Below are 230,686 nucleotides of genomic sequence, written 5' to 3' on the forward strand. Positions count from 1 at the left end.
CTGGATTCGAGGTCCGTGATCGGGTTGCTGCTGGTGGCCGGCGCAGCTTTGGTGGCAGCATTCGTGTTCGCCCCTGCCGCCCTCCTGAGGCCAAGTGACGCGAAACTGCAGGACGACATCGGGCGCGCTCTCGTCGAGTATTGGCGAAGCGGATCCCCGGCGTTCCCCGCCCGGCTGACGACGCTGGTCGACTACTGGTTTCAATGGCATGCGATCAAGGTGGCAATCAGCGCGTTGTTGGTTATTGTCCTCGCCCTGCTCGCCACCGCGCTGTGGCAGAGATACCTGCGTGCCCGGCCCTGGTACGCGGCGGTCGCCACAGCCGCAACGGTGTTGACGGTTTTCGCCATATGGGTGCTGTCGGTGAACATCCAGGTGATGGCCCTACCTCTGATCCCGTTGCTGGGGCTGCTACCCGGTAGAACCGCCGACGGAAATCTCGCACAGGTTTTGAGTGAGATGCGCGAAGGGCTGACGGATTCGGCCAGCCCGCACGCCGGTTCCCCTACGCTGACGGCGCTGCTCGGCGAGGTCGAGCGATACTACTGGGTCACGGCGGCGATTTCCGCCACGCTGATGGTGGCAACCGGCCTGGCGAGCGCCCGTTTCTGGAAGCGGCGTATCGCCAGTGACCCGAGCGCCACCCGCGTCAGATTCATGCACAGTACACTCGGTGTCATCACGGCCCTGACCGCATGCCTGCTGCTACTCATGACAGCGGCCAGTGCATTCTCGGCGCTCGAACCCGCCACCTCGCTGCTCGGCGTCATCGGTGCGGCCTGACCCGCTCCTCCAGCTGCTGCGTCGAAGGGTCGTGACCGTGGAGACGAGCGTGTGGCGGGCGATGGCGGGCAACCCCGTCCGATTCGTCCTGTCGCGATGGCCATGGCGCAGCCTGGCCTATGTGGTCAGTAGCGTGGCGGTCATCTCGATCGCCTGGCTGGCCATCATGCCGCTGGTGCTGTTTCCGCCGCTGCTGCTGCTCGTCGGCATACCGATCGGGGCGCTGGAGCGCCACCGGCTCGGCTTCATGGAGCCGCTGGCGGTCCCCGACCCGCACGCACCCGCGCCCCCGAGCGGCTGGGCGTGGGTGCGGCTGCGGGTGACCGAGGCTGCCACCTGGCGCGAACTCGGCTATTGCGCATGCCTGCTGTCGGTGCTTGCGCTCCTCGACCTCGCCGCGGTGTTCGTTCTGTTCATCTGCCTCCTCCTGCTGGCGTTGCCGCTGTTGGTCGGGTTGGGCGCGAACGTCCATATCGCGGTGGGCACCTGGACGGTCGAGACCGTCGGGCAGGCGTGCGCCGTCGCCGGTCTGGCCGGGGTGCCCGCGACGGTGGTCACCCTGTACGGAATCGGCGTGCTCGGCGGTGCCCAGGCAGCCTTCGCCAAGTGGCTGCTCGCGCCCACCGGCACCGAGCTGAACCGTCAGGTCGAGGAGCTGGCCCGGTCACGCGGCCGGTTGGTCAACGCGTTCGAGGCCGAGCGCCGTCGGATCGAGCGAGACCTGCACGACGGCGCGCAGCAACATCTGGTGCTCCTGACGATGAAGCTGGGCCTGGCCGAGCGGCATATGGCCGACGCAGATGGACGCGCCGGTGAACTCGTCGGCGAGGCCCACGAGCAGGCTCGGCTGGCACTCACGACCCTCCGGGACCAGATCCGCGGCATCCATCCTCAGATCCTCACCGATCTCGGGCTGGCCGAGGCGGTACGCGAACTCGCCGAACGGTGTCCGATTCCGGCCGAGGTCGACCTCGACCTGCCCGGCCGGCTGCCGCCCGAGATCGAGTCCACCGCCTACTTCGTGGTCTCGGAGGCCCTGACCAACGCGGTACGACACGCTGCAGCCACTCGTATCCAGATCAGTGGCAGACTCGCTGAGCAACGGCTGGCGCTGACAATCGTCGATGACGGTAGGGGCGGCGCTGAACCGTCACTGGGCACGGGCATGCGGGGGCTGGCCGACCGAGTGGCCGTCGTGGCTGGCGCCCTGGAGATCAGCAGCCCACAAGGAGGGCCCACCACAGTGCGGATCGACCTGCCGTGTCGCTACGAATAGTGCTTGCCGAAGACGCCACGCTCATGCGGGCCGGACTCGTCAGCCTGCTCGAAGGACTGGGTCACACCCTGGCGGCGGCGGTCGGCGACGGTGACTCGATGTTGGCGGCCGCCCGGGAGCACCGACCCGACCTGGTCATCACCGATGTCCGCATGCCGCCCAGTTTCACCGACGAAGGGCTGCGTGCCGCGGTGACACTACGCGCCGGCGACCCGAGCGCGGCGGTCCTCGTGCTGTCGCAGTACGCGGCCACCGCGTACGCCGCTGAACTGCTCGGCCCGTCCGGACGGGCCGGAGTTGGCTACCTACTCAAGGATCGCATCGGCGAGGTCGCCGACTTCTCCGACGCGGTGTCGCGGGTCGCGGCTGGCGAGACCGTCATCGACCCCGACGTGGTACGGCAGTTGCTGAACCGCCCCCGCACGACCAACCCACTCGACCGGTTGACCGCACGGGAACGGGAGGTGCTCGGGCACATGGCCGAAGGACACAACAACCCGTCCATCGCCCGAACGCTCGGAATCAGCGACGCCGCGGTGGCCAAACACATCGGCAACATCTTCACCAAACTCGACCTCCCCGAGGCCGACGGCCACCGCCGGGTACTCGCCGTCCTGACCTACCTGCGAAGCTGACCGCACCCGAGTCGGCGACGGCAGCGACGGCGGCGGCAGCGACGGCGCAAACGGCGCGCGCGAGCGGCGAACTGTGCGTGCATCCGGAGCCACTACCCCTCACCTCGGTAGACACCGAACAGGCGTCGAGGTTGGAGGCCGCACCAGACAAAGATCAATCCCTCGTCGTTGTTCTTCGCTGGAACCAAGGCCACGACCGGAAAGTTCGAACTGACCATCCACCCCAACGGCTGCTACGAAGCCGGCGGACCCACCAAGGTCGTCGGCCCGATCACGATCCGCGCCGCCAACGGCACGAACGTCACCAACCCGGTCTTCGATTTCGACGCCTGCTTCGACACCACCTGAACAACCCGGCCCGCCCGGACGGGCAAGGCGCCCAGGCAGGCCACGGCCTCCGAGGCCGCCCGCGGCTAGCGAAGCCACGAGTCTCTCCGCGCAGAGGACCGAACGCAGGCCGGCCGTCGGCGTTGGACCGCCCTTCGGGTCGACGCCGTCATGGCGTGCGACCTCGGAGGCCTGCGGCCCGCTTCTGGGTCCCGGCCCAGGCCGGTCGTGCTCCGGCGAGCCCTGGGCTGCAAGGCGGGGGAGCGGCGATGGACCACAGTGACCGCGAGCTGGCCGAGATCCAGCGCCAGCACCGGGAGCAGACCTACGACGCGCTCCCCGGCATGTACGGAGACCAATTCGCCGAGCTCCGCACACGCGGACACGACATTGACCTGGCACCTGACTGGAGTGAAGGCTTCGTGTCGGCAGCCGAAATCAACGAAGACCAGGGATCAGTCGAAGCCGGCCCTCACCCCACCCAACCCACCCACCAACCCGCCCGAACCACGCGAATGGACACCGACCAGCTAGACCCCGACACCGCGCGGGACGCCTGGCGTGTCACCGCCCGATCGGCCCGGGACCGGATCGTCCACGGGACGTCCGGTTCACGGTCCCCGGCACCAGACCCCTACCGGGCGGGGTTGGGGCGGATGGCGTCCGCGACCGCGCTCAGCGTGCCCTCGACGACCCGGTAGTAGGCCCACCTGCCGCGCTGCTCACGGGTGATGAGCTGGGCGTCGGCGAGGATCTTCATGTGATGCGACACGGTCGGCTGCGACAACGCGACCGGCTCCGTGAGGTCACAGATACACGCCTCACCACCCTCGGCGGCGGCGATCATCGACAGCAGGCGCACCCGGGTCGGGTCGCCGAGGGCTTTGAAGACGCGGGCGAGGCGTTCGGCGGTGTCGACGTCGAGCACGCCGCCGGTGACCGGTGAACAGCAGACGGCCAGGTCCTCGCTGATCAACGGGAGTGTTCTGGTGGGCATACGCCCAGTCTGCACCCCTGATTGACATCCGTCGATACATCGAAGAGAGTCGATGCATCGACAGGTGTCAATGGGAGGAGTGGGTATGGACGGGTTGCCGGTGGCGGTGATCGGCGCCGGGCCGCAGGGTCTCGCAGCCGGGGCGCATCTGCTGGAGCGTGGCCTGGAGCCGGTGGTCTTCGAGGCCGGGGACGGGCCGGGCGCGGCGGTGGCCGCGTGGGGGCATGTGCGGCTGTTCTCCGCCTGGCCCGAGCTCATCGACCCAGCCGCCGCCCGACTGTTGGCCCCGGCGGGGTGGGTCGCGCCGGGGAGTGGCTATCCGACCGGTACGGAGTGGATCGGTTCGTATCTGGCTCCGCTGGCCGGGGCTCTGGGCGAGCGGGTCCGGTATGGGACGCGCGTGGTCGGGGTGTCCAGGCAGGGCCACGACCGTCTGGTTAGTGCGCACCGCGACGAAGCACCGTTCGTGATCCACGCCGTCGACCCCGACGGGGTCGAAACGCGCCGCTTGGTCCGCGCGGTGATCGACGCCTCGGGCACCTGGCGGCAACCGAACCCTGCCGGCGCCGACGGTCTGCCAGCACTCGGCGAGCAGGCGGCGGTCGCCGCCGGTGTGCTGTCCTACCTGCCCCCGACTCCTGCGCAGGCTGCGGCCCTCGCCGGAGGGCACGTGGTGGTGGTCGGTAGCGGCCATTCGGCGATGACAACGATCATCGACCTCGCCGCGGTCGCCCGCGAGGCGCCCGGCACGAGGGTCAGCTGGGTGCTGCGCCGTGGGACGGTCGGTGACACGTTCGGCGGCGCGGCCGACGCCCTGCCCGCCCGCGGCGCTCTCGGAATCCGCTCCCGCCAAGCCGTCGACGACGGGCTGGTCGAGTTGGTCACCGGGTTCCGCGTGAACCGGGTCGATCTGGAGGGCGGGCAGGTCGTACTGGTCGCCGAGGACGGCCGCGCCCTGCCGCCGGCCGACCTGGTGGTGGCGGTGACCGGGTTCCGGCCGGACCTGTCGTTCCTGTCGGAGATGCGCCTCGACCTGGACCCGATCCTGCAAGCCCCCGTCCGGCTGGCACCGGAGATCGATCCCAACGTGCACTCGTGCGGCACGGTGATGCCGCATGGCGCCCGCGAGCTCGCCCACCCGGAGGCGGGGCTGTTCCTGGTCGGGATGAAGTCCTACGGTCGGGCCCCGACGTTCCTGGCGATGACCGGCTACGAGCAGGTCCGCAGCGTCGTCGCCGCCCTCGCCGGCGACCACCAGGCCGCCGCCCGCGTCGAACTGACCCTCCCGAACACCGGCGTCTGCTCCGGTGGCGGCCTCGCCGACGAGACAGCCGAGGCCGCCGGCAGTGGGGGTTGCTGCGCGCCGCCGGTCGAGGTCCTCTCGATCGGCCGCGCTCCGGCGTCGGCGTAGGTGGTCTGGTGGTCGACATCTCCACCGGCGAGGGGCCTGCGGCGGTCGGTCCCCGGCGGGCGCTGATAGCGCTGTGCGTGACCACGATCGTCAGCTACGGCGTGCTGTACTACGCGTTCCCCGTCCTCGCTGGGGGGATCGCCGCCGACACCGGCTGGTCGCGCACGGCGGTGACCGCGGCGTTCTCGGCGGGGAACCTGCTGGGCGCGGTGGCTGGCGTGCCGGTCGGGCGGGTTCTGGGCGGGCGCGGCCCTCGGCCGGTGATGACCGCGGGCTCGATCCTGGCCGTCGCCGCCCTGGCAGGGGTCGCCGAGGCGCCGTCGTATGGCTGGTTCCTCGCCGCCTGGCTGACCGCCGGGGTCGCGATGGCCGGGGTGTTCTACCCACCCGCCTTCGCCGCGCTCACCGGCTGGTACGGACCCCACCGCGTCCGCGCCCTGACCACACTCACCCTCGCCGCGGGCTTCGCGAGCACGATCTTCGCGCCGCTGACCGCCGCGCTCGCGGGCCATCTGGACTGGCGGGAGGTCTACCTCGTCCTCGCCGCGATCCTCGCCGTGATCACGATCCCCGCCCATGCCTGGGCACTCAGTCCGCCCTGGCATCCCGAGCAGCACGCCAGCACCGGCCGCGACCGGGCCCGCCACGAGACGAGCCGGCGCAGCGATCGCGAAGTGCTGGCCAGCCGGGAGTTCCTGTTGCTCGTCGCGGCGCTGACGTTCAGCGCGTTCGCGCTCTACGCCGTCGTGGTCAACCTCGTCCCCCTGCTGACCGGTCGAGGCCTGTCCACGACCCTCGCCGCCTGGGCCATCGGCCTCGGCGGCGTCGGCCAGGTCGCCGGCCGCCTCTGCTACCGACCACTGGCCGCACGCCTGACCGTGCGAGGCCGCACCGCCACGGTCATCGGCGCCGGCGGACTCGCGACCCTCATCCTCGGCACCCTGCCCGGCCCGGGCTTCGCACTGGTCGCGATCGCGGCACTCGTCGGCGCGATCCGCGGGATGTTCACCCTCGTCGAAGCCACGATCGTCGCCGACCTGTGGGGAACCGCCCGCTTCGCCCGACTCAACGGCGTCTTCAACGCCCCCCTGACCGCCGCGACCGCACTCGCGCCCAGCATCGGCGCCGCCCTCGCCGCAGCGCTGGGCAGCTATCCACTGCTGTTCGTCGCCCTCGCCGCCGCCGGAGGCCTCGGCGCGGCACTCGCGATCGCCGCGACCTCCCGGCCCCACGCTGCTGTCTCTGCCGAGAACCGCCCGGACGGCGCCGCGACGGACGGCCACACCGCCGCGGCCTGACGACACAAGGCCAGCCTGCCAAGCGAAACGGTGAAGCCCGTCGGCGTGCCTCGCTGCCGGCTGCTCCCAAGCGTGGATCGGCCGCCGGTCGCCCACCCAGCATGGGCCGGGCGGTGGGCCGTCCAAGATGTGCGAGACGGTCCCTCGGAGACGCGATACGCGTGGCGTGCGCGCCGCGACGTCTCCGCGACAAGCACTGTTCGCCGGCGATGGCGATCAGGCCGAAGGCGCCGAACCCGGACCGGAGCCGTAGGCACTGACCGCGTACGCGGCCCACAGCCATCCGAACTGCCGCCCGAGCTGCCTGCGTGCCAGGTCGTTCCTCCATCTCGTGTATCCACAACCGTCCGTACTGCTCGGGATCTGCAATCCCCAGTGGCGAAGCGGGAGGTAACAGCCGATCTGGCGGCGCGCCACAACTCCCCGTTGTGCCACTACGGTGAGTGTGTGGATCTCGTCGCGGTGCGGACCTTCCTCCAGGTCACTTCGAAAGGACAGTTCCAGAGCGCGGCCGACGAGTTGGGCGTCACTCAGCAGGCTGTCTCGAAGCGCATCGGCGCCCTCGAGCGCGAGCTCGGCGTGGTTCTCTTCGCCCGCGGGCCTCGCGGCGCCACGCTGACGGTCGACGGCCAGGCGTTCCTGCCGCACGCCCGCGAGCTGCTCCAGGCCGAGGATCGCGCCATCGCATCGGTGGCGCCCGGTCGCCGTGCCCTCCGGGTCGACGTACGGAACCGGCGGACGGCGCCGGCTACCGTCCTTCATGCCTTCTATCAGCAACGCCGCGCGCTCGACCTGAACGTCGTCGCATTGGCCGACCTCAACCTCGAGGCGGCGCTCGCGGCGGTCGCGAGCGGCACCGTCGACGCCACCTTCCGCGGCCTGACCGACCCGAAGAGGCAACTCTCAGGCACGGGACTCTCCAGCGCCCTGGTCATCGAGGACCGCCACGAGCTACTGGTCGGTCCGGAGCACCCGCTTTCGGGTGCTCCGTCTGTGACCCCACGCCAGCTGGCCGATCACCCGATCTGGATGCCAGGGCTGCCCAGCGGGGACGAAGTCTCGGCCTACTACGACGAGCTCGCCGCCACTTTCGGTATCACCATCGATGTCCTGGGTCCTGCGTTCGGGGCCGAGGTGCTGGTGACCGAGATCGCCGAGTCGGCGACACTCGCGAACCTCGTCGGCGAAGGCTCCCGCTATCTCTGGCCCGCGCACTACGACCTTCGACGAATCCCGATCGTCGACCCGACACCGGTCTTCCCGCTTTGGGTCATCTGGCGTACCGACAACCGGCAGCCCGATCTGGCCGAGTTGCTCGCCTTCCTCAAAGCCGACTTCGCTGGCCGACAAGTCAGCGACAGCTGGCGTCCGTCCTGGGCGCGCCACGGCCATTAGCGTGCCGGACCGGCCGGTCACTGCCTGCTGAACGAGGCCACCTTCCAGGAATTCGGCCGCGACCTGTCTGGCACGAACCCCTGATCGTGGGCCTCCGGCTCCACCTGAGGCAGTTCTCGATCAGGCCGCTCTCCCTCGTCGCCCATGCGGGACGGGGACGTCACCCAGGCCGTGCTGCTCATCGCCTACACGTCCCGCGCGGTCCTCAGCCCGCCGATTTCCCCGAGCGAGCCGCGGACCCCGACCGTTGGCGGCGTTCAGTAGACGTCGCGCAGGTAGCGCCCCTCTGTCGCCAGCCGGCGCACATAGGCGTCCGCGTCGGCGCCCAGGCCACCGTCGCGCGCGACGATGTCGCGCAGCGCGCGGTCCACGTCGATGGCCATGCGGCGCGCGTCGCCGCAAACGTACACATGCGCGCCGTCGCGAAGCCACGACCACAGCTCGGCGCCGTTCTCCCGCAGCCGATGCTGGACGTAGACCTTGGCCGGCTGGTCCTGGGAGAAGGCCAGGTCGAGCCGAGCCAGGATCCCGTCGGCGCGCAGTGCCGCCAGCTCGTCGGCGTAGTAGAAGTCGGTGCCACGACGCCGGGCGCCGAAGAACAGCCAGGTCCGGCCGCCGCGTAGCCCACGGGCCCTGCGGTCGTTCAGGAAGGCGAGGAAAGGGGCGACGCCGGTGCCCGGCCCGATCATCACGACGGGTGTGTCCGGGTCGGTCGGTGGGCGGAAGTGGGCTGTCGGGCGGACGGCGGCCAGCACGGTGCTGCCCGGCGTCGTGTCGGTCAGGTACGTCGAGCAGACGCCTTGGCGAGGCTGGCCGTTCCGGCCACGGAAGCGGAGCGCGGACACGGTCAGGTGAATCCGTTCCGGGTGCGCACGGGGGCTGGAGGAGATGGTGTACGAGCGCGGCCGTAGCCGTGGTAGGACGTCGACCCAGTCCTGGGCCGTGGCCTGGACGGGGAACTCGTCCAGAACGTCCAGCGCCTGCCGGTCGCGGGTCCAGCGTGCCCATTCCTCGCGCGCGTCCGAGTGCGTCAGCTTCGCGAACGGGTGCGCGTCGCTGCGGCGTGCGACGAACCGGACGAGATCGGGGCTGATCGTCGTCACGTCGAGATGGTCACGGATCGCGTCGGCCAGTCGCATCCCGGCCGGATGGCCGCTGAGCGAGACTGGTGTCTCGCCGGCGAGCCCGGTCAGGCCCAGCCACTCGGCGACGTGGCGGGCGGCGTTGACCGGCCAGACCCGCAGGCTGTCACCGACCTCGTAGGACAGGGCGCCGGCGTCGAGGACGATCTCGCGGGTCTCCCGTGCGGAACCGGGCCCGCTGAGCGGCCGGTTCCCGACGACGGTGATCTGGGTGGGCACGATGGCCGCGGGACCTGGCGGCCCAGTCGCCGGAGGTGGGGGAACGGCGGTGGTCGCCGGAGCGGGGCGGGCCGCGGGGTGGGGCCGCCCGGTCACCGGGAGGACGGTGTCGAGCCAGCGCGCGGCGTCCGCCTCGTAGTCGGGCTCGCAGTCGACGCGAGGGGACAGCCGGGTGGCTCCCAGTTCGGCCAGGCGTTCGTCCAGGCGGCGGCCGTGGCCGCAGAAGTCGTGGTAGCTGGAGTCGCCTAGGGCCAGGACCGCGAACCGCACCCCGCGCAGGTCCGGCGCGCGCGGCTCGCGCAGCGCGGCCCAGAAGGCCGTTCCGTTGTCGGGCGGCCCGCCGTCGCCGAAGGTGCTCGTGACGGCGAGCACGTCCGTGTCCTCGTGCGCCAGCCGATCAAGGTCCTGCTCGTCCATGGAGCGCAGCGTCGCCTCCCGGCCGGCCTCGGCCAGCCTGCTCGCGGCGGTGGCCGCGACAGCCTGCGCGTTGCCGGTCTGCGACGCCCACAGAATCGTGACCGGGCGATCGCGCGTCGCGGGCGGCTCGTCGGACGCGTGCGGCCGCGCGGAGCCGACGGTCGCAGGGCCCGCAGGCGCGCCGGCGCGGGCGAAGACGCCGGCGAGCAGGCCGCGCAGCCAGTCTGCCCGGTCTGGTGCGATCGGGGCTGAGGCCGGCAGGACCGGCGCGTCGGCGGCACCGGTGGGCGGCGCCACCCGCAGGCCGGCCAGGAATCCGGCGACGTAGCGGCGTTCGTGCTCGTCGAGATCCGGGGGTGCCTGCGGTCCGACCGACAGCAGGTCGGCCAGCCTCGCGACGGCCTCCGAGACGCGCTCCCGGCCCGCCGCCGGCTCGTCCGGCTCGGTCGGCGCGTGCGCGCGATGGGCCGGGACCGCGTGCCGCGGGTCGGCGCCGTCCGCGCCCGACTGCTCGTCGGCAACCGTGCGCGTCGCGGCCGGCGGGGCCTCCCGTGGTGCGTGGACCTTGGTGAGCGAGACCGCGCAGTACTTGAACTCGGGCTGGAACGAGATCGGGTCGACCGCGTCGTTGGTGACGGCGTTGATGCTCAGGTACTCGCCGAACAGGTCGTTCCAGTGGAACGGTGCGAAGCAGACGCCGCGCTGGACGCGGTCGGTCACGGCGGCGGGCAGCACGGCGCGGCCCCGGCGGGAGGCGACCTCGACGCCGTCGCCGTCCGCGATGCCGAGCGGCGTGGCGTCCTCCGGATGAATCTCGACGAACGGCTTGGGGTTCAGCTTCGTCAGCCGGCCGATCTTGCCGGTCTTCGTCATCGTGTGCCACTGGTGGGCCAGCCGGCCCGTGTTCAGCAGGAAGGGATAGTCGTCGTCAGGGCTCTCCGCGGCGGGTACGTGCGGGCGCGGGTAGAAGACCGCGCGGCCGTCGGGCGTCGGGAACGACGGCCGCCCGGTCGCGTCGAGATAGCGGATCGGGTTGCGGGCCGGCCCGTCCGGCGCGGCGGCCGGCCACTGGACCGGACCGCGGCGCAGCCGCGGGTAGCTGATCCCCCGCAGGTCATAGCCCGTCCGCGGATTGGCGAACGCCTTGATCTCGTCGAAGATCTCCTCGGCGTCCGTGTAGGAGAACGCGTCGGCGTAGCCCATCTCGCGGGCGACGTCCGCGATGAGCCGCCAGTCCGGACGGGCCTGCCCGGGCGGGTCGAGCGCCGGCTGGGCCAGCGTCACGTCGCGCTCCGAGTTGACCATGACGCCGGTCGACTCCGCCAACATGGCGCCGGGGAGAATCACGTCGGCGTAGGCGGTGGTCTCGGTCTCGGCGAAGACGTCCTGGACGACGACGAACTCGGCGGCCTCCAGCCCCCGGATGGCGGTCCGCCGGTTGGCCAGCGACGCGACCGGGTTCGTGCAGATGATCCAGCACGCCCTGATCTCACGGGCCGCCATCCGGGCGAACAGGTCGACGGTTCCCTGGCCGGCGGTGGAGCGCACGCTGCCCGGCGGCAGGCCCCAGCGTTCCTCGGCGAACCGCCGGTCGGCCTCGACCAGCACCGACCTCTGGCCGGGCAGGCCCGCGGCGAGGTAGCCCATCTCCCGGCCGCCCATCGCGTTGGGCTGGCCGGTGAGCGAGAACGGCCCGGCTCCCGGTCGGCAGATCGCTCCAGTGGCCAGATGCAGGTTGCACAGCGCGTTGGTGTTCCAGGTGCCGTGCGTGGACTGGTTCAGCCCCATCGTCCACAGGCTCGTCCACGCTCCAGCCTGGCCGATCCACTCGGCGGCTCGCCGGATGTCCGGTTCGGCGACGCCCGTGACCGCCGCGACCCGGTCCGGCGGGTAGTCGGCGAGGAAGGCGGGCATCTCGGGCCAGCCCCGGGTGTGCTCGGCGATGAACTCCTCGTCGACGGCCCCGTCCGCCACCAGCAGGTGCAGGATGCCGTTGAGCAGGGCCAGGTCGGTGCCCGGCCTTATCTGCAGGAACAGGTCCGCCTTCGCGGCCGTGTTCGTGCGCCGGGGGTCGACCACGATCAGTCTCGCGCCGCCGTCGCGGATCCGGTCCAGCAGGCGCAGGAACAGGACGGGGTGACAGTCGGCCATGTTCGACCCGATGACCAGGAAGAGATCGGCGCGATCGAGGTCGGCGTAGGACCCGGGTGGCCCGTCCGCCCCGAGCGAGAGCTGGTAGCCGCTGCTCGCACTGGACATGCACAGTCGGGAGTTCGACTCGATCTGGTTCGTCCGCACGAAGCCCTTCGCGAGCTTGTTCACGAGGTACTGGGCCTCGAGGGTGAGCTGGCCCGACACGTAGAACGCGACCGCGTCGGGGCCGTGCTCGTCGACGATCGCGCGCAGCCGCCGAGCGGTGCGGGAGACCGCCTCGGCCACGTCACACTCGGCGGCCGGGCCAGCGCGGTCGGCCCGCGCGAGCGCGGTGGTGAGCCGGCCGCCGGCGGCGAGCAGATCCGCGCTCGTGGCGCCCTTTGTGCACAGGCGCCCGGCGTTCGCCGGGTGGGACCGGTCGCCGGCGGCCTTGGCCGCGTGGCGCAGGCCGGCCTCGTCCCGCCGGACGTCGAGGACGAGGCCGCAGCCGACGCCGCAGTACGAACACACGGTCTTCACCGACGTGGCCGCGGACTGTTCGGCCCGAACGGTCATACCGGGACCCTTCCGGGTGAGGGGAGTGGGTGGGAGTCAGCGGCAGCCCAGTGCCCACGCGTCGGGGATGACGAGACCGTGGCCAGCCGGAGCGCCCTCGACGCCGACGCGGGGCCGGGCGGGCGAGCCCAGAAGGTGGTCGAGGACCTCCACGCCGAACGCGAGCGCCGCGACCGGCACCCGCTCGTCCACGCCGTGGAACATCGCCGCGAAGTCGAAGCCGGGCGGGAGCGCCAGCGGGGAGAACCCGTAGCAACGGATCCCGGCCTGCGTGAACCACTTGGCGTCCGTTCCCGCCGACTGCAGGTAGGGGACGGCGACCGCGCCCGGGTCTACCGCGCGCAGGCTCGCGCGCATCGCGTCATAGAAGGCGCCCGCTGGCTCCGTCTCCACCGCCGGGCTGTGCTGGAGGACCTCGACGGTCACCCCGGGCCCGGCCAGCTCCGTCACCGTCGCGGCGAACTCGTCGGCACGGCCGGGCAGGTAACGGCCGTCGATCGTCGCGCTCGCCCGTTCGACGCGGGCCGGGCCAGGCTCGTCGCGCACGTCGCTGGTGAGGGTGGTCGGAGCCACGGTGTCACGCAGCTGCAGGGCCATCGGCGCGAAGGTGGGGAACAGGCCGTGCAGCTCGCGGAGGTCCGCGGCAGTCCCCGCGCCGAAGTACCGACCGGTCGCCGCGCCCACCGCGCCCAGGAATGCCTCGGCGCTCGCCGGCAGGCCTGCGGGGAAGGGATGCGCGGCGATGCGGGCGACGGCTTCGCACACCGCCACGGCCGGGTTCGGCCCGCTGCCCGCGCTCTCGGCGGTGAGCCGGAACCAGTGCACCCCCTTCTCCGCGACCTGGATGGGATACAGCCGCCGCCCGTCGGGCAGGGCACTGCTGAACCCGCCGATCTCCCCGATCGCGTCCGAGCAGTCGGCGAACAGCGCGCGGTGGTTCTCGACCAGGTACCGCGCGCCGTAGGTCCCGCCGGCCTCCTCGTCCGCGACGAACGCGAGGACCACGTCCCGGGCCGGCCGGCGGCCCGACCGGGCGTAGGCCCGGACCACTGCGAGCGTCATGGCCACCATGTCCTTCATGTCCACCGCGCCCCGGCCCCACAGGCAGCCGTCACGCAGCTCACCGCCGTACGGGTCGACGCTCCAGGCCGCGCGATCGGCCGGCACGGTGTCGAGGTGGGCGTGCACGAGCAGCGCGGGACTGTCACGGTCCCGGCCGGCCAGCCGGGCGACGACGCTGGTGCGCCCGGGCGCCGCCTCGGTCACGAACGGCTCCAGGCCCACCTCGGCCAGCAGCGCGGCGACGTACTCCGCCGCGGGGCGTTCCGGGTGCTCGCCGTCGTTGGACGTGTCGATGCGCAGCAGGCGGTGACAGATCTCGACGGCCTCCTGCGCGGCCGTCGGGGCGCCGCCCGGCGGTGACGGGTTCACCCACCCTCACCGCCCCTCGGCCGAGGCCATGACGTCCGCCTGGGCGCGCAGCACCTGGCCGATGCGGTGCCCGGCCTCGCCTTGGCGGTCGCCGACGAGGGCGAACCTGACGTGCCCAGCGCCCTCCGCGCCGAAGCCCGTACCCGGGGAGACCGCCACGGAGCAGGCCCGCAGCAGGCCGCGGGCGAACGCGGTGTCGTTCAGGCCCTCCCAGGGATCGGGCAGCCGGGCCCAGATGAACATCGTCGCGTCGGGCCGGTCGACTTCCCAGCCGCCGGTGGCGAGCTCCGCCCACAGCAGGTCGCGCCGGGCGGCGTAGCGGGCCGAGACCTCGCGGGGATAGGACGGCGTCTCGCTCAGCGCGACGGCCGCCGCGTGCTGGACCGGGCCGAGGCCGCCGTAGTTCTGGTAGGTCCGCAGCCGGGCGAGCGCGGCCAGCACCCGCGGGTTCCCGACCGCGAACGCGACGCGCCAACCTGCCATCGAGAACGACTTGGTCATCGTGTACAGCTCGACCGCGACGTCCTCGGCGCCCTCGACCTCCAGCACCGACGGCGGCCGGTACCCGTCGAACGCCGTGTCCGCGTAGGCGAAGTCGTGGACGAGGAAGAGCCGGTGGGCGCGGGCGAACCGCACCGTCTCACGCCACCAGGCCAGGTCCACGGTGGCCGTCGTGGGATTGTGGGGGAACGACAGGAGCAGTACCCGGGGGCGGATGACGGTGTTCTCCCACGCCCGGCGCAGCCGCTCGTGGAAGCCGGGCACGTCGACGGAGCCGTCCGGGCCGAGCAGGGACACCTTGATGACCGACGCTCCCGCCAGCAGCGGCGCGTAGTGGTGCGCCGGGTAGGACGGCGTGGGGACCATGGCGATGTCGCCCGGCTCGAGCAGGATCTGCGTCAGCTGACTCAGGCCGTCCTTGGCGCCGAGCGTGACGACAACCTGCTCCTCGGGGCTGAGGGAGACGCCGAACCGGTGCCGGTAGAACCCGGAGACCGCGTGCCGCAGCTCCGCCGTGCCCCTGGGCGAGGTGTAGCGATGCGCGTCGGGCCGGTGCAGCGCCGCGGCCAGCCGCGAGACGGCCAGCGGCGGCGCCGGGATGTCCGGATTGCCGAAGCCGAGGTCGATGACGTCGTGCCCCGCCGCGGTGGCCTCGTCGACCGCGCCCTGCAACTCGGTGAGCGGGTACGGCGGGAGCTGCGGTACCCGGCGCAGGACCGGCAGATCGGCCGCCCGCCGCGCCGGGTCGAGCTCTTCGGCGCGGGAGACGCCCGGCGAGGTGACCATGGGTGGCTCGCCTCTGGTCGTCCCCGGAAGCCGGCTCACCACCAGGTCCCGGAGAACGTCCGGGTGGTCCAGCTACGGGCGTCGAAGATCGCGTAGCCCGGCTGGACCGGCAGCGGTGTGACGCCGGGGATGTCCATGACCTCGAGCGCGGTGCGCTCGACCAGGACGCCCTCGCACAGGGGCGGCGTGCCGCCGTAGATCGGGATGGTGCGGTTCTCGATCCACCACTCGTCGAAGGCCCGGTCGGACACCAGGTCCGGCCGCACGGGCATGAAGCGGTGAATCAGCTGGCGCAGGTTCTTCTCATCCAGCTCGGCGCCCGCGGGAAGGCCGTAGACCTCTTCCACCGGCATGGAGTCCCGCGTGTACTTGAAGACGTAGGCCGCGTGCCCGATGGTGAGCACGGTCAGGATGAAACGGGCCCGCGTCGACCGGCGGAAAGCCTCGTGCAGGGCGTAGTGCGCGTCGACCGTGTAGACGTCGATCTGGTCGAGGATCACGTCGCAGCCCTGGACGAACTCGTCCGCGGTGGCCGCGGTGATTCCGTCCGGGAACACGTCGATATTGACGTCTCTGGTCAGCGCGAACGCCATCTCGCCGACGACCTCCGCCTTATTGCGGCCGAGGTGGTCGAGGTCGGCGCCGACCTGGCGCTGGATATTGCTGACGTCGAACGAGTCGGAGTCCGCGAGCTTCAGATTGCGGACGCCCATGCGGACGAGGCGCAGCGCGGAGGAGCCGCCGATTCCGCCGGTTCCTGCGATGCCGATGACGCTGTCTCGGAGCTTCTCCTGGCGGCCGCGCTGCTCGGTAGGAGTGTCGCCCAGCCAGCCGAGGTTACGGTCCACCCTCTCCCAGTAGAAGGCATCGTCGTAGTCGCCTCGGTGCCTGATCACCCTGTTTTCGGGCATGGGAGTTCCCTTTCTGTCGGGCGTTGTTTCCGGTGGGCTGGCAAGGCCGGGCGCGCCGCGGGCCGGGGCGCCTGGCCTTGAGGTGGGAACCGGGCCGCCGTGGGGCGGCCTGGTGCCGTTGCCGTGTTTTGGGAGTGGCCGCTGGATCAGGCCGTGCCGGCGATGTCCGGTACCGAGCCGGCCATGGCCAGCGCCTCCCGAAACGGCTTGCGCATCGCGATTCCGGGGTAGCGCAGCAGCGCCGGCACGCCGGGGAGCGTGGGGGTGGGCACGACCTGGTAGCCGAGCCGCGCGTACAGCCGGCGCGCCGGGTTTCCCGCGAGGACGTAGAGCAGGGCGTCGTGGTGGCCGCCCTGGCGGGCGGTGTCCTCCATGGTGCGGAAGAGGAGTTCCCCGTACCCGTTTCCGCGGGCTCGGGGATGCACCACGAGGCTGTGGACCTGGGCCGTCATGGGAGGCAGCGGGGCGCACACGAGGTTCTGCAGCCGACTGTACGCCCAGCAGAACTCGGCGGCGGCCCGGACACCGAGGAAGGAAAGCGCCTGGGCGCCGACCATGGCCATGCTGGGCCGACGGCGCGGAAATGTCGAGGTGGATACCGCGCCGTAGGCGATGATGCCGTCCGGTGAATCGAGGACGAGACCATCCCGAACCACCGACTCGTTTTCCCTGACCAGGCTTCTGATGAGCCTGAGACTCGCGTCGCGAGAGCCCGAGAAGATCCCGGGACATTCGTCCTCGTAGAGCTGAACCAGAAGATCGGCCACGGTCGTCAGATCATCGTCGTTGGCGGCACGTATGGAGGGCATCGGTCTCCTCGCAGCGAACGTTCATGACTCACTGAACCATGTAACGTCGATGTTCCCATGAGGTCAAGCGACCGATTCTGAATCCGAGGTTAACTTGCGGAGCAAGGTAGATCGCGTAGTGCGCCGCGATCCTTCGGCTACCCGTCCGACCTCGCGTGGGACGGCGGAGACGCGCCACCCGCCGCCGCGCGTACCAGTCCCGTGACATAGTTCACGTTTCGATTGGCGGAGTGACTGTGCTGCTATCCCCGCAGGTCAGCGGTAGGGGCGCGAATTGTCGCGGCGACGCCGGAGAAGATCGGCTAACTGATCGAATGCAGAGGAGATCGAATGTGAAGGGAGAATGCGTGGCTGGGCGGGCCGCACGCAATGCGGTCCGCACGCATGTCACTTTCCGTCAGGAACGGCGCCCGCCGGCACCCGCGGTCTCGCCGCCACCCGCACGCGCGGCGCCACCGTCACCGTTCGGGTCACCGTCGCCGTCCGCGTCCGCCGAGCGGGCCTCACCGCCGAGGACGCCCTCGGCGCGGACCGGCCGGCCGAGGAAGTCCGACAGCTCACGTTGACCGCGGGCGGTGACCCGCAGCGCCCGGGTGCCGGACTCGTGGCTCACCAGGCCGTGGCCGATCAGCGACTCCAGGACGGCGCCGCCGAGCACGCCGCCGAGGTGCGGGCGCCGCTCGGTCCAGTCGAGGCACGCGAACGCGAAGCGGCGGCGACCGGGCTGGAGGCGCTCGAGGTCGACATCGAGCCGCCCGAACATGGCGGTCGCCGCAGGGCCCAGCGCGACGTCCTCGCGGATGCCCGCCGGCGGTCGCAGCGCGTCACCGGCGACCAGGGTGTCCATCAGCGCGACGCCCAGGTGCCCGGCCAGGTGGCCATAACAGGAGCGAGCCCGGGCGAGCGGGGACAGCGACGCCGGGACGCGTCGTCGCTCCCGGCCGCCGGAGGGTGCGGCGAGGGCCCGCAGGCTGGCGAGCGCCTCCCCGATGTGCGGCCCGGCCACCTGGTAGATCGCGTGGCGGCCCTGCTTGCGCACGGTCACGAGCTGTGCGGCGCGCAGCCGCGCCAGGTGGTTCGCGACCCGGGGCGCCGGCATGCCCATGGCGTCGGCGATCTCCGACATCGACTGCGGTCCCTCGCCGACGAGAAGATCAAGGACCGCGCAGCGGGTGGGGTCGGAGATCTCCCGTGCGAAGGCGACGACGGTCTCCAGCGCGCCCTGGTCAGGCCGGGATCCAGCCATGGCACCTCCCTCCCGCTCGACACGGCTCAGTGTAGCCACGTTTCACGCTTGGCTGATGTGTGGTAGACACCTGCTGTCGCGCGAAGCACGCAATCAGCGCCGGACCGCCGCTCGGCAGGGGCCGGCCGCACCCGAGCAGATCCGACGCAGACTCTCCCAGCCACCCACTCTGCCTGGCCTCGCGAGCACCGCATCCCCATCGGGGGCGGTGCGTCGCGCCAGGGGTGGTGTCGCGCCGCGGTTCCCGATCCTGACGAGGAGGAAAGCTCATGGCGGTGGCGACGGCGGTCGACAGCCGCACGGAACGACAATCGCCCCTGGTCTTCCTGACCGTGGTCTACGTGCTCACGGTCCTGCTGATCGGGCCGAACATCCCCACCCCGCTGTACCCGATCTACCGGCACGACTTCCGCTTCAGCGCACTGACCATCACGCTGATCTACGCGACCTACGCGGGCTCGCTCATCCCCTCTCTGGTGCTGTTCGGCCCGCTGTCGGACGCGGTGGGCAGACGGCGGGTCCTGCTCACCAGCATGGCGTTCGCCGCGGCCGGGGCGGTGCTGCTCGCGTCGGCCCAGGGAACCGGCTGGCTGTTCGCGGGGCGCATCCTGCAGGGCGTCGGCATCGGCGCCGGTACGGGCGCCGCATCCGCGGCCCTGCGCGAGGCCGAGCCGCACGACAACCAGTCGCGCGCCGCCATCGCCTCCACCGCGGCGATGGTCGGCGGCAGCGCCATCGGCCCGCTGCTCGCCGGTGTGCTGGTCCAGTACGCGCCCGGCCCGCGGGTGCTGAGCTATGTGGTCTACCTCGTCCTGCTCGCCGTCGGCGTGCTGGGCGCGTGGCGCTGGAGCGAGACGGTGCCCGAGGGCTCGTGGACGCCGCGCCGGCCGCGGATCCCCGCCGAGATGCGAGGGCGGTTCGCCACCGCCGGCGCCACGGCCTTCCTGGTCTGGGCGGTGACCGCGCTGTTCCTCGCGCTGATCCCCTCGTTCATGGCGAGCGAGGTGCACACCTCCAACGCGGCCCTCGCCGGAATGGTCGTCACCCTCATGCTCGGCACGTCCGCCTTCGTCCAGCTGAGCGGTCGGGGCCTGGCGACGCTCCATGCGGAGATCGCTGGACTCCTGATCACCGTCCTGGGCCTGATCGCCCTCAACGTGGCGGGGTCCGTCGGGTCGATCGTTCCCTTGCTGATCGCGGCCGTCGCCGCCGGTGCCGGCCAGGGCCTGGCGTTCCTCGGCGCGGCCAAGGACGTCAACCTCCATGCTCCGCCGGCCCGGCTCGGCGAGGTGATGTCCAGCTTCTACGTCGTCGTCTACGCCGGCGTCGGGATTCCGATCATCGCGGTGGGCCTGCTCGCGAGGTCCATCGACCTCTTCACCGCCGTGCGCTACTTCTCGGTCGTCGTCGGCGTCGGGTGCCTGCTCGTCGCCCTGGCGCTGCGGGTACGCGCGCCCGGCCGTGCCAGCGGCGCCGCCGTCTCCTCCTGACGCGGCCCGGGACCGCCCATCGCCGCCCGGCCCGCCGGGGCCGGCGCGCGGGAAACCGCGCCGAACCGTGACCGCTCCGTTCGTCCCTCGGAAGGTGTGCCGTGAGCCAGACCGCCCCCACCGTCTCGTCTACGGACGTGCACTCGACCGGCGTCGTCCTCGCCGCCGTAGGCGATGTCTTCCTGGACCGTCCCGACCCCGGCCGCGCGTTCAGCGCGGTCGACCACCTCCTGCGGGACGCCGACATCGCCTTCGGCAACTCGGAGGGCGTGTACGCGCGCGACCCGGACCGCGCTCCCAGCGCCGGGGTGGCCATCATCGGGCCGCCGCAGAGCGCCGCCCCGCTCGCGCCCGCCGGGTTCGCGGTGCTGTCGCTGGCCAACAACCACATCGGCGACGCCGGGCCCCGTGCCCTGCTGGAGAACATCCGCCTGTTCACCGACCAGGGGATCGCCGTCGCCGGAGCCGGCGGCGACCAGGCCGCGGCGCACGCGCCCGCCCTCCTCGAGCGGCACGGCGTCACCGTCGCCTTCCTCGCGTACTCCTCGACCTTCCCGTCCGGCTACGAGGCGCGGGCGGCGGTGCCCGGGCTCGCGCCGCTGCGGTCGTACAACCTGTTCCGGCCCTACGAGCACGGCGAGTGGAGCCCTGGACTCGCGCCTCAGGTCGTGACCGTCCCGCACGAGCAGGACCACGAGATGCTGCGGTCCGACGTCGAGAAGGCCCGCACGGCGGCGGGCGTCGTCGTCGTCAGCATCCACGCCGGCGACTTCACCCGCCCGTTCGTCCTGACCGACCATGAGCGCCGCGCGGCCCGGCTCGCGATCGACGCGGGCGCCGACGTCGTGCTGGGTCATCACCACCATCTGCTGCGCGGCATCGAGTTCTACCGGGGCAAGCCGATCCTGTACGGGCTGGGGCACTTCGCCTTCGACCTGCCCGACCTCGACCGGAGGCTGCGGGCGGAAGGGTACTTGGGCGAGTCGAGCCCGGCGGACTCGCTGGCCGCCCGGCGCCGGGCCGGGGAGTACCGGCTGTGGCCCCAGCCGGGCTATCCCCTGCTCCCGTTCCATCCCGACGCCCGGATGACGATGATCGCGGTCCTGCGGCTGAGTCCGGGACAGCCGGTGGCCGTCGGCCTGGTCCCGTGCACGATCGCGCCCGACGGGCGGCCCGAGCCACACCTCGGCTCGGACGCCGACGGCGCCCGCGTGCTGGACTACCTGACTCGCTGCTGCGAGGCCGAGGACCTGGCCGTACGCGTCCGGCCGGACGCCTGGGGGCAGCTCGCCGGGCATCCGGTGACGCTCGTCGAGGCGGCCTGAACCCGTCGTCAGGCGTGGATCCGAGCCAGAGAGGCACCACCATGGCCTTGTGTAACCGCGTGACCCCCCAGGGCGATCTTGTCGCGGTGCCGGCCCGGGGCACGATGCTCGGTAACCGCGGCGTGCTGCACGACGACGACCGCCACGTCGTCCGCGCGTTCCAGCACCGCCGATGGCTGCTGTGCGAGCTCGAGTTCCAGGGCCGGCGCCGCCAGATCATGAAGCCACACCGGTACACGGAGCTGTTCTTCCTGGACGAGGCGGTGGGCCTGGCAGCCGGGCATCGGCCGTGCGCCCGGTGCCGCCCGGAGGCGTACGCGAGCTTCCGCCGGTGCTTCGCCACCGGGACCGGGCCGCCCCCCGGCGCCGACGAGCTGGATCGGGTGCTCCACGCCGAACGCCTCCTGCCGGCGCCGCCGACGCGGCCGGTCGCCGGTCTGCCCGACGGAGCCTTCGTCCTCGCCGACGGGGCCTCCTGGCTGGTCCTCGGCGACAGCCTGCTGCAGTGGGAGCCGGGCGGTTACGCCGAACGGCGGCGCCGGCCGGCCGGGCACGCGCCCGTGCTCACCCCGGCCTCGACGGTGGCCGCGCTGCGCGCCGGCTACCGGCCCCGCCTGCATGCCAGCGCGGCGGCGTGATGCCGACGGACGATCACACGGTCGCCACCGTCGAGCTCGCGGAACCGGTGGACATCGTCGGCAGCCTCGCGGCCTACGGGCGGCACGGGGACGACCTGATCGACAGGTGGGACGGGCGTGTCCTGATCCGGACCGTGCCGCACGGCGCGGGCCGGGCGGCGCTCGCCACCCGGCCCGCGGGCCCCGTCGAACGCCCGCGCCTGTACGTGACGGGGCCGCCCGGCCTGGACACCGCCACGCTGGCCGGTCTGGCCCGAGCCCAGTTCCTGCGCGACCAGCCCGCCCTCGACGATCTCACCGCGCGTGACCCCGTCATCGCGGCCATCCCCGCGCACCGCCGGCGGCTTGCCCAGCTGACCCAGACGGACGTGCTGCACGTGCTCGCCCGTTGCGTCACCGCCCAGCAGGTCACCGGCCGGTTCGCCGCGACGCTGCGGTCCCGCCTCGTCGGGCTCGTCGGGCGTCCCGTGACCGCCGGGCCCCACACCGCGTACGCGCTCGACGCCGACCTGCTCGCCGATACCGACCCCACGCGTCTCACGGAGCTCGGCCTGTCCGGTCGCAAGGCGATGGCACTTCTCGGCGTCGCCCGCGCCGTCACGGGCTCCCTGTCCCTGTCCTCGCTGCACGAGCTCGACGACGAGGGCGTCATCGCCACGCTGACCGCGCTGCCCGGCATCGGCCGGTGGAGCGCCGAATGGTTTCTCATCCGGGCGCTGGGCCGGCCGCTCGTCGCGGCGGGCGACCTGGCGGTCCGCAAGGCGGTCGGGCATCTCTACCGCCCGGGCCTGCCGCCGCCCGCCGAGGAGGAGGTCCGCCTGCTCACGGCCCACTGGGGACCGGCGGCCGCGCTCGCGCAGACGATCGCCCTCGACTACCACCACGAGGTGACGCACCCCCCGCGGCCGGCCCGCGCCGCGATCTCCGCCTGACCGCGACCCGTCCGTTCCCACCCGCGGCCCGGGCCTGGCCACCGGCCGTTCGCCTGCGGCCGGCCGCCTTCTCCTGCCGCCATCCGACGACCCGCGCACCGCGTCACGGCCGCGAGGACACCCATGAAAACAGTGCTGGAGGACCGTTCCGTCGCGACTCGCCCGGTGCGCGCGCACCGCGCCCGGCGCGGTTGGATCCTCGACTGGCGGCCCGAGGACACCGAATTCTGGGCCGACCGTGGATCCCGGATCGCCCACCGCAACCTGGCATTCTCAATCCTGGCCGAGCACGTCGGGCTCAGCGTGTGGAGCCTGTGGTCCGTTCTGGTCCTGTTTCTCGGCCCGGAATACCACGTCGACGCACCCGGCCGGTTTCTCCTGACGACCGCGCCCATCCTCACCGGCGCCGCGCTTCGGCTGCCCTACATGTTCGGCGTCGCGCGGTTCGGTGGCCGGGCCTGGACCACCTTCTGCGCCACGACCCTGCTCGTGCCGACCGTGCTCACGGCGATTCTCCTACGGCCGGGAGTCCCCTATGCCGTGTTGCTCGCGCTCGCCGCGCTGGCCGGCGCCGGTGGCGGAACGTTCGCCTCGTCCATGGCCAACATCAACGCCTTCTTCCCGAAGCGCCAGAAGGGCCGCGCCCTGGGCCTGAACGCCGGCGGCGGCAACGTCGGGGTGGCGGCCGTGCAGCTCGTCGGTCTGCTGATATTCACCACGACCGGGGCGCACCGCCCGCGGCTCATCCTCGCCGTCTACATTCCCCTGGTCGTCCTCGCGGCGCTGGGCGCGTATCTGGGCATGGACGGTCTCCCGATCGCGCGCACCACCCGGCAGGCGACGCGGGAGGTCATCCGCAATCTCCACACGTGGATCCTGTCCGCGTTGTACGTCGGCACGTTCGGCTCGTTCATCGGCTTCAGCTTCGCGTTTGGCCAGGTTCTGCAGCTGCGATTCGCCGCGCGGTTCCCCAGCCCCGCCGACGCCATGTACCTGACCTTCCTCGGCCCACTGCTCGGCTCGCTGGCCCGCCCGGTCGGTGGCGTCATCGCCGACCGGTTCGGCGGATCCAGGGTCACCGTCGCCGCCTTCGTGACGATGACGGCCGCGGCCGTCCTCGTGCTGGTGGCCTCGTGGCGCACCTCGCTCGCGTTGTTCATGGTCGGCTTCGTCGCCCTGTTCGTCGTCAGCGGGATCGGCAACGGGTCGACCTTCGCCCTGATCCCCGAGGTCGGCAGGGCGCAGGCGGCCAGGGCGGGCGACGCGGACCAGGACGGGCGCGCCCGGTACCTGACCAGTGGGATCATCAGTGCCGCCGGCGCGGCCGGCGCGGCGGGCGGCGCGCTGGTGACCATCGCCTTCCGCGAGAGCTTCCTGCTCGGGGGTGACGGCACCCTCGCCTACGTCGCCTTCATCGCGTACTACCTGATCTGCCTGGTGCTGCTCTGGTGCTGCTACGGCCATCCGCGTGCCGTGCACCCTGGCGGGCCACCGGCATCGCATCGGCGCCAGCGTGGGGCTGGTCCTCGTCAGCCGGGACCGCGGCCCGGATGCGGCCGAATATTACACAGAGTTTCCGGAACCGGGATCGATGCTCACAGTGAGTACACCAGCTCGCAGAGTCGTTACCAGAACGATCGGGGACCTTTATCGGTAAGAAACACGAGGTTCCCAACCTGACCTGAGAAGAAATTCTCAGGTTGGGAGGTCGGGTGAAGCTAGGGGCAACGCGTCGCCGCCGGATGGCCGGCGCGCTACTGGGCGCGATCGGCATGATCGGTGTGATCGCGGGTTGCGGGAGCTCGTCCGGATCGGCGACCTCGTCGAGCGCCGGTTCGGGCACGGTCAAGGTCAACATCTTCGAGGTCGCGCAAGCCGACGTCGTCACCACCCTGGAGACGGCGTTCAAGAAGGAGCTCACGGCCAAGCTGGCCGGACGGACGGTCAGCTACAGCGTCAGCAACGCGAACGGCGATCCGTCCCTGATCCAGAGCATCGCCCGCAACCTTTCCCGGTCCAATTCCTCGCTGATCGCGGTGATCGGCACTCCGGCCGTCATCGCCATGGCGCAGCAGGACAAGACGCATCCGATCATCGCGCTGGCGATGGGGGATCCGGTCGGCGGCAAGGTGGCCGACAGCCTGGACCACCCCGGCCGCAATGTCACGGGCACTATCGACTTCGTCGACCCGGCCAAGCTCCTCGGCGAGCTGGCCAAGGTCACCCCCGCGCCGAGGCGGATCGGGACGATCTACGATCCGTCGAACGAGAACAGCCAGGTCTGGGTCGCGCAGCTGCGGACGGCGATCAAGGCTCGGCCCGGTCTCTCCCTGGTCGAGGCGACCGTGGCGGGCGCCGGTGACGTGCAGAGCGCTGCGCGGTCCCTGGTCGGCCGGACCGACACGATCCTCGTCGGGCCCGACGCGGCCGTGGCGTCGGGCATCGCCGCGGTCGGCGCGGTCGCCCTGTCAAACAAGATCCCGCTGTACCTGACGTCGGGAGACGCGACCACGAGCGGGGTGCTGGCCACGCTGGGGCCGAGTTACGCCAACCTCGGCTCGCAGGGCGCCGACGTCGCCGTGAAGGTCCTCGACGGTGCCCAGCCGGCGGTCACTCCGTTCGGCCGGCCGGGCGCGCTCGAGTGGGACGTCAACCATTCGACGCTCGGCGCGCTCGGGGTCACCGTGCCGTCCGCGGCGATGGGCTAGCCGTGCGATTCCTCGTCACCGACACCCTGATCGCCGGTCTGCCGCTGCTGCCGGTCGTCATGGGCATCTACCTCGTGGTCCGCATCCGGCAGGACTTCGACCTCACCGTCGACGGAAGCTTCACGTTGGGCGGCGCGATCACCGCGGTGCTGCTCAACCACGGTGCGGGCGTGCCGCTGGCGATGCTCGTGGCCGTGGCCGGGGCCGCCCTCGCGGGGCTCGTCACGACCGGGCTGCACCTGGCGTTCCGCATCCCGGTCATCCTGGCCGGCCTGGTCATGAGCATCGGGATGACGACGCTGAACCTGCATGTGCTGGGACGGCCGTCGATCAGCCTGGACAGCGACCGGACCCTGTTCGGCGGCCTGATCGGCCTGGCTCCCGACGTCCAGGACTGGCTGACGATCGCGATCCTCGCCGCGTTCGCCGCCGTGTTCCTCGCCGCCGTCGGCTACCTGCTGCTCACCGAGGTAGGCCTGGCGCTGCGGGCCACCGGGGTCAATCCCCGGATGGCCAGGGCTCAGGGCGTCGACGACCGGCGTTCCCTGGCGCTGTGCCTGGCGCTGGCCAACGCCAGCGCCGGATTGTCGGGCGCGCTGACCGTGCAGTCCCAGGGCTTCTCCGACTCATCGACCGGCACGGGCACGCTGCTGGCGGGCGTGGGCGCGGTGATGCTGGGTGAGCTGATCGCCCGGCCGGGCGGGGCGTCCCGGGTCGGCCGGGTGATCGCCGCCGTGGTCGCCGGCACGTTGCTGTACCGGTTCATCCTGGTCGGCGCGCTGCGGGCCGGGTTGCAGGCGACCGACCTGTCCGGCATCACCGCGCTCACCCTGGTCGCGGCGGTCGCGCTCAACCGTTATCTGCCCGAGGTCGGCCGGGTACTCGGCCGGCTCGGCACGGCTGGCCGCGCCGGTACACAGGCGCCGGCGGTGGGCGGCCCGCACATCGCCGAGGTGGCGGGTGGCCGGCCGGCGCCCGACGACGGGCCGACGATCCCCCCTGCGCGCGAGCCCGCCACCGCCGGGCGGGCCTCGGCCTCAGCGACGATGAAGGAGGCTGGCTGATGCTGAGACTGGACGGTGTGCGCCTGGTCCACGGCGCGGGCACCCCGACGGAGGTCGTCGCGCTCGACCACGTCGACCTGGAGATCCCGGCTGGTCAGTTCGTCACCGTCGTCGGGAGCAACGGCGCCGGCAAGAGCAGCCTGGTCAACGTGGTGGCCGGGGTCTACCGGCCGACCCGGGGGCGGGTGCTGCTCGGCGGCCGGGACGTGACGCGGCTGGCGGTCCACGCCCGCGCCGGCGCGGTGGCCCGCGTCTTCGACGACCCGCTCGCGGGCACCGCCCCCGATCTCTCCCTGGCCGACAACCTCGCTCTCGCCGCCGCCCGCGGCCGCCGGCGGCGGCTGTCGCCCGCCGTCACCCCAGGCCGGCGCGCTGGCATGCGCGAGGACCTCGCCGTGCTCGGCCTGGGCCTGGAACGCCGCCTCGCCGACCCGGTGACGCTGCTGTCCGCCGGGCAGCGGCAGAGCGTGACGATGCTGATGGCCGGCCTGCGGAAACCCGAGCTCCTGCTGCTCGATGAGCACCTTGCGGCGCTGGACCCCAGGACCCGGGCGCGGGTCCTCGACCTCACCCTCCAGATGCACGAACGACTGGGCTGCGCCTCGATAATGATCACCCACAGCATGCGCCACGCGATCGAAGTCGGCGACCGGCTGCTGGTGATGTCCCGCGGCCGGGTCATCTACGACGTCGCCGGGCCCGCGAAGACGGCGCTGACGCCGTCCGACCTGGTCGACATCGTGTCCGGGCTCGGGGACGCACCGTCGGACCGGCAGCTGCTCGCGGGGTGACCGGGCCGACCGACAGACATCGAGCCTTACCGAAGCGGCGGCCGGGACACAGGCCGTCCGCTCGGCGACGTCCTGATCGCCCGGCACGGCCGCCGATCAGACAGGAGTGGAGTGGAGTGACACGTGACAGCCACTGACGCCTCGACCCAGGCCGAGATCCCGCCGGCGCGGCCCACCCGGCCGCCGGACGGGACGGCCCCGACCGGGACCGACCCGAGCCCGTTCGTCTCCTTCACCTCGGCCGACCGGTTCGCCACGGTCGGGGAGATCTACGAGGAGGCCCGTCGCGCGCTGCCCCCGCAGGTGTGGGACTTCCTCGACGGTGGTTCGGGCGGCGAGCAGACGCTGCGGGCGAACCTGTCGTCCTTCGAGCGGTGGTCGGTGCTGCCACGGCTGATGACCGGGGCCGGCGAGCCGGACCTGGCCTGCGCCTTCCTCGGCATCGAGCTGTCGATGCCGGTGCTCACCAGCCCGTTCGGCGCCGACCGGCTGCTGCACCGGGACGGCCAGCTCGCCGTCGCCCGGGCGAACGCCAAGGCCGGCGTGGCCTCGATCGTGCCGGAGGCCGGGTCGTACTCCTGGGAGGAGGTGGCGACGGCGGCGCCGGGCGCCGCGCGGATGGCCCAGCTGCACCCGATGGGCAACCCGGCGAACTTCGCCGCGATGCTGCGCCGCGCCGCCGCCGCGGGTTTCAGCGCGCTCTGCCTGACCCTGGACTGCCCGACGGCCGGTTGGCGTGAGCGCAACATGCGCAACCGGTTCGACGTGGCCGTCGACGTGGTCAGCGGCAACTACCCGCACGCCGGGCCGGCCGACCTGGCCGACACCCTTGGCCAGCTGTTCGTCCGCAGGGAGCCGATCTGGACCTGGGACGAGCTCGCCGGGCGGATGGCGGACTCGCCGCTGCCCTGGATGGCCAAGGGCATCCTCACCGGTTCCGATGCCGAGGCGGCGGTGCTGGCCGGAGCCGCCGCGGTGCTGGTCAGCAACCACGGCGGGCGTCAGCTCGACACGGTGCCCGCGGCCCTCGACCAGCTGCCGGAGGTCGTCGCGGCGGTCGGCGGTCGGGTGCCCATCGCGCTGGACTCGGGGATCCGCCGAGGGAGCGACGTCGTCAAGGCACTGGCGCTCGGCGCCGACGTCGTCGTCATCGGCCGCGCCGCGGCGATGGCGCTCGCGGCCGGCGGCGAGGAAGGCGTCGGCCGCCTGCACGAACTGCTACGCGAGGAGATCTCGACGACCATCAAGCTTCTCGGAGCGAGCGGCGTCGACGAGCTGACCGACACGATGATCAGACCGTCGGCGGTGTCGCGATGGTGATCGGCGCGAGGACCGGATCCGTCGACCGGCCACGCGCGACCAGGACGACCGTGCCACTGCCGCCCGGGCTCGCCGGCCTGGCCCCGATCAGCGCCGCGGTGCGGGTCGGTGACCTGGTCGTGCTCTCGGGCTGCATCGCCCTGGACCCGGCGACCGGCCGGCCGCGCGGCAGCACGACGGTGAGCCAGGCGCGCGACATCTTCGGCCAGATCGCCGAGGTCCTGGGCCGGGCGGGCGGGCGCCTCGCCGACGTGGTGCGCTGCGTGTGCTACCTGACCGAGGCCGCCGCCGCGCCGGAGCTCGACGTCGCGTTCCGCGAGGCCTTCCCGGTCGACCCGCCGGCCCGTACGACCGTGGTCTGCGTGCTGTTGCGGCCCGGCCTGCTGGTGGAGATCGAGGCGACGGCCGTGCTCGGCTGAGCGCAGGAGGCCGACGGAGCGAAGCAGCGGCACTGAGCGCCTGGGCGGCCGGGTAGCCGAGTGCTACTCGGCCGCCCCGGCGGGCCGGCCGAGGGCGCGCAGCACGCTGCCGGTCAGTTCGGCCGCGATGCGCGCGGACGGCCAGCCCAGGCTGTCGTGCAGATCGACGACCACCCGCTCGTCGAACACGGTGACCCAGAGGAGCACCCCGTATTCGGCGGGCCGGGGTGGAATGAAACCGGCCTCGGTCAGCGCGGTCAGCAGCGGCGCGAGCGCCCCGAACAGCCGGCCGATCACCGGGTCGTCCGCGCGCAGCCGCTGCAGGAAACCGCGGGAGGACCGTACGTGCACGACTGCCGGCCCCCAGCTCACGGCCTCCCGGACCCACAGCTCGCACACGGCGACGAAACGGCGCAGCACATCCGGCGCGGCAGGCACCGCCTCCATGTGGCTGACCAGGGTCTCCACGAGCTGCGTGTAATAGGCGTCAAGGGCCGCGTCCACGTCCGGGAAATGTCGATAGGCAGTGGCGGTCGACACACCGGCCTCGGCCGCGAGATCCACGAGGCTGAACCGCCCGCCCTGTTTCGCGAGCAATCGCTCGGCCGCATCCAGAAGATCCCGCCGGCTCGCCAGGTAATCCCGCCTGATCCGGCGGCTGCCCGGTTCCTGGCCGCGGATCGAACCACCCGCCGTAGGCGTGTGAACCACCCTTTCCATCGCCTAGTCCCGCCGAAACGAGGGAGAAATATGCACCAAGTGTAACATGCCGATATAGAACGTTAACATTCCTTCGCTTGACACTCGGCGACCGACGTCCGCATCATAAATGAAAAGACATTCTCAGTTCGTTGGTCCGATTCTCGTTCGGTCAACGCCGAACCGCGGCACGCAATAGGCGCCTGCGGTAAACGCTCCCTGGTCGTGCTCATATTCGCGACGGCCCACCGCTGGTAATCCCCATTCCCCCACCGGCTCCCAGCGAAGGAATTGCTATGTGCGCCTCCCTTTCGCCACAGCCCGCTCCCTCGGCGGCCCCCACCGCGCCGCCGCCCGCGATCATCGGCCCGGTGGCCGACCTCTTCTCCTCCTACGTGGCCGCCAGCGCGATCTCAGCCGCCGTCGAGCTCGGCCTGTTCGACACGCTCGCCGATGGCGGCACCTGTCGGGCAGACGACCTGCGCCATGGCGGCGAGCCGGTGTCGCCCTGGGTCGCGCGAGCCCTGTTCAACGCGCTGGCCTGGGCCGGGATCGTCGAGCTGCACACCTCGGACCCAGCCCTGCTGGTCCGGCCCGGTCCGCGCTTCGCCGACGCGTACGAGCTGCGCGGCTACTTCTACTGGCTGGTGCGCGGCAACGGCGAGGTGTTCACCTACGCGGCCGACCTGGCGCCCGACCGGGACGAGGTCACCTATCACCGCGACATGCGCGCGGTGGCCCTCAGCTCCCGGCTCATGGGCAACGGCGAGGTCGAGCCTCTGTTCGACCGCGTCCTGGCCGGCCTCGAGTTCAGCCGGGTCGCCGACCTGGGCTGCGGCTCGGGTGGGCGCCTGGTCAGGATCATGAAGCGGAATCCCGGGGTGACCGGGGTGGGCATCGACCTCGCCCCGGCCTCGGTCGAACTGGCCGGGCAGGTCATCGCGGCCGAGGGCCTGGCCGACCGGCTCAGCGTGCGCCAGGGCGACGTCCACCGGCTCACCCCCGCCGACGACCTGTCCGACGTCGACGTCGTCACCTGCGTGTTCATGGGCCACGACTTCTGGCCGCGCGAGTCGTGCGTGCGGGTGCTGACCAACCTGCGGATCGCCTTCCCGAACCTCCGGACGATGCTGCTCTGCGATGTCGTCCGGTCCGAGGACACACCCGGGCCGGACACGCCCATCTTCCGGCTCGGCTTCGAGGCCGCCCACGCGCTCATGCACACCTACCTGCCGACCGAGGCCGAGTGGGGCGAGGCGTTCGCCGAGGCCGGCTGGACGCCGCGCGCGGCCCACCACACCACCAGCCCGCCCGGCGGCGTCCTGTTCGAGCTGGTCCCGGTCGCGCCGGCACGCGCCGCCTCCGTGGACGTCGCGCGGGCAGCCACCGAGACCGTGTCGGCCGCGCGGTGACCACCATCAGCCGGCCGGCCAGGACGGTCCCGGACGCGGACGCCCTCGCCGAACTGGCCGCCGGGCTCGCGGGCGTGGTGTCGACCCGGCCGGCCGACCTCGACACCCACGGCCGCGACGAGAACCACCTGGACAGCATCCCGCCCCGAGCGGTGGTGTTCGCCGAGACCCGTGACGACGTCGTCACCACGATGCGATGGTCCGCCCGCCACGGCGTGGCGCTCATCCCGTTCGGTACCGGCACCAGCGCCGAAGGCCATGTGGTGCCACTCGGCGGCGAGGTGAGCCTGGACGTCTCCCGGATGAACCGGCTCGTCGCGCTGTGCCCGGAGGACTTCCGCGCGGTCGTGCAGCCGGGCCTGACCAGGAACGGGCTCAACACCCGGGCGAGGGAGTTCGGGTTGACGTTTCCCGTCGACCCGGGCGCGGACGCGAGCCTCGGCGGGATGGCGGCGACCAACGCCAGCGGCACGACCACGATCCGTTACGGCGGCATGCGGGCCAACACCCTGGCCCTGGAGGTCGTGCTGGCCAGCGGTGACGTGCTGCGGCTGGGCCGGCCAGTCCGCAAGTCGAGCAGCGGCTACGACCTGCGCGACCTGTTCATCGGCTCGGCGGGCACCTTGGGCGTCATCACCGAGCTCACCGTCGCGCTGCACCCCGTACCCGAGGAGATCGCGGTGCTGCGGGCGTTCTTCCCCGACGTCGCCGCCGCGGTCGCCGGCGCCTTCGCGGCGGTCGGGACGGGGCTGCCCATCGCCCGCCTCGAGCTGCTCGACGAGATCACCGCCGGCCTGCTGGCCCAGGACGTGCCCGGCCTGGTCCCGGACGCCCCAGCCCTGTTCGTCGAGCTGCACAGCTCCACCGCGGCCGGCCTGGCCACCGAGCTGGACATCGCCCGCCGAGCCCTGCTCGAGGCCGGCGCGAGCACGGTAGGCACGGCGACCGCGCAGGCGGAGCGGGAGGCCATCTGGGAAGCACGCCACCGCTTGTTCTGGTCGATCCGCCGGGCCTTCCCCGGCCGGCGATACCTGATCACTGACACGGCTGTGCCGCTGTCGGCGATCGTCGAGCACGCGCAGGTGATCAGCGAGCTGCGCGCCGATCTCGGGCTGGACGTGGTCACCACCGGCCACGTCGGTGACGGCAACATCCACACCGTCGTCGCGGTCGCCGAGGGCCAGGACGCCCCGGCCGCGCTGTTCTCGGACGAGTTGGTCCGCCACGCGCTGCGCGTCGGCGGCACCTGCACCGGCGAGCACGGCATCGGCGTGAGCAAGCGCCAGTACCTGGCCGCCGAGCACGGCGACGCGGCCCTGTGGATGGCCCGCATCAAGGGCCTGTTCGACCCGGCCAACGTGCTCAATCCAGGGAAGGTCGTCGGGCCCGACCTGCTGTCGGACGCGCTGACGGCCCGCTAGTCGCCCGAAGGCTTCACCCACCAGCCGGGGGCCGCTCCCGGCGGCACCGGCGGCGTCGACCCGTCCCGCGCGTGGAGACCTCCAGGAGTCGGCCGTGACCACCACATTCGATCCCGCCCCGGGCGCGTCCGTCGGCTACCTCGGACCGGCGGGTACCTTCACCCACCGCACCGTGCTGGCCGATCCGGTCCTGGCCGCGCTGCGGCACGTTCCCTGCGCCGACCCCGACGAGCTCATGGCCCGGCTCAGCGACGGCTCGGTCACCTACGGCGTGCTGGCCTGGGAGAACTCGGTCGCCGGCCTGGTCGGGCCGACGGCCGACCTGCTCGCCGGCCTGGGCACCGGAAAGGCCGTGGACCCGTCCGAACGAAGCCAGGCCCGCCTGCACCGCGACGTCGTCATCCCGGTCCGGTTCCAGCTCGTCGGCCTGCACGGTGCCAGCCCCGAGGCACTGCGCACGGTCTCCTCACATCCGCACGCGCTCGACCAGTGCCGTGCCTGGCTGGCTGAGCACGCCCCGCGGTCCAGCCTGGTCCCGGCCCCGTCCACGACGGCCGCGCTCGAGCTCGCCCTGGGCGACCCGACCGGCCGAACCGCCGCGGTCACGCCAAACGCCGGCCCCGCCGCCCCGCGGCTCAGCGTTCTGGCCGACGACATAGGGGAGACCGCCACGGCGGAGACCCGGTTCGTCGTCCTCGGCCGCGACGAGCCGGCCCGCACCGGACGCGAGCGGACGGTCATCGCCTGCTTCCAGCAGCGCGACCGGCCCGGATCGCTGATGACCGTCCTCGAACCGTTCGCCCGCGCCGGCATCGACCTGCTCCGGATCGAATCCCGGCCGACCCGCGACGGGCTGGGCCGCTTCTACTTCCTCATCGAGTGGCGCGGCCATCCCGACGATCCGCCGCCGCGGGCCGTGCTGCGCGAGCTGGCTGAGCGCGCCGTCCGGGTCCGCGTGCTCGGCACCTTCGACGAGCCCAGCCCCAGTCGCCCCACGCCCAGCCGGCCCAGGAAGGCCGGGTGACCAAGGTGGACGCGCCCCGGCCCGTTGGGACTGCTGCGCCGGCCGTGGCCGCCTCCCTGCTGGCCGCGCTGGTCCGCGGGCACTGCCAGGCCGGCCCGGCCGAGACCGGCAGTCACGAACGACGACGAAGGAGACCCGCCATGCGCTTGCAGACCGGCCGAACCTGCTCTCGGGACGTGCCGCGGTGACGGCCGGCGAGCTCGACGCGCGACCGCACCCGGCACCGATCCGGTCCCGGCCGACCGGCCTCGACCTGCTCGGCCCCGAGGCCCCGGACATCGCCACGATCGACTCGGTGACTGGGGGCCGCGAGATCATCGACGAGCTCGACGACCTGATCCGCGACGTGATCGTGCTGCGGCGTCGGGTGGCCTGGCGGATACAGAAGCTGCGGATGACCGCCGGCGGAGGGCGGATCGAGATGAGCCGCGAGTACGAGGTCACCCGCAGGTTCCTGGACGCGCTCGGCCCAGCCGGCAGCGAGGTCGCGGTGGCGTTGCTTCTGCTGTGCCGAGGGCCGGCCCCGTCGGTCGACGTCCGTCCGTCCACCGAACATGACATCGACGCCGGTCACGCCGCTCGCTGAGAGTGTCGGGCTGTGAGGAGGACCGACGGATGAGTGTGGCTGTCAGCGGACCAGGCGGCTGTGGAACACCTGGTCGCCCGACGCGGTCTCCGGCCCGAACGGTGCCGCGCCGGCCATGGTGGGTTAGCCGGTGAGCCTGCGGACGCCCAGCACGGCGGAGGCGACCGTCGCGGGCGGGAACGCCGGCGCCGACCAGCCCGTGGCTGGATGCTGGAGCCGCCGGGACTGGTCGGTGTTGCTCATCACCTGCGTCGGGCTGTTCGTCACCCAGCTGGATCTGACCGTCGTCAACGTGGCGGTCGGCGCGATCGGTCGCCGGCTGCACGCGTCCACCGGCGCGGTCACCTGGGTGGTCGACGGGTATTTCGTGACGTTCGCCGCGTTCATGATCGGTTTTGGCGACGTCGGCGACCTGTTCGGGCGCAGACGGGTCTTCCTGGCCGGACTGGCCGGCTTCGCGGCGGCGTCGACTGGTTGCGCGGCCGCGCCCGGAGTCGGCTGGCTGATCCTGTTCCGCACCCTGCAGGGCGTCGCCGGCGCTGCCATCCTCGTCTCTTCGCTCGCCATCCTCGCCGACGCCTTCGACGGGACAGACCGCACCCGCGCGATCGGCGTGTGGTCGGCCGTGGCCGGCATCGCCCTGGTCGTCGGCCCACTCGTCGGTGGTCTGGTCGTGGACGGACTGGGGTGGCGGTGGATCTTCTGGATCAACGTGCCGATCTCGTTGGTGAGCATCGCGGCCGGGCGCAGGGTGCTGCGCGAGTCGCGTCGCGGCGGCCACGACCGCCAACTCGACCGCGGCGGCCAGATCCTCGCCGTTCTCATGCTGGGCGCCCTGGCCTGGGGGCTGTCGGAGACAGCCGCGGAGCCTGGGTCGGTCATCGGGTGGCTGGCGCTCGGCGCCTCGGTCCTGCTCGCGGCGGGATTCGTCGCGGTGGAGCGCCGGTGCGCGACGCCGCTCGTGCCACTGTCGGTGTTCCGTTCGCGAACGTTCCGGGGCGCCAACCTCGCCTCGCTGCTGGTCAACTTCGCGACTCTCGGTCTGCTCTACCTGCTCAGCCTCGATTTCGAGCATGTGGACGGCCGGTCAGCCACCGCTACGGGCATCCGCATCGCTCCGCTGTTCGCGGCCTATGCCGCCGTCAGCATGCTCGCCGGGCGGATCGCCGACCGGTTCGGCCAGCGCGTCCCGGGGACGCTTGGCGGCTTGGCCGCCGGTACGGGTGTCGCGCTCGTCGCAGTCGAGCGGGCGTCGGGAGCCGCTGCCGGCGCCGGTCTGGTACTCGCGGGCGTGGGCATCGGGCTGGCGCTGCCGGCGGTGGTGTCGAGCGCGGTCACGGCCGTCCCGGGAGCGCGGGCCGGCCTCGGGTCCGGGCTGAACAACACCGCCCGCCAGATCGGCGGAACCCTCGGCATCGCGCTGCTCGGCGGAGTAGTCGCGGGCGCCGGAAGTGAGCGGGCGGGTATCGGCCGAGCGCTCATCGCGGTCGCGGCCGCATATACCGTCGCGGCCGCCCTCGCGGCTTCGACCCTGCGGCGCCCGACCCCCGCTCGGGGCGGCCCTGCGCACATCCCGAGCCCCGGTGGTAGCGACGGTCATCACGGAAGGCAGCAGCCATGATCGTACTAGTTCTCTGCCGCGACCGGCCCGGCACCCAGGAACTCCGCCGCACGATCCGGCCCGCGCACCTCGAGTACATGATGGCCGCCCGGTCGAGGCTGGTCTTCGGTGGCCCGCTGACCGCCGAGGACGGGCTCGCCATCGGTGCGGTGTTCGCGCTGCGAGTGGCCACGACGTCCGAAGCCTCGCGGTTCCTCGCGGGCGAGCCCTACCACCAGGCCGGAGTGTTCGAGTCGGTCGTCGTCCATCCCATGCGCCAGATGGTTCCCGAGGACCCACCCGGGCTGCTCGACGCCGAGCTGGACCGGGCTCGGGCGGCGGCGGCCGACGCCACCGTGTCGTCCTAGGCGCCGCCTGGAGCCGAAACCGGGCGCTATTCATCGCGGCGGCGACGGAGCGGACAACACCGTTCTGCTCGAGCCTCCTCGGTCATCCGCGAATAGCGCCTTCTCCGCGTTGACTGACACGCCAGCGTCGCCGACGCCGCTGGGTTGGCGGAGCCCGTTTCCCTGCCGCGGAAAAGCGGCTGTAGCGACCTGGAGAAAAGGCCATGACATCTGCTGTCGGCGTCGGCGAACCGTCCCTGGCGGCTCGGCTCGATCGCCTGCCGGTTGGCAGGATCCACCTCGTCGCGGTCATCTGCGTCGGGCTCGGGTTCTTCTTCGACACCTATGAGGTGTTCCTGGCCGGCACGTTGTCGGTCGTGCTGAAGCGGAGCTTCGGATTCGGCGGGGATTCGCTCAAGCTCCTGCTGGCCAGTGCCTTCGTGGGCCAGTTTGTCGGCGCGCTGGTACTCGGCCGGCTGGCCGACCGCATCGGCCGCCGCAGCGCGTTCTTGCTGAACCTGCTCATCTACTCGGTGTTCTCACTGGTCGGCGGGCTGGCGCCGAACGTCGAGGTCCTCGTCGGCGCGCGGTTCCTGGCCGGGATGGGGCTGGGGGCTGAGCTCACGCTCGGCGACTCCTACCTGTCCGATCTGCTGCCACCGCGGGCGCGCGGCCGGCTCATTGCCGTCGCGTACACGATCGGCTTCCTTGGCGTCCCGGCCGCCGGGTTTCTCGGCCGCGGGCTCGTGGCGCGCAGTCCGGTCGGCGTCGACGGATGGCGCTGGATGTTCTTCCTCGGCGCTCTCGGCGCCGTGCTGGTGTGGGCGCTGCGCCGGGTACTGCCCGAGTCGCCGCGCTGGCTGGAGTCGGTCGGGCGGCACGAGGAGGCCGACCGCATCGTCACCGCGTGGGAGACCGACGCCGTCCGGCGTGGGCACGCCCTTTCCGAACCGGCCCCCGTCCCGGGCCCGGCGGCGCCTCCCGAGACGGCACCGCGGCGCCCGCCGTTCCGCGTGCTGTTCACCGGGCCGTTCCTACGGCGCACCGTGATGGCCTGGATCATGAACGTGATGTCGGCGATCGGCTACTACGGATTCGGCACGATCGCGACCCTGGTGCTGGTCGCGAAGGGCTACACGGTGCTTACCTCGCTGAGCTTCCTCGCCCTCACCTATGTTGGCTATCCGCTCGGCTCGCTGCTGTCGCTGCCGGTGATCGAACGCTTCGAGCGTCGCGCCATCGTGGCGGTCTCGGCCAGTGGAATGGCCGTCACCGGGCTGCTGTTCGGGTTCGCCGGTTCCGGCACCACCGTGGTCCTGTGGGGAACCCTGTTTACCTTGATCAGCAACGTCTACTCCAACGGTTACCACGTCTTTACGGCCGAGCTGTACCCGACCGCGATGCGTGCCACGGCGGTCGGCGCGGCGTACGCGCTGAGCCGGCTCGTCACCGCCGCGCTGCCATTCGTCCTCATCCCCGTCCTCGACCACGCCGGGTCGGGAGCGGTGTTCACCGTGGTCGCCGCCGCCCTGGTCATCCTGGCCCTCGACGTCCTCGCGCTCGGGCCACGCACCACGGGACTGCCGGTGGACGAGGCCGCCGCTCTGCCCCAACAGCGGCCGGCGCCAGCACCCGCCGCGCGCGAACTGACACCGGCGCTGGAACTGGACCAGCCCGGTGGGCCGCGGCATGCCTGACGGCGCGACCCCGGCGGTCGCGGCCGCCGGGATCGCCGCGGGCGAGCGTGCCCCCCGTTCCGCGGCCGACGCCGCCGTGGCCATCTGCGCCGACCTGCTGCGGATCGACACCTCCAACTACGGCACCGACGATGGCCCGGGCGAGCGCACCGCGGCGGAATACTGCGCGACCGTTCTGGCCGACGCGGGCCTGCCTGTGGAGATCATCGAACCCCGCCCCCGACGCACCACGGTCATGGCGCGCTGGCCCGGACTGGACCGAACACGGCCGCCGCTCCTCATCCACGCCCACACCGACGTCGTCCCGGCGGAACCGGCCATCTGGAGCAGGCACCCGTTCGGAGCCGAGCTGGCGGACGGATGCCTGTGGGGTCGCGGTGCGGTCGACATGAAGTACTTCGTGGCCCAGGTGCTTGCGGTGATCCGGGCCTGGTCAGGCAGCGGGCAGCGGCCGGCCCGTGACATCGTGCTCGCCTTCGTCGCCGACGAGGAGAACGGCGGCCATCTGGGCGCGCGGTGGCTGGTCGAGCATCGTCGCGACCTACTGGACGACTGCACCGAGGCCATCGGAGAGGTCGGCGGGTACTCGGCGCGGCTGCCCACCGGGCAGCGGCTGTACTTCATCGAGACCGGGCAGAAGGGCGTCCTCTGGTTCGAGGTCACCGCGCGCGGTCCCGCCGGGCACGCATCGATGATCAATGACGGTAACAGCGTGGTGAACCTGGCCGAGGTTGTCGCTCGCATCGGCCGGCACGAGTTCCCGTACCGCCTCACCCCGACCACGCGCGCCCTGCTGCAGACCGTCGCCGACTGCGTCGGCGAACCGTTCGATCCGGTCGACCCAGAAGCGTTGCTGCGCCACCTCGGCCCGGCCGCCCGCATGATCGCTTCGTCGCTGCGCGACGTCGCCTCGCCGACCGAGTTGGCCGCGGGCGGAAAGACGAACGTCATACCGCCGCACGCCACGGCGCGGTTTGACTGCCGTTTCCTGCCCGGCTCCGAAGAAGCCTGCGCGGCGCGCATGCGCGAGCTGATCGGGCCGGGCGTCGAGCACCAGATCGTCTACCGCGCCATCGCGGTGGAGACCGAGTTCAGTGGGCCGGTCAGCGAGGCGATCAGGCAGGCAGTCATCGCCACCGATCCCGGCGCCATCACCGTTCCCTACCTCCTGCCCGCGGGCAGCGACGCCAAGCACTTCAGCCAGCTCGGCATCAACTGTTTCGGATTCGCTCCACTGCAATTGCCCGACGGTTTCGACTTCCCCGCGGCCTTCCACGGCGTGGACGAGCGTGTGCCGGTCGACGCGATCCGCGCCGGAGTCGCCATCCTGGAACGATTCCTGCAGTTGTGCTGACTCAGGCTCCCGGCAGGAATGGCGACGTTGTTGCGTCGAAGCGGTCCGAGGCGAAGGCTCGGGCTCGACCTCCGCCCAGCCGATCAGCAGTAGCGGGCCGCGAGTCCCGGATCGACGGATGATCTTGGGTCGACCCGTGCGATGACTTCGTTGGTTGTATCGACCTAGGTCAACTGCGGGCCCAGCTCGGTACAGCTTGCGATCGGTGGATGGGTCCGGCGTCGGCGAGGCGGTAGCCGCAGGGCGGGCATCCGCCGAGGTAGCGCTGTCGATCGGCTGGGGGGCGCAATCCTTTGGTCGAGCGCGAAGGTCATCTGCCTGAGCGACCCGGCCAGCCGCAGGCCGCAGATGGTGCGGGCACCTGGCTGGGTAGAGTCGTCCCCTGTCCGCGGGGGCCGGCCCCACGCCCACCGCGCCGTTCGCACTCGTCACCTTGCGCACTTCCGAATCGGGAGAGACTCTATGCCCGTGAACCAGCGTCCCACCTTGGGACCGATGGTCTCCGCCACCTGCCTGCAGCAGATGAGGATCTACACCGAGGACCTGGTCGGCCGAGGGCCTGTCCTGGGTGCCGGCAGGATGCGTGGGCAGGGCGTCATCGCCGACCTCGGCCTGCAGGGTTCCCGGCTGGACGACGACAAGCTGTTCCGCCTGTTCGTCGACACCTTCGGCATCGAAGGCACCCGCCTCTGCCTGGTCACAGGGGTGACGTCGGACGACTCCGGGGCCTATGTCGTGCAGCTCGTCGAAGGGGCGTGTACCCACCAGATGGAGGCGACGGAGCCGATGTGTGCCTACACACTGGGTGTCTTCGTCGGGGCGTTGCAGGCTGTGACCGGCGTCGTCATGCAGGGAACGGAGACCGCCTGTGAAGCAGCCGGCGACTCGACCTGCACCTTTGTGATCCGTCCGCACCGCGCGCTCATTTAGCAACGCTCATTGCTGACGCGGGCCCGGCCTACCTGGGCGTCGGGCGCAGGCGCCCAGGGGCCGGCTGTCAGCCCCGATGGTCTTCGGTTTCGAGGATGGTCGTGCGCAGGTCCGCGAGCTGAACGTCACGGCTAGCCAGCGCTGACTCGATCAACGCTGTCCGTCGGCGCTCGGCGTCCAGGTCGGCCTGCAGGACTCGGGCGGCTTCCTCGGCAGCGGCCAAGCGCTGTCGCAGGCCCGCGACCTCCTGGCGGTTCGAGGCCGCCGCCGACTCCAACGCGGCGATGGCAGCGCTCTCCATCCTGCCCATCTCGGCCTCCGCGCGGTCGGTCATCGCCTTGGTCGTGCCGCTCATCCGCAGCACCTCGGCCTGAGCCTCGGCGAGGGCGGCTCGGGTCTCGTCGAGTTGCCGCGTCACCAGGCCCAGCTTCGCTGACGTCTCGTCCAGTCGCCGCCGCGTGGTCGCCAGGTTCGTGGACATCGCCGTCTCGATGGGCTCGGGCGTTCGGACGACGGCCGATCGGGACCGCAGCACGCGGCTGGCGACGGTACCGGCGAGCGCCCCGAACACAAGCGTCGTCACCGAGGCCGCGACGTGACCGTCCTGGTGGTTGCGAGGCGTCATCGGTTTCCTCCCTGACGGAGTTTCACGGGCGTCACGGCGGCCCCGAACAGACGCCCGGAAGGCGTCTGACCACGGTGTCGACGCGCTGTGGCCGCCGGGGACACGTCGCTGTTGCGCGGCATCTGCTGAGGCTAGCGGGCAGGGCTGCCGGGCGGGCCAGGAGCCCCGGAGCCCCGGTGCACCCTCACCAGTAGTCGCGGGCGGTGCGCTGGACGGTGTCCGACCCGGCGCCGGGTGGCGACATCTCACTGGCGAGTCCCGGGTCGATGCTCAGGAGCAGAGCCTGGACGAGAAGCGCGACGTCGCCGCGACGCCGCGCGTCGATCTCGAAGACGGGCGCGATGATGCCGACTCGTGCCAGGACCTGGCGGTAGTCGTCCAGGCTGGCGGTGCGGCGGAGGTCCATTCCGGTGACGCCGACCGCCAGCGCCGTCTCGTCGATGACCGTTCGGAAGGCGCCGACGAACTCGTGCAGGTCCGCGAGCGGCGTCGGCCGGGCGTTGGTCATCAGGAGGACGACGCCGATCGCCCCCTCGGCGAGGATGTATCGCATGAAGTCGAACCGGTCCTGGCCCGGGGTGCCGTAGAGGTGGATCCGTTCGGTACCGGAGAGCCGCAGGACACCGTAGTCCATGGCGATCGTGGTGGTCGCCTTGATGTCCCTGGTCTCGTCTGTCGGCCGGGTCTCGGTGGTGACCGGGGGAATGTCGCTGATGGACGCGATCGCCGTGGTCTTACCCGCGCCCACCGGGCCAGAGAATACGATCTTGTAGTGGGTCACCGGTGTCCCTGAGAATGAGTCGGACGGCAGATGTCAGCCGGTGCGCAGTTTGTCGAACAGCTTGCGCAACAGAGGCCGTCTCGGAGTGGGAACGACGGCCGGCGGCGGTGACGGCGGCGCGGCCGCGAGGAGCGAGGCCGGCCGCGACGGGAGATCCGGGCGGACGAGGTCGACCGCGGCAGCCGCGCTGTAGAAGACGAAGACGTCCTCCGGTGGCAGGTGCAACAGGTCGATCGTCTGGCGCAGCGTGCTGGGCTGTCGAACCCAGAGGGCCGCGACGCTCATCGCGCCGGGTGTCACGATCAGCCGGGTGAAGTTGGGCCACTCCCGCAGGGCGAACGGGGTGTCGAGGGACGCGTCGAGTGGCAGCCTGCCTCTCGAGGCGCTCAACGCGAGCTTCCACAGCAGGACGTCGAGCGGCACCATGTCCGGGTGGTTGACGGCGTACTGGGGTGAGCGGGAGAAGACAAGAGTGGCCTGGGTGGGGAGGTCCTCGGTCCCGGCATACGGCCGTAGGCCGCCTTCGCCGCCGTAGACGACAGCGGCGTAGCTGGTCGGGTAGACGGCGATAACCGGCCAGGGTCCCTGGATGTGCACCGCCTGGCCGCGTTCCTCGGCGCGCCGCCACGCGGTGGCGACCAGCCCCTGCAGGAACCGCGCCGGGTCATAACGACGAACCGCGAGGGCAGCCTCACCGCGCGCCGGTGCCACGGCGCTGAGCCATCGATCCGGGGCGGGCGGGGATGTTCCAGCGTCGTCTGGCGGCGTCCAGAGCTCCGTCGGGTTCACTCCTTGGCCGTCCACCCGTCGTCTCCTGCTTCCTGGTAGGCCAGACCCGGCACGCGCGGTCCTGCCGGTCCACCGTCCGTCAGTGTCGCCCGGAACCGGGGCGACCGGGTCGACGCACGGCGTTCAGACGGCCTCGGCCAACGCTTCGGCGCCTCGGCGCACGTCGAGGAACGTCGTGCCCAGCTGAGCGTCCGGTCGGGTGACGACCACCAGCACGGTTTCCGGGCCCGCCCTGGTGAGCAGCACATGACCGCGCTGTCCCCTGATGAGGATCTGGTCGAGCGCTCCCCGGGTGAGTTCCATGCTCGCCTGACTCCCCAGAGCGAGCATGGCCGCGCTCATCGCGGCCACGCGGTCATGCTCGAACCCGGCCGGCAGCAGCGACGCCATGAGAAAGCCGTCCGTCGACACAAGTGCGGAAGCCTCAATGTCATCGGACGAGGCGTTGAGCTCGCTCAGGATGGAGGTCACCGACCGTTTCTGCACGCACGTCTCCCACGTCGTCGATGGTCCGTCCCGGGGTCACTCAGGATTTGACACACCGCGGCTCGGCTGACGGCTTCCCCCGACAGGCAGCCCGAGCCCGGCCAGCCATCGTACGGAGAATAGTGACGATACTTGACCGGCACGTCCCTGAGCCGCTGACCAGCCACGGTGGCCCTGTGGTGCCGCGGCGTCACGCTGTGGAGCAGCGTTCACGCCGGAGTCACCTGGGGCATGGTCCCTGCAAAAGTGCACTTCGTGGGGGGTAGCCTCGTCTGCCAGAGCCGGGCCTGTCTCCATCGCCGACGTGCGCCGCCCAGGGTGGCTCGGCGAACGCTTCCCTGACGGACGAGAGAGATGACGACGGTCACGATGCAGGACGAGGGGGGCAGTGAGTCGCGGCATCGCAGCACGTCGAAACGGTCGTGGCGCCCTCGAGCCCCGGCCTCGTACCCGTCGGAGCCCGCCCAGGCCGAGGCCGACGACGTGGAGCCGATCGTCGCCGAGAGGGCGGCCGGCGACGCACGCTTCGCGGACGCCGCGATGCCCCTGTGGGTGCTGCCGACCGTGCCGGTGCCGCCGGACGAGGTAGGTCCCCACCGGAATCCAGAGCTATCCAGGTCAATCGGAACCGTTGAGTACGGAGGCGCATCGGTGAGTATCCAGTCGGAGTTGTCGCGCGTGGTGTCGGAGCTGCGGCGGTCGATTCCGGAGTTGAACGGTGCCATGGTGGCGTCGGTGGACGGGCTGTCCGTCGCACACGACTTCCCCGAGCCGGAGGCCGAACGGATGGCCGCGATGGCAGCGACGGCCCTGGGCCTCGGCAAGCGCATCTCGGACCGGACCGGGCTCGGCGAGATGCAGGAGACGGTAGTCCGCGGCGACCGCGGCTACCTGGTGGTGTACGCGGCCGGCGAACAGGCGGTGCTGGTGCTGTCCGGCCCGTTCAACTCCAACCTCGGACTGATGCGGATCGAGGCGCGCGCGGCCTCGACTGAGATCAACAAGCTGCTTGGCTGAGCGCGACACCAGCCACTCCGCCGTTTCCTCCGCAGCCGCCACGGGCGGCGGCGTTGCCTGCGCTCGCGCGTCCTCGGACAAGCGGTGGCGACGGCCGCCGGGGCGGCCCCGGGTGGGACCTCCAACTCGTCGCGTCGCGTGGCCGCCCCTGCGGTCCCAGGTCGCCAGGTGCGGGACGACGACGTGCCGACGTTCACCGCCGGGGCGTGAGCCGCAAGGCCTCGGCTGACCCGGCCGCACCGACAGATCTTCCGTCTCTCCGGGCTCGGGGCTTTCGCGCACTGGCGGGACGGTCGCGGCGCGGCGTGAAGGGTACCCGGCGGGCACAGATGGGGCGATCGGGGCCAAACGGGGCCGTCTAGGTGATTGTTTGTCCCCGCCCGCGGAGGGAACAAGCGGAGTCGGTGCGGAGAACCGTGGTTCGTGATGCCACCGATCCAGGGCCGGGGCTCCAGCGGGTCGCGGCGTCGTGTGGTCGGCTGGCGTGAACCGATCGCGGACGGGGGTGGCAAGCGACGGAAGGATCTCGGATCCGGTCACCCGCGCGGAGGCGCGTGGGTCCTCATGAGGCGGAGGACGGCGTTTACTCGCCCCCGTCGCGGAGTGAACGTGTCGGACGGGTCCTGGATATCGAAAGCCTGTTCGTGGCCGGCGGCGATACGGGCCGGGTGATGGCCGCCAAGGACTGGTCCGCCACGACGCTCGGCCCGGCTCAGGGCTGGAGCCAGAGCCTGTGCACGTCAGTCGGCATCTGCTTGGAATCTCGTTTTCCGATGATAGTCATGTGGGGCGCCGACCTCGTATATATTTACAATGACGCATGTATACCGCATCTCGGTGACAAGCATCCTGATGCCATGGGAAAGACGCTCCACGACGTCTGGCCCGAGGTCTGGGATGAGCTGCGTCCGTTGGCCGCTCAGGTGATGTCCGGGGGTGGCGCGACGTGGTCGTCGAACAAACGTCTCCTGCTCCGTCGGCACGGCTACCTGGAGGAGGCATATTTCACCTTTTCCTTCAGTCCTGTCCGGGAGGCGTCCGACGGTGGACGCATAGCGGGCGTCCTGTCGACCTACCAGGAGACGACCCAACAGGTGATCCGCGGCAGGCGCCTGGCCTGCCAGCGAGAGCTCGCCACGACGCTGGCCAGGCTGCGGACGCAGCGGTCCGTGTGTATCCGCGTTCCATCCGTGCTGGGGAACTACCCGGACGACATTCCCTACTGCCTGCTGCTGCTCTGGGGACGATGCCCGTCGTTGTCCGCGCCGCGGTCGATCGCGTCGTCAGGGCTGAACGGCCGACGAACCGTCCGGGCCGCGCTCGTCGAACTCGAGAACAGCGGGGTCCTGCCCAGGATCATCAATACGACGTCGCTCGGAGGCGGTCGGGCCGTCTCGGAGCTCCCGCCGTGGGGCTCCGTCCGGCTGGCGGCCGGTTCTCCGCCGCCGCGAACCGCGGTAGCGGTGGCGTTGAGAAGCCGTGGGAGCGCCACGACCGTCGGCGTTCTCATCGTCGGGATCAGCGACCTGCTCGCGCTGGACCAGGACTACCGTGACTTCATCGAAACCATCGCCAATCAGGTTTCGCTCAGTCTGATGCTGGCACGTACGTATGAGGCGGAACGCACCCGCGCGGCTTCCGCGCAGCGGAGCTCCCTGCACGACGCCCTCACCGGGCTGCCGAACCGGACGTCATTCTTCAGGCAACTGAGCAGAGCGCTCCTCCGATCCGACCAGAAGAGCGGCCGGGTAGCCGTCTTGTTCATCGATCTCGACGGTTTCAAGGCGGTAAATGACGCCCTCGGCCACCGCGAGGGTGACCATCTGCTCCGCGAGGTGGCGGATCGGCTGCGGCGGACCCTGCGGCCCAGTGATGCTGTCGCGCGGTTCGCCGGCGACGAGTTCGCGGTGCTCTGCGAGGACATATCCACCATCGGCGCGGTCGAGGCGGTCGCCAGCCGCATTGTCGAGGCGCTTACGCTGGCCAGGTCCCGTGACAGGTTCGTGGTCACCGCCAGCGTCGGCATCGCCCTGTCCGGCCCGGAACTACTCGACCCCGAGGAACTGCTCAACGCGGCCGACCTCGCGATGTACGCCGCCAAACGGCAGGGACGCGGACGTTACCTGTTCTACGAGGAGAGCATGCGAAGCTGACTCAGTACCGGCGACGCATCGCGATGCCGCCCGCCGCCTGAAAGCTCGGCGCCTTATGGTCGCTGGTGGCGGCCCGTTGGCGGTGGGCGCTCGGTGTGGGGCGCGGCCCCGGCACGAGACGGCGTCCTTCTAGCGGTTCGTTCGCCCGAGATCGACTGGCAGCTGAATGCCGGTGATGTGGCGAGATTCGTCCGCGGCCAGCCAGGCCATGGCCTGAGCGATATCGTCGGGTGCGAGCGCCGGGTCCGGTAAGACGCCCTGGAAGAACGCGCCGAGCTTGTGGTCGCCGTCGAGCAGGGAGGGCAGTTCCGTTTTGAGACCCGTGTCGACGCCGTGCGGGTGAACAGTGTTTACCCTGATTCGGTGCGTGCCGAGTTCGTTGGCCAGGGATTTCGCTAGGCCCGTCACACCGTGCTTCGCCGCCGTGTAACCACCGATCAGCGGCAGTCCTCGCAGCCCGGCGACCGAGCTGGTGAACACGATCGATCCGCCCCAGCCCTGGGCGATCAGGATTGGTACGGCCGCCTTCACGGTGTGGAAGGCGCCGGTCAGGTTGACCGCGATCGTCTCGGACCAGTCCTCCAGCGAGATCTCCCACGTGGGGGCCACCGTCGTCATCCCAGCGTTCGCGATGACCACATCGAGCCGCCCGAGCTGTGCCACGCCATCATCCAGAGCTGCTTTCACACCTGCGAAATCGCGCACGTCGGCGACGCACGTGACCGCCCGCCGCCCGTGCTTCTCGACGAGTTGGCGGGTCGTCTCGAGATCTTCGCGGGTGGAGCCGGGATAGGAGGTTGTCGCCAGATCGGCGCAGACATCGAGTGCGATGATGTCCGCGCCCTCCCGCGCAAACCGGACAGCCGCTGCCCGCCCAATTCCTCGTGCTGCTCCGGTGATGAAGGCTACGCGGCCGTCGAAACGGTCTGCCTGCGCCATCTGCCTCTCCTCGGCTCGGAGTGTGAAGATCGGTCGCGAGCATCGCACCATGAGGTTGCCAGGGCCACGGCCGGTGCCGCTGATCGGGACTACGGCAGCTGCCGCGGGAGAGAGGTAATCAGGCTGGAACGGCTGGACGTCGTGGTGCCAGCTGAAGTCGAGATCAGGCTGTCCTGAGCTGTGGCGTCAGGCTGACGCGTTGCGCGCCAGAATCTGCTCGAAACCGCTGATGAGGCACGACAGCGCGAACTCGAAGTCGTCGTCGGTGGTACCGGTGAGCGAATGACCGGCGGCGACAAGGCCCTCCAGCAGCGGCATCACCGTCCAGTCGGCCATCCGGTGCCTGCGCTCGTCGAGAATCGCGGCGGCGTTCAGGCCGAGAATCCGCTTGTAGACGATCGCACCGCGGGTGTAGGTCGAGATCGTGTTGAAGATCTGGAGGGCAAGCTCAGGGCTGAAACCGGCGTCCGTGAGATGCTCGACGATCGCTTCGACCGGAAGGAAGACCTGGGTGGTGGTCTGACGGCTATAGGTGGAGACCCGGGCGAGCAGGAGGTCGGAGAGGACCTCGTCCTCCTGGTGGATCCGGCGGTAGGCCGTGAAGTAGTCGTGGAGCATCGTGGGCCACGGCACGCTGCGGGCGAACTGGGGCATACGCTCGGCCAGGTTCGCCGCGGCGACCTCCGTCATCGCGTGTAGCAGGTCCTCCTTCTTCCGAAAATACCAGTAGATGCTTGTCACACCGACGCCGAGCCGTTCGGACAGCGTGGACATGCTCAGCTGGTCGAGCGATACCTCCCTGGCGATCTCGTACGCGCCCCGCACAATTTCGTCTGCGCTGATGGAGCCTCTCGGACGGCGTCGACGCCGCGTCGCCGTCTCGCTCTCAGGCATGCTCACCGTCGCTCCTGCCGCGCTGGTTCATGACTCTCGCCCGCATCGAGCCGCTGATGGCCACAGGCCGATTTCCTCTGTATCACCCACCGGCACCATACCGGCCGCGTACCGGACGACCGGCCGACGGCTCGGTGATCGCCGGTGTGCGGCCCAGAAAATTCTCGTCGCGCTCCTGTCGCGGTGCCCGGCTGACGAAACGCCCGGCTCGGCCGGATGCCTTCGGCGTGCGCATCTTGTGCGTGTCGGACATACGGCAATCGGCGGTCGGCGCGGGGGCCACGGAAAGTCGGGTCGTCCTGTTGGGTAGGTGTGCTGCGAGACACGGCACGATACCTCCGCCCTGAGGCCCGACGGCTGACCAGTCCCGCTCAGTGGTCAGGCCTCGGCGGCGGCCGTGCGTCCGGCCGACTCGCGGCGGCGAGATTTCCGCTGAGCGGGAGCTGGCGGCGCGTGAACCGGCCCGGCCGGTACCTTCCGACACACCGTCTCCGACCAGGACGGACCTGGCAGAACCAGCCCGGCGACAGCGGCGGCCGCGGCAGGCTCGGCGCCGTCGTGACTGCCGGTGGGAGGTACCGGGGCGAACGTACCGGCTCGTCCCGCCTCGGGCGGGTGGGGCCAGGAGTTCTGGGGCACCTCGGTCGGCCGCGCCGGGGGCGACGATCCGCCGGGGCCTGGCGACACTGGGCGCCAGGTCGTCGCGCGCGTCGGATGCTCGGCACCGCGATGCCGGCGGAAGGTGGCCCAGCCCCGGTTCGGATGGTCAGGAGAACCGCCAAGGTCGGCTTCTTCCTTTACTGGAACGGATACCGGTACGAAATGCTCAGTGTGAAGCTCTACGCGGCCCCACCGAACGCCCAGCCCTCCGAACCTGACAGCACCAGTCACTCCCGGGAATCTTTCGGCCCGCTCTCGGCGCCTTTCACGGCAGTGGCGACGGTCGGTCGCGGTACGGAGGCGACCCGATGACCCGACCGTCCCTCGGTGCCGGGACGCGGAGCGATCTGGGCGCCCTGTTCCAGCCGCGGTCGGTCGCGATCGTCGGGGCGTCCTCGAAGGGCGACGGCTTCGGCAACGGGGTGGTCGGCAACCTGCTGGAGGGCGGCTACACCGGCCAGGTGTACCCGGTGCACCGCTCGGCGACGACGGTCGACGGGCTGCCGACGATCCGGTCGTTCGCCGAGCGGGCCGGCGAGATCGACTGCGCGGTTCTGGCGGTGCCCGCCGGCCAGGTCAACCAGTCGCTCAGGGAGGCCGCGGCGGCGGGCATCCGTGCCGCTCTGGTTCTTTCGTCCGGATTCGCCGAGGCCGGCGGCGAGGGCCTGCGGATGGCCCAGGAGATGCGCGACGTGGCCGCGGACCTTGACCTGCGAATCGTCGGGCCGAACTGTCTCGGTGCGGTCAGCTTCGTGGATCGGACGGTCCTGACCTTCCTGCGCGGGGTGGGCAGGATGAGTGCCGCGATGGCCGCCTCGCAGGGGCTCGCGGTTGTGTCGCAGAGTGGCGCGCTCGGGTCGAATCTGCTGCAGGCCTATCGGTATGGCGTGCCGTTCTCGTATTTCGTCGGCACCGGCAACTCGGCGATGCTCGACGTCGGTGACTTCGTCGGGCACCTTTGCCTCGACGAGCGCGTGACCGGGATCTGCCTGCTGTACGAGGGCCTGCGCGAGAACTCGCCGCTGCTTGGGGCCCTGGAGGCCGCGCAGGAGCGCGGAACGCCGGTGGTCGCCGTGAAGGCCGGGCGCTCGGCGGCGGGCCAGCGGGCGGCCAGCTCACACACCGCCTCCGCCGTCGGCGATGACCTCGCCTGCGTGGCGGCGCTGGAGGCGCGCGGGGTCATGGTCGTCGAAGGGCCCGAACAGCTCATCGCGGCCGCGTCCTTCCTCGCCCGCAACCGCCGCCCGTCACCGCGGGTGGGCGGCGTCAGCATCGTGTCGGGATCGGGCGGGATCGGCGTCCTGCTCGCGGACAGCGCCGAGCGCCATGGAGTGCCGCTCGCGACGTTCACCGACGAGACGGCCGAGCGCCTCAAGGCGGTGCTGCCGCCGTATTCCACGGTCGAGAACCCGGTCGACCTCACCGCGGGCTCGATCGGTGGGAACGGGGTCCGAGACGCGCTGAGGGCGCTGACCGAGGATCAGAACACCGCGGCGGCGGTCATCGCCCTGAACACGACGATCCACGACGAGTTCGGTTCGGAGCGGATGACCACCGTGGCGCAGGCGGCGGAGGCCAGCGAGGTGCCGCTCGCCGCCGTCCTGCTGGCCGAGGGACGGTCCGGACCTAGCCTCGACATCCTGGAGAGCTCGCCGCACCTGGGCCTGTTCCGCAGCACGGATCAGTGCATGCGCACGATCGCGCACTGGATGCGGCTCGCCCGGCCAGCCGGGCCCACGCCGGAGCCGGACCGCTCCGTCGACTGGGACCGGGTCGCGTTACTGCTGGCCGGCGCACCCCGAGGAGCGGACGGATTGTTGGACGAGCCGACCAGCCAGGCGGTCCTGGCGGCCGTCGGTGTCGAGGGCCCTCGTCAGATCGTCGTCGACACTCCTGAGGCGGTACGCACCCGCGGCTGGGCCCACTACCCGGCGGTGGCGAAGGTGGTGTCGGCCGATCTCCAGCACAAGGCACGCTACGGCGGGGTGGTCGTCGGCGTGCTGGACGAGGAGGCGTTGGTCGCGGCCTGCTCGACGATCGAGGCCAACGTGTCCGGCCAGTCGTTCCCGGTCCGGATCTCGGGCTATCTCGTCCAGGAGATGGCACTGGGCACGCAGGAGCTGCTTCTCGGCGCGTTGCGTGACCCCGTCTACGGCCCGATCGTCGTGATCGGCCAAGGCGGCGGGGGAGCAGGACGGCGGTCCTCGGCGCGTGCCACGGCGGCGCCGCTCACCCGGGCGCGCGCGGCGGAGCTGGTGGCTGGGGCGCCCGCGACCGCGGCCCTGCCCGACGGCGTCCAGTCGTCCGTCGCTCACCTCGCTGTGCGGCTCGGCGAGCTGATGACCCGGTTCCCGCGGGTCGCCGAGCTGGAGGTCAACCCGTTGCTGGTGACCCACGACAGGCGCGTCGTCGGCGTCGACGCGGTCGTGCGGGTCACGTCCTGACCAGGGGAGCCGCCGCTCTCCCGCTCCCGGCGGGGCAGCGGCGGCCCGCCGGGGAATGCCACGGGCCACGCGGGAAGGCCGGCGGGCATCGCGAAAGGCCTCGCGATGCCCGCCGGCCGCTGACTTCCGGGCCGGCACCCCCTACGGGGTCAGCACGCCGGTGATCGGCTGCCACCACCAGCTCAGGTGCGGCTCGATCATGGTGTCGGTCAACGTGATCCTGGGTGGCCTGCCGGCCGCGACCGCCTCGGCGCGCTCGGCGCGCTGGCCGACAATGGCGTCCTGGGCGGTGGGCACGTTCCCGGCGGCGATCCGGTAGATCACCAGGTGCTGCCACTGCGGCTTCTCCAGGTACTGCGCCACCGGATCCGCGGCTGCCTCCGGCGCGGCGATGAACCGTTCCGCGGACTTGAACCCGTCGAGCTTGAAAACGACGTCGTGGGCGTGCTGGCTGTACCACGCCTGAAACTCGTCGTCCGTACCAGGAACGTTGTTCGAGAAAACAGTGAACAGGCAGTCGTCCTCGGCGTCGGCGCTGTCCGTTGGATGATCGATCCTTTCCAGCGGTGTGTACCACGCGGACGACGCACCGACGATCCCCGGATTCGCCTGGTACAGGGTGTCCTGGGGGTCGTGGTCGCCCGACTGCTTGACTTTGCGCAGCTCACTGATCGAGGCCAGGGCGTCGGAGAGCCGGCCGGCCTGGAGCTCCCAGATGGCGATGTACCCGTAGCGGCGTTCCTTGAGCTGACGCTCGGTCAGCTCGTAGCGCTGGAGGGTGGCGTAGCCCTCCCTGCGATGAAAGACGTCGGGTGCGTGGACATTGTTGTACCAGTTGTGGTAGGCGTCCTCCTGGCCGGGCTTGGCGCTGGAAAGGACGACCATCCGGTCCGGGCGCATACGCGTTCCCTCCTGACCCGTCGACTCAGCGGCCCGAGCGTAGGCCCGCGGAATGGATCACACTACGGGCCGTCCCGGCCACTGGGAACTGTGCTTTTGTCGCTTTTCATGCGCGGGTAGCGTCCGGCGACGAACACCCGCACTGCGTGAGGAGTCGCCGAATGGCACTGGCGGATGACCTTCGAGTCATCGACACGGACACCCACGTGACCGAACCGCCGGATCTGTGGACGTCCCGTCTCTCCTCGAAGTGGGGAGATCTTCGCCCACGCGTCGCGTACAACGCCGACTGGGGAATGGACTGCTGGCTTGTCGGGAACCGCTGGCTGAACCCGGTCGGCTACTACAACTACGCGGGCTGGCACGAGCACCCCCCGGCGTTCCCGCCGGACCTCGCGCGGTCCGACGCCGCCGGCTTCGACCCGGCCGAACGGCTGCGGCGCATGGACGAGTTCGGCCTGTACGCCCAGGTTCTCTATCCCAACGTGATCGGGTTCGAGACCCAGTCCTTCCTGGAGATCGGCGACCCGGGGCTGGCGCTGGAGTGTGTGCGGGCGTACAACGACTTTCTCACCGACTTCGCCAGTGCCGACCCACGGCGGCTGCTCCCGATCTCGATGCTGCCGTACTGGGACGTCGAGGCGAGCATCGCGGAGATGGAGCGGTGTCGGGAGAACGGCCACCGCGGCGTGCTCTGGGCGGCCAAGCTGCACGCGCTGGGCTACCCGCGGATCAACTCCGGGCACTGGGACGACGTCTACGCCGCGGCGCAGGACCTGGAGATGTCGCTCAACCTGCACATCGGGATCGGCGCGTTCACCAACGATGACCTGAAGTTCCGGGAGCTCAACCGGGAGGACTTCAAGCTCACGGCCTACATCGCCGACACCGCGAGCAGCTTCACGAGCAACATCCAGACCATCTCGACGCTGCTGGCCAGCGACACCTTCGACCGGTTCCCGCGGCTGCAGGCCGTCTCGGTCGAGAGCGGCTGGGGGTACCTGCCCTTCCTGATGGAGGCGCTCGACTGGCAGTGGAAGAACTCGGCCGGCCCGACGCTGTACCCGCACCGCCGGCTCCCGTCCGAGAAGTTCTTCAGCAACATGTACGGCACCTTCTGGTTCGAGCGCCGGACCCTGGAGTACCTCGCGCTGCACCCCGAGTACGCCGACCGGGTCATGTTCGAGACGGACTTCCCGCACCCGACGAGCCTGGCCCCCGGGCCCGCCTCCACGGCGCGGACGCCTCGGGAAATGATCGAGGACGCCTTCCGTGACGTGCCCCGGGAGATCGCGGCGAAGGTCCTGCACGGCAACGCCGCCCGGCTCTACCACGTCGCGTAGCCGGCTCGATGCGTGCCCACGCGGGTGGAAGGCGCCGTGCTGGTGGAAGGGCCGTGCTGGTCGAAGGGGCCGTGCTGGTGGAAGGAACCTGCTGGTGGAAGGGACCGTGAGGCACCCATGACGAGCGGCGACGCCTCCGAGCTGGTTCGCGCGGCGCTCCCGGAGTGTCTGGAGCGCGGCGAGATCGGGCTACAGGTCGCGGTCTGGGCCGACGGGCGGCTCGTGGTCGACGAGGCGGCCGGCCTGCTCGCTCCCGACGGGGCCGCGCCGATGACGACCGGGACACCGCTGCCGGTCTTCTCGGTGACCAAGGCGATCACCGCGACGGCGCTGCACCTGCAGGCCGAGCGCGGCCTCGTCGACTACGAGGCCCCGGTCGCGCGGTACTGGCCGCGGTTCGCGGTCAACGGCAAGGACCGGATGACCGTTCGCGACGTGCTGTCGCACCGATCCGGGATCCCCCAGATGCCCGAGGGGGTGACACCCGAGCTGATGGCGGACTGGGACTGGATGGTGGACCGGATCGCCGGCTACACCCCCGCGTTCCCGCCGGGGACGAAGAACGGATACCAGTCGCTGGTGTTCGGCTGGACGGTCGGCGAGATCGTCCGGCGCACCGACCCGCGCGGGCGCGGCTTCGCCGGGTTCGTCCAGGACGAGATCTTCACGCCGCTGGCGATGACCGACTGCTGGATGGGCGCGCCGGCCGACGAGCTGCACCGGGTCCCGGCTCTGGTCGGCGTCGGGGCGACGGAGGTCCGCCAGCTGGGCGGCGAAGGGCCCGGCGAGCTGGCGAAGCGGGCGATGCCCGCCGCCGTGGCCCCGAGCGCCACTGTCCACAACCTGCCGGTGGTGCGCGGCGCGGTGCTGCCCGGCGCGGGCGCGATCGGCCCCGCGCACTCCCTGGTGCGCCTGTTCGCCCTGCTCGCCGGCGGCGGGGAGCTCGACGGTGTGCGGCTGCTGTCCGAGCGGCGCGTGCGGGCGTGCCTCGCGCCGCGGGAGAACCCCGACGAGCTTGACACCGTGTTCGGTGGCGGGAACCGGATCGCCCCGCCGATCGGCCGGGGCGGCTACTGGACCGCGCACGACCTGTTCGGCGGTGGGCCGGTGCTGTGCCACCCGGGCGCCGGAGCCTCGATCGGCTGGGCGAACGTGGACACCGGCCTCGCGCTGGTGGTCACGCACAACCGGATGTTCGGCTTCGACCCCCGCCTGCACGAGGTCCGTGACCACCCGTTCTTCCCGATCCTGGCAGCGCTGTCCACCGCGTATCCCGAATCCTTCGCATCGGCGTCCGGATCATGAGGACCGGCAGCATCGCCGTCGAGACCGACGGCCCGATCGCTCAGTTGGTCATCGACAAGCCGACCGCCGCGAACGCGCTGACGCCTGACGACGTGCTGGCGCTCGTCGCGGCCTACGAGGAACTCGACGCGGCCGGCGCGGCCAAGGTGATCGTGCTGTCGGGCCGGGGCCGAGGCTTCTGCGCGGGTCACGACCTGCGGCGCCCCGGCGCCGTCGAGGGATCCGCCGGCGGCCCTGAGCCGTCCGGCGCGGCAGCCGGTGCGCAGGCCGGCTCGGCCGGCGAACCCGAGTCCGGCGTCCTGGACGACTGGCGCGGGCTGCGGCGGTCGAGCCGAGCGCTGTTGCGGATGCGCGACGGCGACACCCCGGTGCTGGCCCGGGTGCACGGCTACTGTCTGGGCAGCGGAGTGGACCTGATGCTCATGTGCGACCTCGCGGTGGCGACGACGACGTGCCGGTTCTCGCACCCGGCGATCCGGGCGGCCGGCGGTACGCCCAACGCCATGGCCTACCCGTCCTGGATCGGCACGGCGCGCACGAAGGAGTTCCTCTGGGTGACCCCGGAGCTGACCGGCATCGAGGCCGCGGCCTGGGGGATGGTCAACCGCGCCGTGCTGCCGGAGGAGCTCGACGACACGGTGGGGGAGTGGGCCGCGCGGATCGCGAGCCTGCCCAAGGACAACATCACGATCCAACGGCAGCACCTGCGCCGGATCCAGGACCTCGCCGGGTTCCGGCAGGCGATCGAGCTTGGCGCCGATCTGGACACTCTCGCGCACACCAGCAGCGCCACCAGCGCCTGGCGGTCCGTCATCGCCGAGGACGGCCTCCCCGAGGCGATCCGTCGCCGCGACCAGGCGTTCCGTCACCCTCGCGGCGGGTGACCGAGCCGCGCCCTGGACTGACGGATTACGCACGCATGCTGAACGGAGAAGAACGTGGAACGAGACTGGACGAGCATCGACAACCGCCTGAACGATCCCCTCTGGTACCGCGAGCGTGCGGAGTTCCTCGCGGCCTACCGGCTTCTTCGCGACGAGGACCCGGTCCACTGGGCGAAGGATGAGGCGTATGGCCGGTCCTTCTGGTTTCTTACCCGGCATGAGCACGTCAAGCAGGCCCTGGGCGACCACATGACCTTCAGCAGCCGTCACCTGTGGACGGTCGGGCGGCCGCCCCGGTCGCCGCGCCGGTTCACGCTGGAACAGCGGTACGAGCTGGGCCTGGAAGCCCGCGTGGTCAACGTCGACCCACCCATCCACACCTACCTCCGGCGCCCGATGAACCGCTACTTCAGCGTCCCGTCGATCGCCAAGCTGACCGACCAGATCCAGCGGTACTCCGACGAGGTCGTCGACCGGGCGCGGGGCCTGGAGAAGTTCGACCTGGTCGAGGAGGTGGCCGCCCAGCTCCCCGTCCGGGTGATCCTGGGCATGCTCGGGGTTCCGGAGGAGGACTGGGCCCTCGTGCGGAACGCGGCCGGCATGTACACCCAGAGCCACGACCCACGCTTCCTCGTGGACGACGACCCGGTGAAGACCGCCGAGACCGGCCTGCGGCAGCTCATCGACTACGCCATGGACCTGGCCGAGGAGCGCAAGCGTGAGCCCAGGGACGACTTCGCCACGGTCGTGACCGAGATGAAGATCGAGGGCGAGAAACTCAGTACCTACGAGCTGCGCGGCTGGTTCAGCGCCCTGATCCTCGGCGGCATCGAGACCTCGCGCAACGCCATCAGCGCCGGCCTTTGGCAGCTGCTCGTGCATCCAGACCAGCGCGAGATCTTCCTGTCCGCGCCGGCGGGCCGGGCACTGGACCTGGTCGACGAGGTCATCCGGTGGACCAGCCCGGCGCGTTCCCTGCTGCGGGTGGCCACGCGTGACGTCGAGATGGGCGGCAAGGAGATCCGGCAGGGCGACTGGGTGCTGCTGTCCCTCATCTCGGCCAACCACGACGAACGCGTCTTCGAGGACCCGGGGCGGTTCGACCTGCGGCGCGACCCGGTCGACCATGTCGGCCTGGGCGACGGGATCCACAAGTGCCTGGGCCGGAACCTGCTCCGCCTCGAGTTCACGACCCTCGCCAGGACCCTTCTTCAGGCGTTCCCGGACATGAGCTGCGCCGGCGAGCCGACCTGGATGCTGGACGTGAACGGCTCGGGGCTGGCCTCGCTCGAGGTCCGTCCCTACGCGGCGGCCTGAGGACTCTCGATGTCGATCAAAGTGACCTTCCGCCTCGCCGACGGCTCGGCCCGTGTCGTGGTGGCCGAGCCCGGCACCAGCGTCATGCGCGTCGCCGTGGAGAACGGCGTCCCGGGCATCGTCGGCGAGTGCGGCGGCGAGATGTCCTGCGCCACCTGCCACGTCCACGTCGACCCCGACCTCGCGTTTCGGTCCATGAGCGCCGACGAGGAGGACATGCTGGAGGCCGTCGACGACCGGCTGCCGACCAGCCGCCTCGGCTGCCAGCTCATCCTGCGCGACGAGCTCGGCGAGATCGCGGTGACGGTCCCGTCGTGACGCCGAGCCCGTCCGCGGACGGCACCTACGACGTGGTCGTCGTGGGCGGTGGCCACGCGGGAACACAGGTCGTGACCGAGCTGGTGGCCGCCGGCTTCGACGGCCGGATCGCGCTCGTCGAGGCCGGCGCGCGCCGGCCGTACGAGCGGCCGCCCCTGTCCAAGGGCCTGCTCAAGGGCGACGTCGAGGAGGGCCAGCTCGACCTGCGGGCCGACGCGTTCTGGCAGAACGCGGGCGTCGAGCTCCGCACGGACCAGACAGTGGTCCTGGTCGACGCCGGCCGCGGCCTGGTGGAGACGAGCCGCGGCGCGACGCTGCGGTTCGGCCGGCTCGTCTGGGCGGCCGGTGGCAGCCCGCGCCGCCTGGACCTGCCGGGCTTCACGCTCGCGGGGGTTCACCAGCTCGCCTCGATCGACGACGCGCTTCGGCTCAGGGCGGCGATCAGGGCGGGCGGGCGGTTCGTCCTGGTCGGCGGCGGGTTCATCGGCCTGGAGGTGGCGGCGGCGTGCGCCGAGGCGGGCGTCGCGACGCACGTTCTCGAGCGTGCGGACCGGCTTCTGGAACGCGTCACCGGCCCCGAGGTGTCCGACTACTTCCGCCGGCTGCACGAAGGCGCCGGGGTCGAGATCTCCCTCGGCGCGGACGTGGTGGGCTTCGAGTCGGGCGACGGCGCGACGGTCTCGGCCGTCGCGCTCGCGTCCGGGGAGTCCGTCCCCGCCGACCGGGTGCTCGTCGCGGTCGGCCTCGTGCCCAACGTCGAGCCGCTGCGGCGGGCCGGCGCCAGCGTCACCGACGGCCTGGACGTCGACGCGGCGGGGGCGACGAGCCTCCCGCGCGTCTTCGCGGCCGGCGACTGCGCCCGGTTCCCGCACGCGCGGCGCGGTCCGACCCGGCTGGAGTCGATCAACAACGCGGTCGAACAGGCGAAGGTCATCGCCGCGAACATCCTGGGCGGCGAGCCGCGGGCGGCCTACGCCCCGGTGCCCAGGTTCTGGTCGAACCAGTACGCGACGAGGTTCAAGTCGGTCGGGCTGGTCGGGCGGGACGACGAGCGGCTGGTCCGCGGCGACGCCACGTCCGCCAGCTTCAGCGTCGTCTACCTCCACGACGGAGCCGTCACCGCGCTCGACTGTGTGAACAACACGCGTGACTACGTGGCCGGCGCGAAGGTTCTCGGCGCCCGGCTCGCGACGGACCTGGCCCGCGACCCGGCCCGCCCGTTGGCCGAGGCCGTGCTACCAGCCTGACGGCGGGCGCCGGCCCGCCGCTGCCGCTGGCTCGCTCGATCGAGCCAGCGGCAGGGCTTGGGGCCCTGGCAGCGCCTACCCGTCGACGATGGACCAGGCGCGGCTGAGCGCGTTGCGCGACGCCTGGCGGAACCGCTCGCCGAGTGGCGCTGGCGCTAGCCCGGCGCGGGCACGGGCGTAGGTGCCCTCCAGGATGACGCCCAGCTTGAAGCAGGCGAGGACCGTGTACCACTCGACGTGGCCAACCGGCCTGGTGGTGGTCCTGGCGTAGCTCTCGACCAGCTCAGCCGGGGTGGGGAAGCCGTCCCAGGGCTCGGCCCCCTTGACGCCGGGCGCCCGCGGGTCGCCGTCCGGCCAGGTCGCGAGCAGCCAGCCGAGGTCGATCAGCGGGTCGCCGAGGGTCGACAGCTCCCAGTCGATGACGCCGATGACCTCCGGGCGGTCGTGCGCCACCATCACGTTGGCCAGGTGGAAGTCGCCGTGGATCAGGCCCGGGGTGAAGGCCGCCGGCTTGCGGTCGGCGAGCCAGCGCCCGATCTCGTCGACGTGCGGCGGCCGCCGGTCCGGTGGGTAGCCCGCCAGCTCCCGGTAGGACTCGAGCTGACGCAGCCAGCGCGTGACCTGCCGGTCGAGGTAGCCCTCGGCGCGGCCGAAGTCGGCCAGCCCGATCGCCGCGTAGTCGACGTCGCCGACGCGGGCGGCCGTGGCCGCGACCTCCAGCCCCAGCTGGTGACGCCACCGCGGCTCGGCGACGTACCCGGGCGGCAGCGCGACGTTCGGGTTGGCCCCGTCCAGCGGCGCCATCAGGTAGAAGGCCGCGCCGAGGACCGCCGGGTCGGCGCAGCCGGCGACGTAGGCCGGGTGTGGCACATCCGTCCCCGCGAGCGCGGCCAGCAGCCGCATCTCGCGGCGCATCGTGTCGTCGTCGCGGGGCTTCTTGTGCACCGGCGGCCGGCGCAGCACGTAGTCGGCGCCGCCCGCGCGCAGCCGCAGCAGCACGTTCTGCGTCCCGCCGGAGATCGCCTCGACGACCTCGACCGGCCCGGCCGCGACGCCCTCCCGGCGCAGCCAGCCGGCCAGCGCCGCCAGATCGACACCGTAGCGAGCCGCGTCGACGCTCACGAGGGGCTCCACAGCAGCCCGCCGTCGACCTTGAGGACCGCGCCGGACGTGAAGCTCGACGCGGGTCCGGCCAGGTAGAGCGCGGCGCCCACGATCTCCTCCGGCCGCCCGGCCCGCTGGAGCGGAATCTCCCGCTGGGCCCGCTCGGTGAAGGCCGCCATGTCCCACGACCTGGCCACGTCGGTCAGGAACGGCCCGGCCATGATGACGTTCGCGCGGACCTTCGGCCCGTAGGCGTGCGCGATCCCGGTCGACAGCGCGTGCAGGCCCGCCTTGGCGATCCCGTAGGGCAGCTCGTGCGCCTTGGGCCGGCCGGCGGCGATGCTGCTGACACTGACGATGCTGCCGCCGTCCGGCAGCCCGGCCATGTGCTCGGCGGCGAGCACCGACAGCCGGAACGGGCCCTTCAGGTTGACGGCGAGCACCTTGTCGTAGAGGTCCTCGGTGACCTCGGGCAGCGACGGGTAGAGGGGCGACATCCCGGCGTTGTTGACCAGCACGTCGAGGTGGCCGAGCCGGTCCACGACGGTCTCGACGAGCGCCTGGCAGGCCGGCCAGTGCCCGACGTGGCACGGGACGGGCAGCGCGGCGCGGCCGGTGGCCGCGGTGATCTCGGCGGCGACGCCGTCGCAGGCGTCGGCCTTGCGGCTGGCGACGACGACGGTCGCGCCGGCCTCGGCGAAGGCGAACGCCATGGCCCGGCCGAGGCCCCGGGTCGCCCCGGTGATCACCGCGACCTTCCCGGCCAGCTCGTCGCTCACCGCTCGTCCACGAGGAGCAGGTCCGGGACCTCGGCCGTGTACTTCGCCAGTGCCTCGGCGCGCAGCCGTGGCAGGTGGCCGGTGGGGAACAGGCCGTCGTGCGCCTCATGCTCGCGCAGCACCAGCCGGCCGAGGTTCATCCGGTGGATGTCGGTCGCCCCGTCGGCGAGCCCCAGGTAGAAGGAGTCGAGCACCCAGCGCGCCAGCGGCAGCTCGTCGGAGATCCCGAGTGAGCCGTGCAGCTGCACCGCGCGGGCGGCGACGTCGTGCACGACGGTCGGCAGAGCGATCTTCACCGCCGCGATGTCGGTGCGGACCCGGTTGTAGTCCTGGTACCGGTCGATGCGGGCCGCGGTGCGCAGCACGAGCAGCCGGAACTGCTCGATCTGCAGCCAGGTGTCGGCGATCATGGCCTGGACGAGCTGGGTGTCCGCGAGCAGCCGTCCGCCGGAGCGGCGGGACAACGCCCGCTCGCACATCATGTCCAGGGCGCGGCGGACCAGTCCCACCGAGCGCATCGCGTGGTGGACCCGGCCGCCACCGAGCCGGACCTGCGCGACCACGAAGCCGCCGCCGCGCTCGCCGAGCAGGTTCGCTCCGGGGATGCGGACGTTGTCGTAGCGGACGTAGGAGTGGGTGCCCGTCCCCGGCAGGTCGCCGTAGTTGGCGACGTTGCGGATGATCTCGAAGCCGGGTGTGGCCGTCGGCACGATGAACATCGACAGCCGCCGGTGGCGCCGCGCGTCCGGCTCGGTCACCGCGAGGACCAGCGCGAAGGCGGCGAACGCGGCGTTGGACGAGAACCACTTCTCGCCGTTGAGCACCCACTCGTCGCCGTCCGGCTCGGCCCGCAGGGTGAACTCGGTCGGGTCCGAGCCGCCCTGCGGCTCGGTCATCGAGAAGCAGGAGACGATCTCGTTGTCCAGCAGCGGGCGCAGATAACGCCGCTGGTGCTCGGCGGTCCCGAACCGGGCCAGGATCTCGGCGTTGCCGGAGTCCGGCGCCTGGCAGCCGAACACGACCGGGGCGCAGCGGGACCGGCCGAGGATCTCGTTGAGCAGGCCGAGCCGGACCTGGCCGTACCCGGGTCCGCCGAGCTCGGGGCCGAGATGGCAGGCCCACAGGCCGGCCTCGCGCACCTGCCGCTGCAGCGGGGGGACCAGCGCGGCCCGGCGCGGGTCGGCCAGGTCGCAGGGGTGGCCGAGCACCTGGTCGAGCGGCTCGACCTCGGTGCTGACGAACTCGTCGGCCCAGCGCAGCTTGGCCGCGAACTCCTCGCCGACGGCGAAGTCCAGGTCCTCGCCCTGCTCGGGCGCGATCATGCGTCCGCCAGCGGGAGGATGTTGTCGCGGGCGAAGGCCTTGGCCCACTCGGCGAGCTGGTCGACCTCGATGGCGCCGGCGGGCGAGCGCGGCGGGTCCACGACGATCCGGGTCGCGCCGGCGTCGAAGAGCTCCTTGAAGCCGGTCGCGGCCTTCAGGAGCGAGCGGTCGGAGACGGTGACCTCGAACGGCCCGGTGCGGCCGAGCTCGGCGCGCCGGCCGTGCAGGTCCCTGACCCGCTCGCCGAAGACGTCGACGGTCCGGGAGCCGACCTCGATCCAGCCGTCGCCGAGCTCCGCGGTCCGCCGCAGCGCCGCCGCCGACTTGCCGCCGATCTCGATCGGGATCGACCTGTGCACCGGCTTGGGCCGGAACCTGGTCGGGCCGAAGTCGAAGAACTCGTCGTGGACCTCGGTGACGTCCTCGGTCCACAGCGCACGCAGCGCCCTGATGGTCGCGTCGGTGCGCCGGCCCCGGTCCTTGAAGGCCTGCCCGACCCAGTCGAACTCCGCGTCGAGCCAGCCGACGCCGATCCCGAGGACCGCCCGGCCGCCGGACAGCCGGTCCAGCGTGACCAGGCTGCGGGCCGTCGGCAGCGGATGCCGCAGCGGCAGGATGAAGACTCCGGTGGCGAGCTTGACCCGCTCGGTCGCGGCGGCCAGGTACGACAGCCACAGCCACGGGTCGTACAGCGCCACGTCGGTGCCGAACGGCAGAGTCCCGTCGGACCGGTAGGGGTAGTCGGTCGGCATCTCGACGGGCAGCGCGAGATGGTCGGGCACCCAGATCGACTCGAAGCCCGCGTCCTCGTAGATCTCCGCGATGGCTTTGCAGTCCCGCATCCGGGCGCCGGTGATGCGCACGCCGAACTTGCCCATGAATCCTCTCAACCTGGGTAGTGGGGAGCGGTGCGCGTCGCGGTGACTCAGCGCGGCGCCATGCGCAGGGCGCCGTCGAGGCGGATGGTCTCGCCGTTGAGGTAGGCGTTGCGCAGGATCGTCGTCGCCAGGTCCGCGTACTCGGCCGGCTGGCCGAGGCGCTGCGGGTTCGGCACCGTCGCGGCGAGGGCGAGCCTGATGTCCTCGCGCAGCCGGCCGAGCAGGGGGGTGTCGAGCAGGCCCGGCGCGATCGTGCAGACCCGGATCCTCCGGTTGGCCAGGTCCCGCGCGGCGACCAGCGTCATCGCGGCGACGCCGCCCTTGGACGCGGAGTAGGCGATCTGGCCGATCTGCCCGTCGAACGCGGCGACGGACGCGGTCAGCACGCACGCGCCCCGCTCGCCGTCGATCTCCTCGTTCTTCGCCATGCTCGCCGCCGCGAGCCGCAGCACGTTGTACGTCCCGACCAGGTTCACCCGCAGGATCCGCGTGAAGTCCTCCAGGGTGCCGGGCGTGCCGTCGCGGCCGACGAGCCGGATGGCGTTGCCGATCCCGGCGCAGTGCACCAGGGCGCGCAGCGGGCCGATGCCCTCCGCCGTGCGCACCGCGGCCTCGACGTCGTCCGGCTCGGCGACGTCACCCGGCGCGAAGGTGGCCAGCGGGCCGAGCTCGGCGGCGACCTCCTTGCCGCGCGACGCCGGCAGGTCGAGGATCACCACCCGGGCGCCCTCGTCGATCAGGCGGGCCGCCGAGGCAGCCCCGAGACCGGAGGCGCCTCCGGTGACGAGCGCGACAGTTCCGTCCAGGTTCACGATCAGGCTCCCAGCAGTTCAAGGATGGTGGCGTTGGCCAGGCCGCCGCCCTCGCACATGGTCTGCAGTCCGTAGCGGATGCCGTTGTCACGCATGTGGTGGACGAGCGTCGTCATGATCCGCGCGCCGGAGGCGCCGAGCGGGTGCCCCAGCGCGATGGCCCCGCCGTTCGGGTTCAGCGCCGCCGGGTCCGCCCCGGTCTCGGCCAGCCAGGCCAGCGGGACCGGGGCGAACGCCTCGTTGACCTCGAAGACGCCGACGTCGCCGATCCGCAGCCCGGACCGGGACAGCGCCTTCCGGGTCGCCGGGATCGGGGCGCTCAGCATCATCACCGGGTCGTCGGCGGCGAGCACCGCCGTGTGCACCCGGGCGAGCGGGGCCAGCCCGAGCTCGCGGGCGCGGTCGCTCGTCGTCAGCAGGATCGCGGCGGCGCCGTCGCTGATCTGCGAGGCGTTGCCGGCGTGGATCACGCCGTCCGGCCTGAACGCCGGCTTCAGCCCGGCCAGCCGCTCTGCCGTCGTCCCCCGGCGAATCCCCTCGTCGGTGTCGAAGACGGAACCGTCCGGCAGCGGGTACGGGGCGATCTCGGCCTTGAAGGTCCCGGCGTCGATCGCGGCCGCGGCCTTCTCGTGCGACCGGGCGGCGAACTCGTCGAGCTCGGTCCGCGACAGGCCCCACTTCTCGGCCATCATCTCGGCGCCCAGGCCCTGGTTGAAGCCGTCGACGCCATACCGGGCGCGGATGGCGTCGGTGATCGGCTGGCCGAGGCCGGCGCCGCGGGCCGAGCCCAGCGGGATCCGCGACATCATCTCGACGCCGCCGGCGACGACGACGTCGTAGTGGCCGGCGACCAGCCCGGCGGCGGCGAAGTGGACGCTCTGCTGGGAGGACCCGCACTGGCGGTCGACGGTCGTCGCGGGCACGGTCTGGGGCCAGCCCGCGGACAGCACCGCGTTGCGGCCGATGTTGACGGCCTGCTCGCCGACCTGCTGGACGCAGCCCCAGATCACGTCGTCCACGAGGCTCGGGTCGACGCCCGAGCGCCGCTCCAGCTCGCACAGCACGTGCGCGCTGACGTCGATGCCGTGGCTGCCGGCCAGCGAGCCGTTCCGCCGGCCGATCGGGGTACGCACGGCGGCGACGATGACCGCGTCCCGTGTCATGATCTGCTCCTCACGCCTGGTCGCCCTTCGGCCCGTTCTGCCAGGAGTCGATGTCGCGCAGCACCTCCGCGTAGGGGCGCGCGCTGTCGTAGCTGGGCTCACGCGGGAGCCCGAGGATCTGTTCGCTGATCGCGTTGCGCTGCATCTCGTTGGTGCCGCCGGCGATGCTCGGCATCCGGCAGTTGAGGTACGCGAAGACGGCCGCGCCGGCGGGACCCACCGGCGCGGCCGGGTCCCAGGTGGCCGCCGCCGCGCCGCCGATCTCCAGCGCCATCCGGGCGCGCAGCGGCGTGAACGTGCCACGCAGGAGCTTTCCGTAGGAGGCCACCGACGCGCTGTCGCGCCCACCTGCCCGCCCGAGCGCGACGACGCGGCGCATGACCGCGTCGTAGACGCGGTCGTTGACGTGGGCGGTGGCGATGAGCTCGCGGACGTGTGGGTCGCCGAGGCGCCCGGCCGCGGTGGCCAGCGCGACGAGGTCGTCCGGGAACTCCCGGGCCGGGGTGGCGGTGCGGCCCGACTCGGCCCGGGAGCCGCCGCCGCGCTCCAGGGCGAGCAGGCGCCTGGTGATCGGCCAGCCGCCGTTCACGTCCCCGATCACATCGGCGTCGTCCAGCCGGACGTCGTCGAAGAACTCCTGGCACAGCTCGGCGCGGTCGTCGATCTGGCGGATCATCCGGACTTCCACGCCGGGCGCCTGGATCGGCACGGCGAACCAGGTCAGGCCGCGGTGCTTGGGGACCGTCCAGTCGGTCCTGACCAGGCACATGCCGTAGTCGGCGTAGTACGCGGCGCTGGACCACATCTTGGCGCCGTTGAGGCGCCAGCCGCCGTCCTCCCGGACCGCGGAGCTGCGCACCCCGGCCAGGTCCGAGCCGGCCTGCGGCTCCGAGTAGAACTGCACCCACAGCTCGTCTCCGGCGAGGACCCGCGGCACATGGCGGCGCAGGAACTCCGGCGACGCGCAGCCGAGCATCGTGGGGATGCAGATGTCGAAGGTGGTCTGGCCGGCGATCCCGAACCGGGGGGTGCGGAACGCCGCGGCCTCCTGCTGGAAGACCCGTTCGTGCGACGGGGTGAGGCCCCGGCCGCCGTACTCGGCCGGCCAGGCGATGCCGGCGAACCCGCCGTCGAAGATCCGTCGTTGCAGCGCCCGCTCCGGGGCCAGCAGCTCGGGCGTCCAGCGCTCCGGCGTGGTGGGCGGCCCGGCGGCCGGTTCGAGGTTCGCGTGGATCCAGGCTCGGGCCTCGGTCCGGAACGTCTCCAGGTCGACGGTGGCGTCGTCGGGCTCAGTCATCGCCGTCCTTCCCCTCCTGCTGCCCGCGCCACGGGGTGGCTGGGCTTGGTGGCGCGTCGGGCAGGTCGTGGAGCGCGAGGACCCTTCGGTAGTGGTGCGCCTCGTCGCCGTAGAGCGCGGCGTCGGTGGTGAGCCGGCGCAGGTAGAGGTGCTGGTCGTGCTCCCAGGTGAAGGCGATGCCGCCGAACACCTGCCAGCAGGTGTGCGCGACCTCGACGGCGGCGCGGCTGACGAAGGCCTTGGCCACCGACGCGGCGTCCCCGGGGCCCGTGCCGTCGAGGGCCTCGGCCGCCGCGTCGACGGCGGCCTTGCCGGCCTCGACGAGCGCGGCGGCGTCGGCGAGCTGGTGCTTGAGCGCCTGGAACGAGCCGATCGGCCGGCCGAAGGCGGTCCGGCTCTTCGCGTAGTCGATCGCGAGCTCCAGGTCGGCGCTCATCGCGCCGACCATCTCGGCCGCCGTCAGCACAGCGGCGAGGTCGAGCTGCCGTTGCGCCAGCGCGCCGGCAGCCTCGCCCACCTCGCCGACGACGTCCGCCGCGGCGACCTCCACACCGTCGAACCGGACCGAGCCGAATCGGCGGGTGACGTCGAGTGAGGCCAATGCCGTCACGGTGAGCCCTGGGGTGTCCTGGCGGACGAGTGCCTGGGCCACGCCGTCGGGGCCGGTCGCGGTCACCAGCAGCACGTCGGCCAGGTCGGCGTCCTGCACCGGCGTCGCGAGCCCCGACAGGCGCAGGCCGCCGGCGGTCCGGGCGTAGGTGACGGCGCCGAGGGCACCGGTGTCGCGGTCGTCGGCGAAAGCCCAGCTCACCCGCAGGACGCCCTCGAGAACACCGGGAAGAACCGCGCCCTGCTGGGACTCGTCGCCTGCCTCGGCCAGCGCGAGCGCCACCACGTTCGCCGGGACGAACGCCACCGGCTGCAGCCACCGGCCGCGCTCCTGCGCGATCACCACCGCGTCCGCCCCCGGCCGGCCGGAGACCGTCCCGCCGCCGTGCTTCTCCGGGACGAGCATGGCGAACCAGCCCAGCTCGGCCGCCTGCCGCAGGTAGTCCGACGGCACCTGCGCACCGCTGTCGGCGACCTCCCTGACCCGGCTGAGCGGGTACTGGGCGCGCGCGAAGCGCGAGGTCGCCGCGCGCAGCGCGCGCTGCTCCTCGGTGAGTACCGGTTCCGCGAGTTCCATAGCCGTTCGCCTACCTCATCCGTCCTGGTACTTCGCGGTCCTGCGCTCGGCGAACGCCTGGCGGCCCTCCCGGCTGTCGGCGGTCAGGCTGACCAGCACCTGGGCGCGGTCCTCCTGGACGACGGCATGGCGCAGCGAGGGCGCATCGACGTTCGCGAGCATCACGTCACGGGTCGTCCAGAGCGCGAACGGCGCGTTCGCCGCGATCGCGGCCGCGACCTCGACGGCGCCGGCGAGCGGATCGTCCACGACCCGCAGCACCAGGCCCCGCGCGTCGGCCTCCCGCGCGTCGATGATCCGGCCGGTCAACATCATCTCGAAGGCGAGCGTGGTGCCGACCGCGCGCGGCAGGTGGTAGGAGATGCCCACGTCCGCCCCGGACAGCCCGATCCGCACCGGCCCGACGCCGAACCGCGCCCCCGGGCCGGCGACCCTGGTGTCGCAGGCCAGCGCGAGCGCCAGGCCGGCGCCGACCGCCGGGCCGTGCACCGCCGCGACGAGCGCGGGGCGCAGCGCGTGCATCGACTCGACCAGTGCTGAGAAGGCCCGCTGGAACCGGAACTTGTACGGCACCTCGCCGAGGTCGTCGCTGTTCGGCGGCCGGCCCGGGGCACGCAGGTCCAGCCCGGCGCAGAAGCCCCGGCCGGCGCCGGCGAGGACGATCGCCCGCACGTCGCGGTCGGCGTCGAGGCCGGCGAAGGCCCGGCCCAGGTCGGTGAGCAGCTCGTGGGTGACGGAGTTCAGCGAGTCCGGGCGGTTGAGCGTCACGACGGCGACGTGCTCGGCCGGCCGGGAGACCAGGACCGTCATCGCGACGTGGCCCAGCGCTGAGCGATCGCGTCGGCGCCGGCTCGGCGCGGGCGGCTCGGCGCGGCGGGAGCGCTGCGCGAGAACCGGGGCGCCGGCGCGGGCTGCAGGTCGCCGGCGACGGGGGCGAACGTCCGCCGGGTGGCGAGCTGCGGATGGTCCGGTGCCTCGGCGAACGACAGGACCGGGGTGACACACGCGTCGCGGTCGGCGAACACCACCGCCCACTCGTCCCGGCCTCGGGACCGGAAGGCCGCGGCGATCCGGTCCCGCAGCAGTGGCCAGCCGGCGCGGTCCCGCTGGGCGGGCAGGTCCGCGGCGGCGAGACCGAGCCCGTCGAGCAGCTGGGCGTAGAACTTCGGCTCGACCGCGCCGACGGCGACGTACCGGCCGTCGGCGCACTCGTAGGTGTCGTAATAGGGCGCCCCCGAGTCGAGGGCGTTCGTCCCCCGGCGGTCCGACCACCTCCCGTCGGCCCGGAACGACCAGATCATCTGGCTCAGCACGCTCACTCCGTCCACCATCGCCGCGTCGACGACCTGACCGGCGCCGGACCGTTCCCGCTCCCACAGCGCGGCGAGGATGCCCACGAGCAGGAACATCGAGCCGCCACCGAAGTCGCCGACGAGGTTCAGCGGCGGCACCGGCCGGTCGCCCGCGTGCCCGATCGCGTTCAGCACCCCGGTCAGGGCGATGTAGTTGATGTCGTGGCCGGCCCGCGCCGCGAGCGGACCGTCCTGGCCCCACCCGGTGATCCGCGCGTACACCAGCCGCGGGTTCGCGGCCAGGCAGGCCGCCGGCCCGAGGCCGAGGCGTTCCAGCACCCCGGGGCGGAACGGGTCGATGAGCACGTCCGCGCCGGCGGCGAGCGCCAGGGCCCGGTCCCGGCCGGCCGGCGACTTCAGGTCGAGCTCGGTCGCCGTCCGCCCGCGCAGCAGGAAGTCCGAGTCCGGCGCCTGCTCGTGGGGGCGGCTGACGTGGACCACGTCGGCGCCGAGGTCGGCCAGGATCATCCCGGCGTGCGGGCCCGGCCCGAGGCCGGCGAGCTCCAGCACCCGCAGCCCGGTCAGCGGCCCCGCCATACCGGCGCCCTCCGCTCGGCGAAGGCCCGCGCACCCTCGCGGGCGTCCTCGGACGCGGCGACCGGCGCGACGATCTCGGACTGCCGGCGCCACCGCTCGTCGGCGCGCCACTGAGTCCCGTCGGTCGCGAGCAGCTTCGACGCGGCCACCGCCAGCGGGCCGTTGCCCGCGATCGTCGTCGCGAGCTCGACCGCCGTCTGGAGCGCCTCGCCCGGCTCGGCCAGGCGGTTGACCAGGCCGACGTCGAACGCCCGCGCCGCGTCGACCGGCTCACCGGTCAGCAGCAGTTCCAGCGCGACGGCCGGGGCGATCCGGCTGGCCAGGGTGAGCGCCCCGCCGCCGGAGGCGACCAGGCCGCGCTTCACCTCGGGTACTCCGAACCGGGCCGCCGTCGAGGCCACCACCAGGTCGCAGGCGAGCGCCAGCTCGAACCCGCCGGCCAGCGCCCAGCCCTCGACCGCCGCGACCATCGGCTTGCGCGGCCGGGTCTGGGTGATGCCGCACAGGCCGCGGCCCTCGATCACCGGCCGCTCGCCGCGCAGGAACGCCTTGAGGTCCATCCCGGAGCAGAAGGTGCCACCCGCGCCGGTGAGGACCCCGGCGCGCAGCTCGTCCGTCTCGTCCAGCTCGTCGACGGCGGCACAGATCTTCGTCGCGACGCTGAGGTCGAGCGCGTTGCGCGCCTCCGGCCGGTTGATCGTGATGACCTGGACCGCGCCGACGCGGCTCACCAGCACGTCGTCAGCCACCTGCCACCTCACTCTCCAACGCCGCCCAGACCCGGCCGCGGTGCAGCCGGTGGGTGCCCCACGCGGACAGCAGAGCCCGGACCTTCAGCAGCCAGACCGACAGGGTGTGCTCCGCCGTGTACCCGATCGCGCCGTGCACCTGCAGCGCCGTCCGGGCCGCCAGGTGTGCCCCGGTGGCGCAGGCGACCCACGCCGCCGAGACGTCTCGGCCCACGGTCGGCCCGCCCGGCCCGGCCACGGCGAGGGCTGCGCCCGACAGCAGCGGGCGGGCGAACTCCAGCGCGACCGCGACGTCGGCGAGCTGGTGCTTCACGGCCTGGAACGAGCCGATCGGCGCACCGAACTGGCGGCGCAGCTTCGCGTAGTCGACGGTCTGCTCCAGGAGTGCCGCGCCCGCTCCCAGCAGGTAGGCGGCCGTCGCCAGGGCGCCGCGGTCGAAGGCCGCCGCGGGGTCGACCGCGCCCAGCGGCTCGCCGGCCTCGACGACGCCGAGGCGCCGCGACGGGTCGACCGAGTCCCGGCCGCCGGTGACCCGCGCGTAGGCGAGCCCGCCGGCGGTCACGACGAAGGAAACGTCGGCCGCGGCGGCGTCGACGGCGTAGGGCACCCGCGGGGGCAGCGCCACGGTCGCGACGAGCGAGCCGGCGCCGATGGGTTCGAGCCGGTCCGCGGCCGGGGTTCCGGCGAGCAGCATCGGCAGCACCGCGACCGACTCGACATAGGGGCCCGGCACCGCGGCTCGGCCCAGCTGCTCGAAGGCGAGCACGAGATCGACCGGGGTGGCGTCGACGCCGCCGTGCTCCGGTGGCAGGCCCAGGGCGAGCACGCCCTGGTCGGCGAGCTTGCGCCACAGCGCGCGGCCCGGGGCCGGGTCGCCGGCGGCCCACGCCCGCGCGATCGACGGGGTGTCCTGGGCGGCGAGGAAGTCCCGCAGCGAGGCGGCGTAGTCGAGCTGCTCCGGCTGGGGCTGGAACCTCATCGGGGCAGCCCCAGCATCCGCTCGGCCACCACGTTGCGCTGGATCTCGTTGGTGCCGGCGTAGATCGGCCCGGCGAGCGAGAAGAGGTAGCCCGCCATCCAGTCGCCGTCCAGCTCGCCGTCGGCGCCCAGCAGGTCCAGCGCCGTCTCGTGCAGCGCGACGTCCAGGTCGGACCAGAAGATCTTGGCCAGCGACGACTCGGCGCCCAGCTCGCCGCCGTCGAGCAGTCTGGTGACGGTCTGCCAGGTGTGCAGCTGGTAGGCCCGCGCGGCGATCCAGGCGTCGGCGACGCGGCCGGTCACCCCTTCGCCCGCGCCGGTCTCGCCGCGTTCGAGCGCGAGCGCGCGCAGCCGGGCCGCCGAGGCGAGGAAGCGGCCGGGGGAGCGCAGCGACAGGCCGCGCTCGTTCGCCGCGGTCGACATCGCGACCCGCCAGCCGTTGCCCGGCGCCCCGAGCACGTCCTCGTCGGGCACGAACACGTCGTCCAGGAAGATCTCGGCGAAGCCGGGCCGGCCGTCGAGCTGGGGGATGCCGCGGACGGTGACCCCGTCGGCGCCCAGGTCGAACAGGAAGTACGTCAGGCCGCGGTGGCGCTCGGCGGCGGGATCGGTGCGGAACAGCCCGAAGCCGCGGTCGGCGAACGCGGCCCGCGTCGACCAGGTCTTCTGCCCGGACAGCCGCCAGCCGCCGTCGACCCGGTCGGCCCGGGACCGCAGCGCGGCCAGGTCGGAGCCGGCGTCCGGCTCCGACCACGCCTGCGCCCAGATCTGCTCCCCGCGCGCCATCGGCGGCAGCAGCCGAGCGCGCTGCTCGGGCGTGCCGTGGGCGAACAGCGTCGGCGCGAGCAGGAAGACGCCGTTCTGGCTGACCCGCGGCGGGGCGCCGGCCGCGTAGTACTCCTCCTCGAAGACCACCCAGTCCACGAGCGAGGCGTCCCGCCCGCCGAGCTCCGCCGGCCAGGACACGACCGACAGCCGAGCCTGCGCCAGCCGGGCCTCCCACGCGCGGTGCGCGGCGAAGCCCTCGGCCGTGTCCAACGGCGGCAACGGCGGCGCCGGGACGTTGTCGGCGAGCCACGCCCGCACCTCGTCGCGGAACGCCACGGTCGACGGGCCCAGTTCAAGATCCATAGTGGCAGCCGCTCTCAGGTCGCGCTTGTCTTCATGGCGCGCGCGTCCATCCCGCCCAGCGAGTCGGCGCCGACCTCGGCGTTGTGCGCGTGCGCGAAGTGGTGCAGCCCGAACACCGAGTCCATGCCCGCGCGCAGGCCCATCAGGTCCTCGCACTGGTTGACCGCCCGCTTCGTCAGCGCGAGGCCGAACGGTGGCATCCTGGCGATCCGCTCGGCGAGCGCGTCGGTCTCCGCCTCCAGCGCCTCGCGGGGCACGACGCGGCTGACGAAGCCGAGCTCGTACGCGCGCCGTGCGCTGAACCGGTCGCCGGTGAACAGCGCCTCCTTGGCGAACCGGGTGCCCAGCACCCACGGGTGGGCGAAGTACTCGACGCCGGGGATGCCCATCCGCACCACCGGGTCGGCGAAGAAGGCGTCCTCCGAGGCGACGACGAGATCGCAGGTGAACGCGAGCATCAGGCCGCCGGCGATGCAGGCGCCCTGGACCATCCCGATCACCGGCTTCGGGATCTCCCGCCAGCGCCGGCACATGCCCAGGTAGACCTCCATCTCGCGGGCGTAGCGCCGGTCCCCGCCGGCATGCCCGAGGTGGTCCCACCAGACGACGGCGCGGTTCTCGAAGTGCTCGTCGACGTCGCGGCCCGGCGTGCCGATGTCGTGGCCGGCCGAGAAATGCCGGCCCGCCCCGGCCAGCACGATCACCCGGACGGCGTCGTCGTCGACCGCCCGGGTGAAGGCCGCATCCAGCGCATAGGTCATCGCCGAGTTCTGCGCGTTGCGGTACTCCGGGCGGTCCATGGTCACGACCGCCGCCTCCCCGCGCCGCTCGTAGCGCACCGGATGATCTTCGGACACAGGGGAACTCCTTGAGGGCGGGCTGCTCCGGGCACCGATCGTGCGCGCTCGGCCGAAGCGGCGCACCCCTGCGTCCCGCAGACCGGGAACGCCAGCCGGGCCCGTGACCAGGCTGGATGCTCCGTTGCCTCTGGTCAGGGGCGTTTCGGCGTGGCATCATCGCCTCGCGGCGATACTGAAGGCCGTTCGGTATGGCCTTCGACAACCCGCGCCCGGTCCTCCGCCTCGGGCGGGACGGCACCCCTTGGGAGGCTTCGCGTGAGCACAGCACTGGACGTCAGACCCTCGGAAGCCGCGCTCGCGGAGGGCCAGGACCTGCCGGCCTCCATGATCGAGCGGATGACGCTGATTCTGGATCTGTTCAAGCGGCCCAAGACCCGGCTCAACCTCGAGAACGTCGTCAGCGCGACCAACCTGCCGCGCTCGACCGCCCACCGGATCCTCACGCAGCTGGAGCTCACGGGCTGGATCACCCACTCCGCCTCCGGCTACCGCCTGGGCTGGCGCGCGCTGTCGCTGGGCGGCCGTGACGTCGAGTACGGCCCGTTACGCGCCGCCGCCGCGCCGCGGTTACACGAGCTGGCCCTGCGCACCGACATGACGGCCCACCTCGCGGTCCTCGACTACCGCGACGTCTACTACCTCGACAAGGTCGGCGGCCAGAGCGCCACCGCGCTGCCGTCCCAGGTCGGCGGCCGGGCCCCGGCGCACCGCACCGCGTCGGGCCGGGCGATCCTGGCGTGGCTGTCACCCGAGCAGCTCGACCAGCTCTACGACGACCTTCCCCTCGACGGCCGCGCGTCCAACCTGGACGCGCTGCGCGGTGACCTGTCGACGATCCGCCACCGCAACGGGCTCTCCTTCGTCCGAGGCCTGTTCGACACGGGTTCCGTCGCGCTCGCGGTCCGCGGGGTCGACGGGCCGGTCGCGGCGATCTCGCTCAGCGGGCGCCAGGACCGCAGCCTGGAACGGCTGGTACCGCAGCTGGTCCACCATGTGCGCGCCATCGCCGCCGACCTGCGCGCCACGGACCTCTGACCCCGTGGCAACCGTCAAGGACTTCGACGCGCTGGCCGACCAGGTCCGCAACTGGTCGCGGTGGGGGACGGCGGACCAGCGTGGGACGCTCAACCTGATCACCCCCGAGGTCGTGCGGAAGGCCGCCGCGACCATCACGGACGGCACGACGTTCCCGCTGGGCATGGACCTCTCGCCGCGGGGGCCCCAGCTGCCCGGCGAGGTGACCGGGCGCATGAACCCGATCCGCACGATGCTCGCCGTCAACGTGCCGCTCGCGCCGCCACCGGACACCTCGGCGTACAGCGACGATCTCGTGATCACGCCCACGCAGACGGCGACGCACTGGGACGCCCTCTCGCACACCAGCTTCCGCGCCTCGCTCTACAACGGCATCCCCGCCGGCGTCATCACCGCGGCCGGAGCCACCGAGCTCGGCATCGACCGGTTCGGGGTGGTGCTGTCCCGCGGGGTGCTCCTCGACGTCGCGCGCCACGTCGGCGGCGCGCACCTGCCGCGCAAGTTCGCCATCACGCGAGAGGTGCTCGAGGCCACCGAACGGGCCCAGGGCGTCGCCGTCGAGCCGGGTGACGTGGTCCTCGTCCGCACCGGTCTGGGGCGCTTCTTCCTCGACGGCGACATTCCCGGGTACCGGACCGAGGTGCCGGCGCTCGACGTCGACGCGGCGCTGTACTTCCACGAGCGCGACGTCGCGGCCGTCGCGATCGACAACATGCCGACCGAGCTGCTGCCGTCGGCCGTCGAGGGCGTCGCTCTCCCACTGCACACCCTCTGCCTGGTGATGATGGGCCTTCCCCTGGGGGAGAACTGGGTGCTGGAGGACCTGGCACAGGCGTGTGCCGCCGACGGGCGGTACGCGTTCCTGCTCGACGCCACGCCGGAGCCGTTCGTGAACAGCACCGGTGGTCTCGTCAGCCCGGTCGCGATCCGCTAGCGGGAGGAGCCCCGATGATCTCCAGTGCCGCCGGCTCGATCGGCGACCGCATCCGGCGGATCTCTCACGTGGTCGTGAACGTGAGCGACCTCGACCGGTCGGTCCAGTTCTACGAGAAGGTCTCCCCGCTTCGCCTGGTCACCACCTTCGAGGCGCCTGAGCAGTCGTTCGAGCCCCTGCGCCTCGGCTGCGACCGGGCCCGGTTCGTCGCGGCTGTGCTGGAGGACCAGACCGGAGGCGACCCGGTCGCCGTCCACCTGGTCCAGTGGGTGAACCCGCCGCCGACCGGAGCCGCCTACCGGACCTTTCTCGACAGCGGCATCACGAAGCTCGGGATCTGCTACCCGGACCCGGAGCGCAAACGGGCCCAGCTGCGAGAGGCCGGGGCCGTGCTGACCAACGAGAAGACCGTACGGAACTACTTCACGACGACCGATCCCGACGGGATCTTCGTCTCGTTCATCAACCTGCCGGGCACGGTGTCCGAGCGGCTGTTCCACACGTGCCTGGCGATGACGGCGCCGGTAGACCAGACGGTTCGTTTCTACCGTGACGTGCTGGGGCTGGAGCACTGGATGAGAGTCGCCGTTCCTGAGCCCGTCCCGGCGTCGCTCGGTGCCGGGTCGGACCTGGGCTTCTACGAGTCGCATTTCTTCCGCGGCTGGGGCGACCACCGCTTCTCGCTGGACTGCTCGAAGAACTTCCTGCCCTACGCGCAGGCCGCGCCGCCGCGCGAGGCGGCCCACCACATCGGCATCGCCCGCTTCGCGATCGAGGTCGACGACGTCGGACGCTGCTTCGACGTGCTGCGCGCGGCCAGCGCCGGCCTCGACCATGGCCCGGTCGGCGCCGGGCCGGTGCGCTGGGTGTACGGCCCGCCGTTCGGCCCGCGCCGGGTGCTGGTGGTCCGCGACCCGTCCGGCCACCTGTTCGAGCTGTTCACACCGGAGCAGCGGCCCTTCCTGGACCGCGCGCCCGGCACCGCCCAGGCCGGGCACCCGCCGGCAGCCCCCAGTGCCGACGGCGGATGACCGGAAAGCCGTCCCGCGCCCGCGCGGCCGGGCCGATCCGCCCGTGGCGGGCGGCCCCGCGTCCGGCGGCGACCGGGCTCCCGACCAGCGGGAGACGGCGTCGCCCACGTCCTTTCCGCCCCCTTACGATTCGCCGACGATTCTCCGGCTATCGACGGACAGGTCATGACTCAGGACAATGCGATCGTGGACGCGACCGAGCTTGAGCGCGCCCGGGCCAAATACCGACTGGAACGCGACAAGCGCATCGACCCGGCGCGCCATGACATCGTCGACCTGACCGAGCATCCGGAGTATCTGGAGGATCCCTATACCGGGGTCGTCGAACGCGAGCCGGTCACCGACGCCGTCGACGCCGTCGTGGTCGGCGCCGGGTTCGGCGGGCTGCTCGCGGCCCTGCACCTGAAGAAGCAGGGGCTGGCCCGGGTCCGGCTGGTCGAGAAGGCCGGGGACGTCGGGGGCGTCTGGTACTGGAACCGCTATCCGGGCGCGATGTGCGACGTCGAGTCGTACGTCTACCTGCCGATGCTCGAAGAGCTCGGCTACATCCCCCGGCACCGGTACTCCTACGCGCCGGAGATCTTCGAGCACGCCCGCCGGATCGCCCGCCACTTCGATCTCTACGGCCTCGCGCTGTTTCACACCGCGGTCACCGGCATGACCTGGGAGCCGGCGACCGGGACGTGGCAGGTGCGGACCAGCCGGGGCGACCGGATCGCCGCTCGCTACGTGGTCGTCGCGCACGGCTCCTTCGGCTCGTTGAAGCTGCCCGCGATCCCGGGCATCGACGGCTTCAAGGGCGCGATGTTCCATACCTCCCGGTGGGACTACGAGTACACCGGAGGCGACTCCCAGTCGCCGCTGGACAAGCTCGGTGACAAGACCGTCGGCATCATCGGTACCGGCGCCTCCGCGGTGCAGGTCGTCCCGGCGGTCGCGCGGGCGGCCCAGCAGCTGTACGTGTTCCAGCGGACCCCGTCCACCGTGGGCGTGCGTGACAACACCGAGACGGATCCGGTCTGGGCCGCCTCGCTGCGGCCGGGCTGGCAGCGGCGCCGGCGGGAGAACTTCACGCGGATCACGAACGGGGAGGCCGTCGGCGAGGACCTGGTCCGGGACGCGTGGACGACCTTCTTCCACGCGATGCTGAACGAAGTCGACCTCGGCGAGCTGACGCCCGAACAGCGGTCGGGACGGCGCGAGCTGATCGACCTGCAGCACATGGAGAACATCCGGGCGCGGATCACGCAGGAGGTGCACGACCCCGCCGTCGCGGAGGCGTTGAAGCCCTACTACCGGTACCAGTGCAAGCGGCCCTGCTTCCACGACGACTACCTTCCGGCCTTCAACCGGCCCAATGTGCACCTCGTCGATACCAACGGCCGTGGCGTCGAGCGCGTCACCGCCTCGGCCGTCGTGGTCGGCGGGGAGGAGTACCCGGTCGACTGCCTGATCCTCGCGACGGGCTTCGACCAGGAGTCGACGTACGTGAGCCGGATCGGTTTCGACGTCGTCGGGCCGCACGGCGAGGTGCTGTCGCAGAAGTGGGCGGACGGCCCGGAGACCCTGCACGGGGTCATGACGGCCGGGTTCCCGAACTTCTTCTTTCAGCCGACCAACTACATGCAGGGGACGGCGGGCGTCAACTTCGTCCACACGCTGGAGGAGAACGCCGTCCACATCGCGGCGATCATCGGCGAGTTCGAACGGCGAGGGGTGTACGGGAGCCCGGCCAGGTCGGCGGAGCAGGAATACGTCGCCCGCGTCACCTCGGGGGAGGGCCTGGCCCTCATCGGAGACGGCCGCCGGTTCCTCCAGGAGTGCACGCCGGGCCGCTGGAACAACGAGGGCGACCCCGACGCCCAGCCGTCGAAGGCCGTGAACCACCCGGGTACCTCGACGCTGTACTTCGCCATGCTCAAGCGCTGGCGGGACGACGGTGACCTGCTCGGGCTCGAGCTGACCCCCGTGCCCGACACCGAGGCGCTCTCCTGACAATCCCGGCACGCCGGATACCCGCCAGCGTTCCGTGACCTGACTGCCGGTGGCCCCGCGCTCCGGCGCGCATTCAAATCCTCGCGGCGCCGGTGCGGGCAAACCCGCGAATATGGCGGCCCACGGGTCCGGTCCCAGCCACCGGGAATGCCCGCTGGACCGCCAGGTGTACCGGAACTATCTTGGCCGCCAATACCAGGGGCCGCTGGGACCGCGGCATCGACATTACGAGTCGCGCTGCCGGAAACGGTGATGTCACCGTCCTCCAGCTGCGTCGGATTCCGTTTTCATGGCCAATTTTCGCCGGGCCTCAGAACGCTGCGGCGTTCTCGATCGCCGTGAACAGGAACGTCGCGCTGGACGGTTGTACCGGCCGCGCGGGAGCAGACGAGGGGGGCTCGGCGATGTCAAGGTCCGTGGTCATAAGCGGCGGCGGAACCGGGATCGGCCGGAGCATCGCGCGCTCGTTCGTCGAGAACGGGAACGAGGTCGTCATCATCGGCCGTCGAGCCGCGGTGCTGAATACAGCGGCGACCGAGCTCGGCGACCGGGTCCGGCCGGTCGTCTGTGATCTCGCCGATCCCGTAGCGGTCCAGCGGGCCCTGATCGAGCTGCCGGCGCGGATCGACGTCCTGGTGAACGCCGCCGGCGCGAACCTGGCGACCCGGACGCCGCGGCCGGATTCCCTCGCCGAGGTCGTCGCGCTGTGGGAAGGGCAGGTCCGCGCCAATCTGCTCACCACCGTGGCGTTGACCTGCGCGGTGCTGGACCGCCTCGGGCCTGGCGGGCGGATCGTCGGCTTCAGCTCCGGCGCCGCGCGTTCCGGCGGTCCACACTCCTACGGCTACGGCGTGGCGAAGGCCGCGGTGGAGGCCTGGGCCCGCGGCCTCTCCGCCGAGGTCGGCTCCCGGGGAATCACCGTCAACGCCGTCGCGCCGGGTCTCACGGACGGGACCGAATTCTTCCCCGCCGACGTCGACGACGAGACGCGCGCCCGCCTGGTGGCGCGGGCGGACAACAGGCGCGCGGGCACCACCGGCGACGTCGCGGCCGCCGTGTTGTTCCTGACCTCTCCCGACGCCGGCCACATCTCCGGCCAGACCTTGGCGGTGGACGGGGGTGTGGCTCTCTCCCGGTAAGCGCCGGGAGCCCAGGTAGGTCCTTGAAATCCCGTTGTCTCCGAACGACGACTGCATATCTGACAAAGGTGGGGAAATGAACGCAGGACTCAGAAAGTCGACCGCATTATTAACGGCCGTGGTGGCCGCCGGAGTGCTCGCCTCCGCGTGCAAGTCGAACGCGTCCTCCGGGTCCAGCGGCGGTTCGAGCCCGGCCGCGGCGAACAGCGCGGCCGCGAACGGCTCGTTCAGCGTCGATGCGGCGAACTGCCCGGCCGACGCGAAGACGGCGCTCGCCAGCGGCGAGACGATCAAGGTGGGTGACGTACTCGCGCTGTCCGGCCCGGCCGCGGTGGCAGCCGGGTACGCGCAGGGCATGAAGCTGTACTTCGACAAGGTCAACGCGGAGAGCAACGGTGTCGACGGCCACAAGCTCCAGCTGATCGCGAAGGACGACCAGTACGACCCGACGAAGACCGTCCCGCAGGTCACCAGCCTGCTGGGCCAGGACCACGTCTTCTCCATCGTCGGGGAGACCGGGACGGTGAACGCCGCGGCGGTCCAGCCGGCCGTCGAGAAGTCCTGCACGCCGCAGCTGGAGGTGATCTCCACCTCCCAGTTCAGCGACCCGGCGAAGCACCCGTGGACCACGACCGCCTTCGCGACGGCGGCGGCCGAGGCCGTGGTCTGGGCCAAGTACATCGCGCAGGAGAAGCCCGGCGCCACGGTCGGCTACGTGGCCGTCGACAACGACGCGGGCGCCACCTACATCAACCAGTTCTCCACCGCGGCCAAGACGGCGGGCCTGAAGATCGTCGCCGGTGAGAAGTACGCGCTGACCGCGACCAACATCTCGAGCCAGATCACCGCGGTCCTGGCCGCCAAGCCGGACTTCGTGATCGGCATGGTGTTCAACAGCGTGTGCGCCCAGGTGCCGAACCTCCTCGCTCAGGGTGGCTACACGGGCGGTCTCATCGAGACCACGACCTGCGGGTCGAAGGCCATCCTCGGGCCGCTGGGCGACCGCGCGAACAACCTCGTCTACGCGGCGTCCTTCCGTGATCCCACCCTGCCGGTGAACGCGGACCAGGCCGACGTCAAGACCTTCGCGGCGGACGCCTCGAAGTACGGCGGCAGCGGTTTCGCGGTTTCCTCCTTCACGGTCGTGGGATACCGGTTGGCCAAGCTGTACGTCGACACCCTGCGGGCCGCGTCGGCGCTGCCCGGTGGCCTGACCCGGGTGAACGTCATGAACGCCGCCTGGAATCTCAACACCACGTTGTTCGACTCGTACTGCGGCGCCGCCAAGACCAGTGGCCCGGCGGACCCGTACGTCGACGAGTGCCTCGCGGTCCTGCAGTACAACGCGACCGACGGCCCGAAGCAGCTCACCACCTTCGACGCGGAGGGCACCACCGCCAAGCTCGGAGCCTGACGGGCCCGGGACGGCCGCGCGAGCGGCCGTCCCGTACCCACACCTGCCGCCCCCGTCGCGCGGCGCGAGCCGGGTCCGGCCAGGTCCCGAAGAGCGGGAATGGCCGGTGACCGTCGCACGGCCGGCTGGTTAGCGTTCCCGCCCAGCTCACAGCGCTGACCGCGACGGAAATGGTTCGGTCACGAGAGGAGGAATCCGAATGGCCCTGCTGGACGTCGAGGACGTCAGCGTCCGTTTCGGCGGTGTGGTCGCCCTGGATGGCGTCTCGTTCGACATCGAGGCCGGCCAGGTCTGCGGCCTCATCGGCCCGAACGGCGCGGGCAAGACGACGCTTTTCAACTGCATCAACCGCATCTATCAGCCGACCGAGGGAAAGCTGACATTCGACGGCCGCGATCTCCTTCACATCCCCGCCCACGGAATCTCGCGGGCCGGCATCTCCCGGACCTTCCAGAACCTCGCGCTGTTTCCTTCGCTCACCGTGCTGGACAACGTGATGATCGGGGCGCACTCGTCGTCCCGGCAGAACTGGCTCAGCGCGCCGCTGCGGTTCGGCACCAGGCGGGAGGAGACGAGGCTGCGGTCGCGGGCCGCGGACATCCTCCGGTCGCTGGATCTTGACCGGTTCGCCCTGCTGCCGTGCGCGGGGCTGCCGTTCGGAACACTCAAGCGGATCGAGATCGCCCGCGCCATCGCCAACGGACCACGGCTCCTCCTGCTGGACGAGCCGGCCTCCGGCCTGACCCACAGCGAGGTCGACGAGCTGGCCGGCACGCTGCGCCAGCTCCGGGCCGAACGGGACCTCACGCTGCTGCTGGTGGAGCACCACATGCAGATGGTCATGGGCCTCTCGGACAAGGTCGTGGTGCTCGACTTCGGCAAGAAGATCGCCGAGGGCCGCCCGGCCGACATCCAGAACGACCCGCTGGTGATCGAGGCCTACCTGGGCAGCGCGGTGTCATGACGGCACTTCTCGAGGTCGACGGGCTGAGCGCCACCTACGGCCAGGCGCCGGTGCTGCACGGGCTGGACTTCACGGTCGGGGAGAGCGAGATCGTCGTCCTGCTCGGCGCCAACGGAGCGGGCAAGACGACGACACTGCGGGCGCTGTCCCAGCTGGAGTCGGTCACGGTCGGCGGGAAGATCCGGCTGCGTGGCCGGTCGCTCGTCGGCCTGTCGCCCCAGACCGTCGTGCGGCGGGGAGTCAGCCACGTCCCGCAGGGACGCGGCACGTTCGGCGACCTGACCGTCGAGGAGAACCTCCTGGCCGGCGCCTACGTGCGCCGGGACCGCCAGGGCGTGCGCAGCGACATCGCGCGGTGGTTCGACACGTTCCCGCGGCTGGCCGAGCGTCGCGAGCAGCGCGCCGGAACGCTCTCCGGCGGCGAGCAGCAGATGCTCGCCATCGCCCGGGCCAGCATGAGCCGCCCGGCCCTGCTGCTGCTCGACGAGCCGTCGCTCGGACTGGCACCGCTGATCATTCGCGGTCTCTTCGACCTGCTCGGCGGGCTCAACCGTGACCACGGCACGACCATGCTGATCGTCGAGCAGAACGCGAACCTGGCGCTGTCCATCGCGAACCGCGGATACGTCATGGAGGCGGGCACGATCGCCGTCTCCGGCGACGCCGACCAACTACGGACCGACGACGCGGTCCGCCGCGCCTATCTGGGCTTCTAGGGGAGGTCGACCGTGCGGCTGGTGGCGATGCCGGGGATCAACGATGCGCTGTTTCATCCGGCGTACTTCTTCGGCCTGGTGACAAGTGGCCTGACCGTGGGCTCGATCTACGCGCTGATGGCGATCAGCCTGGTCGTGACCTTCCGGGCCTCCGGGCACATCAACTTCGCCCAGGGCGAGATGGGCACGCTGGGCACGTTCGTCGTGTTCACGCTGTGCGTCCAGCACGGTCTGCCGTACTGGCTGGCGGTGCCCCTGGTGATCCTGCTGTCGATCCTGTTCGGGGCCGGGGTGGACCGGGGGCTGATCCGCCCGGTGGAGCGGCGTGGCCCGCAGGGAGCGATGCTCGCGACGCTCGGCCTCTATCTGATCTTCAACGCGGTGACGGCGATCATCTGGGGTGTCGACCAGGTCGCGCCGATCACGCCGTTCCCGAGCAAGGTCCACGACCAGTGGGTGCTGCTGGACGGTCCGCCGCAGTTCGCCCTGCGGTACTCCACGCTCTACATCTGGGTGACCGTCGCGGTGGTGACGACCGCCCTCGTGCTGCTGATGCAGCGGACCCGCCTCGGGCTCAGCTACCGGGCCGCGGCGACGAACCCCGACTCGGCGAGCCTGGTCGGCATTCCGGTCGGGCTGATGCGCACCTTCGGCTGGGGCCTGGCCGCCGCGGTGGGCTCGATCGCCGCCATTCTCTTCTCGGCCCAGGGCGGTGCGCTCGACTTCAACCTCATGTCGGGCGTCCTGCTGTTCGGGCTCGCGACCGCCGCCTTCGGTGGCTTCGACAGCATCGGCGGCGCCGTCATCGGAGGTCTCGTCGTGGGACTGGTCGAAATGCTTCTGCCCGCCTTGTTCACGTTCATCGGCGGGCAGTTGAGCACCGTCACGGCCCTTCTGGTCATCGTCGTCGTCCTGCTGATCCGGCCCTATGGACTGTTCGGCAACAAGCCGGTGGAGCGAGTATGAAAGCCCTGGTCGTCCGGCACGGCTCGGTCACCCACCGCGGCATCCAGATCGTGTGCTGCGTGGCCGCGGCTGTCATCGTGCTGTTCCTGGCCGCCTACGAGCCCGACTACCGGCTCGTGAACTACGGGAGCGTCGCCGCCTGGGCGGTCGCACTGCTCGGCCTCAACCTCGTCGTCGGCTACAGCGGACAGTTCACGTTCAGCCAGAGCGCGTTCTTCGGGCTCGGCGGATATGTGACGGCGATCCTCGTCTCCGACCACGGCTGGCCGTTCCTGGCGACGCTGCCCGTCGTCGCGGTCGCCGGCGCGGTCGTCGGCCTGGTCCTCGGCCTGCCGGCGCTCCGGGTCCGGGGGCACTACCTGGCCATCATCAGCTTCGCGCTGGTCGTGGCCTTCCCGAGCATCGTCAACATGGACCAGCTCCGCGACCTGACCGGCGGCGCGAACGGCAAGTCCGCGTTCATCGAGTGGTCGGCTCCGGCCTGGTTCCCGATCGCCATGAGTGACCGGGGCTGGCAGTTCCTCACGCTGGCTGCCCTCGCCGTGCTGTTGTTCTGGCTGGTCTCCAACGCACTGCGCAGCCGCGTGGGACGTGCGCTGATGGCGATGCGGGACAACGAGATCGGCGCCGCGGCGTCCGGCATCAGTCTCGCCCTGTGGAAGGCGAGTGCGTTCGCCATCGGGTCGGCGCTGGCCGCCCTGGGCGGCGCGATGCTGCTGCTCGTGGTGCCGATCGTCGGCCCGGACAGCGGCGGCTTCCTGGTCGCGCTGGAGCTGATCACGGGTCTGCTGCTCGGTGGGTCGGGAACGATCGCCGGTGCCGCCATCGGCGGCGCGGCCATCGTCTGGCTGCCGCAGATCAGCCAGAACCTCGCCGGCTCGCTGCCCTTCCTGGACAGCAACCAGGCGCCGGCCTTCACCAACGTCGTCTACGGCGCGATCCTCGTCGTGGTCATCTTCGTGATGCCGGGCGGGATCGTGTCGTTCCTCCGTCGGGCCCGTGGCCGGTTCCTGCCGATCAAGGACGAGCTGCCGCCACCCAGCGACCCGGCCGGGGCGGGGAGCTTCGAGGGGCTCCAGCCGGTCAGCGAGCACTCGACCGTGCCTGACCGTGGCGAGAGCACGACGTCACCAGCCGGGCGGGTCACGCCGTGGTAGCGGTGGTGGCGCTCCCATAGACGGAGCCCAGCGATCCGGAAATCTTCGAGACTGGAGAAGAGTCATGGTCGAAGCGGAACTTCCGAGCATCGAGGATTTCAGCGGCCTGCACGCGGTGGTGACCGGCGGCGGCACCGGCATCGGCAGGTCGATCGCGCTGAGCCTCGCCGAGGCCGGCGCGGCGGTCGCCGTGGCAGACATCGAGCCGGACGTCGCGAACGCGGTCCGGGACGAGATCGTCGACAAGGGCGGCCGAGCCATCGCCGTCCAGGTGGACGTCTCGAAGCACGACGCCGTCGTCGCGCTGGCCGACCGGGTGTTCGACGAGTTCGGTACCGTCGAGATTCTGGTCAACAACGCCGGCGTGACGGTGCGTCCGTTCCGTGCGCTGTGGGAATCCTCGATCAGTGACTTCGAGTGGGTGATGGCCTGCAATTTCTGGGGCGTGCTGTACGGAATCCGCGCGTTCCTGCCGAGGATGCTCGAGCAGAGTGGCTTCCGGCAGATCCTCTGCACGTCCTCGACCAGCTCGCTGACCGGGCTGGGCGGCCACACCGCCTACACAGCCTCCAAGGGAGCGGTCGACGGACTGGTCCGCTCGCTGACGGCGGAGGTGCGTCCCGCGGGCATCGGTGTGACGACCCTGTTCCCGGGACCGGTGGAGACGCGGATCTGGTCGAGCGAACGGCTGCGTTCCGAGCAGGAGAAGTCCGATCTCCGTGACGTGCCCGCATACGTCGGTCCGGACCGCCCCCACAAGCCGGTCAAGATCGGGGCAGACCGGGTGGGGCCGATGGTCGTCGAGGCGCTCAGGCAGCGGGCCCCGTACGTGCTCACCCACGAAGAGCCGATGCCGAACACGATCGCCTATCTCGACAGCCTCGGTACCTACGCCGGAATTCCTGGTGCATGAGCACGCTCCGAGGTCCGACGAACATCACGGCTAAAAGCTGATAGATAGGAGAACGGGAATGAACCAGCGACTGGGGGATTATTGGATCAGTCTTCCGGAAAATTCGCTGCTCACCTCGTGCCATCTGCGCATCGCGCTGGAAGGTTCAGGTGATCGTTACGTGAACACGATCGTGTTCCGGCCGTCATGGGGCGCAAACCCGAAGGGCCTCCAGCCGGACAGGAGGCCCCGCGCCCGCGACCACAGCGGCGTCGTGTCCGGTCTGCTATTTCCCGCGTTCGAACGGTACGGCGGATTTCGGGGCCGTGACGCCGCTGGGGGGTACGAACCTGCCGTTCAGGTCGACGTATCCGGAGTGTTTCGTCGGTATCGGTAGCGCGGGGTCTGGGCAGGGTGTGTTCGTGCCGTCTCCGCAGATGCCGCCGTTGAGGTAGGAGCGTTTCTGGACGTCCTGGGGCCAGGCGTCGGCGTGTAGGCCGATCCATTGGGCGGGGAGGTTGTAGCAGACGAAGAAGCAGGCGCTCGCGGCGGCGAAGATAGCGAGGAAGCGGACGGACTGGCGCCGGACCGCGCCGCCGCGGATGGCCTCCAGCCCGCGTTCGGGTATGGTGCGGCCCTGGTCGTCGGTGAAGAACCGCAGGCAGCACAGGGCGGTCTGGACGCCGCCCCACATCAGCCCCTCGTAGAGCGGGTACTGGTGGTAGGTGCCGGCGAAGAGCGAGACGGATCGGATTGCTCCGGGGTAGCTGTAGAACCCGATCGGCATGAGGACCAGGCCCTCCATGACGACGTCGAAGAGGAAACAGATCACGAAGGTGATGCCGATCAGCCGCAGGTTGCCGATGCCGGGCCACCGATTTTTGATCCTGTGCATGGCTGTGCAGAGCGAAATCGTGAGGACCAGTACGCCCCAGGTGTAGCCGGGCACGTTTGTCAGGATGGGGGCCGGTACCTGGTGGCCTGGTGCCTCGGGGGAGATCCAGCCCGGGATGAAGTGGGACCAGGAGCCGCGGTTGAACAGCCAGGTGTTGTAGACACACCAGGTGTTCGTGTAGTTCAGCAGCGGGTCCTGGAAGCCCATCAGCCCGAGGCTGGCCAGCAGCATCCCGTCCAGGGTGATCCGGCGCTCGCGTAACCAAGGCCTGACCAGGAAGTGCCAGATGGCGATCGGCAGGCCGATCCACATCGCGGCGGCGTCCACCACCAGCGGGATCTTCATGTACAGCGGGGGATCGCTCGGGCCCTGCGGGACGCGTGCGAAGTAGGGGCTGGTGACCCAGCGGATCCACACGTAGAGCTGGACCAGGAGCAGGACACCCCCGACGACCGACCAGACCCGGACGGCGTTGCGGGGCGGCGGGCTGTTCTCCGACTCGGGCCCTGGCGTTCGCTGGACCTCGGCCGGGGGTGGACTGGACGTCACCGACTGATCGCTCATGACACTGCCTCCCGCGCCGCGACCGGCCCACTTAATAGATCGACCGGTCGATTCATTACGGGATTGTGTTGGCTGCCTGTCGGACAGTCAAGATGGGTGTCGTCGGGCTGGTCGCGAGAGGAGCGTGGTGGTGTCGGAGAGCGCATCGACGCTGGGGCGGCCGGTGGGTTCGCGGGGTGAGGACACCCGCCGCCGGATCGTCGCTGCCACCATGCGGTGTGTCGCCGAGGTGGGATACGCCCGGGCGACGATTCGCGAGATCGCCCGGGCCGCCAATGTCACCAGCAGCGTCCTGTACCACTACTTCCCGAACAAGGCCGAGATCGTCAAGGCGGCGTACGTCGACCTCAGCGCCGCGGCGATGCCGGGGCTGCTCGACTCGGCGAAGCAGTCGGGCGGACTCGTCCACAAGCTGGTCGCGGTGATGCACCGGGGCGGCGAGATCGTGCAGGAATACCCCTACGCCCTCGCGTTCGACCGGGCGGTGCGCGCGCCCGGCGTCGCGGACGCCGAACTGGCGACCATCGGAGAGACGATCTTCGCGTCGCTGCGCGGTCTCGTGGAGGACCTGGTCTGGCAGGCCCACCGCGACGGCGAACTGAACCCCGACGTGACGCCACCGGCAGCCGCCGAGGCCGTGTTCGCTCTCATGCGCGGGCTCTACGACCACGCCTCCCTCGCGACCCCCGACCAGTTCGCGACCACCGTCCACGCGGTCAAGCTGCTACTGCTCGGAACCCTGATGACCAGCGACAACCGAGGCCAGAGCGCGACGCCGACGGGTCCCGCCACCTCACCTCGTTCGCCCTGACCGCCAACGCCGTGCGACGCCACCCCCTGGTGGTTCGCGCTCCGTCATCTCGGGCGCCCGTGCGGGGAGCGCGGCTAGCTCGGCGGCCGCATCCGGGAGTTGTCCCAGGTCAGCAGACGGCCCTCGGGGGCGAGACGCAGCACGGCGAAGGTGGCGTACGCCTGGCGGGCGGTTTCGGGCATCGCGTCGGGCGCCAGGCGGTAGTCGCGGTACTTCTCGTCCAGCGCGCCGTGGACGTGTGCCTGCTCGGTGTCGTCGGTGACGGTTCGCAGCTGCCCGCTGAGGTGGACCCCGAACAGCGCCTGCCACTGTTCGCCGTGCTCGACGAGGAAGGACGCGCGGGGGTCGCGCCGGACGCGTGCCACCTTCTTGGAGCCGACCGGCGTGCGCAGGCACACGGTGCGGTCGACGACGACGAACCAGGTCGGCAGCGTGATCGGGCGGCCGTCGGCGCGCAGGGTGGTCAGGATGCCCGTGTGGGCGGCCTCGATCGCGGCCCAGGCCTCGTCGTCGGTCAGCCGGATGCTCATGTGGGGTCCTTGACGATGTCGCGGCCGCGGGCGGCGAACGCGGTGGGGCTGAGGGGGCGGCTGAAGGCGGTCGCGGTCTCGTGGCTCAGCGCCCCGGAGAGCGGAAGGTCCTCCCCGCGGGCGTAGAGCGCGAGGACGTCCCGCACCGCCGAGGTGTCCGCGACCGACGCGGCGAGCCGGGCCGTGAACGGCAGGAGGTCCTCGTGGGGCACGACGTGGTTGACCAGGCCGCGGGCGAGCGCCTCGGTGGCGTCGAGGAACCGGCCGGTGATCGACATCTCGCGGGCCAGCCGGACGCCGACGGCGCGCGGGAGCAGGGCGGACAGGCCCCAGGTCGCGATCACGTCGAGGCGAGCGTGGGTGTCGGCGAAGCGCGCGCGGTCGGAGGCCACGATGAACGACGCGCTGAGCGCGATCTCGAGGCCGCCGGACACGCAGGCGCCGTTGACGGCACAGATCACCGGGGTCCTCATGGCGCGCAGGGCGCGGCCGGGATCGGTGCGGAACTGGTTGGCGTACCGGTCGGCGAACTGGCCGAGATCGGTGAAGTCGTTGCCGGCGCAGAACGCCGGGTCGGTGCCGGTGAGGACGACGACGCGGACGGTCGGGTCCTGGTCGGCGGCCGCGAGCGCCGCGACCAGGCCGGCCTGCATGTCGCTCGACAGCGCGTTGCGCGCCTTCGGCCGGTTGAGCTGGATCGTTCGGATGCCGCCGTCGGTCGACACCTCAATTTCGGACAACGTCTCCTCCACGCCTAGAGCCCGGCGGGCCGCAGGAGGCGTGGGAACGTTCGTCCGCGCGCCTCGGCCCGGTCTTCAGGAGCACTACAGGGTTTCCCCGCCGTCGAGGCCGATGATCTGGCCGGTGAGGAAGGCCGACTCCGGCCCGGCCAGCGTGGTGACCAGCCAGCCGATCTCGGCCGGGTCTCCGGCGCGGCGGACCGGAATGCGCCGCATCAGCCACGCGGCGGTCTTCGGGTCGTCGTGGGCGGCCTCGGTCATCGAGGTGCGGACCTGCCCGACGGCGATGGCGTTGACGGTCACCCCGTAGCGGGCCCACTCGAAGGCCAGCGACCGGGTCAGCTGTGCCAGGCCCGCCTTCGCGGTGTCGTAGGCGCTGCTGAACGGGACGACCCGCCCGAGCGCCGACGACACGATGTTGATCACGCGCCCGTGGCCGCGGGTGAGCATGGCCGGGGCGAACGCCCGCAGGACGTGGAACGCGCCGTCGAGGTGGACGGACTGGGTCGAACGCCAGTCGTCGAAGGTCAGCCCGGCCCGCGCCGAGTCGGTGGGCAGCGCGACGAACGGGGCGAGCACGAGGTTCCCGGCGTTGTTGACCACGATGTCGACGGCCTCGAACCTGGCGATCGCCTCGTCGTGCACGCGCCCGACCTGCTCGGGTGAGGTGACGTCGGCGGCCACGGCCAGCGCCTCGCCGCCGGCGTCCTCGACGAGCGCCGCGGTGGCGGCGAGCTCGTCGGCGTTCCGGGCGGTCAGCACGACCCGGCAGCCCGCCCTGGCCAAGGACAGGGCGATGGCGCGACCCAGCCCGCGACCGGCACCGGTGACCACGGCGGCCTGGCCGTGGAGCGGGGAGGCGGACGAACCGCCCTCCTCGTCATCATCCCAAAATCGTTTTAACATTTGTGGATATCCTAGACCCGTGCCCGCCGCCGAGTCCAGGAGATCCCGCATGGCCGAACCGCTGCTGATCGACCGCCACCCGACCGGCGTGACCGTCGTCCGCCTCAACCGGCCGGAACGGCTCAACGCCCTGTCGGGGGAACTGATGGACCGCCTCCACGCGCTGTGGCGTGAGCTGGCCGGTGACCCGTCCCTGCGCGCGGTGGTGCTCACCGGGCAGGGGCGCGGGTTCTGCTCCGGCGCCGACGCGGCGTTTCTCGCCGGCGAACGCGCGCCCAGGGGGCGCGACCTGGACGACGAGCTGAACTTCCTGCCCGGCCGGACCCTCGAGGTCCCCGTCGTCGTGGCGGTCAACGGCACCTGTGCCGGCGCCGGCCTGCACTTCGTCGCCGACGCGGACATCGTCCTGGCGGCGCCGCAGGCGGAGTTCCTCGACCCGCATGTGTCGGTGGGCCAGGTGAGCGGGGTGGAGCCGCCGTCCCTCGCCCTGCGCCTGCCGCTGCCGATCATCGCTCGCATGGTGCTGATGGGCCGGGCCGAACGCCTGCCGGCCCAGCGGGCGTTCGATCTGGGGCTGGTCTCCGAGCTCGTCGACCAGCCGGGGCTGTTGGCCCGCGCCGTCGAGGTCGCCGAGCACATCGCCGCCGCGTCGCCGCGCAGCGTCCGGCAGACGCGCCGCGCGCTGCGCCGCGTCGCCGACCGGCTGGAGCCGTTGATGCAGGCTGGCTGGGCCGACGTGCAGGCACATTGGGGCCACCCCGACGCCGCCGAGGGCCCGAGCGCGTTCGCCGAGAGGCGTCCGGCCGTCTGGCAACAGTCCCTTGACGAGGTTGAAAAACCCTCGTAGTGTCCGCCCGGTCCGCAAAAGGATGAATCTTTTTACAAAGCGTTGGGGGCTACGACCGCGATGACACCAACTCGACGGACGACATCTGCGATCGCCGTTGCCGCGCTCAGCGCCGCCGCGCTGGCGGCGTGCGGCAGCAGCGGCAGTGACGGCGGCTCCGCCGGCTTAGGCGCCGGCGGCGGCTCGTCGTCCATCACCATCGACGTCGGGACCCAGAAGCTGACCTTCCCCGCGGGCACCAAGCCGAAGATCGCGATGTTCGCCGGCAGCGGCATCGCCTACCAGACGGCGTACCGGGACGAGATCCCCAACCTGGAGAAGAAGTACGGCATCTCGATCACCTACCTGGACTCCAAGTTCGACCCGACGACGCAGCTCAGCCAGCTGCGCACGGCGATCCAGGGCAAGAAGTACAACGCGTTCCTGGTGGAGAACTACAGCGCGGCGTCGGCCTGCACGCTGCTGACCAAGCAGGCTCCGGCCGCCGGCATCCTGGTCAGCCAGCTCGACAACCCGACCTGCGACCAGGCGACGAAGCCGGCCGGTGACGAGTTCTGGACGCCCGGCACGCTGAACTCGATCGGCGCCGAGTCGACCGTCACGTACTACACGGGCTGGGCGCGCGAGGCCAAGCAGCTGCTCGGCGCCGGCGACCACGAGGTCGCGGTCATCAACGGCCCGCCGCTGGTCGCCGCCACGAAGAACATGGACAGCGCGATGAGCGCGAACGGCTTCAGCCCGGTCGCCAACCTCAACTCGGACTACACCACGCCGACCGCGCTCAAGCAGACCGCGGACCTGCTGCAGTCGCACCCGAACGTGAAGGCCATCTTCTCCGTCGGTCCCGACGTGACCGTCGGCATCGTGAGCGCGCTCAAGCAGGCGGGGAAGAAGCCCGGTGACGTGCAGGTCTTCGAGGTCGGCGGCGCCAAGCAGAACGCGCAGCTGATCAGGGACGGCTGGCTGACGATGAGCGTGCCGTACACCCCGAAGACCATCATCGACACCGCGGTCGCGTCGATCGTCAACGCCCTGGCGGGCAAGCAGGGGCCCAAGTTCGACGCGGCCCTGAACGCCGGTACCGCTGACACGCCGTTCCAGATCACCAAGGACACGGTCGACACGTACCAGTTCGAGTACTGAGCGCCGACGCCGCCGAGACAACCGCTAGCGCAAGGGGCTTGAGGCATGCAGATGCCGCAGGAACCGACCCCGGTGGTCGATTCGCACATCCACTGGTGGGACCCGGGTAACGCCTGGATGGTCATGGCCACCCAGGAGCAGGCCGACGAGCTGGGGATGGGTGACATCAGCCCGATGGTCCGGCCATACCTGCCGGCCGACTACCGGGCCGACGCCACCGGCGCGGTCGAGGGCTACCGGGTCGAGCGCGTCGTGTGGGTGATGGCGACGCTCTTCGACGGCGGGCACGTCGACGAGGTGCGCTGGGTGCGCGCGGTGGCGAAGGACGAGCCGCTGCTCGGCGCGGTCATCGGCAGCGTCGACCCGAGGCTGTCGGCACGCGAGCGGCAGGAGTCGTTGGCCGCGCAGGCGGACTGGGAGCTGTTCCGCGGCGTGCGGGTCATCGGCGAGCTGGACTACGGCTCGCCGGTGGCCGGCGACTACATGCGGATGCTGGCCGACGCCGGGCTGGTGTACGACCACATGGGTCATCACCAAACGATGGCCGACGCCGCGCGGCTGGCCGAGCGGCATCCGGACGTCCCGTGGATCCTCGAGCACTGCGGCTGGCCGCGGCACCCGGACGACCCGGCGGACGTCGCGGCCTGGCGCGAGGGGATCCGGGCGCTGGCGGCGGTGCCGACCGTGCACTGCAAGCTGTCCGGGCTGGCGATGGCGATCCACGCCTTCGACGCCGACCGGCAGCGCCCGTTCCTCGAGTTCTGCCTGGAGCAGTTCGGCCCGGGGCGGTGCCTCTACGGCAGCAACTTCCCGGTCGACCGAAACTACGGCCACTACGACGAGCTGCTGCGGATGTTCCTGTCCGTCATCGCCGGCCTGTCCGCCGAGGAACAACGGCAGGTCCTGTACGCCAACGCGCAGCGGATCTACAGGATCTAGATGGCAGCCGACGAACGACCGGGTGACCGCACCCCGGCCGCGGCCTACCGCGGGGTGTCGAAGACCTTCGGGGCGGTCACGGCGCTGCACGACATCACCCTGACGATCGAGCAGGGAACGATCCACGCGCTGGTCGGGGAGAACGGGGCCGGGAAGTCGACCGCGCTCGGCATCCTCGCCGGGCGGCTGGCTCCGAGCACCGGCACGGTCGAGCTGTTCGGCCACCGCCTGCCCGCGCTCCAGCCGCGCGAGTCGCGTCGGCTCGGCGCCGCGGCGATCTACCAGGAGCTGACGATCGCGCCGGCCCTGAGCGCCGAGGCCAACGTGTTCCTCGGCCAGCCGATGGCACGCCTGGGCGTGTTGTCGACCGGCTCGATGCGCCGGCGCTACGAGCAGCTGTGTGACCGGCTCGGGGTTCCCCCGGTGCCCTCGGGCCGGCCGGCCGGCGCGCTCTCGGTCGCCGACCAGCAGCTGCTGGAGATCATGCGGGCGATGGCGTCCGACGCCCGGCTGATCCTGTTCGACGAGCCGACCGCGTCCCTCGGCATGGCCGAACGTGATGCCCTGCTGCGGCTGATGGGGCAGATGCGGGCCGACGGCCGGACGATCGTCTTCGTCAGCCACAACCTCGACGAGGTCCTTCAGGTGGCCGACACCGTCACGGTGTTCCGCGGCGGGCGCCTCGTGCGGACCACGCCGCGCGCGCAGATCACCAAGCGGGAGACGGTGCGCAGCATGCTCGGCGACGAGGTGGATCTCAGCCTCGTCCGCAGCCTGCAGGGCGAGGCGGGCCAGGACGTCGCCCGCCGGGCGCGCCCGGCGTCGTCGGCCGGCGAGCCGCTCCTGCGCGTCGAGGGGCTGGCGCTGCCCGGCGCGCTGGACGACGTGCACCTCGAGGTCCGCGCGGGCGAGATCCTCGGCCTCGGCGGGCTCGTCGGCTCGGGCCGCACGTCGATCCTGCGGGCGCTCGCCGGCCTGGAGCCGCGGGCGAGCGGCCGGATGATCCTGCGCGGCCAGGAGGTCCGCTGGCCCCGATCCGTGCGCCGGGCCCGGGACTACGGCATCGCGCTGGCGCCCGAGGACCGCAAGACCCAGGGCCTCGCCCTGGAGATGTCGGCCGCGGTCAACGTCGTGATGAGCGACCTCGGCCAGGTGTCCAGCTGGGGCTGGATCTCGAGCTCCCGCCTGCGGGCGCGGGCCAGGGACGCGGTGACCCGGTTCGGCTTCGACCCGGCCCGGGTCGACGAGCAGGCCGGGCGGCTGTCCGGCGGCAACCAGCAGAAGCTGCTGCTGGGCCGGTGGAAGCACTCCGAGCCCGCGGTGCTGCTGGTCGACGAGCCCACGCGCGGCATCGACATCGGGGCGAAGGAAGAGGTCCTCACCGCGCTGGAGGAGATGGCCTCGCGCGGGCTGGCCATCATCGTCGTCTCCTCCGAGCTGGAGGAGCTGGTGGTCGTCAGCGACCGGGTGATCGTCCTGGCCGAGGGCCGGTACGCCGGCCAGCTCGACCGCGCCGAGCCGGACTTCTCCATCTCGGCGATCCTCGACAAGGCGTTCTCCGGAGGGCAAGGCGTATGAAGACGAGCACCCAGGCGGAGCCCGCCACGTCGCGGGCCGAGTCCGCCCCGAGCCGGCCCCGGGGCGTGGCCGCCGTCGACCTGGCGAGCCGCTACTCGATGGTCGGCGTGCTGGTCATCCTGGTGATCGTGGCGCAGGTGTCGGTGCCGGGCTTCCTCGACGCCGGCAACCTCGAGGTCGTACTGGTCAACACCACGTCGGTGGGCCTGGTCGCGATCGGCATGACCTTCGTGCTCATCGGCGGCGGGTTCGACCTGTCCGTCGGCGGGATCTTCGCGGCGGCCGGCGTCCTGTACGCCACCCTGGCCAACTCGATGCCGGTCGGGCTCGCCTTCGCGCTCATGGTGCCGATCGCGCTCGCCGCCGGCCTGATCAACGGGCTGATCGTCACCCGGCTGCACGTCAACCCGTTCGTGGCCACGCTCGGGTCGTCCTCGATCTTCTCCGGCATCGCCTACCTGATCAACACGTCGGGGGCGGTGACCGTCACGCGGCCGGGGTTCGACTACCTCGGGAACGCGAAGTGGCTGGGCGTCCACGTGGAGATCTGGATGCTCCTGCTCTTCTTCGTCATCGGCGGCGCGGTGCTCGCGCGCACCGTGTACGGCCGGTCGGTGTACATCGTCGGCGGCAACCCGGACGCGGCCCGGCTGTCCGGCATGCGGGTCAGCACGGTGCAGGCGTCGACCTACGCGCTGACCGCCCTGTGCGCCGCCGTCGGCGGGATGCTGCTGACCTCCCAGACCGGCGTCGGGCAGGCCAACGTCGGGGTGGACGTCACCCTGAACTCGATCGCCATCGTGATCATCGGTGGCACCTCGCTGCGGGGCGGCCAGGGGGCGATGTGGCGGACCCTGATCGGGCTGCTGATCATCGCGACGATCGACAGCCTGTTCAACCAGCTGGCCTGGGACTCCGCGACCCAGTCGCTCGCCAAGGGCGCGATCGTGATCGTCGCCGTCGCGCTGGACTCCTGGTCCCAGCGCCGCGCCGAGAACAGGTGAGCCAGACCAGCCGGGCCGCGAGCGAGCCGCTCGGGCCGGGCGTCGTCGTGGGCGGCGAGGCGCGCCGGCCGGTCATGCAACCCGACCGGCGTGTGCGCGGATGAGCCCGCGCCGATCACTTTCCCAGGTCGCGCAGGCTGTCGCGCAGGGCCGTCGCCCTGATCACCTGGGACTCGGAGTTCTCCAGCGCGTAGCGCTGCGAGTGGGTGACGTGGCCGGCGTCGATCTTGCGGGCCGCCTCCCCGTCGCCGGCGGCGATGGCGTCGAGCAGCGCCGTGTGCGCCGCCAGCACCGCGCGCCGCTGCTTCGTGTCCGGGTAGCGGCCCTCCGACGTCACCCGCGCGGCCCACTGGCGCTCCTGCTCGGACCACAGGCTCTCCAGCGCGCCGACCATCACGATGACGGTCTCGTTCCCGCACGCACTGACCATCAGCTCGTGGAACTCCCGGCTGGCCTTGGTGAACTCCTCGCCGTCGTCGATCGCGGCGGCGGTGCGCTCGACGTTGGCCCGCAGGCCCGGCAGCACGGCGTCCATCCGGTCCGGCCGCGCCGCGCACAGCGCGGCGGCGAGCGGCTCGATCTGCTCGATCGCCGCCGCCAGGTCGCTGATCGACGCCTTGCGCGACTGCAGCACCAGGCCGAACGTGTAGGCGGACGTCGCCGCGGTGGGAACCTCGACGACCGAGCCGCCGATGCTTCCGCGGCGCACGGTGAGCAGGCCCTCGTTCTCCAGGTGACGCAGGGCCTCGCGCAGGGTCGGCCGGCTGATGCGGAACTCCGCCATCAGGTCTTCCTGCTTCGGCAGCGAGTCGCCACGAGCCAGGTCGCCGTCGATGATGCGGTCACGCAGGATGCCGGCGACGAACTCGGCCACCCGGGGCGGCCGGAACTGCGCCGGGCGCGGGCTGGCCTGGTCCGCGCCCGGTTCGGCCCCCGTCATCTCTTGCCTCCCGCTCGCCTGGCCGGCCCACGCCTTGTCATCGTTTCCTCTCGGTATGCGGTCACGATATCCGGACCGCTTCGAGGCCCTCGCGCGGCCGATTGACCAATCTTTTTATGTTTATACTTTAACGCAGACCTTGAGCCGAGGGAGCGGTGCCATGGACGTCCATCTCGGGGAGTTCGCCGATCGAGCGCGTCCCCAGCCCCGCGACCTGGTCGAGGCCTGGCTTCCGCGGACGTCGCTCGGTGCCTTCACGCAGGCCGCGGTGCCTTTGGTGGGCGGCCGGTCCCTGCCGGAGAAGGCCGCGTGACCGGCACCGTCGCCGACGTTCTGCGGCCCGCGCTCGCCGATCTGCCCGACGCGCCGGCCCTCGTTGGCCCCTCGGGGTCGCTCACCTACGCCGAGCTCGACGCGGCCGCCGACGCGGCCGCCGGCGCGCTGTGGGACCTCGGGGTCCGCCCCGGCGACCGGGTGGCGGCCTGCCTGCCGAACGACCTGGACATCGTCGTCGCCTTCCACGGTGCCCAGCGCGTCGGCGCGCTCTGGCTCGGCATCAACGAGGCCTACACCGAGGCGGAACAGGAACAGCTGCGCGCGCTCAGCACCCCCCGGGTCGTACTCGGGGGTCCTCGCTGCCGGCTGGGCGGCCCGTCGGTGGTGGGCGTGGACCGGTGGGCGAGGCTGGTCCGGGCCGGCTCGCGCGCGCCGGCGGTGGACATCGACCCCCACGCCCCGGCGGCCATCGCCTACACCAGTGGGACGACCGGCCTGCCCAAGGGCATCGTGCACAGCCAGCACAACCTGCTGCTGCCCGGCGCCGTGCTCGGCGCGACCCGCGGATGGGGGCCGGACCTGCGCAAGGGCGACAGCATGCCGATGACCATCCTCAACCTGCTGGTGCTGAGCACGCTCACGGCGGCCCAGGCCCGGGGCTGCGCAGTGCTCATCGACCGCCGGGACATCGACGGCATCGTCGAGCAGCTCCGCGCGCACGACGTCAACGTCTGGAACGGCGCGCCGCCGCAGATCTACGACCTCGCCCGGCGCCCGGAACTCGACCTGAGCGCCCTGCGCGAACTCTGGAGCGGCGGCAGCGACTGCCCGGACGAGCTGCGCCAGAACGTGCGTGACGTCCACGGGCTCGGGATCCACTCGACCTACGGGCTCACCGAGGCGCCGACGGTCGTCGCGATCGACCCGGTGGACGGCCGGACCAGGACCCGCGCCTCCGGAGTCGTCCTGCCTCATCTCGAGCTGGCCGCCTGTGACGCCGACGGCGTCGGCCAGCCGAGCGGCTCGATCGGCGAGTTCCGCGTCGCGGCCGCCGGCACGGGCGACTGGGCGCACCAGTGGCGACCGCCGCTGGGTCAGTGGCGGGACGGCGAGATGATCGCGCACCAGCCGCCGGGCGCTGTGGTGACGGGTGACGTGGGAACCGTCGACGCGGACGGCTGGGTCACCGTGCTCGACCGCGAGAAGCTGGTGATCGTCCGCGGCGGCGCGAACGTCTACCCGGCCGAGGTCGAGCGGGTCCTGCGCCTGCACCCCGGGGTGGCGGCGGTCGCGGTCTTCGGCGTCCCCGACGACCGCCTGGGCGAGCGGGTCGCGGCCCTCGTCGTCACGAGGGGCCCGGTGACGGGGGCCGAGCTCGCCGCGCTGTGCCGCGAACGGCTCGCCCGGTACAAGGTGCCCGAGGTGTGGGGCCGGGCCGACGGGCTGAGCATGAATCCCATGGGAAAGGTGAACCGTCAGGGGCTGGTGGACGCCCTGTCGGCCGCGGAACCGCTGGGTAGTTCCTAGCGCCAGCGGCCTCGCCGGATCATCCCCAGTCCCGACGGGCGGGCCTTCGGGTTGAGCCCGAAGTGGCGACGAGCTTGTCTGGACCGGGGAAACGCGTGAAGCCGCGGACGGCCGCCAGGCTGGAGATTCCGGCGGCCGTGTCCACTCCCGGGATCGTCAGCAGTCTGGGCGTGCGTCCAATCCGCCGCTCACGAGTCGCCGGCGTTGACCGGTGTCGGGCCGGCTCGTGCCGTGCTCGCCGGCGGCGCCGCGGCCGCCGTCACGACGCTGATCGCGCTGGCCGTCGCGGCCACCCTCGGCGGCACCTGATCCCCGTCCGCGTCCCTGGGACATCCCTGGGACGGTCGCAGCGCGGGGAAGAGGGGTCCGCCGGGAAGGTGTTCGCGACCCGGCTCGCCGACTACCTCGTTAGTCGGTGGTTGCGGGCGAGAGGCCGAGCGCGGTGGCGAGGACGGTCGTGGCCTCGGCGCGTTCCCGTCGGCTGACGGTGGCGTGTGGCGCGATCCCGCCGGAGCCGTGGAACGTTCCGGGGAACAGGTGGAGTTCGGCTGGGACGCCGGCGGCGAGGAGCGCCTGTGCGTAGGCGATGCCCTCGTCGCGCAGGGGGTCGAACTCCATCACGGAGATGTAGGCGGGCGGCAGGCCGATCAGGTCGGTCGCCCGAGCGGGCGCGGCGTAAGGCGAGACGTCCGGTGTGCCGGGGATGCCCTCGCCGAGGTAGGCGTTCCAGCTGATGACCGCGTTGGACCGGTTGAGCACCGGGGTGTCGACGAACTGGCGCATGCTGGCCGTGTCGAGCCGGTCGTCGAGCTCGGGGACGGCGAGGAACTGGAAGCACAGCGGCGAGCCGCCGCGGTCGCGGGCGAGCAGCGCCAGCCCGGCCGCCAGTCCGGCGCCGGCGCTGGTCCCACGGACCGCGACGCGGGCCGGGTCGATGCCGAGACCGGCGGCGTTGCTCGCCAGCCACGTCAACGCGGCGTAGCAGTCCTCCAGCGCGGCGGGAAACGGGTACTCCGGGGCCAGGCGGTAGTCGACCGCCACGACGACAAGATTCAGCGCCCGGACGAGGTCCAGACAGGCCCGTTGCACGCCACGGTCGCCGATCACGAATCCGCCGCCGTGGATGTGGAGCAGACCGGCGGAGGCGCCGGGCCGGCCGGCGGTCCGCGCGGGCTGGTAGACCCGGACAGGAACCTCCGGCGCGCCTGGGGGCCCAGGAACGTGAACGACGCGTATGTCGACGCCGGAGGTGTCACGTCGCTGGCCATGCCGGGCTTCGGCAAAAGACGCCCGGACCGCCGCCAGGTCGGTGAAGTCCAGGGCCGGCAGCATCGGGACCACCGCGGCCAGCTCGGGATCGAATCGGTAGGCCAATGCAACGCTCCCTTCGGCCCGAGGAAAGTCGCGGAGGCCGTCGATCGGATCAGGCTGCAGCTCCTTACCGACGACGGCCTCGACATGGGCATCCGTATCGAGGGTGCCCGGCCGCTGGCGGGGCTGGGCGGGGAACGCAGCGAGTATGCCGCCGTCTACCAGTCCTGGTCGGCGAGTAGCAGTTTGGCGAGTGGTTCGAGGGTGGTCACGAGCTCGTCGAGTTCGTCGGGCTGGAGGCTCTCGTACGGCTTCGCGGCGAGGTCATCGGTGAGCGCCTCGACCCGCTGTTTGATGGCGCGGCCCGTGTCGCTGAGCCAACCGTCGGCTGCGATCAGGTCGCGGTCGCGCATTCCGTCGATCACGGCGGTGAGCTGCGCTGGGGGGAGGTGGTGGATCCGTCCGAACTTCTGCGCGGGCATGCCCACGTCGAGGGCGTGCAGGACGTGGGCCTCCAGGCCGCCGACCCCTTCGATCATGAGGGCGGCGATGTGCCCGTCGCCGCGGTGCTCGCGCAGCATGGAAGCGGCGTGGAAGAGGCGAGCCACCGTGTCAGCGGGGATCGGGATCGCGCGTAGCGCGGCGTACATGGGCCGGCCCTCGACCGGTGCGCTGGTCGCGGCCCTGAGCAGCAGTTCGGTGGCCCGTGCGAAGGCGGGCGAGTCGACGTGGTCGGCGAGGATCCGCCGCAACGCCCTCACACAGCCCCTCTGACGGGCGGCGATCGCGGCTTCGGGCGTGGTTGTGTCCCACACCTGCGGGATGTGGCGGGCGACCTCGCCGGGAGCGAAGTTGTAGAAGAGCGCGTCGACCACCTGCGCCGGGACGAGGCCCAGGGGCGCTGCCCGTCCGGCGAAGTAGGTGTCCCAGTAGTTGGTGAACCCCAGGGCGAACATCGCCTCGTTGGGTTCGTCGGCCGCGTAGGGGATGACACCGATCGGCTCGACCAGCTCGAACATCCGGCGTGCCGTCGCGTTCATGGCCTGATCCTCCTACTGTCCAGCCCGTCTTGCGGACACTCACAATCGCTTAGACGCTTCGATCCCACGAAACTCATCGACGTCCTGGCCCGGCGGCGGCGCCTGCCCGGCCGGGGGCTGCACCGTCGAGGATGGGATGCGTGCGGGTGACGATAAGAGTGCGACCAGGGGCCAGCGGGACCGCCGTCGGCGGCGAGCTGGGCGGCCCGGACGGCGAGCCGAGCCTGGTGGTGCGTGTCTGCGCGCGGGCGGTCGACGGGAAGGCGACCGAGGCGGCACTGCGGGCGCTCGCCGACGCGCTCGGCCTGCGCCGTGCCGATGTGTCCCTCGTACACGGCGCCACGAGCCGCACGAAGCTCGTGGAGATCGCCGCGTCGCCGGCCGATGAGCCCGCGCTACGCGACCGCCTGACCGCCCTGCGCCAGCGCCGTTGACCAGCGCAGACCGTCCACCGGCCGCCCGAACCGGCCCGCTCGGGGCGCCTGCGCACCGGCGGCTAGCGGCCGGACCAGCGCGGCTCCCGCCTCGCGCGGAACGCGGCCACGCCCTCCTGAAGGTCCGCTGTGGAGAAGGCGAGGGCGAGCTGGGTCTGCAGGTAGCCCAGGGCGGCGTCGAGTGGCTGGTCGCGGGTCGTGTCCACCGCATCCTTGCCCATGCGCATCAGCACGGGTGAACGGGATGCGATCAGGCCTGCCCACAGGTCCACCTCGGCGGCGAACCCGTCGGCGGGCACCACCGCGTTGACGACGTGGAGTCGTTCGGCCTCCTCCGCGGTGATCAGTCGGCCGGTCATCATGAGCTCGTTCGCCTTGGCCCGCGGCATGCTTCGGTAGATGAGCGCGGAGATCATGAAGGGGAACATCCCGACGTTGATCTCAGGGCAGCCAAACCGCGCCCCGGCGCGGGCGATGATCAGGTCGCAGGCGAGTGCGAGACCGAACGCCCCGGCGAGGACGTCCCCGCCGGCCGCGCAGATGACTGGTCGTCCAAGCTGTCCCAGCAGGCGAAAAACTCGGGGAAATCGGTTCAGACCGGCGTACCGCTCCAGGAGCGGAGTGTCGTCGGTGAACGCTTTGAGATCTCCGCCGCTCGAAAATATCCGATCATCGGCTGACGCCAGTACGACCACTCGCACAGAATCATCCATTTGGGCCTGTTCGAGCCGGTCGATCAGTTCGTCGAGCAGGGAACTACTCAGGGCGTTACGCGTGGCGGGATCCTTGAGCGTCATGGTGGCCACGCCGCGAGCATCACATTCGTATTCCACAAGGGACATCGAGCGGTTTCTCGCCTTCTACGGGGTCGGCGGAACCGGAGACGGTTCCGCGCCGCACGCCAGAGTGCCGCGTCAGGTGTCGACCGCGTCCGGTCGGTCTCCGCCTGGTCAGCTCTGCGGAGCGGCGAACAGGGTGAGCATGTCCGGGAAGCTGCGCAGGGTGTGGCCGCCGTCGACCGAGAGGTGCTGGCCGGTGACCCAGCTTGATTCGGGGCCGGCCAGGAACCGGACGGCGGCGGCGGTGTCCATCGCCTTGCCGTGTCGGGGGATGGGCTGACCGGCGAGGAAGGCGGCGCGCACGGTCTTGTTGCTGAGCATGCCGCTGGTGCTGTCGGTCTGGGTCATTCCGGGGCGGACGGCGTTGACTCGAATGCCGCGCTCGCCGAGTTCGTCGGCCGCTACGCGGACGAGGTGGTCGACTCCTGCCTTTCCCGCGGCGTAGCTGGCCAGGTAGCGGGTGGAGAAGACCGCGGCGGTGGAGGAGATCGCAACGATGGAGCCGCCGTCCGTCATCGCGAGGCCGCCGTACTTGATCAGTAGAAAGACTGGGCGGAGGTTCATCTCGACCTCGCGGGTGAAGTCGTCCGGGTCGCGTTCCAGGATCGGGGCGAAGGTGCCACCGCCCGGCACCGTCACCCCGATGTCGAGCCGCTCACCGTCGGCGGCGACCTCGACGGCCCGCTTCACGTCGTCGGCCACGAGGGTGTCGCACCGGGCCGTGTGGAGGACCAGACCCTCGCCGTCCTTGAGTCGCGCAGCCGCCGCGTCCAGTTTGGCCTGGGTACGCCCGGCGATCGTGACGCGGGCGCCGTCGCGGGCGAGCAGTGTCGCGCTCGCCAGGCCGAGGCCGCTGCCGCCGCCGATGACCAAGGCGTGCAGTCCGTCGAGTTGTGCCATCGCGTGCTCCTTAAGGCGACGTGCTCGGTCAGAGGAAGCTTCCGCCGCCGTCGACCATCAGGGTGCAGCCGGTGATGTAGCTGGCGGCCGGGGAGACGAGGAACGCGACCGCGCGGCCGATATCCTGCTCCGCGTCGCCGGTTCTCTTGATCGACAATGAGCGCAGGATTCCGTCGAGCATCTCCGGGTGCTCCTCGAACTTGGCCTGCGTCGTCGGACCGGGCGCGAACGGCGCGACCGCGTTGACGGTGATGCCGTGTGCACCCCACTCGCGGGCGGCGACCTTCGTCAGTCCACCCACGGCGGCCTTAGCCGCGACGTAGGCCGAGTAGCCGGGTAGTCCGGACAGCTCTGAACCGGACCGCAGGTTGACGATTCGCCCGTCGCCCTGGAGGTGAGGGAAGGCGGCCCGCATGAACGCGAACGTCGCGGCCGGGCCGGTCGCGAACGAGAGCGCGAACGCCGCGTCGGTCGTCTCCTCCAGGGGTATTCCGACGACGCTCGCCATCGCGTTGTTGACCAGGATGTTCAGACCACCGAACCGCTTCACGGTCGCGGCGACGCAGGCTGCGACCTGCGCATTGTCCCGGATGTCACAGGGGTAGGCGAGTGCCGAGGCGCCGCGTTCCTCGACCTCGGCGGCGACCTTCTTCGCGTTGCCCGCGTCCAACTCGGCGATGGTGACGGCCGCGCCTTCGGTCGCCAGCGCGAGCGCGATTCCCCGGCCGATACTCTGTCCGGCGCCGGTTACGAGGGCGATCTTGCCGTCGAGTGAGCCCATGCGCCCACCTTTCGTGAAGTCGGGGAATTACGGAGAGGTGTCCGCGGCGGCGCGGCGGCAGACCGGTGACGGGCCCGAGCTGCTGCCACAGGACGATCTTTCGGCCGTTGATGCCTCCCGCGTCGTTGGCCGCGTCGAACCAGACCCTGGCGCCGCAGGGTAGCAGTCGCTATGTAGTGGTGCAATGATCCGTTCCCTGGTGGCCAGGCGTGCGTGACGCCGCTGTCCTCCGCTCGCTTGCGAGTCCACGCTAGTGACTCTACATTCACTTACATGCCGGAAGTGGACCATCTGACCCCTCGGTTCTCCAGCCAGGGCGCCCAGTGGCGGCGAGATAGTGATCGAAGGGTCACTAGGGTCACGTGTGGAGCCGGCGTGGGGCGCAGACCCGCGGGACGGCGCTGCGAGGCCCCGGACGAACGACGAGACGACCGAGAAGGGAGCAGGCAGCGATGAGCAACCTCGCCGGGCCGGTCACGGGGACCGCGCGTGCGCGGGTGGCCGAGGGGACTGTGCTGCGGTCCCGGCTGGACACGAACGCCGGGCAGTACCGGGCGAATCGGGTGGCCCAGCTGGCGATCCTCGCCGAGTTGGAGGGGGAGCTGGACAAGGCCCGCGACGGCGGCGGCCTCCGCTACCGGGAACGCCACCGCGGACGTGGTCGGCTGCTGGTCCGGGAACGGATCGAGCTGCTCGTCGACCGGGACTCGCCACTGCTGGAGCTTTCGCCGCTCGCGGCATGGGGGAGCGAGTTCGCGGTCGGCGCGAGTGTTGTGACGGGGATCGGCGTCGTCGCCGGCGTGGAGGCGGTGATCATCGCGCATGACCCGACGGTCCGCGGCGGCGCGATGAACCCGTTCTCGCTGCGCAAGACCCTGCGGGCGCTCGACATCGCCAAGCGCAACCGGCTGCCCGTGGTGAACCTGGTCGAGTCTGGTGGCGCCGATCTGCCGAACCAGTCGGACCTGTTCGTCCAGGCCGGCAAGATCTTCCACGACCTGACCGAGCTGTCGTCGCTGGGAATTCCGACGATCGCGCTGGTCTTCGGGAACTCCACGGCGGGCGGTGCCTACGTCCCCGGCATGTGCGATTACGCCGTGCTCGTCGACCAGCACGCCAAGGTGTTTCTGGGCGGCCCGCCGCTGGTGAAGATGGCTACCGGCGAGGAGTCCGACGACGAGGATCTCGGCGGCGCCGCGATGCACGCCCGGGTTTCCGGGCTCGCGGACTACTTCGCCACCGACGAGCGGGACGCGATCCGGATCGGTCGGCGCATCCTCTCGGAGCTCAACTGGCGCAAGCTCGGCCCGGGGCCGACTCTGGCCGCCGACCCGCCGCGGTACGACCCCGACGAGCTGCTCGGCATCGCCCCGGCCGACTTCCGGACGCCGTTCGACCCGCGCGAGGTGCTCGCGCGGGTCGTCGACGGCTCCCGGTTCGGTGAGTACAAGCCGGACTACGGCCGGAGCCTGGTGACGGGCTGGGCGTCGGTACACGGTTTCCCGGTCGGCGTGCTCGCGAACGCGAACGGCATCCTGTTCTCCGAGGAGTCGAAGAAGGGCGCCGAGTTCATCCAGCTCGCCAACCAGACCGACACGCCGCTGATCTTCCTGCAGAACACGACCGGATTCATGGTCGGCGCTGCCTACGAGCAGGGCGGCATCATCAAGGACGGCGCCAAGCTGATCAATGCCGTCACGAACAGCTCGGTGCCCCATGTCACGATCAACATGGCCGCGTCTTTCGGCGCCGGGAACTATGGCATGTCCGGGCGCGCCTATGACCCGCGCTTCATGTTCGCCTGGGTCAACGCGAAGCTCGCCGTGATGGGCGCGGCCCAGCTCGCCGGCGTGCTGTCCATCGTCGGGAAGGCGGCGGCAGCCGCGTCGGGCCGACCGTTCGACCAGGACGAGGACGACGCGAGGCGGGACACGATCGAACGGCAGATCGCCGCGGAGTCGCATTCCTTCTTCATCAGCGGAAAGCTCTATGACGACGGCGTGCTCGACCCCCGCGACACCCGCACCGTGCTCGGTATCGCGCTGTCAGCCGCGCATTCGGCGCCGATCGAGGGACGCCGTGGCTACGGCGTCTTCAGGATGTAGGGACGCCGTGAAGACGATTACCAAGCTGCTCGTCGCGAACCGGGGAGAGATCGCCGCCAGGGTGATCCGCTCCGCGCGTGAGCTCGACATCGCCACCGTCGCGGTGTTCTCCGACCCTGACGCCGACGCGCCGTTCGTCGCCGCGGCCGACGAGGCGATCCGGCTGCCGGGGGCCACCCCGGGCGAGACCTACCTGCGCGCCGACCTCATCCTCGCCGCGGCGAGGCGCGTCGGAGCCGACGCCATCCACCCCGGCTACGGCTTTCTGTCGGAGAACGCCGGCTTCGCCCGCGCGTGCGCCCAGGCCGGCGTCACGTTCGTCGGGCCGTCACCGTCCGCCATCGAGTCGATGGGCTCGAAGACGCGAGCGAAGGACCTGATGGCGGCGGCCGGGGTTCCCGTACTGCCAGGGCTGGTCGTGGACGAGGCGCTCGCCGCGGACGCGGACGCACTCGTCCGCGCGGCGGCGGACCTGGAGTTCCCGCTGCTGGTCAAGGCCGTCTACGGCGGTGGTGGTCGCGGCATGCGGATCGTGCGCACCGGGCCGGAACTGGCCGAGGCCGTCACGGGCGCCCGGCGTGAGGCGGCCAGCGCGTTCGGAGACGGCGCGGTCTTCCTGGAGCACTACGTCGAGCGGCCCCGGCACATCGAGGTACAGGTCCTGGCCGACACCCACGGCAGCGTGGTGCACCTGTTCGAGCGAGAATGCTCGATCCAACGGCGCTTTCAGAAGATCATCGAGGAAGCCCCCTCGGTCGCGGTCGACGCCCAGCTGCGCGGGCGGCTGGGCGCGGCGGCGGTCGCGGCGGCGGCGGCGATCGGCTATGTCGGCGCCGGCACCGTCGAGTTCGTCCTCGACCAGTCCGGGCGGTTCTTCTTCCTCGAGGTCAACACACGCCTGCAGGTGGAGCACCCGGTCACCGAGGAGATCACAGGCCTGGATCTGGTCGCGCTGCAGCTCCTGGTCGCCGAGGGCCATCCGCTGCCTCCCGAGGTCCACACCGCGAAGATCAACGGCCATGCGATCGAGGCCCGGCTGTACGCGGAGGACGTGCCCGCGGGCTTCCTGCCGTCGACCGGCACGCTGCACCGGTTCGAGGTGCCGGAGACGCCGGGAATCCGGGTTGATTCGGGCGTCGCCGCGGGCTCGGTCGTCGGGGTGCACTACGACCCGATGCTGGCCAAGGTGATCGCCCACGGTGCCACCCGTGAGCAGGCGATCCGCAGGCTGGCCGCGGCCCTGGACGCCACCCGGGCCCACGGCGTGAGGACGAACCGGGCGTTGTTGGTCGCGATCCTGCGGGAGGCCGAGTTCCGCGCGGGCGCGATCGACACCGGCTACCTCGATCGACACGACCCGGTCGCGATGGGCTCGCCGGTCGCGGATGAGGAGATGCGCGCCGCCCACCTGGTCGCCGCCGCCCTCGCCGCCGCGGCCGACCGCCGGTCCACGGCGATCCTCCCGGGAGCGCCGTCCGGCTGGCGCAACGTCGCGTCCGGGCCGCAGTGCGTCGAGTACGAGACCGCGGGCGACACCGTCGAGGTGACCTACCGTCATCGCGGCAGCGGGGTGGAGGCGACTGTCGCCGGACGACCGCTCGACGTCGAGCTCCACCACGTCGCCGCCGACCTCGCCGACCTGACCGTCCAGGGCGTCCGTTCTCGGGTGCGGATCACGCGGGTCGCGGCGCCGGCCGCGGGCCCCACCGTCTATCTGGACGGCAGGGGAGGATCGACGGCCGCGCGCGAGGTGCCGCGGTTCGTCGAACCCGGGTCCGCCACCCCGCCGGGGTCACTCGTCGCGCCGATGCCGGGCACGGTCGTCCGGCTCGGTGTCGGCGCCCACGGCGCCGTCGCGAAGGGAGACGTCGTGATCATCCTGGAGGCGATGAAGATGGAACACACGATCAACGCGCCCTACGACGGCGTCGTCGCCGAGCTGTACTTCGCCGCGGGCGACACCGTCGACGGCGGGACCGTGCTCGCCGTGATCACGCCGAGCGACCCTGCGTCGACGGCGTCGGTCGCGGCGGCGAACCCGGTCGCGGTCGCCTGATGGCGGTCGATGCCGCGGTGCTCGTCGCGGACGTGGCCGCTGAGGCCGCCGACCTCGCCACCCTGCTGCGCCCGCTGGACGAGAACGGCTGGCGTACCCCCACCCCCGCGAAGGGATGGGACATCCTCGACCAGATCGCTCACCTCGCCTTCTGGGACGAGGTCGCGACGCTCGCCGCCACTGACGCCGAGGGGTTCGCGGTCGAAAGACAGGCCCTCGTCTCGCTCGGCGACGACTTCGCCGACGTCGTCGCCGCGCGCTTCCGTGACCGAACCGGCGCGGAGGTGTTCGGTTGGTTCCTCCAGGCACGCCGGGAACTGCTGGCCGCGCTGGTCGCGGTGCCCGACGGGACGAAGCTGCCGTGGTTCGGCCCGCCGATGAGCGCCGCGAGCTCGCTGACCGCACGGCTGATGGAGACCTGGGCGCACGGACAGGACGTCGCCGACGCGCTCGGCGCCTCCCGAATACCGACGAGGCGGCTACGCCACATCGCCCGGCTCGGCGTCGCGACGATCGCCTGGAGCTTCGCCGTGCACGGCCGGCCCGCGCCGACGGCGCCGTTCCGCGTCGAGCTGTCAGCACCCGACGGTGGCCTGTGGGCGTGGGGCCCGCCGGACGCCGCGAATGTCGTGCGCGGCCCGGCGCGCGATTTCTGCCTGCTGGTCACGCAGCGCCGCCACCGCTCGGCGCTGGCCCTGACAACCACCGGCACGGAGGCGGCGACGTTCCTGGAGGTCGCCCAGATCTTCGCCGGCCCGCCAGCGGCCGGCCGCGCGCCGATCAGCCAGACACCGGAGCAGCCGCGATGACGAGACCCGCGGCGGACCAACCTGACGGCACGCGCCGGCCGGTACGGATCGCCAACTGCTCAGGCTTCTACGGTGACCGGCTCGACGCGGCCCGCCTCATGGTCGACGGCGGCCCGATCGACGTACTCACCGGCGACTACCTCGCCGAGCTGACGATGCTCATCCTCTGGAAGACCAGGGGCCGGCCCGGGGGGGTCGGCTACGCTCGCACCTTTCTCGCCCAGGTCGAGGACGTCCTCGGGAACTGCCTGGACCGTGGCATCAGGATCGTCGCCAACGCCGGCGGGCTCGACCCGGCCGGCCTCGCCGCGAAGGTCCGCGCGGTCGCCGCGGACCTCGGCCTGCGCCCGAACATCGCCTACGTCACAGGCGACAACCTGATCGACCGGATTGGCGCGCTGCAGGCCGCCGGCGAGCCGTTCGCCCATCTGGACACCGGCCGCCGCCTCGCCGACGCGGGCGTTGAACCGGTCACGGCGAACGCCTACCTCGGCGGCTGGGGCATCGCCGCCGCGCTGTCCAGTGGCGCGGACGTGGTCATCGCCCCGAGGGTCACCGATGCCTCGCTCGTACTCGGCCCGGCCGCCTGGTGGCACGACTGGCGGCGCGGCGACTGGGACCGTCTCGCGGGCGCGGTCGCCGCCGGGCACGTCATCGAGTGCGGCCCGCAAGCCTGCGGCGGCAACTACCCCTTCCTCGACGAGGTGACCGACGGCGGCTATCCCGGCTTCCCCATCGCCGAGGTCGCCGCCGACGGCAGCAGCGTCATCACCAAGCACCCCGGCACCGGCGGTGCGGTGACCGCCGGCACGGTCACCGCGCAGCTGCTCTACGAGATCGCGGCGCCCGCCTACGCGAACCCCGACGTCACCGCGCACTTCGACACGACGCGCCTGACCCACGAGGGCTCCGACAGGGTGCGGCTCGCCGCGACGCGGGGCACGCCGCCCTCCGGCCAACTCAAGGTCGCGATGAACTACCTCGGCGGTTATCGCAACACCGTCACCATGGTCATCACCGGTCTCGACATCGAAGAGAAGGCCAGCCGGGCGCGCCGGGAACTGTTCGACGGCCTGGGAGGGGAGAGCGGCTTCGACGCCGTCGACGTCCAGCTCCTGCGTTTCGATCAGCCGGATGCCGCGTCGAACGCGTTGGCGACCGCCCACCTGCGGATCACCGTCAAGGACCGGGACGCCACGAAGGCCGGCCGGCGATTCTCGGACGCGGCCAACAGCCTCTTCCTCGGTGGCTACGCCGGCTTCCACACCACCACACCGCCCGGCGACGCGAGCGCCTTCGGGGTCTACTGGCCCACGCTCATCGCCCGCGACGCCGTCGCGCAGACGGTCGTCCTCGACGACGCGACCACCCTGGCGATTCCCCACAGTCCCTCCGCTCCCCACAGTCCCTCCGCGGGCCACAGTCCCTCCGCTCCCCACAGTCCCTCCGCGGGCCACGCCGAAGCCGTCCAACCTACGGCGCCTGCCGTCCCCGCGGTCTGCGGCGGCGCGACGATGCGGGTGCCACTGGGCCGGATTGTCGGTGCGCGCTCGGGTGACAAGGGCGGCAACGCCAACGTCGGTCTGTGGGCGCGCACCGACGCGTCCTACCGCTGGCTGGCCGGAGCCCTCACCGTCGAGACGTTCCGCGCCCTGCTTCCTGAGGCGCACGGCCTGCCTGTCCATCGGTTTGAGCTGGCGAACCTTCGAGCACTGAACTTCGTCGTCGTCGGCCTGCTGGGCGACGGCGTCGCGTCCAGTGTCCGGGTCGACCCACAGGCCAAAGGGCTCGGCGAGTACGTACGCTCCCGATTCATGGACATCCCCGCGGTCCTTCTGGAGACCGCCCGGCCCGGATCACGGGCGATCGCCCCGTGACGCAGCAGACGGGCAGCCGGGTGCGCGATCCGGAACGCCGGGAGAAGATCCTCGCCGCGGCGACCGAGCTGATCGCCGCCCGTGGCTACCACGCGGTCACGATGGCGGAGATCGGCCGAGAAGCCGGGATCGTCGGCTCCGGCGTGTACCGGCACTTCACGGGCAAGGCCGAGGTGCTTTCCGCTCTCCTCGATCAGACCCTGGCCACCTTGCTCGCCGACGCCGCGCGGATCATCGACGCGGGCCACGACAGCGCGACCACGATCCGGATGCTGGTCCGCTCCCAGGTCGACTTCTCGATCGACAACAGGGACATGGTCCGCCTCTACCGGCAGGAGGCCCCGACGCTGCCCGCCGAGGATGGACGCCGACTCCGTCGCGCCCAGCGCCACTACAACGAGGAGTGGGCCGCCACGGTCAGCGAGCTACGCCCCGATCTGAACGACGCCGAGACGGCCGCCCTCGTTCAGGCCGCGATCGCCGCGATCCAGTCGGTCGTCACCTACGACAGTGGACTACCGCGTGCCGATCTCGTCCCGCTGCTCACCACAGCCGCCCTTTCCTGCCTGGGCCTGGGAGGACTGGGTGACAGATGAACAATTCTCACTGTGAGCCGCTGGCCCGACGCCGTCATCGCCCAGCCGCGGGCCAAGACTAGAGTGACATATGGCGCATAGTGAAAACTATTGTCATGGCGGTCATGGCGGGCATGGCGGTCATGGGGGTCATGGCGGTCAGGCGGTCATGGCGGGAGGGTGCGCCGCTGGCGAGTCGACGCAACGGGACGGGATAGCGATGACCTACCTATCCAGCAAGCATCCGGCGGTGCCGTACGGCGAGACGCGCCGCCGCGGGGTGCCTGCCGCACGGTATCCGGCGCATTCCGACGCGCCTCGGCTCTACGGTCCTGGCGTCAGCCAGAGTCTCGCCGCGCTGTACCGGCAGCTGCGCGCCGAGCACGGGGTTGTCGCACCCGTTCTGCTCGAGGGGGACATTCCGGCCTGGCTCGTGCTCGGGTACCGGGAGGCGCGTTTCGTCGCCAGCCGCGGCGAGCTCTTCGACCGAGACTCCGCTCGCTGGAACGCCTGGGACCTGGTTCCACCAGGGTGGCCCCTGCTGCCAGCCGTCGGTAAGGCCGATTCGGTGATGTGGGTGAGCGGCGCCGAGCACGCCCGCCGCTCCGGTGCCATTCACGACGTGCTTACCGAGGTCGACCTCTTCGAGCTGCGGTCGCGATGCGCGCGGATCGCGGACGAGCTGGTCGACCGGTTCGCGGACACCGGCGAGGCTGAGCTGATGTACCAGTACGCCCACGTGCTGCCCGCGCGGGCGATCGCCGGGATCCTCGGCATCCCGGCGCACGAGACGGCAGCGGTTGTGCTCGACCTCGTGCGGATCCTCGACCAGGGCCCGGACGCGCTCGACGCGCACGGCCGGATCAGCGCGCTGCTGGCTCGACTCGTCGCGCAGCGGCGCGCGGCACCCGGGCGCGATGTCATCTCCCGGCTGGTCGCGCATCCGGCGGCGCTGTCGGACGAGGAGGCGATCCAGGACATCTTCGTGCTGGTCGGCGCCGGTCAGCAGCCGACCGCGTACTGGATCGGGAACACGTTGCGGCTCCTGCTCTCCGACGACCGGTTCGCGACGACCCTCGCCGGCGGTCGGCGCAGCGTCGGCCAGGCGATGGCCGAGGTGCTCTGGGAGGACCCGCCGGTCGCGAACTTCACCGGCCGCTGGGCGGTGCGGTCCACTCAGCTGGGCGGGCAGCGTATCCAGGCCGGCGACATGCTCGTTCTCGGCGTCGCCGCGGCCAACGTCGACCCGACGATCCGCCCCGACGCCTGTGTCGGCTCCGCGGGCAACCAAGCCCACCTGGCGTTCGGCCACGGCGAGCATCGATGCCCCGTGCCCGCCGAGGAACTCGCCGAGGCCATCGCCGAAACGGCTGTGGAGGTCCTCCTCGACCGGCTCCCAGACATCACGCTGGCCATCCCGGCCCACCACCTCGTCTGGACGCCCGCCGTGTGGGTTCGCGGCCTCGCCGCCCTGCCCACCACCTTCACCGCCGTCTGACCGCCGGGCTCACTGTCAGTAGCCTTCCGACCGCGCACCTACCCGCGCGTGACCTCGCCCAGGGCTTCCCGCCCACGCTGCTCACCAGCGGCACCCGCGACCTGTTCCCGTCGAACACGACGCCGGCCTGCCGCTCCCCGGCTACCCGTGTGTTTGAGATCAGCATGCGAGGGCGCGGGGCGGACGTCGCGGCGGCCGACAGGCCCGGTCGGCGTCGCGTCGCGCGGTGATCCAGCTCCAGGCGGTCTACCGACGTCGTCCGGCGACCGCTGGACAGCGAAACCATAAAGCTGTTTAGGATATGCACGCGGAGGTCCCCGGGACGCACTTTCTGGAGCTGGTATGTCACTGCGGGTCATTCAGTTCGCGACCGGGAACGTCGGGCGTCATGCTCTGCGCTCGATCATCAACCGGCCGGGTCTGGAACTGGTGGGGGTGCACGCCAGCAGCCCCGAGAAGGTAGGACGGGACGCGGCCGAGCTCAGCGGCCTCGAGACCCCGACCGGCATCGTGGCGACCAACGACCTCGAGGCGCTGTTGGCACTGAAGGCCGACTGCGTCGTCTACACGTCGCAGGCGGAGACGCGTCCGCAGGCCGCCCTCGCCGACATCACGGCCTTCCTCGCCGCGGGCACCAATGTCGTGGCGACGTCTCTGGTCTGGCTCGTCTATCCGCCCCATGCCGATGCCTGGCTGCGCGAGCCGATCGAGGCGGCCTGCGCGGCCGGGGGCAGCACCATGTACGTGAACGGCATCGACCCCGGCTTCTCCGGTGACCTCTTGCCCCTCGCGGCGCTGAGCCTGACCGAGCGGGCCGACGAGATCCTGGTGCAGGAGATCTTCGACTACGGCTCGTACGAGGACGCCGAGTTCACCGGAGCGAGCTTCGGGTTCGGCGCCCCGCCGGACGTCGTGCCCACCCTGTTCCTGCCCGGCGTGCTCGCGTCGATCTGGGGCGGTCCCGTCCGGCTACTGGCGGACCAGCTCGGGGTGCAGATTGAGGAGCTCCGCGAACGGCACGAGACCTGGACCGCCACGCGGACCATCACCTGCGCGATGATGACCGTCGAGCCGGGCCAGGTCGCGGCCGCCCGTTTTGCCGTCGAGGGCTTCGTGCGCGGGCGCCCCGCGATCGTCATGGAGCACGTGAACCGGCTGACCTCCCAGGCCGCGCCCGAATGGCCGTTTCCGCCCGAGGGGCGGCCGGGCGTGCACCGGGTCGTGATCAAGGGTGTGCCGGGTGTCGAGATCAACACCCACGTCGGCGGCGGGCGCATCGATCACAACGAGGCGGGTGTCATCGCGACGGCGGCCAAGGCCGTGAACGCGATCCCCGCGGTGTGCGCGGCGTCTCCGGGGCTCACGCACCTGTCCGAGCTTCCGGTCGCCCAGGCTCACGGCCTCATGTCGTGACACCGCGCACCACGCGTCGCCTCGGGCCGATCCCGCCGACCCGGCCCGCGAGCGGGGCACAGGAACGCGGCGAGCGGACGCGGGCTCTGATCATGGACGAGACCGTGCGCTGCGTGGTCGAGGAAGGCTTCGCCGCCGCCAGTGCCCAGCACATCGCCGAGCGCGCCGGCGTCACCTGGGGCGTGATCCAGTACCACTTCGGGGACCGTAACGGTCTGCTGACCGCGGTCGTCGAGGCGAGCTTCGCCGAGCTTCGCCAGCGGATGGCCGCTGTCGGGGTGTCGGTGGGCTCCACGCGCGAGCAGGTCAGCGCACTCGTCGAAGCCGCCTGGGCCGTGTTCTGCACACCGGCGTCGCGAGCGAGCCTGGAGATCGCCGTCGCGACCCGCAGCCAACGTGACGCGGCGACGAGCGAGCATTTCGCCCTGATCGCGGCAGAGCTGGCGCGCCTCGGCGAGGAACTGATCGCCGAACGGCGGCACCGGGGCGACGCCCGGGCCGTCGGCCACCTGCTCTGGGCGGCGCTGCGCGGGCTCGTCTTCGCCCAGCTGGCCACGCGCGAGCCGCTCGACACCTCCCGCGAGCGCGCGGCGCTGGTCGACCTGCTTGTCGCGCACCTGGAGCCCGGCCTCGACGGCGCGGCCCGCGCGGATGCTCACCTGGACGGAGACTCCTCCCGGGCCGCCTGGCAGCTTACGGAGCAGCCATGACGAAACCGGACCGTCAGCACGCCGGGATTCTCGCTGACGAGATGACCGGTATCGCCGGCTTGGCGAGCGGGCAAGGCCCGGCCCTGTTCCAGGCCGGGAAGGTCGCGGTGGTGACCGGGATCGGGCCGGGCATGGGGCGCAGCATCGCGCTGGGATTCGCCCGGGCCGGCGTCGACGTCGTGCTCGCGGCGCGGCGGGCGGACCGGCTGGCGGCGGTGGCCGACGAGATCCGGGCCCTCGGCCGCGAGCCGGTGGCCGTGCCGACGGACATCACCGACGCGGGCGCCTGCCAGCGCCTGGTCGACGCGGCGGTCGACCGGTTCGGCGGCGTCGACATCCTCGTGCAGAACGGCCATCACGAAGGCGACTGGCAGCCCGTCCTCACCGCCGACCCGCAGGTGTGGCGGGGCATCTTCGAGGTCAACCTGTTCGGCGCGTTGCATCTGGTGCAGGCCGCGGTGCCCGTGATGAGCGAGCGCGGCGGCGGCTCGGTCATCCTGGTCAACTCGGGAGCCGCGGTCCGAACGCCGGCCACGATGGGCGCCTACTCGACGTCGAAGGCGGCGCTCGCGGCACTGACGCGGACGCTCGCGCTGGAGGTCGGTGCCGCCGGCGTCCGGGTGAACGGCGTCTTCCTCGGCCCGGTGCTGGGGGAGAACCTCGAGCGTCTCGGCGCCGGCGCGGCGGCGGCCGCGGGCACCAGCGTCGAGGAGTGGCTGGAGACGAAGGCGACGGAGATGCCGCTGGGCGTCGTCCCGTCGCCCGACCAGTGCGCCGGAGCGGTTCTTTTCCTCGCGTCCGACCTGGCCAGCGTCATCACTGGCCAGCACCTCGCCGTCAACGGAGGCCAGTGGCTGACATGAGTGCCTCAACGGTGACCGACTTACCTGGGCGTTCTTACCGGGTCATCCAGTGGGCGACGGGCTCGATCGGCCGGATCGCGATCCGGCACTTCGTCGACACCCCTGGTTACGAGCTGGTCGGCGTCTATGTCACCAACGCGGAGAAGGTCGACGTCGACGCGGGAACGCTCGCGGGTATCGACCCCGTCGGGGTTGCCGCGACCGGGTCCGTGGCCGACGTCCTCGCGCTGGACGCGGACTGCGTGAACTACGCGCCGCTGTACGCCGACGTCGACGAGATGTGCCAGATCCTGCGGTCGGGCAAGAGCATCGTCACGCCGACGGGCTGGGTGTTCCCGGCCGGCCTCGCGAACCAGGAGCCGGTCGGACGGCTCGCCGCGGCCTGCCATGACGGCGGTAGCTCCCTGTTCGGCGCCGGCATTCATCCGGGCTTCTCGGGCGACCTGCTGCCGCTGACCGTCGCGAGGCTGTGCACCCGCATCGACCGGGTCACCGTCCAGGAGGTAGCCGACCTCGCCCTCCATCCCTCGCCCGCGATGACCTTCGACGGCCTCGGCTTCGGCCGCGACCCCGACGACGCGCGCGAGCACCCCAGCCCCCTGATCCACACGATGGAGGACATCTTCCGCGAGTCGATGGCGCTGCTGGCCGAAGGCCTCGGAGTCACCGTCGACGAGTACACGACCGACTTCGACGTCGCGGTGGCGAAGACCGACCTGACCGTGCGGTCGGGCGAGATTCCCGCCGGAACCGTCGGGGGCATGCGTCACGAGTGGATCGCCCGGGCCGGCGGCCGGCCCGTGATCGTCTTTCGCAGCTTCTGGAAGATGTCCGACGACCTGGAGCCGAACTGGGGCTACGGGACCGTCAAGTACACGGTCAGCATCGAAGGCGAGCCGTCGACCACCCTCACCCTCGAACCGTCCCGCAGACACCCAGACGGAGACGAGGGCTACTGGGGCCGTGTCTGGACCGCGATGAACGCCGTCAACGCGATCCCGGCCGTCTGCGCCGCCCCGCCGGGCATCCACACCCACCTGGATCTGCCGCTCGTGCGCCCGCCGGGACGCGTCCGGCCCGAGCCGTCCACCGTCGTGCGGTCCTGACCCCCACCGCGACTACTCCAAGACCGCAAGCCCCCTGCGCGCCGACCGGCGCCGACGGATCGGTAGGACAGACATGTTCAAGGACAAGTACGGGCCCTGGGCCTTCATCGCCGGCGCGTCGATGGGTATCGGCCGGGCGTTGTCGCTGGAGGCGGCGGCCCGCGGGCTGAACGTGGTGATGAACGCCCGCGGCGCCGAGACGCTGGCCGCGACCGCCGCGGAGGTGCGCGCGACGCACGGTGTCGAGGTGCGCGAGTTGGCCGCGGACCTGACCGACCCGGAGATCGGCGAGATCGTCGCTGCCGCGACGGACGACCTGGAGATCGGGTTGTTCGTCTACAACGCGGCGGTGGCGCCGATCGGGCTGTTCCTCACCCACCCGCTGGAGCTGCAGCTGCGGTCGGTGCGGGCGAACTGCGCGACGCCGCTGATCCTGCTCAACCTGTTCGCGCCCAGGATGGTCGCGCGCGGCCGGGGCGGGATCTCGCTGGTCAGTTCGACCGGTGGCACCCAGGGCGCCGTCACCAGCGCCACCTACAACGCGGGCAAGGCCTTCGAGTGGATCCTCGCCGAATCGTTGTGGGGCGAGTTGGGCGACCAGGGCGTGGACGTCACCGCGATGCTCGTCGGCGCGACCGCGTCGCCGAACTTCAACGCCTTCAAGGACACCCTCGACCCGGCCCTGTGCGACAGGGCCGACTCCGAGGACCTGCTCGACCGGATGCGCAACGCCCTGGTGAACCCGACCGAGCCCGAGCAGGTCGCGATCGCGCTGTACGACGGGCTGCCGAACGGCCCGGTGACCTGGTCCAAGCCCCTCGACGAGTGGATCACGACCAGGTCGCTGGCGATGCCGCGCGGCGAGGTGACGCTGACCTGGCGGGCGCTCATGGAGACCTCGACCCGGCCGCCCGAGCGGCAGGCCCGGTAGGAACGCCCGGACACGGAAGGGAGACGCTGTGCGGAAGTTACGCGTCGTCCAGTGGACGACCGGGAAGACAGGCTCCGCCGCCGTGCGCGGGCTCGTCGGACATCCCGCGCTGGAGCTCGTCGGCTGTTACGCCTACTCGCCGGACAAGGTCGGCCGCGACGTCGGCGAGCTCGCCGGGATCGCGCCGATCGGGATCACGGCGACCGACGACGTGGACGCGCTGCTGGCGCTGAAGCCGGACTGCGTCGCCTACATGGCCTTCCGGCCGGATTTCGACCACCTCGACCGGATCCTCTCGGCCGGCGTGAACATCGTGTCCACGATGTACATGCTCGCGGGCGCGGGCTACGGCGAGGACGTCAGGGACCGGCTCGCGGCGGCCTGCGAGCGCGGCGGATCCTCGCTCTACACGACTGGGGTCTACCCGGGCCACATGGGCATGTCCGTGCTCGCGGCGAGCGCGATGTGCACCCGGATCGACCGGATCTCGATCCTGGAGTCGCTCGACATGAGCGGCTACGCCAACGAGCGGATGTTCCGGGCCATGAGCATCGGCCTGCGGCCCGACGACCCGGCCGCGCCCGGGATGATCGAGGTCAACTGCGGGTCGTTCAAGGAGCAGATCCGCGTCCTCGCGCACGCGCTGACCGTCGACCTCGACGAGGTGCGGTTCACCGCCGAGTTCGCCGCCGCCACGCGGGATGTCGACTTCGGCTTCATGCGGCTGAAGGAGGGCGAGATCTCCGGCTTCAAGGGCGTGATCGCCGGGATCTCCGCTGGCCGGTCGGTGATCGAGTGCCGGTTCGTATGGAAGGTCGGCGACCAGATGACGCCCAACTGGCCCGTCGAGGACGGCTACGTCCTCGAGATCGAGGGCGACCCGGGCGTCCAGGTGCGCCTCGCGCCGATCGGCAGCGCGCACTTCGCCTCGGCAGGCCCGACTGCGATGCCCGCGATCAACGCTATTCCCCACGTCGTCGCGGCCAGGCCCGGCATCGTCAACCATGCCGATCTGCCGTTCGTCACCGGCCGTCACCTGTTGAACCGCCAGAACCCGTGACGTTCTTCGGCCGTGAACGGGCGCCGCGGCCTTCCAGGGCCGCGGTGGCTCGACCCGAACCCGCCGCGCGAGTTTCAGTACATTGGCCTGTCTCTGCACATTGGCCTGTCTCTGCCGGGTGACTCGCCGAAGGCCGCATGCCCCCAGCCCGTGGACCCGCCCGACCGTTCCCCAGGGAGCCTCTCGTGTACCGGACCCTGCTTTCAAGCAAGATCCATCGTGCCACCGTCACGCAGGCCGACCTGCACTACGTCGGCTCGATCACGATCGATCAGGACCTGCTCACGGGCGCCGACCTGGTCGAGGGTGAACAGGTCCAGGTCGTGGACATCGACAACGGCGCACGGCTCACCACCTACGTCATCGCCGGCCCCGCCGGGTCAGGCGTCATCGGCATCAACGGCGCCGCGGCACGCCTGATCTCACCCGGAGACCTTGTGATCATCATGGCGTTCCGGCAGGTCGACGACCGCGAGGTCGCCACCTTCGCTCCCCGGATCGTGCACGTGGACTCCCGCAACCGGACCGTCGACATTGGCACCGACGCGGCCGCCCCCGTGCCTGGCGCCATCGATCAGATCTCCGGAGCGCTGGCGGCCCACCACCACCCCGCCGCGGCCGTCCACTAGGGCCTGTCTGGGAAGTGGGACTGCTTCAAGATCGGCTCCGTCGCGTATTCGCTGGTCGGGGTCGGCCCCGGTCGAAAACTGACCGCCTGGCGGTCTCATCTGCCCGACCACTCGTGACCACCATCGACCCGTCTCGTTCAGCTTGACCGAACACTTGCACTAGACAAGACTTGCGTCTGTGAAGAGAACTGGAGGCGCGCCGGGGCGAATCGAACCGCCCGAGGACGTCGCCGCGCTCGAACAGCTGACCCGCGCGCTGGTCGGGATCACGCTGGCGAGCCTGGACGCTCTGGACGGAGCGCTCACTGTGCCGCGGTTCCGCGCGCTGTTGACCCTCGACGCGCTGGGCCGGGTGCCGTCGTCCGCGCTGGCCGCGGAGCTGGGCATGGTCGCCTCCTCCGTCACGCGTCTCGTCGACCGGCTGCAGGCATCCGGACACGTCGCGCGCGGCGCGGACCCGGCGAACCGCAGTGTCGTCACCGTCGAGGTCACCGACGCGGGACGAGACCTGGTAACCGCCGTGCTCAACCGACGCCACGCGCTCCTGGAAGCCGTGCTCGACCGGATGGAGCCGGACCAGCGCGAGGACGTCCGGCGGGCGGCCCGCGCGGTTACCCAGCGGGCCGCGCAGACCAGCGTCGCGGCGGCGACCAGCCCGCTACCGCTGTGACCGCCACCGTCCGCGGCGCCGAACGCGGCCGCGCGCCGCACCTGGGCGACTTCACCCTGACGCCGCGGGTTCTGCTCGTGGCCGCCGTCGCGGTGCCGGTCGGCGCGGCGAGCGCGCTGGCCGCGTTCGCTCTGCTGCGCCTGATCGGGCTGATCACAAACCTGGTCTTCTACCACCGGGCGGCGGCCACCCTGGTCAGCCCGGGTGGCGGCCACCAGCCGGCCTGGCTGGTGCTGTCCGCGCCGATCGCCGGTGGGCTCGTCGTCGGGGTGCTGGCCCGGTTCGGCTCGGAGAGGATCCGCGGGCACGGCATGCCCGAGGCCATCGAGGCGATCCTCGTCGGCGGCAGCCGGGTCTCGCCCCGGGTCGCGGTCCTCAAGCCCGTCTCCGCGGCGGTCAGCATCGGGACCGGCGGCCCGTTCGGCGCCGAAGGCCCGATCATCATGACCGGCGGGGCGGTCGGCTCGATCCTGGCGCAGACCCTGTCGCTGTCCGCCGACGAGCGCAAGGCGCTCCTCGTGGCAGGCGCTGCCGGTGGGATGGCCGCCACCTTCAACGCCCCGCTCGCCTCGGTGCTGCTCGCCGTCGAGCTCCTGCTCTTCGAGTGGCGGCCCCGCAGCCTGATCCCCGTCGCGGCGGCCGTGTCCACCGCGGTCATCTGTCGGGGCCCACTGCTGGGCACCGCCCCGGTCTTCCCCGTCACCGACCTCGTCCGGCCCGGTGCCGGTGCGCAGGCCCTCGCGCTCATCCCCGGCCTGACCGGCGGCCTGCTCGCGATCGCCGCCACCCGGCTGGTCTACGCGGCCGAGGACGCCTTCGCCTGCCTTCCCGTTCACTGGATGTGGTGGCCCGCGATCGGCGGGTCGATCATCGGCGCCGGCGGACTCGTCGAGCCCCGCGCGCTCGGCGTCGGCTACGACGTCATCGACAGCCTGCTCACCGGCCGCGCCGCGCTGTCCCTGATCGTCGGCATCCTGCTCGTCAAGACCGCGATCTGGTCTCTCTCCCTCGGCTCGGGCACCTCCGGCGGGGTGCTCGCTCCCGTCTTCATGATCGGTGGGGCGCTCGGCGCGCTGGAAGGCATGGCGCTACCCACCGTGTTCCCCGGCTTCTGGGCCATGGCGGGCCTGGCCGCCGTCGTCGGCGGGGTCATGCGCTCCCCACTGACCGGCGTCGTGTTCACCCTCGAACTCACCCACGCCTGGAACGACGCCCCCTCCCTGCTCGTCGCCTCCATCAGCGCCTACACCCTGTCCGCGCTCCTGCTCAAACGATCCGTGCTGACCGAGAAGATCGCCCGACGCGGGCTCCACCTCACCCGCGAATACACCACCGACCCCCTCGACGCGTTCTACGCCCACCAGGTCATGACACCCGAGATGCGGACGCCGGACCCGGAAGCGCCGCTCCTCGTCGTCGTCCACACCGACAACACCCTGCGTGAAGTCGCCAACGCGCTCGCTCACCACAGCGTCACCCGCGCCACCGTCACCCACCGCGGCGAGCCGGCCCGACCTGCCGGCGTCATCACCCTCGACCAGCTTCTCCACGCCCGCCGCCACGACCTCCACGAAGAACACCACCGCGAACGCCACATCCCCGCGCGCCGTGGCCCCACAACCTGAGAGATCACCGTGTTCGTCCGCGACCCCCGCCGCTCGCCGCCACCGAGGGCTCTCCGGCGGCGAGCGGCGCGTGAGCGCGTCCACCACAGCGCCGGTCAATGCCGCACAAGTGCTCCAGGGCGCAAATACCCCCGAACCGGACAGGGAGCACGGCGCCGGCCAGCCCGATCGATCGCTTTGACGAACAGATCGATGGTCTGTCCCGCACGATTGACCTGGAGCTGGCGCAGGGTCATCGCGATCTCGTTCGCTCAGCGGGCGGGAACGGGAACGAGACCCGCCAGTCCCGCGCTTCCCGGTGGCCACCGCACGTCGGCCTCTCGGCTGACGAACCGCCAGGCTGTCCCGTCGAACTCGACAACGTCGTAATAACGCCCGGCGGCCACGACGGTCCAGGTCTCCGCCGGACATTGCAGCGCGATCTGGTCGGTCCAGACTCGCGCTCGTGTCGCCGACTCGAAATCGATCACGGGATCGAGGCTGAGGTGCTTGGTCCGCCCGGGCTCGGCCGGCTCCATCGCCCCGACGCCCTCGACGATGGCTGCCCTGCCCTCGAAGGTGACCAACGGAATTCGCCAGATCGCATCCTCGGTGAAGAGGTGCCCCCACTCCTCGAGGCGAAGATCATCCAAGAGCTGCCCGTAAAGCGAGATAAGCCTTCTGATGGCCTCTCGGGCCTGCAGTTCCACCAGGCTCATCAGCGCGCGACCTTCCTGCGTCGAACTCATAGGATTCTCACCTCTCCTTATATTGAACGAACGCCATGGGGCCCGGCGGTCCGGGCGCACGAGCCACCCATCGGCAGTACCCGTCGACCGCCTTCTGCTCATTCCGCCCACACTGCTGCCGTGAGACTGGTGCTGCCGTGAGCTAGGCGCTGCCGTGCGACTGGTGACCGCGCCGAGAACCTGTGCGGTTTTCGCCGCGGCCCGTGGTGCCGGCGTCGCGGCCAGCGGCGTCGTCCTCGCCGTCCCGCTGGGCGCCCCTCGACGCGTCGCGGCTGTCAGGCACCCGTTCCGGCGAGGCCGGCGGCGGTGATCATCGACAGTTCGTCGACGGTCACCAGGCCGGGAGCCGCGACGACGACGTGGGGGATGGCGTTGACGGCGGGGTTGGCGGTGGGCATGCCGAAGTCGACGCCGAGGGTGTCGTAGCGGACCGTGAACGTGGAGTGGACCGACGGCTCGCCGTCGACGTCGATGACGTAGCCCTCCTCGATGGGCCAGTCGGGTTCCATGGCGTAGCCGAGCCGCCAGACGAGGCCGAGTTCGATGACGGACCGTCCACCGACCCGCCCGGACCACAGGCCCTTGAGTCCGCAGACGTGGCCTTTGGCGATCTTCATGTAGCCGAGGTCGAGGTCCTCGGTGGCGACACCGAACTCCGGTGTGTAGACGATGTCATCCAGTGTGACGCGCAGGGCCTCGGCCATCATCTCGACGGCGTCGACAAAGACGAGCTGGCGGCTCTTCGCGAGCTCGGCGAGACCGGGTGTGTCGGGCGGGACGGCGAAGCCGGTCTCCAGCCAGGTCTGTGGTGAGGCGTAAGCCGTGCAGTCGACGGATTCCAGGACGGACACCCGGTCCACCCGGCGGCACACGGCGGTGGCCATCAGGCCGAGGGCGTTGGCGTAGCCGGGGTTGATGCCGGTGCCGTAGAGGGACACCCCGCCGCGTTTGGCGGCGTCGTCGAGACGGCGCATGTCGTCGTCGCCGTAGGACCGGCCGGTGATGAAGTTCGCGGTCGAGACGACGTTGATGCCCGCTTCCAGCAGCCGGACCATGTCGTCGACCCGCCAGTGCAGCGGCATGTAGAGCACCGCGTCCGGGCGCAGCCCGAGGATCTCCTCGACGCTGTCGGTGGCCACCACCCCGACCGGGCCGATACCGCACAGCTCGCCGACGTCCCTGCCGGCCTTGTCGGCGCTCCACGAGAAGCACCCGACGAGCTCGAGGTCCGGATGGGCCAGGACCGTGCGAACCGCGCTGCGGCCGACGATGCCCGTAGTCCACTGAACGACTCGTAACGGCAACATTCTTCCTTTCATCGGAGAGCTGTCGTCAGATCTCCCGCTCGACTGGTTGAGCGGGAGTCACCGGGCGAGGGCGGGCATGACCTGCTCGTCGACGACCTTCAGGTAGCGCCACGCGATCTCCGGCGGAAGGCCGCCGATGAGCGGATGCAGCCCGAGCGGCGCGCCGGCCCGTACGTGTTCGATGGCCTGGGGCACCGACAGGATCCGGTGGCTGCGGTTCTCCTTGCGGAGTTCCTCGGCCGTCTCGACGAACGACAGGCTGGCGGTGTCGGTGTTGCCCTCGTTCCACGCGGCGTAGCTACGCACGTCGTGCATGAGGTATGGGCCGAGTTCCTCCCAGGCGGCGTCGACGTCCTCGGCGACGAATATCGTCGTCGGGGCGTCCTCCGGCGTCAGCACGCACATGCCGGGCTCGTGACCGGCGGCGCGGGCGGCCTCGACGTAGGCGACCTGAAGCTCGGGGTCGCCCTTCTGGGCGAAGAACCCGACGCCGTTGCGGCCGGCCCGCCGCGCCGCGGCGATGCTGCCGCCACCCCAGGAGACCATCGGGCCGCCGGACGTCACCGGCGCGGGAGTGACCTGGATCCGCCGGCCCTGGTACTCGAAGGCTTCGCCGGTCTTGGCCCGGAGAAGCACGTCGAGCTTCTCGTCGGCGATCTTGCCGCGGCGACGGTACTCGACGCCGTACATCTCGTACTCAGCAGGGCGGTACCCGATGGCGGTGACGTACATGACGCGGCCCTTGCTGATGATGTCGAGGACCGCCATCTCCTCGGCGAGCTGGACCGGGTCGTGCAGCGGGAGGATGACGATCGCGATCATGATTGGCAGCGTGCTGGTGCGGGCGGCCATCGCGCTGGCCAGCGTCAGGGGCGCCGGCAGGTAGCCGTCGCTGGCCATGTGATGCTCACAGAGCACGGCCGACAGGCAGCCACGGGACTCCGCCCAGGACGCCATCTCCAGGGCCGCGGCGTATAACTCGGTGGCAGGGGCGCCGGTCTCCGGAGCCCGCATGTCGAAGCGCAGCGTGAACACGCCAGAAACCTCCAGAAGCAGTTGGTGCCGAGATATCGAACTCAGGCGCTGGGATGCGGGGCAACCCGTGGGGGCGCCCGACCCCGGCGGACGAGGGTCCAGCGCGTCCAGGTCGCGACCCATGAGCGCAACTCGGCCCGGGTCCACGACCGGACGTACCGGCCCTCCGGGAAGGACCTCGCCGCGTCGAAGCAATGCTCAGGCGCTGGCGGTGGGCGTGAGCCAACGATCCTGACTGGCGGCCGCGGCCGTGACGATCATCGATCGGTGTGGCAGGCGGGGTCCATAGGCCGGGACTCCCTAGGGTCGGTGGCATCTCCGCTGGCGCGAGGCCAGGCGAGTGATCTCGGTCCGAGGCGTCAGGCGGATCTCCTGCGGTCACGGGCCGGGGCTGGCGCGCCCAGTCTCGCAGAGGTGCAACCGCCAAATCAACGGTTGCATTATGCAGACGGAGGCGAAGGTCGTACGCCGTTCGCGCCGCTCGGACGGGCCCGGCTGTCGAGACCCGTGGGTCGCGCGACAACCCGGGAGGCGCCCGGAGCGCCTCCGATACCGAGGCGGGCCACCGCCCTTTGCCGCGGATCACCACGTCGAGACGATCGAGGTGGACGAACCCACCCCCAGGCCCGGACGAGTGCGTCGTCGGCCTCGACGGCGTCGAGGCTGCCGTCGCCCGGCTGAGGACGGGCGACGGGGATCGCACGGTGATCGTCAAGCCGGCGCTCGCACCGGAACGGCGGGCGAGGCATCGCGGCGGTTCGCCACGCGCGGGCTCGTCGGTGCACCTGAGGGCAGGTCCGCCGAGAGCGTCGAGGAGCGTCGAGGAGCGTCGAGGAGCGTCCGGGATGCAATGCCCAGCCTCTCGGTTGGACTGTGCAACGGCTGGTCCGTGCCGGCTATCGTCAGGGCGTTATGACCAGACCCTCGCCCCAGACGGAGCGGCTTCTCGACCTGTTCGAGCTGCTGGCCTCTCGACCCGACGAAAGCCTCACGCTCGCCGACATCGCTCGGTCGGTCGGCGTCAACAAAGCCACGGTTCATCCGATGGTGGTTGCCCTCGCGCAACGTGGCTGGCTTCTGCGCCACCCCCGGCGACACACCTACAGGCTGGGGCCTTCGCTCGTGGCCGCGGGCCGCGTCGCGGCGCGGGGCCACCCGGTGATCGACGCCGCGCGGCCGGTCGTCCGGGAGGTCGCCGAGAGCACGGGAATGCTGTGCCTCGCGCTCGTCGCCGGCGCGATCCCGGGCGCGCACGACGACCTCATGATCGCGGAGATCGGCCAGCCCGGTCTCGACGCCGCGGCCGGCGCGGGCGCTGACCTGCTGACGAGCGCCTACGGTGGCATCCGTCTAGGCCAGCGGATACCCATCCAGCCGCCGCTGGCCTCGGTCTGCGTCGCGTGGACCGACGACGCCACCATCGATCGATGGCTCGCTCGGCTAGGCGCGGACCGGCCGCCGGACGCACTGGCTCGGGTGGCGCCCGGGCTCGCTGCTGTCCGCGACCGTGGCTGGGCGCTTGAGGTCGAGAACCGGATGCGTGAGCGCCTCGGCTCGCTCGCCGCGGAACTGGACGAGGACCAGCGCAACGCAGCGCAAGCCGCCCTTCTGCGGCGCATCATCGACGACATCGGTGACCGGTTCGACCTCGGAGATGCCCTCCCAGCGACCGTCGACCCGGCCGCCCGTTATCGCGCCTCCGCGGTCAACGCTCCGGTGTTCGACGCTGAGGGCGCGGTTGTCCTCGTGCTGTGCCTACTCCTCACACCCGCCGGGCACACCGGAGTGCCGGCCCGTACCGGAGCCGAGCTGCTCACACTGGGAGACCAGGTCCGGGCCGCCGCCGACGCGCTGACAGTCGCTACTCAGGGACGCCGCCCCCACTTCGCGGGTTCTGAGCGCGTCTAGGGGACTCCTGAGCGGTCTTCAGGAGCCCTCTGGACGAGGATGTCCTCAAGGTTCAGTGGTAGTAGGCGATCAGCGAGCCGCTGACGGGCGCGGCGGATTTGTCGTGCCAGTCGCCGGGCCGTCGCCCGCGGACGCTGAGCGAGCCGGACCGCGACGCCCGCGCAGTTCCGTCCGCCGTGTCATCGCAGGTCAAGCTGCCACGTGAGGGTGTCGTGTGACCGATTCGGTCCGGCTTGGCTCGTCCGACCTGCTCACGTACGCCATCGCCACGAGCAGGACGACGCCGTGACGCCGGACCCCGGTCAGGACGCCTTGGCGATGGCGCCGCACCGCAGTGCCGGCGCGCTCCAGGTGCCGTTGGTGAGATGTGCCAGTGTCCCGCAGGGCGTGGGGGCGACGTGACGGCGCCTCGTCGGGAGCAGTAGCGCCCCGGTAACTGGGTAGGAAACGTCGGTCTGTCTCGAGTGCTCCGGCTTGGGCGGCCGACGGAGGGTGGTGACCATGCATCGGCGAGGTGGGCCATGAGGACTCGCGATCGCTCGAAGTTGACGACCGCTTCCTGGATCGGTGCCGCGTACATCCTCGTTATCACGATCTGCGCACTCACCCTGCCTTCGCGTGTCGCCGCGATGGTCACCGGGTCCGCTTCGGCGGTTGCCTGCCTGGCCGTGGCGATCAGTCTGGGGTGGACGGGGTGGAAGGCGCGAGGGGCAGACCGCAGGTGGCGGATTCTGATCGGCGCGGCGGCCATCCCGACCGCCGTGGCGACAGGTTGGCACATTGGCTGGATTTCCGGACATGGGACGGCCATCCCGGCACACGTGCCCTGGGCCGCCGACGGCTTCCTGCTGATAATCGTGCTGTACCTGGCCGGCGTGCTCACGTTCCCGACCGACCCACTCGGCGGAGAGAAGGATGCTTCCTCTCCGAGGAGGGAGGGGTTCCATTGGTACGTCATTACCGCGCTGGATAGCCTGGTGGTGGTCGGCGCCCTGTTCCTGCTCGCCTGGCTGACAATTCTGAAACCAATTGCCGAGATGCGGCATTTCGACACGGCGGGTCTCGTGTCGTCCTTGGCGTCGGTGGCGGGATACCTGCTCCTGCTGGCGAGCCTCGTTTTCCTCTCCGTTTTCCGGCAGCCCCGCTCGCCGTTCGCGCTAGCCCTCCTCGGTGCAGGCCTGAGCGGAATGATGGCGTCTACGGTCATCTATTTTGTCGTATTTGCGACGGGTGGGCACCGCACGGCACCGATCGTTGATGTCGTGTCTGCCCTGGCCTGGCTTCTGATCCTCCTCGCCGGTTTGGTCCCGATTCCCGAGTCGGGGACGCCGGTCCGCCGCGGACGCCCGCGGACCCTCCAGCTGCGCGCCGCTCTGCCGTATCTGGCTCTTGGCGCCGCCGGCGTGCTGGTGCTCATCCAGCTGATCGTGAACAGCGCCATCGACAGCGTCGAGCGAAGCGTCCTGGTCGGCCTGTTGCTGGTGGTCTTGATCCGCCAGGTGATGACCTTGGGCGAGAACACCCGCCTGCTGGCCTCCGTCGAGGCCAGCAGGCAGGAACTGCGCTATCAGGCGTTGCATGATCCGCTCACCGGGCTGCCGAACCGAACACTGTTCGCCGAGCGGCTTCACCGCGCGCTCGCGCTCCGCGACAACCGGCCGTTCTCGTTGGTGTACTGCGATCTCGACGACTTCAAACGCGTCAACGACACCCTCGGACACGCGGCCGGTGACGAGCTGCTCAGGACTACCGCGGCACGTCTGCGCGAAGGCGTCCGGCCCGGTGACACCGTCGCCCGGCTCGGCGGCGACGAGTTCGCGATCCTGCTCGAGCGTGAGCACAGGGATCCGGAGGCACTGTGCCGGCGGCTCGCCTCGATGATCCGGGCCCCGACCACACTCAAGGGACAACCCCATCCGGTCGGTGCCAGCCTCGGGCTCGTCGTGGCCGACTCGTCCACCCCTCCAGAGCCCGATGCCCTGCTGCGCGACGCCGACCTGGCGATGTACGCCGCGAAGCGACAGGGCAAGGGCGGCTTGATTGTCTTCCGGCCGGAGCTGACGACGGCCGAGTCCGCCCCACAGATCCGCTCCGACCTGGAACAGGCACTGCGCGGTGATGACCGTCATGGAACCGTCAAGGTCCTTTACCACCCGGTGGTCGAGCTCCGCACCGGGCATACGTCCGCCCTCGACGCGGTGCCGCTCTGGAACCACCATCAGCTCGGGGAGGTCGCGCCGGACCTGCTGGACCGGATCGCCGACGAGGCAGGCCTGACCATGACGCTTGTCGGCCGGGTGCTTCGCGAGGTCTGTCGCGACGTCGCCGAGCAGGGACTCCCCGAGCCGGACCCGGTTTTCGTCAGAGTGCCGGTAGGCCGGGGCCTGGACAAGCAGCCAGCCGACGTCGGGCGTCTCCTGGCCGACTGGAGCGTCTCCCATCGAGCGATCATTCTCGTGCTCGCCAATTCCGGTGGAGTCGTCGACCTGACTGCCGCGGCCCGCATGCTGCAACGCATTGTCGACTCCGGCATCCGCCTCGCCCTCGACGGCGTCGGCGGGATGGCAAGTGCTTTCGGCGGATGGCACAACAACCCACCTGTCGAGATCATCAGGCTGGACCGGTGCTTCACGGATCCCGACGCCACGTCGGCTCCCACCCGCACTCGAATAGTCCGGGAGGCGGTCTTGGGCGTCGCCTCGCGGCTTGGCCTCACGGTGGTCGCCACCGGTATCAGGAACCCGGTGCAGGCCCGCGAGCTGGCCGAAGCGGGTTGTCCGCTGGGTGCCGGCCCTCTCTACGGTTCGTTCGGCCCCGGTGGCGTGGCCCCGACGGCCGCCGCGGACAGGTCTCCCTGCCACCCGGCCGTGAGGCGTCACGCCTGAACCGGGTCGCGATGGCCAGGCGCTGAGCGCGACCCCCCGCCGCCCCGGTCGCCGCTGCCGTGTCTCAGGCAGACCTCCGGTCACCAGACGGATCGGCACCTGACCGGATCATCGGAGCGCGCGGGCCCGCCGTCTGGGGGGCCTGCCAGGAGCCGGCGCGACCCGAGGGGGCTGTCGCCCGGCTGCGTCGTGGCTCGGCAGGCGATACGGTCCTACGCATGACGCAAGTGTCACACCGGGCGCGATCCGTTCAAGATCTTGTTCTCGGAAGGGCTGGTGACCAGCGGATCGGACTCGTATTCGAGAACCGATCATGGACCTGGGAGGAGGTGACGCGAGCGTCGGCTCAGCGGGCTCATGTCCTGCGGTCGCTGAGGAGGGACGGCCCGTTTCACATCGGGGTGCTGCTGGAGAACGTGCCCGACTTCCTCTTCCTGCTGGGTGGCGCGGCACTCGCCGGGGCGACGGTCGTCGGGATCAACCCGACGCGGCGTGGAACCGAGCTCGAACGGGACATCCGCCATACCGACTGCCAGTTGATCGTCACCGACGAGCGGCGGGCCACGTTGCTCGATGAGCTCGACGTCGCCCTGCCGAGGGACCGAGTCCTCGACGTGACGGACCCAGCGTGGGCGGTGCGCCTCGCCGCCAGCGACGTCGCCCTCACCGAAGACCCGGTTGAGCCCGAAGACCTGTTCATGCTTATCTTCACCTCGGGATCGACCGGAGCACCGAAAGCGGTGCGGGTCAGCCACCAGCGATTGGCGCGCACAGGTTCACTCGGCTTCTCCACAGAGGACGTCCTGTACTGCGCGATGCCGCTATTTCACGGCAATGCGTTGGCGAGCTGCTGGGTTCCCGCGCTGGCGTCGGGTGCCCGGATCGTACTTCGGCGACGATTCTCCGCCACGGGCTTCCTGCCCGACGTCCTGGCCAACCGGGTCACCTTCTTCAACACCGTGGGCCGGGCGCTCTCGTACGTGCTTGCCACCCCGCCCTCGCCGGACGACGCTCACACGACGCTGAAGCTGGTTCTCGCGCCAGAGGCGTCGCCGCGCGACGCCGAGGCATTCCGTCAGCGCTTCGGCTGCCGGGTCGTGGAGGGGTATGGATCGAGCGAGGGAACGATTGTCCTGCACCCTCGGCGCGGCGCCCCTCCCGGCTCGCTCGGGAAGCCGGTTGGGAACGCCGACATAGCCGTGGTCGATCCACGAACAAGGGTGGAGCGCGTGCCGGCGGTCATTGACGCGGACGGCCGCGTCCTGAATCCGGACGAGGCCATCGGCGAGATTGTCCGCCGCGACGTCGGAGCATCGTTCGAGGGTTACTACAACAACGATCAGGCGCAGGCCGAGCGGGTTCGCGACGGATGGTTCTTCTCGGGTGATCTTGGATACCGTGACTCGGAGGGATGGTTCTTCTTCGCGGGGCGACAGGGTGACTGGATCCGGGTCGACGGCGAGAACTTCGCCGCGTCATCCGTAGAACGAATCATGGAGCGGCTCCCGGGCGCGAGCGGCGTCGCGGTGTACGGCGTACCGGACGCACACTCCGGTGACCAGGTCATGGCGACGGTCGAGATGGCCGATCCCGCGTCGTTTGACCCGAGCGAGTTCGCCGCCTTCCTCGCCGACCAGCGGGATCTCGGGACGAAATGGGCTCCGCGGTTTGTGCGCGTCATCGGCAGGCTGCCCGTCACCGGCACGAACAAGATCGATAGGCAGCGCCTGCGCGCGCTCCGCTGGCTTCCGGCTGATTGGGCCGCCGACATCATCTGGTGGCGACCCGACCCCCGCGCCTCGGCGAACTACGTGCAGATGACCGAGCGTGATGCGGATCGGCTGGCCGCGGAGTTCGTCCGCAACGGCCGCTCCTCCGTTCTGCTCGGCCAGCCGGCGGTGGGCGGGCTCGCCGATTCGCGGCACCCCCGACAGACACAGTGACACGATCGTCAGATACGTCCCTCCTCGGATGATCGTTCCTCGGGTCGGCCGAACGGGGATCTCGCGTGCTCCGGCCTCGGCATGATCATTACTGGGGTCCGAGAGCCGAGCTGGCTGGTCGCGGCGGCGAGGCTCCCATCACGTCGCGCGGCCCTTCCGCGCGCGGGTGGTCAGGGCTGGCGATCTTCGAACATCCGGTTGTTTCTGCAGGCCAGAAGGGTCTTCTGTGGCGCTCGTTCACGGCGTGGTCGCGACCAGATCGGACCAAGGAACCCGCTGAGATCGGCCGCGCGGCTCCGATGCGGGCGGCCCCACCCTGACTGGACGCGTGGCCGGAGCCGAGCGTCCAGGACCACCCCCGTGCTCTTCGCTGGCCAGCTCCTCTAGGCTGGGTCTAGGCTGACGCGAACGTCCGAAACTGGCTCGTAGCTGCGTGAGGGTCAGGCCGCCCGTCGCGACCGCGGCGCCTGAAGAGGGAGGGCACATGACGACCGACACCATCGACCTGGTGAGCGCCGAGGTGATTCGTTCGGCGATGGAGACCGTCTGCTTCGAGATGGCCACCTATGTCTCGCGAACGGCGACCACGCCCATCCTGAACCAGAGCAACGAGCGCAACGCGACGATCCTCGACGGCCAGGGCCGGCTAGCCGCGCTGTCTGTCGGCATCCCACAGTTCATGCTGAGCGCGACGCTGCCCGTCCGCTTCGCCATCGAGTTCTACGGTGGCGAGCTGCGTCCGGGTGACGTGATCGTGGCGAATGATCCCTACCATGGCGGAGGTCACCTACCTGACTTCAACGTGTTCGCTCCGGTCTTCGCTGACGGCGAGCTGCTTCTCATCGCGTCGATCCAGTGCCATCACGGCGATACCGGGGGCGCCGTGGCCGGTGGCTACAACACGACCGCCCGGGACATCTACTCCGAGGGCACCCGGTATCCGCTGCTGAAGATCATCGATGGCGGGGTCGAACGCCGTGACGTGGTGCTGACGATGCGGGCCAACAATCGACTCCCCGGCTTCATCGGTGACCTGCGGTCGCAGGTCGGGGCGGCGCAGCTGGGCGCTCAGCGGCTGACGGACATCATCGAGCTGCATGGCGCCGCGACGGTCCGGGCAGCGGTGGATCATTCCATCGCGGACGCGCGGAACCGGTTCTCGCGGGAGATCGCCCAGTGGCGGGACGGCACCTACGAGGCCGACGTGTATGTCGACAGCGACCCGCAGGGGAACACCGACATCCATGTGCACGTCGCCGTGACGGTGGACGGTGATCGGCTGACCGTCGACTTCGCCGGCTCCGACACGAGGCCTGAGATCGCGGCCTGGTCCACCTTCGGCAACACCCGGGGGAACGCGATCGCCCAGCTCGCCAGCCTCGTCGACTCGACCATCCCCAAGAACGAGGGGTTCTTCGAGTGCGTCGACCTGCGGGTACCCGTCGGCTGCTGCCTGAACCCGACGGAAGGAAAGCCGGTCAGCAGCGGGACGCACCACCCGGGCGTCGAGGTGAGCGACGCGATCGCGATCGCGATGGCCCAGATCCTCCCCGACCGGTGTTCACCGCAGACCTACAAGTACGGCAGCCCGCGCCAGATGTGGGGTGACCACGACCCGCGCACCGGCCGGCCCTTCTTCGACCACGGCGGCGAGGTCAATGCCGGGTGGGTCAACGCGGTCAAGGGTGTGGACGGCTGGGGAGCACTCGCGGCCGCCAGCGGGAACCTCATCAAGGCATCGGCCGAGCTCAACGAAACGATCTTCCCGCATCTCCTGCGCGGTCGCAACTATGTGACGGACTCGGGTGGACCCGGCCAGTGGCGCGGTGCCTGCGGGAGTCATTTCATCAAAGAGGCCCGCACGCCGACGTACGTCAATCAGTACGTCGTCAACCAGCGGCATGTCCATCCGGGGATCGCGGGCGGGCGTTCGGGAGCTCCCGACTCATGCCTGCTGAGCGCGGGCACCGAGCGTGAGGCCGTCGTCTCGCCCGTCGTCACCAACCATCTCCTGCATACGGGCGATCAACTCGTCTACAGGTTCGGAGGCGGTGGCGGCTGGGGCGATCCGTTGCTCCGTGATCCCCAGGCGGTCCTCGATGACGTGTGGGACGAGTACGTGTCCGTCGACGGCGCCCGGGAGGACTACGGCGTCGTGGTCACCGGCTCGGTCGAAGCGATGGACCTCGCCCTCGACGAGCCGGCGACGGTGGAACTTCGGTCCAAGCTCGCCGGCGACCAGCGCCCCGGCTCAATGAGAGGCGATGCTGCATGAGCGGCTACCGGATTGGCGTCGACGTCGGCGGAACCTTCACCGACTGCGTCCTACTCCGTCCCGACGGTTCACTCGTCGTGGAGAAGACCCCGACGACGCCGCACGATCAGTCGGAGGGCGTGCTGGCCGGGTTACTCCGCCTCGCGCGCGCCGAGGGTCTGGATGACAGTCCCGCACTGCTCGCCGACACGGAGTCGATCGTTCACGGGACGACGGCGGCCGACAACACGATGATCGAAATGTCGGGAGCCTCGACCGGGTTGCTCGTGACGGAGGGATTCCGGGACGAGATCGAGTTCCGGCGTTGCTTCAAGGAGGAGATCTGGGACCCGGCCTTCCCGGCGCCGGCGCCGATCGCGCGGCGACGGGTCCGGCTTGAGATCCGCGAACGGCTGACCCCGTCGGGCGACGTCGACACTCCGCTGGACGAGGAGTCGGTGCGCAAGGCCACCGCCCGGCTGCGCGCGTTCGGCGTCACGTCCATCGCCGTGGTTTTCCTGCACTCGTATGTCAATCCCGCTCATGAGCTGCGCGCTCGGGAGATCATCCGCGACGAGTACCCGGACGTCGAGCTGATCTCGCTGTCGCACGAGGTCTGGCCCAAGCCGCCAGAATTCGAACGTACGTCGACCACCCTCGTCAACGCCTATGTCGGTCCGCCGATCGTTCGTTACCTTGACCGGCTCGAAGGGCGCCTGCTGGAGGCTGGGTACGGCCGCGAACTGCTGCTCGCCACGAGCTCAGGGGGAGTAGCCACACCCAGCCAGATCCGTGCCCGCGCGTTGGCGACGATCAGTTCGGGCCCGACGGGGGGCGTGGTCGCCGCCGCCCAGGCCTCGCGGGCCACCGGGCTCGGTGATGTCGTCAGCATCGACATGGGCGGAACCAGCTATGACGTGTGCCTGATCCGGGGCGGCCGTCCGGAGGTGACGAGCGACTGGAACTGGCGGCACCGCTACTGCATCGCCCTGCCGATGGTCGATGTGCACTCGGTCGGCGCCGGTGGCGGCTCCGTGGCCAGGGCCCTTGACGGGTCGCTGCAGGTCGGCCCCGAGTCGGCGGGCAGCGTCCCCGGCCCGGTCTGCTACCGCAGGGGTGGTACCCAGGCGACCGTCACGGACGCGGACCTGGTGCTGGGCCGCCTCGACCCGGAGGCGTTCTGGGGCGGCCGCCTGGCCCTGGACGTCGAAGGCGCGCGTGCTGCCCTCGCCGACGTCGGCGCGAGTCTGGGCCTGGACGTCGAACAGGCCGCCGTCGCGGTGGTCAACATCGTCGATGCCCACATGTGTGACGCCGTTCGCCGCGTGCTGTCCCTGGCCGGCGTCGATCCCCGCCGGCTGGACCTTGTCGCGTTCGGCGGCATGGGCGCTGTGCATGCGACCGCGCACGCGGCGGCTCTCGGGATGCGTCGTGTTCTCGTTCCCAGAGCCGCGCCAGGGCTTTCGGCCCTCGGCCTGCTCACCGCTGATCACATGATTGACGACGCGCGCACCCTGGTCGGCCCCTGGCGCGAGATCGATCTGCACAGACTTACCGCCCTGGCTGACGAACTCGCCGACCGGGCGAACGGAGAACTGACCGCGGCTGGATTGACGACCGACCGGATCCGCCTGGAATGGCGGCTCAACCTGGTCTATCCGGGCCAGACGTTCGACGTGGGAATCCCGCTGGAACGCCGCGGTGACGAGCCCATTCGCGCCGAGGCCGTCGCGGAGGCTGTCGAAACGTTCCACCGATCCAACGAGGAGGCCAGGCTCATCGAGGCTCGCTCGCAGGAGCCCGTCGTTCGCGGCATCCGGCTGGTGGCGACCGGCCTGGTGGACCAGCCGCGGCTGGCCGAGCTCGAGCCCTCGAGCGAACCACCGAGCCCGATCGGTCACCGTCGGCTCTACGCCGGCGGCGAATGGCACGACAACGCGCCGGTCTATGACGGCGACGCGGTCCGCCCGGGTCCGGTGATCCATGGACCGGCGCTCGTGCAGAGCCGCTTCACGACACTGGTCCTGGCGCCCGGCGATGCGGCGACCACCCTCGCCAACGGCGATGTCCTCGTCGAGGTTGACGCCGGGTCCGGCGGCCGCGGGTGATCACGGCGTTTGGCCATGTCGGCCATTGCGTCAGCGACCTGGCCCGGGCTCGCCGGTTCTATGAGGGACTTCTCGGGTTCACCTACGAGAGGGAGCTGACCGTTCCCGACGACATGGTGACGACGTTGCTCGACGTCGAGGCGCCCGCCAACCTCACCGCCGTCTACCTGCGGCTCGACGGTCTGGTCCTCGAGCTGCTGCACTTCGACCGTCCCGTGGGCCTGCCTCCACCCCGCCGTCGGTTCGATGAGCCAGGCCTCACGCACCTGTCGCTGCGCGTATCGGACCTCGCCGCTGTCGCGCGCCAGGTCGAGGCGTACGGGGGCGAGGTGCTACCTGGAACGCCCGCTCCGGACAGGGTTCTGATGATCCGGGATCCGGACGGGCAGCGGGTCGAGCTGGTGGCGGCGCGCGGCTGACCCAGCGCCTTCCGGAAGCCCAGATCGGATGGCGGGAAACCGGAGACTAGCTCGCCGCGGGCAGCGGCAAAGGACGCGCGTCGAGATCCACCTCGGGGTGAACCATGCGGAAGGCGACCACCGCCAGGGTGTGGACGACGGTCACGCGGCCGACGTCGAGATGGTAGGCGGCGGACGCATAGCTGAACCGATCCACCATGGCGAGCAGCGCGACCGCGGTGAGATGAGAGTCGACCTCCGGCGGGAGGCCGCCTCGCAGGCGGCGGGCGAGCAGCTGGGCTGACTTGGTCACAAGCTGCGCGCCGAAATGCCCGTGCGGGCTGTCCGGGCTCTCGTTCTCGACGAAGACGCGTAGCATCGGAAGCCACTTGTCGCAGACCGTGAGATAGGTGTCGATCCAATCCTGGATCGCCTGATAGCCATCGAGATCCGCGGTGACCTCACGAAGAGACGCGAAGGTGTCCAGGACGTCCTTCTCCACCTCGTGGAGGACCTCTGTGAAAACGGAGTCCTTGCTGTCGAAATACTGATAAAACGCGCCACGGGAAACCTTGGCGACGGCGGCGATCTCTTCTATGCGAGCTCCGTGCAACCCGCGACGGGCGAACACCTTCGTGGCGGCCTCGACGAGCCGTCGCTTTGTGTGCTGACCTCGGTCGCCGATCGCGCTGCCCGGACCAGCGGTGTTTCGTCGCTGTGTTACCCGCTCCGCCACACCCGTAGCATAGTGCCGACCTGCCGAGGAGGAGCCGCGAGCACGCATGACGGAGCGCACGAACGAGGAGCCGACCGGCCCCGCGGCGGGCCGCCGGGCCCTGGCCAGGCGACCGTCGAACTCGCGGGAGGAGACCCCTGGCGGGGCACGGATGGTCCGTCGGCTGCTGGACGCGGGCCTGCTGGTGTTCGCGCGCCGCGGCTACCTGGCGGCCCGGGTGGACGACATCACGGCTGCCGCGGAGGTCTCCCACGGTACCTTCTACCTGTACTTCAAAAACAAGGAGGCGCTCCTTCACCGGCTCGCGCGTGAATGCGCCGAGGAACTCGACACGCTTATCGTGGCGCTTTCTCTGCTGAGTACCTCTCTCGACGAGGAGAGCCTGTCGCGGTGGCTTCGTGATTTTGTGCGGGTTTACCAGCGCTATGGGCCGGTGGTGCGCATCTGGTTCGAGGCCCATGATCCAGATGCGCTCATGCAGTCGATGGCGGACAACGTCTTCGAGGGCCTGATGGCCGGGCTTGAGCAACTGGTGCGCCATCGGCTGCCCGCCGGTGCGGATCCCGCGGTCGCTTCGCTGGCCGCGGTCGGCATGCTCGAGCGCGTCAGCTACTACCTGACGTCCCACCCGGAGGTCTTCGACGAGGAGGCCATCGTCGCCGTCCTCTACCGGATGTTCGCCGGCCTCACGTTCCCGGCGGCGGGAGGCGCTGCCTCCACACCCGGTTCCGGTGGCCGGCCGGTGTCGAGATAACTCCTTTCGGGACGCTCTCCGCTCAGCTCGTCGGCTCGCTGCGGACGGACGGCGTGTGCCGCACGTCCCGGAAGGGGAGGCCACGGTCAGGCGCTGCTTCCCGCGGCATGCCGAGTACCCGCTCGGCGACGGCGTTGCGTGCCATCTCGGTGGTGCCGCCGGCGATGCTCATCAGCTGGCGAACCAGGTAGCCGGTGCCCTGGCTGCGTACCTGGTCATCGTCGTCGTCGGCCCAGACGGCGGCATGGCGACCAGCCAGCTCGAAGCCAATGGTGGCGAGCCGCGACTCCACCTCGCCGTGCATCAGCCGGCTCACGGATGCGAGCTGGTCGGACGCCTCATGATGGGCGATGGCGGTCTGCACATGGCGGTCGAGTTCACGCGACACGAGACGAAGGACATGGGCCTCGGCGACGAGCTCACGAGCGGTCGGGTCGTGGCGCCTGCCGACCAGTTCCGCGAGGCGGAGCATGTCGGCGCCGGCGCCGACCGATGGCCCACCGCCAACGTCGGCGGAATCCGGTCGCGAAGTGAGCGGCGAGGAGTGAATGGTTCGTTCGTGGAACATCCACCGGGTCGCCACGCTCCAACCGTCGTCGACAGGGCCGACGCAGGCGTCCGCCGGCACGACAACGTCCGTCAGGAACTCCTGGCAGAACTCCTTGTTGCCGTTGATCATCTCAATGCGCGAGACCTCGATGCCCGGCTGGTGAATGGGCAGCATGAAGACGGTCAGCCCGCGGTGTTTCGGAACGTCCCAGTTGGTCCTCGCCAGGCACAGGGCCCAGTCGGACCACCAGGCACCTGTCGTCCAGATCTTCGATCCGTTGAGGACCCAGCTGTCCCCCTGGCGCTCGGCGCTGGTCCGCACGCTGGCGAGATCCGAGCCCGAACCGGGCTCCGAGAGGAACTGCATCCAGAGCTCCTCGCCGCGCAGGATCGCCGGGATGTGCGCCAGTTTCTGGTCGTGGGTGCCGAATTCGAGCAGGATGGCCGCGCACGGCGTCATCGTCGGGACCTGCATCCGCATCGGATATCGGTGGCCCGCGAGTTCCCTGCCGAACGCCGCTGCGTGCCCGGGAGTCAGGCCTAGTCCGCCGTACTCCTTCGGGAAGCAGATGCCGGCGAATCCTCCGTCCCAGAGCAGCCGCTGCAACCGCCGCTCCTCGGCGACCTCGGCAAGCTCCTGCTCGTCGGAACGGGCGGCGAGCGGCCCTCGGTCCTGCGCGGTCAGGGTCGGCAGGTTCGCGCGGATCCAGCGCCGGGCCCGCGACCGGAACTCGGCGATCGGCTCGATCTCATCGGTCATCAGACGACGGCTCCTGTTCGATGTATCGCCGTTCGATCAGATCAGCGAGCCGCAGCCGATGCTGCCGCGGTGTCCCGAGCAGCGTGCTCGACAGGGCGACCCGGCGAAGATAGAGGTGCAGATCGTGCTCATAGGTCAGGCCGATTCCGCCGTGTAGCTGGACGCACTCCTGGCACAGCTCCGGGCCGCGGTCGCCGATGTACGACTTCGCGACACTGACCATTTCGATCGCCTGGCCGAGATCGTCACGGACCGCGGTCGTGAGCGCGTCGACAAGCGCCTGGCTGGCCTCCAGCCACATCTTCATGTCGGCGAAGCGGTGCTTGAGCGCCTGGTAGGACGCCAGCGGCCGGCCGAACGAATATCGGTCAGCGGCCCAGGCGACGGTCAGGTCAAACGCCCGGTCCATCGCCCCGACCATCTCGGCGAGCTGGATGACAAGCGCGTCGCACACCTGACGTTCGATCTCGGTCGTGGCCGAGAGGGGCTGACCCACCATGCTCGTCGCCGGCACGTGGACATCGTTGAAGTCCACCTGAGCGAAGCGGCGGCTCACGTCGATCGAGCTCAACGGTCTGATGACCAGCCCGACGCTCGTAGCGGGAACGAGCAGTTGCAGCAGCCCGGCGCCGACCCGCGCGGTCACCAGGAACAGGCTCGCCTGGGAACCGTGCTCGACGGGAGCGGTTCCGCCGGACAGTATCCAGTCGTGTCCCGCGGGCCGGGCGACAACGGAGACCGCTCCAGGCAGCCCGGTCAGTTCCGGCGCTGCCGGGCACCACGCCGCGACGGCTTCCCCGGAGACCAGCGGGCCGAGCGCGGAATGAGCGAGATCGCCGCCCGCCCGCGACAGCGCCGCCGCCACGACATTTGTTCCCAGCAGCGGCCCCGGTGCCGCGGCGCGCCCGAACTCGCGTGCCACCAGGGCCAGATCGCGCAGGCCGTCGCCGCTGACAGTCCCGCCGCCGTGTTTCTCCGCCACGAGCAGCGAGGTCCACCCCAGTTCCGCTCCGGTCTGCCAGTACTCCGGCCGGTAGCCGTCAGCGGTGTCGCGCAGCCCGCGTAACAATGCCGTCGGGACCGCGTTCTGGAGGAACTTTCGTGTCGTGGCCACCAGCAGTTCCTGGTCCGCCGTGAGGCCTGACTTCACCTGTCTTCCTTCCCCTCGCCGAAGAGGCGTCCTCCGTGACCCCGCGAAGCCGTGACCCCGCGAAGCCGTGACCCCGCGAAGCCGTGACCCCGCGAAGCCGTGACCTCGCGAAAGCGGGCCCAGGCGGCCTCGGGTTGGGCCCCGAGCCGACGATGAGTCCCGATCCGGAGCCGCGCCGCGGTCCCCGTTCCTGATCGCGGACGGCGCTGAGGTGCTTGGCCCGAGCGCCGCGGGGCGGCGCCGGCCGCTCCTGCCGCAGGCTACCCTAAAATTACTATCATTATCCTGATAGCGCCAAGCGGTGGGGTGGGTGTGCTAGACGGCGGACCTGTCGTTGATCGGCGAGCCTGCCGGCGGCGACCTTCCGAACGGCGACCTCATCGTGCGCGTCCCTGCGGTCATCTGTGAACGACAACGATGGTCTGGCGGGACCGGGCGAGGCAAGATCATGCCTTCCTGGCCGGTGGTCGCCGGGATCTGCCTGGCCGCGCGACCTTCGTACCTGCGGCGCCGCTTGACCGGGTAATGGTTATCCTCTTAGTGTGGCCGGCATGTCGAACAGCTCCATGCGGGGTGCGTGGCAGCCGGAACCTGTGCGGATGGGCCGGTAGGCGGCGTGGACTTCTCGTTGCCAGTCGAGGTGGACCTGTTTCGCGCGGAGCTGGGTGCCTGGCTGGCCGCGAACCTGACGGATGACGTCGTGTCGGCCGGTCGTCACCGGGGGTCAGACCCGAAGTCGTTCGAGACGCTTCGCGGGTGGGACCGGGCGATGGCCGACGCGGGGTGGGCAGCCGTCTCGTGGCCACGCGAGTACGGCGGCCGCGGCGCGACGGCGCTCGAGCAACTCGTCTACGCGGAGGAGGTCACCGGGGCCGGAGCGCCGTTGCCGATCAACATGATCGGCCTGAACAACATCGCGCCGGCGATCATGCATTACGGGACGGACAGCCAGAAGCGTACGCTTCTGCCGCGGATGAGGCGTGCCGAGGACATCTGGTGCCAGGGCATGTCGGAGCCTGGCGCGGGCTCGGATCTCGCCTCCCTGCGCACCCGCGCGGTGCGCGACGGCGACGAGTTCGTGATCAATGGCCAGAAGACCTGGACATCGCTCGGACACTGGGCCGACTGGTGTCAGCTGTACGTGCGCACCGATCCCGAGGTGCCCAGACACCGGGGCATCTCGTGCCTCATCGTCGACATGTCGCTGCCCGGCATCGACGCCCGGCCGCTCACGACGCTCGGCGGCGACACGGATTTCGCCGAGGTCTTCTTCGAGGACGTGCGTGTGCCGGCCACCGCTCTGCTCGGGCCGTTGAACGCCGGCTGGCAGGTCGCCACCACGACGCTGAGCCACGAGCGTGCCGGAGCCGCGCGGCTCTATGCCGAGCTGCAGGTCTGGCTTCATGACCTGGTAAGCGACCTCGCGCGTACGGAGTCGGGCGGCCGGCGGCCGTTGGAGGACCCGTCAACGCTGCGCCGCCTTGGAGAGATCGCCGTGCGCATAGATTTCCTGAAACGGTTATGCCAGCGCTCGATTTCCGCGGGCCTCCATGGCGGTGACCCGTTCGGCTCCGCGAGCCTGGCCAAGACCGTGTGGGGCGAGATCGGCCAGGATCTGGCCGCTCTCGCATTCGATCTGCTCGGTGCGCGGAATCCCGGTGGTCGGTGGGCGGATCTGCGCCTGTCGTCGCGGTCGCTGACCATAGCCGGGGGCACGACGGAGATCAATAGGAACATCACCGCACAGCGAGTCCTCAAGCTGCCGCGCGGATGAACCTCGAACCGACCGATGAGCAGCGGGCCCTGCGGGCCACGGTCCGGCGTTTTCTCGCCGAGCGCGCGACGATCGCGGAACACGTCCGCCCGATGCTCGCCGACCCGACGGGAACGACCGACCTCGTCTGGCGGGGTCTGGCCGATCTTGGTGCTACCGGCCTGCTTGCCGCGACCGAGCATGGCGGCGCGGGTATGTCCCTGGTCGAGGCGGGGATCGTGCTCGAAGAACTGGGCGCCGCGCTGTACCCGGGCCCGTGGCAGTCCAGCGCGGTCGCGGCCGCCCGCGCTCTCGCGCGAACCGGGGCCAGCGGCGACGAGGCCACGAAACTGCTGGCGGGGATCGCCGACGGGGCCACCATCGCGACCGTCGCCCCGCTGGAGGCGACCGACGGTCGGCCGACCGCCGAGCTTCGGCGCGACGGATACGTCCTGCGCGGCGGAATGCCCTCCGTACCGGATGCCGCGGCGGCCGACGTCCTGCTCGTGCTCGCCACCGATCGTGGCGACGAGGTCGGCCTGTTCCTGGTCGACGCCACCGGCGTCGGCCTCACCGTCACCCCGCGGCCGACCATCGACCAGACCCGGAAGCAGTGTCAGGTCACCCTCAAGGACACCCCGGCACGGCGCCTGTCGACCGTGTCGCCCGAGGCGTTGACCGCCCTCGTCGACGACGTGCTCATCGCGGCGGCCGCGGACGCGGTCGGAGCCGCGCAGGCGGTCCTGGACCTGGCGATCCAGCATGCGACGACGCGACAGCAGTTCGGCCAGCCGATCGGATCATTCCAGGCCGTGCAGCGTCTGTGTGTGGACATGTACGAGTCCGTCGAACTGGCGCGCAGCGGCGTCCTGCACGCACTCTGGGCCGCCGACGCCGGTTCCGCGGAGGAGCGGCACCTGTCGGCTTTGCGGGTGAAGGCGTTCTCCGGGCGGCTCGCCGCGGTCGGCGACGCCGCCATCCAGGTGTTCGGCGGTCTCGGCTACACCTGGGAACACGACGCTCATCTCTACCTCAAGCGGCTGTTGAGCTGGAGCGCGCTGCTCGGGGAGCCGGACCGCTATCTGAAGGAAGTCGGCTCGGCGCTCACCCGCTCGCTGACAGTCACGAGGAGCCCGCTGTGAAAATAGAGGATCTCATCCTGGTCTCGGTCGACGACCACGTCGTCGAGCCGCCGGACCTGTTCGACGGCCACATCTCCGCTCGCTATGCCGAGCGGGCCCCGAAGATCGTCACGAAGGACGACGGCACCAACGCCTGGGTCTTCGAAGGGCAGGAGGCCACCAATGTGGGCCTGAACGCGGTCGCGGGCCGCCCACCGGACGAGTACGGCGTGGAGCCGACGCGGTTCAGCGAGATGCGCCCAGGGTGCTACGACATCGACGAGCGTATCCGGGACATGAACGCGAACGGTGTCGCCGCGTCGCTGAACTTCCCCTCCTTCCCGCAGTTCTGCGGCCAGTACTTCGCGCGTGCCGCCGACAAGGAGCTGGCGCTCGCCGTCCTGCGCGCCTATAACGACTGGCATGTCGACGAGTGGTGCGGTACCCACCCTGGCCGGATGATCCCGCTCGCCATTCCACCGATCTGGGACCCGCACCTCATGGCGGACGAGGTCCGACGCATGGCGGCCAAGGGATGCCACGCCGTCAGCTTCTCCGAGAACCCGGAGAAGCTGGGACTCCCGTCGCTGCACAACGACCACTGGGATCCGTTCTGGCAGGCGTGTTCGGAGACCAACACGGTCGTCTGTCTGCATATCGGGTCGTCGTCGCAGGTTGTTGTCACCTCGATCGAGGCGCCGGTCGACACCATGATCACGCTGCAGCCGATGAATATCGTGCAGGCCGCGGCCGACCTGGTATGGTCTCCGGTCCTCCGAAAGTTTCCCGACCTGACGCTGGCCCTCTCCGAGGGCGGCATCGGGTGGGTGCCCTACTTTTTGGAACGCGTGGACTACGTCTACAAGAACCATCGGGGGTGGACCCATCAGGACTTCGGTGACAAGCTGCCGAGCGAGGTCTTCCTCGACCGCGTCGTGACCTGCTTCATCGACGACGGCTTCGGCGTCGAGAACCGCCACCGGCTTAACATCGACATGATCACGTGGGAATGCGACTTCCCTCATTCGGACTCGACCTGGCCCAGCTCGCCCGAGGCGCTCGGCAAATACCTCGGTGGCGTGCCCGATCAGGAGATCGCGAAAATCACCCACGAGAACGCGCTGCGGGTGTTCTCCTTCGACCTGCACAAGCACCTGCCCGGGGAACAGGCGACAGTCGGGGCGCTGCGGGCACTGGCCGCGGACGTCGACCTGGGCTACAGATCATCGGCCCGGCTCAGGAAAGAAGGCACCGAGGCGGTGACCATGCTGGACCTGGCCCGCCAGCTGCCGACCTCCAGCTGACCTGCCACGCGGCGCGGCCGCCTGTAAGCCTCTCCGCGCCGCCGAAGCACGGGTTGGATCCGCAACCGCCGGGCCGGAGATCTCCGCCAGCTGGAGAGCGGGAAGGCCCACCCGGCGGCGCGCGCCGGAAACCGGATCAGACGTTGCTTCGGAATCCAAGGTTCTGCGTCGGCGGACCCGTCAAATTCACCGTGATCGTCGGATCAACGGGCCGCATCGCGGTCCTGGACTCCTCGAGATGCCAGCGGGTCAGCTGCTCGGCCGCGGCACCATCGCCCGACTCGATCACCCGGGTGATTTCCAGGTGAGTACGGAGGGACGCCCGGGCCGCCGGAACGGGCCCACCCCCGGCAGCGGCCGTGTCCACCTCTCGTGGCACGTGATAGGACCAGACCCGATCCACCGCCGCGAGTGTGAGATACATGGTGTGATTGCCGCAGTGCTCCACGAGCGTTCGATGCCATGCGCTCAGGATGCGCGCGAACTCCTCCGGACTCGTGTCGAGGGAGGCTTCCGCGCGTTCATTCAGAGCGACCAGCAGCGGTACTACCGTCTGCTGCCGGTCGTCGCGTCCCGCGGCCAGGCGGGCACACAGCGGTTCAAGGTTGAGGAGCGCCGTGGATACGTCGGCAAGCGTCACCCGGTGGGACTGCATAACCAGACCCAGCTGATAGGCCGCCCCGCCGGCGTCGGGCGCGTGCACAACCGCGCCGCCGATATTTCCGCGTCGAACTGTGACGAGGCCCTCGGTTTCGAGGATGCGCATGACCTCGCGCAGTGAGGCACGCGCGATACCGAACTCCGCCATCAGGTCATCTTGCTTCGGAAGGAGGTCGCCGTCCGCGAGCTCCCCGTTGACGATTCGGGACCGCAAGACGCCGGCGACCGCTTCGGCGACGCGCGGCACGGCCATCGGCCTGGTGCGCCGGTCGGATGCGTCAGAGAGAGCCACCCGCAGCATGATACGGAAGTCGGTCCGTTCTGGGCCGACCGGCCTGAACCCCATCGGGCCCTGTCGGAGAAGCTCACCGAGCAACGCCCAGCCGACTCCGATCCGCCCACCGCCAGAAGTGACTGAATCGCGGCTGCGTGATCTTTGTCCGGGGTTTTCCGTTCCCATCCTCGGCGACTGTCTGGGTTTCTCCCGTCGGGGCACGCGCTTGCTGCCGCCTCGGACGCCCGACAGGTTCCGGACACCGCGGCCGTGGCGGTCCTCGACCACGCTTCGGCGGCGCCGGTGCTGAGCGCGGTCGCCGCGGGCACGCCCGACGTCGTGCCCTCCGGTGCGTTCGGCCGCCGGTCGCGCGGCGAAGGCCGGCCTCGCTGATCGCGATCACCGACCCGCCCGACGCCGACGCCGGGCGTCGCCCTCTAGGCGCGATACTGACATGTGCGTCAGTGCCGTTGTAGTCTGCATCTAGCTCGTCCAAGGGTCTGAGCGCTCTCCGAGGTGACAGTAGCGTCATAAGGGCGGATTCCCGTGGCCCGCACGGGCGAGGGGCCACACCCATGCGTCAGGACCATGGAAGGCGGCGGACATGTCGACCCCTGTCGGCGACGCGGGCGCCCGAGCGACGGCCGCATCATGATCGACGAAGAGTCTCGTCTGCTGGTCAACGGGCGGCTCACGCGGGCCGCGGGTGGCCGCACGTTTGACAATCTGAACCCGGCGACTGAAGAGATCATCGGTCGGGTGGCGGACGCTGACGCCGGCGACCTGGATGCGGCCGTGGCCGCGGCGCGTGACGCGTTCGACCTGACGGAGTGGTCCGTCGACCATCAGCTTCGCGGGCGTTGCCTGCTCCAACTGCAGGATGCGCTGGAGCGGGAGCGGGAGGAGATCCGCGCTGAGCTGGTCGCGGAGGCAGGCTGCCCGGTCTCGATGACGTACATGACTCAGCTCGACCTGCCCCTCGCGGACGCCCTGCGGTGGCCCGCGGCCGCGATCGGCGACATCCCGTGGGTGCGCGATCTGCCCGTGGTCGAGCTGTTCGGCCTGCGTAGCTGGCGCAAGGTGGTCAAGGAACCGGTCGGGGTCGTCGGCGTGATCACACCGTGGAGCAACCCGATCGGAATAACCCTGTCCAAGCTCGGACAGGCGCTCGCGACGGGCAACACCGTCGTTCTGGCGCCGGCGCCGGAGACACCATGGACAGCGGCCCGCCTCGGGCGCCTGATCGCCGAGGAGACCGAGATTCCGCCGGGCGTGGTCAACGTCATCACGGCGTCCGACCGCGCGATCGGCGAGGCCCTTGTCACCGATCCGCGGGTGGACCTGATCGCCTTTACCGGCTCGACGGCCACTGGTCGGCGGATCATGGAACAGGGCGCTTCGACGCTGAAGCGTCTCTGCCTCGAGCTGAGCGGCAAGTCCGCCGACATCATCCTGGACGACGCTGACTTCGCCGCGAAGCTCTGCCTGGCCTGGATGGTCTGTCTGCACGGCGGGCAGGGCAGCGCGATGCCCAGCCGCCTGCTGGTGCCTCGTACCCGCTATGACGAGGCGATCGAGCTTGTGGCCGACGGTTTTTCGAAGGTGCCGATCGGAGATCCGACCGATCCCGCGAACATCCAGGGCCCGCTGATCAGCGCGGGGCAACGTGACCGTGTTCTGCGGTGCATCGCCGGCGGAGTGCGTGAGGGTGCGCGCCTGGTGGTGGGGGGCGGGCGCCCGACGCACCTGGAGAAGGGGTACTACGTGGAGCCCACGCTGTTCGCCGATGTCGACAACGTTATGACGATCGCTCGGGAGGAGATCCTGGGGCCCGTCCTGGTCGTGATCCCGTTCGAGGACGACGCCGACGCTGTTCGGATCGCGAATGACAGCGGCTATGGGCTTTCCGGCGCGGTGACGTCTGGGTCCGGGAAACGCGCCGAGTCCGTCGCGGCGCGACTAAGGGCAGGTCGGGTCTCGGTGAACGGGGGAATCTGGTACGGCGCCGATCTTCCATTCGGTGGCTACAAGGCGAGTGGACTCGGCGTCCAGAACGGCATCGAGGGCTTCGAGCAGTACCTGGAGACGAAGGCGCTGTCCGGGCTGGTCGGTCGGTGAGGATGCCACGGCAGCCGCGCGTGGCTGCTCCTCAGGCGCGTTTCCGGGACCGCGTTCGCCCCGGTCGCTCGCCGCGAGAGCGTGACGTCCTCACCTGCTATCGCCCCTGACCTCGGCCGTGGTTCACGGATGAGCCCGGGCCGGACGGCCGGCTCGTCCACACCAGCCGGCGCGCGACATGGCGGGCCGCGCCGTCGCGCACGACTTCCGAAATGTTCTCACGCACTGTCCTTGGCGGCGCGCGGTCCTTTCATCACCCCGCCGGAGCCGTTTCGACGGCTGTGAGCCGCGACGCCGGAAGATACACCGGCCCCGCGAAAGTGCCACTACCCAACCGGCGGCAGTTCGTATGTATGTCACTCACCCACGCGAAAGGCGAAACTGTGATCACTAGTCGCAGGAGAATGTTAGCCGCGGCCGCGGCCGCGCTGATTGCCCTGGTCGGCTGCGGCTCCTCGAAGTCGACCGGGGCGAAGGCAGGTGACGACGGTGGCCCGACCTACACCTTAGGCGTGCTTGCCGACATCACGGGACCCGCGGCCTCGGCAGGCAGGACCCAGGTCGATGGAGTCAAGGCGGGGACCATTCTGGCATCGCGCCAGGGCTACAAGATCAAGTATATCGTGGCGGACACCCAGACCTCGCCGACGGCCACGCTGGCGGCCGCGACGAAACTCGTGACACAGGATCACGTGTTCGCGGTGATTGCCAACTCCTCACTCACCTTCGCCGCGTCGGCCTACCTCACGGCGCACCAGGTGCCCGTGATCGGTACGTCGATTGACGGGCCGGAGTGGATCACGTCGAAGAACATGTTCTCCGTGATCGGCGCCATCCACGGGACGTACGTGGGAACCACGCCCGGCAAGTTCCTGAAGATGCAGGGTGTCTCGAGCCTCGCCGCCGTGGGCTACGGAATATCGCCGTCATCGTCGGAGAGCGCCAGGACGACCGTGGAGTCGGCGAAGGCGGCGGGAATCAAGGTCGGATACCTCAACGCGCAGGTCCCGTTCGGGAGCACCGATGTGGGTCCGCTGGTGTTGGCGATGAAGGCGGCGAAGGTCGACGGGTTCTTCGCCTCGACCGACCCGAACACGGCCTTCGCCGTCATCTCCGGGCTGAACGCGCAGGGAGTCAAGCTCAAGGCGGCCCTGATGTTCACGGGTTATGGCGGCGACCTGATCCAGGCCGGCCCGGGGGCGCTGGAGGCGGCGCAGAACGTCTACTTCGGAACCCTGTACGAGCCGGTCGAACTGCAGACCGCCGCGACCAAGCAGTTCGTCGCTGATCTCAAGAGCGCGGGCGTGCAGGGCGCACCGACGTTCGCCCAGTACAACGGGTACGTCTCCATCGGTCTTTTTCTTCGCGCGGTCAAGGCGGCCGGAAAATCGCCGACACAGGCCTCGCTGCTCTCCGCCCTGTCGGCCGTCCACGACTTCGATGCTCTCGGCCTTTTCGGCGGGCAGAAGGTCGACATCAACAACAGGGCGAACCTCGGCTTCGGAGTGCACAACTGCCTGTACTTTGTGAAGTTGGTGGGCAAGACCTTCAAGATGGTCTCCGGGGCCGACCCGCTCTGCGGCGACGTCATTCCGGGCCTGACGGTACCATCCTGACCCCCCAGCTATCGCTGTTGATCCGTGCCCCGGGCCGTGGCCGCGTACGCCGCGAATGCACCGGCGACGGCGGGCCGACCGCCGGCGGCCCCGTTCGGGTAAGTGCTAGAGACGGCCTCTGGAGGATGTATGACCAGTCCCAGGTTTCCTGTGTTCGATGCTGACAACCACCTGTACGAGACGCGTGACGCTCTGACGAGGCATCTGCCTGACGGGTACAGGGGCCTGATCGACTACATCGAGGTGAGGGGCCGGACGAAGATCGTGGTTCGGGGGCAGATCTCGAACTACATTCCGAACCCGACGTTCGATGTGGTGGCTCGGCCGGGTGCGCAGGAGGAGTACTACCGGAAGGGCAATCCGGATGGTAAGAGCCGTCGGGAGATCTTCGGTGAGCCGATGCGGTCGATCCCGGCGTTCCGTGAGCCGGCCGCGCGTCTGGAGTTGTTGGACGAGCAGGGTGTCGAGCGGACGTTGATGTTCCCGACGTTGGCGAGTCTGGTGGAGGAGCGGTTGCGGGATGATCCGCGGGCGATCCACGCGGTGGTTCACTCGCTGAACGAGTGGCTGTATGAGACGTGGCAGTTCAACTACGCCGACCGGATCTTCACGACGCCGGTGATCACGTTGCCGATCGTGGAGAAGGCGTTGGAGGAGCTGGACTGGGTGATCGAGCGCGGCGCGAAGGTCGTGTTGATCCGCCCGGCGCCGGTGCCTGGTTTCGAGGGTTCGCGTTCGTTCGGGTTCCCGGAGTTCGACCCGGTGTGGCAGAAGATCGTCGACAACGGTCTGGTTGTTGGTATGCACTCGTCGGACTCGGGCTACGAGCGGTACACGAACGACTGGATGGGTAGCAACAGCGAGTTCCTGCCGTTCCAGCCGCAGGCGTTCCGGATGCTGTCGGGCTGGCGCCCGGTCGAGGACTCGGTGGCCGCGCTGGTCTGTCACGGCGCGTTGACCCGGTTCCCGGATCTGAAGGTCGCGTTCATCGAGAACGGGGCCAGCTGGGTCGCGCCGCTGCTGAAGTCGTTGAAGGACCTGTACAAGAAGATGCCGCAGGACTTCCCGGAGAACCCGATCGAGGCGATCCGCCGCGCGATCTACATCTCCCCGTTCTGGGAGGAGAACTACGCCGACCTCGCCGAGCTCCTCGGTGAGGACCACGTCCTGTTCGGATCCGACTACCCGCACCCGGAAGGCCTCGCGGAGCCGGCGAAGTACGCCGAGGACCTGCTGGCCTACAACGACGAGGCACGCGTCGCGAAGTTCATGGGCGGCAACCTCGCCACCCTCATGGGCTACCCCGCGAAGGTCGAAACCACCGCCAGCGTCTGAACACGACAGGCGGCTCTCGCGGCTTCCGCGGATCCGCCCGGCCCGCGTCATCGACACGGGCCGGGCGGATCGCGCCGCGGGTGGTGCGGCCGCGGTACCGAGATGACATGTGGGCTACCGCGTCGGAGCCCGGCCGGGAGAAACCGGCCACCGGACGCGGTCACGGGTTCACTGGCAGCACCCCTTGAGCGCGAAGCTGGCTGACGACCAGGTCGGCGGCCTCCTGCGGCCCCGTGATGGACGTGTCGATGCGAATCTCCGGTGCCAGCGGCGGCTCGTAGGGCGAGTCGACGCCGGTGAAGTTGGGCAGCTCGCCTCGGCGGGCCTTCGCGTAGAGACCCTTGACGTCACGGGCCTCGGCCTGCTCGATCGAGGTGTCGACGAACACCTCGCAGAAGCGGCCCTCGCCGGCCCGCTCCCGGGCCAGCGCACGCTCGGCGCGGAACGGCGAGATGAACGAGACCAGCACGACCAGTCCGGCGTCGGCCATCAGCCGTGCCGTCTCGGCCACGCGACGGATGTTCTCGACACGGTCGGCCTCGGTGAAGCCGAGGTCGCGGTTGAGGCCGTGCCGCACGTTGTCGCCGTCGAGCAGAACCGTGTGCACGCCCAGGGAGTGCAGCCGCTGCTCGGTCCGGTTCGCGATGGTGGACTTTCCGGCACCGGAGAGACCGGTGAACCAGACGACCGCCGGGCGGTGTCCCTTCAGCCTGCTGTGCGCCTCGGTGGTGACCTCGAGCGCCTGCCAGTGGACGTTGCTGGCGCGGCGCAGCGAGAAGCGCAGCAGCCCGGCGCCGACAGTCGCGTTGGAAAGCCGGTCGACGACGACGAAACCACCCATGTCCCGGTTGGAGACGTAGGGATCGAAGGCCACCGGTCGGTCGGCGCTGACCGTGCAGACGCCGATCTCGTTGAGCCGCAGCGTCCGGGCCGCCACCTGGTCCAGCGTGTTGACGTTCACCTTGTACTTCAGCTGGGAGAGGCTGATGCCCGTGGTCCTGGTACCCAGCTTCATCAGGTAAGGCCGTCCCGGGACCATCGCCTCCTCGTGCATCCACACCACCTGCGCCTCGAACTGGTCGGAGACCTCGGCGGGATCGTCGGCGGCGCAGAGCACGTCACCGCGGCTCACGTCGATCTCGTCGGCGAGAACGACGGTGACGGACTGGCCGGCGGTGGCCTCGTCGAGATCCCCGTCGAAGGTGCTGATCCGGGCCACCGTGCTCGTCTGCCCCGAGGGCAGGACCCGCACCTTCGCCCCGGGCGCCACGGTGCCGCCGGCGACCATTCCGGAGAAGCCGCGGAAGTCGAGGTTCGGCCGGTTGACCCACTGGACCGGCATGCGGAACGGGCCCCGGCCGCCCCGGTCAGCCAGCTCGACGGTCTCCAGGTGCTCCAAAAGTGCCGGCCCGGTGTACCACGGCGTCTCCGGGCTCCGGTCGGTGATGTTGACGCCCCGCAGCGCCGAGATCGGGATACAGGTGATGTCGCGCAGCCCGATCTCGGTGGCGAAGGTCCGGTAGGCGGTCTCGATGCGGTCGAAGACGGCCTGGTCGTAGTCGACGAGGTCCAGCTTGTTGACCGCGACGACGATGTTCTCGATGCCGAGCAGAGAAACCAGGTAGCTGTGCCGCCGGGTCTGGGTGAGCATTCCCTTGCGGGCGTCGATCAGGATGACCGCGAGCTCGGCGGTCGAGGCCCCGGTCACCATGTTGCGGGTGTACTGCTCGTGGCCTGGGGTGTCGGCCACGATGAACTTGCGCCGCTCGGTGGCGAAGAACCGGTAGGCGACGTCGATGGTGATGCCCTGCTCGCGTTCCGCGGCGAGACCGTCCACGAGCAGGGCGTAGTCCAGCTCGCCCCCCTGGGTGCCGACCCGTTTCGAGTCGGCTTCGAGCGCGGCGAGCTGGTCTTCGAGGATGAGGTGGGACTCGAAAAGGAGCCGGCCGATGAGGGTGCTCTTCCCGTCGTCGACGCTGCCGCACGTGATGAAGCGCAGCAGGCTCTTGTGCTCGTGCGCGTCGAGGTAGGCGTCGATGTCCGCGGCGATGAGGGCTTCCCGGGCGTTGGACACTAGAAGTAGCCCTCCTGCTTCTTCTTCTCCATCGAACCGGAGGAGTCGAAGTCGATAACCCGTCCCTGCCGCTCGGAGGTCGTGGTCAGCAGCATTTCCTGGATGACCTCGGTCAGCGTGGTCGCTTCGCTCTCCACCGCGCCGGTCAGCGGATAGCAGCCCAGCGTGCGGAACCGGACGCTGCGCAGCCGCGGCTCCTCGCCCGGCAGCAGGCGCATCCGCTCGTCGTCCACCATGATCAACGCGCCGTCTCGCTCGACGACCGGACGTGGCGCCGCGAGGTAGAGCGGCACGATGGGGATGCCCTCGCGGTGGATGTACTGCCAGATGTCGAGCTCGGTCCAGTTGGAGATCGGGAACACGCGGACCGACTCGCCCTGGCTGTGCCGCACGTTGTAGGTGCGCCACAGCTCGGGGCGCTGGGACTTCGGATCCCAGCGGTGCTGCGCCGAACGGATGGAGAAGATCCGCTCCTTCGCGCGGGACTTCTCCTCGTCGCGGCGGGCACCGCCGAAGGCGAGATCGAACTTGTGCAGGTCGAGCGCCTGCTTGAGGCCTTCGGTCTTCCACAGGTCGGTATGGACCGCGGAACCGTGGTCGAACGGGTTGATGTTCCGGGCGAGGGCCTCGGGGTTGCGGTGCACGAGGAGCTGCATGCCGGCCTCGGCCGCCATCTTCTCCCGCATCTCGTACATGGCCCGGAACTTCCAGGTGGTGTCGACGTGGAGGAGCGGAAACGGCGGCGTCGACGGGTGGAAGGCCTGGCGGGCCAGGCGCAGCATCACCGCGCTGTCCTTGCCGACGGAGAACAGCATGACCGGCCGCTCGCTCTCGGCGACCGCCTCGCGCATGATCTGGATGCTCTCGGCCTCCAGGCGCTGCAGGTGCGTGAGGCTCGTGGGCGTTGTCGCGGTGGTGGTCACCGGATCGTCTCCCGACTGGTTCTGGGCAGGCTGGCACCCAGTGGTTCGACTGCGACGCTCATGCGAAGTCCGAGCCTCCGTCGACGTTGATGTTGGCGCCGGTCATGTAGGTGTTGCGCGCCGACGCGGCGAAGGCGATGACAGGACCGATCTCCGCCGGATCGGCGGCCCGGCCGAGGAAGACGTGGTGGCCGAAGCCGCGGCCGATGTAGCGCATGACGTCGTGCAGGTCGTTCTCGTCGACGTCGGGAATCGGTGCGAGCGCCTGCTTGAACGACTCGGACGCGAACGTTCCCGGGCTCACCGTGTTCACCAGGATTCCCTCGGGCGCGAGGGTCTGCGAAAGGTTCTTGCTCAGGCTCGTCAGCGCCGACTTCGCCGCGGTGTAGGCGATCAGCGGCGGGGACTGCCGTTTGGTCGACATCGCCGAGACGTTGACGATCCGGGCCCACCTCGCCGCCCGCAGGAGGGGCAGGGCGGCCCGGATCGTCCGTACGGCGCTCAGCGTCAGGCCGCTGAGGACGCTGTGCCACTCCTCGTCGGTGTAGGTCTCGAACGTCTTGAGGTTCATTGCCATCGGGCCGGCGGCGTTCACCAGCGCGTTGAGCTGTCCCCACCGCTCACCCACCTGGGCGAGGGCCGCGTCGACCGAGCCGGCGTCGAACAGGTCGGTCTGAATGCCGACCGCGTCGGGCGAACCGAGCGCGGAGAGCTCCTCGACCGTGGCGTCGAGCGCCGCCTTGGAACGGGCGAGCACCGCGACCTTGGCACCGTCGGCCGCGAAGCAGTCCGCGGCGGCGCGCCCCATGCCCGCGGTGCCGCCCGAGACGACGACGGTGGCGTCCTTGAATCCGAGATCCATGTGCTTACTCCTGAGGTGCCGGAAGCTGCGGGTGGGGGTCGGCTCAGGTGCTGGCGAAGCGGCGCTGCACGCCAAGCCGCCGGCGCTCGACCGTCGCCGCGCGCTCTTGCGGGGTGACGACGCCCGTCGTCTCCGGGAGGTGGTCCCGGATCGAGTCGAAGGGCACGACCTTGGTGATGGCGTCCGGTCCGTGGTCGGCGACGACCCAGCGGAAAAGCAGCGGGCCCTTGGTGTGGCCCATCGTGTCCAGCCAGTTCGGCACGCCCGGGTCGCGATGCGCGACGACGGCCCGGAAGACGCCGTCGTCGTCCAGCACCGCCTGGCGGAAGTTCAGGCTGGTGTGCCGGGTGGCGTAGTCGAGGGACTCCCACCAGAAGTTCCCGATGTGCAGGCTCCAGTACCGGGCCTGCGCCGGAGTCGCCTCGATGATCAGGGCCTCGTCCGGTGCGAGGTCGAAATGCCCCCAGCCGTTGATGTTCTCCTGGGCGCCACCCATGTCGGACTTCACGGTGGCCGGGTCGAAGGCGTTGCGCCGGTTGGCCTGCCCCATGGCCTCGATGTCGTGCCAGAACTTGATGTTCGCCTCGAGCCAGCCGCCGATCCGCTCGATCTGGGCCGCCACCCGGGCCGGCGTGGCGACGAGACGGTCGGCGGAGGCGTCGGCCGGGACCGGCGAGACGAGCTCGATGTCCAGCCGCGCGCGCTGCTCGGTGTCCCAGTCGCCGAAGAACTGCCGGACGACCAGGGTGTTGGTCTCCGGGGTGGAGGCCAGGTAGTTGCCCTCGCGCTTGGTGGGGCCGACCCAGAGCTCGAAGTTTCCCTCGGCGTCGGTCTCCAGCTCGTCGTTGCGGATGTTGCCGTAGGTGGCCAGGCCTCCCATGACCTGGAAACCGAGATACCCGACGGTCCCGACGTTGCCCCAGACCCGGTAGTCGAGATCGCCGCGGATCGTCGCGTTCAGGTAGGCGCAGTCGGGGCAGTCGAGGCCCCACTTGTAGATGTCGGTCCGGGCGTAGGCGCCGAGGGTCGGCGCGATCGGGTCCGACGGCGCCAGCGCCTGGTTGATCCCGTAGCCGACCATCGCGAGGAGGTGCCGGTAGCCCGCGGCCTTGTCGACCGGCGCCTGCGGCACATCGGCGCGGTTCAGCTCGTCGCCAACCCTGGCGATCGTCTCGCCGAACGCCTTCCAGACACTGCCGTCGAGCAGCGCCGGGCTGTCATAGGTCTCCGTCAGCAGCGCGCCGTCTATGTGGTTCGGCATCCAGTCGAAGTTCATGTCCATCAGTTCTCCTCGGTGATGCCGAAACGGTCGGTGTAGAACCCGAAGCGCCTGCGCAGGTCGGCGGGGTCGAGCCCGAACTCGGCGGGGTCGTAGCGCCGGGCACCGGCCCGGTCCTCGGAGTTGGTGCGCCACCAGTCGGCCATCAGGCTCCGGGTGGGCTCGGGCAGCTCGATGCCGAGGCTGCGGTAAAGCCGCTCCACCGTGCCGATCGGGTCTCGCTGCATGTCGGCGAAGTGGACGTCGTGGAAGCGGTCCTCCCGACCGCCGTCCCGAAAGGCGATGAGGGTGCGCAGGCCCTCCTCCCACTGGCCGGTGGTGAGCCGGCCGAAGTGGCGCGGGTCCGGGTCGTCCGTCAGCGGCGAGGACAACGCCGACATCAGCGCGCAGACCGACGGGAGAACCTTGACGACGTCGCGGTGGGTCACGATGAACTCCGCGTCGGGGTAGACCTTGGCCAGGGCGTCCAGGTGCTGAATGTGCGCGGGCGTCTTGAGCCACCACTTGTTGGGCGGGCAGTGCCACTGCAGGAGCTGCAGTACCCGGCGGTGATACCGGTAGGTGGATTCCATGTCGCACGCGGCGAGCCAGCGGCTGTAGGTGGGAACGCGCGCGGTCGCCTCGAACAGCTGGGACCGGAAGTCGAGCGCCATCAGGAGCAGGCATTCCTGCGGCCCGGTCGCGGACTGGGGCAGCATGCCGACGAAGTCCGGGAACATCTCGTTGATGACCGTGATCTCGGTGTGCGCCTTGTCGATCCGCGGGTCGGCGTGCTGGGTGGCCGCCTCCGGGGGCGGCGTCGGCTCGCCGGCCTCCCAGCTGCGCAGCGTGCGGCGGCGGTCGTCCAGCGCGAGCAGGAAGCTCAGCGCGGTGGAGCCGGTGCGGGGGAGCCCGAGGCCGAAGACCGGTCGGTCCACGACCTCGTCGGCGATCTCCGGGTGGGCCTTGAAGCACTTCTCGATCTCGAGTCTGCTCACCAGGTTCTCGGTGAGGCGCAGGGCGTTCACGCCCTCGCCTAACTCGTTGAGCGAGGCCTCGCGGTTCATCGACTCCACGAGGACCTCAAGGCCCTCACGCCAGCCGTCGGGGCCGAAGTCGCTCGACTGGGCCCGCTCGCAGGCCTGTTCGATCAGGTGATCGACGATCACTGGGTGGCCTTCCAGAAGGGTTTACGTTACGAATTGTAAAGTAACCCGCCCATGGGAGGACATGTCAACCACAGGTCAGCTTTTTTTGTCCGCCGCGGCCCCGCGCAGGACGTGGTCGGTGATCGTCTGCGGGCTTGGCGGCGTCTCCGACCCCTGCGGCACCGCGCTGCGGTAGATCGCGAAGCCGATGACCATGTCGAAGATCGCCGCGGGGTCGGCGTCGGGGCGAAGATCGCCTTCGTCGATGCCGCGCCGCAGCCGGGTGATGACGTGTTCCTTGACCGGATCCCGCAGCCGGGCCTGCCAGGCGGTGTCCATCGGCTGGTCGTTGATCAGTCCGGAGAACGCCCGGGCCACCTCGGGGCGGCTGAAGAACTCCATGGTCGCCGTGACCCACAGCTCCAGGTCGGCGCGCAGGTCGCCCGTCTCGCCGATGACCGTGGCGTCCTGCGGGGTGGTGAAGAGCGCGTCCCAGACCATGTACGGCTTGGACGGCCAGCGCCGGTAGATCGTGGGACGCCCGACGCCGGCCCGTTCGGCGACCGCCTCGATGGTCAGTGCCGAGTAGCCCAGCTCGAGGAGGAGCTCGCGACAGGCGCGCGTGATCGACTCGTCCACGCTGGGATCTCTGGGACGGCCGGGGGTGCGGCGCAGGCGCGGTGAGCTCACTCGGTCATTCTCGCCATCCGGTCGTCCGAGGCGGGCCGCGGGACGCTCGAGCCGACGCCCTGGCACTACCAGCGGGCATCGACGAAGCGGCGGATCTCGGCGCTGAGCTCGTCGTCCTCGGGCGCGCCGAAGAATCCGCCGTGGGGCATCGCCTCGAACACGTGGAGCTCCGCCTGGACTCCGGCCGCGCGAAGCTTCCGGTGGAGGCGAACGGCGTTGGACAGGAAGAGATCGCGGGTACCGGCCTGCAGGAAGGTCGGCGGGAACTCGGGCGTGAAGTCGCCGAACAGCGGCGACAGGTAAGGGTCCGCCAGGTCATGGCCAGCCGCGTAGAGCTGGCTCTGCGGCAGCAGCGAACTGGTGAGGACGACGTCGAGCCCCATGTTCGTGGCGAAGCTGTCGCCCGATTCGGTCAGGTCCACCTGCGGGGTGAGCAGCACGACGGCGGCGGGCGGGGGGAGCCCCTCGTCACGGGCCCGCAGGAGCAGCGCGGCGGCCAGGTTGCCGCCCGCCGAGGCGCCACCGACGATGATCTCCTCCGGGCGATGCGACCGCAGCAGCGCCCGGTAGACCGTCAGGCAGTCGTCCAACGCTGCGGGGTACGGATGGTCGGGGGGCATCCGGTAGTCGACACCCCAGGTGACGACGCCGACCAGGTCGGCCATGCGGACAGTCGAGGCGCGGCAGCACTCACCGCCACCCATGAGCAGACCGCCGCCGTGAATGTCGAGAAAGACCCGAGATCCGGTCCCGGGCGCCACGTTCTCGGGGGTGACCACGAAGACCCGGGCACCGGCGACGTCCACCGTCTCGACCGTCGATTTCGTGCCCGCGGAGCTGGCCTCCAGGAACGGTAACAACATCTCGTCGGTCTCGGCGACCAGCCTGCGCCAACCCTCCGCGTCGTCGAGCGCCGGGGTGGTGGCTGCCTGCGCCGACGTCAGGAAGGCCATTCCGGCGAGCATCTCCCGCGCTTCGGCGCTCACGGACGAGGGCGCCGGAATCGTTCGCGCGGGCAGGTTCAAGGATCGGGACTGTGGCTCTGTGCTCAAGTGTGTCCTCCGATGGCGCGGAAACCCCGAGGTCGCCGGAGCGCGCACGCGGCGGCGCTGGGGGCAGGGTCTCGCGGGACGGCGGACGGGCTTCGCCGCGTCCGCCGAGGCGGGTGGATGGTGCCGAGCCCCGCCTTTCGGGCACGCTACGACATCCCGACGCGGCATGCCATCTGGTTCGCCGGTCCGGTCCGGCGACCCGGGAGCCTGCTCACCGGCCAGTTTCGGTAGGTTGGGTTACCGCGGGCGTGTAGCCTACGGTCCGGCATCGTCGCGCCCACGCAACAAGCCACAGCCGCGGACGAACCACAGCCAGCGCAGTTTGCCGACGACTGAGTCCAGGGGGGCGCATGCCTGCAAGAGGGGACTCGGCACCCACCTCCTCCGCGCCGCAGATCGGGCGCTGGCGCGAGCGGGCGGTGGAAAGATCTCTCACCGACGCGCGGGCGAAGGCGGTCCGCCGCGGCGATCACTATCTGCAGACCGCGATCCAGCTGCTCGCCGAGAACGGCGACTTCACGCTGCAGGAGCTGGTCGAACGCGCCAAGACGTCCTTCCGCTCGTTCTACCAGTACTACGAGAGCAAGGACGAGCTGCTCCTCGCCGTCTTCGAGGACGTCATGGAGAAGTCGGCGAACGAGTGCCGCTCCGAGGTGGAAGGGCTGGCCGACCCGTTCGACCGGGTCCACCACGTCGTCGAGCGTCTCTACGACGGCGTGACCGACCCCATCGGCGGGGTGCTCAGCCGCGCCATGACGATCTACCACCTGCAGCTGGCGGAGTCCCGTCCAGCGGACTTCGCCAGCGTGCTGGAGCCGCAGAAGCAGCTGTTCGTGGACCTGGTGCGCGACGGGGTCGATCGCGGTGCCTTCCGCAAGGACATCGAGCCCGACCAGCTCGCGATGATCCTCGTGCAGACGATTGTCGCCGCGACGCACATGCACGCCCTGGGCATCCACCTGACCGGTGTGCCACTGACGTCTCACGGACTGTGGGACTTCATCCGGGTGGGACTGAGCCGGGAGGCGGCGTCCCCGCAGGCGTGACGGTTCCGCCGGAACAGGCCGACCGACCCGGTTGAGCGGGGCGCCCGTCGGCGCTCCCGCCTCTGTCTTCTTCACACCTCCCCGCTGCCGCCCACCCATTACCCGTTCTGGTAATCCGTGTTACCGTCCGGATGCCGCTCCGCTGGACAGATCCGGCAGAGTCTGCCTGACGGCTGCCGGGCAAGCGGGGTGGCGTGGCGGATCGCGATCGGCTCGTCGAGCCGGTGGGCGGGCGGCCCCGCACGACTTTCGGAGGTTCGCGTTGAAGACCGAATTCATCCGGTACGACCAGGCTGATCGCGTCGCGACCATCACGCTCGACCGGCCGGCGGTGGCGAACGCGCAGAACCTGGACCTGCTCGACGACCTGGACGAGGCGTGGTGCGCCGCCGCGGCGGACCCGGAGGTGCGGGTCATCGTCCTGCAGGCGAACGGCCGGCACTTCTCGGCCGGTCACGACCTGCGGGCCGGGCTGGGCCCGGACAGCCCCGACAAGCTGACCGTCGAGTACCTCTACGGCATCGAGTCGCGCCGGTACCTGGAGTACTCGCTGCGCTGGCGGAACGTCCCGAAGCCGTCGATCGCCGCGGTCCAGGGAAGCGTCATCGCCGCTGGCCTCCTGCTGTGCTGGCCCTGCGATCTCATCGTCGCGGCGGACAGCGCGACCTTCTCGGACCCCGTCGTGGCCATGGGCATCGGTGGTGTCGAGTACCACGGCCACACCTGGGAGTTCGGCGCCCGCAAGGCGAAGGAGCTGCTCTTCACCGGCCGCTCCATGAGCGCCGCGGAGGCGGAGCGCGTCGGCATGGTCAACCGGGTCGTGCCGGTCGAGCGGCTGCGCGCCGAGGCCAGGGAGCTGGCGCTGGAGATCGCCCGCATGCACCCGTTCGCGCTGCGCCAGGCGAAGCGGGCGGTCAACCAGACGCTGGACGTGCAGGGGTTCTACGCCGCGATCCAGTCGGTGTTCGACATTCACCAGACCGGCCACGGACACGCGCTGAGCGAGTCCGGCTACCCGGTGCTCGCCGGTCTCGACGAGATGAAAGAAGTGATCAAGAGGTAGCGGCGCCTCGACCCATCGGTAGTACAGGCCGTCAAGACGGGTTATGCGTATTACCGTCGCGTGGTAATGTGAGATCCACCCCCGTAGTCTCGGCTATCCGGTCCCCAGCGGGCCTCGGCGCCCCACTCGGTCTCGTCGAGGAGATCAGGGAAATCGCGGCGCGCGACCGTCCCCGAGATTGCGGCGGGCAACCTCCGACGCTTCCTGAACATCCCGCTGCCAGGCTGACCCCGCAGCGGTCCACAACACAATTCGGCAGGCCCGGCCTGACCGGTTGTATTTCGCATGCCGTCGCGGGGCGACACGGCTTTCAAACGGCAGGAGTTCCGTTTCGTGAATGACGTCTTAGCTGGCATCAAGGTCATCGAGGTGGCCGGGTGGACCTTCGTCCCGTCCGCCGGCGCGGTTCTCGCGGAATGGGGCGCCGACGTCATCAAGGTCGAGCCGCTGACCGGTGACCCGCAGCGCGGCCTGGTGACGTCCGGCCTGGTGCCCGCCGGTGCCGGCGGCGTGAACTACATGATGGAGGTCCCCAACCGGGGGAAACGCTCGATCGGCATCGACCTGTCCACCGAGGGCGGCCGGGACCTGCTCCTGGCGCTGGTGCGGCAGGCCGACGTCTTTCTCACCAGCTACCTGCCGAACGTGCGCAGGAAGCTCGGCATCGACGTGGACGACCTGCGCGCCGTCAATCCGGACGTCATCTACGTGCGCGGATCCGGCTACGGGCCGCGTGGTCCCGACGTCGACACCCCCGGCTTCGACGGCGTCAGCTACTGGGCGCGCGGGGGAGTCGCCGACGCGCTGACCCCGCCGGAAGCCGATTTTCCCGTGGGTGGGCGCCCGGCATTCGGCGATGTCATGGGTGGAATGGCCCTGGCCGGGGGCATCTGCGCCGCGCTGCTGGCCAGGGAGCGCAACGGGGCCGCGTCGGTGGTCGACGTCTCGCTGCTCGGGCTCGCGCTGTGGAACCTCGGGCCGGACGTGGCGGCCGCGAAGCTGTACGAAGGCGTCGAGCTGCCGAGCTTCCGCCGCGACGAGCCACCGAACCCTCTGGTCGCCTACTACCGCACCGCGGACGACCGGCAGATCTGCCTCATGATGCTGCAGTCCGACCGCTACTGGCCGGACCTGTGCCGGCACCTCGGCCTGGACGGGTCCATCGCGGATCCCCGCTACGCGGACGCCGCGGCCCGCTTCCACAACCGGGCCGAGCTCTACCGCCTGCTGTCGGAGACATTCGCCAGCCGGACCTATGCGCAATGGCGCGACACACTGGCGACACTGGCCGGCCCCTGGTCGGGAATGCAGACCGCCGCCGAACTTCACGACGACCCGGCCGCGCTCGCGAACGGGTATCTCGCCACGCTCACCGCGACGAGCGGCGCCGCCTTCGAGCTCGCGGCCAACCCCGTCCAGTTCGACGAGACCCCAGCCAGCCCCTCGGGCGCTCCCGAACACGGTCAGCACACCGAGGAGATCCTGCTCGACCTCGGGCTCGGCTGGGACGACATCGATCGCCACAAGCAGCAAGGAGACATCCTGTGACGACCGCCCACGCCGCCGAGCCGGCCCTTCCCGTCAGCGCCCCAGCCAGCCCGTTCGACTGGAACCCGTTCGCCCAGTCCTTCTACAACGACCCGCAGCCGGCCTACCGCCGGCTCCGCGACGAGGCGCCGGTCTACTACAACGAGAAGCAGAACTTCTACGCGCTTTCCCGGCACGCCGACGTGGCGGAGGCGCTCAAGGACACGGCGACCTTCTCGTCGACGCGCGGTATCGAGCTGCACTCCATCCAGGAGGGCCAGGTCGCCCACGCCGGCATCATCCAGATGGACCCGCCGGAGCAGACCCGGATGCGGCTGCTGGTGAGCCGGGCGTTTCAGCCCCGCGTCATCCAGGGCCTGGAACCCGAGGTCGTGGCCGTGATCGAGCACTATGCGGGCGGTCTCGGGCAGGAGTTCGACGCGGTCGCCGACTTCTCCGCGCTCTTCCCGATGGAGATCATCTCGCGGATGGTGGGCATCCCGGCCGAGAAACGGGACTGGATGCGCCACGGCATCGACTACATCCTCGGCCGTGACAACTCGCCCGCCATGACCGACGACCAGATGAGGGTCGCCATCGAGCTGTCCACCTACTACTACACGCTGGCCGTCGAGCGCCGGAACAACCCGGGCGATGACATGATCAGCATGCTGATCGAGGCCGAGGTGCTCCGCGAGGACGGGACGAAGACCGCCCTCGACGACATCGAGATCACCACCTTCATCTCGCTGCTGGGCGGCGCCGGCGCCGAGACCGTCACCAAGCTCATCGGGAACGCGGTCGTCCTGTTCGGCCGCCACCCCGACCAGTGGCAGCTGCTGCAGGAGCGGCCCGAGCTCATCCCGAACGCCGTCGAGGAGGTGCTGCGCTACGACCCGCCGGCCACCTACACGGCCCGATGCCTGGCTCGGGAGTACACCGGGCACGGCGTGACCATTCCGGCCGGGGCGGCGGCACTGCTGCTCATCGGCGCGGCCACCCGCGACGAGCGGGCCTACGAGGACCCGGAGCGGTTCGACATCCGGCGCGAGCCGCAGATGAACCTCGCGTTCGGCTTCGGCGCCCACCGTTGCCTCGGCGCGGCGCTCGCCCGGATCGAGGGGCGGGTGGCGCTGGAGCGGCTGCTGCGCCACATGCCGCGCTTCGAGGTCGACGAGAGCGGTCTCCGCCGGGTCAACATGACCAATGTTCTGGGCTACTCGAACGTTCCGGTCCGGGTGCTGCCATGAGCGGCGAGTCGAGGCTGCTCATCGGTGGAAAGCTGACGGACGCGGCAAGCGGCCGCACGTTCGACAACATCAACCCCGCGACCGAGGAGATCCTCGGGTCGACGGCCGACGCCGACCTGGTCGACCTCGACGCGGCGATCGCGAGCGCCCGCGTCGCCTTCGACACGACGACCTGGTCCACCGACCGCGCGCTGCGCAAGCGGTGCCTGCTGCAGCTGCAGGAAGCGCTGGAACGGGAGCGCGAGGAGATCCGCGCCGAACTGGTCGCGGAGGTGGGCTGCCCGGTCGCCACGACGTACATGGCGCAGCTGGAGCTGCCGCTGGAGGACGCGCTGCTCTGGCCGGCCAGAGCGATCGACGAGTTCCCCTGGGAGCGTGAGCTCTCGACCGGCAACCAGTTCGGCATGCGGAGCTGGCGGAAGGCGGTGAAGGAGCCGGTCGGGGTGGTCGGGGCGATCACACCGTGGAACTACCCGCTGGAGATCACTCTCGGCAAGCTCGGCCAGATCCTCGCCACCGGCAACACGCTGGTCCTCAAGCCGGCGCCGGACACGCCCTGGACCACCACCCGGATCGGCCGGCTGGTCGCGGAGCACACCGACATCCCGCCGGGCGTCGTCAACGTCGTCGCCTCGGCCGACCACGCGCTCGGGGAAGCCCTGGTCGACGACCCACGCGTCGACCTGATCTCCTTCACCGGGTCCACCGCCACCGGGCGGCGGATCATGGAAAGGGGCTCCGCCGGCCTCAAGCGCCTCTTCCTCGAGCTGGGCGGCAAGTCCGCCGACATCGTCCTGGACGACGCCGACCTCCCGGCGAAGCTGGCCTTCGCCTCGTTCGTCTGCATGCACGCCGGCCAGGGCTGCGCGATGACCACCCGGCTGCTGGTGCCCCGGTCCCGCTACGACGAGGCCGTCGAGCTGGTGGCGGCGAGCTTCGCGAACGTGCCGTACGGCGACCCGACCGACCCCGCGAACATCCAGGGCCCCCAGATCAGCGCCCGCCAGCGCGACCGCGTGCTCGGCTACGTCGAGGCGGGCCTGCGGGAGGGCGCCCGGCTGGTGACGGGCGGCGGTCGGCCGAGCCACCTCCCGAAGGGCTTCTACGTCGAGCCGACCCTGTTCGCCGACGTCGACAACACGATGACGATCGCCCGCGAGGAGATCTTCGGCCCGGTCCTCGTGATGATCCCGTTCGAGGACGACGACGACGCGGTCCGGATCGCGAACGACAGCCCCTACGGCCTGTCCGGCGCGGTCACCAGCGGCTCAGCGGAACGAGCGCTGGCGGTGGCCGGGCGACTCAAGGCCGGCACGGTCTCGGTGAACGGCGGGATCTACTACGGCGCCGACGTTCCGTTCGGCGGCCGCAAGGCGAGCGGGATCGGCCGGCAGAACGGCGTCGAGGGCTTCGAGCAGTATCTGGAGACCAAGTCGATCGCCGGTCTCGCGGCCTCGTGACCGAGGTCGAGGGCACCCCGGGGCCGGCTGTGGTCCGGCCGCTGCCCGCTGTCACCCCGCACACCCGCCCGTTCTGGACCGGCGGCGAGCGGGGCGAGCTGCGGCTCTACCGCTGCGGCGCGTGCGGGCTCCTGCTGCACCCCTCGCAGGTCGTGTGCCCGCGGGGCGACGGCGGCGAGTTGGCCGTGCACGCCGTCTCGGGCCGTGGCCACGTGCTGTCCGTGTCGGTCAACGGGCAGCACTGGCTGCCGGACTTCCCCCCGCCGTACGTCGTCGCGGTCGTGGCGCTCGTGGACGATCCCGCCGTCCGGCTGACGACGAACGTCGTCGGGTGCGCGCCCGAGGACGTCGTGATCGGCATGCCGGTACGGGTCCGGTTCGTACAGCAGGAGGACGTCTGGTTGCCGCTGTTCGAGCCTGATCCGTGGGGCATGCCGGTGGAGGCCACGGCGGCCTCGTTCGCGCCACTGCCGCCCTCGTGCGCCCTGCCGAGGCCGGCGCGCCGGCCGGTGGCCGCCGGCTCTCGCCGGTTCGAGGAGCGGGTGGCCATCACGGGCGCCGGGCAGTCGCGCATCGGGCGGCGGCTGATGCGGCCACCGGTGGAGCTGGCCGTCGAGGCGTGCCGGGCGGCCGTCGCGGACGCCGGGCTCACGATGGACGACATCGACGGCCTGTCCACCTATCCCGGCGGCTTCCTCGAACCTATGGGCATCTCCGAGGGCGGCGTCGGCGCCGTGGAGGAGGCGTTGCGGGTCCACCCGGCGTGGATCAACGGCGGGGACGAGAGCTCGGGCCAGCTCGGCTCGGTGATCGCGGCGATGCTCGCCGTCGCCGGCGGGCTGTGCCAGCACGTCCTGTGCTTCCGGACGGTCTGGGAGTCGACGCACACGACCCTGCTGCGGGAGGGCCAGCTCGCGCTTCCTCCCGGCGGACGGGTGACCGGCTCCTTCCAGTACCAGCTGCCGTTCGGGGCCGCGTCGGCGGCGCAGTGGGTCGCCCAGTACGCCTCGCACTACTTCGCCCGCTTCGGGGCGAGCCGCGAGACGCTCGGCTGGATCGCGGTCAACGCCCGCGCGCACGCCGGCCTGAATCCCGCCGCGATCTACCGCTCACCGCTGAGCATGGACGACTACCTGGCGGCCCGCACGATCACGACCCCGTTCGGTCTCTACGACTGTGACGTGCCCTGCGACGGCGCAACCGCCTTCGTCGTCTCGGCCGTCGACGCGGCGCGTGACCTGCGGGCGCCCGTTCTCGTGGAGGCGGTCGGTACCGCCCTCGACGAGCGTCAGTCCTGGGACCAGGGCACGGTCAGCCACATGCCGAACGTCTTCGGCCCCGCGGCGCACCTGTGGAGCCGCACGTCCCTGCGCCCGGCCGACGTCGACGTCGCGCTGCTGTACGACGGGTTCACCTTCGTCGCGCTGTCCTGGCTGGAGGCGCTCGGCTTCTGCGGGATCGGGGAGGCGGCGGACTTCCTCGACGGCGGCAAGCGGATCGGCCTGCACGGCGAGCTGCCGCTCAACCCGCACGGTGGCCAGCTGTCGGCCGGGCGTACCCACGGGTACGGGTTCCTGCACGAGGCGGTCGTCCAGCTGCGGGGCGACGGCGGCGCTCGCCAGGTCGCCGGCGCGAGGACGGCGGTCGTCAGCGCCGGCGGCGGCGTGCCGGCCGGCTGCCTGCTCCTGCGGCGGGACTGAGGCCATGGACGACCACACGCTGGCGGCCTGGCTCGCCGTCCACGCCGGCGCGCGTCTGCTCGACATCCGCTCGCAGGGTGGCGCCGAAGGCGACCGGCAGTCGAACGAGCTGCTGCTTCGCCTGCTGGCCGAGGCGCGCCCCGACGACGCCGTCCTGTCCGAGGAGAGCGTCGACGACCTCGCGCGCCTCGACCGGGAGCGCGTCTGGATCATCGATCCACTCGACGGCACCCGCGAGTACGGCGAACCGCCCCGGACGGACTGGGCGGTCCACGTCGCGCTGGCGATCCGGGGACGGCCCGCGGTGGGCGCCGTAGCGCTGCCCGCCGCGGGCCTCGTCCTGCGCACGGGCGCACCTCCGGTGCTCCCGCCCGCCAGGCAGGGCCCGATTCGTCTCACGGTGTCGCGCAGCCGGCCGCCGGCCTGTGTCGACCACCTCCGCGGGCACCTGGACGCCGAGCTGGTCCCCATGGGCTCGGCCGGCGCCAAGGCGATGGCCGTCGTTCGGGGTGAGGCCGACGTCTACGCCCACTCCGGCGGCCAGTACGAGTGGGACTCCTGCGCGCCCGTGGCGGTCGCCGCCGCGGCCGGCCTGCACGTCTCGCGGCTCGACGGGAGCCCGTTGCTCTACAACCGGCCGAATCCCTACCTTCCCGACGTACTCATCTGTCACCCGGCGCTCGCGGGCCGGGTCCTCGGCGTGCTCCGGCGGTTCTGACCGGTGGACGGACGAAGTCGCCGAACACGGACGTGCCGCCGGCCCCGGGGCCGGCGGCGGTCGGTGGAGGGTCAGAAGGCGGGTTCGCCCTTGAGCACGCCGTCGGCGTCGAGGCGCAGGTTGAGGCCGGTGATGTAGTTGGAGACGTCGGAGGCGAGGAACAGCACCAGCGAGCTGACGTCGTTCGGTTCGTCGCGGCGAGGTCAGCCGGCGCCTCAGCGGAGTGACGTGCCGCACCAGTAGCCGTCGTGGTCGAGCGTGGTGGGTGGCGGCACGGAGACGAATCTGGTGCCGGTCTTGTCGACGTCGATGAAGGTCTGGCAAAGGGTGGGCTGTTTGGGGTGGCTCAGGTCGAGCGGGGAGATCAGGCCGCCGGCCGTGAAGTCGGTGACGTTGCGAAGATTCCGGATGAACGCCTGGCGGCTGGGGCACGTACCGGCGAGTTCCAGGCCTTTGATCATCTCGTCGGCGACGACGTAGCCGCCGATGGCGAGTTCGTCCGCCGGGTCCTTGGCCTCGGGGGCATAGTCGCTCATCGCGGCCAGGTAGGTGTCCATGGCGGGCGAGCCGGGGGCGCCGATGCTGGACGGAATGGACATGCCGGCCATGTCGGCGCCGCGTTGGGCGAGCAGGTCGGGGCTGTAGCCCGTCAGGTTCAGCGCGACGTTGAACCTGACGCCGAGAGCCTTCGCCGCCGAGTAGACGGCCAGGAAGGGCTCCAGCTGAGCGGCACCGACGAGGGTGTCCGCGCCGGACTTCCTCAGCTGGTCGGCGACCCGTGCCGCATTGGTGACGCCGTCGGTGTACGTCACCTCGCCGACGACCTGGATCCCACGGCTTCGCAGGCTGGGCGTGAGCTGCGCGGCGAGGCCCTGTGAGGCGGCGGCGTTCGGGTCGACGATGACCAGCGCCCTCGTCCCGCCCTCCGCCCTGACGAAGTCGCCGAACACGGAGGTGCCTCCGCCGTTGTACAGGTTGCCGGCGTGGAAGAGGTTGGGGTAGTCGCTCCAGATGGCGCTCGACGCGGTTCCGGCGACCGGGACGTTCTCCCTCGCCAGCCAGCCGGCCGACTGGTCCAGGGCCGTCGACGTGGTGATGAGGCCGAAGACCTTCTCCGTGTCGACCAGCTCGTGCGCGGCGCCGGAGAAAGCCTGCTCGTCGGACTGGTCGTCTCTCCACACCAGGTCGATCCGCCGGCCGTTGACGCCGCCGTGAGCGTTCTGCAGGTCGATGCGGGCCTCGACGCCGCTGCGGGCCGACTTGAACGTGGAGGCGATCTCGGCCGGTCCGGTGTCGGGATAGACGTATCCGACCTTGATCGTGCCGGCTGTCACGCCGGGCGCGGGCAGGGGACAGGCGCTGGCCGCCGGCGCGGACGATCCGCAGGCGGTCAGCACTGTGGAGAGTCCGACGAGGGCGACGGCGGCCGCCGCGACAGGGGCCCGCCCACGTAATCGATGAATGATCCTCACGGCCGTCTCCCTCGTTGCCTTGTGCTGCCGGGTCCGCCGGTACTCGGTCGGGCTTCGTCGCGGCCACGCGGTCGAGCTCGCTCGCCGGTGAGGCTGGTCCCACGGTCAGCGCCGTCTTCCGTGGTGCGTCTCCCGTCGGCCCCATGGATACTTTACAATGCTCAAATTGGTCAAGGGCCCCGCCGTCGCGGGCCAGCCAACCGCCCGACGGGCGGGCTGTGACCGAGGTACACGACGACTCGGCCGTGGTCGCGGACCCGGCGGGCACCGGGGGGCTGCCGTCGCGGTGCCGGCCCCCGTGGCCGTTCGATCCGGTGAAGGACAGGTAACGATGTCTCACGCACTGTCGGAGTGGGAGCCGCGGGAGTGCCGTTGCGGCAGCCGCGCCGCCGGCGAACGGGAGCCGAGGCTGCCGGGCGCCCGCCGGGGAGCGCGGTGGGCGTGACCCGCGCGCGCGCCATCACGGAGGCCCTCGACGCGGTGCTCGCCGATGCCCCGGACAGGCCCGCCGTGGTGGGGCCGAGTGGGACGTTGACCTATGCGGCCCTCGACGCGGTGGCCGACGCGGCCGCGGGGTTCCTGGCTGAGCGTGGGGTCCGGCCGGGTGACCGGGTCGCCGCCGCGCTGCCGAACGATCTCGACATCGTGGTCGCGTTCCACGCGGTGGCGCGGCTCGGCGCGATCTGGGTGGGCCTCGGCCGCGCGCTCGCCCGGCCGGAGAAGGACGCCCTGCTGGCCGTCGCCCGGCCCGCGCTCGTCCTGGTCGACCCGGCCGGCTACGCCGCCGAGCACGAGCCGCGCACGACGGCCAGGGCCCTCGGGCGGCCGTCGCCACTGCTCGTCGACCCGGCGGACCCGTCGGGCGACTGGGCCGCCGGCCTGCGCGCGCACGCCGGGGCGCCGCGACGGCCGGCGCCGGACCCGGATCTGCCGGCGGCGATCGCCTTCACCAGCGGCACGACCGGTCTCCCGCGCGGCGTCGTGCACTCCCAGCGAAACCTGCTGCTGCCCGCGGCGGCGCTCGCCGCCGACCGCGGCTACGACGGGAGCCTGCGCAAGGGCGACTGCCTGCCGCTGACCATTCTCAACCTCGTCGTGCTGACGACGCTGCTGACCTCGGCCGCGGGCGGCTGCTGTGTGCTGACCGACCGTCGCGACGCTCGCGGCGTCGCGGCGTGGATCGAGCGTGAGTCCGTCACGGTCTGGAACGGTGTCCCGGCCTTGCTGCACAGCCTGCTCCATGACCCGGAGCTCACTCCCGAGCGGCTGGCGTCGCTGACGGAGGTGTGGTCCGGCGGCGCCAACTGCCCCGAGGAGCTGCGAGCCGCGTTTCGCGACCGGTTCGGTGTACCGGTGTGCGCGACCTATGGGCTCACCGAGGCGCCGACGGTCGTGACGATCGACCCGCCGGGGCGGCATGTCCCCGGAGCCAGTGGTGTCCCGCTGCCGCACCTGGACGTGCGGGTCGTCGACGACGAGGGCGTACCCGTACCCACCGGGGAGCTGGGCGAGATCCTCGTCCGCGCCGCGCACGCCGGGCCGTGGCAGGGCGCCTACACGCCGATGCTGGGCGAGTGGACCAGCGACGGGCTGGTCTCCTTCCAGGGCGCGGAACTCCGTACCGGCGACATCGGCCGGGTGGACGGCGACGGCTGGCTGTCGATTCACGACCGGCTGAAGCTGCTCATCATGCGCGGCGGGGCGAACATCTACCCGGCCGAGGTCGAGCGGGTTCTCGCGCAGGTCGACGGGGTCCGCGAGGCCGTCGCGTTGGGGCTGCCCGACCCGCGGCTGGGCCAGCGGGTCGTCGCCGTCGCGGAGGTGACCCGTCCCGGCGCGACGGACGAGGCGACGTGTATCGCCCACTGCCGGGCCAGCCTCGCGCGCTACAAGGTCCCCGAGCGTGTCCTCGTGCTCGACGCGTTGCCCCGCAACGCCATGGGCAAGCCGCTGCGCGCCGCCCTGCCAGCCCTCTTCGCGTCCGCCGGCGAACCCGGCGAAGGGGCGTCGACGGCCCCGCGACCAGCGACGTAGGCCGGCCGGCGGCCGGCCCGGCCGGCTCCCGGGATCGCGGCCCGCGCGACGGTCAGGCCGCCCGGAAGGCGAACCGTCCGTCCCGGGCGCATTTGTTGAACGCCGTTTTGAGCAGTGTAAAGATGACCGTGTCGCGGCCCCCAGGCGTCATCGCCCCCGGCCAGCGCCTCGGTGTCCGATGTCCGTGCTCCGCGTGTGGTGAAGGAGTCAGCTGGATGCGCGCCGCTGTGATGACCGCCTACGACCAGCCCCTGGTCCTCGAGGACCTGGAGCGGGACCCGCTCGGCCCGCACGATGTCGCGGTCCGGGTCGACGCGAGCGGCGTGTGCCACTCCGACCTGACGATCCTGACCGGCGGGGTGCCGTTCCCGCCGCCCGTGGTCCTCGGCCACGAGGCGGCTGGAACCGTCCTCGAGACCGGTAGCCAGGTGACCCGGGTCCGGCCCGGCGACCGGGTCATCGCGAGCTTCGTGCCGCTGTGCGGGGAGTGCTGGAACTGTGTGCGCGGGCGCGGCCAGTTCTGCCGCCGTGCCTTCCGCGTGTCCGTCACCCAGCGCTGGCGGCGGCCGGACGGCGCCCTGACGACGGCGATGAGCGGTCTTGGCGCGTTCGCCGAGGAGCTGGCGGTGCACGAGTGGTCCCTCGTCAAGGTCGACACCGACCTGCCGGCCGAGCAGCTGGCGCTCATCGGCTGCGGGGTGGCGACCGGCGTCGGTGCCGCCCTGAACACCGCCCGGGTCAGGCCCGGATCGACGGTGGCGGTGATCGGCTGCGGCGGTGTCGGGCAGTTCGTCGTCCAGGGAGCCCGCATCGCCGGCGCGAGCCGGATCATCGCCGTCGACCCGGTGGCCTTCAAGCGGGAGAAGGCCCTGGCTCTGGGCGCGACCGACGCGGTGGACCCGGGACCCGACGGGCCGGCCGCCGCGGTGCATGAGCTGACCAGGGGACGCGGTGTCGACTACGCCTTCGACGTGGTGGGCCGGCCCGCCACGATCCTCGCGACCTACGACGCCGTCCGGGACGGCGGAACGGCGGTCATCGTCGGCATGTCGCGGCAGGACGAGACCGTGACCTTCCCGGCGTACGAGCTGTTCGCGCGGGAGAAACGTCTGGTGGGCTGCTTCTACGGGTCGAGCCAGGTCCGCAGCGACTTCCCCATGCTGGTCTCCCTGGTGGAGACCGGGCGGTTGGACATCGCCGCCACGGTCACCCGCCGCCTGCCGTTGGCGGACGTCAACGAGGCCTTCGACGCCATGCGCGCCGGCGAGTCGATCCGCAGTGTGCTCGTGCCCGATACCGGCAACCTGATGGGAGCGGCCGCGTGACCGACGGAGACGACGCGCGGACTCGGCTGGCGGTCGACGCCAGTGCCGAGCACTTTCCCCTGACCGGGCTCGACGAGTACCTGATCCACAACCACCCGACACCCGTCGCGGTCATGTGGACGCCGGACCTCCAGGCTTACGAGCGGGTCTGGTTCACCTGCCACGACCGTGTCGGCGAGCTGCTGGTCGTCTGCGGCGTCGCGTTCTATCCCAACCTGGCCACCGCGGAGGCGTTCGCGATCGTCAATCTGCGCGGCAGGCACATCACCGTGCGGGCGCACCGCCCGCTGGGGCCGGACCGGACGACGCTCGCGGTCGGCCCGATCGCCTTCGAGGTGGTGGCGCCGTTCCGGGAATGGCGGCTGACGCTCGGCGAGAACGACCAGGGTGTGCGGTTCGACCTCAGCTGGTTCGACACCAAGCGCCCGATCTTCCGCAACCTCGGCGCCGGGGCGATCGTGGGCAGCCGGCCCTTCAGCGGCGTCGCCGGCTATGACGGCTTCGGCCACCAGGATGGCTGGGTCGAGGTCGACGGTGAACGTTTCGAGGTGACGCCGACCAGCCATCTCGGCACGCGGGACCACCACTGGGGAACCCGCGACGGCGTGGGCGGGCCGGCGCTCTACCAGGGCTTCACCCATCCCGTCCCGAGCGTCTTCGTCGAGTTCCCGGACTGGTCGGTCTGGGTCGACCATCTGCTGCGCAACCTGGGGGACCCGAAGCGGGGCAGCGGGCTGTTGCAGGACCGGCGTTACCGCCTGCGCTTCGAGCCGGAGACCGACCAGCTCACCGGTGGCGAGTTCGACCTCGTCCACAAGGACGGCTCGGTTCGGACGATGACGTTCGAGCGGCTGGGCAACCAGATCGCCTTCCTGCGCTGCGGCATGTACGGCGGGCCGAACGGCGGCACCCCGGACGGCGACATCTGGCAGGGCATGAAGGTCGGCGACGGCCGGAGCCTCGTCGTCGGGGGCGAGTCCTACGACGTGAACGACCCGGGGACGCGGGTCCGGGTCGGTGGGCTCGACCAGTTCCACGCGCGGTTCGAATGCGACGGAGAGGTCAGTTTCGGGATGGTGGAGAGCTACAGCTCGCTCACGCACGCGATGGCGGCGGCGGGCCGCGGCGGCCTGTCGGTGCTGCGGTGACGACCGTCGACCGGCCACTGGGCGGGCCGCGGCGACCTTCGTCGGTCGGGCGGGCCGCCCGATGGTAGCCGGCGACATCCGCGACGACGCGGTGGTCAGCGCCGGCGTGCTGGCGTGGCTGGCGGCCCGTCACCCCGGGGGTGGCGACTTCACGCTCACCGAGTGGCGCCGGCCGTCGGTCGGCCACTCCAACGAGACGCTGCTGCTCACCGTGACCTGGACGCAGGACACCCGGCCCCACCGCCTCGAGGCGGTCCTGCGGCTGCCGCCGCTGCTGCCGGCGTTCCCCTCCTACGACCTGCGCGTGCAGGCGGAGGTCCAGCGGGTCGTGGCCGGGCACGGGCTCCCGGCGCCGACCGTGATCGCGGTCGAGGAGGACCCCGCGTGGCTCGGCTCGCCCTTCCTGCTGATGGAGCGCGTCCAGGGGCGGGTGCCCGGCGAGATCATCACGATGGACGAGTTCGTCATGTCGGCGAGCGTCGAGCAGCAGGCGCGGCTGCAGTGGGACTTCCTGCGGCAGCTCGCCCGGCTGCACACCGTGGACTGGGCCGCCGGCGGCCTGGAGAAGATCGTGCGCGGCGCCGGGGCCTCGCTGCGGCAGGACGTCCAGTGGTGGGCGGACTACGTGCGGTGGGACACCGACGACGCGCCGCCGGCCGGACTCGTCGAGGCGGTCGAGTGGTGCCTGGCCACGGCGCCGAGCGACGACCCGGCGCGCTCGCTGCTCTGGGGTGACGCCCGCTACGGGAACGTGATGTGCGACGACGACCGGCGGATCGTCGCCGTGCTGGACTTCGACCTGGCGACGATCGGCCCGGCGGAGATGGACCTCGCCTGGAATCTCGCCCTCGACTCGCTGCTGGCCCGTTGGACCCGCCGCTCGGTGCCCGGTTTCCTCGACCACGACGCGGTCGTCGACAGCTACCAGAGCCTGCTCGGCCGGGAGCTGCGCCATTTCGCCTGGCACGAGATCTTCGCGCTGGTCCGGTCGGCCTGCGTCAACCAGCGGCAGGCGCGGCTGGCGGCGAAGGCCGGGACCGCGTACCCGGGCCCGACCGAGGACGACAACCCGCTCGTGGCCGACGTCCTGCGTCGGATCGAGAAGTTCAACGGCTGATGGCCACCAGCGCAGCCAGGCCGGCGAGCCGAGACCAGCCGGAGGTGACAGGAAAATGGAGGCCATAGGCGCGGGACCGCCGCTGTCGTCGGTCGACTACGTGCGATCGACGACGCTGGCGGCGTTCATCGCGCAGGTCTGCGCCGAGCACCGGTATCGCGAGGCGCTCGTCTTCGACGACCCGCTGATCGGTGGTCAGACCGTCCGGTGGAGCTACGGCGAGCTGCTCACCCGCGGTCGCGCCGTGGCCCGCTCGCTGATCGCGGGCAAGGTCCGCCCCGGGGACCGCGTCGCGATTCTCATGGCGAACCGGCCACAGGCCGTCGCCGCGTTCTTCGGCGCGGCGATCGCCGGGGCCGTCGTCGTTCCGCTGTCGACCTTCTCCACCGGGCCGGAGCTGGCGACACTGCTCGCGCTGGCCGACCCGGCCGTGCTCCTCGCGCAGACCCGGATGGGCAACCGGGACTTCGCGGCCGACCTCGACCGGGCGCCCTGTCGGGTCGCCGCCGTCGGGCGGGACTGGGACTCCTTCCTGGACGAAGGAACCGAGGTGCCCGACGCGCTCCTCGACGACATCCAGGCGGAGCTGACCCCCGACTCCGACGGCCTGGTCATCTTCAGCTCGGGGACGACGGCGCGGCCCAAGGGGGTGCTGCACACGCAGCGAGCGCCGACCGTCCAGTTCTGGGTTCAGGCCCGGCTGTTCGGCCGCACGCCGGCCACCCGGATGTGGACCGCCCTGCCGCTGTTCTGGACGGCCGGCATGAACACCGCGATGGGAGCCACGCTGGCCGCGGGTGGCTGCTGGGTGATGCAGGAAGGGTTCGATCCCGGGCACGCGCTTCGCCTCATGGAGCGTGAGCGCGTGACCGAGCCGTACACGCTGCCGCACCAGGCCCGCGCCCTGAAGGAACATCCGGCCTGGTGGACGACCGACCTGTCGTCGTTGCGGCAGGTCTTCGGCAAGTCGGTGTTCTCGCGCCACCCGACCGTCCACGGCGACCCGAGCTGGCAGATGCCGGTGGGCTGGGGGATGTCCGAGACCTGCGCCTTCATCTCGGCGCACCCGAGCGACGCCGGCCGCGAGGCGATGCGGCGAAGCCTGGGCGGGATCGTGCCGGGAGCCGAGATCAAGGTGATCGACCCGGGCAGCGGCCGGGTGGTCGAGCGCCGCGTGGAAGGCGAGCTGCTCGTCCGCGGCATGACGCTGATGAAGGGCTACCTGGGCAAGGACCCGGCCGAGACCTTCGACGCCGAAGGCTGGCTGCACACCGGCGACCTCGGGCACCTCGACGACGACGGCGAGCTGCACTGGACCGGCCGCCGTACCGAGATGATCAGGACCGGCGGCGTGAACGTCTCACCCGCAGAGATCGAGGTGCAGCTGCGGGCCTGCCCGGACGTCCGGCTCGCCAGGGTGCTGGGAATGCCCGACGAGCGGCTCGGCCAGATCGCCGTGCTGTGCGTCGAGCTCACGGAGGGAGCCGACGCCGAGTCGGTGCGCGCCTTCCTTCGTCCCAGGATCGCGTCCTACAAGATTCCGAAACGGATTCTGGTCTTCGAGCCGGGCGGCATACCGCTCACCGAGAGCGGGACCAAGGTGCGAGACGACGACCTTCGCCAGCTCGTCGAGCCGCGCCTCGCCGCGAAGACGACGACCAATCTGGAAGGTGGGTTGAATGGCCGTGGGCCAGGAGACGAATGACGACCTGGACGTTTCCGATCTGGGGCGCCACATGGGTGTGCCGATCATGCCGGGACAGCTGCGCGAGCCGGTCGCCGTCAACGACATCCGCCGGTGGGTCCAGGCGATGCACTACCCGAACCCGCTGCACTACGACGAGTCGTGGGCCGCGCGGAGCCGGTTCGGCGGCTTCGTCGCCCCCCAGTCCTTCACAGTCGCGACCGATACCAGCCATGGCTGCGCGCCCGCCCAGGTGGGACGGATCCCGGACTCGCACCTGGTCTTCGGCGGCGACGAGTGGTGGTTCTTCGAGGGCCGCATCCGCCCCGGTGACAGGATTCTGTGTCATCGCCAGCCCTTCGACTTCAAGGTGCGGCAGACGGCTTTCGCCGGGCCGACGTGCTTCCAGCGTGGCGACACGCTCTACATCAACCAGCGCGGCGAACGCATCGCGCTGCAGCGGTCGACCGCGATTCGCTACAAGGTGCGCGCGGCCGCCGAGAAGAAGCTCTACGACGCCGGCGGCGGCGAGCCGGAGTGGACCGAGCAGCAGCTGGCCGAGCTGGACAAGACGAAGCAGGAGTTCATCGACCAGCTCCAGGCGCTCGGCCATGACAAGCGCCTGCTGTCCAGTGTCACGGTCGGCGACCGGCTGCCGCCCAACGTGCTGGGCCCGCACAGCCTGGCGAGCTTCGCGACCGAGTGGCGGGCGTACCCGATGACCACCTGGGGCGCGATGGCCAAGGGCCCGACGTCGGTGCGCGGCGAGGATCTCGGCTACACGAAGGAGATGGCTGGTCACGAAGGGGACCGAGAGCTCGAGCGGACCAACCCGGAGAAGACCGACGGCGCGTACTACGGGCCTTCGCGCGGCCACCTGCAGCCCGCCTGGGCGCGGCGGATCGGGATGCCGCGCGGCTATGGCTACGGCGCGTCGGTGGGCTCGTGGCTGCTCGACCTCGTCGCGGCCTGGGCCGGGGAATGGGGGAGCATCTACCACGCCGACATCAGGTATCGCAGCCCCGTGCTGACCGGCGACGCGACCTTCCTGTCCGGTACCGTCACCCAGGTCCGCGAGGAACGCCGGCGGGTCCACGTGGCCAGCGTCGAGGTCGTTGCCCGTAACCAGGACGGCGCCGTCCAGGCCAAGGGCCTCGTGACCGTTCAGCTCCCGCTCACCTGACGCCGCCCACCGGCCGGCTGGGCGCTCGGCCGGCCCGCGCGGCTGCCCTACGATTGGTGGCGTCATGAGCGACGTGTCCGACGGCGGTGCCGCCGCAGCGAGACCGGGACGAAGCCGTCGGCGGACCGATCTCAGCGAGCGGGAGATCGTCGCGGCGGCCCTCCGGCTGGTGGCGCGCGAGGGCGCCGACAACCTGACCATGAGAGGTCTCGCCGCCGAGCTCGGCCTGTCCTCGATGGCCAGCTACTACCACGTGCCGAGCAAGACGGTGCTGTTCGACCTGGTCGCGGACGCGGTCCTGGCCGACGTCCGGGTACCCGACTCCGAGGAGCCGTGGGAGAAGCGGCTGCGCGAGATGTTCATCTCCGCGCGCTCGGAGCTGGCCCGCTACCCGGGCGTGGCGGCGCTGCTGCTGAGCCGGACGTCCGAGACGCCGAACATGCGCCGGCTGTCCTCCGAGCTGCGGCGCGCGCTGCGCCAGGCGGGTTTCGACCGGGCGGAGTCGGACGCGCTCGGTGAGGCGTTCACGATCTATCTGTTCGGCCGGCTCATCTTCGAGGGCCGAGCCGTCGCCGAGAGCGCGGCGCCGGCTGAGCCGGGCCCCGCCGGCGCACGGCCCGCCGACGCCTTCGAGACCGGCCTGGATCTCCTCCTGGCCGGCACCAGGGAACTGCTCAGGACCACCTCGCGCGACTGAGCGCGGTGCTGGGCCACGCTTGACGCCTCAACTTGAGCGCTGTAAGAATTCATTCAAGCGGGGAGCGAGGACTTATGACACCTGTCACGGCCCCGGGGCCGATGCTTACGGTCCCCGGCCTTTTCGAGCGTCCCGACTATTTCGAGATCCTGGCCAGGCTCCGCCGCGAGGCTCCGGTCGCGCGCACGCCGGACGGTCTCTGGGCGGTGACGCGTTACGAGGACATCCGAATGATCAGCCGGGAGCCGCACCGTTTCTGTTCCGGCCGCGGTGTGCTCGTCAATGACCCGATCCGGGTCCACGGCGCCGTCAATGACGAGACGTCGCTGCTCCATATCGACCCGCCGCACCACAGCAGGTACCGAGGCGTCGCGAACCGCCAGTTCACGCCGCGGGCGGTGGGCCGGCTGGAGGAACGGATTCGGGTCATCACGCGGGAGGTGCTGGAGGCGGCCGACCCCAGGGGTGAGATCGACCTCGTGGGCGAGATCGCGGCGCCCATTCCGGTGCGGGTCATCGCCGAGCTGCTCGGCATCGACGCCGCCGATCTCGCGACGTTCCGCCGGTGGTCCGACGCGGTGATCGAGGTGATCGACCACCCGACGGCGGAGGTCTACGCCGAGTCCGGGGAGCTGCTCACCTACCTCATGCGCCTCGCCGACCAGCGCCGTTCCGAGCCCCGCGACGACCTGGTCTCCCGGCTGTGGCAGGCCCAGTACCAGGGCGAACCACTGTCCCATGAGCAGGTGAGGATGTTCGGCCTCACCCTGCTCGTCGCCGGCAACGAGACCACGCGCCACCTGCTCTCGGGAACGCTGGCCGCGCTGGCCGCGCATCCCGAGCAGCGGGCCGCGCTCGTGCGCGAACCGGACCGGATTCCGGCCGCCGTCGAGGAGTGCCTGCGCTGGACGACGCCCATCCAGGCTTTCGGCCGGACCGCGACCGAGGACCTGACGCTGCACGGGCAGCAGATCGCCGCCGGCGACTTCCTGGTCCTTCTCTACGCGTCGGGTAATCGCGACGAGCTGGTTTTCGGACCCACCGCCGACCGTTTCGACGTCGCGCGCGCCCCCGGCCCCAACATCTCCTTTGGTTTCGGTGAGCACCTCTGTCTCGGCGCGTCGCTGGCCCGGCTGGAGGCCCGCGTCGTGCTGGAGGAACTGCTGGCCCGGTTCCCGAATTTCGTCACGGGACCACCGATTCCGGTCCAGTCCACGCTCGTCCGCGGTTTCCAGACGCTTCCCGGCGTGCTTTCGCCGTAACGGCCCGCGAGAACGACATCCTCGGCTTACGCCGCCAGACGAACTGACATTGTGAAGGAATCCGCATGGTGCGTGCAGTGGTGTTGACCGACGTCCCGCCGGCGTCCCTGGTGGACCTGGCCGCGGACGATCTGCCCGACGGCGACGTCACGATCGACGTGCGCTGGTCGTCGCTGAACTACAAGGACGGCCTGGCGGTGACCGGGGCGGGGCGGATCGCGCGGAAGCTGCCGATGACCTGTGGTGCCGACCTCGCGGGCACGGTCGCGGCGTCGGAGAACCCGGCCGTGCGGGTCGGCGCCGAGGTCCTCGTCACCGGGTGGGGCCTGTCGGAGACCAGGCCCGGCGGCTACACCCAGCGCCAGCGCGTGCCGGCCTCGATGGTCACCGCGCGGCCCGAGGGCCTGTCGCTGCGGCAGACCATGGCCATCGGGACGGCCGGGCTGACGTCGATGCTGTGCGTGACGGCGCTGGAGGGGGCCGGTCTGCGACCGGGCGCGGGCCCGGTCCTGGTCACCGGGGCGAGCGGGGGAGTGGGCAGCCTCGCGGTGGCGCTGCTGGCCTCGCTCGGCTACGAGGTCACGGCCTCGACCGGCTCCCCGGACGCCCATCCGCTGCTGCGCGAGCTCGGCGCGGCCGAGATCATCGACCGGGCCGAGCTCGCCGCCCCCGGGCGGCCCCTCGGCAAGGAGCGCTGGGCCGCGGCGATCGACACGGTCGGCAGCCAGACGCTCGCGAGCGTGCTGGCCTCCATCCGGTACGGCGGTGCCGTCGCGGCCTGCGGGCTGGCCGGCGGCAACGACCTGCCCGCCACCGTCCTGCCGTTCATCCTGCGGGGCGTGAGCCTGCTCGGCATCGACTCGGTGATGTGCCCGCCCGACCTGCGCGACGCCGCCTGGTCGCGGCTGGCCAGCGATCTGCCGGTCAGCCTGCTCGACCGCGTCACCCAGGTCGAGCCGCTCAGCGACATCGTGAAGCTCGGCGAGCAGATCCTGGCCGGCGAGATCTCCGGCCGCGTGGTCGTCGACGTTCAGGCCTGACGCGGTGGCAACGCGAACAGCGATCGTCACCGGCGGGAGCGGCGGCATCGGCCGGGCGTGCGCGCTGGTCCTTCACGAGCGCGGCTACGACGTGGTGCTGACCGCACGCCGCGCCGAGCCGCTGGCCGAGGCGGCCCGCGAGATCGGCTGCCGGTTCGTGGCGGCCGACTGCGCGGAACCCGACGAGTTCGCCCGGGTGGTGGCCGCGTGTGGACAGGTGGACCTGCTCGTCCACTCGGCCGGCGTCCTTCGCGGGACGTTCGTCCGGAAGGAACGGATCGAGCAGTTCGACGCGGTGATCCGGGCCAACCTCCGCTCGACCTTCGTGGCCGTGCAGGGCGTCCTGCCGATCATGCCGGTCCGTGGGCGCATCGTCCTGATCTCCTCCTCCGCCGGCTCCCAGGGCATGAAGGGCCGGTCCGCCTACTCGGCGTCCAAGGGCGCCGTGAACGCCTTCGCCGACGCCCTGCGCGGCGAGGTCGTCCGGGACGGCATCCACGTCAACGTGATCGTTCCCGCGCCGGTCGAGACCGCGATGCTGGAGACGGTGACCTTCGAGATGCACGCCATCCAGGCCAGTGACGTGGCCTCGGCGGTCGGCTACCTCGACGGGCTCGACCCCCGGGTCGTCGTGCCACGGATCGACCTGCACGCCGTCGAGTCCGGCCCGCTCGCCCCCGCGCCGTTACGCCCGCCGGGAGCCGCCGCCACGACAGGGGCCCGGCGATGACGACGGCCGTGGGAGTCCCGATCGGCCAGCGGCTGAGCGACCTCGCCGCGGCGGACCCGCACCGGCTGTCCGTGGTGGTCGTCCGCCAGGACGGCGGTCGCGAGGCGCTCGACCGCCAGCAGGTGGAGGACGGCGCGAACCGGTGGGGCCGGGCGCTGGCGGCCCGCGGGCTGGCGGCCGGGGATCGCGTCGCGCTGCTGGTCCACAACTCGGTCGAGCTGGTCCTGGGAGCGCTCGGTGCCTGGAAGGTGGGCGCCGTGCCCGTTCCGGTGCGCTGGGACCTGCCCGCCTGGGAACGAGAGCGGGTCCTCGCGGTCGTCGCCGCCCGGGTGGTGATCGACGAGGGAACCGCGCCAGCCCTGCGGGCCGAGGCCGCGGCGTTCCCGGCCGACCCGCTCCCCACGGTCACCTCGCCGCACTCGTTCGGCATCTGCAGCAGCGGCTCCACCGGCACGCCCAAGGTCATCGTCAACACCCGGCCAGGCCGGTGGACCGCGGAGCTCTCGACGCCGTTCGCCGAGAACTTCGGCGGCCCGGTGACACATCCGCAGGTCGTTCTCGTGCCCGCGCCGATGTATCACACCAACGGTTTCATGACCCTCAACTCGCTGCTCGGCGGTGACCGCCTGGTCATCATGGAGAAGTTCGACGCCGTGGCGGCCGTCGACGCGATCGAGCGCGAGGGCGTCACCACCTTCACCGCGACGCCGACCATGCTGCAGCGCCTCGCCGCCGTTCCCGGCATCGACGGCCGAGACCTGTCCCGGGTCGAATGGATCCTGCAGGGCGCCGCGATGATGCCGGCCGCGCTGCTGCGCCGGTGGTTCGAACTGCTGGCGCCCGAGAAGGTCATCATGGCCTACGGCATGACGGAGCAGCTCGGGCTGGTCGCGATTCGCGGCGACGAGTGGCTCACCCATCCCGGAAGCGTCGGGCGGGGTTTCCGCGGCACCGAGCTCAGGATTCTGGACGAGAACCAGAATCCGGTGCCGGCCGGGACGTACGGCGACGTCTACCTGCGCTCGCCCGTTACCGGGGCCTACGACTATCTCGGGGGAGCGCCGCTGCTGCCGACCACTCCCGACGGTTTCGGGACGGCCGGCGACATGGGGCACCTGGACGAGCAGGGCTACCTCTATCTGGCGGACCGCCGGGTGGACATGATCATCACCGGTGGCGCGAACGTCTTTCCCGCCGAGGTCGAAGGCGCGCTGTCCGAGCACCCGGATATCGCCGATGTCGTCGTCGTCGGGCTGTCCGACCCCGCCTGGGGCCGGCGGATACACGCGATCGTCGAGCGCCGGCCGGGCACCACCGGGCCGACGGAGCAGGAATGCATCGAGTTCGTGAAGGCGCGGCTGGCGTCCTACAAGGCGCCGAAGACGGTGGAGTTCGTCGCCGAGCTGCCGCGCAGCGCCGCGACGAAGATCAGTAGATCCGCGCTCGTCGCCGAGCGGGGCGGCTGATGGCCGCGCCCGCCGACGGGAACCTGCCGCGTCCTGCCGTCCGACCGGCCCAGAAGGGTGAAGCCGTGCACGAGTACCAGCGCTTCTTTGTCGACGGCGCCTGGGTGGAACCGAGAACGGACGTCGCCGTCGAGGTCCGCTCGCCGCATGACGGCGCCGCCGTCGGCACGGCGCCGGGCGCCGTCGCCGAGGACATCGACGTGGCTGTGGCCGCCGCCCGGCGCGCCTTCGACGAGGGTCCGTGGCCGTGGCTGTCGCCGGCCGAGCGGATCGCGGCGCTGCGGCCCTTCGTCGAGCGCTACGGCGCGCGGACCGCGGAGATGGCCGCGCTGGTGACCGGCGAGATGGGCTCGCCGGCCTGGTTCTCCGAGCAGGCACACGGGCTGGGGCCCTGGTACCTGATGGGGGAGACGCTCGCCTTCGCCGAACGGTACGACTGGGAGCGGCGCCGGGGGCGCAACCTGCTCAGGCGGGCGCCGTCCGGTGTCGTGGGGATCATCACGCCGTGGAACGTGCCGCAGGTGACGATCATCGCGAAGCTGATGCCGGCGTTGCTCGCCGGCTGCACGGCGGTCGTGAAGCCGGCACCGGAGACGCCCCTGGACGCCATGCTCCTGGCGACGATGCTCGCCGAAGCCGACCTGCCGCCCGGCGTCGTCAGCGTGATCACGGGCGGCGCGGAGGCCGGTCGCCGGCTGAGCGAGCATCCCGGCGTCGACAAGGTGGCCTTCACGGGCAGCGCGGCCGTCGGGGCGCGGATCGGGAAGGCGTGCGCCGAACGGCTGGCCCGCTGCAGCCTCGAGCTCGGCGGCAAGTCCGCCGCGATCGTCTGCGAGGACGCGGACTTCGGCCGGACGATCGACGGCCTGCGCTTCGCCTCCTTCCTGAACAACGGCCAGGCGTGCGTCGCGCAGACCCGGGTGCTCGCGCCCCGGTCGCGTTACGAGGAGTTCTGCGCGGCGTTCGCGGCGATGGCCTCGTCGCTGGCGGTCGGAGACCCGGCCCTGGCCGACACGTACGTCGGACCGCTCGTCTCGGCCCGCCAGCGGGAGCGGGTCGCGTCCTACCTGGAGATCGGGCTGGCCGAAGGCGCGGTCGCGGCGGCCGGCGGCCCCGGTGAGACGGGCGACCCGCGCGGTCACTACGTGCGGCCGACGGTGTTCCGCGATGTCACGAACGACATGCGGATCGCCCGCGAGGAGGTCTTCGGACCGGTCGTCGTCGTGATTCCCTACGAGGACGAGGACGACGCCGTCAGGATCGCCAATGACTCCCCCTACGGCCTCGGCGGGTCCGTCTGGACCAAACACCGGGCACGCGGACTGAGCATCGGCCGGCGGGTACGCACGGGGACCTTCGGGATCAACGGCTACGGGCCGGAGTTCACCATGCCGTTCGGCGGCTTCAAGGCCAGCGGCATCGGCCGTGAGTACGGACCCGAGTCCTTCGACGAGTACGTCGAGCTCCAGTCGATCTACGGCGTCGCGTGAGCGCGGACGCGGGACTCGCCGCGGGGACACGGGCGTGACCAGCATCTGCCTGATCGGCGCCGCGCAGCGGACCGTGCGCGAGACACCCGCGCCCGAGCCCCTCGACAGCTGGGAGGCCCGGGCCCGGGAGGCGGCGGCCGGCCTGCCGCGAGCGCTGGCCGACGTGCAGTCGATCCAGGTCGTCTACTGCCAGAGCTGGCCCTACGACGATCCCGTGGGCCGGCTCGCCGAGCGGCTGGGCGCCGACCCGAAGCACCGTGTCTACTCGGGGATCGGCGGAACGGTCCCGCAGACGCTGGTCAACGCCACCGCGGCCGCGATGCTGCGCGGCGAGCTCGATCTCGCGCTCGTCGTCGGTGCCGAGGCCCTCGCGACGGTCCGGGCGTACAGACGGGCGGGGGAGCGGCTGCCCTGGTCCCACCGCGAGACGCCTCGCTCGCCCTTCCCGTGGACGCCACCCCATCCGTCCGAGACCGCTCATGACGTGTTCCAGGCGTGGGAGACCTTCCCGTTGTGGGACACGGCCCGGCGGGCGGCGCGGGGCGCGTCGCTCGGCGACGACGCGACCGAGGCGGCGCGGCTGATGGCGGGGATGACGCCGGTCGCGGCGGCGAACCCGCACGCCTGGCGCCGACGCGTCCTCGACGCGGCGACCGTCGGCACGCCGACGCCGGACAACCGGTTCGTCGGCTGGCCGTACACCAGGAACGAGGTCGCGGTCATGGACGTCGACATGAGCGCGGCGCTGCTGCTGGCGACCGGCGCCCGCGCCGACGCCCTCGGCGTGCCCGAGGACCAGCGCCTCTACCTGGCCGGCTGGTCCTACGCGCGGGACCCGGCGAGCATCGCCGCCCGCCCGGACCCGGCCCGATCGGCGGCCATGGCGGCGACCAGCCGGGCGGCGCTCGACCGGGCCGGGCTGACGCTGGCCGAGGTCGAGGCCTTCGACCTGTACTCCTGCTTCCCGTCGTCGCTGCGGCTCGGCTGCGACGCGCTCGGCCTGGACGTCGACGACTCCCGCGGCCTGACGGTGACGGGCGGGCTGCCCTACGCGGGCGGTCCCGCCTCCGGCTATCTCCTGCACGCCCTGGCCTCGCTCCACGAGCGGCGGCCCCGTTCGGCGCTGGTGACGGGGGTTGGCATGCACCTGGAAAAGCATGTCGCCGCGGTGTGGACCCGTGAGCCGGCCAGGCCCTCGGTCCCTGACGACGACGCCGTTCAGCGGGGCGTGGACGCCGCGCAGCCGGCCCGCCGGCTGCTCGCCTCCTATGAGGGGCCGGCGCGGGTTCTGGCGTACACGGTCGCGCATTCCCGGGACGGCGGCGCCGAGCGGGGTCTGGTCGTGCTGGACACCCCGCGCGGGCGGGCCCTCGCGAGGGTGCACAAGCCCGCGCTGCTCGCCGACGCCGAGTCCCGCGAGCTGGTCGGGCAGCCGGTCACCGTCACGACCGACGGGCAGCGCAACGAGGCCCGCTGGTGACGATCTTCACCCCTGATCTCCGCACAACCCTCGAAGGAGATGGCTCGTGCCCGTTCACTACGAGGTCGGAACCCGCGCACCGCACGTCGCGCTGATAACGCTCGACCGGCCGGCGGCCAAGAACGCCTGCGACCTGGAGCACTTCCACCAGCTCGCCGAGACCTGGAAGCGCTTCGCCGCCGACGACGAGGCCTGGGTCGCGGTCTTCACCGGGGTGGGCCGGGCGTTCATGTCGGGCGCCGACCTCAAGACGTACGTCCCGGAGATCACCGCGCTCAGCCAGAAGATCAAGAACGGCGACGTCGACTCGGTCCGCGGCTACTCCCTGACTGACGGCACCGACGCGGTGCTGCGCGGCACCAGGATCTACAAGCCGATCGTCGCCGCGGTGAACGGTCCCTGCGTCGCCGGCGGGATGGAGATGCTCGGGGGCATCGACATCCGGATCGCCAGCGAGCACGCCACCTTCGGCGTGCTCGAACCGGCGCGCGGGCTCTTCGCCGGGGGCGGCACGACCGTGCGCCTGCCGAGGCAGGTGCCGTTCGCCCACGCGATGGAGTTCCTGCTGTGCGCCGACCAGATCGACGCCACCCGGGCCCACCAGATGGGTCTCGTGAACGCGGTCGTCCCCGAGGCCGAGCTGCTGGACACCGCGTTCGCGTACGCCGCCCGGATCACCAAGAACGCTCCGCTGGCCGTCCAGGCGACGAAGCGCAGCGTGCTGGAGGGCCTCAAGCTCGGCCTAAGCGACGCGTACCGGAACGAGGGGCGGATCGCGCAGGAGATCTTCGCGACCGAGGACGCGAAAGAGGGGCCGCGGGCCTTCGCCGAGCGCCGGGCCCCCAGGTGGACCGGCACCTGACCTGACGCACCGACCCACCTGGCGCCGCGGCCCGTCGCGGTCGGTCGTGCCCCCGCGATCGGTCCGGCGGCGTCCCCACGCGGTGTCGAGGCGGAGGTGAGCGTTGAGCGCGCGGGCGCGGTCAGGCAACAGGCCGGCGAGCGGCCGGATTGATGCGACCATGGGTCTGCGGCGAAGGGCTCGTCGAGCCTGGGGCCTGGCGTGCTGTGGGGAGGTTCGTGGTGGTCCGATGGAAGTGGTCGCGTCGAGACGACGAGTCGGACCCGACCTCCGTACACGTGTCCCCACGGCGGCGAGAGCCGCGCGGCGCGGTGGAGCCGGAGCCGCCGCCGGCCGCCGGCGACGGTCCCTACGACCTCGCGGACACGCCGTGTCAGGCGGTCCGCCGGCTCGATCTCGGTTGTCTGCTCGTCCCGGAGTTGCCCGGAGTCGTCTACCGGTTCGAGGTCACTGGCACGGGGGACCAGCGCCAGGTCGTCGCCGCGGTCGCGGTCGCGGACGGGTCTCAGATGCGACTCACCGCCCACGCCGCGCCACGCGGCGGCGGGCTGGCTGACGAGGTCCGCGCCGAGCTCCTGCGCTCGGCGCTCCCGGCGGGTGCGACGCCCGCCTCGGTGACCGCTGGCCCCTTCGGCCCCGAGCTGTGGACCGAGGCTCCGGCGGCGGAGGCGGGCGCAGCGGGCGGGCTGTGCCGGTTGCTCAGCATCGACGGCCCGCGCTGGCTCCTGCTCGCGGCGATCACGACGCCAGCCGGCACGGCGCCCGCCGCGACCGATGAGCCCGGGCCCACGTCCCGCGCCCCGGGGATGCCGGTGCTGGAGGAGGTGCTGCGCGCGGCCGTCGTGGTGCGCGGCGAACGGGCGATGCCCGCCGGGGCGGCCTTGGCGCTCAAGCTACCCACCGAGCCCGACCCGCCCGACTCCGGTGTCGACGACCGCGGCGACCCGGACGCGCTCGCCGACGAACTCGGCCGGCTCCCACCGATCGGCGCCGCCACCGCGGACCCCCGCCGCATCAGCTACGAGGTCGTCGCGGCGCCCGCCGGAGGTCTCAGCCGCAACCGCAGCACCTGGGGGTGACCTCCGAAGCCGCAGCGCACACCGTAGACGCGGGGGTCTGCACGTGCCACGACGGAAGCTGATCCGCTGTCCATCCCGCCAGGCTCAGCACCGTCCCCGTGCCGCCGCAAGATGAGGAAAACGCCGGCCAAATTCACGGATCTCGTTGTCGGACAGCCCCTCCGCCTGCCGTCACCCCCGTAACGAATCGCCAACGGTTCGGGCTCGATCCCGTCGACAGCCTCGAAGAACCGGGCGATCTCGTCCCCGCCACGGGCCTGCGCGCGGATCCTTCGAGCGAGGTGGCACCGCCCATCCGGATGAGGAAGCCGCGTCGATGAGGGCGAGCACCCGCTCGATGTGGACCGGACCGGGAGGCCTCGGTCACCGCGAGATCACATAGCCGATCCCAGCGGCTCCGCGGCCCACCCGACCCGGACCGGACCGCTAGAAATACCGGCAGCTGCTGACCAGGTTATCCGAGTAGGTGCCGATGTTGCCCGAGTTGACGTTCACTGTCGTCTTGAAATGCCCGGTCCCTCCCTGCAGACCGTCGCAGTTCCAACCGACATCCACGAGGTGCTGACCATTGCTGACCGGCTGATTGGTTTCCGAGGCGAGGGTGCTCCACGTGCCGGTATAGTTGCCGCTGCTGTCTATATTTTCCTTCTTGAGCTGGACGTCGACGGTGGCGGTGACGCCCGCCGGCGCCCCCGGGCAGCTAAGACCTGCATTGGCAAAAACGTAGCCGGATATAGGAAAACCCGGGACGAAAGCCTGCAGAGTGCAGTTCCACCCACCCTGGCTGTACGACGACGAGAGGTTCGGGTTGGCCGCGAACGCTGGGGCCGGGAGCAGCATCGAGGCGACTGTGCTACCGCACGCGCCGATGGTGGCGGCCGTTCCGAGGTTTCTGAGACGCATGTTTCCTCCGGGGGATGGTCATGGGACAGGACGGGAACGACACCCACGGTGGACGATGAGGGTCGTTGGCCGGGGGTGAGGCCGACCCGTAGGTGCGGTAGCCCGTCAAGTCGAAATCCGAAATTCCGAAGAAGGTGCTCGCGTTCGATGCGAGTTTACTCCTCCGTAGTGGTCCTGTGGCAAGTATCGCCTGGAATGCGCTGGTTGCGCCTTCGATCTGTCGCGGGACACGCCGAAGGGCAGACATGCAGGTAAATACCCTGGGTTCGATCTCGGCGCACCACTCCAGGCGCCAACCGACGTCCGAGCTGTGGTCCAGATCACATCGCGGTCGGACGGCTGTCGACTTGGGAAACGGCCATTGACCGAGGCCAGGCAGACGCCCGCCGAGACCATGGCGCGCAAAGTACCGATCGTCAGCGGAAGCCCGGTCCATCAAACGCACGCTGACCGAACAGGCCGACTTGTGGAACCGGCCATATCCGACGCCTGGTTGTCCGCGACCCTCGCGGTCTTCGAGCCGGCGGCCGGATCCCTGGAATCAGTTTCGGGCGGCGGCGCCACCACCGAGCTGGCCGTGTCCGGTGGACACCCGAAACCGCTGAGCCCGCCACCCTTCCTGCCGACGGCCGCGGCTGCCCGCCGGATCCAGCGCGAACTGGCCGGACTGGCCTATCGGATCGGCGCCGCCGGCACATCCTCGCCCGGCCGATACGCCGCGAGAATCAGCCGGTCCCAGCGACGGCCCCGGTAGTAGTCGTGATCCCGCAGCCGCGCCTCCACATGCAATCCTCGGTTGCTCACGCTCGCGAACTGCTGGAAGTTGAACTCCGGCATCTCCAGATACAGCTTTCGGAACGGCCACACGTCGAACACGTAGTTGATGAAGAGCCGCACAGGCTCCGCCGCGATCCCCGAGCCCAGATACTGCCCAGTCATAGCGGCCCCGATGTATGCATTCCCGAGACTCAGGTCGGGGTTGTAGCACATCACATGACCGGCGGGCTGGTTCGTCTGGATGGACTCCACCAGGAACTGTGCGAGAATGCCGTTCCACATGTCATGCTGCTCGAACTGCTGATAGGCGGGCACCGCCCCGCGGTAACGCCAGCGAAAACCCACCTCCGGACTGACCGCCAGGCCATACAGAAACGGCGCTGCCTGCGGCAGCACCGGAACCAGCCGGAAAAACTGTCCGGCCAGTCGAGGCGGCGCTACGTCCTCCGCAGGTCCGGGGATATCACTGTTCACCGTAGCCTCGGCCGCCGGTGATGTCTCGGCCCGCTCCCGGTAGCAGTCGAACAGGCCACCGACAGTGCCTACAGACAGCCACTCCCGCTCGTCGAGTTCAACCCCGAGCTCAGCCAGCAATGCCGCCAATTCCAACAGCCCGAAGGAGTCTAACCCCAGGTCCGCCCCCAACCGGGCGGAACTGGCCACATCAGCCCGCGGAACCCCCGTCCGCGCGCTGACCAGCACCTCGAACTCGTCCTTGGTAAGCATCGCCCCTCAACAGAAAAATGTGGCCTGAGCAGGCAGGCAGCCTCGACCACCGGATCGTCCGTGGAGCGACCCGGCGCCGCTGGTCCTGTCTAGCACAGACAGAGTCGACATGGTAGTCCAATGCGTCGCGAAGGTCTCCGTACGCCATCTACTGGACAGGCGCAAGCAATCGTGCCATGGTTGAGACACAGCCGGTTCGAATAGGTCACCGGGGACAGCCGTGCTCGGCGGGTGGTTCGGCCGGGTTCAGACCGCGTATCCGCCGCTCCGGATCGTCGGGCGCGTGGCCGGAACCGGCCGGCTAAATAGGTCCACGACGTCCTGCGTCGGCATTCTCCGCGTCTGGTCGGTTCCGCGTCACCGCGCGCAGCCCGACGTCGGCACGTAGGCGATCGCGGTGGACACTGCCCGATCTGCCCGCGGCGCCGTCCCGCGGCCCTGCCCGCGCGGGAGGAAGGCGCGCGGCAGAGGCTCCATGGGCTCCGAGAGTTCGTCCACAGGCGACGAGTCCGACACGTGTCACCTGTCGGCCTATGCCCTGACACTGGACGAGCAGGCACGGGCCCTCCGCCTCGCGGCCCGGGATCTGTGCCGCTGTGTGAACCGCCGTAGCAGGCCCCGCCGAACAGGCAGGTCAGGAGACTGTTCTGTTGACGGCAGGGCCACCGGGGCAGACTTGGAGCGTAGGCGGCGCAGAGCGATGCGAGGTCACTCGATGGGTTCCGAGCGTGAGATGCAAGGCCCCGACCCGCCGGATCCGGTGGTGACTGAGGTACTGCATGAGTCGGAGCGGACCCGGGTCACCCGAGTGGTAAGCCGTACGGGCAGCGTGATCAAAAAGGAGTTCCTGGGCCCGGCCGCCCAGGCGCGGTTACTCCGTGAAGTGGAGTTCTTGAAGCGGCTGCGTGGGGTTGAAGGCGTCGCTCAACTGGCGTCCGGGTCCGAGCCGGGTCCCGAATCGTTCCTGTTGGTCGATGTGCACGGCACGGCGCTGTCCGGGCGAACGGTCCCGGTGGATCCGGTTCGCCTGCTGAACCTGGCCGAGCGACTGGCCCGCGGCCTGGCGGGGCTGCATCGCAGGGGCGTGGTGCATCGGAATATCAACCCCGCGAACATCGTCGTGGACGCCGACGATGCTCCCTATCTGGTGGATTTCGCGCTGGCTACGTCTACGGCACCGGTTCGGCCGGATCTCCTCCGTTCCACGGAGATTGTGGGAACCGTGGCCTACCTGGCCCCGGAGCAGACGGGGCGGACGGCTCGTCCGGTCGACGCGCGCGCCGATCTCTACGCGGTGGGCGCGATGCTCTATGAGCTGGCCACGGGCGCGCCGCCGTTCGGGTCGGCGGATCCGATGCAGGTGATCCACAGCCATCTCACGCGAGTGCCGGTCCCACCATCGGCGACAAACCCCCTGGTACCGGCCGGTCTTTCGGCGATCATCATGCACCTGTTGGAGAAGGAGCCCGACGACCGCTACCAGAGTGCCGAAGGGCTGGTGTTCGATCTTGCCCTGCTGCGCCGGGGCGGCGAGGTCGTGCACCCGGGCGAGCGCGATCTTCCGGCGCGGGCGTTGGTCCCGTCGCGGCTCGCCGGGCGGGACCGGGAGATCGCGCAGATCCGCGATGCGTTCGCCGCCGCCATGGAGGGCCGATGTCGCGGGTTGCTCCTGGGCGGTGCGGCGGGGGTGGGGAAGACCACGCTGGTCGACGAGCTGCGATCGACCGTCGCCAACGCCAACGGCTGGTTCGTAGCGGGCAAGTTCGATCAATATCGCCGTGACCAGGAGTACGACGGCGTTACGCAGGCGTTCCGGGCCCTGGGCCGTCTCCTGCTCGCCGAGCCAGAGAAGGATCTCCATCAGGTTCGGGACGCGCTGCTGCAGGCGTTGGGGCCGAACGCGGGCCTGATGGCGATGATGATGCCCGAGCTGGGCGCGCTGTTGGGAGTCGCCGCGGCGCCGGGAGACCCGATGACCACGCAGGCGCGGGCCAGACGGAACGCGGCCGAGATCCTGCGTGTGGTCGCCTGCCGAGAGCGGCCACTGGTGCTGTTCGTCGACGATCTGCAGTGGGCTGGTCGGGCGCCGCTGGATCTTGTCGACCTCGTGATGGACAGCGGGCTGAGGTTGGAGGGGCTGTTACTGGTCGGCGCGTTCCGGGACAGTGAGGTCGATGCCGCTCACCCGCTGGCGTCGATGGTGGCCCGTTGGGGCCGGCTGCCGGACGGGCCGCGGGTGCTGCGGGTAGGCAACCTGGCGCCGGACGGCCAGGCGGCGCTGGTGGCTGACCTGCTGCGCCTTCCCTCCGGGCCGGCCGCCGACCTGGCGGGGACGATCGCGCCCTCCACACGAGGCAACCCTTACGAGACGGTCGAGTTGCTGAACGCGCTGGGCCAGGACGGGACGCTCACGCGAGACACGCGTGGCTGGCGGTGGGAGCCGGAGGTGCTGCGTCGCCGGTTGGCGGGCGTGGACGTGTCCGCCCTCCTGGCCGCGCGAGCCGGCGTGTTCCCGTCGGCGACCCGAGCGATCCTGGCCGCGATTGCCTGTCTGGCGGGCCGGGTCGAACTGGACCTGCTGGAAGCCGCGACCGGGCTCGCGAGCGACGAGATCGGGCGGCTGCTCGCCCCCGCGCTGGCCGACGGCTTTCTGGTGCTCGAACCCGCCAACCGGTCCAGCGTGCGGTTCCATCACGACCTGGCCCAGGAGTCCGTCATCGACGACCTGGACGGCGACACGCGACGTGCGACGCGCTTAGGCCTGGCCCGGCGGCTGGCCGGCCGAGACGAGTATTCCGCGGTGGCGGCGGAACAGTACCTGCTTGTCGCCGACACCGTGCACGCCGAGCCCGAGCGGCAGGTGATGGCCGGACTCTTCGAGCGCGCCGCCAGCCAGGCCCGGATGCTGAGCAACTACGGGCAGGCGGAGCGGTTTCTGGCCGCACTGCTGAGGTCTGTCGACCGTCGGGACAAAGAGCGTCTGGTGGCGGCCCACGTCGATCGGCACGCCGTTCTGTACATGCTCGGCAGGCTCGAGGACGCCGATGAGGAATACCAGGTCGTCATCAGGCTCCGTCCCCGCTCCACCGAAGGCCCCGGGGTCACCGCCGTGCAGGTCAGCAGCCTGATCAACCGGGGCCGCTCGGGTGAGGCGCTGGCGCTCGGCCTGGAGGCGCTCCGGCATCTCGGTCTCGCCATCCCGGCACGGGAGCGCCTGGAGGCGGAGACCGACCGCGGCCTCGACGCGCTCTACGCGTGGATCGACGAGACGACGGAGGCGGACGACCTGCGCCGCCCGAAGATCACTGACCGCTCGCGACTGGATACCGTCCGGCTTATCAACCGGCTCATTCCCGCGGCGTTCATCTGCGACCGGATGATGTCGGCCTGGCTGGCCGTGACGATATTGCGGATCTGGGCGACGGACGGTCCGGACGCCGCCCTGATCGGACCGGCTGGCCATGCCGCGCTGGTGACCGTCGCCCGCCGGGGGGACTACCGAACCGGGTATCGCATGATGCGGCGGTTGCTCGCGGTCGGCCGGGCCCGAGGCTACGAGCCCGAGCTCTGGCGGGCGCGGTTCCTGTACGTGGTAGGTACGGGACACTGGTTCGAGCCTCTTGAGGACAACGTGTCCGCGGCGCGTCGTACCCTCGCGGGCCTGTTCCAGGCCGGTGATCTGCAGACCGCGTGCTGGACCTACTACACGCTGGTGTGCGATTTTCTGGACCTTGCCCCGTCGCTCGCGGACTTCGTTGCCGAGGCCGACGAGGCGCTGAGGTTCGCCGCGCGGACCGGCAACGGACACGCCGAGAAAATACTCCGGGCCTGTCGCGACCTGGCGGGCGAGCTGCGCGGTGAGCCCACCGGGCGCCCGGACGCGGCAGGTCTCGCGGCCGCCGAGCCGACCGTCGCTTTTCATCTGCATCTAGGCCGGGCGGTCGCCGCGGCGGTGCTCGATCATTCCGGCGAGCTGGAGCGGCACACGGACGCCTTGATGCCGTTGCTGTCGAGCGTCGAATCGATCTATCACACCGCGACGGTCCGGATGCTGCGGGCGCTGGCTCTGGCGGGGCGGGCCCGCGCGGCGCGGGCGCGCCAGCGCGACCGGGCGCTGGTCGAGCTGGAGGGGCTGGTGGAGTGGCTGGCCGAGCGGGCGGCGGACGCGCCGGTCAACTTCGGGCACATGCTGCGCCTCGTGGAGGCGGAGCGGGCCTGGGCGCTCGGAGACTTCCGCGAGGCCGTGTGCACGTTCGACCTCGCGCAGCGGGAGGTGTCCGCGCGGGCGCGGCCATGGCACCGAGCGTTGATCCTGGAGCGCGCGGCGCGGTTCTACCTGGCCCACGGCGTCGATCAGGCCGCCCATGGACTGCTTGTCGCGGCCAGCGACCAGTACCTGGCCTGGGGCGCGACCGCGAAGGTGCGCCAGCTCGACTACGCCTTTCCCCTGCTGCGCGCCGAGCGGTCTGGCGCTCGCCCGAACTCCCAGCCACCCCCGCAGCCGGCGCACCTCCAGCCCGTCGTCACGACGGGCACACTCGACCTGCTCGGGATCGTCGCCGCGTCGCAGGCCCTGAGCTCCGAGACAAGCATCGACGGCCTGCGGGTCAGAGTCGTCGGCATCCTCTCCGAGATCACAGGTTCGACCGGCGTGCGCCTGCTGCTGCGCGACCAGGAGACGCACGCGTGGACGGTTCCACTCGACGAGGGCGGGACCATCTCCCTGGAGGAGGCTGGCAGGCGGAAACTCCTGCCCCCGTCCGTCGTCTGGTACGCCGAGCGCACGGGTGAGCCCGTCCTCATCGATGACGCGATCCGTGACGACCGGTTCTCCCGCGATCCTTACCTCGCGACCATGGACCGGTGCTCCCTACTGGCGGTACCGATCATTCTGCGCGACGAGCTGCACGCGATGCTGCTGCTGGAGAACCGGCTCATCCGCTGCGCCTTCACGACCGATCGTCTTGAGGGCATCACGCTCATCGCGAGGCAGCTCGCGGTGTGCCTCGACAACGCGCTCGTCTACGCCTCCCTCGAACGCAGGGTTGCCGAGCGGACCGAGCAGCTTGCCGCGGCGAACCACCGTCTCGAACAGCTCTCGGCCACCGACCCGCTGACCGGGCTGGCCAACCGGCGACAGCTCAACGAGTTCCTCAACGACGCCTGGTATCGCGCGGCCAGCTACGGCACGCCGCTCGCCCTCGCGATGATCGATATTGACCACTTCAAGGCCTACAACGACTTCTTCGGGCACACAGTCGGCGACCTCTGTCTCCGGCGTGTCGCGGCCTGCCTGGCCCGCTGCACTCGCGACACCGACCTCGCGGCCCGTTACGGCGGTGAGGAGTTCGTCGTCGTCATGCCCGGCGCCGACAGCGTCACCGCCACCCAGATCGCCCACCGGCTGCGCACCGCCGTGGAAGATCTCGCCGAGCCCCACCCGCGGACCGACGAGCGGATCGTCACCGTCAGCATCGGCATCGCGACGACGACCCCCGGCCCCCGTGACGACGTGGCAGCGCTGCTCGAGGTGGCCGACGCCGCGCTATACCTGGCCAAGAACGGGGGGCGTAACCGCGTCGAAGCGGGGGGCCAGCACGAGGTTCCCGCCGACTACCGGGCGAGGTAGGCGGCTCACCACGGCCCGCGGCTCGCGCTTGGCCGTCATCGGTGGTCTCCTGCGCGATCGAGATGAGCCGGGTCCGATCGGCACTCATGCTGCTCGCGTATGCGCCCTGGCCTGATCCGTCAGTATCCTTTCAACCCAGAAGGCTGGAAAATTTCATGTTCATATGGCCCCGAATGACCGCCGGGCCCGAACGTCTCATGTTGGAGAGCGTGCTTGACCGCAACCGGCAAGCGCTCATCGACACCGCGCGAGGGCTGTCCGAGGCCGACGCGCGACGGCGCCTGGTCGTCTCGCTGACCACACCGATCGGGCTGATCAAACACGCCGCCACCGCCGAGCGCATCTGGTTCCAACGCACCCTGCTCGGCCTGGACGAGTCCGCGTGCGACGGCTACGCCACCGGTGACGACGGCAGTTTCCTGGTCGCCGAAGGCGAGACGCTGGCCGACGTGATCGCCGAGTTCGAGCGTGCCAGCGAGCGTTCCCGAGTGATCGCCGCTGACTTCGAGCTCGACGACACCAAGGCCCACCCCGGCGCCGGCGATGTCAGCCTGCGGTTTGTCTACCTGCTCCTGATCGAGGATTTCGCCCGTCACGCCGGCCACGGAGACATTCTCCGAGAACAAATCACCGCCGCACGATAGGCGTTGGCGGGGACTGGTTCAATATCGGTGCTTCCGGCAGCCTCGAACCGTCCGGAACCGGCCGCGCCAGGTGGGCAGTCCGCGGGGAACCCGTGATCGACGCCATGTCGATCACATTCCGTGGTCGTTGCCCCAGGCCGAGACTTCTTGACGGGCAGTGTGCTGTTATCCGAACCGTGCGGTATTCGCCCCGGCTGCCAATCATGAGGTATCCGGAGCGAACCGCGCAGGTGAGGTTGGGTGAGCCAGCTTCGCTGGGCCTGTCTCGGCCCTGTCCAGTGACGGTCCGTCGCCAGTGGTGGTCCGTGGCCGTCGCGACCGGGATGCGCTGCTCGGTGGGCCCACGGGTCTTCGCCTCCGGAGGTCTGATGACCATGGCGGCCGGCGACCTGAGTTGATCTCTGTGGTGATCGGCCCCTCGTCGCCATTTTCCCTCTGGCGTATCGAATAATGAGGACAGGGATGGGTGGGGGCGCCGTCGGTGTGGCGCTCCCGTTCTCCGTGGCATGTGACGGGGGGCCGATGGCGAGGGCGGTTGGGATTGACCTGGGCACGACCAACTCTGTCGTGAGCGTGCTCGAGGGTGGTGAGCCAACGGTCATCGCGAACGCCGAGGGCTCGCGCACGACCCCGTCGGTTGTGGCCTTCGCGAAGAACGGCGAGGTCCTGGTCGGCGAGGTCGCGAAGCGGCAGGCGGTCACGAACGTCGAGCGGACGATCCGGTCGGTCAAGCGCCACATGGGCACCGACTGGAAGATGAAGGTCGACAACAAGGACTTCACCCCGCAGCAGATCAGCGCCTTCATCCTGCAGAAGCTCAAGCGCGACGCCGAGGCCTACCTGGGCGAGACGGTGACCGACGCGGTCATCACCGTCCCGGCGTACTTCGACGACGCGCAGCGGCAGGCCACGACCGAGGCCGGCACCATCGCCGGCCTGAACGTCATGCGGATCGTCAACGAGCCCACCGCCGCGGCCCTGGCCTACTGCCTGGTCAGGGCGAGGTGGGTCGCTGTTGATGAGGCGCTGACAGTTCTGGTCTTCGATCTTGGCGGTGGGTCGTTCGACGTGTCCCTGGTCGAGATTGGTGACGGCGTCGTCGACGTCAAGGCCACCCACGGCGACACCCACCTCGGTGGTGACGACTGGGACCAGCGGATGACGGACCACCTGATCAAGACCTTCCAGGGTCAGCACGGCGTGGACCTGGCGAAGGACAAGATGGCGCTGCAGCGGCTGCGTGAGGCGGCCGAGAAGGCCAAGATCGAGCTTTCGCAGTCGACCCAGACCACGATCAACCTGCCGTACATCACGGCGTCGGCCGAGGGCCCGCTGCACCTGGACGTGTCGCTGACCCGGGCCGAGTTCCAGCGGATGACCCAGGACCTGATCGACCGCTGCAAGATCCCGTTCCAGCAGGCGGTCAAGGACGCGGGCATCAAGGTCGCCCAAATCGATCATGTTCTTCTCGTCGGTGGGTCGACGCGGACTCCCGGTGTGGTCGATTTGGTTCGTGAGCTCAGCGGCGGTCGCGAGCCGGTTCGGTCCGTCAACCCGGACGAGGTCGTCGCCGTTGGCGCGAGCGTGCAGGCCGGTGTCCTGAAGGGCGAAGTCAGGGACGTCCTGCTGCTGGACGTCACCCCGCTGTCACTTGGGATCGAGACCAAGGGCGGCATCATGACGAAGCTGATCGAGCGCAACACCACGATTCCGACGAAGCGCTCCGAGATCTTCACGACCGGCGATGATGTAAGCGGTCGGCCAGTCCCAAACCGGCCGCCTCCCAAAGGTGGGACGGCCGCCGAGGGTCCGCCTGATGGCAGCCGGCCGGGAGGCGGCCAGCCGTCGATGATCTTCGAGGTCTTTCAGGGCGAGCGCGAGATGGCGGCCTACAACAAGAAGCTCGGCATGTTCGAGCTGACCGGCCTGCCCCCGGCGCCGCGCGGCGTGCCGCAGATCGAGGTCACCTTCGACATCGACGCGAACGGCATCGTGCACGTCTCGGCGAAGGACCTCGGCACCCAGAAGGAGCAGTCGATGACCATCACCGGCGGCTCCGCGCTGCCGAAGGATGACATCGAGAAGATGGTCCGCGACGCCGAGCAGTACGCGGAGGAGGACAAGCAGCGCCGCGAGGAGGCCGAGACCCGCAACCAGGGCGAGTCGCTGGTCCACTCGACCGAGCGCTTCCTCGCCGAGAACGGCGACAAGGTCGAGGCGACCCTCAAGGCGGACGTCGAGAAAAAGCTGGCGGCGCTACGCTTAGCCAGCGCGCGGTTTGATGCGGACGCGGTCGCGACGGCGATGGGGGCACTGCAGAAGGCCAGCGCCGTGATGGGTCGGTCGATGCTCGCTCGGACGGAGGCGGACCGCGCTGTCAACGCGGGCCAAAACCGCGCCGACGGACGCGCGGGCTCTGAGCCCAGAACTGGCAACGGAAACGATCGTGACTTAAAAGAGGCTGCGTCAGCCTCTGACCAGTCCCGCGACTGGGACTTCTTCATTTCCTACACGGCGTACGATATTAAATGGGCTGAATGGATCGCCTGGCAACTGGAACAGGCGGGATACACCGTCATCATCCAGTCTTGGCACATGGTCCCAGGCGCGAACTACCACGTGATGATGGACGAGGCCATCAGGCGCTCACGGCGCACCGTCGCCGTCCTCTCCGACCGATACCTCCAGTCGGTCTACGGGACGACGGAATGGCAAGCTGCCCATGCCGGCGACCCTCAAGGCCTGCGGCGGAAGCTCGTCCCGATCAGGGTCAGCGACTGTGACCGGCCCGGGATACTGCGTTCCGTCATCTCGTTTGACCTATTCGAAGTCTCCGAGGCTGTCGCCCGAGACCGCCTGCTGAAGGGAATCAGAGCCGCCGTCGAGGGGCACGATCGGCCAGTCAAGGCGCCCGGGTTCCCCGGCGCGCCCACCAGCATCGCCGCGCTGATACCGGACATTACACCCCATGGCCAGACCGTTCGCCATAAGAGGCCGGACTTCCCGACCGCATGATCGGATCCGCTGACGACTTGGCCGCGATTCGCGGGTCTCGTGTTGCGCAGGCGTACGGGTCGGTGGTGTGCCGCGCGGATGGCCAGGAGGGTCGACCTCGGACAGGTGTCGGCAAGCTACGGCCCCCGAAGGGGACGACTGGGTGTTGTCTACGTCGTTGACGATGGCACGGCGTCACTCCTGATCATCCAGTGCCGTGCCGTGCCGTGCCGGGCAAGGTTGGCCTCCTCCCGAGAGGCCGGCAAGATCGCCGTTTTCGCCCTCGCAGGGCGGTAACCGAGGCGGTTTCGTGACCACGTGAGGGCCAAGACGGCGATCAAGCAGGCGGCCGACTCGCCGGACCCGGTCCTGGGTTGGTGGGGATTCGGTGGTTGTGGTTGTGGGGGCTGGGCGTGGTGGAGCCGGCCGTTCACAAGGGCTCGCCCAGGTGCGTGGGTACAGGGGGCGGCTGGAGGTGGAGAACGAGATCCTGAAGCGGGCGGCCCGGTACCGACCCGCCGGCCCCTGGATCCTTGTCGTGTCGAGATGGGGCAGCGTGAGCCGTGGCGGCGATCTCCAGGGACCTGAGCGTGGACGCTCCAGCTGCGGGCGCGACTGCGGTGTTCACCCAGCGGCCGGTCGGGACATGATCGACCGCCTTGCTCGCCGCGCGGTCGTCAGGGTCACTGCCGTGGCGCTGGCGGCCTTGTGCCTCTGCGTCACGACCAGCCGCTGTTCTGCCGGAGGCCCTGCCCCGGATCGTGAAGCCACGGCCGGCGCCCAGGTCTCGTCGGTGGCCGCCAGTTCCACCGGTCCGGCGTCGGCGGTCCCGGCACCGCCGACCGGCCCTGCCGGCGACCAGCGGGCCCGCGTCGTGTTGCCCCCGGTCGGCGCTGCCTTCGACTACCAGCTCGGGGGTGCTTACACCCCGCCAGGCGGGGTGGGGGTGGTGTCACGGGACCGAACAGCCAAGCCGGTCGCGGGCCTGTACAACATCTGCTACATCAATGCGTTCCAGGCGCAGCCTGACGCGTTGGCGTGGTGGCAGGCCCGTCATCCCGAGCTTCTCCTGCGCCGCGGCGACCACGGTCTGGTCATCGACCGGGACTGGGGTGAGGCTCTGCTCGACACCTCCACGGCTGCCAGACGCGCCGCCCTGGCGGCAGTGGTCGCCGTCTGGGTCGACGACTGTGCCGCCTCCGGCTTCCAGGCGGTCGAGCCTGACAACCTCGACTCCTTCGAACGCGCGGAGGGCCTGCTCACCCAGGCCGACAACGCCGCGTTCGCGCAACTGGTCGCCCGGCGGGCGCACGCCGACGGTCTGGCCGTCGGTCAGAAGAACACGGCCGAACTTCTCGGTCAGCGCAGGACTGTCGGATTCGACTTCGCCGTGACTGAGGAATGCGGCACGTACGGCGAATGCGCGGGCTTCGCCGACGCGTACGAGGATCGCGTCTATGACGTCGAGTACAGCGACAGTGGGCTCGCGAAGGCGTGCGGTGGCTGGATGACGAGGATCTCGATTGTGAGACGCGACCGGGACGTCGTCCCGGCTGGCAGCGACGGTTACGTGGATCGGACCTGCTGAGGCTCCAGGATCGCGGGCTGGGCCCGCGGCGTCAGGGATCCGAGACTCGGTACCTGACGACGCCACAGGTGCACCAGGCCCCTGACGTCTCCGGTCTCCGGCACCGCGGCTCCCCGTGCGGCGCACCGCGGGGCACGGGTGGCGGCCGGGCGTGCTGACGGCTATGCGAGTATCGAGGTAGATTCAACCGTTTTAGCGTGTTCGCGCCGTAGGGGCATCGGCTCAGGGGCATGGGGTCGGCCGGACGCACAGCCAGTTCGTCACCACGGTGAGGAGAGGCTATGCGGACAGATGCGGGTGCCGGCGACGGCTTCCTACGGTCCCGACCGGACGGCCGTGGCTCGCCGGCCGGCCTCGGACCGGCGGCGGCCCCAGCGCCACGGCGGCCGGGCCGTCGGCGCCGGCCGCGGCGGTGGGCGCGGGTCTGGCCGGGCCTGGTGGCCGCCGGCGTCGTCCTCGCCCTCGCGGGCTGCGCGCCCGGCACGGGGGTGCCGCTGGCCGGATCGACCAGTGCGCCCGGTTCGGCGCAGCCGTCGACGTCCGGCGCCGCGACGACTCCGACGGCCACCGGGCCGTCGGGGACACCCACGTCGTCACTCGCGGCCGCGCCGCCGCCCCCAGCCACGCCGCCACCCTCGGCGACACCGTCCCCCCGGCCCACGGTCACCGTCGCGCCGCCCAGGCCGCCGGTCGCGGGCTCGGCGCGCAAGGGCGTCAGCGTCTGGAGTTTCGACGGCCTGCAGAAGGCACTGAGTGACGTGGGAGTGTCCTGGTTCTACAACTGGGCCGCGACGCCCGGGGGCGTGACGCCGCCCGCGGGCACCCGGTTCGTACCGATGATCTGGGGCGCCGGGTCGGTCAACCCGGCGACGCTGGCCCAGGCCGCGGCCGCCGGTGACACGCTGCTCGGCTTCAACGAGCCGGACCTCGGAAGCCAGGCGAACATGACCGTCGACCAGGCCCTGGACCTGTGGCCGCAACTACAGGCCACCGGCAGACAGCTCGGCAGCCCCGCGGTGGCCGCCGGCGGCGCCGACCCGGGCGGCTGGCTGGACCGGTTCATGACCGGCGCCCGCCAGCGCGGCTACCGCGTCGACTTCATCGCCCTGCACTGGTACGGAGGCGATTTCGACGCGACCCGCGCCGTCGGCCAGCTGCGGTCCTACCTGCAGGCGGTCTACGACCGCTACCACCTGCCGATCTGGCTCACCGAGTACGCGTTGCTGGACTTCTCCGGCGGCTCGGCTCGGGCGCCGTCGACGCAGCAGCAGGCCGAGTTCGTGACCGCCTCGACCACGATGCTGGAAAGCCTGCCCTTCGTCGGCCGGTATGCCTGGTTCGCCCTCCCGGCCACCCCGGGCAGCCTCACCGGCCTCTACGACCCGCAGGGCAATCCGAACGCGGCCGGAGTCGCCTACCGCCAGGCCCGCGCCCCCGCCTAGTGCCACAGCTGGCACAGTGGGCCTCGTCCCGAGACCGGCAAGATCGCTGTTTTCGCCCTCGCAGGGCTGTAACCGTCGTGGTTTCGTGACCACGTGAGGGCCAAAACGACGATCAAGCCGGCGGGCCGACGGCGAGGGCCCGGGCGGCGCGCGACGTCGCCGCGCTGAGACGAGGAGTGACGCCCGGCGGGTTCGTGGGAGGCTGCGGCCATGCAGATTGGCGTCGTCTACCCGCAGATCGAGCTTCGAGGGGACCCGGTCGCGGTCCGGCGGATCGGGACAGCGGTGGAGGGTCTCGGGTTCGACCACCTGCTCGCCTACGATCACGTGCTCGGCGCGGTGCATGCCGACCGGTCGCCGCCGCTGACCGGCCCCTATACCGAGCACGACCCGTTCCACGACCCGCTCGTGATGTTCGCCCACCTGGCCGCCATCACCGAACACATCGAGTTCGCGACCGGCATCCTGATCCTGCCGCAGCGGCAGACCGCGCTCGTCGCCCGGCAGGCGGCAGACGTCGATCTGTTCTCCGGCGGCCGCCTGCGCCTCGGGGTGGCGGTGGGCTGGAGCCAAGTGGAGTACGAGGCGCTCGGCCAGGACTTCCAGACCCGCGGCGCCCGGCAGGAGGAGCAGATCGGGCTGCTGCGCCGGCTGTTCACCGAGCCCGTCGTCGACTTCTCCGGCCGCTTCGACCGGATCGACCGCGCCGCGCTCATCCCGAAGCCGACCCGCTCCATCCCGATCTGGCTGGGCGGCTCGGGCGACGCCGCCCTCGGCCGGGCCGCCCGGCTCGGGGACGGCTTCATCTTCTCCGGCTCCAGGGGCATCGAGCGTGCCCTCGGTGGGTGGGCCCGGCTGCGGGACCTCCTGATCGAGGCCGGCCAGCCGGTCGAGGGCTTCGGCGCCGAGTACGTCGTGCTCGCTCAGGGCGACCTCGGCACCGCCGTCGCGGAGATCGACGCCTGGCGGGCGGCCGGCGGCACGCACGTCTCGGTGGCCACGATGGGCCGCGGCCTGGACTCGGCCGACGGCCACCTCGACGTCCTGACCACGCTCGCGAGCGCCCTCAACCTGACCGCCCGCTGAGACGCAGAACCAGCGAGTTCAGTGGGAGAGCCTGCGCCGCCAGGTGAAAGCCGCCTGGCCGCGGATCACCGGTACGGGCCGGCCCGGATGCCACACCCGCCGCGTCGGCGGCCGTGGGCACCCGAGCCGGCCCGCGCCGGCCGCGTCCTCACAGCCGGGCCGCGGCCTCCGGATCGCCGGCGTCGGCGGGACTCGTTCGGGCCGGCGGGAGGTCCGGCCGGGACGGCGCCGTGGCTCGCGAGTCCAGGCCGAACGAGGCGACGGCCGCCACCACGAGGGCTCCGGCCGACACGTACCAGGCATGCTGGAAGACCGCGTGGCTGGCCGCGCCGGAGGCACGGCCCAGGATCGCCACCAGGACGCTGATCCCGATGACCGAGCCGAGCTGGGTGGCCATCGTCACGATCGCGCTGCCGGTCGCGGAGTCCTTCGGTGGCAGGCCGACCGTGGCCCGGGTGATCGCGGTCGGCACCGCCAGGCCGTAACCCAGGCCGAGGACCACCCAGGTCGGCAGGAACGCGGCCACGAACCGCGGCTCGTCGGTGACCAGCTGGGTCAGCATGATCGTGCCGACGGCGGCCAGCAGCGCGCCCGCGACCGCGATCCGTCCCGCCCGCAGCCGGGTCCGTGCCTGGAGGGTCTCCGCGACCGCCGAGCCGACCGCGAACATCACCGGGCCAGGCGTCGAGGCGAGCCCGGTGCGGATCACCGAGTAGTGCCAGTGGCCCTGGAGCCACAGGATCGTCGAGAGCAGCTCGATCCCGAACGCCATGAAGGCGACGGTGGCGACCAGGTTGGCGGTGGTGAACACCCGGTCCCGGAACAGCGAGAGGGTGACGACCGGCGCCGGGTGGCGGGCGGAGCTGGCCAGGAACAGCGCCAGCGCGACCGCCGCGAGGACGAACGCGACGACCACCCGGCCGCTCGACCAGCCCCAGTCCGGCGCCTTGACCAGCCCCAGGGCGAGCGCGCCGATCGCGACGATGAGCAGCCCGCCGCCGCGCAGGTCGGGCAGGTGGTCGCCGGCGTCCCGACTGCTGGGCAGGTAGCGGGCGCCCAGCGCGATCGCGGCCGCCGCGACCGGGATGTTCACCAGGAACAGCCACCGCCAGGACGCCTCCACGAGCAGGCCGCCCAGCACCGGGCCGGAGGCGGCTGAGAGCGCGCCGGTGGTGAACCAGATCTTCACGTAGGTGCCGATCTTCGCCGGCGGCGCGGTCAGCAGCACCAGGCCGAGGCTGGCCGGGGTGAGCAGGGCCGCGCCGGCGGCCTGCAGGACCCGGAACCCGATCAGCACCCAGATGTCGCCGGAGAGGCCGGCGCCGATGCTGGCGACGGCGAACACGGTCAGGCCGAGCAGGAAGCCACCCTTGCGGCCGAACCGGTCCACCAGGCGGCCGGCCGGCACCAGCAGCGCGGCGTAGACGATCGCGTAGCCGTTGAGCACCCAGCTCAGGTCGGCCAGCGAACCTGCGTGGGTGCCGTGCCCGATGGCGGGCAGGCCGACGTTGGTGACCCACACGTCGAGCTGGGCCAGGAAGCTCGCGATCGACAGGATCGCCAGCAGCAGGGCCGGGGAGACGGGCCGGGCGCCGGCGTCCGCGCGGCGCTGGCTCGGGATGGGCGGGACGGCGCCGAGGTCGGGACCGGCCCGGTCGGGCTGGGCGTCCTGCTGAGTCATGAGGTGGCTCGCATCTCGCGGTCGGGGGCCCGGCGCGTACGCGCGGCGCCCGGTCGGTATGGAGGCCCAACGATCTGGACTGTTCAGTAAAGAACTCCGAGGGTTCTGGACTATTCCGCCAACAACCAAACGATCACTCGATCAACAACCAGATCCGTGGATACGATCGGCCCATGGGGCGCCCACCTGGCTTTGACCGGCGGGAGGTGCTGGCGGCCGTCGAGCGCGAGTTCCGCAAGAACGGCTTCGACGGGACGAGCCTCGATGACATCTCGGCCGCGACGGGGCTCGGCCGCGGCAGCCTCTACGCCGCCTTCGGCGACAAGCACGCGCTGTTCCTGGCCGCGTTGGGGGACTACTGCGACCAGGACGAGGCGTCCGGCGCGGCCGCGTTGGCCGGCCCGGACGAGACCGCGATGCGGCGTCTGCGGGCCTACTTCGTCGACTCGGTCGACCGGCAGCTGAACGACCCCGAACAGCTGGCCTGCATGGCCAGCCGCTTCACCGTCGAGCTGGCCGGGCGTGATCAGGACGCCACGGCCCGGCTACGCCAGGGCTTCGAGGCGCAGCGGGCGGCCCTGGCCGGCTGCCTGCGGGCGGCGCAGCGCAACGGCGACCTTGATCCAGCGGCCGATCCGGTCACGCTGGCGACGTTGCTGGTTGTCGACTTCCGGGGCATCGGCTCACTGATCGGGATCGGAGTGGACCGGGCCGAGCTCGTCGCCCTCGTCGACGCGGCCCTGGCCGGCCTGCCCGTGCCACCCCTGTCGGCCGCCGCGTCCTCACCACCAGGCCACGTCCTGGACCGACCATCCTGACCCCAAGCCGATGACCGCACCCGGAGCCCGGCCCAACGACAACAGCTGGGTGCGGGGCGCTGTCGACCGGGCCCTCGCACCCGGCTACCAGGCCCACACCGCGACCCTGCGGGGAGCCGTGCGCCAGCGCCTCGTCACCCGCGCGCTGCTCACCCACCTCCCGACCCCGCCGGGCCGGATTCTCGACGTCGGCGGCGGGGAGGGCACCCAGGCCCGAGCGCTCGCCCGGCTCGGCTACGAGGTCACGATCTGCGACCCGGACCCGGAGATGCTGCGCCAGGCCGACGAGCGGCTGTCCGGCGCCGACGCGGCCGTCCGCGACCGGATCACCCTGGTCCACGGCGACGGCCACGACGCCGCCTCCCTCGTCGGCGGCGGCTGGGACGGCGTCCTGTGTCACGGCGTGCTGATGTACCTGACCGACCCGGCCGCGCTGCTGCACGTCCTGGCCGACGTGACCGGGGCGGGTGGCGTGATCTCGGTCGTCGGGAAGAACGCGACCGCGCTCGCGCTGCGCGCCGGGCTGCAGGGCCGCTGGCGCGACACCCTCAGCCTCCTCGACGAGGAGCCGCGCGCCGCCGCTGGCACGGTGACCGAGATCGGGAACCTCGGCGTACCCAGCCGCGGCGACGACCCCCACCAGATCCGGGACCTCCTCTCCGCCGCGGGAACCGAACCTCTCGCCTGGTACGGCATCCGCGTGCTCACCGACCACCTCGGGGACACCCCACCCGGCCCCGACCTCGACACCGTGGTCGAGGCCGAATGGCGGGCCGGCGAACGTGATCCCTACCGGCAGGTCGCCCGCCTCTACCACCTGATCCACCGGCGCCGCCCATGACCGCCAGCCGCCAGGGCCACGGCTGGGCACTGGCCTGCTCGCCGCGATCAGTCAGTACCTAAATGTGTGGGCGCCGCGGCCGGCCGCCCGACAGCCGGCCTGCACGGCCGTCGCGGCCTACCGGTTGATGGTGATGGTCAGGATATGGGGACCGGACGCGGGTCTACCGTCGGTAGCGCCGCCTGCCACACCGCCCTGATCACCTTGACCGCCACCAGCTCGGGCCCGGCGTCGCCAGTAGGCGCGGCGTCGGCGCGCCGGCCGAGGTAGACGCTGCCCATGCCGCCGTCCCCGAGCCGGCCGAGCAGGACGTAGGGGCCGATCGCGCGGGGGTCGAGGTCGTCCAGCGGCGCGACAGCCGCCACGTCGACCACGCCACCCCCCGGTGAGCAAGATCCCCCCGACCTGCTCCGAGTCGTACGGAGCGGGATCTACACCCCGGTTATATCCCACGGACCACGTCGCGCGACAACTGGCGCAGCCCGGGACCGTTGAGACAGTCCCGAAATCGTCGTTATCGAGATAGCTGAGGTAGCGGGGGCTCGGGGCGCGGTTCTGGGCTGGCGTCGGTGGGTGCGACGATGGTCGATCACGGGCTTGGCGAGTATGGGGGTAGCTGGTGGGGGGTCTGTCGGAGGACGAGATTGACGCGTTCGCGCAGGTCTTCTTGGAGCTGGCGGGCGCGCGGCTGGTGTTGGAAGCCGCAGGTTTTCCTCGTAAGGACCTTCCGGCGTGGAATGTGGGGAGTTCCAGACAGTTCTGGGCCGAAGTGTCGCTTCTGATGGCGGCAGGTGCTGTGGTCGATGGCCGCCGGCGGTTGTTCGCGGCCGCGGTGAAGGCGTTTCCTGGGAATGAGGTGTTCGCGGCGGGCGCGCGGGCGATGGTGGGCCGGGTGGTGCCGTCGTGGGAGGTGGCCCGTTCCGGTTGGCCGTTGCCGGAGCCGTTCGTGGGCCGGGAATCGGTCGTGGCCGGGGTGCGTGACCTCCTGATGTCCGTCGGCGCTGGCCCGGTTGGCGTGGTGGGGATGGGAGGCGCGGGTAAGTCGACGGTGGCCCGCGCCGTGGTGCATGACGACAGGGTCCGAGACCGGTACGTCGATGGTGTGGTGTGGGTGGAGGTCAACCCGGGCGCGGACGTGACGGCGGTCCAGGCGCGCGTACTGGCCGCGTTCGGGGATCGGCGGCCGGTGCGGGAGGCGGCGGACGGGCGGGAACGGCTGCGCGCATTGCTCGCGGGTGCCTGTTGCCTGGTCGTGTTGGACGACGTGTGGGAAAGGGCGGTGGTCGACGGGTTTCCCCGACTCGCCGGGGTCCGGCTGATGGTGACCTCGCGGACGACCCAGGTTCTCGACGTCACGACGCCGATCTGTCCTGTGGGCCCAGTAGACGAGCCGACTGCTCGGCGCCTGCTGGCGGCGTACGCGCGCCAACCGGCGCGGGGTGCGGCGGCCGATCAGGTTGTCGAGCGGTGCGGCGGGCTGGCGGTCGCGCTGGCGATCGCGGGGGGCATGGTCCGGGACCTGTGGGACTGGGACGAGATCGCCGAGGCATTGGAGCGTGCGGACCTGGCTGAGCTGACCGCGAGATTCGCCGAGTCGGACTATGGCTATCCGAACCTGCTGGTCGTTATTGACGCGAGTCTGCGGCTACTCGCCGACGGGGTCGCGCAGCGATTGTTCGAGCTCGCGGTGTTCAAGGGCCGCGGGCCGATCCCGATGCCCGTCGTCCTCGCTCTGTGGGAGGACACAGGTCAGCTCGACTCCCGGGCCGGGCGCCGCGTGCTCCGCCAGTTGGACGGCGCGTCGCTGGTGCGCACGCAAACCGACAGCCAGAGCGGCTCCCGGACCGTTGTCGTGCATGACCTGGTGTTCGACTACGCGCGTGGCAGCCTCCCGCCCGGTCGACTCGAACTTCTGCACGGCACGCTCGCCGACGGGTTTCTGCGACGGTGGGGTGGGCTGGACAGCGGTCTGAACCGTCTCGGCGGCGGGAACACGGACGCGGCCGACCGATACGGACTCACCTGGCTGATCGAGCACCTGCTGGCCGCCGACAAACCGGAAACCGTCGACACGGTCCTTGAAGCCGAACGGTGCACACCCGATGGCCGGACGGAAAGCGTCTGGTACACAGCCCACGAGGAGCAGGGCAGCACCAGCGACTACCTGGCCGCTGTCCAGGCCGCCCGCCACGACGCGCTCACCCGCCAGGCCGCGGGTGACCCCACGGGACTGGCCAGGCAGGTCGGCTACGCCCTGCTGCTCGGCTCGATCACCAGCCTCGCCGCCCACGTCCCGCTGCCCCTTCTCGTGCGGCTCGTCGACAGCAGGCTGTGGCCCAGCACCCGGGCGCTGACCTATGCCCAGGCGATACCGGACGCATCCACCCGTGCCTCGGCGTTGACCACGCTCGGTCCGATGCTGCCCGCGCGGCATCGCGGACAGACGTTCGCCCAGGCGTTGACCGCGGCTGCCGCGATCAGCGACCAGGACGAGAAAGTACAGGCCCTGACCGCGCTGGCGCCGTTCCTGTCGGCCGAGCTACTCGCCCAGGCGTTGTCCGTCGCCGACGCGATCGACGACCCGGCTGCCCGGGCGACGGTGCTGACCACGCTGGCCTCACATCTGCGGGGCGAGGACCGCGGCGAGGTCCTCGCTCACGCGTTGACGGCCGCCGGCGCGATCGACGACGAGGACGTCCAGGCGGGGGCGCTGACCGGCCTGGCCGCGCTCGTGGCCGTGGATGCACACGCTCACGTACTGACCGGCGTGCGTGCGATCGACGACCCGTACGCCCAGGCGAGGGTGCTGACCGCGCTGACCCCGCACCTGCCGGTCGGGGACCCTGACGGGGCGCTCGCCAAGGCGCTGTCCGATCTGGCCTCGCGCCTGCTGGTCGAAGACCGCGGACTGATAACCGCCCGGGTGTCGGCCGCCGGCAGGGCAGCGGTCAACGACCCGTTCGCCTGGGAATATGAGCAGACCCAGGAACTCGTCCCGCTGAGCGAGCGTGCCATCCACCACCTGGTCGCCACGGGATTCGGCGAACGTAGCCACCCGAAGTCGCACCAGCGGGTTCTTACCGAACTTGCCGCGCACCTGTCCGCCAAGGAGCGCGGCAAGGTCCTCGCCCTGGCGCTGTCCGCGGCCCTCGCGATCGACGAGTCCGAGGTCAGAGGGTTGGTGCTGGCCGAGTTGGCAGCGCTCCTGACCATCGATCTACCCGCCCAGGCGTTGGCGGCCGCCCGCGCCATTGACGGCCTGGGCGCCCGGGCGCGGGTGCTGGCCGCGCTGGTGCCGCGTCTGCCCCCCGAGCTGCTCTCCCAGGCGCTGGCCGACGTCCGCGCCATTGACGGCCCGGACGCCCAGGGGCGGGTGTTGGCCGCGCTGGTGCCGCGTCTGCCCGTCGAGCTGCTCGCCGAGGCGCTGACGGCCGCCCGCGCGATCAGCGACCCTCGCTCCCGGGCGCGGGTGCTGACCGAGCTGGCACAGCACCTCCCCGCAGACCTGTTCGCCCAGGCCTTGACCGACGTCCGCGCCATCGAAGACCCGGGTGGCCAGGGGCGGGCGCTGGCCGCGCTGGCACCGCGTCTGCCCGCCGAACTGCTCGCCCAGGCGTTGAAAGCCGCCCGCGCGATCGACGACCCGGAGTCTCGGGCGTGGGTGATGCTCGAGTTGGCCGCCCGACTACCCGTTGACGACCGTGACGAGGCCTTCGCCCAGGCGTTGACCGCCGCCGAGTCGATCTATGACGTGGACGCCAAGATGCGGGCGCTGACCTTGGTGGCGCCGGACCTTCCCGCGAGCCTGCTCGGCCAGGCGGTGACTGCTGTCTGTGCGATCAAGCATTCGTGGTTTCAATCGCGAGTGCTGACCGCGCTGGCGCCACGTCTGCCCAGCGACCTGCTAGCCCAGGCGCTGACCGCCACGTATACCATTTCCGACCTGGAGGACCGGGTCCGGATGCTGACCGTGTTGGCACCGCATCTCCCAGCCGAGCTGCACGGTCAGGCATTGGCGGCCGCTCGGGTGATTGATGAACCGCGGGCCCAGGCGCGGGTCCTGACCGTCCTGGCACCGCACCTTCCGGCCGAGCTGCACGGTCAGGCGTTGGCGGCCGCTCGGGTGATTGATGAGCCGCAGGCCCGGGCGCGGGTGCTGACCGAGCTGGCCGCGCAGCTGCCTGACGAGGACGGCGGCGAGGTCCTCGCCCAGGCGCTCGCCGCCGCCGCCGTAATCACCGACGAGTACACCCGAGCGTCGGCGCTGACCGAACTGGCGCCGCGGCTGTCCGTCGATCTTCTCCCGCGCGTGCTGACCGCGGCCCGCGCGATCGACAATCCACATGCCCAGGCACGGGTGCTGATCGGGCTGGCACCGCGGCTTTCCGCGGATCTTCTTCCGCGGGTGCTCACCGCCGCCTGCGCGATCGACAACCCGCGTGCGCGGGCACGGGTGCTGACCGAGCTCATTCCGTACCTGCCTGTCGATCTCCTCGGCCAGGTGCTGGCCGCCACACGCGGCATCGGCGAGCCACAGGCCCAGGTGCTGGCGCTGATCGAGCTTGCCCGCCGCCCCCACGCCGAGCTTCTCCCGAACGTGCTGACCGCGGCCCGCGCGATCGACGACCCACACGCCCGGGCACGGGTACTGACCGAGCTGGCCGCGCACCTGCCTGCCGAGGACCGTACCGGCGTCCTGGCCGAGGCGTTGACCGCCGCCGGATCGATCAACGACGTTCGGGCCCAGGTCCACGTACTGACCGAACTCGCGGTCGGCCTGCCCGCTGAGCTCCTCCCTCAGGCGCTGGCGGCCGTCAACACGGTGAGAAACCCACGGGCCAGGGTCCACGTCCTGACGGAGCTGGGTGCGCGTCTGCCTGCCGAGGCTCTCGGCCAGGCCCTGGCTGCCGTCACCCTGATCAACAGTGCGCAGGGTCAGGCCGAGTTGCTGATCAAGCTCGTGCCCCGCCTTCCGGCTCCGCTGTCCGCCCAGGCGCTGGCCGCCATCAGTACGATCACCAATCAGCGCGCGCAGGCGGAGGCACTGACCGCGCTGGCTCCGCGTCTGCCCGTCGAGTTGCTGGCCCAGGCACTGACGATCATCGCTGGGATCGCCACCCCCAGCGTTCGGGCGCAGGTACTGACCGCTCTGGTCCCGCGCCTGCCCTTCAGTCTGCTCGCAAAGGCGCTCACCACAGCGTCGGCTATCGAGCGGCCGGCCGAGCGGGCTTGGGCGCTCGCCGACCTGGCCCCGTACCTCAGCCCGAAACCGCGTGGTCAGGCTGTGGCGCAGGCATTCGTCGCCGCAGGGGCGCTCAACAACCCGAGCGACCAGGTGCGCGTGCTGGCCGGACTTGCCCCACACCTGCCCCTCGATCAACGATGGCTGGCCCACGCCCAGGCGCTGACCGCCGCTGGCGCGATCAAAGATCCGAGCACCCGGGCGCGAGCATTGCTGAGCATCACCCAGGGCGCGACCGCCGACCGGATCGCCGCCGCGTTGACCGCGGACTCAACGATGAAGGCCTCAGACGACCAGGCGCAGGCGGAGCTTGAGCGAGCCTGGAGCAGGTCAGCCGACGTCTTTACGCAGGTATCTGCCGCGGCCACCGCGATCGACGAGTTGTACGAGCGCGCGCAGGTGCTGATCGCGCTAGCGCCCTACCTGCCGGGCGACCAGCGCCGCGAGGCCCTCGCTCAGGCGCAGGCAGCGGCCACCGCCATCAGTGACCCGCACGACAGGGTGTGGACGTTGATGGGGTTGGCCTTTGTTCTGCCGCCCGGGCAGCGCGGAGATGTTCTTGCCCAGGCGTTGACGGCCGCCACCACCGTCGACGACCCAACAGCCCGATCGTCGGCGCTAGCAGAACTTGCCCTCCATGTGCCGGCTGAACAACGCCGATGGGCCCTCGACCAGGCGCGGACCGCCGCTGGGGCGATCGGCGACCCGCTCGCGCGGGTGCGGGAACTGACGGCGCTGGCCCCGCTGTTGGCCGCGGACGAAAGGGCGCAGGCCATCGAACAGGCGTGGAGCGCCGCTCGGGGGATCGGCGACCCGCATTCCCGGGTCCTGGCGTTGACCGCCTTGGCCCCGCTGCTGGCTCCGGACGACGGCGCGCAGGCCATCGCCGACGCCCGGATCGTCGCGACCGCGATCAACAACCCGCGGGCCCAAGCCCTGGCGCTGATCGAACTCGCGCCACATCTGCCCGCCGAGGAACGCGAATCGGCCGTCGCCCAGGCGTCGACGGCGGCCAGCGCCATCGACGACCCGAACGACCGGACCTCAGCTCTGGCAGGACTGGCCCCACATATCTCCGCCCCGCAGCGGAAAACCCTCGCGGCCAGAACGTTGATGGCCGCGGCGTTGGCGGGCCGGACGACCGTGATAGGCGCTCTCCCGACGATCCTGTCCATCGAGGATGAACGCGACGTGGTCAGCGCCGCAATCGTAGAATCACTGGCCCGCGTACATCGTTGGTGGCCCTGAGCCGCCGGCCCGCCGACTGGGACACGCGGAGCTCGATCCGCCGTCAGACGCTGTCGTCCTGGAGCGCCGGGTGCTGCTTGCCATCCGGGCTCGGCGGGTCGGATTTCGGCTCGCCGACCGAGTCCAAACGGCCGGTCTCACCTCGGTCGAAGAACCGGAGGAGCTCGACCGGGACCGGCAGGACCAGTGTCGAGTTCTTCTCGGCGGCCACCTCGACGACGGTCTGCAGCAGCCGCAACTGCAGCCCGCTCGGATCCGCGGCCAGGACCCGCCCGGCCTGGGCGAGCATCTGAGACGCCTGGAATTCGCCCTCCGCCGTGATGACACGGGCGCGCCGCTCCCGCTCGGCTTCGGCCTGCCTCGACATCGAGCGTTTCATCGACTCGGGCAGCGCCACGTCCTTGAGCTCGACACGTTCGATCTTGACGCCCCAGGGCCCCTCGGTGGGCTCGTCGATCACCGCGCGCAGCTCTGCGCTGACCCGTTCCTGGTCCGAGAGCAGGTGGTCGAGATCGCTGCGGCCGATGACCGAACGTAGGGAGGTCTGGGCCACCTCGGTGACAGCGAACCGGTAGTTCTCGACGTTGACGATCGCCTTGACCGGATCGACGACCCGGAAGTAGACGACAGCCTCGACCGTGAGCGTCACGTTGTCCCGGGTTATGCACTCCTGGCGGGGCACGGACATCGCCACGATCCGCATGTTGACCCTGACGAGGTGGTCGATCCCGAAGGGAAGGACCACGGTCAGGCCCGGGGTGCGGAGCCGGGGCAGCATCCTGCCGAATCGGAACACCAGCCCCTGCTGGTACTGCTGCACAGTCCGCAGCGATGCCAGCAGCAACACTGCGGCAACGACGACAACGACGATCAGCAGGACGATCACAGGGGCCGACTATAGGCGGCCGGTAAGTACCCGGTAACACCATTCGTCGCCGTTCTGACAGGAGTGTCCCTGAACGGAGTCGCTACAACGCGGGGGTGGCGTGGTGCAGCGCGGGGCTGGTGTGGATGGTCGCGGCGGACAGGCGTCGGATGTGGCGCAGCAGGTGGGCTTCCGCGGCGTGCGCGACGTCATGGGCTGCGGCCAGGGTCAGGTTCGGATCGACGGTGACGTCGGCTTCGGCGCGCAGGGTGTGCCCGATCCAGCGCAGCCGCAGCTCGCGGACGGTGTCGATGCCCTCGGTGTGCAGGAGGGTGGTCCTGGCTTCGGCGACGACGTCGGGATCGACGGCGTCCATCAGCCTGGCGCCGAGCACCCGGGCGGCCGAGCGCAGGACTCCGAGGATGGTGACCGTGATGGCCAGGCCGACGACGGGGTCGGCCCAGTGCCAGCCGAGGGCGACGCCGGCGGCGCCGAGGAGGACCGCGAGGCTGGTGAGCCCGTCGGTGCGGGCGTGCAGGCCGTCGGCGACGAGGGCGGCGGAGCCGATCTGGTGGCCGGCGCGGATGCGGTAACGCGCGACGATCTCGTTGCCGACGAACCCGACGAGCCCGGCGACGGCGACCGCGGCGAGGTGGTCGATGTGCCGAGGATGCAGCAGGCGGTCGATCGCGGCCCAGCCGGCGAGCACACTCGACAGGCTGATCATCGCGAGGACGGCGAGACCGGCGAGGTCCTCCGCGCGGCCGAATCCGTAGGTGAACCGGGTGGTGGGCGGGCGGCGCGCGAGAGTGAAGGCGATGAGCAGCGGAACCGCGGTGAGCGCGTCGGCGACGTTGTGCAGGGTGTCCCCGAGCAGCGCCACCGACCCGGACAACGCCACCACGACGGCTTGCGGCGCGGCAGTCAGGGCGAGACCGGCCAGGCTGATCAGCAGTGCGCGCCGCCCGGCGGCGTCGGCTTCCAACGCGTCGTCGATCTGGTCGGCGCTGTCGTGGCTGTGGCCCCCGATCAGGTCCAAGAGACCATGGCGAAGCCGCACCCACCGCCCTGCCGGGTGATCGGCATGGCCGTCCTCGTGCGGGTGCCCGCCGTGAGCATGGCCATGGCCGTGTGCGGCGCGCTCATGCTCCTGACCGGTGTCCATATCGGCGACGATAGACGAAAACGATCAACGCGGCGTTCTCGCAGCGGCCACCTCCTCCCACCTGCGCTGACGGTGCAACTGCTACGGGATCGACGGGTCAGCCCGGCGCAGGCCGTCCACCGGCCGAGGTCCCGTACGATGTGCAACCACGTCGGCCTGGGGGCCCCGACGACGACTCCGGGGAGTCACCGGAAGCGGGCCCGGGCCTTCGTCACACCGGCCCCGGCTGTCCCGCGAGCCTGGCACCGGAGCGCGGCCGGCCACCTCTGGGAGAAATCGTCATGACACCTCATTTAGCTGGTTCCACCGGCACCGCCGACTCCCGGGACCATGACCGCCCGGTCCCGTCGGACCACCCGGCTGACGCCGTCCCGCTGTTCGGCCCGCGCTTCGAGCAGGAACCGGCCGCGTTGTACCGGGAGATGCGGGCCAGATTCGGCCCCGTCGCGCCGGTCCTTCTCGAGGGCGGCCACCCGGCGTGGCTCGTGCTCGGGTATCGCGAGCTTGTCTACGTCACCAGCAACCCGGCCCTCTTCGCCAGGGACTCCCGACGGTGGAACCGCTGGCCGCAGATTCCGCCCGACTGGCCGCTGCTGCCGGGGGTGGGCTATCTGCCGTCCGTGTACTTCGCCGAGGGCGTCGAGCACCGCCGGCGCGCGGAGGTCGTGCACGCCGCCCTCGAGGCCGTCGACCACCTCCGGCTGCGGGCCCAGTGCGAGCGGATCGCCGACCAGCTCATCGACACCTTCTGCGGCCGGGGCGAGGCGGATCTGGTCGCCGACTACGCCAGCGTGATCCCGCTGCTTGTCGTCGCGGTGTTGTTCGGTCTCGACGAGGCTGACACCGAGAGCCTGGTGCACGACCTCACCGAGATGGCATCCGGGTCGAGCGACGCGCTGGCCGCCTTCGAACGGGTCGGCGACCTCATCCGCCGGGTCGTGGCGCGCGCGCGGAAGCGGCCGGGCAACGACATCCCGTCCAGGATGGCGATGCATCCGGCCGGTCTCACCGACGACGAGATGCTGATGGATCTGGTGGTCATCGCCTCCGCCGGCCAGCTCCCGACGTCCTACTGGACCAGCGGCACCCTGCGGCTGATGCTGGTCGACGACCGGTTCTCGACGGGGCTGTCCGGCGGCCGGCGAAGCGTCGGCCAGGCACTCAACGACGTGCTGTGGGAGGACACGCCCCTGCAGAACTTCGCGGGCCGCTGGGCGGTGCGCACCGTCGAACTGGGCGGCCAGCGAATCGCTGCCGGGGACCTGCTGCTGCTCGGACTGGCGGGCGCGAACGCGGACCCCATGGTCCGGGCGGGAATGGACCGGCACGCGGCCGGAAACCATGCGCACCTGTCGTTCAGCCACGGTGAGCACCGCTGCCCGAGCCCGGCCCAGGCGATCGCCGAGGTCATGGTGACGGCGGCGGTCGAAGTGCTCCTCGACCGCCTTCCCGACGTCACCCTCGCCGTGGACAGCGACGCCCTGCTCTGGCAGCCGTCGCCCTGGACCCGTGGACTCGTCTCCCTTCCCGTCAGGTTCAGTCCGGCCTGACGGGTTGAGCGGTCTGTCCTTCAGCCCCGGCCATCAAGCGGGGGCGCGGAACGGCGCATCCATCACCGGGAAGGCGGATCTGAAGCCGAGCACACCGCGCTTGACCTCGATCGGCCCCTCCCAGATGTGGGGGTCGTAGCCACCAGCCCCGCCAGGGGGAAACACCGGCGGCGGGCGCTCGCCCCGGTAGCAGTGCCAGAGAATCCGGCCGTCCGGGGTGAAGGCGTAGAGCACTCCGTCGGGTCCTGCCACGACCTCCTGGAAGACGTTCCAGCCGGTGCCGATCGGGATCTGCGCTCCCCAGTCAGACGTGCCGGCGGAGTACCCCCTGTGCTCGTGGCGGGTGAGGACTCCGTCGGCGCCAATGGTGAAGATGACGCCGTGCCCCGCGGAGAACACCTTCGCGAACGACTGCCAGCCCGTACCGACGGGGACCGGGCCCGACCAGGTCGTGGTGTCACCGCCGTTCGCGGCCCCGTTGTGCCTGTGCCAGAGCAGCGTGCCGTCGGGCCGGATGCCGTAGACGACGTATTCGCCCCCTGAGAAGATCTCCCTGAAACCGTTCCAGCCGCTGCCGACCGTCCGTGGCCCGCGCCAGGTCGGCGAGCCATCTCGGTACCCGTCGTGGCCATACCAGAGCAACGTGCCGTCGGGCTGGACGCCGTACAGGGCTCCCTCGCCGCCGCAGAAGGCCTTGGTGAAGCGGTGCCAGCCGTCGCTCACCCGTGTCGGGCCCGCCCAGTCGGTCGAACCGCCGGGTTGGCTCGACGAGACATTGCGATACCAATACAGGTCGCCGTTCTGGCCGATGAGGTAGAACATGGCCGGCGGGTAGACCTTGGTATCGGGGAACGGGGCGATGACCGGCTCGCGCGCCGAGCCCGTTTTGGCCACCCGGTCGAGCGTCACCGCCATCTGGTTCAGGACGTCCACCCCCGCGTCGGTCTCCATCTGGAGCTCGGTCTTCGGGGGGCCAAGCGACGCGGCGTCGACGGTGCAGAGCACGTGATCGCTGTCGGTGATTATCTCGAAGTGATCCGCCAGCGTCCTACGGCCCGTCATCCAGTCACGCACCTCGAAGGCCCACCGGCAACTCCGGTTCTCTGGCAGCCGGTTGAGCCCGATCACCCAGGCCCTGATCCGCCACTTGATGTGCTCGGTGATCGAGCGGGGTACCGAGGCGTCTCCGTCGGCGTACTTGTCGAACTCGGGCCGCACCGAGACGGCCTGGAGGTGGCGGAGGATCCTGGGCGCGTCGTCGTCCAGCCGGTGTCGCTGGTTCGCGTCGAAAGCCACCTGCCGGGCGGCGAGCCAGCTCAGCAGCCCGAGCAGATAGACCGCCAGGGTCGGGGCGTTCTTGAAGCGGTGCAGCTCCAGTGTCCTGAGCCCGTTCTTCTGCACCACGTCCGTCCAGCGCCAGAGGTCGAAATCAGCCCGGAGGAACGAGTCGATGACCACGCCGAGTTCGTTGGCCACGTCCACGGCCTTGTCCACGTCACCCGGCGAGTCGCCGAGACGGAGCCTGAGTCGCCTGATGTCGTCGAGGTGGTCGTCGACGCGCGCCTGGACGTTCCGGTTGTTCTCGATGGCCACGTTCTCGATCAGTTCGTCGAGCCGGCTGTTCAGCTGGACCATCTCTGCCTTCAGCGAGTCGACCTCCTGTTTGAGGAGCGCGACGGCATCGACCGTGGAACCACCGCTCAAGAAGCTGATGACGGTCGACACGTAGCCGATCACCCCGGCGATGGTCGGGACGCCGGCGAAGGGCAGACCCCCCAGCGAGACCAGCATCCTGATGCCGCCCTCGGCGAATTTGAGCTCGTCATCGTCCATGCCGAAGCCCCTTTCCATCGTCGATGGGCACTCGTGACGTGACTCGTACGCGAAATACCGGGCGGAAATAGTTCGATCCCGTAGAAAATCATCGGCCCGGCTTGCTCGACTCAGGCGTCGAGGATTTGCCCGAAATCTGTGACCTCCGTGCCGTAGCGCACGTTCCAGCCCTGTAGGACAGCCGCCTTCAGGATGTCGGGGTTCACCTCCGCGGCCTTACGCGGGGAGGTCACACCGGGTGTGTGCTCGTAGTTCCACACGATGACGTCGAGGTATACCGGGGCCTTGAGTGACCACCCCTGGAGCAGCAGTGCCTGTGCGACCGCCGGGTAGGGGGTGAAAAGCGGATTGGCGAGCCAGCCGCGTAGCTCGGCCTCGGTGACGCTGAAGTCCACCCCCATTGTCGCCAGCGCCACGACGACGTCGGCGGGAGGTGTCTCGCCGTGAGCGGGCGGCGCCGGGTTTCCTGCCGGGGGTGTGTGCGGGGTGTAGCCGTTCGTGCGGAAGATGCAGAAGATCCGCGGCTCGTTGGCGCGGTAGGGGCCCAACCGCTGGACGTGAACCTCGCCAGCCGTGTCGGTGATGTCGAACTGGAGCGCCAGATCGTCGTGGTGCGGGTAGTTGTTGTCGTACACCCACAACTGAACGACCTGGCCGCTCTGTTGATACGCGTAGGCAAGCACCTGATGGTTCTTCCCGACATCGAGAGAGTCGGTCTGGATCAGGCCGATCGGAGACAGCCTCCCCGCGTCGATGTCGTCACGGATACGCGGCCACTCGTCGCGGTAGGTGATCCAGGAGCGGCCACGGGTCAGTCCGGCCACCTGCTGCAGGAACCCTTCGTCGCCGTTCGGGTAGTGCGGCGACGAGTACCCCAGCCACCGGTGCCCGGAGCCGGTGACGTCGAAGCTGTCGAAGAGCCGGCCCCTGATGAACTGGAAAAGCGGGTCCGCCTCGGAGGCGGGCGCCGTCGTCGCGGAGGGCGGGAGCTTGCCGGCGGCGAAGTAGTCCATCGCGCCGAACGTCATGCCGCCGCACATTCCCGCGTCGGCCTTCGTGATGGGCAGCCAGTTGTCATCCACGCGTGCGATCCCGAGAGCCGCCGCGGCGTCGCCGCCGAGGGCGTCGAGGAGCCGGTTCCAGAGGAAACCGAGAGTCATCGCGGGAAGATTTGGGTCCCACTGGTTCGCGAACTGGAACCCGTTGACCGACGGCGTGAATCCCGGGACCTGGCGACGCGCGCTGTCCCGGAGACGGATGACGAGTCGGGCCTCGTGTCCCTGGCCGCCGCTGTACGACGCCTCGTAACCAGGCGGTGCCCATATGTGGAAGGTGTTTCCATAGGGCGACTCGGCGAGGGGGCTGTCGAAGTGCACGTACAGTTGCTTCCCCGGTCGCCGTTGACGTTGTACCAGACCCGGCCCTCGGTCCCCGTCGTCGGAACGACGAACAGATCTCCCTCGGCCCGCCACTCGGCGGTCGTGCCGGGAGCGATGGTCGCGGCCCGCGAGGGGTACCACGGATCGGTCCACTCTCCCCAGTCCAGCTTGTCGCTGGCCCAGACGAGAGGTACGTGCGACTCATTGTGAATTTCGACGGCCATGCGTATCCGCGACACCGCATTCACTCCCTCGTTGTCGTCAGGACTCCGATGTCTCATTGGCCTGCTCGTGGACGGAGGCTCAGGCTTGCCAGACGCCGCCTGTGACCGCGTCAGGGCGCGGGGGGTTTGGGCGTGGGGGCCGGAGCCGGGGTAGCCGGCGGTGGCTGAGCCGAAGGTGGCGACCCGGCCGGGCCCGCGGCGTCGGAGCCAGGACCACGTCCCGTGAGCAGCGGCTCCTTCTTCGCGGAATCAGAGTTGTCGAATGCTTTCTTGAACTCATTGACGGTGCTGAGGATCGAGGTCGCGATGAGCCCGAGGAAGATCTGGGTCGCGATGTCCATGTTGCCCAGGCTCGAGTTGCCGAAGCTGACATCGGACGCGAAGTCGGTGCGCGCGGCAAGCATGATGGCGCCGATGCCCGCGACCCACGCGATCGCCTGCGTCAGGACGCCGTTCCACTGGCGTGCGCGTATATAGGTCAGAAAGTTGACGAAGGTGAAGACGAGTGTTCCGACGGCAGCCAGCGGTGCGAAGGACATCGCTGCTCCCTTCTGCTCCTCGGCTGTGCGCGACGTGGCTGAGAGTGCCGAGGCGACCCGCCGACCGAATCCTCCTCGACGCCGCGGGCGCCCAGGGAAGGGCGGTCGTCAGGGCGACCTAGTCACAGGACGAGCTGCCGGGGATGGGTGATCTCTCGGGCGGCGTCAGTGGTTTCCAGCCCGTCGAGCGGATCGGACGCGGTGAGAGCGTCGAACGAAAGCCCGGTGAGTGACGTGATCCGCGCGAGTGGCACCTGGTAGGTGCTGTACGCGCCGTACGAGAAGGCCGCGGGTGTGATCTCCAGGCCACGTATCAGGTCTGCCTGGCTGAGGAGGTAACCCGTGGCCGACAGCCTGCCGGCCGAGGTGACCATGGCGGCGATCTTCCAGAACTGGCGGGGCAGGAGTACGCCTCGGTACGGCTCGTCGTCGTCGGCCAGGACGGGGCCGGCGAAGACGGTGACCTTGAAGTCCTGGTTGTCCGCGTTTTCGAGGATGTAGTCTTCCAGCCCCGCCCAGGTGGTCTGGTTCTGGTTGAAATCAGCATGCTGAGGGGTGCAATTAGTGAAGTGGAAGGTATCGTCGTTGGCGAGTTTGGCCTGGGCGCGGGTGGCCCCCCAGGCGGGATCGAGGCGGCGGACGAGATGGCCGCGGTCGAGCGGGTTGTCGCGGTAGACCTGCTCGCCCGTCTGCTCGTCCTCCGGCACGCGGGGGTCGAAGGACCAGCGGTCGGGCTCGCGCCGCAGCCGGGCGGCGGTCGCGCCGTCGATGTTGACGGCGGTGAAGAACGCCAGCCGCCGCTGCCGGTTCAGCACGACGCTGAAATGGTGGTAAGGCAGCACGTACGGCGGCTGCTGCCCGGTGGGAAGCTGGTTGACCGCCGCGAGCGGCACCTGATCCGGATGCAGGGTGGGCAGCGCCACCCGGTGGCCGCTGCCCAGGAAGTCCTCGTCGTAGCCGACGCGGTTGGTGTAGTCCGGGTCGATCCGGACCGCCTCCTCCACAGGGGCGGGGGGCTCAGGGACGGGGGGCAGGCCCGGGCCGGCGAGGCCGCCGTGCAGGCGGATGTCGAACGACGGAACGGTGAGCGTCACGGACTGCTGGATCCGGGCGGCCTCGTGCGCGGGCGCCTGCACGGTGACCGGGCCGACCGGCGCGGCGGCCGGGACCAGGACGTGTGCGGCGGGAGCGGGGCGGACGCGGTCGTCGAGGAGGCGGTCGACGAGCGCCTGCCGCGCCGTGGGGAAGGTCTGGTCGCGCAGGAAGGCGAGCAGCCTGCTGACCCGGATTCCCTCGTTCAGGATGCCGCCGAGCTCGCCGTGATCCGGAGCCGGCACCGCGGCGTGGTGCAGCGCGACGATCTCCCACTGGTCGTTGAAGACCGGGGATCCCGAGGACCCGGGCTCCGTGTCGGTCTCGTAGTGCATGAACAGGTCGAGCACGTCCACGATGCGGTTCTCCCGCAGCGCGACCTGCTTCTTCCCACCGCCGGGGTGCTGGATGATGGTCACGAAGTCCCCGACAATCGCCTTGCCCTCCGCGGCGACCAACAGGTTGAACCCGAACTGGCTTAGCTGCGCCGGTTCCGCCCTCACCGCCACGAGCGCGAAGTCCAGCGCCTCGTCGGCGAGGAAGAACCGGTCCGGGTCAAGGGCGAACTCCGCCAGTGGCAGCGGCTGGCCGTCGGGACCGTCCTGGTAGTCGAACTCGACGCTGCTGGACGCGGCCACCCGGGTGTCGGAGAGGACGTGATGGTTCGTCAGGAGCAGTTCCGGGGAGACGAGGCTGCCGGTGCCATAGCCGGCCGTCCGGCCCCGGTCGTCACGGATCACGATTCGGCCGACCGCTCGCGCGGCCGCGACACCGTCCTCCAGGTAGCCGACGTCGAGCAGGTCGTTCGTCTGAATGATCCGTTCCAGAACGGCGCCCGCCTCCGCGGTGGCGGCTGGTTCCTCGGCGCCGACCTCGGCCGGGCTGACCGACCGCGCGTCCGGGTTGTGCCGGGCCAGGCGCGCGATGCGGGCCGCGATCCGGGCGGGATCATCGGCGCGCGCGATCCCGCCTGGTTCCCGCAGCACGGAGATATTTCCTCTGCGTGGGTCCAGCCTGGACGCGGCCCGTGCCGCCAGCGCATCCTGCTGCTCGTTCGCGAGCGCCGCGTCCCGTTCAGTTCGGGCACTGTCTACCGAAACCATCCGGACCTCCACGATTCTCCGTGTTCTACGGCCGGAACTGCGGCGCCGACGCTCTGAACACATTCCCGGCACCGGGCCGACCGACTCCCCGCGTTGGCGATGGCGGCGGGCGCGAAAATCGGTCAACATCGGCGAGCGCCTGGCGCCGGCAGGCCCACGGAACGGTGCCGCCGCCGCGGCGACGCTTGCGCGTCGAGAACAGGCCTCTCTGGCCCGCGGGTCGCGTCAGGCGACCGCGGGCCAGATGAGCGTGTCCGGGTTGAGGTGCTTCGTGACGACGGCGGCCGCGTTCTTGAAAAGCCGCTGGTCGCGGTCATTGCGCAGGCTTACTCCGCCGGTGTCCGGTTGGAACCGGCACCGGGTCGCCGCCGTCGCCCAGTCGCCCGCGGCGACGGACCCCTGGAACTTCGGGAAGTTGAAGGCGGGGCCCATACCCCAGGACATACTGAGCAGGCCGAGCTGCGCGTCGGCCGGGAAGCTGTCAAAAGACCCGAACGGCGCGCGGTGCTTGAGCACGCCCTCCATCTCGGTGAGCTTCTCGAACGCCAGCCGGTCTATCTCCGCGTCGGGCAGGCGAAGGGTGGCGAACGCGCGGAAGCTGGCGCCACCGAGACTGGCCTGACCGAGCCGGGCCTTGATCTGGTCCCATTCGGCGGCGATCTGAGCGGGGGTGGCCGCGGCGTCGCCGACCTTCGTGCGCCAGCCGAGCTGCTGGGCCAGCTGGTGGGACTTCGTCCGTTCCGCGGGCGTCGGGGTGTGCGGATGCGCCAGGCTGGTGGCGTCGATCAGGTTCCCCAGACCGGTCGTCACCAAACCCTTGATATCGAGATACATGAAGTCCAATCGGGCCTCGATCGGCTCGTTGAACTCGGTCCAGATGGATCGCACGCTGTTTCGCATGGCCGCTCCCTTGCCGGACCTGGGCTACTTAAGCGTCCGTCGCGGATCCCTGAACGGATGCGCGGAGTGCCGTACCGGTTGGGTGCCGGTGCGGCGGGAACGGACGTAGCGGGACGGGGAGCCGGCCGGGTGTCGCGCGGCTCGCTCGTCCCCGCCAGCTCATAAGACAACGAATGTCCGCCACACAGACCTGGTCTGTGCTGACTGGTAGGCCTGGGACGGCTGGTCGCCGCGAACTCCGGTAACGCGTGGGTGCTCGTGGTCTCACCGGCCGGTTGTTCCTGGTCAGCCGTGAGATGGGGAGGCATGGCGAGCGCCGACGACGTCATTCGGGTGGCAGCAGGCGAGATCGGTTACCACGAGGGACCCGACAACGACAACAAGTACGGCCGCTGGTACGGCATGAACCACGCCTTCTGGTGCTACATCTTCTGTCAGTGGGTGTTCGCTCAGGCCGGCACGCCGCTTCCGTTCAGGACGGCCTATGTCCCCTACGGGGCGACCTGGGCGCGCCAGAACGGAATGTGGCGGCCATCGACGCAGAGCGAGCGGGGCGATCTGATCATATTCGACTGGACCGGTACCGGGCAGGCGGCTGGGAGCAACACACACATCGGCATCGTGGAGAGCCACGTCAACGGCACGGTGCAGACCATCGAGGGTAACCGTGGGGACAGCGTGTGCCGTCGCTCCTACGTCGCGGGGGAGAACGACATCGCCGGGACGATCAACTGCCAGCCGCTGTTCGCGTTCCATCCGCATCCGACGGACAACCGTTTCCAGGTCTTCCCGACCGTCCAGCAGGGGATCCACGACCTCGGCGCGACCGGGACCTTCCCGGATATCGCCCACCCGGTCGGAACGCTGCAGAACGCTCTGAACATCGTGAACCACAAGGAGGCGCCGCAGCCGGGCGCCCTGTCCCCGGACGGCGTCTTCGGTGGGATGACGGCGAACGCGGTGCGCGCCTTCCAGACCGCCGAGTCGCTGGCCGCCGACAGCGTCGTCGGGCAGAGGACCTGGGCGACTCTCGACCACGCCCTCGACAGGGCCGGACGTTGACAGGCGGATCGCCGGCAGGCCGAGCCGAACGCCCGCGCGAGAAAGCCGTGTCTGTCGTGAGGAGCGGGCAGCTCGGGGCGTCCGATGGCATTCGAGGAGGAAGTGCATGTTCAAGAGGTGGGTAGCCATAGTCGCGTTCGCCCTCGTTGCCAGCCTGCCGATGGCCGCCGCGAACGCCTCACCCGGAGGCCAGACCGCCCCTCAGAACTGTGGTACGACCAGCGGTTCCTGCCATGAAACGTGCGGCTGGAGCGCCACTCCAGGAACGTGCGGTTGGTCTGGTGGCTGGGGTGGTGGTTATTTCGCCTCTGGGCCGTCCGGACAGCAGGGACTGACCTAGCACTGCCTCCGACAACGTCCGCCCGCTCCACCTCCAGACCATGATCGCCGTTTTGGCCCTGAAACGGTCGCGACCAGGCCCGGTTCACGACCACCTGAGGGCGAAAACGGCGATCACTCCGCCGGGCCGACCTTCGCGGTCATGGCACCAGCCGGCGCGGAGCCCTGATTACTGGTTGCAGAAGGATCGATGTCATGAGATCACCTTCTCGTCGTCGGGACCGCGCAGCCGTGCCTCCGGTACGAGGCCAGATAGTCGACGGACGATCCAGGCGGCGAGCGTCTGGCCCGCTTATCCGCCGGACCTCGGGATCCAGCTGGCGGAGCCGGTCGCGTGCGCGTGTCGCGCATGCCACCCGGACCCCGAGGTCCCTCGAACCGCATCCGGTGGCCCCTTTCCTGATCGTCCCGGTTCTGCTGGTGACATCTTTCTACCTCGCCTGGTTCGGCGTGGAGAACGTCACTGACTCCCTTGCCTATCTGGGGTGCTTCACCGGTCTTCTCATGGTCATCACGGCCACGGTGTGTATCTTGGGTGCCCTCGGCACTCTGGACCACTGGTACTCCCACCGCTTCGAGATCTCCGGCCTCCTCGCTCTTTTCGGCTCCGTCACGGCCTTGGTGGCCAACGCCATGCTGTTGGTGGCCACTGTGCGAGAGGGCATAGAATCGGTTCCGTATTTTGTGACGTGGGGTCTGCTCGCCGTCGCCTCCGGCTGGTCGTGTTATGTCGTGTACCACACCTCGGTCGTCATACCGTCACCCAAGAAGGTCGCCGTCGCCGCGAGCGCCACAGCGGTCATCGCCATGGCGAACTTCGGCTACACCCAGCTTTATCAGCCGTACCACGAGGAACCCAGACCGATTCTCGACGCCAAGTTCGGATCCCCGACCCTGAGCGCGGACCGCAAAACGTTCTCGGTGCCGATAACGCTCAGTGTTGAGGTCCGTGGCAACGTCGGGGTGTATCTGGTCGGAGACCAGTTCGTGGTCTACGGCCGACGCGTCACGACGAGGTCCTCCGGCCACTCGGCGCCCGACTGGAGACATGACTCCACAGACGGTCAGGCCGAACTCTCCCGATGGACAGAGATGCGCACCGAGCCAATAGAGATCGGACGCTGGGACCTTTTCGGGTCGTGGGAGGACCCGGGAGTTCCAAGGTCGACGACGAGGCTTGTCCAGTTGCCCGTCGACACCCCCTATGACCAGCTGGGAGTCCGGGCCGAATTTGTCAGCGTGCGACGGGACCGCGTCAGACTGGAGCCGGCGTTCGGAAGCAGCGCGCAGTACTCGTGGCAGGATTTCAGGAACCAGAGATGTGGCAGTGGGCCCGGTGACTGCGTCAGGTATCGCGGGCGCGTAGCGGAGAGCAACTCGGTCGCTCGGCACACCCGAGACCCTCGCTACCTGACACTCTGGTGGAATTTTGGCCCCACGTTGGGAACGGTGGGTCTGGAGTCGACCATCGCGCGCAGGGGCGACGTTGATCGCAGCATGTCGTCGGAGGAATCCAGCCGGTTGTGGAGCCGGTACGGTCTGGAGAAGGTCACGGCCTCCGCGACCTTCAGATCGCTGCTGGATATCAAGCACTGAGACGACGGCTCCGGTGGGCGCGGTAACGGATTCGCATGGCGGGCGGAGTTCTCCCTGGCGCCGGCCCTGGCCAGGCCGGGCCCACTGCGTGGTCACTCGACGCGTTCTGCGACCAGCGTCGTCGTTGGCCTTAGGTCGGCGACCCGCCGAACGAAGGAGGCGAATCCGGCGGGGTCCTCGCGGTGCACCATGTGCGAGGCGCCGGCGAACCTGACCGTGTCGGCACCGGCCTGCGCGGCGAAGGCCCGCAGGCCGTCCGCGAAGTGCGGAAAGGACGCCGTGCCGTATCCCACGACGCGCGGCACCGTCAGCTCGCCCGGGTCGAACGGCGGGTGCAGCGTCAGCGTCATCTCGGCCGCGGCCAGGGCTCGTTCCCGGATCTGGCGAGGGCTGCCGGGGCGCGTCACGGCGGCGCGGTCGATGGTCTCCTGGATGACGGCGCGATGCTCGCGGGGCCACCACTCGGCCCACGGCATCGCCGTCTCCCAGATGCCGACGGCCTCGACCAGGTCCGGGCGGCGGATCGCCGCGGCCAGTGCCACGTTGCCGCCCCAGCTGTGCCCGACGACGGCCGCCGGCCGGCCGGCCAGCACTCTCAGCAGGTCGTCGACGTGTCCGTCGAGGTCCGCCGCCACGCCGTCCCAGTCCGGGCACGCGCCCCAGCCGCGCCGGTCGTAGCGCAGGACCTCGAGGTCCGGAAGCAGACGCGCCACCGGGTCGAAGCTGGCTCCTTCGTCCCGCAGGCCGTGGACCAGCACTACCCGTGACCGCGCAGCCGATCTCTGCTCGGGTCCAGGCCCTGGTTCCACTCCGCCCTCCTCTGCCGGCACGGCCGTGACGCATAATTGCATTCAATATATTGCAGCCTATATGCACTCGTGCGCCGTGCACGCCTCGCGGCGCGAGCGAGGGCCGGCGTCCTGGTGGCGGCGGTGTCCTGCGCCGCAGTGGGCCTCGGGGCGCCGGCCGCGACGGCTGCTCCCGTGGCGCCGGGACCGGCGGTCTCGCTGGCCGTCAGTCCCCTGGCGGTGTCCTTCGCCTCGCCGGGGACCCAGCTGTTCTTCCAGTACCCGGTCACCAACACCGGCGGCCAGACGCTGACCGGAGTCACCGTGCGCAACACGCTGGCCGGCGTCGACGTCGCCTGCCTCCAGACCACGCTCGGCGCCGGCCAGGCGACCCAGTGCCTGGCGCGCTACTTCACGACGGCGGCCGACGTGGCACGTGGCGGGGTCACGACCACGGCCACCGCGACCGGGCTGCCTCCGACCGGCGCCGCGGTGACGTCGTCCCCGTCGTCGGTGACCATCCCGGCCCTCGCCGCGCCGGCTCTGGCGCCGGCCAAGAGAGCCTTCCTCATGCAGACCTTCAGCGCCGTCGGCGAGGACATCCCCTATGCGTACCGGGTCGACAACACCGGCAATGCCCCACTGACCGGCATCTCAGTGCAGGAGCCGCACCCGGGCCTCTCGCCGATTCACTGCCAGGAGACGACGCTCGCGCCCGGCGCCGCCACGGCCTGTTTCGCCGTCTACCGGGTGACCACCGCGGACCTCGCCGCTGGTGAGATCAACAACACCGCCACCGCGTCGGGCACCCCGCCGAGCGGACCGGCGGTCACCTCGAACCCGGCGCCGTGGACGATGCGCACCCCGCAGCCCTGGCTCAGCCTCACGAAGTCCGTCACCCCGACCTCCTACTCCGCCGGCACCCCGCTGCGTTTCAGCTACGTCCTCAACAACACGGGCAATGTCGCGCTGACCAACGTGACGGTGACCGACGCGCTGCCGGGCCTCTCGCCGGTCAGCTGCCCGGCCACGGTGCTGGTTCCGCGCTCATATCCACATTGCTGTAGGCACCGTTGTCCTGCTGCTCACCATGTTCCGTGTAGCCGCCGGTGGCGGTGCGGGTGCCGACAACCACCGCTGCGCCACCACCGGGCGGATAGGTGACGGAAACTGTCGAGGTTCGATCAGCTTGACGTCAAGCGCGTTCGGCGAGGTGTCCGTCGCGACTGGCGCGTCGCAGGAGGTGGCAACAACAAGCGCGGCTATACCGACAAGTATCGTCCGGAGTGCTTGCCACCTCATGGCGACCAGCCCTTCATGTTCTGGCGGAACGCATTTTCTTCTGGTGGCACGCATTGCCGACAGGGCAGTACGTGGAGTCGAGTCAGACCTGCTCGTCCACACCCGCTCACAGGGTAGCGGCCGGCGGTGTGTCGCGTTCAGGGAATCGGGCCCGCGCGAAGACTTTGGTGGGCGGCGAACACCGTCGGGATAGAACTGCCGGCCGGCTGGCGCGGCCGACCCGGTCTCGCGCGACCTGTCTGGGACGTCGGGTGAACAGGGCTCCGCGCTCCGGCCGGCGCGACGTGAGTCCGAGACGGTGCCCGTGCCGGGTGGCATGATCCGGTTGGGGGGTGAGCATGCCGGACCGGTTGACCGACGCCGAGGTCACGCGACTGGCTGATCGATACCCGCGGCCTGACCTGGCACTGGTGGTGTGCGAGACCGCCGGGCTCGCCCCTCGGGTGCTGCCGCTGTGGCAAAGCCGGACCGCTCTGGAGTTCTGGCGTTCGGTCAACGAACTGATCGCGGCGGGTGTCATCGCCGACGGCCCCGCGCGGATTCTGGCGGCGGCACGGCAGGTCGAGAGGGCCGAGAAGGCGGCGGAACGCGGCGGGGACCGCCTGAAGAATGCCTCGGTCGATCAAGCCGGCAACCAGACGCCTCGGTGGCTGCTCGACATCGAGGATCACGTCGTCGCCCGCCCGGATCTCGAGAACTCGCTCGCGACGTGCCTCCTGGCTGCTCGCCCGGCGGGGCGCCGGCTGATCGTCGGAGTACACGGTCCGGGTGGGTTCGGTAAGACCACGCTCGCGGGAGTCGTCCAACGGCGCGCCGACGTGCAGCAGAGATTTCCGGACGGGATTCTCTCGGCTCGTTTCGGGCCGGGCGTCCGCGACACAGGTCTCGCGTCAGTACTGTACGGATTCACCAGCCGGCTTGGGGACGGGCTGCCCGCGTTACCCGACGCGGCGGGGATGGGAATGCGGCTCGCCGAACTGACCGCGGCCAGGCGTGTGCTGTTCGTGCTGGACGACGTCGACTCCGACGAACAGGTGGCCGTTTTTCGGGGACTTGGACCCGGCTGCGGCGTTCTTGTGACCACCCGGGACCGGCGTCTGCTTCCGCTGGACTGCGTGGTCGTCGATGTGGAAGGCATGCGCGCGGCCGAGTCGGAGCGCCTCCTGCTGGATATCATCGACGGCCTGGCGGTCGAGCACGCTCGGCGCGTCGCCAGTCAGTGCCGGAACTGGCCGATTCTCCTCCGGCTTGTCGCAGGCTTTCTGCGCGCCAGAATTCGCGTGGGAGTACCGGTGTCAGCGGCCGTCGCGGAAACCTGGGACGGGCTGGCCGAAGAGGGCGTCACGGCCTTCGATCCGTACGGGCCGAGTCCGCTCGGTGTCGAGCGTACGCTGTCGAGGAGCCTGCGGCTTCTCGCGGCCGAAGAACCGTCGGAAGACCTTGCTGACCGATTCCGGGACCTGGCGCTCTTTCCGCTGGGTGGGGCCATCCCGGTCAGCGTCCTTGAGATCCTCTGGGCGCGCACGGCGGGCTGGACCGCCTGGCGGACCGGGCAGTTTGTTGATCGCCTGGGTGATCTCGCCTTGGCCAGCCGCCTGGCCGGCGGGGCGGTCGTTCGCCTGCACGAGGTCATTTTCGCGTACCTGCGCGACAGCGCGCGCACCGACTTCGCGCGACGGAGCCGGGCGCTGGTCGACGCATACCGCGCGCAGGTGCCTCCAGGCGGTGGGCTTTCTCAGTGGTGGAGTCTGGACCGCGGCCACTACCTCTGGAACACGCTTGAGTACCACCTCGTCGAGGCGGACCTGGCTGACGAGGCGACCCTGCTCATCCAGGAGTCGCGCTGGCTGGCCGGGAAGGTCGCCGCCGTTGGTCCGGTACGGCTGGAATCCGACCTGGCCCACATACCCGGTTCCTACGCGACCGGTCTGGCGCGGCTTGTCCGGCGCATCGGCCACCTGCTCAATCCTGACGATCCCGTCGACATGATCGCCGCGACCCTGTTCGGGTACCTGGTCGGTGAGCCGGACCTGCGGGCTCCCGACAGTCCCAACCAGCGCCCCCGTCCTCCTGGAATCCTGGTACCCGCGTTCGCACGGTTGCCGGATCACCCGTCGGCCCGGATCAACCGGACGGTCGCGGCGCACCGCGGCGGACTGGCGGCCTTGGCCGCCGCCGCGGACGGATCGTGGCTGGGATCCGTCGGCTCGGCGGCGTCCGGCCAGGCCGCGGTGGGCATCTGGAACCCTCGCGGGGGACCGGAACCGGCCGAGCGGACCGTCGGCGAGGGCCGGGCCAGCTTCCTGCGATTCGCCGCGGACGGCTCGCGGCTCGTGGCTGCCGTCCAGCCCAAGGACAAACCTCCGTACGAGGACCGTTGGATCGAGGTCGTGCTCGTCGACACCGCTACCGGCGACCCGGTGCGGGAGCCGATCACACTTCGGCCCGCCGCGAAGTACCTGGCGGTGGCGCCAGACGCCTCCTGGTTCGCCGCACTCGACGCGACGGGCACCCTCACGCTGACGAGCCTTACGAGCGGCGACGAGCTGCTGCGCCGAGAGGGCCTCACCGGGCCGCTCAAGATAGCCGCCCATGGCTCCCTCCTGGTGGCCCAGGCCTCCGAGAACTCCGGGCTCGTCGCGCTGGAACCCCTGACGGGGAAGGTCATGAGCCTGCCGGGAGACGGAGGTCGCATAGACGACTTCCTGGTCGGACCTGACGGTGACTGGGTCGCGTCAACCGGCAGGACAAACCGGATCTGGAATCCTGCCACCGGGCGAAGCACGGCTCACGGAGCGGTCACCGACCATCTAAGCGTCGACCTGGCCGCCGCGCCTGACGGATCCTGGGTGGCTTTCGCGACAACTCTTCATCCGTATGAGATCGGCTGGCCGTGCCGCGGTGGCGTGACCGTCCGAAGCCCACATGATGACAGCGTCGACTGGCATGTCGCCACGGACCGCTTTATCGATGGCATCGCCGTGACCGGAACGTCGGATGGGCGCCTGGTCTGCGCCTCCGGTATAGAAGCGGTGTCTGTCTGGCGAATCGGTGCCGCCGGACCTGACTTCGGGTACGACGCGCGTACCCCAGGCATCGGCTTCCCGTCCGGGAAGGAAATCCGGCTCAAGGCCAGCGCGGACGGCTCGCTACTCGCCCTCAAGCGCGGCCCCAAGGTTCGTGTGTACGCGCTCGACAGCCCGGAACGGGAGCCGATCGACCTTCCTGGCGGCGGGAGCGCGCTCGCCCTCGCGCCGGGCGGTGATTGGCTGGCCATGGGCGCCCACAACGGTGGCCTCCGCATCTGGGACACGAAGGA

The 230,686-nt window shown here is 70.8% G+C and carries 185 protein-coding genes and 2 pseudogenes (1 of these 187 only partly in view); 120 read left to right on the plus strand and 67 right to left on the minus strand.

The genetic code is table 11. The features are described from left to right. Window positions 1-15: 15 nt before the first annotated feature. The 4 genes from FRAEUI1C_RS15805 to FRAEUI1C_RS15820 all read left to right on the plus strand — a co-directional run bounded on the left by FRAEUI1C_RS15805 (window position 16) and on the right by FRAEUI1C_RS15820 (window position 3,042). Window positions 16-783 carry a hypothetical protein gene (locus FRAEUI1C_RS15805; RefSeq protein ID WP_013424310.1) on the plus strand — a complete coding sequence of 256 codons (768 nt, stop codon included), beginning with the start codon at window positions 16-18 and terminating at the stop codon, window positions 781-783. A 37-nt stretch (window positions 784-820) separates the two neighbouring features. Continuing rightward, entirely contained in the window at window positions 821-2,059 is a 1,239-nt protein-coding gene (locus FRAEUI1C_RS15810) for a sensor histidine kinase (RefSeq protein WP_232425444.1), read from the plus strand. After that, on the plus strand, window positions 2,044-2,694 hold the full coding sequence (locus tag FRAEUI1C_RS15815; protein ID WP_013424312.1) for a response regulator: 651 nt from the start codon (window positions 2,044-2,046) through the stop codon (window positions 2,692-2,694). The genes FRAEUI1C_RS15810 and FRAEUI1C_RS15815 overlap by 16 nt, the downstream gene beginning before the upstream one ends. A 168-nt stretch (window positions 2,695-2,862) precedes the next feature. Beyond that, window positions 2,863-3,042: a hypothetical protein gene (locus FRAEUI1C_RS15820; RefSeq protein WP_041259388.1), complete on the plus strand. Its 180-nt coding sequence runs from the start codon at window positions 2,863-2,865 to the stop codon at window positions 3,040-3,042. 613 nt (window positions 3,043-3,655) lie between these two features. On the opposite strand, the gene FRAEUI1C_RS15830 is transcribed toward FRAEUI1C_RS15820, so the two are convergent. Next, window positions 3,656-4,018 carry an ArsR/SmtB family transcription factor gene (locus FRAEUI1C_RS15830; RefSeq protein ID WP_013424313.1) on the minus strand — a complete coding sequence of 121 codons (363 nt, stop codon included), beginning with the start codon at window positions 4,016-4,018 and terminating at the stop codon, window positions 3,656-3,658. An 85-nt stretch (window positions 4,019-4,103) separates the two neighbouring features. Between FRAEUI1C_RS15830 and FRAEUI1C_RS15835 the strand changes: the two genes are divergently transcribed. From FRAEUI1C_RS15835 to FRAEUI1C_RS15845, 3 genes are all read left to right on the plus strand, one after another. After that, window positions 4,104-5,429 (plus strand): FAD-dependent oxidoreductase, encoded by a 1,326-nt coding sequence (locus FRAEUI1C_RS15835; RefSeq protein ID WP_013424314.1) that lies wholly within the window; start codon window positions 4,104-4,106, stop codon window positions 5,427-5,429. 8 nt (window positions 5,430-5,437) lie between these two features. Beyond that, window positions 5,438-6,727, plus strand: a complete 1,290-nt coding sequence (locus FRAEUI1C_RS15840; protein ID WP_013424315.1) for an MFS transporter — start codon at window positions 5,438-5,440, stop codon at window positions 6,725-6,727. Between the two features lie 447 nt (window positions 6,728-7,174). Further along, complete coding sequence (locus FRAEUI1C_RS15845) at window positions 7,175-8,122, plus strand: LysR family transcriptional regulator (RefSeq protein WP_013424316.1); 948 nt, start codon at window positions 7,175-7,177, stop codon at window positions 8,120-8,122. A 257-nt stretch (window positions 8,123-8,379) separates the two neighbouring features. Here the strand turns inward: FRAEUI1C_RS15845 and FRAEUI1C_RS15850 are convergent, their stop codons facing one another. The 6 genes from FRAEUI1C_RS15850 to FRAEUI1C_RS15875 all read right to left on the minus strand — a co-directional run bounded on the left by FRAEUI1C_RS15850 (window position 8,380) and on the right by FRAEUI1C_RS15875 (window position 18,293). Beyond that, a complete protein-coding gene (locus FRAEUI1C_RS15850) occupies window positions 8,380-12,609 on the minus strand; it encodes a bifunctional nitrate reductase/sulfite reductase flavoprotein subunit alpha (RefSeq protein WP_013424317.1) in 4,230 nt (1,409 codons plus the stop codon). A gap of 36 nt (window positions 12,610-12,645) precedes the next feature. Further along, window positions 12,646-14,040: a M20/M25/M40 family metallo-hydrolase gene (locus FRAEUI1C_RS15855; RefSeq protein WP_013424318.1), complete on the minus strand. Its 1,395-nt coding sequence runs from the start codon at window positions 14,038-14,040 to the stop codon at window positions 12,646-12,648. 6 nt (window positions 14,041-14,046) lie between these two features. Then, window positions 14,047-15,327 (minus strand): aminotransferase class I/II-fold pyridoxal phosphate-dependent enzyme, encoded by a 1,281-nt coding sequence (locus FRAEUI1C_RS15860; RefSeq protein ID WP_013424319.1) that lies wholly within the window; start codon window positions 15,325-15,327, stop codon window positions 14,047-14,049. A 35-nt stretch (window positions 15,328-15,362) separates the two neighbouring features. Next, complete coding sequence (locus FRAEUI1C_RS15865; RefSeq protein ID WP_013424320.1) at window positions 15,363-16,238, minus strand: ThiF family adenylyltransferase; 876 nt, start codon at window positions 16,236-16,238, stop codon at window positions 15,363-15,365. A 146-nt stretch (window positions 16,239-16,384) separates the two neighbouring features. After that, entirely contained in the window at window positions 16,385-17,047 is a 663-nt protein-coding gene (locus tag FRAEUI1C_RS36355; RefSeq protein ID WP_013424321.1) for a GNAT family N-acetyltransferase, read from the minus strand. A 397-nt stretch (window positions 17,048-17,444) separates the two neighbouring features. After that, complete coding sequence (locus FRAEUI1C_RS15875) at window positions 17,445-18,293, minus strand: ArsR/SmtB family transcription factor (RefSeq protein WP_013424322.1); 849 nt, start codon at window positions 18,291-18,293, stop codon at window positions 17,445-17,447. A gap of 269 nt (window positions 18,294-18,562) precedes the next feature. On the opposite strand from FRAEUI1C_RS15875, the gene FRAEUI1C_RS15880 reads away from it, so the two are divergent. The 10 genes from FRAEUI1C_RS15880 to FRAEUI1C_RS15925 all read left to right on the plus strand — a co-directional run bounded on the left by FRAEUI1C_RS15880 (window position 18,563) and on the right by FRAEUI1C_RS15925 (window position 28,980). Then, window positions 18,563-19,783: an MFS transporter gene (locus FRAEUI1C_RS15880; RefSeq protein ID WP_013424323.1), complete on the plus strand. Its 1,221-nt coding sequence runs from the start codon at window positions 18,563-18,565 to the stop codon at window positions 19,781-19,783. Between the two features lie 101 nt (window positions 19,784-19,884). Then, window positions 19,885-21,108 (plus strand): CapA family protein, encoded by a 1,224-nt coding sequence (locus FRAEUI1C_RS15885; RefSeq protein WP_013424324.1) that lies wholly within the window; start codon window positions 19,885-19,887, stop codon window positions 21,106-21,108. Window positions 21,109-21,167: 59 nt separating this feature from the next. Beyond that, window positions 21,168-21,746 (plus strand): hypothetical protein, encoded by a 579-nt coding sequence (locus FRAEUI1C_RS15890; RefSeq protein ID WP_198318761.1) that lies wholly within the window; start codon window positions 21,168-21,170, stop codon window positions 21,744-21,746. Continuing rightward, window positions 21,746-22,678: a DNA-3-methyladenine glycosylase family protein gene (locus FRAEUI1C_RS36360; RefSeq protein ID WP_013424326.1), complete on the plus strand. Its 933-nt coding sequence runs from the start codon at window positions 21,746-21,748 to the stop codon at window positions 22,676-22,678. The genes FRAEUI1C_RS15890 and FRAEUI1C_RS36360 overlap by 1 nt, the downstream gene beginning before the upstream one ends. 123 nt (window positions 22,679-22,801) lie before the next feature. After that, window positions 22,802-24,358 (plus strand): MFS transporter, encoded by a 1,557-nt coding sequence (locus FRAEUI1C_RS15900; RefSeq protein WP_013424327.1) that lies wholly within the window; start codon window positions 22,802-22,804, stop codon window positions 24,356-24,358. 32 nt (window positions 24,359-24,390) lie between these two features. Continuing rightward, window positions 24,391-25,386: an ABC transporter substrate-binding protein gene (locus FRAEUI1C_RS15905; protein WP_013424328.1), complete on the plus strand. Its 996-nt coding sequence runs from the start codon at window positions 24,391-24,393 to the stop codon at window positions 25,384-25,386. Between the two features lie 2 nt (window positions 25,387-25,388). Continuing rightward, the gene (locus FRAEUI1C_RS15910; RefSeq protein ID WP_013424329.1) at window positions 25,389-26,450 is read left to right on the plus strand and encodes an ABC transporter permease subunit; all 1,062 of its coding nucleotides are present in this window, start codon (window positions 25,389-25,391) and stop codon (window positions 26,448-26,450) included. Beyond that, the gene (locus tag FRAEUI1C_RS15915; RefSeq protein WP_013424330.1) at window positions 26,450-27,241 is read left to right on the plus strand and encodes an ABC transporter ATP-binding protein; all 792 of its coding nucleotides are present in this window, start codon (window positions 26,450-26,452) and stop codon (window positions 27,239-27,241) included. Before FRAEUI1C_RS15910 ends, FRAEUI1C_RS15915 begins: the two co-directional genes overlap by 1 nt. 123 nt (window positions 27,242-27,364) lie before the next feature. After that, the gene (locus FRAEUI1C_RS15920) at window positions 27,365-28,561 is read left to right on the plus strand and encodes an alpha-hydroxy acid oxidase (RefSeq protein ID WP_013424331.1); all 1,197 of its coding nucleotides are present in this window, start codon (window positions 27,365-27,367) and stop codon (window positions 28,559-28,561) included. Beyond that, complete coding sequence (locus FRAEUI1C_RS15925; protein ID WP_013424332.1) at window positions 28,555-28,980, plus strand: RidA family protein; 426 nt, start codon at window positions 28,555-28,557, stop codon at window positions 28,978-28,980. Before FRAEUI1C_RS15920 ends, FRAEUI1C_RS15925 begins: the two co-directional genes overlap by 7 nt. A 63-nt stretch (window positions 28,981-29,043) precedes the next feature. Here FRAEUI1C_RS15925 and FRAEUI1C_RS15930 read toward each other — a convergent pair whose 3' ends face one another. Both FRAEUI1C_RS15930 and FRAEUI1C_RS41095 read right to left on the minus strand, forming a co-directional pair. Then, window positions 29,044-29,484 (minus strand): hypothetical protein, encoded by a 441-nt coding sequence (locus FRAEUI1C_RS15930; RefSeq protein ID WP_232425593.1) that lies wholly within the window; start codon window positions 29,482-29,484, stop codon window positions 29,044-29,046. A 54-nt stretch (window positions 29,485-29,538) separates the two neighbouring features. After that, window positions 29,539-29,700, minus strand: a pseudogene (locus FRAEUI1C_RS41095) (TetR/AcrR family transcriptional regulator); the annotation flags it as partial. Between the two features lie 275 nt (window positions 29,701-29,975). On the opposite strand from FRAEUI1C_RS41095, the gene FRAEUI1C_RS15935 reads away from it, so the two are divergent. From FRAEUI1C_RS15935 to FRAEUI1C_RS15975, 9 genes are all read left to right on the plus strand, one after another. After that, a complete protein-coding gene (locus FRAEUI1C_RS15935) occupies window positions 29,976-31,091 on the plus strand; it encodes an SAM-dependent methyltransferase (RefSeq protein WP_013424334.1) in 1,116 nt (371 codons plus the stop codon). Continuing rightward, window positions 31,088-32,512 (plus strand): FAD-binding oxidoreductase, encoded by a 1,425-nt coding sequence (locus FRAEUI1C_RS15940; RefSeq protein WP_013424335.1) that lies wholly within the window; start codon window positions 31,088-31,090, stop codon window positions 32,510-32,512. Before FRAEUI1C_RS15935 ends, FRAEUI1C_RS15940 begins: the two co-directional genes overlap by 4 nt. 94 nt (window positions 32,513-32,606) lie before the next feature. Beyond that, window positions 32,607-33,536, plus strand: coding sequence for a prephenate dehydratase (locus FRAEUI1C_RS15945; RefSeq protein WP_013424336.1), 930 nt, complete (start codon window positions 32,607-32,609; stop codon window positions 33,534-33,536). A gap of 184 nt (window positions 33,537-33,720) precedes the next feature. Beyond that, window positions 33,721-34,122, plus strand: coding sequence for a chorismate mutase (locus FRAEUI1C_RS15950; RefSeq protein WP_013424337.1), 402 nt, complete (start codon window positions 33,721-33,723; stop codon window positions 34,120-34,122). A gap of 130 nt (window positions 34,123-34,252) precedes the next feature. Beyond that, window positions 34,253-35,743: an MFS transporter gene (locus FRAEUI1C_RS15955; protein ID WP_013424338.1), complete on the plus strand. Its 1,491-nt coding sequence runs from the start codon at window positions 34,253-34,255 to the stop codon at window positions 35,741-35,743. Next, entirely contained in the window at window positions 35,740-36,090 is a 351-nt protein-coding gene (locus FRAEUI1C_RS15960; protein WP_013424339.1) for a YciI family protein, read from the plus strand. The genes FRAEUI1C_RS15955 and FRAEUI1C_RS15960 overlap by 4 nt, the downstream gene beginning before the upstream one ends. A 203-nt stretch (window positions 36,091-36,293) precedes the next feature. Then, complete coding sequence (locus FRAEUI1C_RS15965) at window positions 36,294-37,766, plus strand: MFS transporter (protein WP_013424340.1); 1,473 nt, start codon at window positions 36,294-36,296, stop codon at window positions 37,764-37,766. Then, entirely contained in the window at window positions 37,759-39,120 is a 1,362-nt protein-coding gene (locus FRAEUI1C_RS15970; RefSeq protein ID WP_013424341.1) for a M20/M25/M40 family metallo-hydrolase, read from the plus strand. The genes FRAEUI1C_RS15965 and FRAEUI1C_RS15970 overlap by 8 nt, the downstream gene beginning before the upstream one ends. Before the next feature lie 495 nt (window positions 39,121-39,615). After that, window positions 39,616-40,050 carry a 4-vinyl reductase gene (locus FRAEUI1C_RS15975; RefSeq protein ID WP_232425445.1) on the plus strand — a complete coding sequence of 145 codons (435 nt, stop codon included), beginning with the start codon at window positions 39,616-39,618 and terminating at the stop codon, window positions 40,048-40,050. Window positions 40,051-40,117: 67 nt separating this feature from the next. On the opposite strand, the gene FRAEUI1C_RS15980 is transcribed toward FRAEUI1C_RS15975, so the two are convergent. The 4 genes from FRAEUI1C_RS15980 to FRAEUI1C_RS15995 form a co-directional block, all read right to left on the minus strand. Then, a complete protein-coding gene (locus tag FRAEUI1C_RS15980) occupies window positions 40,118-40,675 on the minus strand; it encodes a hypothetical protein (protein ID WP_013424343.1) in 558 nt (185 codons plus the stop codon). 184 nt (window positions 40,676-40,859) lie between these two features. Next, window positions 40,860-41,423, minus strand: a complete 564-nt coding sequence (locus FRAEUI1C_RS15985) for a GTP-binding protein (RefSeq protein WP_232425446.1) — start codon at window positions 41,421-41,423, stop codon at window positions 40,860-40,862. Window positions 41,424-41,489: 66 nt separating this feature from the next. After that, window positions 41,490-42,167, minus strand: coding sequence for a hypothetical protein (locus FRAEUI1C_RS15990; protein WP_232425447.1), 678 nt, complete (start codon window positions 42,165-42,167; stop codon window positions 41,490-41,492). A 201-nt stretch (window positions 42,168-42,368) separates the two neighbouring features. Beyond that, window positions 42,369-42,716 carry a roadblock/LC7 domain-containing protein gene (locus tag FRAEUI1C_RS15995; protein ID WP_232425448.1) on the minus strand — a complete coding sequence of 116 codons (348 nt, stop codon included), beginning with the start codon at window positions 42,714-42,716 and terminating at the stop codon, window positions 42,369-42,371. Window positions 42,717-43,085: 369 nt separating this feature from the next. On the opposite strand from FRAEUI1C_RS15995, the gene FRAEUI1C_RS41100 reads away from it, so the two are divergent. Further along, the gene (locus FRAEUI1C_RS41100) at window positions 43,086-43,748 is read left to right on the plus strand and encodes a roadblock/LC7 domain-containing protein (RefSeq protein ID WP_013424347.1); all 663 of its coding nucleotides are present in this window, start codon (window positions 43,086-43,088) and stop codon (window positions 43,746-43,748) included. Window positions 43,749-44,302: 554 nt separating this feature from the next. After that, window positions 44,303-45,901: a diguanylate cyclase domain-containing protein gene (locus FRAEUI1C_RS16005; protein ID WP_013424348.1), complete on the plus strand. Its 1,599-nt coding sequence runs from the start codon at window positions 44,303-44,305 to the stop codon at window positions 45,899-45,901. A 129-nt stretch (window positions 45,902-46,030) separates the two neighbouring features. Here the strand turns inward: FRAEUI1C_RS16005 and FRAEUI1C_RS16010 are convergent, their stop codons facing one another. Continuing rightward, on the minus strand, window positions 46,031-46,840 hold the full coding sequence (locus FRAEUI1C_RS16010) for a mycofactocin-coupled SDR family oxidoreductase (RefSeq protein WP_013424349.1): 810 nt from the start codon (window positions 46,838-46,840) through the stop codon (window positions 46,031-46,033). A 186-nt stretch (window positions 46,841-47,026) separates the two neighbouring features. Then, window positions 47,027-47,665 carry a TetR/AcrR family transcriptional regulator gene (locus tag FRAEUI1C_RS16015; RefSeq protein ID WP_049806921.1) on the minus strand — a complete coding sequence of 213 codons (639 nt, stop codon included), beginning with the start codon at window positions 47,663-47,665 and terminating at the stop codon, window positions 47,027-47,029. 1,037 nt (window positions 47,666-48,702) lie between these two features. Here FRAEUI1C_RS16015 and FRAEUI1C_RS16020 point away from each other — a divergent pair. Then, a complete protein-coding gene (locus tag FRAEUI1C_RS16020) occupies window positions 48,703-50,838 on the plus strand; it encodes an acetate--CoA ligase family protein (RefSeq protein WP_013424352.1) in 2,136 nt (711 codons plus the stop codon). A gap of 141 nt (window positions 50,839-50,979) precedes the next feature. Here FRAEUI1C_RS16020 and FRAEUI1C_RS16025 read toward each other — a convergent pair whose 3' ends face one another. Next, entirely contained in the window at window positions 50,980-51,738 is a 759-nt protein-coding gene (locus FRAEUI1C_RS16025; protein WP_013424353.1) for a hypothetical protein, read from the minus strand. A gap of 161 nt (window positions 51,739-51,899) precedes the next feature. Here FRAEUI1C_RS16025 and FRAEUI1C_RS16030 point away from each other — a divergent pair, with 161 nt between their 5' ends. The 6 genes from FRAEUI1C_RS16030 (at window position 51,900) to FRAEUI1C_RS16055 (ending at window position 58,152) form a co-directional block, all read left to right on the plus strand. After that, entirely contained in the window at window positions 51,900-53,081 is a 1,182-nt protein-coding gene (locus FRAEUI1C_RS16030) for an amidohydrolase family protein (RefSeq protein ID WP_013424354.1), read from the plus strand. 117 nt (window positions 53,082-53,198) lie between these two features. Continuing rightward, window positions 53,199-54,386 carry a serine hydrolase domain-containing protein gene (locus tag FRAEUI1C_RS16035; protein ID WP_013424355.1) on the plus strand — a complete coding sequence of 396 codons (1,188 nt, stop codon included), beginning with the start codon at window positions 53,199-53,201 and terminating at the stop codon, window positions 54,384-54,386. Further along, complete coding sequence (locus FRAEUI1C_RS16040; RefSeq protein WP_013424356.1) at window positions 54,383-55,270, plus strand: enoyl-CoA hydratase-related protein; 888 nt, start codon at window positions 54,383-54,385, stop codon at window positions 55,268-55,270. The genes FRAEUI1C_RS16035 and FRAEUI1C_RS16040 overlap by 4 nt, the downstream gene beginning before the upstream one ends. A 54-nt stretch (window positions 55,271-55,324) precedes the next feature. Further along, window positions 55,325-56,587 carry a cytochrome P450 gene (locus FRAEUI1C_RS16045; protein ID WP_013424357.1) on the plus strand — a complete coding sequence of 421 codons (1,263 nt, stop codon included), beginning with the start codon at window positions 55,325-55,327 and terminating at the stop codon, window positions 56,585-56,587. A 9-nt stretch (window positions 56,588-56,596) separates the two neighbouring features. Next, window positions 56,597-56,905, plus strand: coding sequence for a 2Fe-2S iron-sulfur cluster-binding protein (locus tag FRAEUI1C_RS16050; protein ID WP_013424358.1), 309 nt, complete (start codon window positions 56,597-56,599; stop codon window positions 56,903-56,905). After that, complete coding sequence (locus tag FRAEUI1C_RS16055; RefSeq protein WP_013424359.1) at window positions 56,902-58,152, plus strand: NAD(P)/FAD-dependent oxidoreductase; 1,251 nt, start codon at window positions 56,902-56,904, stop codon at window positions 58,150-58,152. Before FRAEUI1C_RS16050 ends, FRAEUI1C_RS16055 begins: the two co-directional genes overlap by 4 nt. A 75-nt stretch (window positions 58,153-58,227) precedes the next feature. On the opposite strand, the gene FRAEUI1C_RS16060 is transcribed toward FRAEUI1C_RS16055, so the two are convergent. Genes FRAEUI1C_RS16060 through FRAEUI1C_RS16125 form a run of 14 tightly spaced genes read right to left on the minus strand, consistent with a single transcriptional unit; the run spans window position 58,228 to window position 72,297 of the window. After that, window positions 58,228-59,274 (minus strand): phosphotransferase family protein, encoded by a 1,047-nt coding sequence (locus FRAEUI1C_RS16060; RefSeq protein WP_013424360.1) that lies wholly within the window; start codon window positions 59,272-59,274, stop codon window positions 58,228-58,230. Further along, entirely contained in the window at window positions 59,271-60,035 is a 765-nt protein-coding gene (locus tag FRAEUI1C_RS16065) for an SDR family NAD(P)-dependent oxidoreductase (protein WP_013424361.1), read from the minus strand. The genes FRAEUI1C_RS16060 and FRAEUI1C_RS16065 overlap by 4 nt, the downstream gene beginning before the upstream one ends. Continuing rightward, window positions 60,032-61,357, minus strand: a complete 1,326-nt coding sequence (locus tag FRAEUI1C_RS16070; RefSeq protein WP_013424362.1) for an acyl-CoA dehydrogenase family protein — start codon at window positions 61,355-61,357, stop codon at window positions 60,032-60,034. Before FRAEUI1C_RS16070 ends, FRAEUI1C_RS16065 begins: the two co-directional genes overlap by 4 nt. Beyond that, window positions 61,354-62,235, minus strand: a complete 882-nt coding sequence (locus FRAEUI1C_RS16075) for an LLM class F420-dependent oxidoreductase (protein WP_013424363.1) — start codon at window positions 62,233-62,235, stop codon at window positions 61,354-61,356. The genes FRAEUI1C_RS16070 and FRAEUI1C_RS16075 overlap by 4 nt, the downstream gene beginning before the upstream one ends. A gap of 47 nt (window positions 62,236-62,282) precedes the next feature. Then, entirely contained in the window at window positions 62,283-63,047 is a 765-nt protein-coding gene (locus tag FRAEUI1C_RS16080) for an SDR family NAD(P)-dependent oxidoreductase (RefSeq protein WP_013424364.1), read from the minus strand. Window positions 63,048-63,049: 2 nt separating this feature from the next. After that, entirely contained in the window at window positions 63,050-64,210 is a 1,161-nt protein-coding gene (locus tag FRAEUI1C_RS16085) for a thiolase family protein (RefSeq protein ID WP_013424365.1), read from the minus strand. Between the two features lie 10 nt (window positions 64,211-64,220). Beyond that, entirely contained in the window at window positions 64,221-65,507 is a 1,287-nt protein-coding gene (locus FRAEUI1C_RS16090; protein ID WP_013424366.1) for an acyl-CoA dehydrogenase family protein, read from the minus strand. Then, window positions 65,500-66,693: an acyl-CoA dehydrogenase family protein gene (locus tag FRAEUI1C_RS16095; protein ID WP_013424367.1), complete on the minus strand. Its 1,194-nt coding sequence runs from the start codon at window positions 66,691-66,693 to the stop codon at window positions 65,500-65,502. Before FRAEUI1C_RS16095 ends, FRAEUI1C_RS16090 begins: the two co-directional genes overlap by 8 nt. Window positions 66,694-66,708: 15 nt before the next feature. Next, window positions 66,709-67,503, minus strand: coding sequence for an enoyl-CoA hydratase/isomerase family protein (locus FRAEUI1C_RS16100; RefSeq protein ID WP_013424368.1), 795 nt, complete (start codon window positions 67,501-67,503; stop codon window positions 66,709-66,711). Further along, window positions 67,500-68,582 carry a CaiB/BaiF CoA transferase family protein gene (locus FRAEUI1C_RS16105; protein ID WP_013424369.1) on the minus strand — a complete coding sequence of 361 codons (1,083 nt, stop codon included), beginning with the start codon at window positions 68,580-68,582 and terminating at the stop codon, window positions 67,500-67,502. The genes FRAEUI1C_RS16100 and FRAEUI1C_RS16105 overlap by 4 nt, the downstream gene beginning before the upstream one ends. After that, on the minus strand, window positions 68,567-69,331 hold the full coding sequence (locus FRAEUI1C_RS16110) for a crotonase/enoyl-CoA hydratase family protein (protein WP_013424370.1): 765 nt from the start codon (window positions 69,329-69,331) through the stop codon (window positions 68,567-68,569). Before FRAEUI1C_RS16110 ends, FRAEUI1C_RS16105 begins: the two co-directional genes overlap by 16 nt. Continuing rightward, window positions 69,324-70,310 carry an acyl-CoA dehydrogenase family protein gene (locus tag FRAEUI1C_RS16115; protein WP_013424371.1) on the minus strand — a complete coding sequence of 329 codons (987 nt, stop codon included), beginning with the start codon at window positions 70,308-70,310 and terminating at the stop codon, window positions 69,324-69,326. The genes FRAEUI1C_RS16110 and FRAEUI1C_RS16115 overlap by 8 nt, the downstream gene beginning before the upstream one ends. After that, a complete protein-coding gene (locus FRAEUI1C_RS16120; protein ID WP_013424372.1) occupies window positions 70,307-71,440 on the minus strand; it encodes an acyl-CoA dehydrogenase family protein in 1,134 nt (377 codons plus the stop codon). The genes FRAEUI1C_RS16115 and FRAEUI1C_RS16120 overlap by 4 nt, the downstream gene beginning before the upstream one ends. Window positions 71,441-71,454: 14 nt before the next feature. Next, window positions 71,455-72,297, minus strand: coding sequence for an enoyl-CoA hydratase (locus FRAEUI1C_RS16125; RefSeq protein WP_013424373.1), 843 nt, complete (start codon window positions 72,295-72,297; stop codon window positions 71,455-71,457). Window positions 72,298-72,555: 258 nt separating this feature from the next. On the opposite strand from FRAEUI1C_RS16125, the gene FRAEUI1C_RS16130 reads away from it, so the two are divergent. The 11 genes from FRAEUI1C_RS16130 (at window position 72,556) to FRAEUI1C_RS16180 (ending at window position 84,564) form a co-directional block, all read left to right on the plus strand. Next, window positions 72,556-73,335: an IclR family transcriptional regulator gene (locus tag FRAEUI1C_RS16130; protein ID WP_013424374.1), complete on the plus strand. Its 780-nt coding sequence runs from the start codon at window positions 72,556-72,558 to the stop codon at window positions 73,333-73,335. A 4-nt stretch (window positions 73,336-73,339) separates the two neighbouring features. Then, entirely contained in the window at window positions 73,340-74,269 is a 930-nt protein-coding gene (locus FRAEUI1C_RS16135) for a cyclase family protein (RefSeq protein WP_013424375.1), read from the plus strand. A 14-nt stretch (window positions 74,270-74,283) separates the two neighbouring features. Continuing rightward, window positions 74,284-75,300: a VOC family protein gene (locus tag FRAEUI1C_RS16140; protein WP_013424376.1), complete on the plus strand. Its 1,017-nt coding sequence runs from the start codon at window positions 74,284-74,286 to the stop codon at window positions 75,298-75,300. A 165-nt stretch (window positions 75,301-75,465) separates the two neighbouring features. Further along, window positions 75,466-77,295 carry a flavin-containing monooxygenase gene (locus FRAEUI1C_RS16145; RefSeq protein WP_013424377.1) on the plus strand — a complete coding sequence of 610 codons (1,830 nt, stop codon included), beginning with the start codon at window positions 75,466-75,468 and terminating at the stop codon, window positions 77,293-77,295. A gap of 404 nt (window positions 77,296-77,699) precedes the next feature. Then, on the plus strand, window positions 77,700-78,434 hold the full coding sequence (locus tag FRAEUI1C_RS16150) for an SDR family NAD(P)-dependent oxidoreductase (protein WP_013424378.1): 735 nt from the start codon (window positions 77,700-77,702) through the stop codon (window positions 78,432-78,434). Between the two features lie 76 nt (window positions 78,435-78,510). Further along, window positions 78,511-79,848 carry an ABC transporter substrate-binding protein gene (locus FRAEUI1C_RS16155; protein ID WP_013424379.1) on the plus strand — a complete coding sequence of 446 codons (1,338 nt, stop codon included), beginning with the start codon at window positions 78,511-78,513 and terminating at the stop codon, window positions 79,846-79,848. A gap of 199 nt (window positions 79,849-80,047) precedes the next feature. Beyond that, window positions 80,048-80,812 carry an ABC transporter ATP-binding protein gene (locus FRAEUI1C_RS16160; RefSeq protein WP_013424380.1) on the plus strand — a complete coding sequence of 255 codons (765 nt, stop codon included), beginning with the start codon at window positions 80,048-80,050 and terminating at the stop codon, window positions 80,810-80,812. Then, window positions 80,809-81,528 carry an ABC transporter ATP-binding protein gene (locus tag FRAEUI1C_RS16165; RefSeq protein WP_013424381.1) on the plus strand — a complete coding sequence of 240 codons (720 nt, stop codon included), beginning with the start codon at window positions 80,809-80,811 and terminating at the stop codon, window positions 81,526-81,528. The genes FRAEUI1C_RS16160 and FRAEUI1C_RS16165 overlap by 4 nt, the downstream gene beginning before the upstream one ends. A 12-nt stretch (window positions 81,529-81,540) precedes the next feature. After that, window positions 81,541-82,494 (plus strand): branched-chain amino acid ABC transporter permease, encoded by a 954-nt coding sequence (locus FRAEUI1C_RS16170; protein ID WP_013424382.1) that lies wholly within the window; start codon window positions 81,541-81,543, stop codon window positions 82,492-82,494. Further along, window positions 82,491-83,651 (plus strand): branched-chain amino acid ABC transporter permease, encoded by a 1,161-nt coding sequence (locus FRAEUI1C_RS16175; RefSeq protein WP_013424383.1) that lies wholly within the window; start codon window positions 82,491-82,493, stop codon window positions 83,649-83,651. Before FRAEUI1C_RS16170 ends, FRAEUI1C_RS16175 begins: the two co-directional genes overlap by 4 nt. Before the next feature lie 64 nt (window positions 83,652-83,715). Then, the gene (locus FRAEUI1C_RS16180) at window positions 83,716-84,564 is read left to right on the plus strand and encodes an SDR family NAD(P)-dependent oxidoreductase (RefSeq protein ID WP_013424384.1); all 849 of its coding nucleotides are present in this window, start codon (window positions 83,716-83,718) and stop codon (window positions 84,562-84,564) included. 265 nt (window positions 84,565-84,829) lie between these two features. Here the strand turns inward: FRAEUI1C_RS16180 and FRAEUI1C_RS16185 are convergent, their stop codons facing one another. Then, the gene (locus tag FRAEUI1C_RS16185; protein ID WP_013424385.1) at window positions 84,830-86,002 is read right to left on the minus strand and encodes a spirocyclase AveC family protein; all 1,173 of its coding nucleotides are present in this window, start codon (window positions 86,000-86,002) and stop codon (window positions 84,830-84,832) included. 130 nt (window positions 86,003-86,132) lie between these two features. On the opposite strand from FRAEUI1C_RS16185, the gene FRAEUI1C_RS16190 reads away from it, so the two are divergent. Next, window positions 86,133-86,813, plus strand: a complete 681-nt coding sequence (locus tag FRAEUI1C_RS16190; protein WP_013424386.1) for a TetR/AcrR family transcriptional regulator — start codon at window positions 86,133-86,135, stop codon at window positions 86,811-86,813. A gap of 74 nt (window positions 86,814-86,887) precedes the next feature. On the opposite strand, the gene FRAEUI1C_RS16195 is transcribed toward FRAEUI1C_RS16190, so the two are convergent. From FRAEUI1C_RS16195 to FRAEUI1C_RS16205, 3 genes are all read right to left on the minus strand, one after another. Then, the gene (locus FRAEUI1C_RS16195; protein WP_013424387.1) at window positions 86,888-87,343 is read right to left on the minus strand and encodes a pyridoxamine 5'-phosphate oxidase family protein; all 456 of its coding nucleotides are present in this window, start codon (window positions 87,341-87,343) and stop codon (window positions 86,888-86,890) included. Beyond that, window positions 87,340-88,083 (minus strand): enoyl-CoA hydratase, encoded by a 744-nt coding sequence (locus tag FRAEUI1C_RS16200; RefSeq protein ID WP_013424388.1) that lies wholly within the window; start codon window positions 88,081-88,083, stop codon window positions 87,340-87,342. Before FRAEUI1C_RS16200 ends, FRAEUI1C_RS16195 begins: the two co-directional genes overlap by 4 nt. An 84-nt stretch (window positions 88,084-88,167) precedes the next feature. After that, window positions 88,168-88,989, minus strand: coding sequence for an SDR family NAD(P)-dependent oxidoreductase (locus FRAEUI1C_RS16205; protein ID WP_013424389.1), 822 nt, complete (start codon window positions 88,987-88,989; stop codon window positions 88,168-88,170). 49 nt (window positions 88,990-89,038) lie between these two features. Between FRAEUI1C_RS16205 and FRAEUI1C_RS16210 the strand changes: the two genes are divergently transcribed. The 5 genes from FRAEUI1C_RS16210 to FRAEUI1C_RS16230 are packed head-to-tail and all read left to right on the plus strand — an operon-like array spanning window position 89,039 to window position 94,500. Next, window positions 89,039-89,836, plus strand: coding sequence for an enoyl-CoA hydratase/isomerase family protein (locus FRAEUI1C_RS16210; protein WP_013424390.1), 798 nt, complete (start codon window positions 89,039-89,041; stop codon window positions 89,834-89,836). 60 nt (window positions 89,837-89,896) lie between these two features. Beyond that, a complete protein-coding gene (locus FRAEUI1C_RS16215) occupies window positions 89,897-90,979 on the plus strand; it encodes a sugar ABC transporter substrate-binding protein (protein ID WP_013424391.1) in 1,083 nt (360 codons plus the stop codon). Window positions 90,980-91,024: 45 nt separating this feature from the next. Next, window positions 91,025-91,918, plus strand: coding sequence for an amidohydrolase family protein (locus FRAEUI1C_RS36365; protein WP_049806922.1), 894 nt, complete (start codon window positions 91,025-91,027; stop codon window positions 91,916-91,918). Next, window positions 91,919-93,496: a sugar ABC transporter ATP-binding protein gene (locus FRAEUI1C_RS16225; protein ID WP_013424393.1), complete on the plus strand. Its 1,578-nt coding sequence runs from the start codon at window positions 91,919-91,921 to the stop codon at window positions 93,494-93,496. Beyond that, window positions 93,493-94,500, plus strand: a complete 1,008-nt coding sequence (locus FRAEUI1C_RS16230) for an ABC transporter permease (protein ID WP_013424394.1) — start codon at window positions 93,493-93,495, stop codon at window positions 94,498-94,500. The genes FRAEUI1C_RS16225 and FRAEUI1C_RS16230 overlap by 4 nt, the downstream gene beginning before the upstream one ends. A 115-nt stretch (window positions 94,501-94,615) precedes the next feature. Here FRAEUI1C_RS16230 and FRAEUI1C_RS16235 read toward each other — a convergent pair whose 3' ends face one another. Continuing rightward, window positions 94,616-95,440 (minus strand): FadR/GntR family transcriptional regulator, encoded by an 825-nt coding sequence (locus FRAEUI1C_RS16235; RefSeq protein ID WP_013424395.1) that lies wholly within the window; start codon window positions 95,438-95,440, stop codon window positions 94,616-94,618. Window positions 95,441-95,600: 160 nt separating this feature from the next. Between FRAEUI1C_RS16235 and FRAEUI1C_RS41105 the strand changes: the two genes are divergently transcribed. Both FRAEUI1C_RS41105 and FRAEUI1C_RS16240 read left to right on the plus strand, forming a co-directional pair. Then, on the plus strand, window positions 95,601-95,753 hold the full coding sequence (locus FRAEUI1C_RS41105; protein ID WP_013424396.1) for a hypothetical protein: 153 nt from the start codon (window positions 95,601-95,603) through the stop codon (window positions 95,751-95,753). After that, a complete protein-coding gene (locus tag FRAEUI1C_RS16240) occupies window positions 95,750-97,243 on the plus strand; it encodes a class I adenylate-forming enzyme family protein (protein ID WP_013424397.1) in 1,494 nt (497 codons plus the stop codon). The genes FRAEUI1C_RS41105 and FRAEUI1C_RS16240 overlap by 4 nt, the downstream gene beginning before the upstream one ends. A gap of 408 nt (window positions 97,244-97,651) precedes the next feature. Here FRAEUI1C_RS16240 and FRAEUI1C_RS16245 read toward each other — a convergent pair whose 3' ends face one another. Then, entirely contained in the window at window positions 97,652-98,617 is a 966-nt protein-coding gene (locus FRAEUI1C_RS16245; protein WP_013424398.1) for an alpha/beta hydrolase, read from the minus strand. A 155-nt stretch (window positions 98,618-98,772) separates the two neighbouring features. Then, window positions 98,773-99,594 (minus strand): SCO6745 family protein, encoded by an 822-nt coding sequence (locus FRAEUI1C_RS16250; RefSeq protein WP_013424399.1) that lies wholly within the window; start codon window positions 99,592-99,594, stop codon window positions 98,773-98,775. A gap of 140 nt (window positions 99,595-99,734) precedes the next feature. Here FRAEUI1C_RS16250 and FRAEUI1C_RS16255 point away from each other — a divergent pair, with 140 nt between their 5' ends. Further along, on the plus strand, window positions 99,735-100,028 hold the full coding sequence (locus FRAEUI1C_RS16255) for a DUF167 domain-containing protein (RefSeq protein ID WP_013424400.1): 294 nt from the start codon (window positions 99,735-99,737) through the stop codon (window positions 100,026-100,028). A 62-nt stretch (window positions 100,029-100,090) separates the two neighbouring features. Here the strand turns inward: FRAEUI1C_RS16255 and FRAEUI1C_RS16260 are convergent, their stop codons facing one another. The 3 genes from FRAEUI1C_RS16260 to FRAEUI1C_RS16270 form a co-directional block, all read right to left on the minus strand. Beyond that, window positions 100,091-100,834, minus strand: a complete 744-nt coding sequence (locus FRAEUI1C_RS16260; RefSeq protein WP_269724404.1) for an enoyl-CoA hydratase/isomerase family protein — start codon at window positions 100,832-100,834, stop codon at window positions 100,091-100,093. 144 nt (window positions 100,835-100,978) lie between these two features. Then, on the minus strand, window positions 100,979-101,767 hold the full coding sequence (locus FRAEUI1C_RS16265) for an SDR family NAD(P)-dependent oxidoreductase (RefSeq protein WP_013424402.1): 789 nt from the start codon (window positions 101,765-101,767) through the stop codon (window positions 100,979-100,981). Between the two features lie 28 nt (window positions 101,768-101,795). Continuing rightward, entirely contained in the window at window positions 101,796-102,548 is a 753-nt protein-coding gene (locus FRAEUI1C_RS16270) for an SDR family NAD(P)-dependent oxidoreductase (protein ID WP_013424403.1), read from the minus strand. Window positions 102,549-103,000: 452 nt separating this feature from the next. Here FRAEUI1C_RS16270 and FRAEUI1C_RS16275 point away from each other — a divergent pair, with 452 nt between their 5' ends. The 15 genes from FRAEUI1C_RS16275 (at window position 103,001) to FRAEUI1C_RS16345 (ending at window position 120,475) form a co-directional block, all read left to right on the plus strand. Beyond that, window positions 103,001-104,653: an acyl-CoA carboxylase subunit beta gene (locus FRAEUI1C_RS16275; protein WP_013424404.1), complete on the plus strand. Its 1,653-nt coding sequence runs from the start codon at window positions 103,001-103,003 to the stop codon at window positions 104,651-104,653. 7 nt (window positions 104,654-104,660) lie between these two features. Next, window positions 104,661-106,709: an ATP-binding protein gene (locus FRAEUI1C_RS16280; RefSeq protein ID WP_013424405.1), complete on the plus strand. Its 2,049-nt coding sequence runs from the start codon at window positions 104,661-104,663 to the stop codon at window positions 106,707-106,709. Next, window positions 106,709-107,518, plus strand: a complete 810-nt coding sequence (locus tag FRAEUI1C_RS16285) for a TIGR03084 family metal-binding protein (protein ID WP_013424406.1) — start codon at window positions 106,709-106,711, stop codon at window positions 107,516-107,518. Before FRAEUI1C_RS16280 ends, FRAEUI1C_RS16285 begins: the two co-directional genes overlap by 1 nt. Continuing rightward, a complete protein-coding gene (locus FRAEUI1C_RS16290; RefSeq protein ID WP_013424407.1) occupies window positions 107,515-109,395 on the plus strand; it encodes an acyclic terpene utilization AtuA family protein in 1,881 nt (626 codons plus the stop codon). Before FRAEUI1C_RS16285 ends, FRAEUI1C_RS16290 begins: the two co-directional genes overlap by 4 nt. After that, the gene (locus tag FRAEUI1C_RS16295; RefSeq protein ID WP_013424408.1) at window positions 109,392-109,991 is read left to right on the plus strand and encodes a TetR/AcrR family transcriptional regulator; all 600 of its coding nucleotides are present in this window, start codon (window positions 109,392-109,394) and stop codon (window positions 109,989-109,991) included. The genes FRAEUI1C_RS16290 and FRAEUI1C_RS16295 overlap by 4 nt, the downstream gene beginning before the upstream one ends. Window positions 109,992-110,190: 199 nt before the next feature. Further along, entirely contained in the window at window positions 110,191-111,468 is a 1,278-nt protein-coding gene (locus tag FRAEUI1C_RS16300) for a cytochrome P450 (protein ID WP_157734956.1), read from the plus strand. A 342-nt stretch (window positions 111,469-111,810) separates the two neighbouring features. Next, the gene (locus FRAEUI1C_RS16305) at window positions 111,811-112,881 is read left to right on the plus strand and encodes an NAD(P)H-dependent amine dehydrogenase family protein (protein WP_013424410.1); all 1,071 of its coding nucleotides are present in this window, start codon (window positions 111,811-111,813) and stop codon (window positions 112,879-112,881) included. Then, window positions 112,878-113,591, plus strand: coding sequence for a TetR/AcrR family transcriptional regulator (locus tag FRAEUI1C_RS16310; protein WP_013424411.1), 714 nt, complete (start codon window positions 112,878-112,880; stop codon window positions 113,589-113,591). Before FRAEUI1C_RS16305 ends, FRAEUI1C_RS16310 begins: the two co-directional genes overlap by 4 nt. After that, window positions 113,588-114,454 carry an SDR family oxidoreductase gene (locus tag FRAEUI1C_RS16315; protein ID WP_013424412.1) on the plus strand — a complete coding sequence of 289 codons (867 nt, stop codon included), beginning with the start codon at window positions 113,588-113,590 and terminating at the stop codon, window positions 114,452-114,454. The genes FRAEUI1C_RS16310 and FRAEUI1C_RS16315 overlap by 4 nt, the downstream gene beginning before the upstream one ends. Window positions 114,455-114,465: 11 nt before the next feature. Then, window positions 114,466-115,560: an NAD(P)H-dependent amine dehydrogenase family protein gene (locus FRAEUI1C_RS16320; RefSeq protein ID WP_232425449.1), complete on the plus strand. Its 1,095-nt coding sequence runs from the start codon at window positions 114,466-114,468 to the stop codon at window positions 115,558-115,560. Between the two features lie 73 nt (window positions 115,561-115,633). After that, complete coding sequence (locus FRAEUI1C_RS16325; RefSeq protein ID WP_013424414.1) at window positions 115,634-116,491, plus strand: SDR family NAD(P)-dependent oxidoreductase; 858 nt, start codon at window positions 115,634-115,636, stop codon at window positions 116,489-116,491. A gap of 28 nt (window positions 116,492-116,519) precedes the next feature. Further along, window positions 116,520-117,551: an NAD(P)H-dependent amine dehydrogenase family protein gene (locus tag FRAEUI1C_RS16330; RefSeq protein WP_013424415.1), complete on the plus strand. Its 1,032-nt coding sequence runs from the start codon at window positions 116,520-116,522 to the stop codon at window positions 117,549-117,551. 185 nt (window positions 117,552-117,736) lie between these two features. Beyond that, window positions 117,737-118,180: an aspartate 1-decarboxylase gene (gene panD / locus FRAEUI1C_RS16335; RefSeq protein ID WP_013424416.1), complete on the plus strand. Its 444-nt coding sequence runs from the start codon at window positions 117,737-117,739 to the stop codon at window positions 118,178-118,180. A 178-nt stretch (window positions 118,181-118,358) separates the two neighbouring features. Then, complete coding sequence (locus tag FRAEUI1C_RS16340) at window positions 118,359-118,850, plus strand: MarR family winged helix-turn-helix transcriptional regulator (RefSeq protein WP_013424417.1); 492 nt, start codon at window positions 118,359-118,361, stop codon at window positions 118,848-118,850. Further along, the gene (locus FRAEUI1C_RS16345; protein WP_013424418.1) at window positions 118,847-120,475 is read left to right on the plus strand and encodes a chloride channel protein; all 1,629 of its coding nucleotides are present in this window, start codon (window positions 118,847-118,849) and stop codon (window positions 120,473-120,475) included. The genes FRAEUI1C_RS16340 and FRAEUI1C_RS16345 overlap by 4 nt, the downstream gene beginning before the upstream one ends. A 251-nt stretch (window positions 120,476-120,726) precedes the next feature. Here FRAEUI1C_RS16345 and FRAEUI1C_RS16350 read toward each other — a convergent pair whose 3' ends face one another. The 3 genes from FRAEUI1C_RS16350 to FRAEUI1C_RS16360 form a co-directional block, all read right to left on the minus strand. Beyond that, on the minus strand, window positions 120,727-121,203 hold the full coding sequence (locus tag FRAEUI1C_RS16350) for a nuclear transport factor 2 family protein (protein ID WP_013424419.1): 477 nt from the start codon (window positions 121,201-121,203) through the stop codon (window positions 120,727-120,729). Window positions 121,204-121,478: 275 nt separating this feature from the next. Beyond that, entirely contained in the window at window positions 121,479-122,510 is a 1,032-nt protein-coding gene (locus FRAEUI1C_RS16355; protein WP_013424420.1) for an NAD(P)H-dependent amine dehydrogenase family protein, read from the minus strand. 57 nt (window positions 122,511-122,567) lie between these two features. Then, window positions 122,568-123,545, minus strand: a complete 978-nt coding sequence (locus FRAEUI1C_RS16360; protein WP_013424421.1) for an LLM class flavin-dependent oxidoreductase — start codon at window positions 123,543-123,545, stop codon at window positions 122,568-122,570. 912 nt (window positions 123,546-124,457) lie between these two features. Between FRAEUI1C_RS16360 and FRAEUI1C_RS16365 the strand changes: the two genes are divergently transcribed. The 6 genes from FRAEUI1C_RS16365 (at window position 124,458) to FRAEUI1C_RS16390 (ending at window position 135,062) form a co-directional block, all read left to right on the plus strand. Further along, a complete protein-coding gene (locus FRAEUI1C_RS16365) occupies window positions 124,458-125,453 on the plus strand; it encodes a helix-turn-helix domain-containing protein (protein ID WP_013424422.1) in 996 nt (331 codons plus the stop codon). A 545-nt stretch (window positions 125,454-125,998) separates the two neighbouring features. After that, window positions 125,999-128,338, plus strand: a complete 2,340-nt coding sequence (locus FRAEUI1C_RS16370; RefSeq protein WP_232425450.1) for a putative bifunctional diguanylate cyclase/phosphodiesterase — start codon at window positions 125,999-126,001, stop codon at window positions 128,336-128,338. 218 nt (window positions 128,339-128,556) lie between these two features. After that, a complete protein-coding gene (locus FRAEUI1C_RS16375; RefSeq protein WP_013424424.1) occupies window positions 128,557-130,281 on the plus strand; it encodes an AMP-binding protein in 1,725 nt (574 codons plus the stop codon). Window positions 130,282-130,765: 484 nt separating this feature from the next. Continuing rightward, window positions 130,766-132,556, plus strand: a complete 1,791-nt coding sequence (locus tag FRAEUI1C_RS16380; RefSeq protein ID WP_013424425.1) for a hydantoinase B/oxoprolinase family protein — start codon at window positions 130,766-130,768, stop codon at window positions 132,554-132,556. Beyond that, complete coding sequence (locus FRAEUI1C_RS16385) at window positions 132,553-134,643, plus strand: hydantoinase/oxoprolinase family protein (protein WP_013424426.1); 2,091 nt, start codon at window positions 132,553-132,555, stop codon at window positions 134,641-134,643. Before FRAEUI1C_RS16380 ends, FRAEUI1C_RS16385 begins: the two co-directional genes overlap by 4 nt. Then, window positions 134,640-135,062, plus strand: a complete 423-nt coding sequence (locus FRAEUI1C_RS16390) for a VOC family protein (RefSeq protein ID WP_013424427.1) — start codon at window positions 134,640-134,642, stop codon at window positions 135,060-135,062. The genes FRAEUI1C_RS16385 and FRAEUI1C_RS16390 overlap by 4 nt, the downstream gene beginning before the upstream one ends. 46 nt (window positions 135,063-135,108) lie before the next feature. Here the strand turns inward: FRAEUI1C_RS16390 and FRAEUI1C_RS16395 are convergent, their stop codons facing one another. After that, window positions 135,109-135,777, minus strand: a complete 669-nt coding sequence (locus FRAEUI1C_RS16395) for a TetR/AcrR family transcriptional regulator (RefSeq protein WP_157734957.1) — start codon at window positions 135,775-135,777, stop codon at window positions 135,109-135,111. Window positions 135,778-135,928: 151 nt separating this feature from the next. On the opposite strand from FRAEUI1C_RS16395, the gene FRAEUI1C_RS16400 reads away from it, so the two are divergent. Next, window positions 135,929-136,531 (plus strand): TetR/AcrR family transcriptional regulator, encoded by a 603-nt coding sequence (locus FRAEUI1C_RS16400; protein WP_157734958.1) that lies wholly within the window; start codon window positions 135,929-135,931, stop codon window positions 136,529-136,531. A 22-nt stretch (window positions 136,532-136,553) separates the two neighbouring features. Here FRAEUI1C_RS16400 and FRAEUI1C_RS16405 read toward each other — a convergent pair whose 3' ends face one another. Next, entirely contained in the window at window positions 136,554-137,840 is a 1,287-nt protein-coding gene (locus FRAEUI1C_RS16405; protein WP_013424430.1) for an acyl-CoA dehydrogenase family protein, read from the minus strand. Beyond that, window positions 137,830-138,990 (minus strand): acyl-CoA dehydrogenase family protein, encoded by a 1,161-nt coding sequence (locus FRAEUI1C_RS16410; protein WP_013424431.1) that lies wholly within the window; start codon window positions 138,988-138,990, stop codon window positions 137,830-137,832. Before FRAEUI1C_RS16410 ends, FRAEUI1C_RS16405 begins: the two co-directional genes overlap by 11 nt. 616 nt (window positions 138,991-139,606) lie before the next feature. Here FRAEUI1C_RS16410 and FRAEUI1C_RS16415 point away from each other — a divergent pair. From FRAEUI1C_RS16415 to FRAEUI1C_RS16425, 3 genes are read left to right on the plus strand one after another with little or no spacing between them, the layout of a single operon-like run. Further along, window positions 139,607-140,764 (plus strand): acyl-CoA dehydrogenase family protein, encoded by a 1,158-nt coding sequence (locus FRAEUI1C_RS16415; protein ID WP_013424432.1) that lies wholly within the window; start codon window positions 139,607-139,609, stop codon window positions 140,762-140,764. Beyond that, a complete protein-coding gene (locus FRAEUI1C_RS16420; protein ID WP_013424433.1) occupies window positions 140,761-141,885 on the plus strand; it encodes an acyl-CoA dehydrogenase family protein in 1,125 nt (374 codons plus the stop codon). Before FRAEUI1C_RS16415 ends, FRAEUI1C_RS16420 begins: the two co-directional genes overlap by 4 nt. Beyond that, the gene (locus FRAEUI1C_RS16425; protein WP_013424434.1) at window positions 141,882-143,168 is read left to right on the plus strand and encodes an amidohydrolase family protein; all 1,287 of its coding nucleotides are present in this window, start codon (window positions 141,882-141,884) and stop codon (window positions 143,166-143,168) included. The genes FRAEUI1C_RS16420 and FRAEUI1C_RS16425 overlap by 4 nt, the downstream gene beginning before the upstream one ends. Before the next feature lie 136 nt (window positions 143,169-143,304). Here the strand turns inward: FRAEUI1C_RS16425 and FRAEUI1C_RS16430 are convergent, their stop codons facing one another. Further along, window positions 143,305-144,120 (minus strand): FadR/GntR family transcriptional regulator, encoded by an 816-nt coding sequence (locus FRAEUI1C_RS16430; RefSeq protein WP_198318762.1) that lies wholly within the window; start codon window positions 144,118-144,120, stop codon window positions 143,305-143,307. A gap of 633 nt (window positions 144,121-144,753) precedes the next feature. On the opposite strand from FRAEUI1C_RS16430, the gene FRAEUI1C_RS16435 reads away from it, so the two are divergent. The 3 genes from FRAEUI1C_RS16435 (at window position 144,754) to FRAEUI1C_RS16445 (ending at window position 149,171) form a co-directional block, all read left to right on the plus strand. After that, a complete protein-coding gene (locus FRAEUI1C_RS16435; protein ID WP_013424436.1) occupies window positions 144,754-146,220 on the plus strand; it encodes an aldehyde dehydrogenase family protein in 1,467 nt (488 codons plus the stop codon). Window positions 146,221-146,624: 404 nt separating this feature from the next. Further along, on the plus strand, window positions 146,625-147,836 hold the full coding sequence (locus FRAEUI1C_RS16440) for an ABC transporter substrate-binding protein (RefSeq protein ID WP_232425451.1): 1,212 nt from the start codon (window positions 146,625-146,627) through the stop codon (window positions 147,834-147,836). A gap of 129 nt (window positions 147,837-147,965) precedes the next feature. After that, window positions 147,966-149,171 carry an amidohydrolase family protein gene (locus FRAEUI1C_RS16445; RefSeq protein WP_013424438.1) on the plus strand — a complete coding sequence of 402 codons (1,206 nt, stop codon included), beginning with the start codon at window positions 147,966-147,968 and terminating at the stop codon, window positions 149,169-149,171. A 160-nt stretch (window positions 149,172-149,331) separates the two neighbouring features. Here FRAEUI1C_RS16445 and cysN read toward each other — a convergent pair whose 3' ends face one another. From cysN to FRAEUI1C_RS16480, 7 genes are all read right to left on the minus strand, one after another. Further along, complete coding sequence (gene cysN / locus FRAEUI1C_RS16450; RefSeq protein ID WP_013424439.1) at window positions 149,332-151,245, minus strand: sulfate adenylyltransferase subunit CysN; 1,914 nt, start codon at window positions 151,243-151,245, stop codon at window positions 149,332-149,334. Next, on the minus strand, window positions 151,245-152,168 hold the full coding sequence (gene cysD / locus FRAEUI1C_RS16455) for a sulfate adenylyltransferase subunit CysD (protein ID WP_013424440.1): 924 nt from the start codon (window positions 152,166-152,168) through the stop codon (window positions 151,245-151,247). Before cysD ends, cysN begins: the two co-directional genes overlap by 1 nt. A 58-nt stretch (window positions 152,169-152,226) precedes the next feature. Next, window positions 152,227-153,030, minus strand: coding sequence for an SDR family NAD(P)-dependent oxidoreductase (locus FRAEUI1C_RS16460; protein WP_013424441.1), 804 nt, complete (start codon window positions 153,028-153,030; stop codon window positions 152,227-152,229). Window positions 153,031-153,073: 43 nt separating this feature from the next. After that, on the minus strand, window positions 153,074-154,312 hold the full coding sequence (locus tag FRAEUI1C_RS16465; RefSeq protein ID WP_013424442.1) for a hypothetical protein: 1,239 nt from the start codon (window positions 154,310-154,312) through the stop codon (window positions 153,074-153,076). Further along, the gene (locus tag FRAEUI1C_RS16470; protein WP_013424443.1) at window positions 154,312-155,457 is read right to left on the minus strand and encodes a sulfotransferase family protein; all 1,146 of its coding nucleotides are present in this window, start codon (window positions 155,455-155,457) and stop codon (window positions 154,312-154,314) included. Before FRAEUI1C_RS16470 ends, FRAEUI1C_RS16465 begins: the two co-directional genes overlap by 1 nt. Window positions 155,458-155,532: 75 nt before the next feature. Beyond that, on the minus strand, window positions 155,533-156,126 hold the full coding sequence (locus FRAEUI1C_RS16475) for a TetR/AcrR family transcriptional regulator (RefSeq protein WP_013424444.1): 594 nt from the start codon (window positions 156,124-156,126) through the stop codon (window positions 155,533-155,535). A 65-nt stretch (window positions 156,127-156,191) separates the two neighbouring features. Further along, window positions 156,192-157,112, minus strand: coding sequence for an alpha/beta hydrolase (locus tag FRAEUI1C_RS16480; RefSeq protein WP_232425452.1), 921 nt, complete (start codon window positions 157,110-157,112; stop codon window positions 156,192-156,194). A 416-nt stretch (window positions 157,113-157,528) separates the two neighbouring features. On the opposite strand from FRAEUI1C_RS16480, the gene FRAEUI1C_RS16485 reads away from it, so the two are divergent. The 7 genes from FRAEUI1C_RS16485 to FRAEUI1C_RS16515 all read left to right on the plus strand — a co-directional run bounded on the left by FRAEUI1C_RS16485 (window position 157,529) and on the right by FRAEUI1C_RS16515 (window position 165,942). Beyond that, complete coding sequence (locus FRAEUI1C_RS16485; protein ID WP_013424446.1) at window positions 157,529-158,224, plus strand: TetR/AcrR family transcriptional regulator; 696 nt, start codon at window positions 157,529-157,531, stop codon at window positions 158,222-158,224. A gap of 262 nt (window positions 158,225-158,486) precedes the next feature. After that, window positions 158,487-159,287, plus strand: coding sequence for an enoyl-CoA hydratase (locus FRAEUI1C_RS16490; protein ID WP_013424447.1), 801 nt, complete (start codon window positions 158,487-158,489; stop codon window positions 159,285-159,287). 333 nt (window positions 159,288-159,620) lie between these two features. Then, window positions 159,621-160,835: a CaiB/BaiF CoA transferase family protein gene (locus tag FRAEUI1C_RS16495; protein WP_013424448.1), complete on the plus strand. Its 1,215-nt coding sequence runs from the start codon at window positions 159,621-159,623 to the stop codon at window positions 160,833-160,835. Beyond that, on the plus strand, window positions 160,832-162,064 hold the full coding sequence (locus FRAEUI1C_RS16500) for a cytochrome P450 (protein WP_013424449.1): 1,233 nt from the start codon (window positions 160,832-160,834) through the stop codon (window positions 162,062-162,064). The genes FRAEUI1C_RS16495 and FRAEUI1C_RS16500 overlap by 4 nt, the downstream gene beginning before the upstream one ends. Further along, window positions 162,061-163,524, plus strand: a complete 1,464-nt coding sequence (locus FRAEUI1C_RS16505; protein ID WP_013424450.1) for an aldehyde dehydrogenase family protein — start codon at window positions 162,061-162,063, stop codon at window positions 163,522-163,524. The genes FRAEUI1C_RS16500 and FRAEUI1C_RS16505 overlap by 4 nt, the downstream gene beginning before the upstream one ends. Further along, on the plus strand, window positions 163,521-165,224 hold the full coding sequence (locus FRAEUI1C_RS16510) for a thiolase C-terminal domain-containing protein (RefSeq protein WP_013424451.1): 1,704 nt from the start codon (window positions 163,521-163,523) through the stop codon (window positions 165,222-165,224). Before FRAEUI1C_RS16505 ends, FRAEUI1C_RS16510 begins: the two co-directional genes overlap by 4 nt. 4 nt (window positions 165,225-165,228) lie before the next feature. Next, window positions 165,229-165,942, plus strand: coding sequence for a 3'(2'),5'-bisphosphate nucleotidase CysQ (locus tag FRAEUI1C_RS16515; protein ID WP_013424452.1), 714 nt, complete (start codon window positions 165,229-165,231; stop codon window positions 165,940-165,942). A 215-nt stretch (window positions 165,943-166,157) separates the two neighbouring features. Here the strand turns inward: FRAEUI1C_RS16515 and FRAEUI1C_RS16520 are convergent, their stop codons facing one another. After that, entirely contained in the window at window positions 166,158-167,414 is a 1,257-nt protein-coding gene (locus FRAEUI1C_RS16520) for an ABC transporter substrate-binding protein (protein WP_013424453.1), read from the minus strand. Window positions 167,415-167,855: 441 nt separating this feature from the next. On the opposite strand from FRAEUI1C_RS16520, the gene FRAEUI1C_RS16525 reads away from it, so the two are divergent. The 15 genes from FRAEUI1C_RS16525 (at window position 167,856) to FRAEUI1C_RS16595 (ending at window position 186,011) form a co-directional block, all read left to right on the plus strand. Beyond that, window positions 167,856-169,448 (plus strand): class I adenylate-forming enzyme family protein, encoded by a 1,593-nt coding sequence (locus FRAEUI1C_RS16525; protein ID WP_013424454.1) that lies wholly within the window; start codon window positions 167,856-167,858, stop codon window positions 169,446-169,448. A gap of 215 nt (window positions 169,449-169,663) precedes the next feature. Next, complete coding sequence (locus tag FRAEUI1C_RS16530) at window positions 169,664-170,773, plus strand: Zn-dependent alcohol dehydrogenase (protein ID WP_013424455.1); 1,110 nt, start codon at window positions 169,664-169,666, stop codon at window positions 170,771-170,773. Further along, window positions 170,770-171,921 (plus strand): Rv3169 family protein, encoded by a 1,152-nt coding sequence (locus FRAEUI1C_RS16535; protein WP_013424456.1) that lies wholly within the window; start codon window positions 170,770-170,772, stop codon window positions 171,919-171,921. Before FRAEUI1C_RS16530 ends, FRAEUI1C_RS16535 begins: the two co-directional genes overlap by 4 nt. 61 nt (window positions 171,922-171,982) lie before the next feature. Continuing rightward, entirely contained in the window at window positions 171,983-173,038 is a 1,056-nt protein-coding gene (locus tag FRAEUI1C_RS16540) for a phosphotransferase family protein (protein ID WP_013424457.1), read from the plus strand. A gap of 55 nt (window positions 173,039-173,093) precedes the next feature. Further along, entirely contained in the window at window positions 173,094-174,743 is a 1,650-nt protein-coding gene (locus FRAEUI1C_RS16545) for a class I adenylate-forming enzyme family protein (RefSeq protein WP_013424458.1), read from the plus strand. Further along, the gene (locus FRAEUI1C_RS16550) at window positions 174,718-175,905 is read left to right on the plus strand and encodes an FAS1-like dehydratase domain-containing protein (RefSeq protein ID WP_013424459.1); all 1,188 of its coding nucleotides are present in this window, start codon (window positions 174,718-174,720) and stop codon (window positions 175,903-175,905) included. Before FRAEUI1C_RS16545 ends, FRAEUI1C_RS16550 begins: the two co-directional genes overlap by 26 nt. Window positions 175,906-175,969: 64 nt before the next feature. Then, window positions 175,970-176,602, plus strand: a complete 633-nt coding sequence (locus tag FRAEUI1C_RS16555; protein ID WP_013424460.1) for a TetR/AcrR family transcriptional regulator — start codon at window positions 175,970-175,972, stop codon at window positions 176,600-176,602. A 74-nt stretch (window positions 176,603-176,676) separates the two neighbouring features. Then, window positions 176,677-177,864 (plus strand): cytochrome P450, encoded by a 1,188-nt coding sequence (locus FRAEUI1C_RS16560; RefSeq protein ID WP_013424461.1) that lies wholly within the window; start codon window positions 176,677-176,679, stop codon window positions 177,862-177,864. A 65-nt stretch (window positions 177,865-177,929) separates the two neighbouring features. Beyond that, on the plus strand, window positions 177,930-178,904 hold the full coding sequence (locus FRAEUI1C_RS16565) for an MDR family oxidoreductase (RefSeq protein ID WP_013424462.1): 975 nt from the start codon (window positions 177,930-177,932) through the stop codon (window positions 178,902-178,904). Between the two features lie 4 nt (window positions 178,905-178,908). Next, entirely contained in the window at window positions 178,909-179,634 is a 726-nt protein-coding gene (locus tag FRAEUI1C_RS16570) for an SDR family oxidoreductase (protein WP_013424463.1), read from the plus strand. Further along, window positions 179,631-181,100, plus strand: coding sequence for a class I adenylate-forming enzyme family protein (locus tag FRAEUI1C_RS16575; protein WP_013424464.1), 1,470 nt, complete (start codon window positions 179,631-179,633; stop codon window positions 181,098-181,100). The genes FRAEUI1C_RS16570 and FRAEUI1C_RS16575 overlap by 4 nt, the downstream gene beginning before the upstream one ends. A gap of 65 nt (window positions 181,101-181,165) precedes the next feature. Continuing rightward, entirely contained in the window at window positions 181,166-182,590 is a 1,425-nt protein-coding gene (locus tag FRAEUI1C_RS16580; RefSeq protein WP_041260925.1) for an aldehyde dehydrogenase, read from the plus strand. A gap of 34 nt (window positions 182,591-182,624) precedes the next feature. After that, window positions 182,625-184,070 carry a TLP1 C-terminal extension domain-containing protein gene (locus tag FRAEUI1C_RS16585; protein ID WP_013424466.1) on the plus strand — a complete coding sequence of 482 codons (1,446 nt, stop codon included), beginning with the start codon at window positions 182,625-182,627 and terminating at the stop codon, window positions 184,068-184,070. A 46-nt stretch (window positions 184,071-184,116) separates the two neighbouring features. Further along, complete coding sequence (locus tag FRAEUI1C_RS16590) at window positions 184,117-184,932, plus strand: enoyl-CoA hydratase-related protein (RefSeq protein ID WP_013424467.1); 816 nt, start codon at window positions 184,117-184,119, stop codon at window positions 184,930-184,932. A 278-nt stretch (window positions 184,933-185,210) separates the two neighbouring features. After that, on the plus strand, window positions 185,211-186,011 hold the full coding sequence (locus tag FRAEUI1C_RS16595; RefSeq protein WP_157734959.1) for a DUF3710 domain-containing protein: 801 nt from the start codon (window positions 185,211-185,213) through the stop codon (window positions 186,009-186,011). A gap of 426 nt (window positions 186,012-186,437) precedes the next feature. Here the strand turns inward: FRAEUI1C_RS16595 and FRAEUI1C_RS39610 are convergent, their stop codons facing one another. Together FRAEUI1C_RS39610 and FRAEUI1C_RS16600 are read right to left on the minus strand one after the other, a co-directional pair. Further along, window positions 186,438-186,851: a hypothetical protein gene (locus FRAEUI1C_RS39610; RefSeq protein ID WP_157734960.1), complete on the minus strand. Its 414-nt coding sequence runs from the start codon at window positions 186,849-186,851 to the stop codon at window positions 186,438-186,440. Window positions 186,852-187,586: 735 nt separating this feature from the next. After that, the gene (locus FRAEUI1C_RS16600; RefSeq protein ID WP_013424470.1) at window positions 187,587-188,417 is read right to left on the minus strand and encodes a GNAT family N-acetyltransferase; all 831 of its coding nucleotides are present in this window, start codon (window positions 188,415-188,417) and stop codon (window positions 187,587-187,589) included. A gap of 715 nt (window positions 188,418-189,132) precedes the next feature. Between FRAEUI1C_RS16600 and FRAEUI1C_RS16605 the strand changes: the two genes are divergently transcribed. The 7 genes and pseudogenes from FRAEUI1C_RS16605 (at window position 189,133) to FRAEUI1C_RS16630 (ending at window position 201,800) form a co-directional block, all read left to right on the plus strand. Then, entirely contained in the window at window positions 189,133-194,046 is a 4,914-nt protein-coding gene (locus FRAEUI1C_RS16605) for a diguanylate cyclase (RefSeq protein WP_013424471.1), read from the plus strand. Between the two features lie 155 nt (window positions 194,047-194,201). After that, window positions 194,202-194,690 (plus strand): DinB family protein, encoded by a 489-nt coding sequence (locus FRAEUI1C_RS16610; protein WP_013424472.1) that lies wholly within the window; start codon window positions 194,202-194,204, stop codon window positions 194,688-194,690. Between the two features lie 522 nt (window positions 194,691-195,212). Then, window positions 195,213-197,066, plus strand: a pseudogene (gene dnaK / locus FRAEUI1C_RS16615) (molecular chaperone DnaK); the annotation flags it as partial. A gap of 177 nt (window positions 197,067-197,243) precedes the next feature. Then, window positions 197,244-197,705: a toll/interleukin-1 receptor domain-containing protein gene (locus FRAEUI1C_RS41110; RefSeq protein ID WP_497006523.1), complete on the plus strand. Its 462-nt coding sequence runs from the start codon at window positions 197,244-197,246 to the stop codon at window positions 197,703-197,705. A gap of 772 nt (window positions 197,706-198,477) precedes the next feature. Beyond that, window positions 198,478-199,272 carry an endo alpha-1,4 polygalactosaminidase gene (locus tag FRAEUI1C_RS16620; RefSeq protein ID WP_013424474.1) on the plus strand — a complete coding sequence of 265 codons (795 nt, stop codon included), beginning with the start codon at window positions 198,478-198,480 and terminating at the stop codon, window positions 199,270-199,272. A 281-nt stretch (window positions 199,273-199,553) separates the two neighbouring features. Further along, the gene (locus FRAEUI1C_RS36370) at window positions 199,554-200,714 is read left to right on the plus strand and encodes a glycoside hydrolase family protein (protein ID WP_013424475.1); all 1,161 of its coding nucleotides are present in this window, start codon (window positions 199,554-199,556) and stop codon (window positions 200,712-200,714) included. A 210-nt stretch (window positions 200,715-200,924) separates the two neighbouring features. Beyond that, on the plus strand, window positions 200,925-201,800 hold the full coding sequence (locus FRAEUI1C_RS16630; protein ID WP_013424476.1) for an LLM class F420-dependent oxidoreductase: 876 nt from the start codon (window positions 200,925-200,927) through the stop codon (window positions 201,798-201,800). A gap of 148 nt (window positions 201,801-201,948) precedes the next feature. Here FRAEUI1C_RS16630 and FRAEUI1C_RS16635 read toward each other — a convergent pair whose 3' ends face one another. Continuing rightward, complete coding sequence (locus tag FRAEUI1C_RS16635) at window positions 201,949-203,481, minus strand: MFS transporter (RefSeq protein ID WP_013424477.1); 1,533 nt, start codon at window positions 203,479-203,481, stop codon at window positions 201,949-201,951. A 173-nt stretch (window positions 203,482-203,654) separates the two neighbouring features. On the opposite strand from FRAEUI1C_RS16635, the gene FRAEUI1C_RS16640 reads away from it, so the two are divergent. Together FRAEUI1C_RS16640 and FRAEUI1C_RS16645 are read left to right on the plus strand one after the other, a co-directional pair. Beyond that, entirely contained in the window at window positions 203,655-204,299 is a 645-nt protein-coding gene (locus FRAEUI1C_RS16640) for a TetR/AcrR family transcriptional regulator (RefSeq protein WP_013424478.1), read from the plus strand. A gap of 10 nt (window positions 204,300-204,309) precedes the next feature. Next, window positions 204,310-205,140, plus strand: a complete 831-nt coding sequence (locus FRAEUI1C_RS16645; RefSeq protein ID WP_013424479.1) for a methyltransferase — start codon at window positions 204,310-204,312, stop codon at window positions 205,138-205,140. 137 nt (window positions 205,141-205,277) lie between these two features. Here the strand turns inward: FRAEUI1C_RS16645 and FRAEUI1C_RS16650 are convergent, their stop codons facing one another. Continuing rightward, complete coding sequence (locus tag FRAEUI1C_RS16650) at window positions 205,278-205,505, minus strand: hypothetical protein (protein WP_157734961.1); 228 nt, start codon at window positions 205,503-205,505, stop codon at window positions 205,278-205,280. Between the two features lie 254 nt (window positions 205,506-205,759). Here FRAEUI1C_RS16650 and FRAEUI1C_RS36375 point away from each other — a divergent pair, with 254 nt between their 5' ends. Further along, on the plus strand, window positions 205,760-211,630 hold the full coding sequence (locus tag FRAEUI1C_RS36375) for an NB-ARC domain-containing protein (RefSeq protein WP_013424481.1): 5,871 nt from the start codon (window positions 205,760-205,762) through the stop codon (window positions 211,628-211,630). A 43-nt stretch (window positions 211,631-211,673) separates the two neighbouring features. Here FRAEUI1C_RS36375 and FRAEUI1C_RS16665 read toward each other — a convergent pair whose 3' ends face one another. Together FRAEUI1C_RS16665 and FRAEUI1C_RS16670 are read right to left on the minus strand one after the other, a co-directional pair. Beyond that, window positions 211,674-212,516 carry a slipin family protein gene (locus FRAEUI1C_RS16665; protein WP_013424482.1) on the minus strand — a complete coding sequence of 281 codons (843 nt, stop codon included), beginning with the start codon at window positions 212,514-212,516 and terminating at the stop codon, window positions 211,674-211,676. 82 nt (window positions 212,517-212,598) lie between these two features. Continuing rightward, window positions 212,599-213,534, minus strand: a complete 936-nt coding sequence (locus tag FRAEUI1C_RS16670) for a cation diffusion facilitator family transporter (protein ID WP_232425454.1) — start codon at window positions 213,532-213,534, stop codon at window positions 212,599-212,601. 407 nt (window positions 213,535-213,941) lie between these two features. On the opposite strand from FRAEUI1C_RS16670, the gene FRAEUI1C_RS16675 reads away from it, so the two are divergent. After that, window positions 213,942-215,210, plus strand: a complete 1,269-nt coding sequence (locus FRAEUI1C_RS16675) for a cytochrome P450 (protein ID WP_013424484.1) — start codon at window positions 213,942-213,944, stop codon at window positions 215,208-215,210. Between the two features lie 33 nt (window positions 215,211-215,243). Here the strand turns inward: FRAEUI1C_RS16675 and FRAEUI1C_RS39040 are convergent, their stop codons facing one another. The 5 genes from FRAEUI1C_RS39040 to FRAEUI1C_RS16700 form a co-directional block, all read right to left on the minus strand. Then, the gene (locus FRAEUI1C_RS39040; RefSeq protein WP_041259410.1) at window positions 215,244-217,043 is read right to left on the minus strand and encodes a tachylectin-related carbohydrate-binding protein; all 1,800 of its coding nucleotides are present in this window, start codon (window positions 217,041-217,043) and stop codon (window positions 215,244-215,246) included. A gap of 110 nt (window positions 217,044-217,153) precedes the next feature. Continuing rightward, the gene (locus FRAEUI1C_RS16685) at window positions 217,154-218,419 is read right to left on the minus strand and encodes a hypothetical protein (protein WP_013424486.1); all 1,266 of its coding nucleotides are present in this window, start codon (window positions 218,417-218,419) and stop codon (window positions 217,154-217,156) included. Window positions 218,420-218,756: 337 nt separating this feature from the next. After that, window positions 218,757-219,185, minus strand: a complete 429-nt coding sequence (locus FRAEUI1C_RS16690) for a hypothetical protein (RefSeq protein WP_013424487.1) — start codon at window positions 219,183-219,185, stop codon at window positions 218,757-218,759. A gap of 122 nt (window positions 219,186-219,307) precedes the next feature. Beyond that, window positions 219,308-221,380, minus strand: a complete 2,073-nt coding sequence (locus FRAEUI1C_RS16695; RefSeq protein WP_013424488.1) for a DNA/RNA non-specific endonuclease — start codon at window positions 221,378-221,380, stop codon at window positions 219,308-219,310. Window positions 221,381-221,605: 225 nt separating this feature from the next. Beyond that, complete coding sequence (locus FRAEUI1C_RS16700) at window positions 221,606-222,280, minus strand: hypothetical protein (RefSeq protein ID WP_013424489.1); 675 nt, start codon at window positions 222,278-222,280, stop codon at window positions 221,606-221,608. A 306-nt stretch (window positions 222,281-222,586) separates the two neighbouring features. On the opposite strand from FRAEUI1C_RS16700, the gene FRAEUI1C_RS36380 reads away from it, so the two are divergent. Beyond that, window positions 222,587-223,342 carry a peptidoglycan-binding protein gene (locus FRAEUI1C_RS36380; RefSeq protein ID WP_013424490.1) on the plus strand — a complete coding sequence of 252 codons (756 nt, stop codon included), beginning with the start codon at window positions 222,587-222,589 and terminating at the stop codon, window positions 223,340-223,342. A gap of 759 nt (window positions 223,343-224,101) precedes the next feature. Further along, entirely contained in the window at window positions 224,102-225,277 is a 1,176-nt protein-coding gene (locus FRAEUI1C_RS16710; protein WP_157734963.1) for a hypothetical protein, read from the plus strand. A gap of 92 nt (window positions 225,278-225,369) precedes the next feature. On the opposite strand, the gene FRAEUI1C_RS36385 is transcribed toward FRAEUI1C_RS16710, so the two are convergent. Continuing rightward, window positions 225,370-226,128 (minus strand): alpha/beta fold hydrolase, encoded by a 759-nt coding sequence (locus FRAEUI1C_RS36385; RefSeq protein WP_157734964.1) that lies wholly within the window; start codon window positions 226,126-226,128, stop codon window positions 225,370-225,372. Window positions 226,129-226,260: 132 nt separating this feature from the next. On the opposite strand from FRAEUI1C_RS36385, the gene FRAEUI1C_RS16720 reads away from it, so the two are divergent. Both FRAEUI1C_RS16720 and FRAEUI1C_RS16725 read left to right on the plus strand, forming a co-directional pair. Next, window positions 226,261-227,229 (plus strand): CLIPPER-2 domain-containing protein, encoded by a 969-nt coding sequence (locus FRAEUI1C_RS16720; RefSeq protein WP_232425456.1) that lies wholly within the window; start codon window positions 226,261-226,263, stop codon window positions 227,227-227,229. A 476-nt stretch (window positions 227,230-227,705) separates the two neighbouring features. Continuing rightward, window positions 227,706-230,686: the 5' portion of an NB-ARC domain-containing protein gene (locus FRAEUI1C_RS16725; protein ID WP_013424494.1), read on the plus strand. Its footprint extends 1,147 nt past the window's final position; 2,981 of the gene's 4,128 nt are visible here — the first part of the coding sequence; the start codon lies at window positions 227,706-227,708; its stop codon lies off the right edge, out of view.

Origin of the sequence: Pseudofrankia inefficax (genome assembly GCF_000166135.1) — a bacterium.
In the GTDB taxonomy this organism is placed as follows: domain Bacteria; phylum Actinomycetota; class Actinomycetes; order Frankiales; family Frankiaceae; genus Pseudofrankia; species Pseudofrankia inefficax.

Excerpts from the sequence above, each read along its gene's own strand:
- FRAEUI1C_RS15830 (WP_013424313.1), bottom strand. The coding sequence starts at position 4,018 with ATGCCCACCAGAACACTCCCGTTGATCAGCGAGGACCTGGCCGTCTGC.
- FRAEUI1C_RS15835 (WP_013424314.1), top strand. The coding sequence starts at position 4,104 with ATGGACGGGTTGCCGGTGGCGGTGATCGGCGCCGGGCCGCAGGGTCTC.
- FRAEUI1C_RS15850 (WP_013424317.1), bottom strand. The coding sequence starts at position 12,609 with ATGACCGTTCGGGCCGAACAGTCCGCGGCCACGTCGGTGAAGACCGTG.
- FRAEUI1C_RS15860 (WP_013424319.1), bottom strand. The coding sequence starts at position 15,327 with ATGGTCACCTCGCCGGGCGTCTCCCGCGCCGAAGAGCTCGACCCGGCG.
- FRAEUI1C_RS15865 (WP_013424320.1), bottom strand. The coding sequence starts at position 16,238 with ATGCCCGAAAACAGGGTGATCAGGCACCGAGGCGACTACGACGATGCC.
- FRAEUI1C_RS36355 (WP_013424321.1), bottom strand. The coding sequence starts at position 17,047 with ATGCCCTCCATACGTGCCGCCAACGACGATGATCTGACGACCGTGGCC.
- FRAEUI1C_RS15875 (WP_013424322.1), bottom strand. The coding sequence starts at position 18,293 with ATGGCTGGATCCCGGCCTGACCAGGGCGCGCTGGAGACCGTCGTCGCC.
- FRAEUI1C_RS15880 (WP_013424323.1), top strand. The coding sequence starts at position 18,563 with ATGGCGGTGGCGACGGCGGTCGACAGCCGCACGGAACGACAATCGCCC.
- FRAEUI1C_RS36360 (WP_013424326.1), top strand. The coding sequence starts at position 21,746 with ATGCCGACGGACGATCACACGGTCGCCACCGTCGAGCTCGCGGAACCG.
- FRAEUI1C_RS15900 (WP_013424327.1), top strand. The coding sequence starts at position 22,802 with ATGAAAACAGTGCTGGAGGACCGTTCCGTCGCGACTCGCCCGGTGCGC.
- FRAEUI1C_RS15915 (WP_013424330.1), top strand. The coding sequence starts at position 26,450 with ATGCTGAGACTGGACGGTGTGCGCCTGGTCCACGGCGCGGGCACCCCG.
- FRAEUI1C_RS15925 (WP_013424332.1), top strand. The coding sequence starts at position 28,555 with ATGGTGATCGGCGCGAGGACCGGATCCGTCGACCGGCCACGCGCGACC.
- FRAEUI1C_RS15935 (WP_013424334.1), top strand. The coding sequence starts at position 29,976 with ATGTGCGCCTCCCTTTCGCCACAGCCCGCTCCCTCGGCGGCCCCCACC.
- FRAEUI1C_RS15960 (WP_013424339.1), top strand. The coding sequence starts at position 35,740 with ATGATCGTACTAGTTCTCTGCCGCGACCGGCCCGGCACCCAGGAACTC.
- FRAEUI1C_RS15965 (WP_013424340.1), top strand. The coding sequence starts at position 36,294 with ATGACATCTGCTGTCGGCGTCGGCGAACCGTCCCTGGCGGCTCGGCTC.
- FRAEUI1C_RS15970 (WP_013424341.1), top strand. The coding sequence starts at position 37,759 with ATGCCTGACGGCGCGACCCCGGCGGTCGCGGCCGCCGGGATCGCCGCG.
- FRAEUI1C_RS15975 (WP_232425445.1), top strand. The coding sequence starts at position 39,616 with ATGGTCTCCGCCACCTGCCTGCAGCAGATGAGGATCTACACCGAGGAC.
- FRAEUI1C_RS15980 (WP_013424343.1), bottom strand. The coding sequence starts at position 40,675 with ATGACGCCTCGCAACCACCAGGACGGTCACGTCGCGGCCTCGGTGACG.
- FRAEUI1C_RS41100 (WP_013424347.1), top strand. The coding sequence starts at position 43,086 with ATGACGACGGTCACGATGCAGGACGAGGGGGGCAGTGAGTCGCGGCAT.
- FRAEUI1C_RS16010 (WP_013424349.1), bottom strand. The coding sequence starts at position 46,840 with ATGGCGCAGGCAGACCGTTTCGACGGCCGCGTAGCCTTCATCACCGGA.
- FRAEUI1C_RS16020 (WP_013424352.1), top strand. The coding sequence starts at position 48,703 with ATGACCCGACCGTCCCTCGGTGCCGGGACGCGGAGCGATCTGGGCGCC.
- FRAEUI1C_RS16025 (WP_013424353.1), bottom strand. The coding sequence starts at position 51,738 with ATGCGCCCGGACCGGATGGTCGTCCTTTCCAGCGCCAAGCCCGGCCAG.
- FRAEUI1C_RS16030 (WP_013424354.1), top strand. The coding sequence starts at position 51,900 with ATGGCACTGGCGGATGACCTTCGAGTCATCGACACGGACACCCACGTG.
- FRAEUI1C_RS16035 (WP_013424355.1), top strand. The coding sequence starts at position 53,199 with ATGACGAGCGGCGACGCCTCCGAGCTGGTTCGCGCGGCGCTCCCGGAG.
- FRAEUI1C_RS16040 (WP_013424356.1), top strand. The coding sequence starts at position 54,383 with ATGAGGACCGGCAGCATCGCCGTCGAGACCGACGGCCCGATCGCTCAG.
- FRAEUI1C_RS16050 (WP_013424358.1), top strand. The coding sequence starts at position 56,597 with ATGTCGATCAAAGTGACCTTCCGCCTCGCCGACGGCTCGGCCCGTGTC.
- FRAEUI1C_RS16070 (WP_013424362.1), bottom strand. The coding sequence starts at position 61,357 with ATGATCGCGCCCGAGCAGGGCGAGGACCTGGACTTCGCCGTCGGCGAG.
- FRAEUI1C_RS16075 (WP_013424363.1), bottom strand. The coding sequence starts at position 62,235 with ATGGGCAAGTTCGGCGTGCGCATCACCGGCGCCCGGATGCGGGACTGC.
- FRAEUI1C_RS16085 (WP_013424365.1), bottom strand. The coding sequence starts at position 64,210 with ATGACACGGGACGCGGTCATCGTCGCCGCCGTGCGTACCCCGATCGGC.
- FRAEUI1C_RS16090 (WP_013424366.1), bottom strand. The coding sequence starts at position 65,507 with ATGACTGAGCCCGACGACGCCACCGTCGACCTGGAGACGTTCCGGACC.
- FRAEUI1C_RS16095 (WP_013424367.1), bottom strand. The coding sequence starts at position 66,693 with ATGGAACTCGCGGAACCGGTACTCACCGAGGAGCAGCGCGCGCTGCGC.
- FRAEUI1C_RS16100 (WP_013424368.1), bottom strand. The coding sequence starts at position 67,503 with ATGACGGTCCTGGTCTCCCGGCCGGCCGAGCACGTCGCCGTCGTGACG.
- FRAEUI1C_RS16105 (WP_013424369.1), bottom strand. The coding sequence starts at position 68,582 with ATGGCGGGGCCGCTGACCGGGCTGCGGGTGCTGGAGCTCGCCGGCCTC.
- FRAEUI1C_RS16115 (WP_013424371.1), bottom strand. The coding sequence starts at position 70,310 with ATGAGGTTCCAGCCCCAGCCGGAGCAGCTCGACTACGCCGCCTCGCTG.
- FRAEUI1C_RS16120 (WP_013424372.1), bottom strand. The coding sequence starts at position 71,440 with ATGGATCTTGAACTGGGCCCGTCGACCGTGGCGTTCCGCGACGAGGTG.
- FRAEUI1C_RS16140 (WP_013424376.1), top strand. The coding sequence starts at position 74,284 with ATGATCTCCAGTGCCGCCGGCTCGATCGGCGACCGCATCCGGCGGATC.
- FRAEUI1C_RS16145 (WP_013424377.1), top strand. The coding sequence starts at position 75,466 with ATGACTCAGGACAATGCGATCGTGGACGCGACCGAGCTTGAGCGCGCC.
- FRAEUI1C_RS16150 (WP_013424378.1), top strand. The coding sequence starts at position 77,700 with ATGTCAAGGTCCGTGGTCATAAGCGGCGGCGGAACCGGGATCGGCCGG.
- FRAEUI1C_RS16155 (WP_013424379.1), top strand. The coding sequence starts at position 78,511 with ATGAACGCAGGACTCAGAAAGTCGACCGCATTATTAACGGCCGTGGTG.
- FRAEUI1C_RS16160 (WP_013424380.1), top strand. The coding sequence starts at position 80,048 with ATGGCCCTGCTGGACGTCGAGGACGTCAGCGTCCGTTTCGGCGGTGTG.
- FRAEUI1C_RS16165 (WP_013424381.1), top strand. The coding sequence starts at position 80,809 with ATGACGGCACTTCTCGAGGTCGACGGGCTGAGCGCCACCTACGGCCAG.
- FRAEUI1C_RS16175 (WP_013424383.1), top strand. The coding sequence starts at position 82,491 with ATGAAAGCCCTGGTCGTCCGGCACGGCTCGGTCACCCACCGCGGCATC.
- FRAEUI1C_RS16180 (WP_013424384.1), top strand. The coding sequence starts at position 83,716 with ATGGTCGAAGCGGAACTTCCGAGCATCGAGGATTTCAGCGGCCTGCAC.
- FRAEUI1C_RS16185 (WP_013424385.1), bottom strand. The coding sequence starts at position 86,002 with ATGAGCGATCAGTCGGTGACGTCCAGTCCACCCCCGGCCGAGGTCCAG.
- FRAEUI1C_RS16195 (WP_013424387.1), bottom strand. The coding sequence starts at position 87,343 with ATGAGCATCCGGCTGACCGACGACGAGGCCTGGGCCGCGATCGAGGCC.
- FRAEUI1C_RS16205 (WP_013424389.1), bottom strand. The coding sequence starts at position 88,989 with ATGTTAAAACGATTTTGGGATGATGACGAGGAGGGCGGTTCGTCCGCC.
- FRAEUI1C_RS16210 (WP_013424390.1), top strand. The coding sequence starts at position 89,039 with ATGGCCGAACCGCTGCTGATCGACCGCCACCCGACCGGCGTGACCGTC.
- FRAEUI1C_RS16215 (WP_013424391.1), top strand. The coding sequence starts at position 89,897 with ATGACACCAACTCGACGGACGACATCTGCGATCGCCGTTGCCGCGCTC.
- FRAEUI1C_RS36365 (WP_049806922.1), top strand. The coding sequence starts at position 91,025 with ATGCAGATGCCGCAGGAACCGACCCCGGTGGTCGATTCGCACATCCAC.
- FRAEUI1C_RS16225 (WP_013424393.1), top strand. The coding sequence starts at position 91,919 with ATGGCAGCCGACGAACGACCGGGTGACCGCACCCCGGCCGCGGCCTAC.
- FRAEUI1C_RS16230 (WP_013424394.1), top strand. The coding sequence starts at position 93,493 with ATGAAGACGAGCACCCAGGCGGAGCCCGCCACGTCGCGGGCCGAGTCC.
- FRAEUI1C_RS16235 (WP_013424395.1), bottom strand. The coding sequence starts at position 95,440 with ATGACGGGGGCCGAACCGGGCGCGGACCAGGCCAGCCCGCGCCCGGCG.
- FRAEUI1C_RS41105 (WP_013424396.1), top strand. The coding sequence starts at position 95,601 with ATGGACGTCCATCTCGGGGAGTTCGCCGATCGAGCGCGTCCCCAGCCC.
- FRAEUI1C_RS16250 (WP_013424399.1), bottom strand. The coding sequence starts at position 99,594 with ATGAACGCGACGGCACGCCGGATGTTCGAGCTGGTCGAGCCGATCGGT.
- FRAEUI1C_RS16265 (WP_013424402.1), bottom strand. The coding sequence starts at position 101,767 with ATGGCACAACTCGACGGACTGCACGCCTTGGTCATCGGCGGCGGCAGC.
- FRAEUI1C_RS16270 (WP_013424403.1), bottom strand. The coding sequence starts at position 102,548 with ATGGGCTCACTCGACGGCAAGATCGCCCTCGTAACCGGCGCCGGACAG.
- FRAEUI1C_RS16275 (WP_013424404.1), top strand. The coding sequence starts at position 103,001 with ATGAGCAACCTCGCCGGGCCGGTCACGGGGACCGCGCGTGCGCGGGTG.
- FRAEUI1C_RS16285 (WP_013424406.1), top strand. The coding sequence starts at position 106,709 with ATGGCGGTCGATGCCGCGGTGCTCGTCGCGGACGTGGCCGCTGAGGCC.
- FRAEUI1C_RS16290 (WP_013424407.1), top strand. The coding sequence starts at position 107,515 with ATGACGAGACCCGCGGCGGACCAACCTGACGGCACGCGCCGGCCGGTA.
- FRAEUI1C_RS16300 (WP_157734956.1), top strand. The coding sequence starts at position 110,191 with ATGACCTACCTATCCAGCAAGCATCCGGCGGTGCCGTACGGCGAGACG.
- FRAEUI1C_RS16305 (WP_013424410.1), top strand. The coding sequence starts at position 111,811 with ATGTCACTGCGGGTCATTCAGTTCGCGACCGGGAACGTCGGGCGTCAT.
- FRAEUI1C_RS16315 (WP_013424412.1), top strand. The coding sequence starts at position 113,588 with ATGACGAAACCGGACCGTCAGCACGCCGGGATTCTCGCTGACGAGATG.
- FRAEUI1C_RS16325 (WP_013424414.1), top strand. The coding sequence starts at position 115,634 with ATGTTCAAGGACAAGTACGGGCCCTGGGCCTTCATCGCCGGCGCGTCG.
- FRAEUI1C_RS16350 (WP_013424419.1), bottom strand. The coding sequence starts at position 121,203 with ATGAGTTCGACGCAGGAAGGTCGCGCGCTGATGAGCCTGGTGGAACTG.
- FRAEUI1C_RS16355 (WP_013424420.1), bottom strand. The coding sequence starts at position 122,510 with ATGTTGCCGTTACGAGTCGTTCAGTGGACTACGGGCATCGTCGGCCGC.
- FRAEUI1C_RS16365 (WP_013424422.1), top strand. The coding sequence starts at position 124,458 with ATGACCAGACCCTCGCCCCAGACGGAGCGGCTTCTCGACCTGTTCGAG.
- FRAEUI1C_RS16375 (WP_013424424.1), top strand. The coding sequence starts at position 128,557 with ATGACGCAAGTGTCACACCGGGCGCGATCCGTTCAAGATCTTGTTCTC.
- FRAEUI1C_RS16380 (WP_013424425.1), top strand. The coding sequence starts at position 130,766 with ATGACGACCGACACCATCGACCTGGTGAGCGCCGAGGTGATTCGTTCG.
- FRAEUI1C_RS16385 (WP_013424426.1), top strand. The coding sequence starts at position 132,553 with ATGAGCGGCTACCGGATTGGCGTCGACGTCGGCGGAACCTTCACCGAC.
- FRAEUI1C_RS16400 (WP_157734958.1), top strand. The coding sequence starts at position 135,929 with ATGGTCCGTCGGCTGCTGGACGCGGGCCTGCTGGTGTTCGCGCGCCGC.
- FRAEUI1C_RS16405 (WP_013424430.1), bottom strand. The coding sequence starts at position 137,840 with ATGACCGATGAGATCGAGCCGATCGCCGAGTTCCGGTCGCGGGCCCGG.
- FRAEUI1C_RS16420 (WP_013424433.1), top strand. The coding sequence starts at position 140,761 with ATGAACCTCGAACCGACCGATGAGCAGCGGGCCCTGCGGGCCACGGTC.
- FRAEUI1C_RS16435 (WP_013424436.1), top strand. The coding sequence starts at position 144,754 with ATGATCGACGAAGAGTCTCGTCTGCTGGTCAACGGGCGGCTCACGCGG.
- FRAEUI1C_RS16440 (WP_232425451.1), top strand. The coding sequence starts at position 146,625 with ATGTTAGCCGCGGCCGCGGCCGCGCTGATTGCCCTGGTCGGCTGCGGC.
- FRAEUI1C_RS16445 (WP_013424438.1), top strand. The coding sequence starts at position 147,966 with ATGACCAGTCCCAGGTTTCCTGTGTTCGATGCTGACAACCACCTGTAC.
- FRAEUI1C_RS16460 (WP_013424441.1), bottom strand. The coding sequence starts at position 153,030 with ATGGATCTCGGATTCAAGGACGCCACCGTCGTCGTCTCGGGCGGCACC.
- FRAEUI1C_RS16465 (WP_013424442.1), bottom strand. The coding sequence starts at position 154,312 with ATGGACATGAACTTCGACTGGATGCCGAACCACATAGACGGCGCGCTG.
- FRAEUI1C_RS16485 (WP_013424446.1), top strand. The coding sequence starts at position 157,529 with ATGCCTGCAAGAGGGGACTCGGCACCCACCTCCTCCGCGCCGCAGATC.
- FRAEUI1C_RS16505 (WP_013424450.1), top strand. The coding sequence starts at position 162,061 with ATGAGCGGCGAGTCGAGGCTGCTCATCGGTGGAAAGCTGACGGACGCG.
- FRAEUI1C_RS16515 (WP_013424452.1), top strand. The coding sequence starts at position 165,229 with ATGGACGACCACACGCTGGCGGCCTGGCTCGCCGTCCACGCCGGCGCG.
- FRAEUI1C_RS16530 (WP_013424455.1), top strand. The coding sequence starts at position 169,664 with ATGCGCGCCGCTGTGATGACCGCCTACGACCAGCCCCTGGTCCTCGAG.
- FRAEUI1C_RS16540 (WP_013424457.1), top strand. The coding sequence starts at position 171,983 with ATGGTAGCCGGCGACATCCGCGACGACGCGGTGGTCAGCGCCGGCGTG.
- FRAEUI1C_RS16545 (WP_013424458.1), top strand. The coding sequence starts at position 173,094 with ATGGAGGCCATAGGCGCGGGACCGCCGCTGTCGTCGGTCGACTACGTG.
- FRAEUI1C_RS16550 (WP_013424459.1), top strand. The coding sequence starts at position 174,718 with ATGGCCGTGGGCCAGGAGACGAATGACGACCTGGACGTTTCCGATCTG.
- FRAEUI1C_RS16555 (WP_013424460.1), top strand. The coding sequence starts at position 175,970 with ATGAGCGACGTGTCCGACGGCGGTGCCGCCGCAGCGAGACCGGGACGA.
- FRAEUI1C_RS16560 (WP_013424461.1), top strand. The coding sequence starts at position 176,677 with ATGACACCTGTCACGGCCCCGGGGCCGATGCTTACGGTCCCCGGCCTT.
- FRAEUI1C_RS16565 (WP_013424462.1), top strand. The coding sequence starts at position 177,930 with ATGGTGCGTGCAGTGGTGTTGACCGACGTCCCGCCGGCGTCCCTGGTG.
- FRAEUI1C_RS16575 (WP_013424464.1), top strand. The coding sequence starts at position 179,631 with ATGACGACGGCCGTGGGAGTCCCGATCGGCCAGCGGCTGAGCGACCTC.
- FRAEUI1C_RS39610 (WP_157734960.1), bottom strand. The coding sequence starts at position 186,851 with ATGCTGCTCCCGGCCCCAGCGTTCGCGGCCAACCCGAACCTCTCGTCG.
- FRAEUI1C_RS16600 (WP_013424470.1), bottom strand. The coding sequence starts at position 188,417 with ATGCTTACCAAGGACGAGTTCGAGGTGCTGGTCAGCGCGCGGACGGGG.
- FRAEUI1C_RS16605 (WP_013424471.1), top strand. The coding sequence starts at position 189,133 with ATGGGTTCCGAGCGTGAGATGCAAGGCCCCGACCCGCCGGATCCGGTG.
- FRAEUI1C_RS16610 (WP_013424472.1), top strand. The coding sequence starts at position 194,202 with ATGTTCATATGGCCCCGAATGACCGCCGGGCCCGAACGTCTCATGTTG.
- FRAEUI1C_RS36370 (WP_013424475.1), top strand. The coding sequence starts at position 199,554 with ATGCGGACAGATGCGGGTGCCGGCGACGGCTTCCTACGGTCCCGACCG.
- FRAEUI1C_RS16630 (WP_013424476.1), top strand. The coding sequence starts at position 200,925 with ATGCAGATTGGCGTCGTCTACCCGCAGATCGAGCTTCGAGGGGACCCG.
- FRAEUI1C_RS16635 (WP_013424477.1), bottom strand. The coding sequence starts at position 203,481 with ATGACTCAGCAGGACGCCCAGCCCGACCGGGCCGGTCCCGACCTCGGC.
- FRAEUI1C_RS16640 (WP_013424478.1), top strand. The coding sequence starts at position 203,655 with ATGGGGCGCCCACCTGGCTTTGACCGGCGGGAGGTGCTGGCGGCCGTC.
- FRAEUI1C_RS16645 (WP_013424479.1), top strand. The coding sequence starts at position 204,310 with ATGACCGCACCCGGAGCCCGGCCCAACGACAACAGCTGGGTGCGGGGC.
- FRAEUI1C_RS16675 (WP_013424484.1), top strand. The coding sequence starts at position 213,942 with ATGACACCTCATTTAGCTGGTTCCACCGGCACCGCCGACTCCCGGGAC.
- FRAEUI1C_RS39040 (WP_041259410.1), bottom strand. The coding sequence starts at position 217,043 with ATGGACGATGACGAGCTCAAATTCGCCGAGGGCGGCATCAGGATGCTG.
- FRAEUI1C_RS16690 (WP_013424487.1), bottom strand. The coding sequence starts at position 219,185 with ATGTCCTTCGCACCGCTGGCTGCCGTCGGAACACTCGTCTTCACCTTC.
- FRAEUI1C_RS16695 (WP_013424488.1), bottom strand. The coding sequence starts at position 221,380 with ATGGTTTCGGTAGACAGTGCCCGAACTGAACGGGACGCGGCGCTCGCG.
- FRAEUI1C_RS16700 (WP_013424489.1), bottom strand. The coding sequence starts at position 222,280 with ATGCGAAACAGCGTGCGATCCATCTGGACCGAGTTCAACGAGCCGATC.
- FRAEUI1C_RS36380 (WP_013424490.1), top strand. The coding sequence starts at position 222,587 with ATGGCGAGCGCCGACGACGTCATTCGGGTGGCAGCAGGCGAGATCGGT.
- FRAEUI1C_RS36385 (WP_157734964.1), bottom strand. The coding sequence starts at position 226,128 with ATGCAATTATGCGTCACGGCCGTGCCGGCAGAGGAGGGCGGAGTGGAA.